The sequence below is a fragment of the Spirillospora sp. NPDC029432 genome (assembly GCF_040703975.1).
Lineage (GTDB): Bacteria > Actinomycetota > Actinomycetes > Streptosporangiales > Streptosporangiaceae > Spirillospora.
The window spans coordinates 57,368-278,320 of the sequence record NZ_JBEZWH010000002.1 but is presented as its reverse complement, the minus strand read 5'-3'; the positions used below and the strand labels follow the sequence as shown (position 1 = coordinate 278,320).

Annotated in this window: 207 protein-coding genes and 1 pseudogene (1 of these 208 running past the window's edge); 79 read left to right on the top strand and 129 right to left on the bottom strand. The window is 73.2% G+C overall.

Features of this window, described 5'->3' with window-relative positions:
* Nucleotides 1-249: 249 nt before the first annotated feature.
* Nucleotides 250-984, bottom strand: a pseudogene (locus AB0881_RS02745) (serine/threonine-protein kinase); the annotation flags it as partial.
* A gap of 556 nt (nucleotides 985-1,540) precedes the next feature.
* Between AB0881_RS02745 and AB0881_RS02740 the strand changes: the two are divergent.
* Nucleotides 1,541-3,031, top strand: a complete 1,491-nt coding sequence (locus tag AB0881_RS02740) for a DEAD/DEAH box helicase (protein WP_366613715.1) — start codon at nucleotides 1,541-1,543, stop codon at nucleotides 3,029-3,031.
* Between the two features lie 59 nt (nucleotides 3,032-3,090).
* On the opposite strand, the gene AB0881_RS02735 is transcribed toward AB0881_RS02740, so the two are convergent.
* Nucleotides 3,091-3,771 carry a glycerophosphodiester phosphodiesterase gene (locus AB0881_RS02735; protein WP_366613714.1) on the bottom strand — a complete coding sequence of 227 codons (681 nt, stop codon included), beginning with the start codon at nucleotides 3,769-3,771 and terminating at the stop codon, nucleotides 3,091-3,093.
* A gap of 70 nt (nucleotides 3,772-3,841) precedes the next feature.
* On the opposite strand from AB0881_RS02735, the gene AB0881_RS02730 reads away from it, so the two are divergent.
* Complete coding sequence (locus tag AB0881_RS02730; RefSeq protein ID WP_366613713.1) at nucleotides 3,842-4,720, top strand: alpha/beta fold hydrolase; 879 nt, start codon at nucleotides 3,842-3,844, stop codon at nucleotides 4,718-4,720.
* Nucleotides 4,721-4,882: 162 nt separating this feature from the next.
* A complete protein-coding gene (locus AB0881_RS02725) occupies nucleotides 4,883-5,794 on the top strand; it encodes an oxygenase MpaB family protein (protein WP_366613712.1) in 912 nt (303 codons plus the stop codon).
* A 6-nt stretch (nucleotides 5,795-5,800) separates the two neighbouring features.
* On the opposite strand, the gene AB0881_RS02720 is transcribed toward AB0881_RS02725, so the two are convergent.
* From AB0881_RS02720 to AB0881_RS02700, 5 genes are all read right to left on the bottom strand, one after another.
* On the bottom strand, nucleotides 5,801-6,691 hold the full coding sequence (locus tag AB0881_RS02720; RefSeq protein WP_366613711.1) for a PD-(D/E)XK nuclease family protein: 891 nt from the start codon (nucleotides 6,689-6,691) through the stop codon (nucleotides 5,801-5,803).
* 3 nt (nucleotides 6,692-6,694) lie between these two features.
* Nucleotides 6,695-7,405: an MBL fold metallo-hydrolase gene (locus AB0881_RS02715; protein WP_366613710.1), complete on the bottom strand. Its 711-nt coding sequence runs from the start codon at nucleotides 7,403-7,405 to the stop codon at nucleotides 6,695-6,697.
* 40 nt (nucleotides 7,406-7,445) lie between these two features.
* Nucleotides 7,446-8,870, bottom strand: a complete 1,425-nt coding sequence (locus AB0881_RS02710; RefSeq protein ID WP_366613709.1) for a serine/threonine-protein kinase — start codon at nucleotides 8,868-8,870, stop codon at nucleotides 7,446-7,448.
* Between the two features lie 63 nt (nucleotides 8,871-8,933).
* Entirely contained in the window at nucleotides 8,934-9,776 is an 843-nt protein-coding gene (locus AB0881_RS02705) for a PHP domain-containing protein (protein WP_366613708.1), read from the bottom strand.
* A 39-nt stretch (nucleotides 9,777-9,815) separates the two neighbouring features.
* Nucleotides 9,816-10,466, bottom strand: coding sequence for a DUF6758 family protein (locus AB0881_RS02700; protein WP_366613707.1), 651 nt, complete (start codon nucleotides 10,464-10,466; stop codon nucleotides 9,816-9,818).
* Between the two features lie 83 nt (nucleotides 10,467-10,549).
* Between AB0881_RS02700 and AB0881_RS02695 the strand changes: the two genes are divergently transcribed.
* Nucleotides 10,550-10,948 carry an NUDIX domain-containing protein gene (locus AB0881_RS02695; RefSeq protein ID WP_366613706.1) on the top strand — a complete coding sequence of 133 codons (399 nt, stop codon included), beginning with the start codon at nucleotides 10,550-10,552 and terminating at the stop codon, nucleotides 10,946-10,948.
* Between the two features lie 36 nt (nucleotides 10,949-10,984).
* Here the strand turns inward: AB0881_RS02695 and AB0881_RS02690 are convergent, their stop codons facing one another.
* Both AB0881_RS02690 and AB0881_RS02685 read right to left on the bottom strand, forming a co-directional pair.
* Nucleotides 10,985-12,391: a lysostaphin resistance A-like protein gene (locus AB0881_RS02690; protein WP_366613705.1), complete on the bottom strand. Its 1,407-nt coding sequence runs from the start codon at nucleotides 12,389-12,391 to the stop codon at nucleotides 10,985-10,987.
* 93 nt (nucleotides 12,392-12,484) lie between these two features.
* A complete protein-coding gene (locus AB0881_RS02685; RefSeq protein ID WP_366613704.1) occupies nucleotides 12,485-13,426 on the bottom strand; it encodes a CoA ester lyase in 942 nt (313 codons plus the stop codon).
* 44 nt (nucleotides 13,427-13,470) lie between these two features.
* On the opposite strand from AB0881_RS02685, the gene AB0881_RS02680 reads away from it, so the two are divergent.
* Complete coding sequence (locus tag AB0881_RS02680) at nucleotides 13,471-13,983, top strand: hypothetical protein (RefSeq protein ID WP_366613703.1); 513 nt, start codon at nucleotides 13,471-13,473, stop codon at nucleotides 13,981-13,983.
* A 25-nt stretch (nucleotides 13,984-14,008) separates the two neighbouring features.
* Here AB0881_RS02680 and AB0881_RS02675 read toward each other — a convergent pair whose 3' ends face one another.
* Together AB0881_RS02675 and AB0881_RS02670 are read right to left on the bottom strand one after the other, a co-directional pair.
* Nucleotides 14,009-14,905, bottom strand: a complete 897-nt coding sequence (locus tag AB0881_RS02675; protein ID WP_366613721.1) for an RNA polymerase sigma-70 factor — start codon at nucleotides 14,903-14,905, stop codon at nucleotides 14,009-14,011.
* Between the two features lie 11 nt (nucleotides 14,906-14,916).
* Nucleotides 14,917-15,492, bottom strand: a complete 576-nt coding sequence (locus tag AB0881_RS02670; RefSeq protein ID WP_366613702.1) for a carboxymuconolactone decarboxylase family protein — start codon at nucleotides 15,490-15,492, stop codon at nucleotides 14,917-14,919.
* Nucleotides 15,493-15,612: 120 nt separating this feature from the next.
* Here AB0881_RS02670 and AB0881_RS02665 point away from each other — a divergent pair, with 120 nt between their 5' ends.
* Nucleotides 15,613-16,995, top strand: coding sequence for a CBS domain-containing protein (locus AB0881_RS02665; protein WP_366613701.1), 1,383 nt, complete (start codon nucleotides 15,613-15,615; stop codon nucleotides 16,993-16,995).
* Entirely contained in the window at nucleotides 16,992-17,489 is a 498-nt protein-coding gene (locus AB0881_RS02660; RefSeq protein WP_366613700.1) for a DUF1003 domain-containing protein, read from the top strand. Before AB0881_RS02665 ends, AB0881_RS02660 begins: the two co-directional genes overlap by 4 nt.
* 12 nt (nucleotides 17,490-17,501) lie before the next feature.
* Here the strand turns inward: AB0881_RS02660 and AB0881_RS02655 are convergent, their stop codons facing one another.
* The gene (locus tag AB0881_RS02655; RefSeq protein WP_366613699.1) at nucleotides 17,502-17,957 is read right to left on the bottom strand and encodes a MarR family transcriptional regulator; all 456 of its coding nucleotides are present in this window, start codon (nucleotides 17,955-17,957) and stop codon (nucleotides 17,502-17,504) included.
* 66 nt (nucleotides 17,958-18,023) lie between these two features.
* Here AB0881_RS02655 and AB0881_RS02650 point away from each other — a divergent pair, with 66 nt between their 5' ends.
* Nucleotides 18,024-19,163, top strand: coding sequence for a P-loop NTPase (locus AB0881_RS02650; protein WP_366613698.1), 1,140 nt, complete (start codon nucleotides 18,024-18,026; stop codon nucleotides 19,161-19,163).
* 136 nt (nucleotides 19,164-19,299) lie between these two features.
* Here AB0881_RS02650 and AB0881_RS02645 read toward each other — a convergent pair whose 3' ends face one another.
* The 5 genes from AB0881_RS02645 to sigE form a co-directional block, all read right to left on the bottom strand.
* Nucleotides 19,300-19,665 carry a sec-independent translocase gene (locus AB0881_RS02645; RefSeq protein WP_366613697.1) on the bottom strand — a complete coding sequence of 122 codons (366 nt, stop codon included), beginning with the start codon at nucleotides 19,663-19,665 and terminating at the stop codon, nucleotides 19,300-19,302.
* A 96-nt stretch (nucleotides 19,666-19,761) separates the two neighbouring features.
* Nucleotides 19,762-21,723: a trypsin-like peptidase domain-containing protein gene (locus AB0881_RS02640; RefSeq protein ID WP_366613696.1), complete on the bottom strand. Its 1,962-nt coding sequence runs from the start codon at nucleotides 21,721-21,723 to the stop codon at nucleotides 19,762-19,764.
* A gap of 174 nt (nucleotides 21,724-21,897) precedes the next feature.
* The gene (locus AB0881_RS02635) at nucleotides 21,898-23,040 is read right to left on the bottom strand and encodes a sigma-E factor regulatory protein RseB domain-containing protein (protein ID WP_366613695.1); all 1,143 of its coding nucleotides are present in this window, start codon (nucleotides 23,038-23,040) and stop codon (nucleotides 21,898-21,900) included.
* On the bottom strand, nucleotides 23,037-23,681 hold the full coding sequence (locus AB0881_RS02630; RefSeq protein WP_366613694.1) for a zf-HC2 domain-containing protein: 645 nt from the start codon (nucleotides 23,679-23,681) through the stop codon (nucleotides 23,037-23,039). Before AB0881_RS02630 ends, AB0881_RS02635 begins: the two co-directional genes overlap by 4 nt.
* A 54-nt stretch (nucleotides 23,682-23,735) precedes the next feature.
* Complete coding sequence (gene sigE / locus AB0881_RS02625) at nucleotides 23,736-24,491, bottom strand: RNA polymerase sigma factor SigE (protein WP_366613720.1); 756 nt, start codon at nucleotides 24,489-24,491, stop codon at nucleotides 23,736-23,738.
* Nucleotides 24,492-24,701: 210 nt separating this feature from the next.
* On the opposite strand from sigE, the gene AB0881_RS02620 reads away from it, so the two are divergent.
* Together AB0881_RS02620 and AB0881_RS02615 are read left to right on the top strand one after the other, a co-directional pair.
* The gene (locus AB0881_RS02620; RefSeq protein ID WP_366613693.1) at nucleotides 24,702-25,304 is read left to right on the top strand and encodes an O-methyltransferase; all 603 of its coding nucleotides are present in this window, start codon (nucleotides 24,702-24,704) and stop codon (nucleotides 25,302-25,304) included.
* Between the two features lie 153 nt (nucleotides 25,305-25,457).
* Nucleotides 25,458-26,027, top strand: coding sequence for a hypothetical protein (locus AB0881_RS02615; protein WP_366613692.1), 570 nt, complete (start codon nucleotides 25,458-25,460; stop codon nucleotides 26,025-26,027).
* A gap of 50 nt (nucleotides 26,028-26,077) precedes the next feature.
* On the opposite strand, the gene AB0881_RS02610 is transcribed toward AB0881_RS02615, so the two are convergent.
* On the bottom strand, nucleotides 26,078-27,583 hold the full coding sequence (locus tag AB0881_RS02610) for a M17 family metallopeptidase (RefSeq protein ID WP_366613691.1): 1,506 nt from the start codon (nucleotides 27,581-27,583) through the stop codon (nucleotides 26,078-26,080).
* A gap of 208 nt (nucleotides 27,584-27,791) precedes the next feature.
* Nucleotides 27,792-27,959, bottom strand: coding sequence for a DUF3117 domain-containing protein (locus AB0881_RS02605; RefSeq protein ID WP_151568744.1), 168 nt, complete (start codon nucleotides 27,957-27,959; stop codon nucleotides 27,792-27,794).
* Between the two features lie 158 nt (nucleotides 27,960-28,117).
* On the opposite strand from AB0881_RS02605, the gene AB0881_RS02600 reads away from it, so the two are divergent.
* Both AB0881_RS02600 and AB0881_RS02595 read left to right on the top strand, forming a co-directional pair.
* Nucleotides 28,118-28,921 (top strand): PaaX family transcriptional regulator C-terminal domain-containing protein, encoded by an 804-nt coding sequence (locus AB0881_RS02600; RefSeq protein WP_366613690.1) that lies wholly within the window; start codon nucleotides 28,118-28,120, stop codon nucleotides 28,919-28,921.
* Nucleotides 28,872-29,699 carry an enoyl-CoA hydratase-related protein gene (locus AB0881_RS02595; RefSeq protein WP_366613689.1) on the top strand — a complete coding sequence of 276 codons (828 nt, stop codon included), beginning with the start codon at nucleotides 28,872-28,874 and terminating at the stop codon, nucleotides 29,697-29,699. The genes AB0881_RS02600 and AB0881_RS02595 overlap by 50 nt, the downstream gene beginning before the upstream one ends.
* Before the next feature lie 36 nt (nucleotides 29,700-29,735).
* On the opposite strand, the gene AB0881_RS02590 is transcribed toward AB0881_RS02595, so the two are convergent.
* The 4 genes from AB0881_RS02590 to AB0881_RS02575 are packed head-to-tail and all read right to left on the bottom strand — an operon-like array spanning nucleotide 29,736 to nucleotide 33,962.
* Entirely contained in the window at nucleotides 29,736-30,380 is a 645-nt protein-coding gene (locus AB0881_RS02590) for a response regulator transcription factor (protein ID WP_366613688.1), read from the bottom strand.
* Nucleotides 30,368-31,618 (bottom strand): sensor domain-containing protein, encoded by a 1,251-nt coding sequence (locus tag AB0881_RS02585; RefSeq protein ID WP_366613687.1) that lies wholly within the window; start codon nucleotides 31,616-31,618, stop codon nucleotides 30,368-30,370. Before AB0881_RS02585 ends, AB0881_RS02590 begins: the two co-directional genes overlap by 13 nt.
* Entirely contained in the window at nucleotides 31,615-32,733 is a 1,119-nt protein-coding gene (locus AB0881_RS02580) for a glycosyltransferase family 4 protein (RefSeq protein WP_366613686.1), read from the bottom strand. Before AB0881_RS02580 ends, AB0881_RS02585 begins: the two co-directional genes overlap by 4 nt.
* Nucleotides 32,718-33,962 (bottom strand): glycosyltransferase 87 family protein, encoded by a 1,245-nt coding sequence (locus AB0881_RS02575; protein ID WP_366613685.1) that lies wholly within the window; start codon nucleotides 33,960-33,962, stop codon nucleotides 32,718-32,720. The genes AB0881_RS02580 and AB0881_RS02575 overlap by 16 nt, the downstream gene beginning before the upstream one ends.
* A gap of 221 nt (nucleotides 33,963-34,183) precedes the next feature.
* Between AB0881_RS02575 and AB0881_RS02570 the strand changes: the two genes are divergently transcribed.
* Nucleotides 34,184-34,951, top strand: a complete 768-nt coding sequence (locus AB0881_RS02570; RefSeq protein ID WP_366613684.1) for an ABC transporter ATP-binding protein — start codon at nucleotides 34,184-34,186, stop codon at nucleotides 34,949-34,951.
* Nucleotides 34,952-34,956: 5 nt separating this feature from the next.
* A complete protein-coding gene (locus tag AB0881_RS02565; protein ID WP_366613683.1) occupies nucleotides 34,957-37,533 on the top strand; it encodes an FtsX-like permease family protein in 2,577 nt (858 codons plus the stop codon).
* Between the two features lie 7 nt (nucleotides 37,534-37,540).
* Here the strand turns inward: AB0881_RS02565 and AB0881_RS02560 are convergent, their stop codons facing one another.
* Genes AB0881_RS02560 through AB0881_RS02550 form a run of 3 tightly spaced genes read right to left on the bottom strand, consistent with a single transcriptional unit; the run spans nucleotide 37,541 to nucleotide 39,093 of the window.
* On the bottom strand, nucleotides 37,541-38,149 hold the full coding sequence (locus AB0881_RS02560; RefSeq protein WP_366613682.1) for a DNA-3-methyladenine glycosylase I: 609 nt from the start codon (nucleotides 38,147-38,149) through the stop codon (nucleotides 37,541-37,543).
* A gap of 9 nt (nucleotides 38,150-38,158) precedes the next feature.
* A complete protein-coding gene (locus AB0881_RS02555) occupies nucleotides 38,159-38,614 on the bottom strand; it encodes an SRPBCC family protein (RefSeq protein WP_366613681.1) in 456 nt (151 codons plus the stop codon).
* Nucleotides 38,611-39,093, bottom strand: coding sequence for a hypothetical protein (locus AB0881_RS02550; RefSeq protein ID WP_366613680.1), 483 nt, complete (start codon nucleotides 39,091-39,093; stop codon nucleotides 38,611-38,613). The genes AB0881_RS02555 and AB0881_RS02550 overlap by 4 nt, the downstream gene beginning before the upstream one ends.
* 56 nt (nucleotides 39,094-39,149) lie before the next feature.
* Here AB0881_RS02550 and AB0881_RS02545 point away from each other — a divergent pair, with 56 nt between their 5' ends.
* Nucleotides 39,150-39,485 (top strand): hypothetical protein, encoded by a 336-nt coding sequence (locus tag AB0881_RS02545; RefSeq protein ID WP_366613679.1) that lies wholly within the window; start codon nucleotides 39,150-39,152, stop codon nucleotides 39,483-39,485.
* Between the two features lie 46 nt (nucleotides 39,486-39,531).
* Here AB0881_RS02545 and AB0881_RS02540 read toward each other — a convergent pair whose 3' ends face one another.
* The 4 genes from AB0881_RS02540 to AB0881_RS02525 all read right to left on the bottom strand — a co-directional run bounded on the left by AB0881_RS02540 (nucleotide 39,532) and on the right by AB0881_RS02525 (nucleotide 45,208).
* Complete coding sequence (locus AB0881_RS02540) at nucleotides 39,532-40,851, bottom strand: alkaline phosphatase PhoX (protein ID WP_366613678.1); 1,320 nt, start codon at nucleotides 40,849-40,851, stop codon at nucleotides 39,532-39,534.
* 209 nt (nucleotides 40,852-41,060) lie between these two features.
* Entirely contained in the window at nucleotides 41,061-41,660 is a 600-nt protein-coding gene (locus AB0881_RS02535) for a TIGR00730 family Rossman fold protein (RefSeq protein WP_366613677.1), read from the bottom strand.
* Nucleotides 41,661-41,738: 78 nt separating this feature from the next.
* Nucleotides 41,739-43,910 carry an arylsulfatase gene (locus AB0881_RS02530; protein ID WP_366613676.1) on the bottom strand — a complete coding sequence of 724 codons (2,172 nt, stop codon included), beginning with the start codon at nucleotides 43,908-43,910 and terminating at the stop codon, nucleotides 41,739-41,741.
* The gene (locus AB0881_RS02525; RefSeq protein WP_366613675.1) at nucleotides 43,907-45,208 is read right to left on the bottom strand and encodes an alkyl sulfatase dimerization domain-containing protein; all 1,302 of its coding nucleotides are present in this window, start codon (nucleotides 45,206-45,208) and stop codon (nucleotides 43,907-43,909) included. Before AB0881_RS02525 ends, AB0881_RS02530 begins: the two co-directional genes overlap by 4 nt.
* A gap of 115 nt (nucleotides 45,209-45,323) precedes the next feature.
* Between AB0881_RS02525 and AB0881_RS02520 the strand changes: the two genes are divergently transcribed.
* Together AB0881_RS02520 and AB0881_RS02515 are read left to right on the top strand one after the other, a co-directional pair.
* Nucleotides 45,324-46,037 (top strand): TetR family transcriptional regulator, encoded by a 714-nt coding sequence (locus AB0881_RS02520; protein ID WP_366613674.1) that lies wholly within the window; start codon nucleotides 45,324-45,326, stop codon nucleotides 46,035-46,037.
* Between the two features lie 213 nt (nucleotides 46,038-46,250).
* Nucleotides 46,251-47,735, top strand: coding sequence for an MFS transporter (locus tag AB0881_RS02515; RefSeq protein WP_366613673.1), 1,485 nt, complete (start codon nucleotides 46,251-46,253; stop codon nucleotides 47,733-47,735).
* 20 nt (nucleotides 47,736-47,755) lie between these two features.
* On the opposite strand, the gene AB0881_RS02510 is transcribed toward AB0881_RS02515, so the two are convergent.
* Together AB0881_RS02510 and dapE are read right to left on the bottom strand one after the other, a co-directional pair.
* Nucleotides 47,756-48,556: a TIGR00730 family Rossman fold protein gene (locus AB0881_RS02510; protein ID WP_366613672.1), complete on the bottom strand. Its 801-nt coding sequence runs from the start codon at nucleotides 48,554-48,556 to the stop codon at nucleotides 47,756-47,758.
* A gap of 85 nt (nucleotides 48,557-48,641) precedes the next feature.
* Nucleotides 48,642-49,694: a succinyl-diaminopimelate desuccinylase gene (gene dapE, locus AB0881_RS02505; RefSeq protein WP_366613671.1), complete on the bottom strand. Its 1,053-nt coding sequence runs from the start codon at nucleotides 49,692-49,694 to the stop codon at nucleotides 48,642-48,644.
* Nucleotides 49,695-49,866: 172 nt separating this feature from the next.
* Here dapE and AB0881_RS02500 point away from each other — a divergent pair, with 172 nt between their 5' ends.
* On the top strand, nucleotides 49,867-50,229 hold the full coding sequence (locus AB0881_RS02500) for a cupin domain-containing protein (RefSeq protein WP_366613670.1): 363 nt from the start codon (nucleotides 49,867-49,869) through the stop codon (nucleotides 50,227-50,229).
* 3 nt (nucleotides 50,230-50,232) lie between these two features.
* Here the strand turns inward: AB0881_RS02500 and AB0881_RS02495 are convergent, their stop codons facing one another.
* Complete coding sequence (locus tag AB0881_RS02495) at nucleotides 50,233-51,561, bottom strand: alpha/beta fold hydrolase (RefSeq protein ID WP_366613669.1); 1,329 nt, start codon at nucleotides 51,559-51,561, stop codon at nucleotides 50,233-50,235.
* Nucleotides 51,562-51,756: 195 nt separating this feature from the next.
* Complete coding sequence (locus tag AB0881_RS02490) at nucleotides 51,757-52,593, bottom strand: 2,3,4,5-tetrahydropyridine-2,6-dicarboxylate N-succinyltransferase (RefSeq protein ID WP_366613668.1); 837 nt, start codon at nucleotides 52,591-52,593, stop codon at nucleotides 51,757-51,759.
* 44 nt (nucleotides 52,594-52,637) lie between these two features.
* Between AB0881_RS02490 and AB0881_RS02485 the strand changes: the two genes are divergently transcribed.
* From AB0881_RS02485 to AB0881_RS02475, 3 genes are all read left to right on the top strand, one after another.
* Nucleotides 52,638-53,567 (top strand): hypothetical protein, encoded by a 930-nt coding sequence (locus AB0881_RS02485; protein ID WP_366613667.1) that lies wholly within the window; start codon nucleotides 52,638-52,640, stop codon nucleotides 53,565-53,567.
* A 111-nt stretch (nucleotides 53,568-53,678) separates the two neighbouring features.
* Nucleotides 53,679-54,581, top strand: coding sequence for an AfsR/SARP family transcriptional regulator (locus AB0881_RS02480; protein WP_366613666.1), 903 nt, complete (start codon nucleotides 53,679-53,681; stop codon nucleotides 54,579-54,581).
* 78 nt (nucleotides 54,582-54,659) lie between these two features.
* On the top strand, nucleotides 54,660-55,040 hold the full coding sequence (locus tag AB0881_RS02475; protein WP_366613665.1) for a hypothetical protein: 381 nt from the start codon (nucleotides 54,660-54,662) through the stop codon (nucleotides 55,038-55,040).
* Between the two features lie 221 nt (nucleotides 55,041-55,261).
* Here AB0881_RS02475 and AB0881_RS02470 read toward each other — a convergent pair whose 3' ends face one another.
* On the bottom strand, nucleotides 55,262-55,927 hold the full coding sequence (locus AB0881_RS02470; RefSeq protein WP_366613664.1) for a hypothetical protein: 666 nt from the start codon (nucleotides 55,925-55,927) through the stop codon (nucleotides 55,262-55,264).
* A 378-nt stretch (nucleotides 55,928-56,305) separates the two neighbouring features.
* Entirely contained in the window at nucleotides 56,306-56,665 is a 360-nt protein-coding gene (locus AB0881_RS02465; protein ID WP_366613663.1) for a hypothetical protein, read from the bottom strand.
* Between the two features lie 170 nt (nucleotides 56,666-56,835).
* On the opposite strand from AB0881_RS02465, the gene AB0881_RS02460 reads away from it, so the two are divergent.
* Nucleotides 56,836-58,050 (top strand): hypothetical protein, encoded by a 1,215-nt coding sequence (locus AB0881_RS02460; protein WP_366613662.1) that lies wholly within the window; start codon nucleotides 56,836-56,838, stop codon nucleotides 58,048-58,050.
* Here the strand turns inward: AB0881_RS02460 and AB0881_RS02455 are convergent.
* A complete protein-coding gene (locus AB0881_RS02455) occupies nucleotides 58,037-58,420 on the bottom strand; it encodes an MmcQ/YjbR family DNA-binding protein (protein ID WP_366613661.1) in 384 nt (127 codons plus the stop codon). The two genes, AB0881_RS02460 and AB0881_RS02455, sit on opposite strands and share 14 nt — an antisense overlap.
* A 56-nt stretch (nucleotides 58,421-58,476) precedes the next feature.
* Here AB0881_RS02455 and AB0881_RS02450 point away from each other — a divergent pair, with 56 nt between their 5' ends.
* On the top strand, nucleotides 58,477-59,109 hold the full coding sequence (locus AB0881_RS02450; RefSeq protein ID WP_366613660.1) for a uridine kinase: 633 nt from the start codon (nucleotides 58,477-58,479) through the stop codon (nucleotides 59,107-59,109).
* Between the two features lie 17 nt (nucleotides 59,110-59,126).
* On the opposite strand, the gene AB0881_RS02445 is transcribed toward AB0881_RS02450, so the two are convergent.
* On the bottom strand, nucleotides 59,127-59,750 hold the full coding sequence (locus tag AB0881_RS02445; RefSeq protein WP_366613659.1) for a TetR/AcrR family transcriptional regulator: 624 nt from the start codon (nucleotides 59,748-59,750) through the stop codon (nucleotides 59,127-59,129).
* Nucleotides 59,751-60,002: 252 nt separating this feature from the next.
* Between AB0881_RS02445 and AB0881_RS02440 the strand changes: the two genes are divergently transcribed.
* A complete protein-coding gene (locus AB0881_RS02440; protein WP_366613658.1) occupies nucleotides 60,003-61,343 on the top strand; it encodes an MFS transporter in 1,341 nt (446 codons plus the stop codon).
* 16 nt (nucleotides 61,344-61,359) lie between these two features.
* Here the strand turns inward: AB0881_RS02440 and AB0881_RS02435 are convergent, their stop codons facing one another.
* Together AB0881_RS02435 and AB0881_RS02430 are read right to left on the bottom strand one after the other, a co-directional pair.
* Nucleotides 61,360-61,842 carry a carboxymuconolactone decarboxylase family protein gene (locus AB0881_RS02435; RefSeq protein ID WP_366613657.1) on the bottom strand — a complete coding sequence of 161 codons (483 nt, stop codon included), beginning with the start codon at nucleotides 61,840-61,842 and terminating at the stop codon, nucleotides 61,360-61,362.
* Nucleotides 61,839-62,924, bottom strand: a complete 1,086-nt coding sequence (locus AB0881_RS02430; protein ID WP_366613656.1) for a dihydrodipicolinate reductase — start codon at nucleotides 62,922-62,924, stop codon at nucleotides 61,839-61,841. Before AB0881_RS02430 ends, AB0881_RS02435 begins: the two co-directional genes overlap by 4 nt.
* A gap of 267 nt (nucleotides 62,925-63,191) precedes the next feature.
* Here AB0881_RS02430 and AB0881_RS02425 point away from each other — a divergent pair, with 267 nt between their 5' ends.
* The gene (locus AB0881_RS02425; protein ID WP_366613655.1) at nucleotides 63,192-64,724 is read left to right on the top strand and encodes a GMC oxidoreductase; all 1,533 of its coding nucleotides are present in this window, start codon (nucleotides 63,192-63,194) and stop codon (nucleotides 64,722-64,724) included.
* Nucleotides 64,725-64,802: 78 nt separating this feature from the next.
* Here the strand turns inward: AB0881_RS02425 and AB0881_RS02420 are convergent, their stop codons facing one another.
* Both AB0881_RS02420 and AB0881_RS02415 read right to left on the bottom strand, forming a co-directional pair.
* Nucleotides 64,803-65,492, bottom strand: coding sequence for a hypothetical protein (locus AB0881_RS02420; RefSeq protein ID WP_366613654.1), 690 nt, complete (start codon nucleotides 65,490-65,492; stop codon nucleotides 64,803-64,805).
* 111 nt (nucleotides 65,493-65,603) lie between these two features.
* On the bottom strand, nucleotides 65,604-66,329 hold the full coding sequence (locus AB0881_RS02415; protein ID WP_366613653.1) for a Crp/Fnr family transcriptional regulator: 726 nt from the start codon (nucleotides 66,327-66,329) through the stop codon (nucleotides 65,604-65,606).
* 156 nt (nucleotides 66,330-66,485) lie between these two features.
* On the opposite strand from AB0881_RS02415, the gene AB0881_RS02410 reads away from it, so the two are divergent.
* The 3 genes from AB0881_RS02410 (at nucleotide 66,486) to AB0881_RS02400 (ending at nucleotide 69,981) form a co-directional block, all read left to right on the top strand.
* Nucleotides 66,486-67,664 carry a hypothetical protein gene (locus AB0881_RS02410; RefSeq protein ID WP_366613652.1) on the top strand — a complete coding sequence of 393 codons (1,179 nt, stop codon included), beginning with the start codon at nucleotides 66,486-66,488 and terminating at the stop codon, nucleotides 67,662-67,664.
* A gap of 296 nt (nucleotides 67,665-67,960) precedes the next feature.
* A complete protein-coding gene (locus AB0881_RS02405; protein ID WP_366613651.1) occupies nucleotides 67,961-69,094 on the top strand; it encodes a DUF5753 domain-containing protein in 1,134 nt (377 codons plus the stop codon).
* A gap of 59 nt (nucleotides 69,095-69,153) precedes the next feature.
* A complete protein-coding gene (locus tag AB0881_RS02400; protein ID WP_366613650.1) occupies nucleotides 69,154-69,981 on the top strand; it encodes an SAM-dependent methyltransferase in 828 nt (275 codons plus the stop codon).
* Between the two features lie 2 nt (nucleotides 69,982-69,983).
* Here AB0881_RS02400 and AB0881_RS02395 read toward each other — a convergent pair whose 3' ends face one another.
* On the bottom strand, nucleotides 69,984-71,126 hold the full coding sequence (locus tag AB0881_RS02395) for an acyl-CoA dehydrogenase family protein (protein ID WP_366613649.1): 1,143 nt from the start codon (nucleotides 71,124-71,126) through the stop codon (nucleotides 69,984-69,986).
* An 80-nt stretch (nucleotides 71,127-71,206) separates the two neighbouring features.
* Here AB0881_RS02395 and AB0881_RS02390 point away from each other — a divergent pair, with 80 nt between their 5' ends.
* Entirely contained in the window at nucleotides 71,207-71,911 is a 705-nt protein-coding gene (locus tag AB0881_RS02390; protein WP_366613648.1) for a MerR family transcriptional regulator, read from the top strand.
* Nucleotides 71,912-71,950: 39 nt separating this feature from the next.
* Here AB0881_RS02390 and AB0881_RS02385 read toward each other — a convergent pair whose 3' ends face one another.
* The 12 genes from AB0881_RS02385 to fdxA all read right to left on the bottom strand — a co-directional run bounded on the left by AB0881_RS02385 (nucleotide 71,951) and on the right by fdxA (nucleotide 83,693).
* Nucleotides 71,951-73,312, bottom strand: a complete 1,362-nt coding sequence (locus AB0881_RS02385) for an FtsX-like permease family protein (RefSeq protein ID WP_366613647.1) — start codon at nucleotides 73,310-73,312, stop codon at nucleotides 71,951-71,953.
* Nucleotides 73,309-73,989, bottom strand: coding sequence for an ABC transporter ATP-binding protein (locus AB0881_RS02380; protein ID WP_366613646.1), 681 nt, complete (start codon nucleotides 73,987-73,989; stop codon nucleotides 73,309-73,311). The genes AB0881_RS02385 and AB0881_RS02380 overlap by 4 nt, the downstream gene beginning before the upstream one ends.
* Nucleotides 73,986-74,516 (bottom strand): PadR family transcriptional regulator, encoded by a 531-nt coding sequence (locus AB0881_RS02375; RefSeq protein WP_366613645.1) that lies wholly within the window; start codon nucleotides 74,514-74,516, stop codon nucleotides 73,986-73,988. Before AB0881_RS02375 ends, AB0881_RS02380 begins: the two co-directional genes overlap by 4 nt.
* Nucleotides 74,517-74,570: 54 nt before the next feature.
* Complete coding sequence (locus tag AB0881_RS02370) at nucleotides 74,571-77,222, bottom strand: DUF4132 domain-containing protein (protein ID WP_366613644.1); 2,652 nt, start codon at nucleotides 77,220-77,222, stop codon at nucleotides 74,571-74,573.
* 30 nt (nucleotides 77,223-77,252) lie between these two features.
* A complete protein-coding gene (locus AB0881_RS02365) occupies nucleotides 77,253-78,908 on the bottom strand; it encodes a polyamine aminopropyltransferase (protein WP_366613643.1) in 1,656 nt (551 codons plus the stop codon).
* A gap of 35 nt (nucleotides 78,909-78,943) precedes the next feature.
* On the bottom strand, nucleotides 78,944-79,372 hold the full coding sequence (locus AB0881_RS02360) for a DUF350 domain-containing protein (protein WP_366613642.1): 429 nt from the start codon (nucleotides 79,370-79,372) through the stop codon (nucleotides 78,944-78,946).
* Nucleotides 79,369-80,508 carry a hypothetical protein gene (locus AB0881_RS02355; protein WP_366613641.1) on the bottom strand — a complete coding sequence of 380 codons (1,140 nt, stop codon included), beginning with the start codon at nucleotides 80,506-80,508 and terminating at the stop codon, nucleotides 79,369-79,371. Before AB0881_RS02355 ends, AB0881_RS02360 begins: the two co-directional genes overlap by 4 nt.
* Nucleotides 80,505-80,897 carry a DUF4247 domain-containing protein gene (locus tag AB0881_RS02350; protein ID WP_366613640.1) on the bottom strand — a complete coding sequence of 131 codons (393 nt, stop codon included), beginning with the start codon at nucleotides 80,895-80,897 and terminating at the stop codon, nucleotides 80,505-80,507. The genes AB0881_RS02355 and AB0881_RS02350 overlap by 4 nt, the downstream gene beginning before the upstream one ends.
* 32 nt (nucleotides 80,898-80,929) lie before the next feature.
* Nucleotides 80,930-81,439 carry a DUF2617 family protein gene (locus tag AB0881_RS02345; RefSeq protein WP_366613639.1) on the bottom strand — a complete coding sequence of 170 codons (510 nt, stop codon included), beginning with the start codon at nucleotides 81,437-81,439 and terminating at the stop codon, nucleotides 80,930-80,932.
* A 4-nt stretch (nucleotides 81,440-81,443) separates the two neighbouring features.
* Entirely contained in the window at nucleotides 81,444-82,058 is a 615-nt protein-coding gene (locus AB0881_RS02340) for a DUF4178 domain-containing protein (protein ID WP_366613638.1), read from the bottom strand.
* A gap of 106 nt (nucleotides 82,059-82,164) precedes the next feature.
* The gene (gene dapC, locus AB0881_RS02335; RefSeq protein ID WP_366613637.1) at nucleotides 82,165-83,250 is read right to left on the bottom strand and encodes a succinyldiaminopimelate transaminase; all 1,086 of its coding nucleotides are present in this window, start codon (nucleotides 83,248-83,250) and stop codon (nucleotides 82,165-82,167) included.
* Between the two features lie 116 nt (nucleotides 83,251-83,366).
* Nucleotides 83,367-83,693: a ferredoxin gene (fdxA, locus tag AB0881_RS02330; protein WP_366613636.1), complete on the bottom strand. Its 327-nt coding sequence runs from the start codon at nucleotides 83,691-83,693 to the stop codon at nucleotides 83,367-83,369.
* Between the two features lie 113 nt (nucleotides 83,694-83,806).
* Between fdxA and AB0881_RS02325 the strand changes: the two genes are divergently transcribed.
* Nucleotides 83,807-84,067, top strand: coding sequence for a hypothetical protein (locus AB0881_RS02325; RefSeq protein WP_366613635.1), 261 nt, complete (start codon nucleotides 83,807-83,809; stop codon nucleotides 84,065-84,067).
* A gap of 7 nt (nucleotides 84,068-84,074) precedes the next feature.
* Here AB0881_RS02325 and AB0881_RS02320 read toward each other — a convergent pair whose 3' ends face one another.
* From AB0881_RS02320 to AB0881_RS02310, 3 genes are all read right to left on the bottom strand, one after another.
* Nucleotides 84,075-84,824, bottom strand: coding sequence for a polysaccharide deacetylase family protein (locus AB0881_RS02320; RefSeq protein ID WP_366613634.1), 750 nt, complete (start codon nucleotides 84,822-84,824; stop codon nucleotides 84,075-84,077).
* 164 nt (nucleotides 84,825-84,988) lie between these two features.
* Nucleotides 84,989-85,861: an enoyl-CoA hydratase-related protein gene (locus AB0881_RS02315; protein ID WP_366613633.1), complete on the bottom strand. Its 873-nt coding sequence runs from the start codon at nucleotides 85,859-85,861 to the stop codon at nucleotides 84,989-84,991.
* Between the two features lie 143 nt (nucleotides 85,862-86,004).
* Complete coding sequence (locus AB0881_RS02310; protein ID WP_366613632.1) at nucleotides 86,005-86,364, bottom strand: hypothetical protein; 360 nt, start codon at nucleotides 86,362-86,364, stop codon at nucleotides 86,005-86,007.
* Between the two features lie 128 nt (nucleotides 86,365-86,492).
* Between AB0881_RS02310 and AB0881_RS02305 the strand changes: the two genes are divergently transcribed.
* Together AB0881_RS02305 and AB0881_RS02300 are read left to right on the top strand one after the other, a co-directional pair.
* Nucleotides 86,493-87,293: a methyltransferase domain-containing protein gene (locus tag AB0881_RS02305; protein ID WP_366613631.1), complete on the top strand. Its 801-nt coding sequence runs from the start codon at nucleotides 86,493-86,495 to the stop codon at nucleotides 87,291-87,293.
* Between the two features lie 61 nt (nucleotides 87,294-87,354).
* Nucleotides 87,355-88,035, top strand: coding sequence for a hypothetical protein (locus AB0881_RS02300; RefSeq protein WP_366613630.1), 681 nt, complete (start codon nucleotides 87,355-87,357; stop codon nucleotides 88,033-88,035).
* 13 nt (nucleotides 88,036-88,048) lie between these two features.
* Here AB0881_RS02300 and AB0881_RS02295 read toward each other — a convergent pair whose 3' ends face one another.
* The gene (locus AB0881_RS02295) at nucleotides 88,049-89,644 is read right to left on the bottom strand and encodes a glycohydrolase toxin TNT-related protein (RefSeq protein WP_366613629.1); all 1,596 of its coding nucleotides are present in this window, start codon (nucleotides 89,642-89,644) and stop codon (nucleotides 88,049-88,051) included.
* A gap of 112 nt (nucleotides 89,645-89,756) precedes the next feature.
* Here AB0881_RS02295 and AB0881_RS02290 point away from each other — a divergent pair, with 112 nt between their 5' ends.
* Nucleotides 89,757-90,281 carry an NADAR family protein gene (locus AB0881_RS02290; protein WP_366613628.1) on the top strand — a complete coding sequence of 175 codons (525 nt, stop codon included), beginning with the start codon at nucleotides 89,757-89,759 and terminating at the stop codon, nucleotides 90,279-90,281.
* Here the strand turns inward: AB0881_RS02290 and AB0881_RS02285 are convergent.
* Together AB0881_RS02285 and AB0881_RS02280 are read right to left on the bottom strand one after the other, a co-directional pair.
* On the bottom strand, nucleotides 90,271-91,155 hold the full coding sequence (locus AB0881_RS02285) for an LLM class flavin-dependent oxidoreductase (protein ID WP_366613627.1): 885 nt from the start codon (nucleotides 91,153-91,155) through the stop codon (nucleotides 90,271-90,273). The two genes, AB0881_RS02290 and AB0881_RS02285, sit on opposite strands and share 11 nt — an antisense overlap.
* Nucleotides 91,152-92,099, bottom strand: coding sequence for a zinc-binding dehydrogenase (locus AB0881_RS02280; RefSeq protein WP_366613626.1), 948 nt, complete (start codon nucleotides 92,097-92,099; stop codon nucleotides 91,152-91,154). Before AB0881_RS02280 ends, AB0881_RS02285 begins: the two co-directional genes overlap by 4 nt.
* 55 nt (nucleotides 92,100-92,154) lie before the next feature.
* On the opposite strand from AB0881_RS02280, the gene AB0881_RS02275 reads away from it, so the two are divergent.
* Nucleotides 92,155-92,487 carry a YnfA family protein gene (locus tag AB0881_RS02275; protein ID WP_366613625.1) on the top strand — a complete coding sequence of 111 codons (333 nt, stop codon included), beginning with the start codon at nucleotides 92,155-92,157 and terminating at the stop codon, nucleotides 92,485-92,487.
* Between the two features lie 3 nt (nucleotides 92,488-92,490).
* On the opposite strand, the gene AB0881_RS02270 is transcribed toward AB0881_RS02275, so the two are convergent.
* Nucleotides 92,491-94,323, bottom strand: a complete 1,833-nt coding sequence (locus AB0881_RS02270; protein ID WP_366613624.1) for a serine/threonine-protein kinase — start codon at nucleotides 94,321-94,323, stop codon at nucleotides 92,491-92,493.
* A 180-nt stretch (nucleotides 94,324-94,503) separates the two neighbouring features.
* Between AB0881_RS02270 and AB0881_RS02265 the strand changes: the two genes are divergently transcribed.
* The 6 genes from AB0881_RS02265 to AB0881_RS02240 all read left to right on the top strand — a co-directional run bounded on the left by AB0881_RS02265 (nucleotide 94,504) and on the right by AB0881_RS02240 (nucleotide 99,703).
* On the top strand, nucleotides 94,504-95,100 hold the full coding sequence (locus AB0881_RS02265; RefSeq protein WP_366613623.1) for a hypothetical protein: 597 nt from the start codon (nucleotides 94,504-94,506) through the stop codon (nucleotides 95,098-95,100).
* A 362-nt stretch (nucleotides 95,101-95,462) separates the two neighbouring features.
* A complete protein-coding gene (locus AB0881_RS02260; RefSeq protein ID WP_366613622.1) occupies nucleotides 95,463-95,879 on the top strand; it encodes a hypothetical protein in 417 nt (138 codons plus the stop codon).
* Complete coding sequence (locus tag AB0881_RS02255) at nucleotides 95,876-96,616, top strand: hypothetical protein (RefSeq protein WP_366613621.1); 741 nt, start codon at nucleotides 95,876-95,878, stop codon at nucleotides 96,614-96,616. The genes AB0881_RS02260 and AB0881_RS02255 overlap by 4 nt, the downstream gene beginning before the upstream one ends.
* Nucleotides 96,613-98,328: a serine/threonine-protein kinase gene (locus AB0881_RS02250; RefSeq protein WP_366613620.1), complete on the top strand. Its 1,716-nt coding sequence runs from the start codon at nucleotides 96,613-96,615 to the stop codon at nucleotides 98,326-98,328. Before AB0881_RS02255 ends, AB0881_RS02250 begins: the two co-directional genes overlap by 4 nt.
* Before the next feature lie 75 nt (nucleotides 98,329-98,403).
* Nucleotides 98,404-98,817 carry a hypothetical protein gene (locus AB0881_RS02245; protein WP_366613619.1) on the top strand — a complete coding sequence of 138 codons (414 nt, stop codon included), beginning with the start codon at nucleotides 98,404-98,406 and terminating at the stop codon, nucleotides 98,815-98,817.
* Nucleotides 98,818-98,917: 100 nt separating this feature from the next.
* Nucleotides 98,918-99,703, top strand: coding sequence for a phytanoyl-CoA dioxygenase (locus AB0881_RS02240; RefSeq protein ID WP_366613618.1), 786 nt, complete (start codon nucleotides 98,918-98,920; stop codon nucleotides 99,701-99,703).
* Nucleotides 99,704-99,728: 25 nt separating this feature from the next.
* Here AB0881_RS02240 and AB0881_RS02235 read toward each other — a convergent pair whose 3' ends face one another.
* The 4 genes from AB0881_RS02235 to AB0881_RS02220 all read right to left on the bottom strand — a co-directional run bounded on the left by AB0881_RS02235 (nucleotide 99,729) and on the right by AB0881_RS02220 (nucleotide 102,689).
* On the bottom strand, nucleotides 99,729-100,973 hold the full coding sequence (locus AB0881_RS02235) for a DUF6596 domain-containing protein (RefSeq protein ID WP_366613617.1): 1,245 nt from the start codon (nucleotides 100,971-100,973) through the stop codon (nucleotides 99,729-99,731).
* Nucleotides 100,970-101,305 (bottom strand): YciI family protein, encoded by a 336-nt coding sequence (locus AB0881_RS02230; RefSeq protein WP_366613616.1) that lies wholly within the window; start codon nucleotides 101,303-101,305, stop codon nucleotides 100,970-100,972. Before AB0881_RS02230 ends, AB0881_RS02235 begins: the two co-directional genes overlap by 4 nt.
* A 20-nt stretch (nucleotides 101,306-101,325) precedes the next feature.
* Nucleotides 101,326-101,952: a dihydrofolate reductase family protein gene (locus AB0881_RS02225; protein WP_366613615.1), complete on the bottom strand. Its 627-nt coding sequence runs from the start codon at nucleotides 101,950-101,952 to the stop codon at nucleotides 101,326-101,328.
* A 101-nt stretch (nucleotides 101,953-102,053) separates the two neighbouring features.
* On the bottom strand, nucleotides 102,054-102,689 hold the full coding sequence (locus AB0881_RS02220; RefSeq protein WP_366613614.1) for a TetR/AcrR family transcriptional regulator: 636 nt from the start codon (nucleotides 102,687-102,689) through the stop codon (nucleotides 102,054-102,056).
* 61 nt (nucleotides 102,690-102,750) lie between these two features.
* Between AB0881_RS02220 and AB0881_RS02215 the strand changes: the two genes are divergently transcribed.
* The gene (locus AB0881_RS02215; RefSeq protein WP_366613613.1) at nucleotides 102,751-103,404 is read left to right on the top strand and encodes a methyltransferase domain-containing protein; all 654 of its coding nucleotides are present in this window, start codon (nucleotides 102,751-102,753) and stop codon (nucleotides 103,402-103,404) included.
* A 24-nt stretch (nucleotides 103,405-103,428) separates the two neighbouring features.
* On the opposite strand, the gene AB0881_RS02210 is transcribed toward AB0881_RS02215, so the two are convergent.
* Nucleotides 103,429-104,313 (bottom strand): Gfo/Idh/MocA family oxidoreductase, encoded by an 885-nt coding sequence (locus tag AB0881_RS02210; RefSeq protein WP_366613612.1) that lies wholly within the window; start codon nucleotides 104,311-104,313, stop codon nucleotides 103,429-103,431.
* 61 nt (nucleotides 104,314-104,374) lie between these two features.
* Between AB0881_RS02210 and AB0881_RS02205 the strand changes: the two genes are divergently transcribed.
* The gene (locus tag AB0881_RS02205; protein WP_366613611.1) at nucleotides 104,375-104,947 is read left to right on the top strand and encodes a TetR/AcrR family transcriptional regulator; all 573 of its coding nucleotides are present in this window, start codon (nucleotides 104,375-104,377) and stop codon (nucleotides 104,945-104,947) included.
* 63 nt (nucleotides 104,948-105,010) lie between these two features.
* On the top strand, nucleotides 105,011-106,231 hold the full coding sequence (locus tag AB0881_RS02200; RefSeq protein ID WP_366613610.1) for a Cmx/CmrA family chloramphenicol efflux MFS transporter: 1,221 nt from the start codon (nucleotides 105,011-105,013) through the stop codon (nucleotides 106,229-106,231).
* Here AB0881_RS02200 and AB0881_RS02195 read toward each other — a convergent pair.
* Complete coding sequence (locus tag AB0881_RS02195; RefSeq protein WP_366613609.1) at nucleotides 106,220-107,473, bottom strand: hypothetical protein; 1,254 nt, start codon at nucleotides 107,471-107,473, stop codon at nucleotides 106,220-106,222. The two genes, AB0881_RS02200 and AB0881_RS02195, sit on opposite strands and share 12 nt — an antisense overlap.
* A gap of 279 nt (nucleotides 107,474-107,752) precedes the next feature.
* Nucleotides 107,753-109,819 carry a M6 family metalloprotease domain-containing protein gene (locus AB0881_RS02190; RefSeq protein ID WP_366613608.1) on the bottom strand — a complete coding sequence of 689 codons (2,067 nt, stop codon included), beginning with the start codon at nucleotides 109,817-109,819 and terminating at the stop codon, nucleotides 107,753-107,755.
* A 232-nt stretch (nucleotides 109,820-110,051) separates the two neighbouring features.
* On the opposite strand from AB0881_RS02190, the gene AB0881_RS02185 reads away from it, so the two are divergent.
* From AB0881_RS02185 to AB0881_RS02175, 3 genes are read left to right on the top strand one after another with little or no spacing between them, the layout of a single operon-like run.
* Complete coding sequence (locus AB0881_RS02185) at nucleotides 110,052-111,062, top strand: tripartite tricarboxylate transporter substrate binding protein (protein WP_366613607.1); 1,011 nt, start codon at nucleotides 110,052-110,054, stop codon at nucleotides 111,060-111,062.
* A complete protein-coding gene (locus AB0881_RS02180) occupies nucleotides 111,059-111,652 on the top strand; it encodes a tripartite tricarboxylate transporter TctB family protein (protein ID WP_366613606.1) in 594 nt (197 codons plus the stop codon). The genes AB0881_RS02185 and AB0881_RS02180 overlap by 4 nt, the downstream gene beginning before the upstream one ends.
* Nucleotides 111,652-113,166 (top strand): tripartite tricarboxylate transporter permease, encoded by a 1,515-nt coding sequence (locus AB0881_RS02175; protein ID WP_366613605.1) that lies wholly within the window; start codon nucleotides 111,652-111,654, stop codon nucleotides 113,164-113,166. The genes AB0881_RS02180 and AB0881_RS02175 overlap by 1 nt, the downstream gene beginning before the upstream one ends.
* On the opposite strand, the gene rraA is transcribed toward AB0881_RS02175, so the two are convergent.
* Nucleotides 113,141-113,620, bottom strand: coding sequence for a ribonuclease E activity regulator RraA (rraA, locus tag AB0881_RS02170; protein ID WP_366613604.1), 480 nt, complete (start codon nucleotides 113,618-113,620; stop codon nucleotides 113,141-113,143). The genes AB0881_RS02175 and rraA overlap by 26 nt on opposite strands.
* Before the next feature lie 112 nt (nucleotides 113,621-113,732).
* Between rraA and AB0881_RS02165 the strand changes: the two genes are divergently transcribed.
* Entirely contained in the window at nucleotides 113,733-114,767 is a 1,035-nt protein-coding gene (locus tag AB0881_RS02165) for a protein kinase (protein ID WP_366613603.1), read from the top strand.
* Between the two features lie 21 nt (nucleotides 114,768-114,788).
* On the opposite strand, the gene AB0881_RS02160 is transcribed toward AB0881_RS02165, so the two are convergent.
* Nucleotides 114,789-115,241, bottom strand: coding sequence for an Lrp/AsnC family transcriptional regulator (locus tag AB0881_RS02160; RefSeq protein ID WP_366613602.1), 453 nt, complete (start codon nucleotides 115,239-115,241; stop codon nucleotides 114,789-114,791).
* Nucleotides 115,242-115,308: 67 nt separating this feature from the next.
* Here AB0881_RS02160 and rocD point away from each other — a divergent pair, with 67 nt between their 5' ends.
* Nucleotides 115,309-116,511: an ornithine--oxo-acid transaminase gene (gene rocD, locus AB0881_RS02155; RefSeq protein WP_366613601.1), complete on the top strand. Its 1,203-nt coding sequence runs from the start codon at nucleotides 115,309-115,311 to the stop codon at nucleotides 116,509-116,511.
* 21 nt (nucleotides 116,512-116,532) lie between these two features.
* On the opposite strand, the gene AB0881_RS02150 is transcribed toward rocD, so the two are convergent.
* The 4 genes from AB0881_RS02150 to AB0881_RS02135 form a co-directional block, all read right to left on the bottom strand.
* Nucleotides 116,533-117,048, bottom strand: a complete 516-nt coding sequence (locus tag AB0881_RS02150) for a flavin reductase family protein (RefSeq protein ID WP_366613600.1) — start codon at nucleotides 117,046-117,048, stop codon at nucleotides 116,533-116,535.
* 35 nt (nucleotides 117,049-117,083) lie between these two features.
* Nucleotides 117,084-117,539, bottom strand: coding sequence for a DUF6113 family protein (locus tag AB0881_RS02145; protein WP_366613599.1), 456 nt, complete (start codon nucleotides 117,537-117,539; stop codon nucleotides 117,084-117,086).
* A 34-nt stretch (nucleotides 117,540-117,573) separates the two neighbouring features.
* Nucleotides 117,574-118,473: an N-acetyl-1-D-myo-inositol-2-amino-2-deoxy-alpha-D-glucopyranoside deacetylase gene (mshB, locus tag AB0881_RS02140; protein ID WP_366613598.1), complete on the bottom strand. Its 900-nt coding sequence runs from the start codon at nucleotides 118,471-118,473 to the stop codon at nucleotides 117,574-117,576.
* A gap of 82 nt (nucleotides 118,474-118,555) precedes the next feature.
* Complete coding sequence (locus AB0881_RS02135) at nucleotides 118,556-119,956, bottom strand: serine/threonine-protein kinase (RefSeq protein WP_366613597.1); 1,401 nt, start codon at nucleotides 119,954-119,956, stop codon at nucleotides 118,556-118,558.
* 189 nt (nucleotides 119,957-120,145) lie between these two features.
* Between AB0881_RS02135 and AB0881_RS02130 the strand changes: the two genes are divergently transcribed.
* A complete protein-coding gene (locus tag AB0881_RS02130; protein ID WP_366613596.1) occupies nucleotides 120,146-122,239 on the top strand; it encodes a prolyl oligopeptidase family serine peptidase in 2,094 nt (697 codons plus the stop codon).
* On the opposite strand, the gene AB0881_RS02125 is transcribed toward AB0881_RS02130, so the two are convergent.
* Both AB0881_RS02125 and AB0881_RS02120 read right to left on the bottom strand, forming a co-directional pair.
* Nucleotides 122,236-123,969, bottom strand: a complete 1,734-nt coding sequence (locus tag AB0881_RS02125; protein ID WP_366613595.1) for an ABC transporter ATP-binding protein — start codon at nucleotides 123,967-123,969, stop codon at nucleotides 122,236-122,238. The genes AB0881_RS02130 and AB0881_RS02125 overlap by 4 nt on opposite strands.
* Nucleotides 123,966-125,756, bottom strand: coding sequence for an ABC transporter ATP-binding protein (locus AB0881_RS02120; protein WP_366613594.1), 1,791 nt, complete (start codon nucleotides 125,754-125,756; stop codon nucleotides 123,966-123,968). The genes AB0881_RS02125 and AB0881_RS02120 overlap by 4 nt, the downstream gene beginning before the upstream one ends.
* Nucleotides 125,757-126,070: 314 nt before the next feature.
* On the opposite strand from AB0881_RS02120, the gene AB0881_RS02115 reads away from it, so the two are divergent.
* The 4 genes from AB0881_RS02115 to AB0881_RS02100 all read left to right on the top strand — a co-directional run bounded on the left by AB0881_RS02115 (nucleotide 126,071) and on the right by AB0881_RS02100 (nucleotide 130,850).
* The gene (locus AB0881_RS02115; RefSeq protein WP_366613593.1) at nucleotides 126,071-127,318 is read left to right on the top strand and encodes a SpoIIE family protein phosphatase; all 1,248 of its coding nucleotides are present in this window, start codon (nucleotides 126,071-126,073) and stop codon (nucleotides 127,316-127,318) included.
* 204 nt (nucleotides 127,319-127,522) lie between these two features.
* Complete coding sequence (locus AB0881_RS02110; protein ID WP_366613592.1) at nucleotides 127,523-128,158, top strand: succinate dehydrogenase cytochrome b subunit; 636 nt, start codon at nucleotides 127,523-127,525, stop codon at nucleotides 128,156-128,158.
* 2 nt (nucleotides 128,159-128,160) lie between these two features.
* Nucleotides 128,161-130,098 (top strand): fumarate reductase/succinate dehydrogenase flavoprotein subunit, encoded by a 1,938-nt coding sequence (locus tag AB0881_RS02105; RefSeq protein WP_366613719.1) that lies wholly within the window; start codon nucleotides 128,161-128,163, stop codon nucleotides 130,096-130,098.
* Nucleotides 130,098-130,850, top strand: coding sequence for a succinate dehydrogenase/fumarate reductase iron-sulfur subunit (locus AB0881_RS02100; RefSeq protein ID WP_366613591.1), 753 nt, complete (start codon nucleotides 130,098-130,100; stop codon nucleotides 130,848-130,850). The genes AB0881_RS02105 and AB0881_RS02100 overlap by 1 nt, the downstream gene beginning before the upstream one ends.
* Nucleotides 130,851-131,018: 168 nt before the next feature.
* Here AB0881_RS02100 and AB0881_RS02095 read toward each other — a convergent pair whose 3' ends face one another.
* The 3 genes from AB0881_RS02095 to AB0881_RS02085 all read right to left on the bottom strand — a co-directional run bounded on the left by AB0881_RS02095 (nucleotide 131,019) and on the right by AB0881_RS02085 (nucleotide 134,239).
* Nucleotides 131,019-132,059: a LysR family transcriptional regulator gene (locus tag AB0881_RS02095; protein WP_366613590.1), complete on the bottom strand. Its 1,041-nt coding sequence runs from the start codon at nucleotides 132,057-132,059 to the stop codon at nucleotides 131,019-131,021.
* 116 nt (nucleotides 132,060-132,175) lie between these two features.
* Nucleotides 132,176-132,958: a Crp/Fnr family transcriptional regulator gene (locus tag AB0881_RS02090; RefSeq protein WP_366613589.1), complete on the bottom strand. Its 783-nt coding sequence runs from the start codon at nucleotides 132,956-132,958 to the stop codon at nucleotides 132,176-132,178.
* A 231-nt stretch (nucleotides 132,959-133,189) separates the two neighbouring features.
* Nucleotides 133,190-134,239, bottom strand: coding sequence for a hypothetical protein (locus tag AB0881_RS02085; protein ID WP_366613588.1), 1,050 nt, complete (start codon nucleotides 134,237-134,239; stop codon nucleotides 133,190-133,192).
* A 471-nt stretch (nucleotides 134,240-134,710) separates the two neighbouring features.
* Between AB0881_RS02085 and AB0881_RS02080 the strand changes: the two genes are divergently transcribed.
* Together AB0881_RS02080 and AB0881_RS02075 are read left to right on the top strand one after the other, a co-directional pair.
* Nucleotides 134,711-141,241 (top strand): RHS repeat-associated core domain-containing protein, encoded by a 6,531-nt coding sequence (locus AB0881_RS02080; protein WP_366613718.1) that lies wholly within the window; start codon nucleotides 134,711-134,713, stop codon nucleotides 141,239-141,241.
* A gap of 125 nt (nucleotides 141,242-141,366) precedes the next feature.
* Nucleotides 141,367-141,858 (top strand): DUF4265 domain-containing protein, encoded by a 492-nt coding sequence (locus tag AB0881_RS02075; protein ID WP_366613587.1) that lies wholly within the window; start codon nucleotides 141,367-141,369, stop codon nucleotides 141,856-141,858.
* A 67-nt stretch (nucleotides 141,859-141,925) separates the two neighbouring features.
* Here the strand turns inward: AB0881_RS02075 and AB0881_RS02070 are convergent, their stop codons facing one another.
* The 4 genes from AB0881_RS02070 to AB0881_RS02055 form a co-directional block, all read right to left on the bottom strand.
* Nucleotides 141,926-142,696 carry a succinate dehydrogenase/fumarate reductase iron-sulfur subunit gene (locus AB0881_RS02070; RefSeq protein ID WP_366613586.1) on the bottom strand — a complete coding sequence of 257 codons (771 nt, stop codon included), beginning with the start codon at nucleotides 142,694-142,696 and terminating at the stop codon, nucleotides 141,926-141,928.
* Nucleotides 142,693-144,678 (bottom strand): fumarate reductase/succinate dehydrogenase flavoprotein subunit, encoded by a 1,986-nt coding sequence (locus AB0881_RS02065; RefSeq protein WP_366613585.1) that lies wholly within the window; start codon nucleotides 144,676-144,678, stop codon nucleotides 142,693-142,695. Before AB0881_RS02065 ends, AB0881_RS02070 begins: the two co-directional genes overlap by 4 nt.
* Nucleotides 144,679-144,694: 16 nt before the next feature.
* Complete coding sequence (locus AB0881_RS02060; protein WP_366613584.1) at nucleotides 144,695-145,525, bottom strand: hypothetical protein; 831 nt, start codon at nucleotides 145,523-145,525, stop codon at nucleotides 144,695-144,697.
* 292 nt (nucleotides 145,526-145,817) lie between these two features.
* Complete coding sequence (locus tag AB0881_RS02055) at nucleotides 145,818-146,345, bottom strand: helix-turn-helix domain-containing protein (protein WP_366613583.1); 528 nt, start codon at nucleotides 146,343-146,345, stop codon at nucleotides 145,818-145,820.
* A gap of 119 nt (nucleotides 146,346-146,464) precedes the next feature.
* Here AB0881_RS02055 and AB0881_RS02050 point away from each other — a divergent pair, with 119 nt between their 5' ends.
* The 3 genes from AB0881_RS02050 to AB0881_RS02040 are packed head-to-tail and all read left to right on the top strand — an operon-like array spanning nucleotide 146,465 to nucleotide 148,741.
* Complete coding sequence (locus tag AB0881_RS02050) at nucleotides 146,465-147,034, top strand: hypothetical protein (RefSeq protein ID WP_366613582.1); 570 nt, start codon at nucleotides 146,465-146,467, stop codon at nucleotides 147,032-147,034.
* Nucleotides 147,031-147,594, top strand: coding sequence for an OmpA family protein (locus AB0881_RS02045; protein WP_366613581.1), 564 nt, complete (start codon nucleotides 147,031-147,033; stop codon nucleotides 147,592-147,594). Before AB0881_RS02050 ends, AB0881_RS02045 begins: the two co-directional genes overlap by 4 nt.
* 4 nt (nucleotides 147,595-147,598) lie before the next feature.
* Nucleotides 147,599-148,741: an OmpA family protein gene (locus tag AB0881_RS02040; protein ID WP_366613580.1), complete on the top strand. Its 1,143-nt coding sequence runs from the start codon at nucleotides 147,599-147,601 to the stop codon at nucleotides 148,739-148,741.
* Between the two features lie 11 nt (nucleotides 148,742-148,752).
* Here AB0881_RS02040 and AB0881_RS02035 read toward each other — a convergent pair whose 3' ends face one another.
* Entirely contained in the window at nucleotides 148,753-149,625 is an 873-nt protein-coding gene (locus tag AB0881_RS02035; RefSeq protein WP_366613579.1) for a serine/threonine-protein kinase, read from the bottom strand.
* A gap of 199 nt (nucleotides 149,626-149,824) precedes the next feature.
* Between AB0881_RS02035 and AB0881_RS02030 the strand changes: the two genes are divergently transcribed.
* Entirely contained in the window at nucleotides 149,825-151,279 is a 1,455-nt protein-coding gene (locus AB0881_RS02030; protein ID WP_366613578.1) for an LCP family protein, read from the top strand.
* 19 nt (nucleotides 151,280-151,298) lie between these two features.
* Here AB0881_RS02030 and AB0881_RS02025 read toward each other — a convergent pair whose 3' ends face one another.
* From AB0881_RS02025 to AB0881_RS01990, 8 genes are all read right to left on the bottom strand, one after another.
* Nucleotides 151,299-151,898, bottom strand: coding sequence for an A24 family peptidase (locus AB0881_RS02025; RefSeq protein WP_366613577.1), 600 nt, complete (start codon nucleotides 151,896-151,898; stop codon nucleotides 151,299-151,301).
* A gap of 99 nt (nucleotides 151,899-151,997) precedes the next feature.
* A complete protein-coding gene (locus tag AB0881_RS02020) occupies nucleotides 151,998-154,259 on the bottom strand; it encodes a substrate-binding domain-containing protein (RefSeq protein WP_366613576.1) in 2,262 nt (753 codons plus the stop codon).
* A gap of 148 nt (nucleotides 154,260-154,407) precedes the next feature.
* Nucleotides 154,408-154,818 carry a hypothetical protein gene (locus AB0881_RS02015; protein WP_366613575.1) on the bottom strand — a complete coding sequence of 137 codons (411 nt, stop codon included), beginning with the start codon at nucleotides 154,816-154,818 and terminating at the stop codon, nucleotides 154,408-154,410.
* A gap of 17 nt (nucleotides 154,819-154,835) precedes the next feature.
* On the bottom strand, nucleotides 154,836-155,414 hold the full coding sequence (locus AB0881_RS02010) for a hypothetical protein (RefSeq protein ID WP_366613574.1): 579 nt from the start codon (nucleotides 155,412-155,414) through the stop codon (nucleotides 154,836-154,838).
* A gap of 15 nt (nucleotides 155,415-155,429) precedes the next feature.
* Nucleotides 155,430-155,828 carry a DUF3592 domain-containing protein gene (locus AB0881_RS02005; RefSeq protein ID WP_366613573.1) on the bottom strand — a complete coding sequence of 133 codons (399 nt, stop codon included), beginning with the start codon at nucleotides 155,826-155,828 and terminating at the stop codon, nucleotides 155,430-155,432.
* Between the two features lie 28 nt (nucleotides 155,829-155,856).
* Complete coding sequence (locus AB0881_RS02000; protein ID WP_366613572.1) at nucleotides 155,857-157,311, bottom strand: hypothetical protein; 1,455 nt, start codon at nucleotides 157,309-157,311, stop codon at nucleotides 155,857-155,859.
* A 116-nt stretch (nucleotides 157,312-157,427) separates the two neighbouring features.
* Entirely contained in the window at nucleotides 157,428-158,279 is an 852-nt protein-coding gene (locus AB0881_RS01995; protein WP_366613571.1) for a hypothetical protein, read from the bottom strand.
* A gap of 9 nt (nucleotides 158,280-158,288) precedes the next feature.
* Complete coding sequence (locus tag AB0881_RS01990; RefSeq protein WP_366613570.1) at nucleotides 158,289-159,839, bottom strand: polymorphic toxin-type HINT domain-containing protein; 1,551 nt, start codon at nucleotides 159,837-159,839, stop codon at nucleotides 158,289-158,291.
* A 140-nt stretch (nucleotides 159,840-159,979) separates the two neighbouring features.
* Here AB0881_RS01990 and AB0881_RS01985 point away from each other — a divergent pair, with 140 nt between their 5' ends.
* Nucleotides 159,980-160,843: a hypothetical protein gene (locus AB0881_RS01985; RefSeq protein WP_366613569.1), complete on the top strand. Its 864-nt coding sequence runs from the start codon at nucleotides 159,980-159,982 to the stop codon at nucleotides 160,841-160,843.
* A 37-nt stretch (nucleotides 160,844-160,880) separates the two neighbouring features.
* Here AB0881_RS01985 and AB0881_RS01980 read toward each other — a convergent pair whose 3' ends face one another.
* The 17 genes from AB0881_RS01980 to AB0881_RS01900 all read right to left on the bottom strand — a co-directional run bounded on the left by AB0881_RS01980 (nucleotide 160,881) and on the right by AB0881_RS01900 (nucleotide 176,427).
* Entirely contained in the window at nucleotides 160,881-161,288 is a 408-nt protein-coding gene (locus tag AB0881_RS01980) for a DUF3592 domain-containing protein (RefSeq protein ID WP_366613568.1), read from the bottom strand.
* Between the two features lie 2 nt (nucleotides 161,289-161,290).
* Nucleotides 161,291-161,719, bottom strand: a complete 429-nt coding sequence (locus AB0881_RS01975; RefSeq protein ID WP_366613567.1) for a hypothetical protein — start codon at nucleotides 161,717-161,719, stop codon at nucleotides 161,291-161,293.
* 1 nt (nucleotide 161,720) lies between these two features.
* Nucleotides 161,721-162,287 carry a hypothetical protein gene (locus AB0881_RS01970; protein ID WP_366613566.1) on the bottom strand — a complete coding sequence of 189 codons (567 nt, stop codon included), beginning with the start codon at nucleotides 162,285-162,287 and terminating at the stop codon, nucleotides 161,721-161,723.
* Entirely contained in the window at nucleotides 162,275-163,996 is a 1,722-nt protein-coding gene (locus AB0881_RS01965; RefSeq protein ID WP_366613565.1) for a hypothetical protein, read from the bottom strand. Before AB0881_RS01965 ends, AB0881_RS01970 begins: the two co-directional genes overlap by 13 nt.
* Nucleotides 163,997-164,149: 153 nt before the next feature.
* A complete protein-coding gene (locus tag AB0881_RS01960; RefSeq protein ID WP_366613564.1) occupies nucleotides 164,150-165,388 on the bottom strand; it encodes a C40 family peptidase in 1,239 nt (412 codons plus the stop codon).
* Nucleotides 165,389-165,485: 97 nt separating this feature from the next.
* Nucleotides 165,486-167,126, bottom strand: coding sequence for an OmpA family protein (locus AB0881_RS01955; protein WP_366613563.1), 1,641 nt, complete (start codon nucleotides 167,124-167,126; stop codon nucleotides 165,486-165,488).
* A gap of 39 nt (nucleotides 167,127-167,165) precedes the next feature.
* Entirely contained in the window at nucleotides 167,166-167,390 is a 225-nt protein-coding gene (locus AB0881_RS01950; protein WP_366613562.1) for a hypothetical protein, read from the bottom strand.
* Nucleotides 167,391-167,555: 165 nt separating this feature from the next.
* Nucleotides 167,556-168,215, bottom strand: coding sequence for a response regulator transcription factor (locus AB0881_RS01945; RefSeq protein ID WP_366613561.1), 660 nt, complete (start codon nucleotides 168,213-168,215; stop codon nucleotides 167,556-167,558).
* Entirely contained in the window at nucleotides 168,212-169,420 is a 1,209-nt protein-coding gene (locus AB0881_RS01940; RefSeq protein ID WP_366613560.1) for a sensor histidine kinase, read from the bottom strand. Before AB0881_RS01940 ends, AB0881_RS01945 begins: the two co-directional genes overlap by 4 nt.
* Nucleotides 169,407-170,282: a type II secretion system F family protein gene (locus AB0881_RS01935; RefSeq protein ID WP_366613559.1), complete on the bottom strand. Its 876-nt coding sequence runs from the start codon at nucleotides 170,280-170,282 to the stop codon at nucleotides 169,407-169,409. The genes AB0881_RS01940 and AB0881_RS01935 overlap by 14 nt, the downstream gene beginning before the upstream one ends.
* Nucleotides 170,282-171,208: a type II secretion system F family protein gene (locus AB0881_RS01930; RefSeq protein WP_366613558.1), complete on the bottom strand. Its 927-nt coding sequence runs from the start codon at nucleotides 171,206-171,208 to the stop codon at nucleotides 170,282-170,284. The genes AB0881_RS01935 and AB0881_RS01930 overlap by 1 nt, the downstream gene beginning before the upstream one ends.
* The gene (locus AB0881_RS01925) at nucleotides 171,205-172,566 is read right to left on the bottom strand and encodes a CpaF family protein (protein WP_366613557.1); all 1,362 of its coding nucleotides are present in this window, start codon (nucleotides 172,564-172,566) and stop codon (nucleotides 171,205-171,207) included. Before AB0881_RS01925 ends, AB0881_RS01930 begins: the two co-directional genes overlap by 4 nt.
* 3 nt (nucleotides 172,567-172,569) lie before the next feature.
* On the bottom strand, nucleotides 172,570-172,914 hold the full coding sequence (locus tag AB0881_RS01920) for a TadE family protein (protein ID WP_366613556.1): 345 nt from the start codon (nucleotides 172,912-172,914) through the stop codon (nucleotides 172,570-172,572).
* Nucleotides 172,911-173,339 carry a hypothetical protein gene (locus AB0881_RS01915; protein WP_366613555.1) on the bottom strand — a complete coding sequence of 143 codons (429 nt, stop codon included), beginning with the start codon at nucleotides 173,337-173,339 and terminating at the stop codon, nucleotides 172,911-172,913. The genes AB0881_RS01920 and AB0881_RS01915 overlap by 4 nt, the downstream gene beginning before the upstream one ends.
* Nucleotides 173,336-174,544 carry an AAA family ATPase gene (locus AB0881_RS01910; protein ID WP_366613554.1) on the bottom strand — a complete coding sequence of 403 codons (1,209 nt, stop codon included), beginning with the start codon at nucleotides 174,542-174,544 and terminating at the stop codon, nucleotides 173,336-173,338. Before AB0881_RS01910 ends, AB0881_RS01915 begins: the two co-directional genes overlap by 4 nt.
* Nucleotides 174,541-175,278 carry a Flp pilus assembly protein CpaB gene (gene cpaB, locus AB0881_RS01905; RefSeq protein ID WP_366613553.1) on the bottom strand — a complete coding sequence of 246 codons (738 nt, stop codon included), beginning with the start codon at nucleotides 175,276-175,278 and terminating at the stop codon, nucleotides 174,541-174,543. Before cpaB ends, AB0881_RS01910 begins: the two co-directional genes overlap by 4 nt.
* Nucleotides 175,279-175,314: 36 nt before the next feature.
* Nucleotides 175,315-176,427 (bottom strand): hypothetical protein, encoded by a 1,113-nt coding sequence (locus tag AB0881_RS01900; RefSeq protein WP_366613552.1) that lies wholly within the window; start codon nucleotides 176,425-176,427, stop codon nucleotides 175,315-175,317.
* Nucleotides 176,428-177,043: 616 nt separating this feature from the next.
* On the opposite strand from AB0881_RS01900, the gene AB0881_RS01895 reads away from it, so the two are divergent.
* From AB0881_RS01895 to AB0881_RS01875, 5 genes are all read left to right on the top strand, one after another.
* Nucleotides 177,044-177,463, top strand: a complete 420-nt coding sequence (locus AB0881_RS01895; RefSeq protein ID WP_366613551.1) for a DUF4282 domain-containing protein — start codon at nucleotides 177,044-177,046, stop codon at nucleotides 177,461-177,463.
* Nucleotides 177,464-177,510: 47 nt separating this feature from the next.
* On the top strand, nucleotides 177,511-179,859 hold the full coding sequence (locus tag AB0881_RS01890; protein ID WP_366613550.1) for a serine/threonine-protein kinase: 2,349 nt from the start codon (nucleotides 177,511-177,513) through the stop codon (nucleotides 179,857-179,859).
* Nucleotides 179,860-179,869: 10 nt separating this feature from the next.
* Nucleotides 179,870-181,006: a response regulator receiver protein gene (locus tag AB0881_RS01885; RefSeq protein WP_366613549.1), complete on the top strand. Its 1,137-nt coding sequence runs from the start codon at nucleotides 179,870-179,872 to the stop codon at nucleotides 181,004-181,006.
* A 296-nt stretch (nucleotides 181,007-181,302) separates the two neighbouring features.
* Entirely contained in the window at nucleotides 181,303-183,153 is a 1,851-nt protein-coding gene (locus AB0881_RS01880) for an AAA family ATPase (protein WP_366613548.1), read from the top strand.
* Nucleotides 183,150-183,869, top strand: a complete 720-nt coding sequence (locus AB0881_RS01875; protein WP_366613547.1) for a 4Fe-4S single cluster domain-containing protein — start codon at nucleotides 183,150-183,152, stop codon at nucleotides 183,867-183,869. The genes AB0881_RS01880 and AB0881_RS01875 overlap by 4 nt, the downstream gene beginning before the upstream one ends.
* On the opposite strand, the gene AB0881_RS01870 is transcribed toward AB0881_RS01875, so the two are convergent.
* Complete coding sequence (locus AB0881_RS01870; RefSeq protein WP_366613546.1) at nucleotides 183,806-184,360, bottom strand: hypothetical protein; 555 nt, start codon at nucleotides 184,358-184,360, stop codon at nucleotides 183,806-183,808. The genes AB0881_RS01875 and AB0881_RS01870 overlap by 64 nt on opposite strands.
* 177 nt (nucleotides 184,361-184,537) lie before the next feature.
* On the bottom strand, nucleotides 184,538-184,834 hold the full coding sequence (locus AB0881_RS01865; protein WP_366613545.1) for a hypothetical protein: 297 nt from the start codon (nucleotides 184,832-184,834) through the stop codon (nucleotides 184,538-184,540).
* Nucleotides 184,835-184,882: 48 nt separating this feature from the next.
* On the opposite strand from AB0881_RS01865, the gene AB0881_RS01860 reads away from it, so the two are divergent.
* The gene (locus tag AB0881_RS01860) at nucleotides 184,883-185,254 is read left to right on the top strand and encodes an FHA domain-containing protein (RefSeq protein ID WP_366613544.1); all 372 of its coding nucleotides are present in this window, start codon (nucleotides 184,883-184,885) and stop codon (nucleotides 185,252-185,254) included.
* A gap of 251 nt (nucleotides 185,255-185,505) precedes the next feature.
* Here the strand turns inward: AB0881_RS01860 and serC are convergent, their stop codons facing one another.
* Both serC and AB0881_RS01850 read right to left on the bottom strand, forming a co-directional pair.
* Complete coding sequence (serC, locus tag AB0881_RS01855; RefSeq protein ID WP_366613543.1) at nucleotides 185,506-186,642, bottom strand: phosphoserine transaminase; 1,137 nt, start codon at nucleotides 186,640-186,642, stop codon at nucleotides 185,506-185,508.
* 68 nt (nucleotides 186,643-186,710) lie between these two features.
* On the bottom strand, nucleotides 186,711-187,058 hold the full coding sequence (locus tag AB0881_RS01850; RefSeq protein ID WP_366613542.1) for a hypothetical protein: 348 nt from the start codon (nucleotides 187,056-187,058) through the stop codon (nucleotides 186,711-186,713).
* A gap of 83 nt (nucleotides 187,059-187,141) precedes the next feature.
* Here AB0881_RS01850 and AB0881_RS01845 point away from each other — a divergent pair, with 83 nt between their 5' ends.
* Complete coding sequence (locus tag AB0881_RS01845; RefSeq protein WP_366613541.1) at nucleotides 187,142-189,994, top strand: ABC transporter substrate-binding protein; 2,853 nt, start codon at nucleotides 187,142-187,144, stop codon at nucleotides 189,992-189,994.
* A gap of 59 nt (nucleotides 189,995-190,053) precedes the next feature.
* On the opposite strand, the gene AB0881_RS01840 is transcribed toward AB0881_RS01845, so the two are convergent.
* Nucleotides 190,054-191,166: a citrate synthase 2 gene (locus AB0881_RS01840; protein ID WP_366613540.1), complete on the bottom strand. Its 1,113-nt coding sequence runs from the start codon at nucleotides 191,164-191,166 to the stop codon at nucleotides 190,054-190,056.
* Between the two features lie 106 nt (nucleotides 191,167-191,272).
* Between AB0881_RS01840 and pdxH the strand changes: the two genes are divergently transcribed.
* Entirely contained in the window at nucleotides 191,273-192,016 is a 744-nt protein-coding gene (gene pdxH / locus AB0881_RS01835) for a pyridoxamine 5'-phosphate oxidase (RefSeq protein WP_366613539.1), read from the top strand.
* On the top strand, nucleotides 192,013-193,305 hold the full coding sequence (locus AB0881_RS01830; protein WP_366613538.1) for an MFS transporter: 1,293 nt from the start codon (nucleotides 192,013-192,015) through the stop codon (nucleotides 193,303-193,305). The genes pdxH and AB0881_RS01830 overlap by 4 nt, the downstream gene beginning before the upstream one ends.
* A 20-nt stretch (nucleotides 193,306-193,325) precedes the next feature.
* Here AB0881_RS01830 and AB0881_RS01825 read toward each other — a convergent pair whose 3' ends face one another.
* Nucleotides 193,326-194,021 carry a UdgX family uracil-DNA binding protein gene (locus AB0881_RS01825; RefSeq protein ID WP_366613537.1) on the bottom strand — a complete coding sequence of 232 codons (696 nt, stop codon included), beginning with the start codon at nucleotides 194,019-194,021 and terminating at the stop codon, nucleotides 193,326-193,328.
* A gap of 112 nt (nucleotides 194,022-194,133) precedes the next feature.
* Here AB0881_RS01825 and AB0881_RS01820 point away from each other — a divergent pair, with 112 nt between their 5' ends.
* Both AB0881_RS01820 and AB0881_RS01815 read left to right on the top strand, forming a co-directional pair.
* Nucleotides 194,134-194,835, top strand: coding sequence for a metal-dependent transcriptional regulator (locus AB0881_RS01820; protein ID WP_366613536.1), 702 nt, complete (start codon nucleotides 194,134-194,136; stop codon nucleotides 194,833-194,835).
* Nucleotides 194,836-195,031: 196 nt separating this feature from the next.
* Entirely contained in the window at nucleotides 195,032-197,311 is a 2,280-nt protein-coding gene (locus AB0881_RS01815) for a SpoIIE family protein phosphatase (protein WP_366613535.1), read from the top strand.
* Between the two features lie 224 nt (nucleotides 197,312-197,535).
* Here the strand turns inward: AB0881_RS01815 and AB0881_RS01810 are convergent, their stop codons facing one another.
* The 3 genes from AB0881_RS01810 to AB0881_RS01800 all read right to left on the bottom strand — a co-directional run bounded on the left by AB0881_RS01810 (nucleotide 197,536) and on the right by AB0881_RS01800 (nucleotide 199,691).
* Nucleotides 197,536-198,531: a zinc-dependent alcohol dehydrogenase family protein gene (locus tag AB0881_RS01810; RefSeq protein ID WP_366613534.1), complete on the bottom strand. Its 996-nt coding sequence runs from the start codon at nucleotides 198,529-198,531 to the stop codon at nucleotides 197,536-197,538.
* Between the two features lie 23 nt (nucleotides 198,532-198,554).
* Entirely contained in the window at nucleotides 198,555-199,373 is an 819-nt protein-coding gene (locus AB0881_RS01805) for a class I SAM-dependent methyltransferase (protein ID WP_366613533.1), read from the bottom strand.
* Nucleotides 199,374-199,532: 159 nt separating this feature from the next.
* Nucleotides 199,533-199,691: a hypothetical protein gene (locus tag AB0881_RS01800; protein WP_366613532.1), complete on the bottom strand. Its 159-nt coding sequence runs from the start codon at nucleotides 199,689-199,691 to the stop codon at nucleotides 199,533-199,535.
* Between the two features lie 126 nt (nucleotides 199,692-199,817).
* On the opposite strand from AB0881_RS01800, the gene AB0881_RS01795 reads away from it, so the two are divergent.
* The 4 genes from AB0881_RS01795 (at nucleotide 199,818) to AB0881_RS01780 (ending at nucleotide 204,474) form a co-directional block, all read left to right on the top strand.
* Entirely contained in the window at nucleotides 199,818-200,216 is a 399-nt protein-coding gene (locus AB0881_RS01795; RefSeq protein WP_366613531.1) for a hypothetical protein, read from the top strand.
* An 83-nt stretch (nucleotides 200,217-200,299) separates the two neighbouring features.
* Nucleotides 200,300-202,330: an MFS transporter gene (locus tag AB0881_RS01790; RefSeq protein WP_366613530.1), complete on the top strand. Its 2,031-nt coding sequence runs from the start codon at nucleotides 200,300-200,302 to the stop codon at nucleotides 202,328-202,330.
* Nucleotides 202,331-202,478: 148 nt separating this feature from the next.
* Nucleotides 202,479-203,624, top strand: coding sequence for an acetyl-CoA C-acetyltransferase (locus tag AB0881_RS01785; RefSeq protein ID WP_366613529.1), 1,146 nt, complete (start codon nucleotides 202,479-202,481; stop codon nucleotides 203,622-203,624).
* Nucleotides 203,625-203,691: 67 nt separating this feature from the next.
* Nucleotides 203,692-204,474 carry an enoyl-CoA hydratase-related protein gene (locus AB0881_RS01780; RefSeq protein ID WP_366613528.1) on the top strand — a complete coding sequence of 261 codons (783 nt, stop codon included), beginning with the start codon at nucleotides 203,692-203,694 and terminating at the stop codon, nucleotides 204,472-204,474.
* Here AB0881_RS01780 and AB0881_RS01775 read toward each other — a convergent pair.
* On the bottom strand, nucleotides 204,471-205,232 hold the full coding sequence (locus AB0881_RS01775) for an IclR family transcriptional regulator (RefSeq protein ID WP_366613527.1): 762 nt from the start codon (nucleotides 205,230-205,232) through the stop codon (nucleotides 204,471-204,473). The two genes, AB0881_RS01780 and AB0881_RS01775, sit on opposite strands and share 4 nt — an antisense overlap.
* A gap of 284 nt (nucleotides 205,233-205,516) precedes the next feature.
* Between AB0881_RS01775 and AB0881_RS01770 the strand changes: the two genes are divergently transcribed.
* The 3 genes from AB0881_RS01770 (at nucleotide 205,517) to AB0881_RS01760 (ending at nucleotide 209,382) form a co-directional block, all read left to right on the top strand.
* Complete coding sequence (locus tag AB0881_RS01770) at nucleotides 205,517-207,538, top strand: acyl-CoA dehydrogenase family protein (RefSeq protein WP_366613526.1); 2,022 nt, start codon at nucleotides 205,517-205,519, stop codon at nucleotides 207,536-207,538.
* A 104-nt stretch (nucleotides 207,539-207,642) separates the two neighbouring features.
* Nucleotides 207,643-208,371 (top strand): hypothetical protein, encoded by a 729-nt coding sequence (locus AB0881_RS01765; protein WP_366613525.1) that lies wholly within the window; start codon nucleotides 207,643-207,645, stop codon nucleotides 208,369-208,371.
* A 192-nt stretch (nucleotides 208,372-208,563) separates the two neighbouring features.
* Nucleotides 208,564-209,382, top strand: coding sequence for a class I SAM-dependent methyltransferase (locus AB0881_RS01760; protein ID WP_366613524.1), 819 nt, complete (start codon nucleotides 208,564-208,566; stop codon nucleotides 209,380-209,382).
* Between the two features lie 84 nt (nucleotides 209,383-209,466).
* On the opposite strand, the gene AB0881_RS01755 is transcribed toward AB0881_RS01760, so the two are convergent.
* The 9 genes from AB0881_RS01755 to AB0881_RS01715 all read right to left on the bottom strand — a co-directional run bounded on the left by AB0881_RS01755 (nucleotide 209,467) and on the right by AB0881_RS01715 (nucleotide 219,507).
* Nucleotides 209,467-212,322, bottom strand: coding sequence for an AAA family ATPase (locus AB0881_RS01755; protein WP_366613523.1), 2,856 nt, complete (start codon nucleotides 212,320-212,322; stop codon nucleotides 209,467-209,469).
* A gap of 43 nt (nucleotides 212,323-212,365) precedes the next feature.
* Nucleotides 212,366-213,421 (bottom strand): CoA transferase, encoded by a 1,056-nt coding sequence (locus tag AB0881_RS01750; protein ID WP_366613522.1) that lies wholly within the window; start codon nucleotides 213,419-213,421, stop codon nucleotides 212,366-212,368.
* A gap of 83 nt (nucleotides 213,422-213,504) precedes the next feature.
* Nucleotides 213,505-214,650, bottom strand: a complete 1,146-nt coding sequence (gene pqqE, locus AB0881_RS01745; protein ID WP_366613521.1) for a pyrroloquinoline quinone biosynthesis protein PqqE — start codon at nucleotides 214,648-214,650, stop codon at nucleotides 213,505-213,507.
* A complete protein-coding gene (gene pqqD / locus AB0881_RS01740; RefSeq protein WP_366613520.1) occupies nucleotides 214,647-214,922 on the bottom strand; it encodes a pyrroloquinoline quinone biosynthesis peptide chaperone PqqD in 276 nt (91 codons plus the stop codon). Before pqqD ends, pqqE begins: the two co-directional genes overlap by 4 nt.
* Entirely contained in the window at nucleotides 214,912-215,658 is a 747-nt protein-coding gene (gene pqqC / locus AB0881_RS01735) for a pyrroloquinoline-quinone synthase PqqC (RefSeq protein WP_366613519.1), read from the bottom strand. Before pqqC ends, pqqD begins: the two co-directional genes overlap by 11 nt.
* Complete coding sequence (gene pqqB / locus AB0881_RS01730; protein ID WP_366613518.1) at nucleotides 215,655-216,560, bottom strand: pyrroloquinoline quinone biosynthesis protein PqqB; 906 nt, start codon at nucleotides 216,558-216,560, stop codon at nucleotides 215,655-215,657. The genes pqqC and pqqB overlap by 4 nt, the downstream gene beginning before the upstream one ends.
* Nucleotides 216,561-216,570: 10 nt before the next feature.
* Nucleotides 216,571-216,693 (bottom strand): pyrroloquinoline quinone precursor peptide PqqA, encoded by a 123-nt coding sequence (pqqA, locus tag AB0881_RS01725; RefSeq protein WP_366613517.1) that lies wholly within the window; start codon nucleotides 216,691-216,693, stop codon nucleotides 216,571-216,573.
* A gap of 115 nt (nucleotides 216,694-216,808) precedes the next feature.
* Nucleotides 216,809-218,122, bottom strand: coding sequence for an alkaline phosphatase PhoX (locus AB0881_RS01720; RefSeq protein ID WP_366613516.1), 1,314 nt, complete (start codon nucleotides 218,120-218,122; stop codon nucleotides 216,809-216,811).
* A gap of 17 nt (nucleotides 218,123-218,139) precedes the next feature.
* A complete protein-coding gene (locus tag AB0881_RS01715; RefSeq protein WP_366613515.1) occupies nucleotides 218,140-219,507 on the bottom strand; it encodes a phytase in 1,368 nt (455 codons plus the stop codon).
* Between the two features lie 449 nt (nucleotides 219,508-219,956).
* Between AB0881_RS01715 and AB0881_RS01710 the strand changes: the two genes are divergently transcribed.
* Nucleotides 219,957-220,953 carry the 5' portion of an LLM class flavin-dependent oxidoreductase gene (locus AB0881_RS01710; protein ID WP_366613514.1) on the top strand. 710 nt of this gene lie beyond the right edge of the window, so only the first 997 of its 1,707 coding nucleotides appear in the window; its start codon is at nucleotides 219,957-219,959; its stop codon lies off the right edge, out of view.

The window sequence follows — 220,953 nt, the reverse complement described above, 5'->3', positions numbered from 1 at the left end:
GCCAGCATCAGCAGCGGGAAGTTCCACGGGATGACCTGCGCGGCCACCCCGACCGGCCTGGGATCCGGGCCGAAGCCCGCGTACCCGACCGCCCGCGCCCAGGGCCGCGGCGAACGGGAACAGGGCCGCGAACGCCACCGCCGCCACGGACAGGGCGCCGACGCCGCGGCGCTCCCAGTCCGGGCCGTACGCCGCCGTCGCCGCCGACTCCAGCTCGGCGACGAACGCGGCGGCGCCCTGCGGCCGGGCGCCCGGATCCTTGGCCATGCCGCGCTCCACCAGCGCGCGCACCGCCTCCGGTACGGCGCCGGCCGGAACGGGGTCGTTCAGGTGCCGGCTCATCAGGCCAGCCGCGCCCTCGGCGGTGTACGGCCGGTGCCCCGTCACGCACTCGAAGAACACGCATGTCGCCGCGTACACGTCCGTCGCCGGGGACGCCGGGTCCCCGTTCCACTGCTCGGGCGCCATGTACGCGGGGGTCCCCGACCGCGAGCCCTCCCCCGCCAGCGCCGCGATCCCGAAGTCGATCAGCTTGCTCAGCCCGTCGGCGCGGACGACCACGTTCGCGGGCTTGTAGTCGCGGTGGACGACACCGACCGCGTGCGCCGCCGCCAGACCCATCAGCGAGCCCTTGAGGACGGCCAGGGCCGCCTCAGGCTCCAGCGGGGCCCGTTCCGCGAGCATCCTCTTGAGCGGGACGCCGTCCACGGCCTCCATCACCAGCGCCGCCCCGCGCTCGCTGGTCACGAACCGGAAGATCCGCACCACGTGCGGGTCGCTGACCCGAGCGAGCATGGCCGCCTCGCCGCGCAGCCGCTCGACGGCCTCCGCGTCGCCGTCCGTACGGGTCAGGTACTTGATCGCGACGGGGCCGCCGCCCTCGTCGTGCCGGGCCAGCACGACGCGCCCCTGCGCGCCCGCCCCCAGCTCGCCGACCTCGGTGAAGCCGCCGATCCGCCACGTGCCCGTCTCCTCGGACCGCATGCCCCCACCCTCCGCGCCCACGGCCGTCCCGGCAACGATTCTGGCGGATCCCACGATGTCATGATCTTCCGCGATCATTGGCCGACTGTGGTCGCGCGGGTTTCCGGCGGGGCCTCCCCCGTACGGGCCGGCCGCCGCCCCGCCGCCGGTCCGCACCCCTCGTCCCAGAAGCCTCAGCAGCCTCATATACACCACTTCGGCGGACATGGGGAATAGCCGGTCCGGGCCATAGCGTTCTCAAAGGAGATCGACCATTGGTGTACTGAAGCCCTGGTCGGTACACTGCGTGGCGGAGTGTGACCGCACGCAGCCACAGCGCGTGACTGCTTTCAACCCCTGACTGCGGTCGCCGAAGGAATCTTGATCGACGGCTGGTCCCTCCCGCGCGAGCGCGCGGCCACTCGACCCGGCGTGCCGCGAACCCGCGGCACCGGGGCCACGAGCGCCGCCGCCCGGGAGCGAGGACCCCGCATATTGGAGGCTGAAAGCCCTGACTACCTTTCGTGAACTCGGGGTCGTACCCGAGATAGCCGATGCCCTCGCCACCGAGGGCATCGTGGAAGCGTTCCCCATCCAAGAGCTCGCCCTGCCGATCGCGCTGGGCGGCCACGACATCATCGGCCAGGCCCGTACCGGCACCGGCAAGACACTCGCCTTCGGCGTGGCGCTGCTGCAGCGGATCCAGCACGGCGGCAAGCGGCCCCAGGCCCTCGTCGTCGCCCCGACCCGGGAGCTGGCCCTCCAGGTCACCGACGACCTGCTGGTCGCCGGCGGCAAGCTCGGCACCCGCGTGCTGTCGGTGTACGGCGGCCGCGCGTACGAGCCGCAGATCGAGGCGCTGCGCGAGGGCGTCGACGTCGTCGTCGGCACGCCCGGCCGGCTGCTCGACCTGGTCAAGCAGAAGCACCTCGACCTGTCCGAGGTCGGCGTCCTGGTGCTGGACGAGGCCGACCGGATGCTCGACCTGGGCTTCCTGCCCGACATCGAGCGGATCATCGAGCGGATCCCGGACCAGCGGCAGACGATGCTCTTCTCGGCCACCATGCCGGGCGAGATCGTGGGCCTGTCGCGGCGCTACCTGACCCGGCCGACCAACGTCCGGGCCGAGGCGCACACCGAGTCCGAGGCGACGCCGCAGGTGGTCCAGCACGTCTGGCAGGCCCACCAGATGGACAAGCCCGAGATGGTGGCCCGGCTGCTGCAGGCCGAGGGCCGCGGGCTGACCATGGTGTTCTGCCAGACCAAGCGGGCCTGCGACCGGGTCGCCGCCGATCTGGCCGGGCGCGGCTTCGCCGCCGCGGCCGTGCACGGCGACCTCGGCCAGGGCCAGCGCGAGCGGGCGCTGCGCGCGTTCCGCAACGGCAAGATCGACGTGCTGGTGGCCACCGACGTGGCGGCCCGCGGGCTGGACGTCGACGACGTCACCCACGTGGTCAACTTCGAGTGCCCCGACAGCGCCGACACCTACGTCCACCGGATCGGCCGCACCGGCCGGGCCGGCAAGGAGGGCGTGGCGGTCACCCTGGTCGACTGGTCCGACCTGAGCCGCTGGAAGCTGATCAACGGCACGCTCGACCTGCCGTTCGCGGCGCCGGAGGAGACCTACTCCACCTCCGAGCACTTCTACGCGGCGCTCGGCATCCCCGCCGGCACCACCGGCAAGCTCCCCAAGGAGCAGCGCGGCGAGCGCGCCGGGCTGGACGCCGAGGAGCTGGAGGACATCGGCGAGACCGGCAAGACCCGGACGCCCCGCGGCCGGGAGCACGACCGCGACCGCGACCACGAGAGCGAGCGCCCCCGCCAGCGGCGCAAGCGCAGCCGGACCCGCACCCGCGGCGGCAAGCCGGTCGAGGCGGCCGCCGCGGCGGCCGCCGGTGCCGAGCCCGCCCCGGCCGCCGAGAAGCCGGCGGCCAAGCCCGCCGCCAAGACGGCCGCCAAGGCGGCGAAGGCCGCCGAGGACGGCGGTGCCGTGGCCACCGAGCGCAAGCCCGCACGGACCCGCCGCCGCACCCGCGCCGGCCGGGTGATGGACCCCGAGAACAGCTGATTCCGACCGCACGCTGCGAGATCACGTCCGCGTGATCTCGCAGTGGACGCGACCGGCGCCTAGCCGCGCAGCCGCAGCGCCGTCCCCGGCCGGTCGGTGATCAGCACCGCGACCCGCGGATCGGCCAGGAAGCGCCGCATCAGCGGCTCGGCGTTGACCGTCCAGACCATGGCGGGGAACCCGGCCCGCGCGCACCGGCCCAGCACGCCGGCGCGCGCCAGCCGGTGGTTGATCGCCACCATGTCCGCCCCGCACGCGCGGATCGCGCGCAGCGGGGCGTAGTCGCGCGCGGCCACGCCGCGCTCCCACAGCCCCCGGCCCACCGACAGCGCGGTGGTCACCTCCGGGAACCGCCGCTTGATCTGCGCGATCGAGGCGGGCTCGCGGGTGGTGACGACGAACCCGTCCGGCCCGAACGCCGCCAGCGCCAGCGCGACGCTCTCGTGCTCGCAGCCGTGCTCCTTGAGGTCCAGATGCCCGCGCGCCCGGCCGCCGATGATCTCCAGCGCCTCGGTGACGAGCGGCACCGGCCGCGGCGCCAGCTCCCGCAGCCGCGGGTAGGTGCAGCGGTTGAGCGGCACGCCCGCGACCGTACGGTCATGGTGGACGACCAGCGCCCCGTCGGCGGTGCGCCGGACATCGATCTCCACGTACTCGGCGCCCGAGGCGACCGCGGCCCGCAGCCCGGACACGCCCGCCGAATCCCGGCGATGCGCCGAGATCGCCACCCCCTGCTCCACGTCCCGTGACGCTATCAGCGCGGCACCGTGACCGGTGCCTTCGTCCGCATTTTCGGTAGGCTGGCCCCCTGTGAGTACGCCCCGCTTCCTGACCCTGCCCCCCGGCGTCCGCCGGACGACGGTCGAGACCTCCCGCGGCCCGTTCGCCGCGCTGGAGGCCCTCCCGGGCTCGGGCGTACCCGAACGCTGTCCCGCCCTCCTCGTCCCCGGCTACACGGGCAGCAAGGAGGACTTCATCGCGGTCCTGCACCCGCTCGCCCAGGCCGGGCGCCGGGTGGTGGCGATCGACATGCGCGGCCAGTACCAGACCCCGGGCCCCGGCGACCCGGCCGGCTACACGCGGGCGGCGCTGGGCGACGACATCGTGGCGCTGGCGGAGGCCCTGGGGCCCGACCCGGCGCACCTGGTCGGGCACTCGTTCGGCGGGCTGGTCACCCGCGAGGCGATCCTGTCGGAACGGCTCCAGCCCGCCTCGTACGCGATCATGAGCTCCGGCCCGGCGGGCGTCACCGGCCAGGCGGCGGCCAAGGCGCAGGCCATGCGGGACGCCATCCCGCAACTGGGCATGGGGCAGATCTGGACGCTCAGCATGGAGCCGGACGCCGTGGGCCGCGGCGTCCCGCCGGACATCATCGACTTCCTCAAGACCCGCACGATGAGCAACTGCGAGACCGGGCTGGTGACGATGGCCCGGGAGCTGCTGTCGGCCCCCGACCGGGTGGACGAGCTGGCGAAGCTGGCCGGCGACACCGGCCTGCGGACCCTCGTCCTGTACGGCGAGGACGACGACGTGTGGGACCCGCGCGTCCAGGCGGCGATGGCCGAGCGGCTGGACGCCGCCAAGGTCGTGATCCCGAGCGCCGCGCACTCCCCCGCCGTCGAGGCGCCCGAGACCACCGCCAGCGCCCTCACCGACTTCTGGAACCAGGCCGAGCGCTCCATCCGCTGACCCGGCGGCTCTCGCCGCGTCAGCCCCTCTACAGCGCTTTGTTCGCCCTTGTTCGCCCTTGTACGCCCCCGCGTGACGCCGTTCACGTGGGGGCGGTGATGCGGGCGCGCCGATGTAATGACACACTTACACAAGTTTGTCTCACGAGTGCGAGGTGCGTGCATGTCGGCGACGGTCCAGCCCCCCGAGAGTGTCACCTGGCGCGTCCACATCGACCGGTCCATGTGGGTCGGCGGCGTCCGCAGCCTGATGCTGCAGGCGCTGCACCCGGTGGCCATGTGGGGCGTCTGGCAGAACAGCAACTTCCAGGAGGACCCGTTCGGGCGGCTCCAGCGCACCTCCGACTTCGTCGGGCTCTGCACGTTCGGGAGCGCCGAGGAGGTCGAGGTGGCCTCCAAGCGGGTCCGCGACATCCACCGCAGCCTGCGCATCCTCAACCACGACACCGGCAAGAGGGAGCGCCTGGACCAGCCCGAGCTGCTGCTCTGGGTGCACTGCGCCGAGGTCTACTCGTACCTGACGGTCGCGCGCCGCGCCGGGCTCCTCCTCACCGACGCCATGGCCGACCGCTACCTGGACGAGCAGCGCGAGTCGGCGACGCACGTGGGGCTGCACGCGGAGGACGTCCCGGGCAGCGTGGCCGAGATGGAGGAGTACATGGCCGCCATGCGCCCCCGGCTGCGCGTGACGGAGGAGGCCGCGTCCACGGTGCGGTTCCTGATGTGGCCGACGATGCCGGAGAACCTGAAGTTCCTGGCCCCCGGGAAGCCGGGCTGGTTCCCGTTCGGGGCGCTCTGCTACTACTCGCTGCCCGACTGGGCCCGGCAGATGTACGGGGCGCTGCCCGAGGTGCCGCAGCCCGCCGTCACCGCCGCGCTGCGCTCGTTCCGGATGGCGATGAACTCCGTCCCCGAGCGGCTCCACGACTACGCGTTCGCCAAGAACACCCGCGAGATGCTGGAGCGGTCCCGGCAGCGGCTGGCCGCCGAGGGGTACGACACCAGCCACGGCCTGTACGGCCTGCGCGACCCGCGCCGCTGGCCCGCGCGGCGCGCGGCCGTACCGGCCGCCTAGCCGCCGCTAGTCGGTGGGCAGGGCCGCCCAGGGGTCCTTCCTCGGGGCGGCCTGGAGGCCCTCCGGGCAGTGGCGGGCGAAGTCGCACCAGGAGCACAGGTTGCTCGTCCGCGGCGGGAACACGTCGTCGTACGGCGCGTGGTCGACCGCCGCCGGGCCCTCGCCGGGGCGCGGCCGCGGCACGCGGGGCCGGCTCCGGTACGCCTCGTCGGCCGCGGCCGCCTCCGCCGCGATCTGCTCGGCGCGCTTCAGGTGCCGCTGGAGCGACTCGTCGGTGTGCTCCCACACCGCCACCTCACCGGACGGCAGGTGGTGCAGCTCGACGCGGCGGCACGGGCGGCGCAGCACCCGCGCCGCCGCCATCGCGTAGATCGCCAGCTGGAGCGAGCCGCGGGCGTCGTCCGAGGTCAGCACGTGCCGCCCGGTCTTGTAGTCGACGACGACGAGCTCCGCGCCGCGCGCGTCCAGCCGGTCGATGCGGCCCGACACCGCGATCCGGTCGGTACGGGTCGCCACCGTGCGCTCCACGCCGATCGGCTCGTCGGCCGGGTCGAGGCGCGCGACGTACCGCTCCACCATCTCCCGGGCGCGCTCGCGCCACTCGGCGGACTGCTCGGCGTCCCGGAAGCCGTCGGTGAGCCAGCCGCGCGCCAGCAGCGCCCCGGCCGACTCCACCGAGCGCTCCTCCTCGGGCAGCCGCCACCAGGCCGCCAGCGCGTTGTGCACGCTGGAGCCCACACTGTTGTGCGCCCAGGGCGCGCCCTTGGGCGGCGACGGCCGGTCGAGGTAGGTCATCCGGTACCGCCGCGGGCAGTCCAGCCACGCGTTCAGCCGCGAGGGCGTGCAGGAGTAAAGCCGCTGGGGCATCCCGTCCAGGCCCAGCTGCTCGGCGACCATGGATCAGCCGTCGTCGCTCTCGCGGGCCAGCTCGCCCCAGCTCTCCCAGCGGGCGTCCTCGTCGCCGACCGTGGTCTCCTCGCCCTGGCCCGGCAGGACCCGCAGGTCCTTGGGCAGCGGGGTGAGCAGGGCCCCGATCGAGTTGAGCTGCTTGCGCAGGTCCTCGAAGGCGCCGCCGATCGAGCCGGGCCGGCCGCGGTGCAGCGTGTCGCCGGAGAACAGCAGGCCGAGCTGCTCGCTGATCACGCAGACCGCGCCCGGGGTGTGCCCGGGGGTGTGCACGATCTCCAGCTGGGCGTCGGCGATCTCGAAGATCCCGCCGTCCTCCAGCCAGATGTCCGGCTCCAGCGACCGCAGCGCCTTGGCGTCGTCCTCGTCCTCCTCGTCCTTGGCGAGGCGGCCGAAGTAGTCGCGCCACAGCAGCCGGTCGGCGCGGTGCAGCGCGATCGGCGCCCAGTTCTCCTCGTCCTCCTCGCCGGCGGCGGCCACCTCGAGCACCACGCCGAGGTGGTGCTCGTTGCCGTCGGTGAGGATGACGGCCATGACCTCCCGGTCCCCGACCTCCTTGAGGATGGCGTCGGCGTCGTAGGCCGGGTCGATCACGATGACCTCGTCGTCGTCGCCGACGATGTAGGTGTTGCTCTCGACGTCGTACTCGGTGTCGTCCAGGGTCAGCGTCCCCGACGTCACAACCTGTTCGATGCGCGCGTCCACGCCCCGCACCCTATCGCGCGCCCGCGACCGGATGGGCGGATCAGACGGCGCTCAGCGCCACCCGCTGGCTGGGAGTGCCCTCGGCCTCGAAATCGACGTAGCCGCTGTACGGCCCCGTCAGGGCGATCTTCACCTGGGCGGTCTGGCCGCTCTTGAGCGTGCCGAACGCGCGGCTGACGGTCACGTCGGTGACGTCCTCGGTCCGCCATTCGACGGTGCCGCCCTCGGCGGTGAGCGTGACGGTCACCGCCGATCCCTTCTCCTCCACCTTCAGCTCCCCGACGGGGCTCACCAGCAGGCGGGGGCCGGCCGGCCTGGAGGCGGACCGGGAGGACGGGGCCGCGGAGCCGGTCCCGGCGGACGCCGCCTGGGACGACCCGGCGGCGCCGGGACGCTCCCGCTCGGCTCCGGACTCCTTGCTGACGGCCCAGAAGACGGCGCCGATCGCGATGAGGACGGCGACGACGGAGATCGCGGTGGGCACCCAGCGGTTGCCGGCGGACGGCGGCCCCGAGACGGGGTCCCCTGTGGCGGGCTGCACGGCGGTGGGCGGATCGGCCGGCGGGGCGGGCGGCGCGGACGGGGCGAGCAGGCGGGTGCCGTCGGGGCGGGTGGCGGCGAGGGTGCGGCCCTCGGCCATGATCTCGGTGGGCTCGCCGGAGTGCCCGATCAGGCGCATCAGCAGGTCGGCGGACGCGGGCCGGGCCTCGGGGTCCTTGCTCAGGGCCAGCCGGACGAGTTCGCGGAGCGGCTCGGGAGTGTCGCCGAGGGCGGGTTCGGCGTTCAGGATGCGGCCCATCACGGCCGGGATCGTGTCGTTGCCGAACGGCGGCCGGCCGGTGGCGGCGTACACCACGGTCGCGGCCCACGCCCACACGTCGGCGCGCGGGCCGACGGACTCGGCGCCCACCTGCTCGGGGGCCATGTACGAGGGCGTCCCCACGACCGCGCTGGAGCCGGTGGAGCCGGGGTCCAGGGCCTTGGCCACACCGAAGTCGATCACGCGCGGGCCGTCCTGGCCGAGCAGCACGTTGGCGGGCTTGAAGTCGCGGTGGACGATCCCTGCCTGGTGGATGGCGGCCAGCGCGGTGGCGGTGCCGATGGCGAGGCGTTCCAGCTGGGCGCCCGGCAGCGGGCCCTTCTCCGCCACGACCTCGGCGAGGGACGGGCCCTCGACGTACTCGCTGACGATGTACGGGCGGTCGCCGTCGATGTCGGCGTCCAGGACCTGGGCGGTGCAGAAGCGGGCCACCCGGCGCGCCACCGACAGCTCGCGGACGAACCGCGCGCGGGCCGGGTCGTCGCCGCGCAGCGACGCCTGCAGCAGCTTGACCGCGACAGGGTCTCCGGACGCGGCGGCGCCGAGGTAGACCACGCCCTGGCCGCCCTGGCCGATGCGGCCGCGCAGCTCGTACGGGCCGATCCGCCGGGGATCCTCGGGCAGCAGTGACGCCACGTCTGACATTCCCGTCCTTCCGCCGTCAACGGCAGGATCGTAGTCGCAGCGCGATGGGCGGCGCCGCCGGGTTCACGAGAACGCGGCCCGCGCGCCGGCGGCGTCCAGGAGGGCCTCGTAGTCCGCGCGGGCCGTGGTCTCGCTGCCGAGCCGGTCGCCGGTCATGGCGCCGTGGTCGTCGCTGGAGCCGGTGGTGAGCAGGCCCAGCGCGGCGGCGACCGCGCGCAGCCGGGCGCGGTCCTCGGGGGCGTGGTCGGGATGGTCGGCCTCGACGCCGGCGAGTCCGGCCGCGGCCAGCTCCTCGATCACCTCGTCGCCGAACAGGTAGCCGCGCCGGCGGGCGCGCGGATGGGCCAGCACGGCGGCGCCGCCGGCCTCCCGGATCAGCCGCACGGCGCGGACCGGATCCAGCGGGTACGGCCCGATGTGGGCGCGGCCGCCGGAGCCGATCCACTCGGGGGTGAACGCCTCGTCCACGGCCGCGACGACCCCGGCCTCGACCATCGCGCGGGCGACGTGCGGACGGCCGACCGACTCGCCGCCCGCCAGCTCCCGTACCCGCTCCCAGGAGACGTCGGCGCCCAGCTCCCGCAGCCGGTCGACCATGCCGCGCGCCCGGCCGAGCCGGTGCTCGCGGATGCGGGCCAGCTCGGCGGCCAGGCCGGGCGCGTCGGGGTCGAACAGGTAGCCGAGCAGGTGGAGGCTGCGGCCGTCGTGCCGGCAGGACAGCTCGATGCCCGGGACCAGCGCCAGCCCGTCCGGGAGGGCGTCCCGGGCGGCGGCCCAGCCCGCGACCGTGTCGTGGTCGGTGAGCGCGAGGACGTCGAGACCGGCGTCCCGGGCGCGCCGGACGACCTCGGCGGGCGGCCGGGTGCCGTCGGAGGCGGTGCTGTGGCTGTGCAGGTCGATCCGCATGCCCCGTTCCTACCAGCAGGGCGGCGGGCGCGGCCGCGCTCAGTCCTGGAGGCGGGGGCTGAACGCGCCGTACGGCAGGTCCGGCTGCATCCCGGGTTCGCGGAGATCGAGCAGGTGGGGGCGGTCCAGCAGGAACACCCCGGCCTCGGCGGGCCAGAGGATCATCCAGAGCCAGTCGCCCATGGCCTCGCCCACGTACACGGCGCGGTCGGGTCCGGACGGCACCGCCCACATGGGGACCGAGTGGCCGCTGGTGGCGGTGGGGCCCTGGACGTCGAGCTTGCCGTGCGGCGGGCTGCCGTCGAACACGTCGCCGGGGTCGGTCGAGTCCAGCCCGGCGTAGAACGCGCCGAGCCCGACGCCCGGCTCCTCGGCGATGACGAGCAGGTCGGCGGGGCCGCCGCTGAGCAGGCCGGGGCCCGACAGCGCGACCGTGCAGGCGCGGCCGCCGCTGCGGTCGTCGCCGACCGCGCAGAATCCGGTGACCAGCCAGCCCTTGGGAAGCGGCCAGGGGACCCAGACCGGGACCCGGGCGTCGCGCAGGACCGCCGCGAGCCCCTCGGCGCTGGGCCGCTTCGGCGGCTGTCTCGGCAGTACGGCGCCGTGCACGCCGCAGTTCCAGTCGCTCGACCAGAGGCTGGGCGCGCGCAGCCGCCCACCGCAGCGTGGGCACGTGGGCTCCGCCCTCATGGCTACCAACAGTGCGTGGTGGGGCGGCGCCGCGTCAAGATCTCCCAGCTCAACGCGGCGGAAAAGGGGCACAAAATAGTGGGGTGAAGGTGACGAGGGTGCGCTGCGTGGGCGGGATCGCCGTGGACGGGTCGGGCCGGCTGCTGATGATCAGGCGGGGGCACGCCCCGGCGGCGGGGCTGTGGTCGATCCCGGGCGGCCGGGTGGAGCCGGGCGAGAGCGACGCGGCCGCGGTGGTCCGCGAGATGCGCGAGGAGACCGGGCTGGACGTCGCGGTGGGCGCGCACGTGGGCACCGTGGAGCGGCCCGGGCCCGGCGGGGTCGTGTACGAGATCCACGACTACGCGGTCACGGCGGAGGGCGGCGTCCTGGCGGCCGGGGACGACGCCGCCGACGCCCGCTGGTTCACGCCCGGCGAGCTCCGCTCCCTTCCCACGGCTCCGGGGGTCATCACGGCCCTCACCGATTGGGGCCTTCTCTAGGTCTGCGCGCAGGAGGTTCTCCCCGCTACGAGGGGTTCAGCGCTCGGCGGCTTCCTGACCGGCGCCGAACGGCGGCGTCCCCGGCGGGGTGTCCACCGCGGCCGCGGGCGCCCCGGCCGGAACGGCGGCGGGGGCGGACGGGTCCGCCACCGTCCGCCGGACCCGCAGCCGCCGGGCCAGCCAGGCCACGGCCGCCGCGTACAGCGCCATCGAGACCACGTCGGCGGCCACGTACTGCCAGGCCACCGCGCCCTGCTCGATGGTCAGCTCGCCCACGGCCGCCGGGAACATGAACGCCATGATGTTGTTGAGGACGTGCAGCGCGATCGCCGCCTCCAGGCCGCCGGTGCGCACGGTCAGCCAGCCCGCGACGGCGCCGAAGAGGAAGACGTCCAGCATCCCGAAGCCGGTGTAGCCGTGCAGCGACATGAAGACCGCCGAACCGGCCGCGATGCCCGGCCACGGCGTCCGGAACACCCTGCTGAACGCCTGCCCGGCGCGGCTCCGCGCGTTCTCCAGCGTGCACGCGCCGATGCCCTGGAGCAGCCAGCCGCGGAACACGTACTCCTCGGCGGACGCCTGGAACGGCACCAGCGCGAGGATCACCGCGGCGGCGAGGAGGAACCGGCCCCAGCCGACGAACTTCTCCTCCTCGACGACCGGCTCGTTCACGCTCATGCTCGCCAGCAGCGACATGCCGAACGACACCACGCAGAACAGCACCGCCACCCCGGCGCAGGCCAGCAGCCAGCGCCACCGGAGCCGTCCCGCCACCGACGACAGCGTGCCGGGCCGCCGCCGCTGGATCCACCACGGGACCAGCAGCACGATCGGCAGGAAGAGGCCCAGCGCGCCCAGGTTGAGCGCCAGATCGGCGACCTGGTCGCCGAGGATCGTGCCGCCCTCGCCCGTCCCGGTGGGGAGCTCCCCCGTGACCAGCGCCGCGACGACCATCGCGACGATGCCGACCACCATCACCACCGCCATGCCGGCGGCCACGATGACCAGCGACCCGACCAGGGGCCGCCACCAGCGGTGGACGTCGGTCCGCGCCATGTGGTGGTACTGGGCACCCGGCCGCGGCGGCACCGTCCAGGGGCGCTTGGCCGGCGGCGCGTAGCCGTAGCCCGGGACGAACTGGGCATACCCGTAAGGCTCCGGCTGCTGCTGCCCGTACGGCTGCTGCTGCCCGTAGGGCTGCTGCGCCCCGTACGGGTGGGGGTACGGCTGCGGCTGCGCCTGGGGCTGCTGCGCCTGCGGGTACTGGCCGGGGCCCGGCCAGCCTTCCGGAGCCGGCGGCTCCGGAGCCGCGGCGCTCCCGTACCCCTCGGGCCGCTCGGGCGGCTCCTGCGGCTCGGGCCGCGCGTGCTGCTCGGGCCGCTCGCGGGACGGGTCCCGCCCCGGATCGGGCGGGGCCCAGCCGTTGTCCGCCGGATCCGACACGCGCGACCTCCTGGAACTGTTACGGAATCTCTGGCCCTGCGTCGAATCGTACGTGCCGCGCGGCGCCGCCCGTCGCGGCCGCGGCCCGGCCGCTCACTTCTCCGGCGGCTCGAACGTCCGCGTCCGGGACAGCCCGGCGGCCCGGCCCTTGGCGGCGATGACCAGCGCCATCTTCCGGGACGCCTCGTCGATCATCTCGTCGCCCAGCATCGCGGCGCCGCGCCCCTCGACCCGGGTGGAGTGGTCGTACGCGTCCAGGATCAGCTCGGCGTGGTCGTAGTCGTCCTGCGCCGGGGAGAAGACCTCGTTGCCCGCGTCCACCTGCGACGGGTGCAGGACCCACTTGCCGTCGAAGCCCAGCGCCGCCGACCGCCGCGCCACCCGGGTGAACGCCTCGACGTCCCGGACGTTGAAGTACGGCCCGTCGATGGCCTGGAGGCCGTGCGCGCGGGCCGCCAGCAGGATGCGCATCAGGATGTAGTGGTAGGCGTCGCCCTCGGTGTAGCCGGGCGGCTGCTCCCCCACCACCAGCGTCTTCATGTTGATCGAGGCCATGAAGTCGCCCGGCCCGAACACCAGCGTCTCCAGCCGCGGCGACGACGCGGCGATCGCGTCGATGTTCACCATGCCGCGGGCGTCCTCGATCTGGGCCTCGATCCCGATCCGGCCCTCCTCGTACCCCATCGCCCGCTCGATCTGGGTCAGCAGCCGGTCCAGCCACTGGACGTGGGAGGCGTCCTGGACCTTGGGCAGCATCACGCAGTCCAGGTTGCGGCCGGCGCCCTCCACGACCTCGATCACATCCCGGTACGCCCAGCGAGTCTCCAGGTCGTTGATCCGGACGACGCGGATCCTGCCCGCCCAGTCGCCCTCGTTCAGCGCGGCGACGACGTTCCCGCGCGCCCGCTCCTTGACGTCCGGCGCGACCGCGTCCTCCAGGTCCAGGAAGATCTCGTCGGCGGGGAGGCCCTGCGCCTTCTCGATGAAGCGGGGATTGCTGCCGGGGACCGCAAGGGTCGTACGTCGCGAACGCATGCCGCGGATGTTATCGACCGGCCCGTTGTGGGATTCTGGCGGCCATGACGGACTCCAGCGCGCTGATCGCGGAGGCGGCCAAGAAGTCGGGGCTGCTCTGGCTCCACCTGCCCGATCTGCCGCAGCCGCGCGCGGCCTGGCACCTGTGGCACGACGGCGCGGCGTACGTGCTGACCGGCGGCGAGGGCGAGCAGCCGATGCCCGGCCTGCCGGAGGCCGAGCGGGTGCGGGTCACGCTGCGGAGCAAGGACAAGGGCGGGCGGCTGATCTCGTTCGTCGCGGCCTGCGAGCGCGTCGAGCCCGGCACCCCGCTGTGGGACGAGGTCACGCCGCTGCTGGCCAAGGACCGGCTGAACGCGGCGTCGCACGAGGGCCAGACCGAGCGGTGGGCGGAGGAGTCGTACGTCGTCCGGCTGGTCCCGACCGATGAGGTGGCCGAGGGGCCGGGCGGGTACGGGGACGGCTACGCGAGCGTGCGGCCCGTGCCGACCCCGGCCACGACCGCGGGCCCGCCGCCGCGCATGATCGGCGGCCGGCGCCGGAAGGCGGACCGCTAGCCCGCGGCCCGCCCGGCACGCGCGCTCACATCGGCAGCTCGCGGTTGCGGCCGATCGCGCGGAGCTTGTCGGGGTTGGCCACCAGGTGGACGGCGTGCACCAGGCCGTCGTCGCCGACGTCCAGCGTGATCGTGGAGAGGGGGCCGTCCGGTCCGTCGACGACCACGCCCGGCACGCCGTTGATCTCGGCCCGCCGCATCCGCATCTCCGCGGGCTCGACGCCGGCGAGCGGCAGCGCCGCCACGGCCGCCAGCCAGCGCGCCACCTTGTCCGCGCCGTGGATCGTCCGCAGCGCCGCCCGGACCTTGCCGCCGCCGTCGCTCCACAGCGTCACGTCGGGGGCCAGCGCCTCCATGAGCGCGTTGAGGTCGCCGCCCAGCGCCGCCTCCAGGAACCGCTCGGTCACGGCCCGGCGCTCGGCCCGGTCCGTCCCGAACCGGGGCCGGCGGGCCTCCACGTGCTTGCGGGCCCGGGTGCCGAGCTGCCGGACGGCCGCCTCGGACCGGTCGACCGCCGCGGCGATCTCCCCGTACGGGAAGCCGAAGACCTCCTTGAGCAGGAACACCGCGCGCTCCAGCGGGCTGAGCGTCTCCAGCACCACGAGCATCGCCATCGACACCGACTCCGACAGCTCGGCGTCCTCGGCCACGTCCGGCGCGGTCAGCATCGGCTCCGGCAGCCACGGGCCGACGTAGGTCTCGCGCTGCGCGCGGGCCGAGCGCAGCCGGTCCAGCGCCAGGTTGGTGGTGATCCGCACCAGGTACGCCTGCGGATCGTCCACGCCCGACCGGTCCGCCGCCGACCAGCGGAGCCAGGCGTCCTGGACGGTGTCCTCGGCGTCGGCGGCGGTCCCCAGCATCCGGTACGCCACCGCGAACAGCAGCCCGCGGTGCTCCTCGAACGCGGTGTGCTCCGGCCGCATCCGGGGCTCCGTCACCGCGCCACGGTCCCTTCCGGCGGGCGGGCCGGGATCTCGCAGCGGTCCTTGAAGCCCTGCCCGGTGAGGCCGGCGGCGGCGTTGAAGCGGGAGCGCAGGTTCTCCAGCGCGATCATCATGGTCAGCTCGACCAGCTGCCGCTCGGACAGGAACCGGCGCAGCGCGGCGGTCAGCTCGTCGGTGACCTCGGGCGGGTCGGCCGTCATCGCCTCGGCGTACTCCATGACCAGCCGCTCCTCCTCGTCGAACAGGTCGCTGTCGCGCCAGTGCGGCACGGCCTCCAGCTTCTCCAGCGGGACGCCGTGGGTCGTCGACTCCCAGCTGCCGAAGTCGACGCACCAGGAGCAGCCGATCCGGACCGCGCTGGCCATGACCGCCAGGTCCTTCAGCCGGTGCGGCACCGCCTTCCAGCCCAGCGCCTGGGCCTCCAGGATGCCGTATCCGGTCGCGACCCCCATGTGGTGCCCCATGGCGCGGGCCGGGTCCAGCTCGGCGCCGAACTTGCGGCGCATCAGCCAGGTCGCGATCCGGTAGCGCAGGTTCCGCGGCGGGTCGAGGGAGATGCGGGACATGTCGGTCCTCCGTTTCGTCGCTGTCACCCCAAGGACGGGCGGCCCCGGACGGATGTGACATGCCCTCCGTTCACCCGGCGGCCTCGGATGAGGTCCAAGATCGTGGGTAATGTCCCTCCCATGACCGGGACTCCGACGCGGGTGTTCGTCGCGCGGCTCGCCGGCATCGCCGTCTTCGACCCGGCCGGCGACCAGGTGGGCCGGGTCCGCGACGTCGTGGTGGCGCTGCGCCTGGGCTCCCGGCCGCCGCGGGTCCTCGGCCTGGTGGTGGAGGTCTCGCCGCGCCGCCCGGTCTTCCTGCCGATCACCCGGGTCACCGTGATCGAGGCGGACGCGATCGTGTTCGACGGCCGCCTGAACGTGCGCCGCTTCCAGCAGCGCGAGTCCGAGACGCTGGTCCTCGCCGAGATGCTGGACCGGACCGTGCGGCTGACCGAGACCGGCGAGGCGGTCGGCGTGGTGGACGTGGCGATCGAGCCGACCAGGACCCGCGACTGGCTGGTCTCCAAGGTGGCCGTCCGCCGTGGCCGCGGCCGCGCCGGGCGGAACGGGCGTCCCGGCCGGATGCGCGGGCCCGGCCTGCGGCGCGGCGGCGAGACGTTCGTCGTCGACTGGGACGCCGTGCACGGCTTCTCGGCCGTCGAGCACGGCCAGGGCGCCGCCGGGCTGCTCGCCGCGTTCGAGAAGATGCGCCCCGCCGACCTGGCGGGGATCGTGCACGAGCTGCCGGCGAAGCGGCGCGGCGAGGTCGCGGCCGCGCTGGACGACGAGCGGCTCGCCGACGTGCTGGAGGAGCTGCCGCAGGACGACCAGATCGAGATCCTGGAACGGCTGGAGGTGGACCGCGCCGCCGACGTCCTGGAGGCGATGGAGGCCGACGACGCCGCCGACCTGCTCGGCGAGCTGCCCACCGAGCAGCGCGAGCGGCTGCTGACGCTGATGGAGCCGCAGGAGGCGGCCCCGGTGCGGCGGCTGCTGACGTACGCGGAGAACACCGCGGGCGGCCTGATGACCACCGACCCGGTGATCGTCCCGCCGGACGCGACCGTCGCCGACGCGCTGGCCCGCATCCGGAACCCGGACCTCAACCCGGCGCTGGCCGCCCAGGTGTACGTGTGCCGGCCGCCGACCGCCACGCCCACCGGCCGCTACCTGGGCACCGTGCACTTCCAGCGGCTGCTGCGCGAGCCCCCGCCGACCCTGGTCGCCGGGATCGTGGACAGCGACCTGGACCCGCTGCGGCCGACGATGCCGCTCCAGGACGTGGCGATCTACCTGGCCACCTACAACCTGGTGGCGGGCGCCGTGGTGGACGACAACGGCCACCTGCTCGGCGCCGTCACCATCGACGACGTGCTCGACCACCTGCTGCCGGACGACTGGCGGGAGGCCGTCATGGACGCCTCCGCCGAGCTGTCCGGCGATCCCGAGGAGGAGGCCCTGCGCGGCGGCCGGGCCGGCCCGGGCGAGCCGAGACCGACCGATCGGGGGACGCCACCATGACGACGCCACGCCTGGACCAGCCGCGGGAGCTGCGCCGCACCCTGCTGCCGCGCCCGCACTACGACCCCGAGTCGTTCGGCCGGCTGTCGGAGCGGATCGCCCGGTTCCTCGGCACCGCCCGGTTCCTGGTCTACATGACGGCGTTCGTGGCGGTCTGGATCGGCTGGAACGTGCTGGCGCCGCCCGCGCTGCGCTTCGACGAGTACCCGTTCATCTTCCTGACGCTGATGCTCTCGCTCCAGGCGTCGTACGCGGCGCCGCTGATCCTGCTGGCGCAGAACCGCCAGGACGACCGCGACCGCGTCCAGTACGAGCAGGACCGGGCCCGCAACGACCGCACGATCGCCGATACCGAGTACCTCACCCGGGAGATCGCCGGGCTGCGGCTGGCGATCAGCGAGGTCGCCACCCGGGACTTCCTGCGCTCGGAGCTCCAGCAGATGATCAGGGAGCTGGACGGGGAGCGCAAGGAGTCGCACTCCACGCTCTCGTAGCGGCGGGCGGCGTCAGGGCTCGTCCGACAGCTTCGCCAGGACGCCCGCCAGCGCCCGCAGGTCGGCGTCGTCCAGGCGGCTCAGGACGTACTCCCGGACGCCCCGCTGGTACGTGGGCGTCGCGGCCTCCAGGCGGTCCCGGCCGCGGTCGGTGAGCACCGCGTACAGGCCCCGCGCGTCGCTCGGGCAGGACTCGCGGATCACCAGGCCCTCGCGCTGCATCCGGTCGATCAGCCGGGTCAGCCCGCTGCGCGACAGCAGCACCCGGTCGGCGAGGTCGTTCATCCGGAGCCGGCCGCCGGGCTGCTCGCCCAGGTGGACGAGCACGTCGTAGGCGCCCAGCGCCAGGTCGTGCCCGGCCAGCAGATCGGCCTGGAGGCGGCGCGAGATCCGGACCTGGCCGCGCAGCATGGCGCGCCACACGGTCAGCTCGGCGGCCGAGACGATGGTGCCGGACGGCGTTGTCACGACCCGAATGGTACGCGCGCGCGGGGCGGTGCGCGGGCACCCCCGCGGAGTTCATACCATGGGTACATGGCCTCCCAGTTGACGATCGAGCAGGTGACCGAGGCGCTCGCCACGGTGAACGATCCTGAGATCCGCAAGCCCATCACCGAGCTCGACATGGTCAAGAGCGTCGACATCGCGCCGGACGGCGCGGTCAGCGTCGGCATCTTCCTGACGGTGGCCGGGTGTCCGATGAAGGACACGCTGACCAGGACCGTCACCGAGGCCGTCGAGCGGCTGGACGGCGTCGCGTCCGTCTCCGTCGAGCTGGACGTGATGAGCGAGGAGCAGCGCAAGGCGCTGCAGACCAAGCTGCGCGGCGGCGAGCCCGCCAAGGAGATCCCGTTCGCCAAGCCCAACTCGCTGACCAAGGTGTACGCCGTGGCGAGCGGCAAGGGCGGCGTCGGCAAGTCGTCGGTGACCGTCAACCTGGCCGCCGCGCTGGCCGCCCAGGGCCGCAAGGTGGGCGTGGTCGACGCCGACATCTACGGCCACTCGGTGCCGCGGATGCTGGGCGTGGACGCCCCGCCGACCAAGGTCGCCGACATGATCATGCCGCCGTCGGCGCACGACGTGAAGGTGATCTCCGTCGGCATGTTCACCGCCGGGAACCAGCCGGTGGTCTGGCGCGGGCCGATGCTGCACCGCGCGCTGCAGCAGTTCCTCGCCGACGTCTACTGGGGCGACCTGGACATCCTGCTGATGGACCTGCCGCCCGGCACCGGCGACATCGCGATCTCGGTGGCCCAGCTGCTGCCGTCCGCGGAGATCCTGGTGGTCACCACGCCGCAGCAGGCCGCCGCCGAGGTGGCCGAGCGGGCCGGCGCCATCGCGGCGCAGACGCACCAGCAGGTCGTCGGCGTGATCGAGAACATGTCGTACCTCACCTGCGCGCACTGCGGCGAGCGCCAGGACATCTTCGGCGCGGGCGGCGGCCAGACGGTCTCCGACGCGCTGACCCAGACGCTCGGCACCCGGGTGCCGCTGCTGGGCCAGGTGGCGATCGACCCGCGGCTGCGCGAGGGCGGCGACGCCGGCACGCCGCTGGTGCTGTCGGACCCCGACGCCGAGGCGGCCAAGGAGCTGCGCAAGATCGCCGACTCGCTGGGCGGCCGTTCCCGCGGCCTGGCCGGCATGTCGCTGGGCATCTCCCCCAAGGGCCGCTAGGCGCCGCTGACAGAGGCCACACGCGAACGGCCCCTCCAGGGACTCCTGGAGGGGCCGTTCCGCGTTCTGGTCGCCCCTGCGTGGCCTGAAGTGGCCTGAAGTGGCCTTAAGCGTCTCTGAGCGGCTTCAGGTGGTCTCAGGTGGCCTCGTTGTCGTAGGGCGGGCGCTCGCCGTACTCCAGGCCGCCGGCCGCGGCCGCCGCGTACGACGGCTCGTCGTCGAACAGGCCGCCGGAGCCGCCGCCGCTGGAGCGCACGTCGTCGTCGTGGTCCTCCAGCAGGTGCTTGCGGACGAACGTCTTGGGGTTGAGGTCGGCGACGTCGAAGTCCTTGAACTCCGGGCCGAGCCCCTCCTGCAGGTCCGCCTTGGCGCTGTTGGCCATCTGCCGCAGCTGCCGCAGCGCGCGGCCCGCCTGCCCGGCCGCCTGGGGGAGCTTGTCCCCGAAGATGACCAGGGCGAGCACGACGAGCACCAGCATCTCGCCCAGTCCGACGTCGAACAACCCGACCTCCACGCGCCAAGGGGGCCGGACCCCGCGGTCCGGTCCCCCCAGCGTATCCCCGGTCCGGACGAACCGGACCCCTGCCTCAGCAGGGCCTCAGTTGGCCTGCCCCAACGTGACCTCTACCGTCGTCTCCTTGCCGTCCCGCTGATACGTGACCTTCACCTTGTCGCCGGGTCCGCGGCTGCTGATCTGGGCCGACAGGTCGGCCGGCCCCTCGATCGGCTGGTCGCCCAGCTTGGTGATCACGTCGCCGGGGCGCAGCCCGGCCTTGTCGGCCGCGCTGCCCTTGACGATCGGCTGCACGCCCTGCTGCGCCTGCGTGGCGATCTTCACGCCGGGGCCCTGGTACTGCTGGTCCATCCCGATGCCGAGCTGGGCGCGGCGGGCGCCGCCGGTGTTGATGATCTCCTGGGCGACCCGCTTGCCCTGGTTGATCGGGATGGCGAAGCCGAGGCCGATGCTGCCGCTCTGGCTCTCCCCGCCCAGCCCGCGGCCGCCGAGGGTGGCGATCGCGGTGTTGATGCCGATCACCCGGCCCTTGCCGTCCACCAGCGGGCCGCCGGAGTTGCCGGGGTTGATCGCCGCGTCGGTCTGGATGGCGTTGAGGACCGAGGCGTCCCCGCCGCCCTCGCCGCCGGTCGGCACCGCGCGGTTCATCGAGCTGACGATGCCGGTGGTGACCGAGCCCTGCAGGCCGAGCGGCGAGCCGATGGCGATCACCGGGTCGCCGACCGCGAGGTCGTCGGAGTTGCCGAGCTGGAGCGCCGGCAGCCGGTGCGCGCCCTCGGGCTTCAGCACGGCGATGTCGGAGCTGGGGTCGCGGCCCTTGATCGTGGCGGGCAGCGTCTTCTTGTCGTTGAAGACCACCTGGATCTCGCCGCCGGAGCCGCCGGACGCCACCACGTGGTTGTTGGTGATGATGTAGCCGCCGTTGACGATGAAGCCGGTGCCGCCGGCGCCCTCGCCGCCGGCCGCGGCCACGCGGATCATCACGACGCTCGGCAGCACCTTCTGCGCGATGCCGGCGACCGAGTCCGGCGGCCGGTTCTTGGCCTGGCCGCCGCCGGAGCCGCCGCCGAGGCTGATGCTGCCCGGCTCGTCGCCGTCGCCGGTCGCCAGCACGCCGATCCCGGCGCCGAGGCCGCCGGCCACCAGCGCCACGACCAGCGCGACCACGGCCAGCACGCCCAGGCCGGGCCCGCCCCGCGAGGCGGACGGCAGCGAGGGCACCGGCGCCCAGTTCGGCCCGCCGGGCGGCTGCCCGGGCATGCCCGGGTGCCCCATCGGGCGGGCGCCGGGCGGGCCCATCGGCCCCGCTCCGGGCGGTGCGCCCGGCGGCGGACCGGCCAGCGGCGTCCCGCCGTGCGGCGGCCGCTGCGACTGGTGGGGCGGCCACCCGTACGGCGTGCCCTGGCCGCCCTGTGCCGCGGCGCGCGGGTCGCCGGGCTGCCCGGGCTGCTGGTGCGCGGCCATCCGGGGGTCCTGGTCGTACCCGTGCGGGACGAACCCGGGACGCTGCCGGGCCGGGTCCCCGCCGGGCGGCGGCATCGCGGACGCCGCGGCCTCCCCCGGCACGGGACTCCCCGGCACGGGACTCCCCGGCACGGGACCGTCCGGAACCGGCCCGTCCGGGACGACACCGTCCGGCACGACGCCCTGCACGGGCGCCTCGCCCGGGCCGGGTACGGCGCCGGGGTCGCCGGGGACGGAGCCCTCCGGCACGGGCTGGTCCACCGCCGTCGGGGACGGCGGGGCCGGGATGTCGTCGTCGCGACCGTACGAGTCGGGCGGGGCGAACCCCGCCACCAGCCGGTCGGAGATCCCCGGGGACTCCTTGCCCAGCGCGACCGGCTTCTCCGTCACGGGCGCGCCCGGGTCGTCGAGATCGTCGCGGTCGTCCGGGACGGCGGCGGCCCCGTGATCGTCCTGGGGATCGTCCACGGCCTCCTGCGCGCCACCGGCGCCGGCCGCGTCCTCCCGGGCCCGCCCGGCGTCCTGGTCCAGGTCGTCATCGTCCAGTGACGACCTGACCGGCCCGCGGCTGTCTTCCGTCATCCCCATCTCTCCTACCGAGCATGGTTCTCGTCATCGCGCTCATCGTGCCCAGCGGGGCATGTGATGAGCATAAAAGGCCCTCAACCCCGTTCGCGGGAGCCCATCCTGCTATGTAGGGCGCGTAAACGGCGTACCAGGTTCCATAACATCATTCCCGGGACCGGCCGCGCGCCGTCAGCCGGTGGGATCCACCCAGGAAAGCAGCCGCCGGAACCCTCGCGCCAGCCGCGCGCGCAACGCCCCCTCCCGGCCGGGCAGCGCCGCCGCGACGGCGTCGGCGGTGCCGCCAGGGGCGTCGGTGAGCACCGTGAACACGTACCCGTCGCGCGACCAGACGGCCCAGTGCTCGAGCGCGTCCCGGCGGTACACCGTGCGGCCGCGGCTCCCCGTGCGCCGCCAGCCGGACATGCGGCTCTCGTCGAGCCCGCCGCGCTGGACGAAGACCGACACGCCGGTGAGCCCGTCGGAGTAGCTGAGGTGGACGGCCTCGCCCGGCTCTCCGGTGGCGGGGCGGCGCGCGTCGTACAGCGCCAGGCGTCCCGGCAGCGCGCCCGGAACCGGCCAGCCCCGCTCGCGCAGCGCCGCCAGGTCGCGCCCGTCGAGCCGGTCCGGCCACGGCACGGCGGCCCGTACCCGGGCGGCGGGAGCGGCCGCGGGGCCGGGTGCGGCCGCGTCGTGGACGCGCATCTCGGTGAAGCCCGTGGCGGAGACCCGCCGGCCGCCGGTGTCGAGCAGCTCGCGGCGCATCATCAGGCCGGTCTCGGCGTCGAGCCAGAACCGGCCGGCGGCGGAGCCGTCCGCGCGCCGCGCCTCCACGACCCGGGCCGTACGGCCGCAGACCGCGCCGTCGGGGCGCCGGACGAGCGTGTAGTTGCGGACCAGGAGCCGCAGGGTCTCCGCGGTGAAGCCGACGCCGCCGCTCCAGACGGGGAGGGTGTCCGGCTCGTACGTCCCGCTCCGGGAGCGGGAGCCCGCCTGGACGGCCGCGCCGCCGGACGCGGCCGGCTCGGGGGTGAAGTAGGTGCCGTCGCCGGGCGCGTGCTCGACCCGGACGCGCCGGGTCGTGGCGGCGGTGCCGGTCCAGGCCGTGACGGACTGGAGGCCCTCGAACCGCACCCGGCGCGCCGCGTCGGCCGAGGCGCGCAGCAGCCGTTCGGCCTCGGGGTCGCCGGCGTCCCGGCGGCGGGCCGGCGACTCGGCCGCCGGCGCGAGGCCCAGCGCGAGCGCCGCGGCGAGGCCGCACGCCAGCATGGTGCGCAGCCGCCCCCGGGGCGGCCGGCGGCGCCCCGGCCGGCGGGCCGGGGAGCGCCCGATCACGGCCCCGGCGCGGGCGGTACGGAGGTGCGGTCGTCGACCGGCTCGGTCATCGGCACGTCCCCGGAGGTCAGCGCGTGCTCCACGGCGAACCGGTCGAACGCCGGGGTCACCGTGGGGATCTCCCGCTGGCCGCCGGCGGCGTACGAGGCGGCGCCGAGCCCGAGCACGAGCGTGGCGGCGCCGACGGCGAGGTAGCGGCGGGAGGGCCGGTAGAGGACGGCGGTGGCGCCGGCGCCGCGGCCGCCGGGGCGGGCGGCGCGGCCCGCGGGCCGGTTGTCGCGGGGCCGGGACGCGGCGGGCCTGGGCGCCGCGCCCGCGGGCCGGACGGGGACGGGCCCGGCCGGGACCCGTGATCGTGCCGGGCGGGCGGGCGGCGGCGGATCGTCCGGACCGGCCGCCGGGCCGCCGGGCGCGCCCATGCCGCGCAGCCTCGCCATGAAGTCGGGCGTGGGAAGATCATCGGCGCCGTCGGACGCGGGCAGGCCGCCCAGCCCCCGGAGCCGGCCCTTCAGGCTGCGCAGCGCGTCGGCCTCCGAGCGGCAGCGCTCGCACAACGCGAGATGGGCCAGCGCGCGGTCGCGCTCCTCATGCCCCAGCTCACCGTCGACCAGAGCGGTCAGACGCTCCCCCAGACAACTCACGCGGCTCCCTTGTCGATCAGATGGTCTCGCGCAGTCTCTCGCGCGCCGGTCTCGCTACGCGCCCCCGGGTCCGCCCGGAACGGTCGCCCCGGCCGCCGCCTCCACGGCGCCCGCGGCGGTGGCACCGGCGAGCTCCCCCGTGCCGGTGCCGGCGGCCGCGGTCCCGCGGCGGCGGAGCGGCGCCCGGTGCTCCAGGGCGGCCCGCAGCTGCGCGCGGCCCCGGTGGATCCGGCTGCGCACCGTACCCAGTTTGACACCCAGCGTCGCCGAGATCTCCTCGTACGACAGGCCCTCGATGTCGCACAGCACGACGGCCGCGCGGTATTCGGGGGCCAGGGCGTCCAGTGCCGCCTGGACGTCGGCGTCGAAGTTGTTGTCGTCGAACGCCTGCGCCGGCGTGGGCTCGCGGCCCTGCAGCCGCTCGGCGGCGTCGTCGGCCAGGCCCTCGAAGCGGATCCGCTGGCGGCGCCGGGCCATGTCGAGGAACAGGTTGGTCGTGATCCGGTGCAGCCAGCCCTCGAACGTGCCGGGCGTGTAGTTGGACAGCGACCGGAACACCCGGACGAAGACCTCCTGGGTGAGGTCCTCGGCGTCGTGCTGGTTGCCGGTCAGCCGGTAGGCGAGGCGGTAGACCCGCCCCGAATGCTCGCGGACCACCTCGTCCCAGGACGGAGGCGCCCATTCCGCCTCGGGTGCGTTGTCCCGCGCCGCCGCGGCCTCCCGGCCGCGCCCGGCGGCGGCGGACAGGCCGCCGCCCTGCCGGGGGCCTACCCCCACAGCGCCCTTAAATGTAAGTGCTGCCACTCCCATGGTGCCGGGTTGTTCCTCTCTGATGGCCAACGCTGTCGCTTTGGAACGACACGGTCGCGCCTGGGCTGGGGCGGTTGTGGACCGACGTCAAGTAGAACGTCATGAAAGGCCAGTTGGTTCCCGACCAGCGATATGGTCTTTCCAGCATGAGCCAGGCGGGGGTCCCGCGAGGAGGCAGCCATCAACGCCAGTCAGGCCACCCTGGCCTACGTGGAGGAGTACCTCCCCGAAGACGAGCCATTGCTGAACGCGCGGCGGCGCGGCCAGGAGGTCGGCGCCGCGCCGATCGGGGCGGCCGGCGGAGCGGCCCTGCGGTTCCTGGCGACCCTGATCGGTGCCCGGACGGTCGTGGAGGTCGGTTCCGGCTGCGGCGTCTCGGGGATCTGGCTGCTGCGCGGCATGGCCAAGGACGCGGTCCTGACCAGCGTGGACGTCGAGCCCGAGCACCAGCGGCTGGCCAAGCAGGCGTACGCCGAGGCCGGGCTGGGCGCGTCCCGCACCCGCATGATCACCGGCCGCGCGCTGGAGGTGCTGCCGCGCCTCACCGACGGCGCGTACGACATGGTCTTCTGCGACGCGCTCAAGCACGAGTACCCGGAGTACCTGACGGCGGCGCTGCGGCTGCTGCGGCCGGGGGGCGTGGTGGCGTTCGACAACGCGCTGTGGGGCGACCGGGTCGCCGACCGCTCCGCGCGCGACCCCGACACCGTGGCGATCCGCGAGGTGCACGCGATGATCCGCGAGGACGAGCGGCTGGTGCCCCTTCTCCTCCCGGTCGGCGACGGCCTATTGTGCGCGGTCAAACGCGACTGACGCCTTCCGGAGCGAGTGAGCCCCCATATGGACGGAACCAAGCCCCCCGCACCCGCGCAGGACGAGGAACGGACCACGGAACGGGAACCGGAAAACGCTCCCCCCGAGGCGGCCGATCCCGTGCCCGCCGATAATGGCGCGGCGCCTTTTCAGGTGCGGGTAAAGGCGACCTGGCGCGGGGGCGGGCAGGTGCTCGCGTTCCTGATCCTGGTGCTGGCCTCGGCGGGTTTCGTCGCGGGCGGGCTGTCGGGATCCGGTACGGCCGCGATGGTCTTCGTGGTGCTCGGCGCCCTCGGCGGGGCGCTTTTCGGCACGGGTCTCCTGTCCGCCGCCGGACGCGTGTTCGGGCGGCGGCCCGTGCTGGAGCTGACGGCCGAGGGGGTGCTGCGCCCGGCCCGCTGGCCGCTCCCCCGCCGCGCGGACCGCACGCTGCCGTGGCCGGAGGTGGCGGCGATGACCGCGCTGCGCCGCGGGGTCCCGGGGACGCGCCGCGGCGAGCAGGACTACCTGGTCTTCCTGCCGTCCGCCGAGCTGGTCGAGCTGGCCCGTACGGCGGAGCGGCCGAAGCTGGTGGCGCTGACCCTCACCGACGTGCCCGCGACGGCGGAGGCGGCCGCCTGGTGCTTCGCGGTGGAGCCGGCCTGGGACGCCTCCCTCAAGGAGATCGTCTCCCAGGCCCGCCGCCGCGCCGAGATCCCGGTGATCGACCGCCGCCGCCGCTGACCGGCGGGTCCGGCGGGGTGCGGCGGGCGCAAGCGGGCGCGGGCGGCCGGTCAGGCGGCGGTGGTCAGCCAGGAGAGCAGCAGGCGGGCGCCGAAGCCGGTGGCGCCCTTGCTCAGGTCGCCGTCGTCGGCGGTCGAGCGGCCGGGACCGGCCACGTCCAGGTGCGCCCACGTGCGGTCGCCCACGAACTCGCGCAGGAACAGCGCGGCCATGATCGAGCCGCCGCCGAAGCCGCGCCGCTCGATGTTGGCGACGTCGGCGACGTCGGACTCGATGCCCTGCCGGTACTCCTCGACCATCGGCAGCCGCCAGACGGGCTCCCCGGCCGCGGTGCCCGCCTCGGTCAGCGCGCCGGCGAGGGCGTCGTCGTTGGCGAACAGCGCGCCGTGCCGCAGCCCGAGGGCGACCTTGGCGGCGCCGGTCAGGGTGGCGACGTCCACGACAACGTCGGGGTCGAGTTCGGCGTCGGCGTAGGCGAGCGCGTCCGCGAGGACGAGGCGCCCCTCGGCGTCGGTGTTGAGGACCTCGGAGGTGGTGCCGCCGAAGTGGGTGATCACGTCGCCGGGCCGCATGGCCGACCCGGACGGCATGTTCTCCGCGGCGGCGACCAGGCCCGTCACCCGGTCCCGGACGCCGAGGTCGCGCAGCGCGCCCAGCACCGCCATGATCACGGCACCGCCGGCCATGTCGGTCTTCATCGTCTTCATGCCCTCGTTGGGCTTGAGCGAGAGCCCGCCGGTGTCGAACGTGATGCCCTTGCCGACCAGCACGACGTGCCGTCCGCTGCCGCCGCCCTCGGGCTCGTACGACATCTCGATCAGGCGGGGCGGGCGGGACGAGCCCGCGCCGACCGCCAGCAGGCCGCCGAAGCCGCCGTCGACGAGGTCCTTCTCGTCGCGGACGCGGACCGCCAGCCCGGCGTCGGCGCCGATCTCGCCGGCCCTGGCGGCGAGCCACGACGGGTCCTTCTCGCGGGCGGGGGTGTTGGCCAGGTCACGGGCCAGCGCGGCGGCGCGCGCGATCCGGCCGCCGCGCCCGGCGGCCGCCTCGATCGCGGCGGTGTCGGGCCCGGCCAGCGCGAGGGTGCGCAGGGCGGGCCGGGGCGGCGCGGCACCGATCCGGAAGCCGTACGAGCCCAGCAGCGCGCCCTCGGCGAGCGCGGCCAGGTCGCCGCCGTCCGGGACCCCGGCGACCAGCGTCTCGCGGCCCTTGCCGCGGCGGGCGAGCGCGGCGCCCGCCCGGCGCAGCGCGGCCGGGGAGGCGTCGCCGACGCCGTACAGCAGCAGCTCGCACGGCCGGTCGCCGATCCGCGCGGTGGTGGAGGTCAGCTCGCCGGGCTCGCCCTTGGCGCGGTGCAGGGCGAGCAGCTCGGCCGGCGTGCAGGGCAGCGCCTCCTCCAGTGCCCCCTCCCACGCCTCCTTGAGCGCTCCGGCCACCGCCGCCTCGGGCGCCTCCGGGCCGGGGCGTACGGGCAGGGCCACCACCTCGGCCGCCAGCCGGCCGGCCGCCTCCATGACGTCCGTCCCGGCGGCCTGGATCCGGGTCTCGATGGGCATGGCGGTGGTTCCCCCCTGGGCTCTGGTCGTGCGGAAAGGTCCTGCGGAAAGGTGCTGCGAGGGTGCTGCGAGGGATCGGGCGGAGCGGCGGGGGTCCCGGCGCGCGTGCCGGGACCCGTGACCGTTCAGGAATCCGGGTCGGGCTCTGGCCGGGGAGCGGCCCCCGGTCCCCCGGCGAGATCGACCGGCGTTCCTGCCTGCAGCGGGCTCAGCCCACGACTTCCTTGAGCGCGTCGCCGAGTTCCTTGGCCTCGTCGGCGGAGAGCTCGACCACGAGGCGGCCGCCGCCTTCGAGAGGGACCCGCATGACGATTCCGCGTCCCTCCTTGGTCACTTCGAGCGGACCGTCTCCCGTCCGCGGCTTCATCGCCGCCATGCGTGCATCCCCTTCCTGCCTAGGGCCGCGTGGGGCCTCCGGGCACCGTTGGCCGCGTGGCCGCCTGTCGCATCCGCGTCATCAGTAATGGTTCATTATCCCGTGTTCGGAGCGCGAAGTGGTAACGATCAGCGAGCGGGGGCCTGGAGACTGGCTCCATGAACGCTCGTTCGGCGCTGTTCGATCTGTACGGCGACCATCTGCGGGAGCGCGGCGGAAGGGCGCCGATCGCGGCGCTGGTGAGGCTGCTGGCCCCGCTGGGGGTGGCCGCTCCCGCCGTACGGACCGCGGTCTCGCGCATGGTCCGGCAGGACTGGCTGGAGCCGGTGCGGCTGCCGGGCGGGCCCGGCTACCGGCTCACCCCGCGGGCCGTCCGGCGCCTGGACGAGGCCGCTCACCGCATCTACCGCGATCTGGGCCCGTGGGACGGCCGGTGGCATCTCCTGGTGGTCGAGCGGGTCCGCGAGCGCGCCCGCCGGGACCGGCTCGCGGCGGGGCTGGCGTACCTCGGCTACGCCCGGCTGGACGAGACCACGTGGATCGGCCCGCGCGCGAGCCCGGAGCTGGACCCGCTGCTGGCCGCCGAGTCCGTCCGGGCCGAGCGCTTCGGCTCCGCCTACGAGGGCGACGCGCACGGCCTGGTCGCGCGGGCCTGGGACCTGGACGGCCTGGCGCGCGCGTACGAGCGCTGGCTGGCCGACGCCGAGCAGATGCTGGCCGAGGGGCCGGTGGAGAGCGACGAGCAGGCGTTCGCGGTACGGAGCCGGCTCGTCCACGAATGGCGCAAGTTCCTGTTCCAGGATCCAGGGCTGCCCCCGGAGCTGCTGCCGGAAGGCTGGCCGGGCATGCTGGCAGCACGCTTCTTCGACGACGCCGCGGCCCGGCTCTTGCCCGCGGCGAGGCGGTTCGTCGATGGTTGCCTGGAGGATCCACGTGGAGATTGCGAGGACGACGGTGTCTGACACGGTGCTGTACGACCTGACCGACGGTGTGGCCACGATCACGCTCAACCGTCCGGACGCGATGAACTCGCTGACGGTCGAGATGAAGGAGGCCCTGGGCGAGGCGGTACGGCGCGCGGCGGAGGACGACGCCGTGCGGGCCGTCCTGCTCACCGGTGCCGGGCGGGCGTTCTGCGCCGGCCAGGACCTGCGCGAGCACGCCGGGAACCTCGCGTCCGGGAAGGGCCTGGACGACACCGTCCGCAAGCACTACAACCCGGTCGTCGAGGGCCTGGCCAAAATGCCCAAGCCGGTGGTCGCGGCCGTGAACGGCGTCGCCGCCGGGGCGGGCGCGGCGCTGGCGTTCGCCTGCGACCTGGTGATCGCCTCGGAGAGGTCGTCGTTCGCGACCGCGTTCACCAAGATCGGCCTGGCGCCGGACAGCGGGATGTCGTGGACGCTGCAGCGGCTGGTGGGCCGCGCGAAGGCCGCCGAGCTGCTGCTGCTCGCCGAGCCCGTCAAGGCGCCCGAGGCGCTGGAGCTGGGGCTGGTGTCCCGGCTCGTCCCGGCCGACGAACTGGCGCCCGCGTCCGTGGAGCTGGCCCGCCGGCTGGCCGCCGGCCCGACCCGCTCGTACGCCGCCGTCAAGGAGGCGCTGGACCACGCGGCGAGCCACGACCTGACCTCCTCGCTGGAGATGGAGGCCGTCCTCCAGGACCGGTGCGAGAAGACCGAGGACCACCGCAACGCCACGGAGGCGTTCCTGAAGAAGGAGCAGCCGGTCTTCCAGGGCCGCTAGGGACGCCGGGAACCACCGGGGTCCCCGGTCAGCCGGTCAGCCGGCCCGCAGGTGGGTCAGGACGGCCAGCACCCGCCGGTGGTCGTCGGGCGTCTGGTGCAGGTCGAGCTTGGTGAAGATCGAGCCGACATGCTTGATCACGGCCGCCTCGGAGACCACCAGCGCGCGGGCGATCGCCCCGTTGGAGCGGCCCTCGGCCATCAGGGCGAGGACCTCGCGCTCGCGCGGGGTCAGCCGTTCGATCGGGGCGTCCCCGGCGCGCCGGGCCAGCAGCCCGCGGACGACGTCCGGGTCGATCACCGTGCCGCCGCCGGCCACCTCGACCAGCGCCTCGACGAACTCGGTGACCTCGCCGACCCGGTCCTTGAGCAGGTAGCCGACCGCGCCGCCGGTCTGGAGCAGGTCGGCGGCGTACGACTGCTCGACGTACTGCGACAGGACCAGCACCGGCAGGCCGGGCCGTTCGCCGCGCAGCGCCAGCGCGGCGCGCAACCCTTCGTCGCGGAAGCCGGGCGGCATCCGGACGTCGGTGACGACGATGTCCGGCTCCTGCTCGGCGACCGCGCCGGCGAGGCCGGGGGCGTCGGCCACGGCGGCCACGACCTCGTGGTCGAAGCGGGCGAGGATCTGGCTCAGGCCCTCCCTGAGCAGCACCGAGTCCTCGGCGATCACGACGCGCACGGAATCTCCACTCGCAGGATCGTAGGGCCGCCGGGCGGGCTGGACACCCGCAGCGTCCCGTCGTGGACGGCGACCCGGTCGGCCAGCCCTTGCAGGCCGCTGCCCTTGGCGGCGTCGGCACCACCCGCGCCGTCGTCGCGGACCTCCGCGACCAGCGCCTTCCCGGCCGTCCGCAGGGTCACCCTGGCCCGGCTCGCGCCGCTGTGCTTGGCCACGTTCGCCAGCGCCTCCGCGATCACGAAGTACGCGGCGGACTCGACGCTCTCCGGCGGCCGCACGGGCAGGTCGGCGTCCACGTCCACCGGTACCGCCGACCGCTCGGCCAGCGACTCCACGGCCGCCGCCAGCCCGCGGTCGGTCAGCACCGAGGGGTGGATGCCGCGGACCAGGTCGCGCAGCTCCGCCAGGGCGGCCCTGGCCTCGCCGCGCGCCTTCTCGATCAGCGCCGGGTCGCCGGCGTCCAGCTTCGCCAGCCCGAGCATCATGATCAGCCCGGTGAGCCGCTGCTGGGCGCCGTCGTGCAGGTCGCGCTCGATCCGGCGGCGCTCGGCCTCGAACGCGTCCGCCATCCGCGCCCGCGACGCCCGGACCTCGACCAGCTCCTCCTCCACCGGCCGGACGAGGAGCGCCCGCGCCAGCGCGGCCCGCGCCCCGGCCAGCGCGGTCATCGCGTACAGGCCGAGGACGAAGACGGCCACCGCCGCCGCGGCGACCGCCCAGGCCTCGCCCTCCGTGTCCACGGAGCCGACGGTGCCGTACATGATCCGGTCGCCGTGCCCGACGAGCATGGGCGCCGACGCGTGGACGGTCGAGCCCACGATCACGGTGAACGGGACGACGATGTCCACGATCGACAGGAGGGACGACACCAGCGCGTACCCCAGTTCCCGCCAGGTCGCGGTCTCCCGCAGGCGGAAGCCGAGCCAGGGCCTGAACCCGGGGCGCGGGGGCGGGCGGTGCGGGGTCGGGGCGGGGCGCGGATCGAGCAGGCGCAGCCGGCGCCGCTCGGCGGCCGCGTACCCGACCGCCGACATCGGCAGCATGGCCAGCAGTACCAGCCCGACGACGAACGGCGCCGTGAGCGTCCCGGCGACGGCCAGTCCCGCCACCACGGTCACCCAGACGGCGGAGAGGGGGTAGCCGACCACCAGGAACAGGAGGGAGCGCCAGGGCCAGGACGAGAGCAGGAAGCGCAGCGGGTTGCCCGCCATCGCCCGCCACACGGTCCGGTCCGTCACGTGCCGACCGTATTCGATGCGCGGGCCAGAAGATCCCGAAGGCGCTCGTAGGAGGCGTCCCAGCTCCACTCCTCCCGGACCCAGGCCCGGCCCTTCTCGCCCATCGCCCGGCGGGTCCCGGCATCCTGCAGCAGCCCGATCAAGCGGTCGGCGATCCGCGGCACGGAGTCGCCGTCGACGACGTGCCCGGTCTCGCCGTCCCGTACCGCGTCCGGGGCGCCGCCCGCGTCCCCCGCGATCACGGGGAGCCCGGCGGCGGCCGCCTCCAGGTAGACGATCCCGAGCCCTTCGGTCTCCAGCCCGAGGCGCCGGGAGCGGCACGGCATCGCGAACACGTCGGCGGCGGCGTAGAACGGCGCGATCTCGGCATGCGGGTGCCCGCCGGCGAACACCACCCCCTCCCCCGCCATCCCGTGCAGCCAGAAGTCCTGCGGCCCCGACCCGACGATCAGCAGCCGGGCGCCCGGCACGGCCTCGCGCACGGCGGGCATCGCGCGGATGAGCTGGTCGTTCCCCTTGCGCGGGACGAGCCGGGCGACGCTCAGCACCACGGGCGCGTCCCCCAGCCGGTAGCGCCGCCGGATCTCCGCGCGGGCGGCGGCGTCCGGCCGGAACGCCTCGGCGTCCACGCCCGGGACGAGCCGGGCGGTCCGGGCGCGGGGCCCCAGCGCCGGCGCGATCCGGGCCCGGGTGTGCTCGGTCAGGTAGGTCACGTACCCCGCCTGGTCCCCGATCCGCCGCAGCACCCGCCGGAACCCGGGGACGCCCGCCCACCAGATCTCGTGGCCGTGCGTCGTGGCGACCGACGGCAGCCCGATGGCGCCGGCCAGCAGCCCGAGCGGGGCGGCGGCCCCGAACCACACGCGGTCGCAGCCGTGCGCGGCCGCGAGCCGCCGCGCGTTCCGCGCCACCCGCCGCGTCGGCAGCAGCGTCCGCGACCGGTCCCGGAACACGGGGAACGGCAGTGCGGCGTCGAACGCGGCCGCGCCCGGCTCGTCCGAGGTGTAGACGGCCACCTCGCCGGGCGGGAACCGGCGCGCCAGCTCGTACACGAAGGTCTCGATGCCGCCCTGCCGGGGCGGGAAGTCGTTGGTGACGATCAGGCAACCAGGCACAGCTCTTCCTCCTGCTTCTGCGCGGGGGCGGGAACGGGCGCGGCCAGGTGCGCCCAGAGGGCCAGGACGGCCGGGTAGACGAGGTAGCCCCAGCGGGTGGCGGGCATGAGGGCCATGGCCAGCAGCAGCCCCAGCGACAGCCTCAGCGCGGCGGAGCGGGCGTCGCGCGGCGGCCGTACGGCCAGCGAGACGGCCATCCCGAGCGCGGCCAGCCCGAGCAGCGCGAGCGCGGCGGCGTGCCCGTACGCCCCCAGGTCGGCGAGCAGCCGTCCCGGCAGCGGGCTCGCGGCCGGCGAGTCGACCCCGGCGAGCCCCAGCGGGAACCGCACCACGTTCAGGAGGAACCCCTGCGGGTCGATGAGCGCCGGCACCAGCACCCCGGCCGCGACGACGCCGCCCGCCACCATCGCGAACGCGCTCCAAGGGGCCCGTGCACACGCGGCGGGAACCGGCGCCATGCGGGCTTCGCGGGTGCGGTGCCGGCGCGCGGCGATCAGCACGAGGCAGACGATCAAGGCGGGCCAGGCGGTGGCCTTGAGGGTCGCGGCGACGCCCATCACGAGGCCGGCCGCGGCGGGGCGGTCCCGGACGGCCAGGGCGAGCCCCAGGCAGGCGAGGCCGATCACCGGGAGGTCGTCGCCGCCGACGGTCAGCGGGAGGGCGACCAGGGGCGAGGCGGCGATGAAGAGCAGGGGGAGCAGGGGCAGGCGGAGGTCCCGGCGGGCGCTGCTCGCCACCAGCAGCGCCACGAAGAGGGCGCCGAAGACGAGGCGGGCGTCCACACCGGCGAGCGCGTGGGGCAGCCCCAGCAGGGCCATCCCGGGCAAGTACGGGTTGAACGCCTCGTACCCGCCGTGCGCCGCCGCCTCCGCAGGGCCCAGGTAGGGGGTGCCGTGCTCCAGCAGGTGCGCCGCCGAGCGGTGCACGACGTCCACCTCCGGCTGCGCCTGGCCGAGCGCGGCGAGGACGGCCAGCGGCAGCGGCACCGCTCCCGCGAGGACGGCGCCCGCGACGGCCGCCGGGCGTTCCCGGCCCCGGGGGTGGAGGGCGGCGAGCGCGCCGAGGCCGTACGCGGCGGCGGCGATCGTGCCCCACGTGCGGTGCGGCGCCAGCGCGGTGACGGCCGCCGTCGCGGCGGCGAACACCGCGCACGCCGCGTAGAGGGCGGGTATCGGGAAGAGGCGCGGCCACGGTCGCGGTACGGCGGCACGGGCAGGGGAAGGCAGCATCGGCATTCGCTCCGGCAGGTTCGTGAGCTGGGATCTCTCGTACCGTCCAGGCAACCGCCGGAGCGCCCGGAGATCATTGGACCTGACCGCCGACCTCGGGGTAGACCCAGCCATACCCGGCCGCTCGACCTGACGGGAGCCGGAGGTAGGGCAGACCCGAGGGGAACCTCTCGGGATCACGCCAATGCGCCGGGGCCCCGGCCCGGGATTGGCTGGACGGCATGGCACCCACACCCACCGCACCGCCGCTCGCGCACGTCCACGAAGACCGGGTCGCGGCGGCGATCGACCTCGTCAGGACCTACGGCACCGGGGACGGCGCGGTCACGGCGCTGCGCGGCGTCTCCGTGGCGTTCGCGCGCGGCCGGTTCACCGCGATCATGGGCCCGTCCGGGTCCGGCAAGTCGACGCTGCTGCACTGCCTGGCGGGGCTCGACCAGGTCACCTCGGGGCGGGTGCTGGTCGGCGACGCGGACCTGACCGCGCTGTCGCGGACCCGCCTGGCGAAGCTGCGCCGGGACCGGCTCGGCTTCGTGTTCCAGTCGTTCAACCTGCTGCCGATGCTGACCGCCGAGGAGAACATCCGGCTCACCGGCCGGCTGGCGGGCCGCCGCGCCGACCGGGAGTGGTTCGGGACGCTGGTGGACGCGCTGGGCCTGCGGGACCGGCTCGGGCACCGGCCGGCGGAGCTGTCCGGCGGGCAGCAGCAGCGGGTCGCGGTCGCGCGGGCGCTGCTCAACCGGCCCGAGGTGCTGTTCGCGGACGAGCCCACCGGCAACCTCGACTCCCGTTCGGGCGCCGAGGTGCTGGGCTTCCTGCGGACCGCGGTGGACGGCTTCGGGCAGACGGTGATCATGGTGACGCACGACCCGTCGGCCGCCGCGCACGCCGACCGGGTGCTGTTCCTGGCCGACGGCCGCATCGTGGACGAGCTGGACGCCCCCACGACCGACGGCGTGCACGCCGCGATGCGCCGGCTGGAGGGCTGACGGCGATGTGGCTCATCGCGCGCCGGTCGTTCGCGGAGGGCTGGGTACGGCTGATCGCGACCATGCTGGCGGCGACGTTCGCCATCGGGCTGATCGCCGGGTCGATCCAGTTCGCGATGCGGGCGCAGGCGGCCGTGTCGGGCAGCGACGCCAGCGAGTACGCGCGCGCCGACGTGCTCGTGCAGGGCGGGCGGGCCGATCCCGACGACCTCTACGCGCCGCCCGCCGGCCGCGTCCGGCCCGATCGGGTGGCGGGGCGGCCGGGGGTCGCCGCCGTCGCCGGGGACGCCATGGTCGAGGTGGCGGTCTCGGGCGCGGGCGGGAAGGCGATCGTCGCGCCCGCCGGCGGCCGCACGATGCTGCGCCCGTGGGTGGGCGAATCCGGACTCAACCCGTACACGCTGGTGTCGGGGCGGGCGCCGGCGGCCGACGGCGAGGTGGCGGTCGTCCGGCACGTGGCGCGGGCCGGTGACCTCCGCACCGGATCGGACCTCACGCTGGCGCTGCCCCGCACGACCGTCCGCACGAAGATCGTCGGCGTGGTGACCGTCCAGGGCCGGGACGCGGTCGCGGCCGGGGACCTGGTGCTGGCGCCGCCCGAGACCGTGCGGAAGGCCGCCGGGCTGCCCGCCGGCACGTGGCAGAGCGCGTGGGTGAAGGCCGCGCCCGGCGTGAGCGCGGCCCGGCTCCGCGCCGATCTGGCCCGCGACCTGGGCGGGGAGGTCACGGTACGGACCGCCGCCTCGCTCCGGAACGCGCAGGCGAGCGAGATGCAGACGGTGGGGGTGTCGGTCGGCGGGGCGATCGGGATGCTGGCGTCCGTCGCGGTCTTCGTCGGGCTGTTCGTCGTGGCCAACACGTTCGGGACGCTCGTCCGGCAGCGCACCCGGCGGCTGGCGCTGCTCGGCGCGATCGGCGCCACGCCCCGCCAGATCAAGCGGCTGATCCGGTTCGAGGCGCTGGTGCTGGGCGCGGTCGGCGCGGCGGCCGGCGTCGCGGTCGGCTTCCCGGTCTCGGCGCTGCTGACGCGGTTCTTCGCGGCGGACGGCTTCGACATCTCGGCGGCGGACGCGCAGTTCGGCTGGATCCCGCTGGCCGTACCGGCCGCCGCCGGGATCGTGGTCACCCAGCTGGCCGCCTGGCGCGCGGCCCGGCAGGCCGCCCGCGTCTCACCCATGGAGGCGATCCGGTCGTCCTCGGCGGAGGCCGCCAAGCGGCGCTGGCCGCGGCTGGTGGGCGCGCTCGCCGTGTTCGGCTGCGCCTGGATGTTCTACGGCCCCGCGTTCGCGATCGGCAACGAGGAGCCGCCGGGGCCCGAACGGACCATCGGGCTGGCGGCCGTCCTGACGATGGGCGCGATGGTCACGGTCGCCGCGCTGGCCGTGCTCGCGCCGTTCTTCGTCGGCCCGCTGGGCGGCCTGGTCGGCCGGGCCGGGATGCTGCTCAGCGGCGAGTCCGGGCGGCTGGCCCGCGCGACGATCACGCGCAGCCCGCGCCGGGTGTCGGCGGCCGCCTCGTCGCTGATGCTGGGCGTGGCGCTGGCCGCCGCCACCGCGCTGATCATGATGTCGGTGCAGGACCGGTTCGACGAGGCGGGACGGCAGGTCATGACGGCCGACCGCGCCGTCACGGCGGCGGAGAACGTCCCGCTGCCCCTGGACGTCGTGGGCCGCGCCGGGGCCGTACCGGGCGTGGAACGGGCCGCGGCGCTCACCCAGACCGCCGTGAGCCTCACCGGCCCGAGGTCGCGCGCCGAGGACCCCGAGGACTCTGAGGATCCTGTCCCGTTCTCCTTCGTGGTCACCGGGATCGATCAGGCGGCGCTGCCGCACGTCCTCGACCTCGGCGGCCGGCTGCGCGCACTGAACCCCGGCGAGATCGGGCTCTCCTCCAACGTGATGGCGACCGCCCGCGCGAAGCCCGGCCAGAAGATCGTCGTACGCGGCGCCCAGGGCCGGGTGGAGCTCACCGTGGCCGGCGCCTACCACGACCCGTCCCACCTGTTCGCCGACCAGGCGCTGGTGGCGCCCGCGACGATGGACCGCCTCGACCCGGCCGCGCCGGCGCGGGCCGTCCTGGTCAAGGGCGGCGACCCGGACGCGCTCACCGCGGCGGTGGCGGGCCTGCCGGGCGTGCGGGTCCTGGACCGTCCCGCCTACGTCGATCTGGCCGCCGGCTCGTACACCAACGGGCTGACCGTCGTGTACGGCTTCATCGGGATGTCGCTGCTGCTGTCGCTGTTCGGCATGGCCACCACCGTCTCGATGAGCGTCGGCGAGCGGACGAAGGAGTTCGGCCTGCTGGGGGCGGTCGGCGCGACCGTCGGGCAGATCCGCTCGATCGTCCGCTGGGAGGCGGCCACGGTCGTGCTGCTCGGCACGCTCCTCGGCCTCGGCACGGCGATCGGCACGGTCGCGCTGCTCCAGGCGGCGACGGGGAGCTCGTTCCTGGATCCGGTCCCGCCCTGGTGGCTGCCCATCGCGGTCACGGCCGGGGCCGCCGCCGTCACGCTCGCCACCACGGCGTTCCCGGCCCGCCGCGCCTCGAACGTCCCCGTCCTGGAGGCCGCCAAGGCGGAGTAGCCCGCTCTCAGGAGGGAGAAGAGGGGGACGGGGAGGAGGGAGTCGTGTAGGCGCCGCGGCGGTGGCAGCCGGTCAGATGGTCGTCGACCAGTCCGCACGCCTGCATCAGGGCGTACGCGGTGGTCGGGCCGACGAAGCGGAAGCCGCGCTTCTTCAGCTCCTTGGCCAGGGCCTTGGACCCCTCGGTGTACGCGGGGACGTCGTCCGCGTCCGCGTGCGCCGGGGCGCCGGGGTCGGCGTACCGCCAGGCGGTCGCGGCGAGGCCGCCGGGCAGGTCGAGGGCGGCGCGGGCGTTGGCGACCGCGGCCTCGATCTTGGCCCGGTTGCGGACGATGGCCGCGTCGCCCATCAGCCGCTCCACGTCGGCGGGCCCGTACGCCGCGACCTTCTCGGGGTCGAACCCGGCGAACGCGGCACGGAACCCCTCCCGCTTGCGCAGGATCGTCAGCCAGGACAGCCCGGACTGGAACGCCTCCAGGCACAGCCGCTCGTAGAGCCCCTGGTCGTCCCGGACCGGACGGCCCCATTCGTCGTCGTGGTAGGCGATGTAGTCGGGCGCCGACACCCCCCAGGGGCAGCGGGCCAGCCCGTCCTCGCCGAGGATCGCGGTGGTCACCGCCCCGTTCTACCTCAGGGGGACGACAGTTCCGTCCGCCTCGGCGAGCCGGGCCAGCCGGCGCAGGCCGAGGGCCATGAACGCGCGGAACGCCGGGCCGGCCGCGATCCAGCCGGCCCGGCCGAGCGGCCCGAGCGGCAGATCGAGGCGCTCGGCCCAGCGGATCCGGCTGCCGCCGCCCGGCAGCGGGGCCACGTCGAAGAACGCCTCGCCGCGCACGAGCCGCCCGGTGTGCCGGACCGTGACGCGGCGGCCGGGCCGCCAGCCGGTGATGACCATCGTGTCGGTGAAGCCGAGCGGGCCGACGCCCGTCCAGCCCTCCAGTTCGGCGCCGACGCCGTGGCCGCCGCGCGCCTCCGTGAACGGCATCCACTCCGCGTGCCGCGGCCAGTCGGTGAGCACGGCGAAGACCTCGTCCGCGGGGGCGGCGGACTCGGCGTCGGCGTGCACCGCGATGCCGCTCACGAGCGGGCCTCGCCGGCCGCGTCGTGCTCGTGCTCGTCGTCGTGCTCGTCGTCGAACCCGTGCTCGTCGTGGAACCCGTGCTCGTCGTGGTCGCTCTTCGTCAGGTCGATGGGCGGCCAGCCGGCGTCGGGGGCCGGCGGCTCAGACCGCTCAGACCGCTCAGACCGTTCGGACCGTTCGTTCAGCGCGCGGTGCAGGTCGGCGACCTGCTCCTCCAGGGCGGCCAGCCGGGCGTCCCGCTCCCAGACGGCCTGCCGGAGGACGCCGATCGCATGGTCGGTGACGTCGGTCTGGTAGCCGAGCATCGCCCGCGGCAGCCGCAGCGGCTCGCCGCCGGGCCGCGGCAGCAGCCCGTCGTCCACCGACGGCAGCGGCGGGTGATCGGGCCGCGGCCAGGCCAGCTCGCCGCCCCGGCCCAGGGCCAGCGCCACGACGGCGCCCAGCACGGCCAGGCCGGCCAGGACGAGGACCACAACCACGATCAGGCTCCGATCTGTCTACGTGTCCGTAGGACGATCGTGCCACGCTTGGACGCATGGAGTCGCATGAGCCTTGGGTCCTGCCGTACGGCGCGCCCGTTCCGGACGGCACGGCCGACGCCGGGACGGCCCCTCCGGCCGCGCTGGTGGAGGAGCTGGTCGCCGCCGGGCGGCCGGTGCTGGTGACGCTGGCGGCGGAGGGCCCGGACGACGGCGGCGGCGGCGAGCCCGATCCCGGGATGCTCGCCGCCGCCTCCGTCTACGCCTGGCTGGGGGTGCGGGCGTTCCGCGCGCCGGAGGGCGCGCTGCCCGCGCTGCGGCAGGTCCTGGACATGGTCGCCGCCATCCAGGGCTCCCGGCCGCCCGCCCTCGCCCGCCGCGGCCTGGCCTGACCCCCGGCAGGACCGGGCCGGGCCGCGCGCGGGCGCGGGCGCCGCGTCAGTAGCGGACGCGGTGCCAGGGGCCGGTGATCGCGAACGTGATGCCCGGCGTCTGCCGGTTGGCGAACAGCGTCCGCCCGTCCGGGGAGAACGTCACGCCCGTCATCTCGCTGTCGTTGAACGCGTTCCGCGCGAACGCGAACGGCTTGCCCTTGCGGGTGGTGCCCACCAGGTACTGCTCGCCGTCGCCGTCCTCGGCCAGGATCACGCCGCCGCCGTACGGGGACACGGTGATGTTGTCGGGGCCGTCGAACCGCCCGCCCGGCTTGAAGACCAGCTCCAGCTCGATGGTCTCCTTGCGCGGGTCGTACACCCAGACCTGGCCGGCGTGGTCGGCGGCGGCGCCGTCGCCGGTGTCGGAGAAGCTGGCCACGAAGTACGCCTTGCCGTGGCCCCACCAGGCGCCCTCGAGCTTCTGGCTGCGGGTGATCTTCTCGTCCTCGAACTGCTTGCGGATCGAGGTCTTCGCCGCCGACGGGTCGGGCACCTTGACCCACTTGACCCGGAACCTCTTGCCCGGCTCCTGGACGACCGACAGGTCCGGCAGGCCCGGCACGTACATGGCCTCCAGGCGGCCGCCGTGCAGGTACGTGCCGTACTGGCCGCGATGCGAGCGCGGCGAGAAGCGGTAGAACAGCCCGAACGGCCCGGACGCGTCCTCGGTGAGGTACGCGACGTGGGTGTGCGGGTCGATGGCGACGGCCTCGTGCGCGAACCGGCCCATCGCGGTGATCGGCTCGGGCCGGGTCCGGCGGCCGGTCGGGTCGACCTCGAACACCCAGCCGTGCGACTTGGTCTGCCCGCCGAAGCCCTCGGTCTCCTCGCAGGTCAGCCAGGTGCCCCACGGGGTGCTGCCGCCGGCGCAGTTGGTGGCGGTGCCGGCGATGCTGACCTCCTGGTCCAGCACGTTGCCGTGCCGGTCCAGCTCCAGCGTGGTGGTGCCGCCGTACGCGGCCGGGTCGTACACCAGGCGCTCGGGCGCGGTCGGCTTGACGCCGCTCGCGGTCTGCTCGTGGTTGCGGACCATCCGGATCGTGTCGCGGCGGCCGCCGGGGAACATGGCGGTGCCGTCGTGCTTGCCGGGGACCTTGCCGCCGCCGGGCATGGCGTCGCCCTCGGCGGAGATGGCCTTGTACGAGAACCCCTTGGGCAGGTCCAGGACCCCCTTGGGGTCGGGGACCAGCGGGCCGTAACCGTAGGCCTCCCCGACCTCGGCGCCGGCCGAGGTCTGGAAGACGGTGTCAAGGCTGCCGGCCAGGGCGATGGACAGGGCGCCCGCGGCGCCGCCCTTCACGACCCCGCGACGGGACACGGACATGGAGACTCCTTCACATCATTGCGATCAGCGAGGAGCCTGGTCCGCCGCCCTGAACCGGCGGTGAACGAGCACGGTCCCGGGGACAAACCCCCAGGACACAGTTCCGCAAGGTGGACATCGGCCGCCCGCTCCGTCACGCGGCGTGATCGGGACGGCGTGATCGGGTGCGGTCGGGACGGCGCGGTCAGGCCGAGGCGGCCAGAGTGCGGTCAGAGTTCGGCCTCGGCGTAGTCCTCGTGGGTCGGCTCGATCCGGGGCGGGGTGCGCTCCAGGAGGTCGAACGCCTCGGTGACCGAGTCCGTCCAGCCGATCGCGTCGAAGATCTTCGGGCGGGCGAAGCCCTGGTCGGCGAGCTTGGACATCAGCTCGCGCAGCGGGTCGTACACGCCGGTCGGGTCGAGGATGACCACCGGCTTGGCGTGCATGCCGAGGACCCGCGCCGTCCAGATCTCGAACAGCTCCTCCAGCGTGCCGATGCCGCCGGGCAGCACCAGGAACGCGTCGCTGCGCCGGTCCATCTCGCCCTTGCGGGTGCGCATGTCGGGGGTGACGATCAGCTCGTCGTTGGCCTCGTCGGAGATCTCCACGCTGACCAGGCCCTCGGGGATCACCCCGACGGTCCGGGCGCCGCCGGCCCGTGCCGCCCGCGCGACCGCGCCCATGCAGGAGACCTGGGCGCCGCCGCTGACCAGGCTGTGGCCGCGGCGGGCCAGCTCGGCGCCGGCCTCCGCCGCCAGCTCCACATGCCGCTTGTCGATCTTGCTGCTGGACGCGCAGAACACGCACACCGCGAGCGAGGGACGTTCCAAGGCCACAGCCACCTTCACCGGGACGAGAGCAGGGGTCCCCACTCTAATGAAGGGCGCCCGCGGCCCGGCGGCGCCCGCTCAGTCGAGGACGATGTCGACGCGCCGGATCTCGCCGCCCGCGAAGGGGAAGGCGGGCGGGTGGTCGCCCACCGGCGAGCCGGTGTTCAGGCCGATGTCGAACGTCTCGTCGATGGAGAAGATCGCGGGCGGGGTCGCGGCGAGGCGGGCGCCCGCGGCCCGCGTCCCGTCCGCGGTGAGGACGAGCGTGCCGCCGCGCCCGATGCCGTCGCTGTCGGCGGTGAAGTCCACCTTCAGTTCGTGCGGCCCGGGGTCGAGCACCAGGTCGGGCGCCAGCTCGGCGACGGCCAGCTCGAACGTCCGGTAGACGAACACCGGGCGGGCGTCGGCGCCGACGTACAGCGACCACCCGGCGGCCCGGCCGCCCATCGTCGCGATCACGCCGCGCGGCCGGCCGGTGATCTCCAGCGCCGCGGTGAGCGTCCACGACCTGCCGAGCATGCGGGGCGCGTTGCTCTCCGGGATCCCGACGGCGCCGGGGTAGTACGTGAAGCTCTTGCGGCCCCGGGCCAGGTTGGGCATGCGCGTGCGGGAGACGCGGGCGTCGCGGAGCGGGAGGATGCCGACCCGGCCGGCCTCGCGCTCGAAGAGCCGCTGGAGTTCGGCGAGCCGGGCGGGTTCGGCGGCGGCGAGGTCGTTCGCCTGGCTGAAGTCCGCCGCCAGGTCGTACAGCTCCCAGACGTCGTCCTCGAACGGGCGGTCCTCGCCGGGGACGCCGACGCCCCAGGGCACGCCGCCGTGGTGCGCGGAGGCCATCCAGCCCTCGTGGTAGAGCGAGCGGTGGCCGTACACCTCGAAGTACTGGGTGGTGTGCCGCTCCGGCGCGTCCGGGTCGTCGAAGCTGTAGACGAGGCTCGTGCCGTGCATCGGCTCCTGGACGGCGCCGTTCACGGTCTCGGGCATCGCCAGCCCGGCCGCCTCCAGGATCGTCGGCGCGATGTCGTTCACGTGCGAGAACTGGGTGCGCAGGCCGCTGCCCGCGATGCCGTTCGGCCAGGTCACCGCCATCGGGTTCCGGGTGCCGCCGAGATGCGAGGCGATCTGCTTGACCCACTGGAACGGCGCCGTCATCGCCCACGCCCAGCCCGCCGGGTACTGCGGGTACGAGTCCGCGGTGCCGATCTCGTCGAGCCGGGCGAGGGTACCGGCGGGCGACTCGTTCATGCCCTGGAGCGCGCCCATGTAGTTGATGCTGCCGGGCAGGCCGCCCTCGGCGCTGCTGCCGTTGTCGCCGACGATGTAGATGAAGAGCGTGTCGTCGTACAGGCCGCCGCGCCTGAGCTCGTCGATCAGCCGGCCGACCTGGACGTCGGTGTGCTCGAGGAAGCCGGCGTACACCTCCATGAGGCGCTCGGCGACGGCGCGCTCGTGGTCGGACAGGCCGTCCCAGCTCGGGATCTCCTCGGGGCGCGGGGTCATCCGGGTGCCCTCCGGTACGACGCCGCGCTCGATCTGGCGGGCGAGGATGGCGTCCCGTTCCGCGTCCCAGCCGTGCGCGAACCGGCCCCGGTAGCGCTCGCTCCACTCGGGCGGGACGTGCAGCGGCGCGTGGGTCGCGCCCGGCGCGAGGTAGAGGAAGAACGGGCGGTCCGGCGCCATCGCGTGCTGCATCCGGATCCAGCGGATCGACTGGTCGACCAGGTCCTCGGTGAGGTGGTAGCCGGGCGTGTCCGGCGGCTCGACGGGGGTCGTGCCCTCGTACAGGGTCGGCTGGTACTGGTGCGTCTCGCCGCCGAGGAAGCCGTAGAACCGCTCGAAGCCCTGCCCGGTCGGCCAGCGGTCGAACGGCCCGGCCTGGGACGACTCCCACGGCGGCGCGAGGTGCCACTTGCCGACGCAGGCGGTGCTGTAGCCGTCCTGGCGCAGCATCTCGGCGACGGTCGCGCACTCGGGGCGCAGCACGCCCTCGTACCCGGGGTGGGCGTTGGCGCTGTTGAGGACGGTGCCGACGCCGGCCGCGTGGGCGTCCCGGCCGGTCAGCAGCGCCGCGCGGGTCGGCGAGCAGATCGCCGTGGTGTGGAAGCGGTTGTACGCCAGGCCCTCGCCGCACATCGCGTCCAGCGTCGGGGTGCGGACGGGGCCGCCGAACGTCCCGGCCGCTCCCCAGCCGACGTCGTCGAGGAGCACGACGACCACGTTCGGCCGCCTGCGCGGTTCCGCGTTCGCGGTCATCGGCGGGCCTCCTCGCGGGCCTGGGCGACCCACATCCGGCCGGCGCGGAAGTTCACCTGCGCCATGAGGGACGGCTCGGCGGCGGCGCGCTCCTCCAGGACGCCGGCGTAGCAGCGCTGCGCCTCGGGGTCGTGCCGGTCGGCCAGGAACGCCCATTCGGCGAGGTGGCAGGCCAGCCGGAGGTCGGTGGCCGCCAGCTCGCGGGCGCGGGCGGCCAGGGCGGCGGTCCCGCCGGCCAGCCGGGCGATCTCGGCGGCCTGCTCGGCCTTGGTGGCCGGGAGCAGGTCGGCGGGGTGGCCGTTCCACCAGCCGCTGTAGCGGCGGATCACGTTGCGGCAGATGAACTCGGGCCGGTCGTAGATCGCCCGCAGCCGGGGGTGGCCGGCCAGCTCGGCGGGGACGCGCAGGCTCTCGACGATCTCGTCGTGGGTGCGGCCGGCGTTCAGGCCGTCCAGCGCGTGCCGGACGATGTGCCGCAGGTACGCCGCCATCGCGCGCAGCTCGTCCCGGATGCCCGCCGCGCCGCGGACCAGGTCGCCGTGCCCGGGGATGATCACTTCGGGCCGCAGCTCCGCCATCGCGCCGGCCGCGTCGGCCCACTCCTCGGCGTACCGCTGCACCTTCTTGGGGTTGCCCGCGTTGGGCAGGTAGCCGGTGACCAGGTCGCCGGCGGCGATCACGCGGCGCTCGGGCGCCCACACCCAGGTCGCGTCGTCGGTCTCGCCCTTGGCGTGCCGCAGCTCGAAGCGCTCGCCGCCGATGGTGAGCGCCAGCGCGTCGCGGTAGGTCTCGTCCGGCCAGACGAAGTCGGACTCCTCGCTCGCCCACGCCTTGCCGTCCGGGCCCGGCAGCTGACCGTTGATGCGGGCGTTCAGGCCGGCGGTCTTCATGTAGCGGCGGAAGTGCGCGGGGACGTTCTCGTGCGCGACGACCCGGGGCCGCTCCCCCGCCTCCAGGAACGCCCACAGCCCGAACGCGTGGTCGCTGTGCCCGTGCGTGTAGACGACCGTGTGCAGCGGCGCGGAGCTGACCGACCGCACCGCCTCCAGCAGCGCCGGCCCGTCGCCCGCGCAGCCGCAGTCGACCAGCAGCAGGCCCTCGCCGGTCTCGAACAGCGCGACGTTCACCATGCCGGGCTGGATGTACCAGGTGCGCGGGGCCGCCTCGACGACGACCGGGTCCAGGCCCGAGCCGTGCTCGCGGGAGAAGATGTGCCGCGCCTGGGCCGCGCTGAATAGCCCGAACGCCGCCTCGGCCGTCTTCTGCTGGTTATCGGGAAATGCGCTCGACTGCGCCACCGAGGACTCCACTCACGCCGGATCGGGTTGGGACCCAAGGAGAATAAGATGCATGTCTTAACGCGTCAAGGGGTTCCCGGGCGGCGGCCGGAACGGGCTGAGTAGGGTGGTCGCCGTGAGCAGGGGAGAGACGGCGCCGGCCGGCGAGCGCGCGACCGCCGCGCAGGACACGCGGGCCAGGCTCATCGACGTCGCCGAGCGGCTGTTCGCCGAGTACGGCATCGAGCCGGTGTCGCTGCGCCAGGTCGGGATCGAGGCGGGCCAGCGCAACAACTCCGCGGCGCAGTACCACTTCGGGTCCAAGGAGGGCCTGATCAGCGCGATCATCGCCAACCGCTCGCGGGCGGTGGACGCCCGCCGCGCGGACCTCGTCGACGCGCTGCGCCGCTCGGACGCGCCTCCCACCCTGGGCGAGCTGGTCAACCTGCTCGTCCTGCCGCTGATGGAGACGATCGGCATGTCCAGCGGGCGCACCTGGTACCTGCGCTTCCTGGCCAACGTGATGGACCACCCGCTGGCCGCACCCTGGGGCCCGGTCCGCGCCGCCCCCTCGGGATCGGGCGCGCCGGCGGGCCTGCCCGACCCGCCGGACCCGCCGGGGCTGCGCTACATGCGCAAGGAGCTGCGGCGGCTGCTGCCGGACCTGCCGGCCGAGGAGTTCGAGCGGCGGATGCGCTGGCAGGTGATGATCACGTTCCGGGTGCTCGCGGACTACGAGCGGCACCGCGCCGGCGCCGCGCCCGGCGGCGGCCCCGCCCCCGTCCAGGTCGTCTCGGACCTGAACGAGATGCTGGTCGCGCTGCTGCGCGCCCCGTACCCGGCCGCCTGAACACGCCCGGGCCAGGGTTAAGTAACGGGCCTTAACTCACCATCGGCTCGTCGCGGCGGTGCCCTATTTCCCACCCCGCGAACCGGAAACACGACCGGTCCCACTCAGCGGGACGCGCTATATACAGCGCGCGCCGAATATCGGTTTCAATATTCGCCGACCGACTCCGAGCAATCAGCGACCGTCGATTTCCCACCCCGATCGAAGGATCCCATGGCGCTCGATCTCAATCCCCCCGGCGGTACGGCCCCCAAGCGCCGGCTGTTCGCCGCGCTCGCGCTCATCATCCTGTTCTCCGAGATAGCCACCTTCGAGATCCTCATGGTGCTGCCGGCGATCCCGCACATCGCCGCGGACTTCCAGACCACCCAGACGGCGTGGGTCGTCGGCATCCTCACCCTCAGCGGGGCCGCCGTCATGCCGCTGATCGGCAAGGCGGCCGACAGGTACGGCAAGAAGAGGATCATCCTGCTGCTCGGCGGCGCCTTCATCGCCGGCAGCGTCCTGTGCGCGCTGACCGACTCGTTCGCGCTGCTGCTGCTCGGCCGCGCCGTCCAGGGCGTGATGGTCGGCATCGTCGGCCTGTCGTACAGCCTGGTCCGCGACATCATGCCGCGCTCGTTCGTCCCGATCGCGCTCGGCACGGTCGTGACCGGCATCGGCATGTCGGCGGTCGCCGGCCCGTTCATCGGCGGGCTGCTCATCGACGGCACCGGCTACCGCGGCGTCTTCTGGTTCATGGCGGTCTACCTCGGGCTGCTCATACCGCTGTACGCGCTGCTGATCCCCGAGAGCCCCGTCCGGGTGGACCGCCCCATCGACTACCTGGGCACCCTGCTGCTCGGCCCGGCGGTCGGCGTCCTCATGATCGGGCTGTCCCGCGGCTCGTCGACCGGCTGGACGTCGGCGCCCGCGATCGGCTTCCTCACCGCGGGCGTCCTGATGCTCGCCGCGTTCCTGCAGCGGCAGCGGACGGCGAGGCACCCGCTGATCGCGCCGAAGGTGCTGTTCGGCCCGCGCTTCGGGCCGACGCTGCTCGCCGTCGGGTGCGTGTCGTACATGATGAACGCGCACTCGGTGATCGTCCCGACCATGCTGCAGACCCCGGCCGGGGCGGCCGGGACCGGCTACGGCGCCGGGCTGACGGCCACCGAGTTCGCGCTGTGGACGGCCCCGCTCGGCCTCGTGTCGATGTGCGCCGGCCCGCTCGGCGGCCTCCTGGCCAAGCGGATCGGCGCCCGCCAGGTCCTCATCGCCGCCGCCGTGGCCTTCCTCGCGACCCTGTACCTGGGCGCCCGGCTCCCCGCGGTGCAGTGGCAGGTCGGCGTGATGAGCGCCGCCGCCGGCCTCGCCGTCGGCTGCCTGCACTCCGGGAACGCCAACCTCGTCCAGGACGCGCTGCCGGCCTCGCTGAGCGGCGTCGGCAACACCGTCGGCGCCATGAACTCCCTGCTGGCCGCGTCCATGGGCAGCACGCTGACCGGCGTCGTCATGGCGGACCACGTGGTGGCCACCGATCCGGGGACCCACCAGGTCGTCCACGCCGCGAGCGCGTTCACCGACGCCTACCTGTACGCCGCGATCGTCGGCACCGCAGGCCTGGCCGTGGCCCTGCTGATGAAGCACGGCCGCCGGCCCGCCCAGGGCGGCCTCGCCGAACCCGAGGGGACGGCGCCGGCGGCGGCCGTACCGTCCTGATCACGCCCCCGCCGGGGAGGTCAGTCCTCGACCTCCTCGGCGGTGGCCGCCCGCGCGCGCCGCTCGATGATCTCCTGCTCGGCCCGGCTGTGCCCCTCGACGATGTACCGGACGGCCTCCTCCGGGTCGTCGGTCAGGTGGAACAGGTCCGGGTCCTCCGGCGAGATCGTCCCCTTGGGCAGCAGCGTCCCGGTGATCCAGTCCAGCAGGGGGCCCCAGAAGTCGGTGCCCATCAGCACGATCGGGAACCGGGTGATCTTCCCGGTCTGGACGAGCGTGATCGCCTCGAACAGCTCGTCCAGCGTCCCGAACCCACCCGGCAGCACGACGAACGCCTGCGAGTACTTCACGAACATCGTCTTGCGGACGAAGAAGTAGCGGAACTCCATCCCGATGTCGAGATGGTCGTTCAGCTTCTGCTCGAACGGCAGCTCGATGCCCAGCCCGACCGACAGCCCGCCGGCGTCGTCGCAGCCCTTGTTGGCCGCCTCCATGATCCCCGGCCCGCCGCCGGTGATCACCGCGTATCCGGCCTCGTGCAGCCGGGCGCCGATCTCCATGCCCAGCTCGTACTCCTCCGACCCGGGCTTGGTCCGGGCGCTGCCGAACACGCTGACCGCCCTCGGCAGCTCCGCCAGCAGCCCGAAGCCCTCCACGAACTCCGCCTGGATCCGCAGCACCCGCCACGGGTCGGCGTGCAGCCAGTCGGACGGCCCCCGGCTGTCGAGCAGCCGCTGGTCGGTGGTCGTCGGGGGAACGGCCTTGCCCCGCAGCATCGCGGGCCCCTGCCGCCGGGCGCGTGGACTCGATTCGGATGTCATGCCGTTCACCGTAGCCAACCCCCCAGGTCACCGCCCCCCGCATTTCCGACCCGGAACCGGCCGTTCACCCGGGGCGCGGGCGCCCTCAGCCGAGCCAGGCGAGCATGCGCCGCTCGCAGTCGGCGATCAGGGACGTCTCGACGTACTCGTCCTTCGTGTGGGCGAGGGTGGGCTCGCCGGGGCCGTAGTTGACGGCCGGTACGCCCAGTTCGGAGAAGCGGGCGACGTCCGTCCAGCCGAGCTTGGCGCGGACCTCGGCACCGGTCGCGGCCACGAACGCGGCGGCGGCCGGGTGGTCGAGGCCGGGCCGGGCGGCGGCCGCCGCGTCGACGATCTTCACGTCGAGGCCGGCGAACGTTCCCCGGATGTACGCCTCGGCCTCGGCGAGCGACTTGTCCGGGGCGAAGCGGTAGTTGACGGTGACCACGCACTCGTCCGGGATCACGTTCCCGGCCACGCCGCCGCGGACGAACACGGCGTTCAGGCCCTCGTGGTACTCCAGGCCGTCCACGACGGGGCGGGTGGGCTCGTACGCGCGCAGGACGTCCAGGATCGCGCCCGCCGAATGGATCGCGTTCGAGCCCATCCAGGCGCGGGCGCTGTGGGCCCGCTCGCCGCGCGCGGTGACCTCGGCGCGGAGCGTGCCCTGGCAGCCGCCCTCGATCAGCGCGCCGGTCGGCTCCATGAGCACCGCGAAGTCGCCGGCGAGCAGCTCGGGCCGGGTCCGGACGAGCCGCCTGAGCCCGTTCCGCTCGGCCTCGACCTCCTCGCACTCGTAGAACACGTACGTGATGTCGCGGCTCGGCGCGGTGAGCGCGGCGGCCAGCTTCAGCGCGACCGCGACGCCGCTCTTCATGTCGGTCGTCCCGCACCCGTAGAGCCGGCCGCCCGCCACGCGGGACGGCAGGTTGCCGTTCAGCGGGACGGTGTCGAGGTGCCCGGCGAGGACGACGCGCTCGTCCCGGCCCAGCTCCGTCCGCGCCACCACGGTGTCGCCGTCGCGCACCACGTCCAGGTGCGGCAGCGGCGCGAGCGCCTCCTCGACCAGGTCGGCGAGCGCCTTCTCGTTCCCGCTCACCGACTCGACGTCGACGATCGCCGCCGTCAGTTCCACCACGTCCGTGTACAAGTCGAGCATGGTCAGCAAGCGTACGCACCCGGCCGCGGCGGCACGACCGCGGCGGGCCCGCGAACCCGGACAGGCATTGCCAAAAGTATGCGATCCGGACGGGCCGATCGGGGTTACGGTCGAGGCCACGGCAGGTGACGCAACGTCACCTCTGGCAACTCTCAGCAAATAGGAGGCAAAGATGGCCACGATCGAGATCAAGACTTTCCGGCAGCCGGACGAGACCCGGAAGTTCGAGGGCAACGGGCAGGCCGACGTGGTGATGATGGCCGGCCGCCCGGTCGCGTGCGGCACCTTCGAGCCGGGCTGGCGCTGGTCGGACAACGTCCGGCCGATCGCCGGGACCGACCTGTGCGAGGTGTCGCATCTGGGCTACTGCCTCTCCGGGCGGATGCGGGTGCGGATGTCCGACGGCACGGAGCAGGAGGTCGCGGCCGGCGACGTCGTCGCGATCCCGCCCGGCCACGACGCCGAGGTCGTCGGCGACGAGGCCTGCGTCCTGCTCGACTTCGGGGAGATCGCCGAGTACGCCAAGCGCTCGTGACGATCAGCGCCGCTCCGGCACATGGTCGTTCAGCTGGACGGAGATCCGGTGGACGCTCGACGGCCAGGCGGGGACGTTGAGCGTGTCGGTGCGGCCCCCGCCGCCCCGGGGACGGGACACCACCCGGATCGTGCGGTCCGGGGCGGCGGGGATGAACAGGTCCATGCCGGTGATGAACGGCTGCGCGAAGAAGACCGGGATCGGGGCGGTCAGATCGGTGGCGCCGTCCTTGCCGGCGTCGTAGGCGAAGATGCCGATCGCGCGCTTGGTCCGCGGGGCGTTGGCGGCGTTCAGCACCTCGCGGCCGTCGACGCTCAGCGAGTCGCCCGCCGCGCCCTGGTCGCCCCACCACTCCTTCTGGCGGCTGATCGTCATCGCGGAGTGGCCGTCGCCGACCTCCATCCGGGCCGCCAGCCCCTCCCCCGGACGGCTCGCCAGCACCCGGACGAGGTTGTCGGTCCGGAGGAACGGCTGGAAGTACGTGTGGTGGACGGACGTCTCGTTCCACACCACCGTGAACTCGTAGTGCGCCCCGCCGTCGCCCCTGAACGGCCCCCACGACCCGTCACCGGTCAGGCTGTACGCCGCGTCGGGCCGCCGGGTCAGGCGGTCGCCCGTGCGCGGGTCCACCCGGTAGATCTCCAGGCGGGCGCCCGCGGCGCCGGTGTTCGCTGGGAACAGCACGGCGCGGCCGGACAGCCACGCGTGCCTCTGCGGGACGATCGCAGTCGTGCGCGGCGCCCGCCCGCCGTTGAAGAACGCATAGAAGCGCGCGAACGTCTCAGCCGACGACACCACCTGCGTGTGGGACTGGTCGGACAGGTAGACGTTGTCGGCGCCGCCGACCGCGCGTTCGGTGGAGCCCTCGCCCCACACCGCCAGCGTGGGCACTCCGCCGGGCTGGTCGGGCGAGGGGGCGCCGTCCAGGTTGACGTAGTGCGCCACACTCGCGGCACGTTCGGGGGAACTGCGCAGGTACGCCTGCATGAGAGCGGTCCCCAGGGAGTGCGCGAGGAGGTCCACCTTGTCCGTACGGGCCTTGGCGCGAAGCCGGGCGATGCGCTGGTCCAGGGACGCGAAGACCTCGTCGCGGGTGTTCTCCGCGAACAGCGAGTCGTACTCGTGGGCCTCGATCAGCCCGGCCGGGAAGCCGTTGCTCGCCAGCCGCCGCGCCTGCGTCTCGAACTGCTGGCCGGACCCGCTGAACCCGTGCACGAAGATCACCGGCCGTACCCGGCCCTGGGCCGGGCCCGGCGGCGCGGCCGAGACGGGTGACACCACCGTGCACACCAGGAGGAACGCGGACACCAGGGTGGCGAACCGTCGGAACATCGCGTGGCCTCTCTCCGCCGCCGGCCCCCGAGAACCCGATCACAGCGTCCGATCGCCCGGCGCCGCGGTCAAGACCGCGGACGCGATCTCCCGCACGTCTGGGAGCGTCCACAACCGCCGGCGCCCGCAGTGCACACCCCGTACACGCGGAAGGGCCCGCGGCGCCGTGCGCCGCGGGCCCCTCGCTCGTACGGGTCAGGTGTTGATGCCGTGGTCGCGGAGGATGTCGTTCAGCTCCGCCTTGTCGTGCCGCTGCCCCTCTTCGAGGCGCTTGAGGATCAGCACGGCGGGGAGGCCGAACGTGCCGCCCTTGAACTCCTTGTAGCGCGTACCGCCGACGGCGACGCACCAGTCCGGGATGCGGCCGCGGCTGATCTCCTCGCCGGTCTCCACGTCGATCACCGGCATCGAGGCGGACAGGTTCGTCCCGGAGCCCACCACGGCGCCCTTACCGACCCGGGCCCCCTCGACGATCATGGAGCGGCTGCCGATCATGGCCTCGTCCTCGATGACCACCGGCACCGCGTTCGGCGGCTCCAGCACGCCGCCGATGCCGACGCCGCCGGACAGGTGGACGTTCTTGCCGATCTGCGCGCACGACCCCACGGTCGCCCACGTGTCGACCATCGTGCCGGAGTCGACGTAGGCGCCGATGTTGGTGAACGAGGGCATCAGCACGACGCCGGGCGCCAGGTGCGCGCCCCAGCGGGCGATCGCGCCCGGGACCACGCGGACGCCGTCCAGCCGGGTCTTGAGCGGGATGCGGTCGTGGTACTGGAAGTCGCCGACCTGCGAGCGCGCCATGCCGAGCACCTTGAAGCTCATCAGGATGGCCCGCTTGGCCCGCTCGTCCACCACGACCTGGTCGGTGGCCGGGTCGATCCGCGCGACCCTGGCCTCGCCGGAGTCGATCTGGTCGACGGCCGCGACGATGGCCGCGCGGGCGTCGGTGTCGTCCGGCGTCAGGTCGGCGCGCCGCTCCCACAGCTCGTCGATGGTGCCGGAGATCGGGCTGGTGAACGTTTCGGTCATGGACCCTGAGCTTAGCGGGGGCCATCTCCCGGTACGGTCTTCGCGTGGCTGCATGGGCGAAGTTGAAGGCACGCGCCGGGTCGGGGCGCCGCCACCCGTGGCGCTGGACCGGCGTGGCGCTGGTGATCGTCATCGCGCTGGGCGCCGGCGGGTACGTCGCGTTCCACCGCGCCCGTCCCTACCTGCACGGATCCAACTGCGAGGTACGGACCGCGGGCGGCAAGATGCCGCTGGACCTGGAGCAGGCCGCCAACGCCGCCACCATCGCGGCCGTGGCGTTCCGCAAACGCCTTCCCGAACGCGCCTCGGTGATCGCGTACGCGACCGCGATCCAGGAGTCGCACATCCGCAACCTGCCCGGCGGCGACCGCGACTCGGTCGGGATGTTCCAGCAGCGCCCCTCCCAGGGCTGGGGCAGCCCCGAGAAGCTGCGCGACCCCGTCCAGGCCACCAGCAAGTTCTTCGACGCCCTGGTCAAGGTGAAGGACTACCTGGACCGCGACCTGCACGACGCCGCGCAGATCGTCCAGCGCAGCGCCGACGGCGACGCCTACGCCCAGCACGAGCCCGAGGGCAAGATCCTGGCCCGCGCCTTCACCGGCCGCGAGCCGGCCTCCGTCCGCTGCTGGTTCTCCCCCGACAAGAAGACCGCCCCGCGCCGCGCCGAGGCCATCCGCGAGATGCGCCGCGCGTTCGGTGGAAGGCTCCAAGTGGACACGCCGGAAGCCTCCCTCACCCGAACCGAAAACCAGGCCGTCACTCCCGGCACCCCGGGTTCCTCCCCCGGCCACGACGCCGTGAAGGTCACCACCGCCCGTTCGGGCTGGGCCGTCGCCCACTGGGCGATGACCCACGCCCAGTCGTACGGCCTCACCGAGGTCCGCCACGACGGCAAGCGCTGGCTGGCCGCCGCCGGCCACGACGGCTGGACCCCCGACAGGAACGCCCCGAAGGACCGCGTCTTCATCCGCTGACCGCTACTCCCCCCGCGTCATCCGCGGCGGCCCGGCTACGTCCGGTGGCGTACCCGCCCTGCCGCCGCCGAACGGATGTGCGATGCCGCACGGCCCGGAGACGGTGCTCGGGTGAATGAGAACAGAGCGATCACCGTGAAGCTCCTCGGGCCGCTGGTCGTACGGCGCGGCGAGACCCCCGTCCGGCTGACCGCCGGCCGCCTGCGGACGCTGCTGGCCGTGCTGGCGGCGGACGCCGGTGCCACCGTTCCCGTGGAGCGCCTGGTCCCGGCCCTCTGGGGAGAACGGGCACCGGTCAACGCGCGGCGCAGCCTGCAGACCCACGTCGCCCGGCTGCGCCGCGCCCTCGGCCCGGACGCGGTCCGCACCACGCCCGGCGGCTACCGGCTGGAGACCGACCCCGACCGGATCGACGTACTGCGGTTCCGCCGGCTGCTCGCCGAGGCGGGCCGCGCGCCGGACCCCCGCGCGGAGCGGACCCTGCTGGAGGAGGCCCTGGCCCTCTGGCGCGGCCCGCCCTTCGAGGGGATCGACTCGGACCGCCTGCGCTCGTCCGACTCGGCCCACCTGCTGGAGCTGTACCTCGGCGCCGTCGAACGGCGGACCGACCTGGACCTGGCCGGGGGCCGCCACGGCGAACTGTTACCCGAGCTGCTGGGACTCGCCGAGCATCATCCGCTCCGCGAACCACTGTGGGGACGCCTGCTCATCGCGCTCGGCCGTTCCGGGCGGCAGGCCGAGGCGCTGGCCCACTACGAACGCCTGAGGCGCCACCTCGCCGACGAACTGGGCACCGAGCCCTCGGCGGAACTCCGCCGCATCCACGCCCGCCTCCTCCGGGATGAGCCGCTCCGGGATCACCGGCCTCCCCCGGCACCCGCACGGACCCCGCGAAGGGTGGTCGCCTTCGCGGGCCACGTCGCCGACGGGCCCGCCGGGCACCGCTTCTCGGGCGTCTGCGTGGTCTGGGCCCACGAAGAGCCCGCGGCTGGCGGATCCACGGCGGTCGGCTGAAGCCGATCCGACAGAGATCTGAAAGCGCGGGGTGCTTGGCTCGTACCACCTGCAAGGCGTCAGAAGGGAGCGTCCGATATGCGCGGGAGAAAGGTGCTGCTCGCCGGTCTGGTCTTCATGGCCACGGCGACCGGCGTGAGCACGGCGACGGCGGCCCAGGCCGGTGCCGCCCCCGGCGCAATGGGCCGGGTGACGCTGTACGGGACTTCGGGCGGGGCGACGGTCGGCTACACCACCTGCGACAACCCGGCGCAGTCCCGGCTGAACGGCGTCTTCACGAGCTTCACCAACGAGCCGCGGCCGGGCTGCCAGGTCGTCCTGCTCAACCGGACCTCGTCCATGGTGCTGTGCGCGGGACGCGGCACCATCCCGGAGGCATTCCGCCAGGACCCGGGCCTGCGTATCCAAGCCGGCGAGACCCGCCCCTGCGGGATCATCCCCACCGTTCCGTCCCGCTGAGGGTTCGCCTGACACCCGTAAGACCTTCCACGGAAATCCGCGCCGCCCGCTCCCCTGACCGGCCCCGGCCCGCCCGAACGCCGCCACCCCGGCCGGGCCGGGGCCTACCAATATCGACCACCGACCGCCCACCATCCATCTCGGACGTCCAGCTTCCACGGCCGGGCGGCCCTCCCGGGAAGCTCCCGGCGGGGCTCGGAGTGGGGAACGGTGGTCCGCTGTCAGAGGCGGCCTCCGTGCCTGGTGGGCAGGCCGAGCGCGACGAGGTCGACGTCGGGGGAGATCACCTCGTGCCAGAGGTCTTCGAAGGCGACGTCGTAGGACTGCAGCGCTCCGACGAGCATGCGGGCCGCGGTCCCGGCCTCCTCCCAGCCGAGCGCCGGGAAGTCGCGGACCAGGAGCCCGTCGAGGTCGTGGTGGTCCGGCGGCCGCCAGCCCAGTTCGGCCATGGTCTCCGACCAGCCGGGGGCGGGGTTCTCGGGGATGCGCGCCTGGAGATGCAGCGTCCAGTCCTCGAAGGTGGTCCACTGCACGAACCGGAAGTCCTCCGGGGTGCACACGACCACGGTGAAGCGGTCGGGGACGTCCAGGAGGGCGAAGTCCTGGACGACCGATAGCAGTGTGGCCGCCAGCTGCCGCTCGAATTCGGGCCAGTCGTCGGCCAGGTGGTCGCCCGGGGCCCAGCCCCACCCGCGGCCGAGCACCTGCCAGTGGCCGAACAGCTCCAGCCGGTATTCCGGCTCGGCCCACTCCGACCACAGGTGCTCGTGCCGGTCGACGGCATCGGTGGGACTGACCCTCAGGGACGTGTGGCCGCCGACGTGTTCGAGCTCCAGCAACTGCACCGGCCGGCGCCAGCGCAGCAGCGGCCCGGGACCGCGCATCATCGACGGCGGGCCGAGGGTCTCCTCGAGGGCCGCGCGCAGCCGGAGGAAGAGATCCTCCCCCTCCCCCCGCCGGTACGGAGATCTCGGAGCCGACTTCGGAGCCGTGCCGGGCCACCTCCCCGAGACCGGTGCCGAGGCCGGTGTCGTACTGCTCGTGGGACTCCCCGTGACATCCCTGGCGGTAGTCCTCGTAGTTCCACCGGCGGGGGTATTCGCGGCTCCGTCGCCGTTCCTCCTCGGAGGCCTGCGAAGGCCGCCAGCCGAGGTCGGCGAGTGCGCGGTCGAACGCGGCGTCGTCCCATCCGGTCATGTCGAGCGCGGCGAAGCGGCGAACGAGTTCGCGAACCTGGTCATCGCTGAGGGGCATGCCCGGTGATCTTAGGGGGCTCCGCGGACGGCCAGGCGGGCCAGCTCGCCGAGTTCGCGGGCCGCTTCGGCGGGGGTGCGCAGGGGCGCCACCGCGTGGCTGACCGTCACTCGCATCAGGGTCTCGACCAGTAGAGCGCTGACGGCGGGCGGGACGGAGGGCCAGGTCGCGGCGGCGTAGGCGCGGAAGCCGGCGATCACTTCGGTGAGCAGCGGGACGCCCTCCCGGACGGCCAGGGGGACGAGCCGGTCGTCCGGGTAGCGGCCGGCGCCGAGGACGGTTCTCAGGAGGGTCCGGCGGGCGGCCTCGGTGAGGACGAAGAGGACGGCGGCCTCGACCGCCGCGGGCAGGTCGCCGAGGTGGCGGTCCATGCGCTCCTGGACGCCGCCGACCAGGGCGTCGACCTCGCGTTCGATGAGGGCCCGGCCCAGGCCGACCTTGGAGCCGAACTCGTTGTAGGCGGTCTGGCGGCTGGTCCCGGCGGTGACGTTGTCATGCGCCGCACAAGAGTTCGCGAACGCTCCGGCGGATAGTGCGTGACGTGAAGATCATCGATGTTCCGCCGCTGCGCCGCGCCGCGCCGGCCGCCCTCGCCGTGCTGTCCGCCGCCGCCCTGGCCGTCGCCGCCGGGCCCGTCCCCGCCGCGCGCGCCGACGCCGCGTGGACCGTCCAGCCGAGCCCGTTCACCCTGGGCACGAGCGGCCTGTACGGGGTGTCGGCGGCCGCCCCGGACGCCGTGACCATCGGCGGCTACCAGTGGTACAGCCGCCGGACCGGGATGTTCTGCGGCGAGATCGGCGGCCCGTGCGTCCCGACCATCCACCAGAACCCCGTCCTGCAGCGCTGGAACGGCGGCGGCTGGTCCTGGATCAGCACCCCGGAGCTGTCCGGGAAGGGGCAGATCAAGTTCGTGGACGCGGTGTCGGCGGCGGACGCGTGGGCCGCCGGGAGCCGCGACGCCGCGGACGGCAAGGGCCTCGGCACCCCCTACGTCGCCCGGTCCGGCGCGCAGGGCTGGGAGGAGGTCGCGGCGCCGTCCGGCCTGCGCGCCGTGGAGTCGCTCGACGGCGACGCGGCCGGAGCCTGGATCGCGGGCACGCCGGCGGCGGGCGGGGCGTCCGTCTACCGGTGGGCGGACGGCGCGTGGACGCCGCACGCGCCCGGCGCCGTGATCCAGGGGATCAGGCAGCGCGCCGCTGACGACGTGTGGGCCGTCGGCCGCGTGCCGGAGGGCGGCGGCGCGCCGGAACGCGGCTTCGCGGCCCGCTTCGACGGCACGACGTGGCACACCGTGACGCCGCCGCAGGTGCGGGGCAAGGGCGGGCGCCTCGTCGCCGTCCTCCCGCTCGCCGCCGACGACGTCTGGATCACCGGCTACGTGATCGAGAACGGCGCGCGCAAGGACGCGTCGTACCACTGGAACGGGTCCACGTGGCGGGAGGACGTCCTTCCGGGCGGCGCCCGGTTCGGCGGCGGCCTCCACCACGTCTACAGCGCGAGCGTCGACGAGTACCACTACCGTCCGGACGGCCTCGCCGACGACGGCGCGGGCGGGCTCTGGGCCGTCCCCGCCCCGGACGCGGCGCTCGGTGAGCCGCACGTCCTGCGCTTCACGGACGGCTCCTGGCGGCTGGAGCGGGCCGGCACGGGCGTGAAGGGCCAGGTGCAGGGGCTCGCGCGCGTACCCGGCACGGCCACCGTGTGGGCCGTCGGGCAGCAGGACGGCAAGGCCCCGCTGGTCCTCAGGAAGGACTGAACGGCGGGCCAGGCCCGTCCGCGGGGCCCGGGGCGGCGAGGTGGGCGGCGGCGAGGCGTTTGGGGGCGGACAGGCGCCAGGCGTCGGTGACCAGCTCGGCCAGCTCGCCGGGGTCCACCGCGTCCAGCCGGACCGTCACCCAGCCGAACCGCCCGGACGTCCACGACACGGCGAAGACCTCCGGGTTCTCGGCCACCAGCGCGGCCTGCTCCTCGCGGGTGGCCTTGAGCATGATCGTCGCCTCGGCCTCGTCGAGGTAGCAGAACCCCTTCCCGCGCACGCGGAAGCCGCTCATCTCCTCCGACCAGCCCTCGCGCTGCTCGACCTCCGGCAGCCCGCGCACGACCTCCAGGAACTCCTCGACGCCCATGGTGGACGGTCTACCACCCGCCTCCGACAGTCCGGCGGGTCGGGCAGGATGGCGGGATGCGCGTACGGCCCATCTCACCCGGTGCGCTCGTCGAGGAGCTGAGCGAGTCGCTGGCCGGGCGCTCGCCCGGCGAGTGGCTGCGGGTGGCCGTGGACGGCGCGGAGGCCGCGGCGCCCGGGGAGCTGGCGGACGCGCTGGTGGGGCCGTTGCGGGCGCGCGGGCGCGCCGTCGTGCGGGTGTCGGCCCGGGACTTCCTGCGGCCGGCCTCGCTCCGCTACGAGTTCGGGCGGGAGAGCCCGGACGCCTTCTACGACGACTGGCTCGACGCGGGCGGCGTCCTCCGGGAGGTCCTCGCGCCGCTGGATCCGGGCGGTTCGGGCAAGGTGCTCCCCAGCCTGTGGGACGCGGACCGGGACAGGGCCACGCGGGCGCGCTACGTGGACGTGCCGCCCGGCGCGGTCCTGCTCATGGACGGGCCGCTGCTGCTCGGCCGGTGGCTCCCGTTCGACATGGCCGTTCACCTGAGCCTGTCGGCGGCGGCCCTCGCCCGCCGGACGCCCGGCCCGCGGGCGTGGACGCTGCCCGCGTACGAGCGGTACGAGCGGGAGGCCGGCCCGCGGGAGGCGGCGGACGTCGTGGTCAAGATGGACGATCCCCGGCATCCGGCCCTGATCGAGGACGCCGGCTGACCGCCCGGGGGCGGGGGTCAGCGCGGGGGCGCGGGCGGCCGGGTCCGGCGGGCGCGGCGGACGGCGAAGCCGTCCAGGAATATCGCAATGCAGTCCTGGACGAGTTCCTCGGTCGTGTAGGGGTCTCCGGAATGGCGCCACTTGATGGACAGCCATATCGCGTCCCGGAGAAAGCGGTGGAAGACCTTCGAGGAGATGTCGGCGCGGAACACGCCCGCCGCCTTGCCGTCCTCGATGGTCTCCAGCCAGATGCGCTGGACCTCGTCGGCCAGGGCCTTCGCCCGCCGGTATTCCGGGAGGTCCCGCACGTTCCGCAGCTGGTCCTGATACACCTGCGTGGCGTGCGGTTTCTCGTCGGCCGTTCGCAGTGACACCTCGACGACGGCGCGCAGCCGGGCGCGGGGCGCGAGCCGTCGCGGGGCCTTCGCCGCGTATTCGGCGTTCAGCGTCTCCAGATATCCCGTGATCAGTTCTCGGACGATCGCGTCCTTGGACGGGAAGTAGTGGTAAATGGCGCCGGCGTAGATCCCGACGCTTTCCCCTATCTCGCGGACCGTCGTGGAGGCGACCCCTTTATGGGCGAACAGCTCGGCCGCCGCGTCCAGGATCTCCGAACGGCGGTCGGTGTCCTTGGGCGTCACGCTGCCTCCCAGCCGTCGCGCGAGCGTCCGGGCAACGCTAGCGCGCACTTCCGCGAAGGGTCAAAACGTTCCGCCGCAGTACAGAGCACGTTTGAACAAGCATTCTCTTGACCAAGCGTTCAAACCTGGCTTAGCCTCCCGGCGTGATCAGGCGACCCGGCCATGTGATCGGAACGTTCCAACACCGCCTGGCGGCCGAGACCGGCGGCGGCGCCGGCACCGGCGCTCCCACCCCGGAGTCGAGGAGGAACCATGCCCGATGAGGCGGACGAGACGAGGCGCGCGACGCCGCCGAAGCAGGGCCAGCCCGTACGGGCCGCGGTGTCGAGCTTCCTGGGTGCGACGATCGAGTACTACGACTTCCTGCTCTACGCGCAGGCGGCCGTGCTCGTGTTCGGGCCGGTGTTCTTCCGCGACCTCCCGGACGGCGTGGCCGCGCTCGCGTCGCTCGGGACGTTCACCGCCGGCTATCTCGCCCGGCCGGTCGGCGGGCTCATATTCGGGCACTTCGGTGACCGCCTCGGGCGGAAGAAGATGCTCGTCCTGTCGCTGGTGCTGATGGGGGCGGCCTCCACCGCGATCGGGCTGATCCCGCCCCCGTCCGTCATCGGCTACTGGGGCGCGGTCATCCTGATCCTGCTGCGGGTGTGCCAGGGCATCGCGGTCGGCGGTGAATGGGGCGGTGCGGCCCTACTCTCCTACGAGCACGCGGACACGAAACGCCGCGGCTTCAGCGCGTCGTTCACGCAGGCGGGCGCGCCGACCGGCGTGGCGCTCGCGGGGCTCATGCTCGGCCTGTTCGCGGCCCTTCCCGAGGACGAGTTCCAGTCCTGGGGCTGGCGGATCCCGTTCCTGCTGTCGATCGTGCTACTGCTGCTGGGGCTGGTCGTCCGGGCCGGCGTGCGGGAGTCGCCCGAGTTCGAGGACGCCGTCGAACGCGGCGTCGCGGGCGCCGGCAGCACGCACCGCCCGCTGCGGGCCGTGCTCCGCAGGCCCCGCCCGGTGCTGATCTGCGTCTTCGGGACGTTCGCGAACTTCTTCCTCACCGGCATGATCGACATCTTCGGGCTCGCCTACACGGTCGACGCGGGGACGCCCAAGCACCAGGCGCTGACCATGTGGTCCGTGGCGTCGGTGTTCCAGATCTTCAGCACGATCGCGATGGGCTACATCTCGGACAAGGTCGGCCGTGTCCGGGTGATGGTCATCGGATACGTCTCCTACGCCGTCCTCCTCTACCCGATGTTCCACCTGTTCTCGCAGGGCGACCAGTGGGCCGTGCTCGGGGCCCTGCTGCTGTCCAAGACGGTGCACAGCGTGGTGTACGGCCCGCTGGCCGCGTTCGTCGCGGACCAGTTCACCCCGGAGAACCGGTACACGGGCGGGTCCGTCGGCTACCAGGTCGCGTCCCAGCTCGGGAACGGCGTCGGCCCGCTGCTGATCACGGCGCTGTACGCCGCGACGGGGCAGAACGTCGCCTCGGTGGTGGCCGTCGGAGCGGCCAGCTGCCTGATGAGCGCGGCCGTCGTGTTCAGCACCACGTACCGGCGCGGCGGCGACCGGGTCGCGCCGCGCTCCCCGCAGCTCCGGTGAGTCCGGCGGGCCCGGCTCAGCGGTGGGTGGGCAGCATGCACATCGTGTCGAGGCCCAGGACGCGGTTGAGGCGGCCGAAGGCGAGCCAAGAGCCGATGCTCATCGAGAGTTCGACGATCTCCCGCTGGCTGTAGCGGGCGGTCATCCGGGCCCAGAAGTCGTCGTCCAGGCCGTGGTGGTCGAGGGCGTACCGCTCGGCGTACTCGGCGGCCAGGCGGGTGCGGTCGTCGAAGCGGTCGGTGGTGCGCCACTCGGCGACGGCGCCGGCGAACTCCTCCTCGACCTTCTCGCCGTCGCGCTCGGTACGCCAGTCGAGGCAGAAGACGCAGCCGTTGATCTGGGCGATCCGGAGCCGGGCGGCCTCGAACTCGCGCAGGCCGAGGGTGGTGTGCTCGTACACCGCGAGGGAGAGGTGGGACGCGGCGGGGCCGATGCCGGGGACCATCTCGCCCCAGACATAGGTGATCGGGTCCTTGCCTTCGGGGACGTCGATGTTCACGGCTTCGGGCTCCTTCCGAGGCGGCCCGTCGCCGGGCGCAGGGGGACGTCCAGGGCGTCGTAGAGGCCGGGGCCGGCGTCCAGGAGCCAGTCGATGGCGCTCACCAGGCGGCCGACCGCGGTGGCGTTGCCGCCGGCGGCGCGGTTGCCGCCCTCGTCGGTCGCCTCGACGGAGACCTCGATGCGGGGACGGCCCTCGATGATGACGCGGTGGGCGCCGTCGCCGCCGTCCGGGGGCACGGGCCAGTCGGGCGCGCAGGAGGGGTGGATGCGGGTGACGTGCTCGATGACGATGAGCGGCTCGCCGGCCACGATGCCCTGGACCTCGAAGCGGATGGCGCCCTGGGTCCCCTCCTCGAAGTCGCCCATGGTCGCGGTGGTGACGGTCTTCTCCAGGGGGCGGCGGTCGAGCGTCTCGCGGATCTCGTCCAGCTCGACGCCGAGGGCGCGGGCCATGAGGCGGACCTGGCCGCCCCAGACCATCGTCGGCACGGTCGGCGCGATCATGGGCGGCTCGTAGTCCATCGGCTGGCCCATGCCGACCAGGTAGCGGACGGAATCCGGCTGGTCGTAGGTGGAGTAGTCGAAGATCTCCTGGCAGCGGACGACGTCCACCACGCTGCCGAGGCCGCTGATCAGCAGCGGCAGGACGTCGTTGCCCCAGCCCGGGTCCACGCCCGAGACGAAGAGGGAGCCGCCGCCCTCCTTGATCGCCGCCAGCACGGGCTCCCGCATCTCGGGCGGTGCGTTGCGCTGGTCGTACAGCGGGTACAGGGCGGGCGTGACCACGACCGCGCCGGCCCGGATCGCGCGGACGATGTCGGCGAGGGCGTCGTCGGGGCGGATGTCGCCGGACGCGGCGTACACGACCGCCCGCGGGCGCGCGGCGAGCACGGCGTCGATGTCGTCGGTGGCCGCGACACCGAGGTCGCGGCCGAGGCCGCCGAGGTCGCCGGCGTCGCGGCCGACCTTCTCGGGGTTGTGAACGATCACGCCGGTGAGGTCCAGCGCCGGGTGGGCGTCGACGGCGCGGACGGCCAGGCGGCCGACGTTGCCGGTGCCCCAGACGATCGTCGGGATCATGGGCTGGACGCTAACAGGGGCACGGTCCGGCGTACATAGCAAGTGCTTGGTTGCTTTTGGTGGCCGCCCCGTGACCAGGAGTTTTCGGACATAAGTTACCAATCGGTAAATAGTGACTGATCACCGAAAGACATGTAGAACTCGTTTCAATCTGCCAACAGTGAGGGACGTCACATGGGCGACTCAGCCGTGCCTGGTAGGGGATCTGCGGGTATCTCGCGCCGCGGGTTCATGGTTGGAACGGGTTCTATCCTGGGGTTGGGGATCATGGGCGGCACCGCCCGTGCCGCCGCCGGCCCGATCGGCGACGGGGCCCGCGTCCCCGTACTGATCATCGGCACCGGGTACGGCGGCTCGGTGGCCGCCCTCCGCCTCGCACAGGCCGGTGTGGCCGTGCACATGGTCGAGATGGGGATGGCCTGGGACACCCCGGGCGAGGACGGGAAGATCTTCGCCAACACCCGCACCCCGGACGTGCGGTCGTACTGGCTCCGCACCAGGACCAAGCAGCCGCTCAGCAACTTCCTCGGCTTCCCGCTCGACAAGAACGTCCCCCGCTACACCGGGATCCTGGACGCCGAGGACTTCAGCGGCATCACCGTCTACCAGGGCCGCGGCGTCGGCGGCGGCTCGCTGGTGAACGGCGGCATGGCGGTCACGCCCCTGCGGGAGCGCTTCGGCGCGATCCTCCCCACGGTGGACGCCAACGAGATGTACAGCACCTACTACCCGCGCGCCAACGCGGGCCTCGGCGTCAACCACATCGACCCGGCCTGGTTCGACAGCACCGCCTGCTACCAGTACGCGCGCGTCGGCCGCAAGCACGCGCAGCGCTCCGGCTTCCCGTTCGTGTTCGTCCCCAACGTGTACGACTTCGACTACATGGAGCGGGAGGCGGCTGGAACGGTCCCCAAGTCCGCCCTGAACGCCGAGGTCCTGTACGGCAACAACGCCGGCAAGAAGTCGCTGCAGAAGACGTACCTCGCGCAGGCCAAGGCGACCGGCCGGGTCACGATCTCGCCGCAGCACAAGGTCACCTCGGTGACCCCGGCGGCCGGCGGCGGCTACACGGTCGCCATCGACGTGATCAACACCAGCGGCGAGCGCACGTCCGGCAAGACGGTCACCGCCGACCGGGTGTTCTTCGCGGCCGGCAGCGTCGGCACGAGCAAGCTGCTGGTCAAGCTGAAGGCGACCGGGGCCCTGCCCAACCTGAACGGCGAGGTCGGCAAGGGCTGGGGCGACAACGGCAACGTCATGTGCGGCCGCGCCAACCACATGTGGGACGCGACCGGAACGCTCCAGTCGTCCATGCCCACCGGCGGCATCGACAACTGGGACGCGGGCGGCGCGTTCGCCGAGGTGGCGCCGCTGCCGACCGGGATCGAGACGTACGCCTCGTTCTACCTGTCAATCACCAAGAACCCGAACCGCGCCCAGTTCACGTACAACAGCGGCACCGGCGGGGTCGACCTGAACTGGCAGACCGCCTGGAAGCAGCCCTCGATCAACGCCGCCAAGACGATCTTCGACAAGATCAACAGCAAGGAGGGGACGATCTACCGGACCGACCTCTTCGGCACCTACAAGATCTGGGGCGACCACCTCACGTACCACCCGCTCGGCGGCGCCGTCCTCGGCAAGGCGACCGACGACCACGGCCGCCTGCACGGCCACCCCGGCCTGTACGTGATCGACGGCGCGCTGATCCCGGGCAACACCAGCGTCAACCCGTTCGTCACGATCACCGCCCTGGCGGAGCGCAACATCGAGCGGATCATCGCCACCGACCTCCGCTGACGGCTGAGGAACCCGCCCGTGCCGCCGTCCGGACACCCCTCGGACAGCGGCGCGGGCCGGCGAGAGAACGCCGTACGGTCAGGTGCCCACCGGCGCCCCGGCCAGCACCAGCCACAGAGCGCCCGCCGCCAGCAGGAGCGCGATGGCCAGTGCCAGGATCTGACGGGACCGTCTCCGGTCGGCCGAGCACGGGCGCGCCGGCATCGACGACGGCACCGCGTCTCTCCGAACGCGCGTCGGGCTGCACCAGACGGGCGGCCTGCCGGGGATCTCCACGAAGTCCGCAGGGTTCAGGTTCTCACCGAACTCCGGCCTGACGTAGTTCTCGAAGAGCACCGCGTCGAGCACGGTGACGACGGTGCCCGCAGGTTCCTTCTGCAACATCGCCCGAACGGCCTTCCGGCCCGCCTGCGCGACGGCGTTGTCACGGCCGGGTCCGATGAGGCGTCCATGAGCGTTCCTGCTCGGACCGCAGGAGAAGGAGAGAACCGCCTTGAGGCGGAACGCCTCGCCGGCCACCCGGTTGTGGCGGTCCAGTTGCTTGGCCAGCGACTCGGGCAGCGTCTCAACGGCCCCGTCCACGGGCGTCTCGACGGGCATCGCGCAGAGCAGGTCGTCCCCTTCGGAGAACCGCCCCACCTCGTCCGGCCGATTCCCGGTCGCCCTCAGGGCGCGGTCCATGAACTCATGCTGCAAGCGCGCCCGCTCGGTGCGGACATGTACGGGAAGGTCGCCCATCCGGTCGAATGCCACCAGGACGTGCAGCATGCTGACTGGGCCGTCTCGCCCAGACTTATAAGACATAGCGGAAGCATGTCGCGACTCCGGACCGTCATGACCATCCGGCCCGGCGCTGTGCCCCGTAGACGACACAGCCGATCAGAGCTCCGCCCGCGCGCGGAGACGGCCCATATCGAGCACCAGGATCGCCGCCCGCTGGGTCTCGATGATCCCCTCGGAGCGGAGCTCAGCGAGAGTGCTGTTGGCCACGTTCCGGCCGGCGCCGACCAGGGAGCCGAGCTCCTGCTGCTTCATGCCGACGTCCAGGATCCGCCCGTCGGCGGTCTCCCGGCCGTAGCGCTCGACCAGCTCGACCAGCGCCCGTAGCAGCCTGCGCTGAGTGCGGCACGGCCCCTCCGACCGGCGCCGGACCTGGTCCCGCATCTTCTCCACCATGGACGCGCCGATGTGCAGGCAGAGCTCGGGGTTCGCCGCGACCAGTTCCTCCAGTCCGTCGAACGGCACCTCCACCACGACACAGTCGCGCTTGGCGGTACGCACCGTCGCGCACCGCTGCCCGCCGGCGAGGAAGGCGAACTCGCCGACGATGTCGCCGCTGGAGCGGAAGGCGTGCAGCACCGGCCTGGTCCCCGGCGCGCCGGGCTCCTCCGTGGAGATCTTGACGACCGCGTCGAGCAGGAGGAACACCGAGCGGCCGGATTCGCCCTGGCTCATCAGCACCTCGTCCTCGCCGCATCGGCGCAGCGTGCCGCGTGTCAGCATGGCCGCCACGTCGAGGAAGCCGATCCCGGAGAGGAAACCGTCGGACCGCCATCGCGTGCGGTACTGGTCGAGAAGACGCCGGGCGTCATCGCTGTCGATCACTGTGCTTCCTGAGGATTACGGCGGGCCGTCCCGGCCACGCCAACACAAGAATCAGAACGCGCGGCCTTACCGCCGCGCAGAGTGAGTGCCCCGGGCGGGGCACATGGCGCTCTGCGCCGACACCCGCCCGGATTCTCCCGGAATAGCGTGCCAAATATGACATCTCTTGTGCACCGCCTAAACAGCTTCTGGCGGTTCTCCGATCCCGCACCGACCGTACGGCGGCGGATCGCGGCCCTCGCGGAGACGGAGGCGATCATGCGCACCGCACTGACGGAAGCGGGCGTGCGACCGCACGAGACGCACCTGCTCGGCGGCGATTCGGGCTGGTCGGCGGCCCTTCCCGCCGGCGCCGAAATCGCCGTGATCCTCTCCGAGGCGCCCCGGCGAGGGCGGCTCCTGCTGGCCGGGTACAACGAGCGCCGGGTCCCGGCGGCCCGGCTCCGGATCACCGTGGCGTTCGCGATCGGACCGGCCGCCGAAGGCCTCCTCGGACCATTCGGCCCCGGCCCGGAGGAGGCCGAGCGGCTGGGCCGCACCGCCCCCTCCAGCACCGCGCCGTTCACCACTGTGCTGTCGGCCGCGTTGTACGAGGGATACGTCGCGCCAGAGTTCCATGCCGACCTCGTACCGGAGGACTTCCAGCCGGTCGACGCGGGCGGCGCGAAGGCATGGCTTCACCGCTCCGATCGACTCGGCGACCCCGCGCCAGGCGCCGTACGCGAAGGCGCGCAAGGCGTCGCGCGGACCGCGCTGTGCGTCGCGGCCGACATCAAGGGGTGGAGTACCCGGGCCGTTCCTGATCAGATCCACGCGCAGCACGCCCTCATGGAGGTGACGCGCGCGGCGCTGCGGCTGGCGCGGCTGCCGGAACGGATCGAGCAGACCGCCGGGGACAGCGTCCTGGTCATCGCGCCGAGCGGTATCGACGAGAGCACGGTGATCCCGGACCTGCTGTATGGGATGCGCGTCGCCCTGCGTACGAACAACCGGGTACTCGTCCCGAGCGCCAGGCTGAGGCTCCGGCTCGCCCTCACCCGCGGGCCGGTCGTGCCCGGTCCGGCCGGGTTCGGCGGGGACGCGGTCATCTCCTGCTTCCGGCTGCTCGACGCCCCGCCCGTCAAGCGCGCCCTCGTCGATGCGCCGGAGGCGGACCTGGCGGTGATCATCTCCACCGACCTCTACCGCGACGTCATCCGGCACGGCTTCCGGGGGCTGCGCCCCGAGGGGTTCCGCAGAGTGCGGTGCGAGCTGCCCGGCAAGGGCTTCGCCGAGGACGCCTGGCTCCACGTCCCCGGCCAGGTAGCTGAAAGCGCACCTGGAGCACCAGTGTGAGAGCAATGGCGCGATGCCCAGTTCCATAAGACTCAAATGTGGCGTGGAGGACCACCACTGGAAAAGAGGGCCGGGAACCCCCGGACAAGCCCGGACGCCGCCCGATTCGCACAGATTAGCAGTAAGGTCACCGGCCTCGCACCAGATACCCTCAGGTATCGAATTGGATTCCAGAATGGAATTCAGCCGAGAACTCGCAACTACCGCCGGAGCTGGGACATTTGCCCGACATTGCCCGCGTCTATAGGTATCGTGAGGCGGCATGTATAGAACAGGACGGCCCATGCAGGCAGGCGATGACCGCCTCGCATGAACGGAAGCGCAAGATCGCGCTTCTGGTCCGCGATCTCGAGGTACTGCGAGCATCGGCGGGCGCGACACTCGGCATGATCGAAAAGCGGTCGGCGAAGCTCGAGGGAACCCCCGCGCACGGGGTCAGGATCGCCCGACTCCCCAAGTCGACGGTCAGCGATCTCCTGCGCCGCGATCGCGTGCATGCGCTCAGGCCGGAACTGGTGGAATCGCTCTGGGCCGTGCTGCTCCTCATCGCCACCGACGGCGCCAGGACACCGCTTCTCCCGGACTCCCTGCGCGGCCTGGACGCCCTGCGGCGCCGACTGGAGTCGATCAATGTGCCCGAGCGGGCGCATGCCGTCCCCGGACCCGCTGACCCTGCGGATCGCACCGGCATCGCCGAGCCGGGAGGCACCGGTCCCGGCGTGCTCGACCCCTTCGGTGCGCCGCCGGGCGGAGACGAGGAGACAGACCGGCAGTGGCTGCTCGATTCGGCCGCAGCGGCACGCCCGCGCACCTGGTGGTATGACGGCAGAGATCTGGTGCCGGATTGGCTGGAACGCTACCTCACGCTGGAGCCCCCGGCCGCAGGCGTCCGCGTCTACGCGCCACACGCCGTCCCGGGACTGCTCCAGACCCCGGAATACGCCGCAGCCGCGCTCCGGCGGGAGCGTCCCCTAGCCACCCCGGCCGAACTGTCCGTCCTGCTGAACCTGCGAATGCGCCGCCAGGAGCCGCTGTGGCGGCAGGATGCGCTGCAACTCTGGGCGATCATCGACGAAAACGTACTGCGCGACGGCATCTGCGGCCCTACGGCGATGAACGACCAACTGGACCATCTCATCAAGGTCGCGGCCACCCGCCACATAACGATCCAGGTGATGTCCCGCGAAGCGCATGGGCACAATGCCACGGGCGGCCCGGTGACCCTCCTGCGCTTCACCGAACGCGGTTTTCCCGATGTGGTGCTCGTCGAGCAGCATCATCACGGTCTCTACCCGGAGGAGAGCGGTGATGTGAGCGCCTACCAGCTGGTGCTCGACCGGTTGGCGATCGAAGCGCTTCCGCCGAAGGAGAGTCTCCAGTTCCTGCAGAGTCTCCGACAATCCGGCGACATGATCGGTGGGCCTGGGTAGTGGGCGAATTGTCTGTTCTCATGGACGTACGCCACCATGCCCCCTTCCGAGAGGCGATCATGAGTAAGGACGACCCGGAGTTCTGGGACTCCGCGAAAAAGGACCTGATGGCCGGAATCGACACCAGTGTGCCGCATTCGGCGCGGATCTGGAACTACTGGCTGGGCGGCAAGGACAATTTCCCCGTGGACCAGGAGGCCGGGGACCGCTATACGGAGGTCTTCCCCGGGATCGTGGAGGTGGCCCGGGTGTCGCGCGAGTTCCTAGGGCGCGCCGTACGCCACCTGGCCGCCGAGGAGGGCGTACGGCAGTTCCTGGACATCGGCACCGGGCTGCCCACCGAGGAGAACACCCACCAGGTCGCGCAACGGGTCGCGCCCGAGTCGCACATCGTGTACGTCGACAACGACCCGCTCGTCCTCGTCCACGCCCGCGCGCTGCTCACCAGCCGTCCCGAGGGTGCCACCCATTACGTGGAGGCGGATCTGCACGAGCCGAGGGAGATCCTCCGGCTCGCCGGCGCGCATCTCGACTTCGGGAAGCCCGTGGCGCTCATGCTGATGGGCATCATGGGGCACGTCTCCGACGACGCGGAGGCCCTGTCGATCGTCCGCCGGCTGGTCGGAGGGCTGTCGCCGGGCGGGTACCTGGTCCTGGAGGACGGCACCGACACCGACGAGGCGTTCCTGGAGGCGCAGAAGGGCTACGACGACACCGGCGCCGTCCCGTACCGGCTGCGCGGTCCCGAGCAGATCGCCCGGTTCTTCGAGGGCCTTGAACTGCTGGAGCCGGGCGTGGTCTCGCTGCCCCTGTGGAAACCCGACCCCAGCCCGCTCGGGCCGCCCCCGAAGGCCCATGCCTACGGGGGCGTCGCGCGCAAACCCTGAGATCAGACGCCGAGGGAGCGGCCGATGATCTCCTTCATGATCTCGGTGGTGCCGCCGAAGATGGTCTGGATGCGGGCGTCCTGGTACGCCTTGGCGATCGGGTACTCGGTCATGTAGCCGTAGCCGCCGTGCAGCTGGACGCAGCGGTCGACGACGCGCTTGAGCAGCTCGGTGTTCCAGTACTTGAGCATCGACGCCTCTTCGGCGGTCAGCTCGCCCTTGCTCTCCTTGACGATGCACTCGTCGGTGAACGAGCGGCTCACGGTCAGCTCGGTCTTCATCTCGGCGAGCGTGAAGCGGTTGTGCTGGAACTTGCCGATCGGGCGGCCGAACGCCTCGCGCGTCTTGCAGTACTCCAGGGTCTGCTCGAACGCCGTCTCCGCGCCCGCCATGGCGGTGGCGCCGATGGACAGCCGCTCGCGGGCGAGGTTCTGCATGAGGTAGATGAAGCCCATGCCCTCCTCGCCGAGGAGGTTCTTCGCGGGCACCCGGACGTTGTCGAAGAACAGCTCGGCGGTGTCCTGGGCGTGCATGCCGACCTTGTCGAGGTTGCGGCCGCGCTCGAAGCCCGCCATGCCGCGCTCGACGGCCAGCAGGCTGACGCCGCGGGCACCGGCCGACGGATCGGTCTTGGCGACGACGATCACCAGGTCGGCCAGGATGCCGTTGGAGATGAACGTCTTGGAGCCGTTCAGGACGTACTCGTCGCCGTCCTTGACCGCGGTGCTCTTGATGCCCTGGAGGTCGGACCCGGCGGCGGGCTCGGTCATCGCGATGCCGGTGATCAGCTCGCCGGAGCAGTAGCCGGGGAACCAGCGGGCCTTCTGCTCGTCGTTGCACAGGTTGCGGAGGTACGCACCGTTGATGTCGTTGTGCACGGAGAAGCCGGGGCCGTGCACGCCGGCCTTCGCGAACTCCTCGTTCATGATCACGTAGTAGCGGTAGTCGTCGTTGCCGCCGCCGCCGTACTCCTCGGGCATGTCGATGCCCAGCAGGCCCTGCCGGCCGGCGGCCAGCCACACCTCGCGCGACACGACGCCGTCCCGCTCCCACTGCTCGTGGTGCGGGGCGATCTCCTTCTCGATGAAGGACCGGACCATGTCCCGGAACGCCTCGTGCTCCGCCGTGAAGATCTCGCGTGCCATCCGCCGGCTCCTTGGAGTAAGTGCATGCTGATACAGGATTAATGTAACACTGAGACTGTCACATAGCGGAAGGGGCGGGCATGGGCGAGGACATGACGGTCGACGAGCTCGCCGCCCGCGCCGGCTTCACCGTCCGTACCGTGCGGTTCTACGCGGGCCGCGGCCTGCTCCCCCCGCCCCGCCTGAAGGGCCGCACCGGCCTGTACGGGCCGGACCACCTGGCCCGCCTCGAACTCGTCCGGGAGCTCCAGTCGCTCGGCCTCACCCTCGCCGCGATCGAGCGGCAGCTGGAGCGGATCCCCGCCGACGCCCCGCCCGACGACCTGGCCCTCCGCCGCGCGCTGCTCTCCCCCTGGGCGCCCGAGGAGACCGAGGAGCTCGACCGGCACGAGCTGGACCGGCGCGCGGGCCGCCATCTCGACGACGCCGCCCTCGCCAAGCTGGAGGCCCTCGGCGTCGCCGAGCGCACCCCGGCCGGCACGGTACGGGTGATCAGCCCGGCGCTCCTGCAGATGGGCGCCGAGCTGTCGGCGATGCCCCTGGACGCCCTGGTGGCGGCGCACGCGGCGGTCGAGCGCCACACCACCGAGCTGGCCGCCGAACTCCAGGCCGTCTTCCAGGAGACGGTCGTCCGCCCCTACCGCGAGCGCGGCCGGCCGGCCGAGGACCGGGAACGCCTCCTCGACCTGGCCGCCAAGCTCAAGCCGCTGATGATCCAGTCGCTGGTCGGCTCGTTCCAGCGCGCCGTCGACCGCGCCATCCGCCGCTCCGTCCCCGGCGACTGAGCGCGCCGGGCCGCCCGACTCAGCCGGTCTCAGGCTGTCTCAGGCGGTACGGAGCCGCGCGGGTGAGGCGGCCCTGGCGAGGAGCCGGCCGGAGACGGCGGTGACGGCGACCGCCGCCGCCACCGCGAGGACGGTCGTGAGGAGGGCCTGGCCGGACGTCCACGCGAGCGCCGTCAGGGGCTGCTCGGTGACGAAGACGCCCGGCCCCATCCCGGCGGTCGCCGCCAGCGCGGAGACCACGCACACCGGGGTCGCCGCGATCAGCGCCTGGCGCCGGGCCGACCGCCGCAGCGACGCGAGCGGGGCACCGCCCGCGGCCAGCACCGCCATGGAGTGCCCGCCCTCCAGCAGCGCCTCGGCGCGGTTGACCACGAGCGCCGTGACCGCCACGAGCAGCGCCACCAGCAGCGCCAGATGGGTGAGGCCGAAACTCACCAGCCAGAAGGTGTCGACGGGCGAGCCCGCCTCCCTGAAGGTATGGATCACATCGCCCTCGATGGTGCCGGTGCCCGTACCGAACGCGACCACCAGGCCGACGACCGCCATCGTGCGGCCCCATGCGCGCGGATCGGCCTCCAGGGCCCGCGCCGCCAGGAGCGTCTCGGGGGAACGGGCCCGGCGGCCGGCGAGGCGGGCGGAGACCAGCACCAGCCGGCCGGCCCCCGCCATCACGCCGGCGACCGTGATGATCCCGCCCGCGTAGAACAGCGGCAGCCCGACCTTGTCGACGGACCCGGCGGACGTGCCCGCGACCATCAGCAGCACGCCGGCGGCGAGCGGCACCAGCGCGTACCGGGACGGCCGGGGGCGCGGCGCGCGCCGGGCGACGCGCAGCGGGGAGGCGACGACATGGCGCGACACCCGGAGGCCGACCACCGCGGCGGCGGCCGCCACCAGCACGACGGCGGCGGGCAGGACCCAGAGCGGTATCGCGTACCGTTCCGTGTCCTTCACGCCGAGCAGGGCCATCGCCGCCCGCTGCGCGGGCACGTACAGGACGCACGCGGCGACCGCGCCGGCCGCGCCGACCCGGACGGCCTCGACCACGCCGAGCAGCCGGACGTCCCGGGGCGTGGCACCGGCGAGCCGCAGCGCCGCCAGCCGCCGTTCCCGGGTGGCCTGCGCGACGCGGCCAGCCTGGTGCAGCAGCGCCAGCGGCGGGACGACGAGCAGCGCCAGCGCCAGCGCGGTGCCCGGCCGCAACCCCGACTCGGTGACCAGGCCGGCCCACCGGGACGAGGTGGTGCCCCGGATCAGCAGCACGTTCACCGCGGCGAGCAGGAAGAGGGCGGCCATGGCCGCGGCGGCGGTCAGCAGCCGGCGGCGCCGCCGGTCGGCCCGGGAGGAACCGCGCGCCAGCATCCCGGCGACGGCGGGCAGGACCCGTCCCCCGCCGCTCACCGGCGCACCGCCGGCGCCTCGCCCGCGACACCGTCGCGGATCACGATCTCGCGGTCGGCGAACGCGGCGATCCGGTTGTCGTGGGTGACCAGGACCACGGTCGTGCCGTGCTCCCGGGCGGTCGACAGCAGCAGCCCGAGCACCTCCTCCCCGGCGACGCTGTCCAGCGCGCCGGTGGGCTCGTCGGCGAAGACGACCTTGGGCCCGGTGGCCAGCGCCCTGGCCAGCGCGACCCGCTGCGCCTGGCCGCCGGACAGGTCGCCCGGCCGCAGCTTCGCGCAGTCGCCCGCGCCCACGCGGCCGAGCCATTCCGACGCGGTGGCGGCGGCCTCGGCGCGGCCGAGGCCGCCGAACATGAGCGCGACGGCGACGTTCTCGGCGGCGGTCAGCTCCGGGACCAGCCCGCCGAACTGGAAGACGATGCCGAACGACTCGCGGCGCAGCCGGGTCCGGGCCTCCTCGTCCAGCTCGTCGAGGCGCGTCCCGCCGTACCGGATCTCGCCGGTGTCGGGGACGAGGATGCCCGCGAGGCAGTGCAGCAGCGTGCTCTTGCCCGAGCCGCTGGGGCCGGACAGGGCCACCACCTCGCCGGCGTCGATCTCCAGGGACGCACCGCGCAGCGCCCGGGTGCGGCCGAACGTCTTGCCGACCGCGCTCGCTTGCAGCAGGGGACTCATCGGTCGTTCTCCTCGGTCGGGCCGGACAGGCGGCGGATGGCCAGTTCCATCCACCGCAGGTCGGCGTCCAGGTGGAGCAGTGCGTACTCGGCGGCCAGGACCTCGGCGGCGGGCGCCCCCGAGGCCGTCTTGGCACGGGTCAGCTCCCGCATCCGTTCCAGGTGGGCCGCGCGCTGGCGCTCCAGGCCGGCGCGCGGGTCGTCGCCGACGGCCAGGGTCATGAGCGCCCGCGCGAACAGCGCGCCCGTGACGAACGGCGCGGGCGGCTCGGTCTCGGCGAGCCAGGCGCGCATCCGCCCGGCGCCCTCCGGGGTCAGCTCGTACGCCGTGCGCTCGGGGCCGCTCTCCCGGTCCACCCCGGCGACGGTCACGTACCCGTCGCGCTCCAGCCGCTGCAGCGTCGAGTAGACCTGCCCGTACGGCAGCGGCTTGGCGCCGGGCAGCCGCTCGTCGTGCTCCCGCTTGAGCTCGTACCCGTGCTTGGGCCGCTCGGCGAGCAGGGCCAGCAGGATCTGCGGTGTGGACATGGCGCGGACTATACACTCAGTGTATGTACTGAGTGAATAGCCGACCGGCCGACCTCAGATCGGGCCCGGCGTCTCCGCGAGGGCGGCCAGGTCCGCGAGGGCCTCGCTGACCTGAACCGGGTCCGGGGCGGGCGGCAGCACCGCGCGGACGCGGGCGATGCGCTGGCCGGGCGACCGGCCGGGAGTGACGGACAGCAGGCCCGGATCGAGATCGACCGTGATGCGGCCGCTGCCAGGGAGGGTGCGCCGGATGTACGGTTCCAGGCCTGTCTCCCCGGCGGCGGCCCGGTCCCAGCCGCGGCGGGCGAGACCCAGGACCGCGCCGGGCGGGACCGTCACGCCCTCGAAGCGCTCCAGGCGCCCGCTCCCGCGCTCGGCGGCGGTCAGCGCGTGAACGGGCCTGCCGAGCTGCGGGAACGGCTGGAGGATCTCGTAGTCGGCGAACGTCCGCGTCCACTCCGCGACCTCGTCCCCGAGCAGGACCGGATGCGCGATCCGGACCCGCGCGTCCGGCGGGAGGGCGAACGCGTCGTCGGCGATGTCGGCGAGGGTGCCGTCCTCGGCGATCCGGAACGAGGTCGCGCCGCTCGTCCACACGAGGCGGCGGGCGATGTGCCGGACCAGCGGATGGCAGGCGAGGTGCTCGCGGAACTCCGGCGCCGTCCAGCGGCGGCCGTCCAGCATCGCCGCCTCCAGCCGCGCGAGCTGGGCGGCGGCGACGGCCCGCACGTCCTTCTTCAGATCGGCGAACCGCCGGTACGCGGCGGCGGCGCGGTCACGGTCGTCGCGCGCGCCCGGCCTGGGCAGGTCCTTGCGGGGCGTGCCGTCCTCGTCGGCCACCCGGGGCCTGAGGAACTCGTCGAAGCCGACGGTGAAGCGGCGCGGCCCGTAGTCGAGCGTCAGGCCGCCCGCCGCGTCCAGGCCGAAGTCCGGTACGAGCCGGTCGGCCAGCTGCTCGGGGGTGAGCTCCAGGCCGGCGGCGACCCGCCCGATCAGTTCCCGCGCCCGTTCACGGATCTTCCGGTACTGGGTGCGCTCCGCGATGCCGTGCAGGTGCGCCAGGGCGAGTTCGGTGCCGATCGACGCCAGAACGTCCAGCGCGGCAGCCGCCCGCGCGTGCGCGGCAGCGCGCGACCAGGCCCCGACGAGCGGGGACAGCCGCCGTACCGCCGCGTCGTCGCCCGTCCAGCCGAGCTGGGTCAGCGACCAGGCGGCCGCGGCCGGCGTCCCGTCCGCCAGCCACCGCTCGAACACCGCCAGGCCGAAGCGGGCCAGCGACTCCGGATCGCAGCTCTCCACGACCGGGTCCACGCCCGCGTACCGCTCCCCCGGGCTGGACATCGCCATCATGGTCAGCAGGTGGCCGACGGCCGCGGCGGGCAGGGCCCGGTCACGGCCGCGCAGCAGCACCTGCGGGAGCAGGTGCGGGGTCAGCGGGTCCACGGGGGCCGGCATCTTGGCGGGGAGCACGTCCACCGGATCCACGGCCAGCGGCTCCCCGACCGGCTCCAGGCCCGGGACGGTGGCGGGCGCCGCCGCCGGTACGGCCCGCGCCCACGGCGGATCGGCCAGGATCCGGGGCAGCTCGTCCGGCGCGGCCTCCGGGACGAGCGCCCGCGCCTCCTCCTCGATCGCCCGCCGCGCCTCCGCCGGGAGGGGCTCGGCCGCCAGGGCGGGACGGGCCCGTACGTGCACGGCCAGCAGGCGCGCGTCCTCCGCGGACCCCGACTCCGCCAGCAGGCGCAGCGCCCGCCGGGGGAAGCGGCCCATCGCCGCCGTGAGGGCGCGGAGGCCGCCCTCCCGCTCCCGGCGTTCGAGCAGGTGGCCGAACGCCTCGTCGCCGGGGAGCAGGGCGAGGACGTCCAGGGCGGCCTCGCCCCCGCTCTCCGCCACGAACGGCGCGATCGCCGCGCCGGCGCCGTCCACGAGCGTGGCGATGACGTCGAGGCGGGCCGGCCAGTCGTCCTGGAACCGGACGAGGCCGAGATGCTCGGCGGACAGCGCGCACGGCAGCATCCACCCGTACTCGAACTCCCGAGACGACGGCGCCTCCGAGCACACCTCCGCCGCCCAGTCGCGCCGCGTCGGGACCAGGTACGACGCCACCAGCCGCTGCCGGTCGGTACGGCGGGCGCCCGCCAGCGCCTCCTCGGCCGCCGCGTACTCCTCCTCGCCCGCGGCGGCCAGCATGATCCGGAGCCGGCGGCCCGCCGCGTGCGCAATCCCCGCCATCGGCCAGGGCCAGGGGTCGTTCCGTCCCGTGATCCACGCGGGCCGCCGCACGCCGTGGCCGGCGGCCCAGCGGACCGCCAGCTCGCTCATCTCCGCGAACACGCGGGCGGCGAACCCGAGCCCGTGCCCGGCGGTCCAGGCGTCGAACAGCGCGCACGCGTCCTTCTCGCCGAGGACGCCGTGGGAGAGCTCGGGAAGGGCGGTGGCGCCCACCACCGCGGCGCCGAGCGGGTCGGCCTCGCCGTCCAGGAAGCGGCGGCCCGCGTCCGCGAGGGCCGGATCGCTCTCGGCGGCGGCGAAGGCGAGCTCGCACAGCGGCCGCCCGTCCTCGATCCGCGCCGCCATCGCCGCGGCCGCCGCGGGCTTGATCTTGGGGCGGGGCAGCGGAGCGCCGCCGCGGCGCGGATGCAGGCGGCGCCGCCAGGAGGCGGGGAGTAGCGGCGCGTTCTCGTCGTCGGGGAGGCGATCTTCCATGGCGCCCCACCGTAGGGCAGCCCTGGGACGCTAGGCGTCCTTCCATTCGTCGCCCTCGTACTCCACCAGGCGCGGGTGGACGAGCGTGTTCACCTCGACGTCGCGGTGGCGCAGATCCTTGCCGAAGACGGCGGCCGAACGCAGCACGTCGGCGTCCAGGAAGCGCAGCCCGCCCGGGAGCGCGCCGGGCAGCTCCAGCTTCGGCGGCTCCGGGGTCGGCGTGGCGAGCACGTACCCCCAGTCGCCGAAGCTCGGCACGTCCACGTGGTACGGGACGGTCGCCAGCCCCGCCGCGCCGATCGTCTTCTCGATGCACCAGAACGACTTGGGAGCGAAGTAGGGCGAGCCGGACTGCACGACCATCCGGCCGCCCGGCTTGAGCGCCTGCTTGACCAGCCCGTAGAACTCGACCGAGTACAGCTTCGCGGTGGCGACGTCGTCCGGGTCCGGCATGTCCACGATGACCGAGTCGAAGCGCCGGTCGAGGGAGCGCAGCCAGGAGAAGGCGTCGGCGGTGACCGTCCGGACGCGGGGGTCCTCGAACGCGCGCCCGTTGAGGTCGGCGATCTCCCGGTACGTCCGCGCCAGCTTGATCATCTCCGGGTCCAGCTCGACCAGCGTCGCGCTCCGCACGTCCCGGTAGCGCAGCACCTCGCGCAGCGCCAGCCCGTCGCCGCCGCCGAGGATCAGCACGTCGCCGCGCGCCCCCGCCATCGCCGGATGGACGAGCGACTCGTGGTAGCGATACTCGTCCACCGACGAGAACTGGAGGTCCCCGTTCAGGAAGAGGCGCAGGTCGGGACGGCCGGACAGCGCGACCTTCCGGGTGACGACGATCTCCTGGTACGGGGTGCGCTCGGTCAGCGCGATCGGGTCCCGGTAGAGGACCTGGCGGGCCGAGAACTCGAAGCGGTCGGCCAGCGCGTACGTGCCCCCGAGCACGGCCAGCACCGCCGCCATGCCGGCCCACAGCCCGATCCGCGCGCCGCGGCCGATCTGCCGCCGGAACAGCCACAGCACCACCGCGATGCCGGCGACGGCGTTCACCGCGCCGACCAGCAGCGCGCCCTTGATGTGCCCGAACAGCGGCAGCAGGAAGAACGGGAACGCCAGCCCGCCGATCAGCCCGCCCACGTAGTCGGCGGCGAACAGGTCGGCGACCGCGCTGCCCGCGTCCTGCCGCCGGATCCGCTGCAGCAGCGTCATCAGCAGCGGGATCTCCGCCCCGATCAGCGCGCCGACGCCGAACGCCACGACGACCAGCGCCGGGACGTACAGGTCGAGCCAGGCGAACGCCGCGTACAGCGCCAGCACCGACAGCCCGCCCAGCAGCGCCAGCGCGCCCTCCACGATCGCGAACGCGGCGACCGGGTGCCGCTGCAGCGGCTTGGCGGCCAGCGAGCCGACGCCCATCGCGAAGACCATGACCGACAGCACGATCGACGCCTGGGTGACGGAGTTGCCCATCAGGTAGCTGCCGAGCGCGACCAGGGCCAGCTCGTACACCAGGCCGCACGCGGCGCAGGTGAACACCGCCGCCAGCACCAGGGCGCGCGCCGCCCGCGCCGGCAGCCGCAGCGCCCCGGAGGCCGCCACGGCCTCAGAGACCCCTGAGGCCTCAGAAACCTCTGGGGCCTCGTCGGTCTCGGCGACCTCGGGCGCGGCCGTTTCGGTTGTCTCTCGCATAGGGACCTCCCCCCGGTACGGTCCCGAGGCGTCGCTCAGGAGATGGCCGCCGCCACGATCGCGGCGGTGGCCAGGTCGGCCGCGGCCACGACCCAGCAGGACGGGTGCAGCTCGCGCGCGTCGACCACGGTCGCGCCGAGCTTGCCCGGCGTGAGCAGGTCGAGCAGGTAGAACGCGACCGTCATCAGGACCATGCCGATCAGCCCGTACACGACGGTGCTGAGGATCCCGGCCGCCAGGTCGTCCTCGCTCGTGGCGATGGCGGTGGTGACGATCGCCCCGACGCCCAGCAGCTTGGCCGCCAGGATCAGGGCCGCGCCGCGGTTGCGCTCGGCCCAGATCTGCTGCCCCAGCTTCCCGGGCGTGGTCACCTCGACCAGCAGGTAGCCCAGGGCCAGCAGCGCGATCCCGACGGCGCCGTACGCCAGCGTGGCACCGCTGCCCTGAAGGATGTCGTCGATCATGAGCTGGTGCTCCTCCGGTTCCGTACGGCGGCGACGGTGACCCAGACCACGCCGAGCGCGATCAGCGCGATCCCGACGCCCGTGAAGACGTTGCGCGCGGTGAACTTCGACTCGGAGATCCGGTCGCCGGGCGGCGGCGCCACCCGTTCGGCCTGCGCCGGGACCGGCGGGGCCAGGCCCTCCTGGGCCACCAGCATCGGCACCGCGCCGATCTGGTCGGCGAGCCGGGCGATGCCCTGCTCGCCGTCGATGTCGTCGGTGTCGTCGCCGCTGCCGTAGTCCTGGCCCAGCATCTCCTCGAACTGGTACATCGACGTCTCGTCCAGGTCGCCGATGTTGCTCTCGATCGAGGTGGTGCCGGACGTCCACTCCTGGTACTGCGACGAGTAGCTGTAGTCGGCCTCGAGCACCACCCACTTCGGGCAGCGGTCGGGGACCTGGCGCGGGTCGACGCCGACGCCGAGGTTGGAGCCGTACTCGACGCCGGCCTCCTCGAGCTGCTCCAGGCTCCTCTCCATCTCGGCGCGCTCGTACTCCGACATCGTCCCGGAGGGGGTGGGAGTGGGCGCCGGGGACGTGCGGGTGCGCCGCGGCGCGGGCGTCGCGCCCTGGCGCGGGGCGGTCGGGCGGGCCGTGGCGGTGGTGCGCTCGGTGGGCCGGACCGACGGCCGCGCGGAGGGCCGCGTCGAAGGCTGCATGGAAGGCTGCGCGGACGGCTGCGTGGAGGGCTGCACGGCCTCGGGGCGGAACGTGCCGCTGTACGAGGGCGTCACCTTCGGGATCTGCCGGTAGCGGCCGGAGTCGACCACCCAGCCGTAGCAGACGCCCTGCGCCTTGGAGGCGTGCGAGAGCCGTTCGACCAGGCGCCCGGCGTCCCGGGGGCCGAAGACCGGCGCGGTCTCCATCGCCCTGTCGTTGCCGTCGAAGACGCCCTCATCGTACAGGCTCCACAGGACCGGCAGGACGAACACGACGAGGATGACCGCGACCACGCAGCCGCACCCCATCGCGTTGTTCGACTTGTTCTGCTGCTGGGTGCGCTGCGCCGGGGTCGTCCCCTGCTGCTTCTTCTGGCCGCCGCTGTTCTTGTTCTTGCCGCTCTTGTCGTTCTTGCCGCCCTGGCCGCCGCCGGTCACTTGCCCTCCCCGGGTCCGCCGCCGCGGAAGGACGTGGCGCGCCCGCCGCTGCCGCCCCAGCTGCCGCCCACGTACGAGTGGTAGCGGGCGTAGCCGCGCGCCGGCGCGTCCAGCGTGATCTTCGAGCCGCGGCCCTCGGGCAGGATCCCGACCACGGCGTTGTGGTAGCGCAGGAACACCCCGGTCGGGGTGTAGACCCGGTCCTTGGTGCCGTTCCTGTCGACGATGTCCTCGGCGACCGCCAGCGGCGCCTTCGGCGACGAGTACGTTCCGGCCGACACCTTCTTGTAGTGCTTGGCGATGTAGCCGCGCGGCGAGGTCTTGCCGCCGAACAGCGCGATCAGCAGGACGATCGCGCCGAACAGCGCGACCAGTCCCGCCCCGATCATGTGTCCCTTCATGGCGCCGCGGCGCGCGGCGCTCATAGCGTCCTCACCAGACGGCTGCGCGTCATGACGATCTCCCGGGTCTGGGGGTAGGCGTGCCAGGTGTGCCAGCCGGTCCGCCCGGGCCGGCTGGGGTCGGTGGTCAGGGCGAGGGCGGTCACGGCGTGCGGCGAGCCCGGGAACGTTCCGGTCAGCGCGTCCGCGCGCCCGTCCAGCCGCGCGAGCAGCTCGTCCACGGCATGCTCGAAGGCCGCGCCGTCGCCGTGGGCGGCGGTGGTGGCGGTGAAGTCGTACGCCCAGCCCGCGTGGTCCGCGTGGAGGCGGCCGGGCAGCGGCTCGGGGTCGCCGGGCAGGCACGCCACCGTCTCGCTGAACCCGGGTTCGACGATCACCTGGTGGGAGGCGCCGAGCAGGCGCAGTTCCAGCGCGAGGCCGCCGTTCCGCACGGGCAGTACGGCGAGCGCGTCCATCGGGGGCAGGCCGAGCGCGAACGACAGCGCGTCGGCGCGCGTGTCCGCGTAGGGGGTGTCGAGGGGGGCGAGCAAGGGGTCAGCTGCCCGGGTAGATCGTCAGGGTGCCGTTCGGCACGCGCTCGCCGGTGCCGGCCTCCCAGGCGCCGCCGCCGAACCGCTCGAACGACAGGTAGCGGCCGCCGGGGGCCTCGTAGTCGACGTACTCGACCCTGCCCTTGTCACCGGCGCCGGTGGTGCCCTCGCTCGCGTAGTCGGCGGTGCCGTGCTCGTCGCGGCGGTACTCGACGCCGTCCAGCGTGAGCGTCTTGCGGTCGGGGGTCAGGTCGCCCACGTCCTGCTCGGTCCACCAGACGACCTCCAGGTCCGGGTCCTCCTCGACGGAGATCCAGACCTTGGTGCCCTCGATGGTGTCGGCGTCCAGCAGGTGCTCGCTCCAGGTGAAGCCGCCCTCGCGGAGGCGCAGCGAGCCGCGCACGAAGTAGCGGACGCCGAGGTACTCGACCATGTCGCCCGCCTTGATCGTCCGCGGGTCCCCGCCCACCTGGTCCTCGGCGGCGAACGGGTCGCGCGGCGCGGGCGCCGCCGCCTCGGGGGCGGGCCCGGCCGAACGCCGCCGCACCATCAGGACGATGATGACGAGCAAAGCGCACAGGATGAGCGCCAGCAGGACGGCAATCACTCGCCCGTCCACGGGCACCTCCAGTGAAAATACGGAATCCGGGCAACGCGCGGGATCCTACCGACAATGCCTCGAAATGACTATCCGCGTCTCCGACGTCACAGCGGGCGCGGATCCGTCAGAGCCGGGCGGCGCCCTCCTCGACCCGCTCGTCGGTGGCCGTCAGGGCGATCCTGACGTGCCGGCCGCCCGCCGGGCCGTAGAAGTCGCCGGGACCGACGATGATGCCGAGGTCGGCGAGGTGGCCGACGGTGTCCCAGCACGGCTCGTCCCGGGTCGCCCACAGGTAGAGGCCGGCCTCGGAGTGGTCGATCCGGAACCCGTGCTTCTCGAACGCGGGACGCAGGATCTCGCGGCGCCGCGCGTACCGGGCGCGCTGCTCCTCGACATGGGCGTCGTCCTCGAACGCCACCGTCATCGCCGCCTGCACCGGCGCCGGAACGATCATCCCGGCGTGCTTGCGGACCTCCAGCAGCCGCTGCACCAGCACCGGGTCGCCCAGCACGACGCCGGCCCGGTACCCGGCCAGGTTGGACCGCTTGGACAGCGAGTTCACCGCGAGCAGGCCCTCGTGCGAGCCGCCGCACACGTCCGGGTGCAGCACCGAGATCGGCGGGCGCTCCTCGTCCCAGCCGAACTCCAGGTAGCACTCGTCGCTGACCACGGTCACGCCGCGCTCCCGCGCCCAGGCGACGACCTTGCGCAGGTGCTCGGCCGGGAGCACCTTGCCGCTGGGGTTGGACGGCGAGTTCAGCCAGAAGATCTTCGGTACGGCCGGCCCAAGGGCCAGCAGCGAGTCGGCGGCGACCGGGTCGGCGCCCGCCAGCCGCGCGCCCACGTCGTACGTCGGGTACGCCAGCTCGGGGAAGACGACCTTGTCGCCCGGGCCCGCGCCGAGCAGCGTCGGCAGCCAGGCCACCAGCTCCTTGCTGCCGATCACCGGCAGCACCGCGGCCGGGTCGGCGCCCGGCACGCCGAGGCGGCGGCGCATCCAGCCGGCGACGGCCTCGCGCAGCCGCGGCGTCCCGTACGTCTGCGGGTAGCCGGGGGCGTCGGAGGCGGCGGCGAGCGCGGCCCGTACCGGTTCGGGGGTCGGGTCGACGGGCGTGCCCACCGACAGGTCGACCACGCCGCCGGGGTGCCGTGCGGCCCGCTCCCTGTACGGCGTGAGCCGGTCCCACGGGAAGTCCGGCAGCGTCTGCAACTCGCTCTCCTCCTGCAAGAAGTCCTGCGAAAAGCCCTGAGGGCCGCGGTCTCCCGTCTGCGGAGACCACGGCCCTGAGGGTACGCAACCCTGTTCTTCCGGGAACGCTCCCGGTCCTACTCGTCGTGCTCCTGGGGAGGCAGCGCGGCGACGATCGGGTGGTCCTTGTCGATCTTCCCCACCTTGGAGGCACCGCCCGGCGAGCCGAGGTCGTCGAAGAACTCCACGTTGACCTTGTAGAAGTCCTTCCACTGCTCGGGGACGTCGTCCTCGTAGTAGATGGCCTCCACCGGGCAGACCGGCTCGCACGCACCACAGTCGACGCACTCGTCCGGGTGGATGTAGAGCTGGCGCTTCCCTTCGTAGATGCAGTCGACCGGGCATTCCTCAATGCATGCCTTGTCGAGCAGGTCCACGCAGGGCTGCGCGATGACGTAGGTCACGTCAGTGACTCCTCTCGGGTTACCGGCCCCGCCGCACGTCACGGCTCACCGCACGCTCGCTGTGAATAGTATTGCCACCACGGCTCAGACGATTCGACACCGGGGGTCCTCACATGTCCGGCCACTTCGCCGCGCGGCTGGTCGTGTCCATCACGCCCGCGGACGTCGGCCAGCGGATCTCGCTGCGTCGCCGTCTGCCTACGGGAGAGTACAGCGACGTGGTGGGCGTCCTCGAATCGTGGTCGGACGGGCTCCTGCGGGTGCGCCGCCGTACCGACGAAATCGTCGATGTGCCCGAGGCCATCGTGGTCGCGGGCAAGGTCGTCCCCCCGATGCCGCCGCCTCGCCGGCGTCGCCCGCGCGACCAGGACTGACCCGGCGCTACTGGGCGACCGTGGGGCCCTTCTCGCCGAGTTCGGTGTACCTGCCCCCCGGGTCGAGCCGCTGTCCCTGGAAGAGTTCCGTCACCGTCACGAGGGTGAAGCCTCGCTTCTTCAGCCCCGCCAGGATCTCCGGCACGGCCGTGACGGTCGGCTTGTGGATGTCGTGGAACAGGACGACGCCGCCCTTCTCCGGCTCGGACACCCCGGCCCGCACGTTCTTGCGCACGTTCCGGTGCAGCCAGTCCAGGCTGTCGACGCTCCACAGGATCTGCGGCATCCCGACGGCCTTGCCCACCCGCGCGTCCGTGGAGCCGTACGGCGGCCGGAACGACGTCGGCGCCACCCCGGACGCCCGCTTGATCGCCTCCTGCGTCCGCCTCACCTCGGACCGCACCGCGCCGCTGGACAGCCCGGTCATGTCCGCGTGCGACCAACTGTGGTTGGCGACCTCGTGCCCTTCCAGGGGCATCCGCCGCACCACGTCCGGATGCGACCCGACGTTCTGGCCGAGCATGTAGAACGTGGCGCGCGCGCCCGCCTTCCGCAGGTCGTCCAGCACCCGGGCGGTGTACTCCCCGGGCCCGTCGTCGAACGTCAGCGCCAGGCACTTGACCGCCGCGCAGTCCATCCGGCGCGGCGGCAGCGGCTTCGGCACGGCCTTCTTCTTCAGCGCGACCTGCTGCCGCGCCGCCCCGGCCCGGCGCTCGTCCACCTGCCCCGTGCATCCGGCGGCCGCCAGCACGGCCACCGCCAGAGGAATGAGATAAGTACGTATTCGCACCACGCACCCCCGAAACGTGTTGCCTGGCGCGCTACATACCCTCCGTCGCACTAGTCATACACATAGTGATTAGTCCTGACCGCCACATGTCGCCCTCCATGGGGGTTTTGGAGGGCGACATGCGGGCGGACCTAGCGGACGGGCCAGTCCGGAACCTCGGCGGGGAGGTCCTTGCTGACCTTCATGGGGAAGACGGCGTCGCGCTTCTCCAGGAACGAGGTCACGCCCTCGTTCGCGTCCGGGGCACCGCCCATGGCCGCCATCAGGCGGGAGTCGGCGATGTGGGCGTCCCACGGGGACGGCGCCGACAGGCCCGACCAGATGAGGCGGCGGATCGCGGCGACCGACACGGCCGAGGTGTTGTCGGCGATCTCGCGGGCGAGCGCGTACGCGGCGGGCAGCAGCTCGTCCGGCGCGTACAGGCGCGACACCAGGCCGCCGTCCAGGGCCTCCTGGGCACCGAAGACGCGGCCGGTCGCGGCCCACTCCATCGCCTGCGCGACGCCGACCAGGCGCGGCAGGAACCAGCTCGACGCGGCCTCGGTGACGATGCCGCGGCGCGCGAACACGAAGCCGAACTTCGCCTTCTCGCTGGCCAGCCGGACGTCCATGGGCAGCGTCATCGTGACGCCGACCCCGACCGCCGCGCCGTTGAACGCGCCGATGACCGGCTTAAGGCAGCGCGCGATGCGCAGCGCGACCGTGCCGCCGCCGTCGCGCGGGGTACCGTCCTCCAGGACGTCGTCCTCCCCGGCGAACATGTCCTGCGACTGGTCCTTGTCGAACGTGCCGCCGCCACCGCCGAGGTCGGCGCCGGCACAGAAGGCGCGGCCGGCCCCGGTCACGACCACCACGCGCACGTCGTCGTCGGCGTCGACGCGGTCGAAGGCGTCGAGCATCTCCGCCCGCATCGTCCACGTGTACGCGTTCATCCGGTCCGGACGGTTCAGGGTGATCGTGGCGATCCCGTCCCGGACCTCGTACTCGATCTCGCTGTACGGCACTGCGGTCCCTTCTCGCGCCTGCCGGGCCGGTCGCCCGCCGGCCACCGACGTGACCAGAACCGCATTCTAGGAAGTCCGCCCGGCCGCAGCGCACCCCAGGGCCGCTCGGAGGGCCGCGGGAGAGCGGCGGCGCGAAGGGGCGTTCAGGAGTGGGCCGAGGGGAACAGGGCGAGGAGGACGTCGCGGTGCCAGTCGGGCGCGGGGGCGCGGGACGCGGGCGGGGCGGGGACCAGGTCGCCGTCCTCGGCGGGCAGGGCGATCGTCACCTCGGGGGCGAGGTCGAGTTCGGCCGGGACGGGTGCCGCCGGGTCCAGGGCCGCCAGGCGCTGGGCCAGGAGGCCCAGGACGCGGGCCCAGCCCTGGCCGAGGTACGGCGGGAGGCCCGACACGCGCAGCTCCGGGCGGCCTCGGGCGGCCAGGCCGCGGGTGCGCAGCTCCAGGCCGTCCGCCAGTTCCGCGCCGATGATCCTTATCTCGGCACCCGTGCCGCCCCGCTCGCCCATGTCCTGACCGTACGGGACAGGACGGCGGCAGGAAGCCGGTCAACGGCGCTCGTGAAACTGATCACCCTACGCCGTCCGGCATCGGCAACGCCGCTACATCCTCATGACCTATCGGATAAATTACGACGGTGAATTGGGCCGTCGCGACGTACGACTCCGCTTTCGGGTACGTCTCCGCACATGGCGCGCCCCTGGTCGATCTGCTCGACCCGCAGCCCGGCGAGCGGATCATCGACCTCGGGTGCGGCACCGGCACGTTCGCCGCGGAGATCGCCGAGCGCGGCGCGGAGGTCCTCGGCATCGACGGCTCGGCGGAGATGGTCGCCCAGGCGGGCCGGCTGCACCCCGGGCTGTCGTTCACGGTCGGGGACGCGCACGACTTCACCACGACCGAGCCGTTCGACGCGGTCGCGTCCAACGCCGCCCTGCACTGGATGGTCCGCGACCCGGACGCCGTGATCGCCCGGGTGCACGCGGCGCTGCGGCCCGGCGGCCGGTTCGTCGGCGAGCTCGGCGGCGCCGGCAACTGCGCCGAGCTGATCGTCGCGATGCAGACCGCGTGGCGGGTGTTCGGGCTCGGCGAGCCCGAACTGCCCTGGTACTTCCCCACCCCCGCCGAGTACGCGCGGCGCCTGGAGGACGGCGGGTTCACGATCCGGCTGCTGGAGCACGCCGACCGCCCGTCCCGGATGACCGAGGGCCCCAACGGCGCCGCCGACTGGGTGCGCGTGTACGCGCCGCGCGCGCTGGCCGACGTGCCGCCGGAGCTGGTCGAGCCGCTGCTGCACCGCATCAACGACCTGGCCGCGCCGGCGCTGCGCCGCGAGTCGGGCTGGGTCGCCGACTACGTCCGGCTCCGCTTCGCCGCCGTCCGCAAGGCCGACAGCAGCGCCCCGATGCCCGAGGGCCCGCCGTTCACCGGTCTCTGATCTCGGCGGCACGGCCGGGTTCCTCCTGGGTTCGGGGCGGTCGCGAACGTAGGGTTGGAACATGCTGCGCCTGCGCGATCATCGGACCGGACAGGAGCTGGAGATCCCGCCGTACGGGCTGCGGGTACACGTGCACGAGGGGAGCGAGCGCGCGCTCGTGACCGCCGACCTGCTCCGGCGGGTCGCCGAGCGGTCCCGCCGCCGCGTCCTCCTCACCCGCTCCGCACGGGTCCGCCCGCACGCCGACTTCGCCGAGCTCAGCCTGCCCGAGGTGGAGATCGCGGACCCGGAGGGGCCGCCGGACGGCACGCTGTGGATCGGTTCGGCGGAGGTGCCCGGCCGCCGCTGCCTGGTCGTCCCGCCGGAGCGGTACGAGTGGGACAAGCTCGTGGAGAGCGCCAGCGTGGACCCGCTGTGCGTCCGGCTGGCGATCCTCCGCGAGCGCTACTCGGAGCCCGACGTGATGGACGGCGACCTCGTCGTCGGCGCGGGCCGCGACCTGGCGCACTGGCGGGACTCGGTGGCCGAGTGGGCGACGCAGCCGGGCCGGCCGATGGACCGCGCGTACGCGGCCGAGGCCGAGGCGGCGCTGTGGGACGACCTGGACAGCCCCACCGCGCTCGCCGTCCTCGACGAGCTCACCGCCGACCCGACCGTCGAGCCGGGCGCCAAGCTGGAGACCGTGATCCACCTGGACCTGATCCTGGGCCTGGACCTGGTCGCCGGCATCGGCCGCGCCTGACCGCCCGCCGGCGTCAGCCGTCCTGGACTGTGACCAGCGCCCCCTCGGCGACAAGGTCGGCGACGGACCGTTCGAAGAGGTAGGCGGTGCCGCCGCCGGGCTGGTCGAACCACGGCACCGCGACCCCGGTCAGCGCGCGCAGCGGCCGCTGGAGGCGGAACGCCTGGTACGGGCGGCCGGCCCAGTCGGGCGGCAGCGACCGTTCGGTGAACGGCGTCCGCACCGCGTAGGTGAGGTTGCCGCCGTCGCCCCCGTACCGGTCGACGGTCGTCCCGGCCGGCACCTCGATGATCTTCCGGTCGCGGAACAGCGTCAGCGGCGGCTCGCCCGCCAGCGGCGTGATCGGCCGTTCCGGCGGCGGGCCGTCGAGCAGCACCGAGCCCAGCAGGTGGGCCGCCGCCCGCCGCTCGGCGGGGAACACCGACTCGTGGTCGCGGCGGCCGCGCTCCCCGGCCTGGAAGACCGTCCAGCGCCCGTCCTCGGGCAGCAGGCACCAGGCGCCCTCGGCGACCTCCCCGATGCGGTACGCCGACGCCGGGACGCCGAGGTCGCGCAGCCGCTTCTCCAGGTCGTCCGTCGCCGCGGCGGCCGGCGGCTCGGCAGCGGGCGCGGGTACGGGGTCGGGGTCGGGGTCGATCCGCTGGACGACCGTCGCGGCGGGCGCGGGCGCGGGTTCGGGGTCGATCCGCTGGACGACCGTGGCGGGGGCCGGGGGCGGCCCGGCGGCGTCCAGCCGGCGCTTGATCCACTCGCGTCCGGCGTGCTCGGGGAAGCGCTCCACCTCCAGCCGGAGGTCGTGGACGGACGGCGCGGAGTTCCAGGCGGGCTCCTCGTCGTTGGTGAACTTCGCCTGGACGCGTACCGTCCCCTCCTCGAACGTCACCCGGTAGTCGATCCGCCCCCAGGTGCTCCGCTGGAACCCGTACGTACCGGCGCGGAGCCGGTCGAACAGCGCGTCCGCCGCCGGGGGCAGCGCCCAGGTCAGCATCGTCCGGTCGGCGAGCTGCACCATGGCGGGCGGGTGCTCCACATGGTCCCCGGCCGCCTGGTAGTAGCCGAACACCTGGTCCCACAGGGCGGGGGCCTGGTCGCCGACCAGGACGCCCAGCTCGTTCGACAGCAGCTCGATCTGCTCCACCGGGTTGAGCACCTCGCCCGGCGCGGCGCGCGGGTAGGACGGCTCGCGGCCCTCCAGCCGGGCCTGGAGCCAGCCCGGCAGGTCGGCGCCGTCGCGCGGCATCACGATCTGGTCGCGCCGCCAGCAGTCCACGGGGATGGGCGGGTCCCAGTTCGGGTCGTGGTCGTAGTTGAAGATCGGGCGGATCGGCGCGCCCGGCTCCAGCATGAAGCGCGCCGAGAACCAGGTCCCCCGCTCGGGCACGTAGTGCGCGCGGCGCAGCTCCAGCAGCAGGTCGGTCAGCTCGGACGGCATCTCCTCCGGCCGCACCGTCCCGCCGTCCTCGGTGAGCACGGTCACCGCCATGTCGTTCACCGCGACGGTCGCGACGCAGTGCACGTCGATCCGGCGGCTCCCGGGCGGCGCCATGCCCGCCAGGAAGTCGATGACCCGCCGCTGGACCTCGGCGATGCGCTCCTTCTGCCCGCTCACGAACCCGTCCCCCACTCCGATCAACGCGATGCCCGGCAGGCTACCGATTGATCCTGTTTAGGGCACGGAAACCTGTTTGCCGCCGCGCCGCCCGCTGCGCCACGCTCGGAGGATGCGCATGGAGGAACTGCTCGACCTGGAGGAACGCGGGCGGCTGCCGGAGTTCGTGCTGTTCTGGGGCGGCAAGAAGGAGAAGGGCCGGCTCAGCCAGTGGTACCCGTCGCCGTTCACGCTCGACGGCGTCGAGTACCCGACGGCCGAGCACTACATGATGGCCGAGAAGGCGCGGCTCTTCGGCGACACGGCCGCCGCCGAGAAGATCCTCGCCGACCCCGACCCGGGGCGCGCCAAGGCCCTCGGCCGCCGCGTGAAGGGCTTCGACGAGGACGCCTGGACGGCCGCGCGGTACGGCATCGTCGTGCGCGGCAGCATCGCCAAGTTCGACTCCGACGACCGGCTGCGGAACTACCTGTACTCCACGACCGGCAAGGTGCTCGTCGAGGCCAGCCCGCTCGACCGGGTCTGGGGCATCGGGCTCGACGAGCACCGGCCGGAGGCGCTGCAGCCGTCGCGGTGGCGCGGCCTCAACCTCCTGGGATTCGCCCTGATGGACGCCCGGGACGCGCTCAGCGCCTGAGCAGGGCGGCCGCCTCGCCGACCAGCTCGATCTGGCGCAGGCCGTCCGCCGGGAACGGCATCGCGATCACGCGGTGGGCGCCCGCCTCCGCCAGCTCCGCGAACCGTTCCGCCGCCCGCTCCGGCGTGCCGGTGACCAGCGCGCCGCGGGCCTCGTCCTCGGTCATGCCGTACTCGGTGAGGCCGCGCACCTGCGCGTCGATCCGTTCCGCCGGGACGTCGCCGAGCCCGACGCTCACGCTGACCGTCAGGCGGGGCGCGGGCCGGCCGTACTCGGCCGCGAGCGCCGCCAGCTTCTCCGCTGCGGGCGCGATCCGCGCCGGGTCGGAGAACGCCGGGTACCACTCGTCCCCGAACCGCGCGGCCCGGCGCATCGCCGCCGGGCCGCCGCCGATCAGCACCGGCGGCATCGGCGCGCCCGGCGACAGCGCGACCTCGCCGTCCCCCAGGTCCACGGCCTCGCCCCTCACCAGGCCGGGGAGGACCGCCAGCGCCGCGTCCGTCCGCGCGCCGCGCTCCGCGTACGGGACGCCCGCCGCGCGCCAGCCCGCGTCGCCGTGCACGGCGCCGCCCGTACCGACGCCCAGCAGGACCCGGCCGCCCGAGAGGTGCTGGAGGCTGGCGATCTGCTTGGCGGCCCACGCGACCGGGCGCAGCGCCAGGACCATCACGCCGAACCCGATCCGCACCCGCTCGGTGACGGCGGCGGCGGCCGCCAGCCGCAGCGTGCTGTCCAGGAACGGCCGGTCCTTGGCGATCAGGTGGTCGCCCACCCACACCGACTCCAGCCCGGCGTCCTCGGCGCGCCTGGCGTGCTCGGCCACCCCCGCCGCCTGCTCCAGGCCCGCCGACGGGAGGTTCACCCCGACGTTCATCGGACGGCCTCCAGCAGGGTCTTGCCGACGGTCGCGCGCGATTCGATGGCCCGGTGCGCGTCGGCGGCCCGCTCCAGCGGGAACCGCTGCCCGATCACCGGGCGCAGCCGTCCCGCGGCGGCCTCCTCCAAGGCGCTCTCCGTGCACGAGCGCATCAGCGCGGGATCGGGCTTCGGCTGCACGAGGATGACGCCGCGTTCGGCGGCCCGCTCCTCCGGGACGCCCGCCCACTCGCCGCTCGCCAGCCCGTAGCTGACCATCCGGCCGCCCTTGCCGAGCAGCCCGAACGCGGCGCGCCCGATGTCACCGCCGACACCGTCGAACACCACGTCGACGCCGCGTACGGCATCGGCCCACCCCGGCCGCCCGTAGTCGACCGCCTCGTCGGCGCCCAGCTCCCGCGCCAGCTCCAGCTTCCGCCCGCTCCCGGCCGCCGCGACGACCGTCGCCCCCGCCGCCTTCGCCAGCTGCACCAGCAGCGTGCCGACCCCGCCGGCCGCCGCCTCCACCAGGACCCGCTCGCCCGGGGCCGGCGCCGCCGCCCGCAGCATCATCGTCGCGGTACGGCCATCGGCCAGCAGCGCGACCGCGGCGTCCAGCTCCAGGCCGTCCGGAACGGCGAACAGGCCGGCCGCGTCGACCACGGCACGTTCGGCATAACCGCCGGAACCGCCCATGCCGCTGACGACCCGCCTCCCGACCAGGCCCGGATCCGCGCCCTCGCCGACCGCCGCGACCACGCCGCCGACCCCGTTCCCCGGGATCACCGGCAGCTCCGGCCTGAACGGCGACGGCGCGCCCGACCGGAACTGCGTCTCCACGAACGTGATGTTCGCGTACGCCACGTCCACCAGGACCTGCCCCGGACCCGGAACCGGATCCGGGGCCTCACCCGCGACGAGCACCTCCGGCCCGCCGAACTCCTTCAACCACACCGCTCTCATGAGGCAAGCCTGCAACCTCGACCTGACTTGAGGTCAACCCGCTACCCTCACGATCATGACGATCGCCCGGTCCCTGCTGCTCTTCGCCCTGGCCGCCCTCGCCGAGATCGGCGGCGCCTGGCTGGTCTGGCAGGGCGTCCGCGAGCACCGCGGCCTCGCCTGGACGGGCACCGGTGTGATCGCCCTCGGCGCCTACGGCTTCGTCGCCACCCTCCAGCCCGACGCGAACTTCGGCCGCATCCTCGCCGCGTACGGCGGCGTCTTCGTCGCCGGCTCCCTCGTCTGGGGCATGGCCCTCGACGGCTTCCGGCCCGACCGGTACGACATCATCGGCGCCCTGATCTGCCTCGCCGGAGTCGCCGTGATCATGTACGCCCCGCGCTCCTGACCGCTACTTCGGCAGCATCGCCACGATCTCCGGCTTCAGCAGGTCGCGCACCTTCGCGTACGGCGCCGTCAGCCGGTCGTACATGCAGGTGCTCCCGCCGGACGACCAGTTGATCTCGAACTGGTCGGGCGCGAAGAACGCCGTCGCCGTCGCCGGCCACGGGCCCGCCTCGTCCTGCCGCGGGAAGAAGTCCTTACGCTCCGGGCCGCCGGACACGCAGCCCCGCTCACCCCACATCACCTGCCCCCACGGCCTGCGCCCCGTATCGGACTCGCTCTTCAACCGCCCCCACAGCGCCGTCAGCCCGCTCGCCGTCAGCGTCCCCGGCTTGAACACGTCGTCCGCCTTCAGCGCCCGCCCGGTCTTCAGGTCCACCGTGACCGCCCACCCCGGCATCTCACCGTCGGCGGGCGCGCAGTACCGCGCGCTCGTCTTGTAGACCGCGGAGACCAGCGACGGCCCGCGCAACCCCATCCGCGTGGTCGTGCTCAGCCGCGCGTCCTGGGTGCAGGCAGCCCCCGCTCGGGTGGACGACCTGCGGAGATAGTTCAGGTTCCAGTCCAGCGGTTCGCGCAGTGCCTTGTTGACGCGCTCCTGCATCGCCGCGTCCCGGAGCCCGGTGATCCGCGCGTATTGCGCATTCTGCACCACCAGCCGCGCATCGGTGAACGTCTGGTTGTAAACGGCCACCGTCGCCGCCACCGGCCGCGCGGGCGGCGCGGCCACCCCGTCGTCCGCGGCCGTGTAGGCGACGACCCCGCCCGTACCCGCCACGACGGCCGTACCGGCCACGACCAGCGCCGCCTTACCGCCGACCGTCGCGAACACGCCCGTACTGCTCGCGGCCACACCCCCGCCGACAGCGCTGCTACCCGCCGCGCCCGTACCGGCAGCGGCCCCCGCCACACCCGTCCCCGCACCGGCCGCACCGGTGGCCGCCGCGGTACCCACGGCGACCGGCGCGGCCGAACCGATCCCGGCCGCCACCAGCGGGAACAACGCAGCCAGCGCGACGGCCGTACCCGCCAGTGCCCGGACACCCCGCTGCTCCCAGTCGACCCCGTACGCCGCGGCCGCCGCCCGTTCCAGCTCCTCCACGAACGCCGCGGCCCCCGCCGGACGCTCGCCCGGCTCCTTCGCCATCCCCCGGCCGACGAACTCCCGCAACGCCTCCGGCAACTCGTCCACCGGGACATCCGCGTTCAGATGCTTCGCCATCAGCTCGGGCCCCGACCCCGTGAACGGCCGCCGCCCGGTGACGCACTCGTAGAAGACGCAGGTGGCCGCGTACACGTCCGCCGCCGGAGTCGCGGGCTCCCCGCGCCACTGCTCCGGCGGCATGTACGCGGGCGTGCCCGAACGCCCGTCCGCCCCCTGCGGAACCGCGATCCCGAAGTCGATGAGCTTGCTCAACCCGTCGGCCTGCACCACCACGTTCGCGGGCTTGTAGTCCCGGTGCACGACCCCCACGGCATGCGCCGCCGCCAGCCCCTGCAGCGACCCCTTCAGCACCGTCAGCGACGCCTCGGCCCCCAGCGCCCCGTGCTCCGACAGCACCCGCTTCAGCGGTACGCCGTTCACCGCCTCCATGACGATCGCGGCCCCGTGCTCGCTCTCCACCAGCCGGTAGAGCCGCGCCACATGCGGATCCCGCACCCGCCCCAGCAGCACCGCCTCATGCCGCAGCCGCTCCAGCTCGGCCCCGGCGCCGCGTACCAGGTACTTGATCGCCACCGGGGTCCCGGCCGTCGCGTGCCGGGCCAGCACCACCCGTCCCTGGGCCCCGGCCCCCAGCTCCCGAACCTCGTGAAACCCGTCGATCCGCCACTCGTTCACCGCACATCCTCCCACCCCAGATCATGAGGCACGCACGGTGTGATCGCCTCCCGTCACGGAAAGTTCGGGCCCGACGACACGAACCTTTCCGCAACGAAGCTCTTTTCCCGCCCCACACTCCTCTGTAAGCTTTCGCGCGTACTCCGCCCCGTTGTCGAGACTGGACGATCAGGGATGGCGATGCACGCCCGGTTGGTACGTTCCTCCCCCCACGGGCGTTCCTGCGTACGACCCGCGCTGACGCTGACCGCCCTCGCGGTCCTCACCGCGGCCTGCGGCCGGCAGCCGTCCTCAGGCGACTTCGAGCCCAACGGCTCCCTGGCCCGCAACACCCCCGCCACCACCTCCCAGCCCCCGGCCACACCCCCCTCGGCCGTCCCCACCCCCCAGCTCAACCAGACCGTCCTCACCCGCTACCGCGAGTACCAGCGCGTCTACAAGCGGGTGTACGAGACCAACGACCCGTCGGAGCTGGGCACGGTCGCCATGGACCCCCTGCTCACCCAGATCACCCGGGACGTCGAGAAGACCAGGGCCGCGGGCGAGATCTGGCGGTTCACCAACATCTCCAACGCGAAGGTCTACGCCCGCGCCAAGGACGGCCTGACCGTCTACGTCGTCGACTGCCTCCGCACCCTCGCCAGCTACCGCTTCTCCGCCAAGACCGGCAAGCGCATCGGCGGCGGCGAGGGCGGCGCCTACCTCCACCGCACCGCCGTCCGCTACGACGCCGGCACATGGAAGGTCTCCGAGACCGTCCGGGACGACAAATGCTGACCCGCCGTACCACACCCAAGGCGGCCCCCAACGAAGGACCCGCGATGCCCCGACGCCCGCGCCTGGCCCCACTGGCCGCCGCCTCGCTGACAGCCGCCCTCACGGCTCCCTTCCTGGGCGCGCTCCCCGCGAACGCCGCCCCCTGCGGAATCGGCCCCAAGGTCCCCGTCTGTTTTCCCGAGAGCGACGGAGGCCAGAGCGGCGGTGGTGGCGGCGGCGGTTCCAACGGTGGCGGTGGTGGAACCACGATCCCCACTGTGAACGGTGACGAGCAAGGTGGGGGCGGAGTCGAGATCGCTCCCCCCGCAGCGCCCCAACCGGCGACCATCGACCTGGCCGAACGAGCGCGATCCTCAGCGCCCATGCCCGTACCGACCGTGCACACGGCCCCAGACGGCAAGACCTACGTCAAGGTGCGGACAGCGCTCTGGGTCGATGGATTCGACACGGTGCAGACACCACCGGTCTCCGCCGGCGATCAACTTGTACAGGCGACGGCCACCCCCAAGTCCGTCCAGTGGAACCTCGGTGAGACCACGCTGACCTGCAACGGTCCGGGGAACGCGAGTGGAACCGAGTGCAGCCATACGTACAACCGCTCATCGACGCACGCCACAGGTGGCGCCTACCAGATCACCGCAACGATCACCTGGAACGTCACCTATACCTGCGTCGGAGCCGAATGCGACCAAGAGGGCGGAACTCTCGGCGACCTGTCGATGACCTCGGTACCCACGCCACTGGTGGTGGGCGAGATCCAGACCAACACTCGCCAATGAACATGACCGGCCGAACCACTCCCTCTAGGGCCGCTGCCCTGCTCCTCGTCGCGACGCTGCTCACCGGTTGCGGCGGCGACGACGGGCAGAAGAAGACGGCACCTAAGACGCCCGCTGCCAACTCGACCTCTCCACCGCCGACCTTCACCTTTGAAAATCTGAGGGCCGCACTGTTGCCCGCCAAGGAGGTCGGCGCCGATCAGCGAGAGATTCCCGTCGCCCTGGAATCGCTCAAGGAGCGCGGGATCCCCATGTGCTCCCTGTCAAGCATTCAGCTGACAGGAGACCCCGAGACGATGAACCGGCAGTTCACCAACCCGGCCAAGGGCAAGGATGAGGTCAAGTACGCCCAGTCCATCGCCCGTTTCAAGAGTCCGGCCGAGGCCTCCAAGGCCTATGCGAAGGTGCAGCAGAAAGCGCGTTCCTGTCCGGCGAAGCAGAGTGTTCCGCAGAAGCGCATTCGCACCAACTACGTCCTGCTCGCTCACGACGACACTTGGAAAGTGTCCGAGGGCTCGCTCGTAGGATGGACTCATCTGCGAGGCACTGAAAAGCATGTAGAGCCTCCATCGCAGACCAAGTACAACGTCTACCATTTCATGTACGACTATGCGCTGCGCGGCAACATCATCGTCTCCTCGCTGTACTGGGAACGGACCGAGCCCAAGAAGTCGGGCGAGCCGGTCGCGAAGCGGGCGACCGAGGTGCTGACCAAGCAGCTGCGGAAGATCGGGTGAGTTCGGGGAGCTGGCGGCTCCCCGGATACGCGGAGATTCAGGAGCTCGGCGCCGGCGCTCAAGGGCGGGTGGTGCTCGCCCGGCACGAGGTCTCCGGGGCTGTTGTGGCGGTCAAGTACCTGTCGGCAGCCTTCTTGGGCGACACGCGCGCTCGCGAGACGTTCCGCAATGAGGCCGAGCTGCTCAAGAGGGTGAGCAGTCCGCATGTGACACGGCTGATCGACTACCTCGACCTTCCGCAGGGTGCGGCGATCGTCATGGAGGCGGTTCCCGGGCATTCGCTGCGCAAGGTGCTGGACGAGCATGAGCAGGCCCTTATGCCTGAGACGGCGTTGAGCATTCTCAAGGGGTCGCTGCAAGGGCTGGCCGCCGCGCACAGCGTCGGTGTCGTTCACCGGGACTACAAGCCGGCCAATGTGCTGGTTCAGGATGACGGGCAGAGCAAGTTGCTCGACTTCGGCGTGGCAGGGCTGACCGGGCAGGGCGGTGTCGTGGGAACGCCCGCCTATATGGCTCCTGAGCAGTGGCATGGGGCACCCGCTACTCCCGCCACCGACGTATATGCCGCCACCTGCGTCTTCTATGAGTGCGTGACCGGGCACAAGCCGTACGGCGCCACCACGCAGCAGGGATTGCGCGCGCAGCACACAACCGCTCCCATACCACTCGGCGATCTGCCTGAGGCGTTGCGTCCGCTGGTCGTTCAGGGGATGGCCAAAGATCCGGGGCGGCGTCAGTGGAATGTCGCGGCCTTCGTTGAGGCGCTCGAGAACGTGGCCGTGGAGCACTACGGCCCGGACTGGGAGCGGCGTGGTCTGGTCGCTCTCGGCTCGGTCGCCGCGATCGTCGGTGGCGCCGTTCCGCTCGCCGTGTTCGGGTCCGGCGCGCTGTCGCCGGGTGCCGTGATCGGTACGGGCGTCCAGGTGGCCGGGGAGGCCGGGCGCTCTCTCGGGGGCAAGGGGCTCATCGCGAAGTTCGGTGGTGCGAAGGGGGCTGCGTCGGCCGGGGCCGCCACTGCGGCGGCGACGGTCGCGGTGTTCCTCTGGCCTGATGGTCCGGGCGTCGGTGGCACGTCCTCGGCGGAATACCGCGCCTACTTCACCCGTCCGTCCATCGTCCTGGCCAACCGCACCATTCCGGACGGTGACAGCAACGCCAGCCCGCTGATCGGCATCACGCAGACGGTCGCGCCGGCACGGGTGAAGGCGGGGACGAAGGTTCGGTTGGCGATCAAGTGGCACGCTCGTACGCCGTGGGGGCTGCAGTACGTCAGCGCGCAGCGTTTCCAGTGCCGGGGACCGAACTCCGAGCGGGCGGACGACCTGCACAGAGGCTATTCCCTCGACCTGGGTGACGGGATTCAGGGGAAGTCGCCGAAGGTGTGGCTATTTCCGGTTGAGGGCGCCCAGAACTCAGAACTTCCTACGAGTGCCCCTATTGCAGTCAAAGCGACGCACTGGTCCGACAAGGCGGCCAAGTCGTACGATTACAGCAAGTGTGCCTGGGTCTTCGACCAGGATAAGGTGAGTGAGTTCACTGTACCTGCGGCGAACGTGGTCAGGCCGGGAAAATACCAGCTTTCCCCCTATCATCCGATAGGGATCGCAGAAGTTAAGGCGACTATCAACGGGCGTATTTCATCGATAGCTCCTGCATCGGCGGGAGCGCGAGTGGAGGGGACACTTCCCACCCTTGAGGTGCTTGCCTCTTAGAACGTTTGGCTACAATCCGGTCTTCCCGCGGCGCGACCAGCGTGACCTTGAGCGTGTGCCTCATCATTAGGGGGCATGGGGTGTGGCGATCGGTGGAGTGCGCGGATTTTCTACGCGTCTTGGAACGGGTACACGCAGATCGTCGGAGTCGGCATCGAGGGTTCGACCACGCGGTTCGTCCATCCGTTCGCGGCGCCGGTCATGGTGTACGCGCCCGGCAGGGCTCCGGGGTGGGATGCGGCCGCAAATGCCGTCAATGCGGAGATCCGTCCGTTGCTGGACGCGGAGTTGCAGCGGACGTTCATCATGTCCGAATGCCTGCTCGACATCTCCAATTCTCGTTCTGAGGCGGAGGCGGCGCGGAAGGGCGTTCGACCATGGATTGATGTGGTCGTTGGTGAAAGGCTTTATGTCGCGGGGATTCATGCGGTGGCGGCGGCCATTGGGCTGGTTCATGACGCGGTTCGGCATCCGCCGTCACGGTGGTGACGTGGGGCATGGCGCCGGGTGACTCGCACGGGAGGTACGTATGACCGCCTGCGGCATAAATGGCTGGCAGCGGGCGCGGGACGTCGAGCATGCTGTGATCATGCTTGACGGTGCGCAGGTGGAGGCCTTCATCGAGGACGGGTTCGTCCGCATCGGCGGCGCGTTCCCGGCGGAGGTCGCGGCGGCGTGCCGCGAGATCATCTGGCGGGACATCGACGGTGACCCGGACGATCCGGACACCTGGCCGCGGCCCGTGATCGGTCTCCCCGGCTACGCGGACGAGCCGTTCCTGGCGGCGGTGAACGCGCCGCGGCTGCACGCCGCGTTCGATGCCCTGGTGGGCCGCGGGCGGTGGACGCCGCGCGACGACCTGGGCGGTTTCGTCGTCCGGTTCCCGGGTGGCGGGCCGGCCGTCGTGGACGGGTGGCACATCGACGCGAGCTTCCCTGGCGATGATCTGGACGACTACATGAGCTGGCGCGTGAACGTGGCGTCCAGGGACTGCGCGCTGCGCATGTTCTTCCTGTTCTCGGACGTCGGCGAGGACGACGCGCCCACGCGCATCCGGGTCAGGTCCCACGCGGACGCGGCGCGGGTCCTGGAACCGGAGGGCGAGGCCGGTCTGGACGCGCGGGAGCTGGCCGCACGCGCCGACGCCGCGACCGGGCACCGCCCCGTCGCGTACGCCACGGGCAGCGCGGGCGACGTCTACCTGTGCCACCCGTTCCTGGTGCACGCGGGCCAGCCGCACCATGGGACGAGCCCGCGCTTCCTGGGCCAGCCGAAGCTCGAACCGGCCCGGCCGCTCCAGCTCGAGGGCGGGGACTCCTACTCGCCCGTCGAGACCGCGATCCGGAGGGCTCTCGGCCGGACCTCGGCCGTTTGAGCCGGTCCTTCCGGCCACCGGCGTCCTAAGCCAGGTCGGCGAGGCGGCGGGTGAGGAAGGCGCGTTCGGCGCCGTTGGCGGTGAGCGCGATCGCCCGTTCGTACGCGGCCGCCGCCTGGGGTGTACGGCCGAGGCGGCGGAGCAGGTCGGCCTTGACCGCCGGGAGGTAGTGGTACGCGGCGAGCCGCTCGTCCCGTTCCAGGTCCTCGATCTCGGGCAGCGCGGCGGCCGGGCCGTGGACCATCGCGACCGCCACGGAACGGTTGAGCGCGACCACCGGGGACGGCCAGATCCTCAGCAGCTCGTCGTAGAGCACCAGGATCTGCTCCCAGTCCGTGTCGGCGTAGGCGGGCGCGGTCGCGTGCAGGAGGGCGATGGCGGCCTGGAGGGCGAAGCGGCCGGGCGTGCCGGCGCCGCGGAGCGCGCTCACCACCAGGCCGTGCGCCTCGGCGATGGCCTTCCGGTCCCAGGCGGAACGGTCCTGTTCCTCCAGCGGCAGCAGCCGTCCGTCCGCGGCGGTGCGGGTGGCGCGGCGGGCGTGGTCGGCCAGGAGGAGCGCGAGCAGGCCCTTGGCCTCGCGTTCGTCCGGCATGAGGTCGAGGAGCAGCCGGGCGAGGTCCAGGGCGCGTACGGCGATGTCGTCCCTGGTCAGCGCGGGTCCCGCCGGTGCGGTGTGGCCGGTGGTGTAGAGCAGGTGGATCACGGTGAGGACCGCGTCCAGCCGGTCGGGGAGGTCGGCGGCGGACGGCAGCCGGAACGGGACCCCGGCCGCGACGATCTTCTTCTTGGCTCGGGTGATCCGCGCCGCCGCCGTCGGCACGGGGACCAGGAGCGCCTTCGCGATGTCGGCCGTCGGCACGCCGCAGACGAGCCGCAGCGTGAGCGCGATCCGCGCCTCGGCGGCCAGCGCGGGATGGCAGCACAGGAACACCAGCCGCAGCCGGTCGTCGCGCACGACCGGATCGCCCGGCGGGTCCGGTTCCGTTGCGGGTTCCACCAGTAGATGCTGCTTCGACCGGAGTTTCGCCGCTCTGCGCAGGACGTCGAGCGCGTTGTGGCGGGCGGCGGTGGTCAGCCAGGCGCCTGGCCGGTCCGGTACGCCGCCGCGCGTCCAGGCGCCGAGCGCTGCCTCGTAGGCGTCCTGGACGCACTCCTCGGCCAGGTCGAGGTCGCGCGTGACGCGCACCGTCGCGGCGAGCACGCGGGCCCACTCGCGGCGGTGCGCGTCGGCGACCGCCCGCCGGACGGCCGGGGACGGGGGCGAGGTCACTCCGCGAGCAGCGGCCGCACCTCGACGGCCCCGTCCATGATCGGGAGCAGCCGGCCGATCTCGATCGCCTGGTCCAGGTCCGCGGCCTCGACCACGAAGAACCCGGCGATGACCTCCTTGGTCTCCAGGAACGGCCCGTCGGTGACCACGCCGCCCTTGCGGATCGTCCGCGCGGTCGCGCTCGGCTGGAGCCCCTGCTCGTGGACGACCCGCGCGCCCATCGCGGCGATCTTCTCGCCGGCGCTCAGGTTGGCCTCCATGACGTCGGGCGGGATGTCGGCCACTCCCCCGGGCGTCTCCTTCTCGTAGATCAGGATCGCGTACCGCGGCATTCGCGCGCCTTCCCCCTCGATCACCAGTTCCCGGTCTCCGGACCCATCGCACCGTATTGGAGCCCGCCCTCGCGCGCGTAGGTGCCGGCCACGACGCCGCCGCCGTACACCGTGCTCGTGACGAGCCTGAGCCCGGCCGGTACGGTCCCCTCCGCGAACAGCCGCTTGCCGCTCCCGATCAGCACCGGGAAGACCAGCAGATGGAACTCGTCCACCAGATCGTGCGCGATGAGCGTCTGGATCAGGTTCCCGCTGCCGTGCACCTGGATCTCTCCGCCCTCGCCCTCCTTGAGCTTCCGTACCGCCTCGGCGGTATCGCCGGCGAGCAGCGTCGAGTTCCGCCACGAGACGCTCTCCAGCGTCCGCGACGCGACGTACTTGGGCATGCCGTTGAGCTTCGCCCCGATCGGGTCGTCGTCATCGGCCAGCGGCCAGGTCGCGGCGAACTCCTCGTACGTCCTGCGGCCAAGCAGGAGCGCGCCCGCCCTGCCGGTCAGGTCCGCCATCGCCGCGACCACCCGCTCGTCGATGTACGGCACGGCCCAGCCGCCGTGCTCGAACCCGCCGTCGCGGTCCTCGTCCGGACCGCCGGGTGCCTGCACGACCCCGTCCAGCGACATGAACGTGGTCACCATCAATTTCCGCATGCCGTCTCCTTCCCCGTTCCGGCCGGGCGCCGCTTCCGGCGCCCTCACCCACCACGGCGAACGGGACCGCGCGAAATCGACACCGCCTCCGTGCCGTTTTCTCATCCGCTCCGGCAGAGTTGGGCGCCGAGGGTGGTACAGGCCCAGTCTTCCCAGGCGTCCGGCGACCAGCCGCGATCATGGACGAAGATCTGGTAGAGCTGCGGGCTGAGCAGGCCGAACAGCAGGTCGGCGGCCATCTCGGCGGAGACGCCGGGGCGGATGTCGGGCTTTCCGGCCAGCGCTTCGGCCGCGGCGCGGTGGACGGTGTACCGGGGGTCGGGGCCGTCGGGCCACTGCGCGGCGATCTGCGGGTCGGTCGCCGCGGCGGCCGCGATCAGCGGCATGATCGGGGCGACCCGGCCGAGGATCTCGCGGGTACCGCGGACGTGCGCGCGCAGCAGGCCGGCGGCGGTGGGCGCGGCGCACGCGGCGCGGAACCACTCCCGGTCCATGGTGGCCACCGGCTCGGTGTCACCGGCGATGGCCGTGTCGACGACGTCCTTGAACAGCGTCCGCTTGTTGCGGAAGACGAAGTAGATCGTCTGGACGGCCACCCCCGCCCGGTCCGCGACCTCCTGAAGGCTCGTCGCCCCGTACCCCTGCGCGACGAACAGCTCCCGCGCCGCCTCGACGACCTTCTCGCGGGTACGGCGCGCACGTTCGGCCCGCTTGTCGGGCCTCTTGACGGACTCCATGCCTGGAGCCTATATCTAGAGCCAGTCACTAGAGTCCAACTCTAAATACTTGGAGGCACGGATGGCCGACCCGCGAACCACGGACGCCGCGGAACGCGCCCAGGAGGAGGCCGTCCGCCGCGAACTGGAGGACTACTACGGCGCCGGCAGGCCCCCGTGGGACAGCGGCGTGACACCGCCCGAACTGGTCGCCCTCGTCGAGGGCCCCGGCGCCCCGCCGCCCGGCCGCGCGCTCGAACTCGGCTGCGGCACCGGGACCAACGCCACGTACCTGGCCCGGCACGGCTGGGAGGTGACGGCCGTCGACCTCGTCGAGAACGCCGTCCGGCAGGCCCGCGCCAAGGCCGCCGCGGCGGGCGTGCCGGTACGGCTGCTGCACGGGGACGCGACCCGGCTCGACGACCTCGACGCGCCCGGCCCGTACGACCTGTTCTTCGACCTGAGCTGCTTCTGCGGCATCCCGCCGCACCGCCGCGACGCGTACGCCGCCGGCCTCACCCGCCGCGCCGCCCCCGGTGCGCGGCTGCTGATGTTCGGGTACGGCCCCGAGGCGTTCGACGACCCGATCTCCGGCGTCACCGCCGGCGAGCTGCGCGCCAGGTTCGCGGGCTGGGAGCTGGCCGACACCACACCCGGCACGAACCCGGTCCCCACGTTCTGGTTCACCCTGCGCCGCGACGCCGCGCATCGGCCTCACTCGCCCTGCTCGCGCTGACCGCCTCACTCTCGGCGGCGGGGGTCAGGCGAGTTCGACGATCCTTTCGCAGAGGCGGTGGGTCTGCAGGGCGTCGTCGGCGGGGAGGGGTGCGCCGGTGCGGACGGCGTCCAGGAAGGCGAGGGTGATCTGCTCGATGCCGCGCTGGCGGGCGACCGGGGTCCAGTCGCCGCGGCGGTGGAGGGTGGTGCCGTCGCGGTGGTCGACGACGTCGGCGAGGTTGAGGACCTGGCGTTTGGTGTCGCGGCCCATGACCTCGAGGACCTCTTCGGTGGAGCCGTTCGAGCGGTTCATGACGCCGAGCGCGGTGAAGCCGTCGCCGGAGAGCTGCAGGACGATGTGGTGCAGGTCGCCGTCGATGACGCGGGTGCGGACGTCGATGTGCTCGATCGGGCCGGGGGCCAGGAAGCGCAGGGTGTCGGCGACGTGGATGAAGTCGTCGAAGACGACCGCGCGGGGCGCGGCGGGGAGGCCGGTGCGGTTCTTCTGGAGGACGATCAGGTCGCGCGGGTGGTCGAGCAGGGCGCGGTAGCCGGGGGCGTGGCGGCGGTTGAAGCCGACCATGAGGCCGGTGCCGCGGGCGGCGGCCAGTTCGGTGAGGTACGTCGCGTCGGCGAGGTTCGCGGCGAGGGGTTTGTCCACGTACGTCGGGACGCCCGCGGTGATGAGGCGTTCGGTGATGGCGCGGTGGGCGGCGGTGGGGGCGTGGACGAACGCGGCGTCGAGATCCTGCGCGAGGAGGCCGTCCAGGGTCGCGTGGCGGTCGGGCAGGCGGTACGCGTCGCCGACGCGGTCCAGGGTGGCGCGGGTGCGGGTGTGCAGGTGGAGGTGCAGGCCGGGCTGGGCCGCCAGTACGGGCAGGTACGCCTTCTGTGCGATGTCCCCGAGGCCGATCACGCCGATCTTCATGGGACGAACGTACTCGCGCCGTATTGAACTGGCCGTTCCAGAACGTGCTACGGTACGTCGCATGGCACGGCCCAGGAACTTCGACGAGGACCGGGCGGTCGAGGCGGCGATGCACGCCTTCTGGACCGCCGGGTACGAGGCGACGTCCACCCAGGACCTGTGCGCGGCGACCGGGCTGGGGCGCAGCAGCATCTACAACACGTTCAGGAGCAAGCACGACCTGTTCGAGCGGGCGCTGCGCCGGTACATGGAGATCAAGGACGCCTCCACGCTGGCGGCGCTGGAGGGCGAGGGGACGTTCCGGGAGCGGATCGCCGGGCTGCTGCGGCAGATGATCGAGGAGGAGTGCCGGGACGGCATCGGCTGCCTGGTGGTCAACAGCGGCATCGAGCTGGCGCCGCGCGATCCGGTGGTCGCCGGGCTGCTGCGGCGCAACTACGAGCGGCGGCTGGAGACGCTGCGGGCCGTGATCGAGGAGGCGCGGCTGGCCGGGGAGATCGACGCGGGACGGGACGCGCGCGAGCTGGCGCACTTCGTGATCGCGACGATCAGCGGGATCCGGGTGGCGGCCCGGTCGGGCGCCGGGCGCGAGGCGCTGGAGGCGGTGGCGGAGTCGGCGCTGCGCGCGCTGTGAGCCGGCCGCCTTATTTTTTTGCGCTTGTTTTGGACTGATCAATACAGAACAGGAGTCATATCCATGCCGCTGGCGATCTACGTGCTGGGGTTCGCGATATTCGCGCAGGGGACGTCGGAGTTCATGCTCGCGGGGCTGCTGCCCGCGATGGCCGCCGATCTGGGCGTGTCCGTGCCCGCGGCGGGGCTGCTGATCTCGGCGTACGCGATCGGGATGGTCGTCGGCGCGCCGGTCCTGGCGATGGCCACGCTGCGGGTGCCGCGCCGGACGGCGCTGCTGGCCTTCCTCGGCGCGTTCGCGCTGGTGCACGCGGTGGGCGCGGTGACGTCGAGCTACGAGGTGCTGTTCGCGACCCGGCTGGTGGGCGCGTTCGTGAGCGCGGGGTTCTTCGGCGTGGCGATCGTCGCGGCGATCGCGCTGGTCCCGGCGGACGCGAAGGGGCGCGCGATCGCGGTCGTGCTCGGCGGGATCACCGTGTCGACGATCCTCGGCGTCCCCGGCGGAACGTTCGTCGGCAACGCCCTGGGCTGGCGCGCCGCGTTCTGGACCGTGACCGCGCTGTCGGTGGTGGCCATGGCCGGCGTGGCGTGGGCCCTCCCCGGCGGCCGGCAGGACGCGGGCGGCGCGCCCGGCGTGCGGGACGAGCTGCGCAGCCTCGCCAACCCCGGGCTGCTGGTCGTGTACGGCACGAGCGCGCTGACCTTCAGCTCCATGATGGCCACCTTCAGCTACCTGGGGGCGATGCTCACCGACACGACGGGCCTGCCCGAGGCGTGGGTCCCGGCCGTGCTGGCGCTGTTCGGCGTCGGGTCGCTGATCGGCATCACGGTCGGCGGGCGCGTCGCGGACGCGCACCCGTTCCGCACCCTGACGATCGGCATGGCGGGCGTCGCGCTGGCGTCCGCCGGGATCGCGCTCGGAGCGGAGGAGCCGGTGGTGGTGATCGCGCTGGTACCGCTGCTCGGCGGGTTCGGGCTGGCGACGAACCCGGCGGTGACCGTGCGGGTGTACGCGAACCTGGGCCGGGCGCAGACGCTGGCCGTGGCGACGACCTCGTCCACCATCAACATCGGCAACACGCTCGCGCCGTGGCTGGGCGGGCTCGTGATCGGCGCCGGATTCGGCTACCGCTCGGCGGCCTGGGTCGGCGCCGCGATGGCGGTCGCGGCGCTCGGCACGGTGGCGCTGGGCGCCGCGATGGAACGGCGCGGGCGGAGCGCGGCCCGGGAGGCGGAGGCAGAGGCGGCGGTCCGCGAGGCCGGGTTCAGCCCGTCAGCACTCTGACCGCGGCATCCCGTACAGGACGCGCCGCCCGCCGTCGCCGGCGACCGTCCACAGGCGGTCGGCGCCGCGCCAGCAGTGCAGGTCCGCCGAGCCGGACGGGACGGCCTGCCTCCTGACCTCCTCGAAGCCGCGGCCCGTCAGCCGGGCCTGGACCAGCTCCCCCTGGGGCCCGGCGCCGCGCGCGAACCACCAGGTGCCGCCGGACACCGCGCCGCCCTGGACGTGCGAGGCGGGGAGCCTGGCCACCATCGAGGGCGTGGCCAGGCCCCCGCCGTCGGTCGCGAGATCGCTCGAACCGTAGGCGAGGGGGAACGCCGCCACCCGCCCCTCGCCGTTCTCGCACCGCTCCCCCGTCACCAGCCGGTCCCCGCCGGTGCGGTCGACGGCCAGCCACGAATGGTTCGGGGTGCCGTCGCCCGTGCAGGACGCGCCTGCCTTCTTGGCAGGGACGTACGAGTACACCTGCGGCATCACGTACCGGTGGCCGTACCCGTAGTACTTGCGGCCGTTCAGGCCCACCAGGCCGGGGTTGGCGGTGGCGCCGCCGGGGCTCTTGCCGAGGTCGAAGATCCGGCGCATGTCGAAGACGCGGATCCCGGCGGCGGCATCCGCGAGGTAGAGGCGGTTGCCGTACCAGGCGATGCCGCCGGCGCGCGCGCCCGTGCCCGTTCCGGCCTTGCCGATGGGCTCGTACGTGGGGCGGCCCCGCGAGTCGCGGTACGGCCACACGAGCAGGGCGTGGTGGTAGGCGCCGTTCCTGGTGTTCACGAACGTCACCCGCACGCTCCTCCGCGGGCTCTTCCCGTCGTCGGCCCAGCCGACCAGGAGGGGCCGGTACGCGCCCCAGCGTTCGTCGGCGCGGGCGTCGGAGACGCCGGTGACGCCCTGGGGCCGCCACCCGGAGGCGGCACCGTCGGCGCCGCCGAAGCAGAAGACCCGCGAGCCCGCGGGGACCTTGGCCGCGGCGGCGCAGTCCCCGTCCCACTCGCCCCGGCCGCCGCCCTCGGCGGTGAGCAGCGCGGGCAGCCCGGTGGTCTCCAGCCGGCCGGCCAGCCCGGCGAGCGCGGCCGCGTCCGGCCCCGTGCCGACCTGGAGGGCGTACGCGTCCTTGCCGGGCGCCTGCGCGGCGGCGGAGGTGTCCACGCTGGCCGTGGGCCCGGCCGAGAAGAAGGTGTACGCGGGCGTGCCCACCGCCACCACCAGCAGCGGCGCGGCGAGGGCCAGCAGGTGGCGGACGTTCACTGATCACCTCCCAGGCGATCAAGGAACCTAACATCATGGGACTTTTCACCCAAGATCACGCTTTGCAGCGACATAATCGCTAGAAGAGATCGGCAAAGGTCAGTGCGGTCGCGCCCGGCACGCCCCCCTCACCGGCGAAAACGACGCTGGACAACGATTCGATAACGCCGGTAAACTGTTGGACCGTTCGAGCGTCATGAAACGACCCCCGCCGCGCGGACCGCGGCGGGGGTCGTGCGAGTCGTGCCGGGTGGGTACCGGGTCGTGCCAGCCGTCAGGTCAGCCGAGCCGGCAGGTCCCCGTGTCGGACCTGCTCGGATCGCTCTCCGAGACCGCCTTCACCCGCAACCGCGCACCGCGCTCCGCGCCCGCGCCCGGCTTGGCCCACACCTCGGCCGCCGTGCGCCGGCCCGCCTCGGCGGTCGCCAGCTCGTTCGGCACCCAGGTCTGCCAGCCCTTGCCGCTCACCGACGCCGACAGCCGGTAGACATCGGACGCGTAGTGCCCGCTGCCGCCCTTGCCGGAGTTGCGCAGCGGAACCGTGCACTTCACCCAGCCGGAACCGGCCGGCGCGGTGCGGCCGTTGTCCACCTTGACGCCGCGCCGGTGCGGGCCCGCGCCGTCCAGCGAGCGGATCGCGACCGTGTACGACAGGATCCCCTTGCCGTCGCGCTTGAGGTCCAGCACGTAGAAGTGCAGCCGGTTCTCCTTGTCCACGTACTCGAACTCGCTGCCCGAGCCGGTGCCCGCGTGGAACAGCGCGTCCGACAGCTGCCGGTAGTCGCCGATCGTCATCTTCTGCGGGGTGCCGTCCGGCAGCACGAAGTCGACCTTGTCGATGTCCTGCGGGTTGGCGTCCTTCACCCAGATGAACGGGGCGTCGTCCTCGTCCTTGGTCTTGGCGAGCAGCACGCCCGAGTCCGGGGTGAACGAGTCGAAGCCCATCCGGTCGACGACCTCGAGCGTGTAGTTGTCGTACTCGCCGCCGTCGCACATCGGGTCCTTGGTCTCGTCGCACGCGGGGCTCCTGTCCCCGCCCGCGCCGAGCTTCAGGTTGATGCCGGTCAGGCCGCCCTTCCCGGGGTCGGCGGCACGCGCGGTGATCTTCGCGACCAGGGTGCCGGACGCGGCGAGCGCGTCCCGGTCGGCCTGGAGCACGTGGTCCGGGTTCACGATGCCGAGCTTGAGCTTGTTGCGCAGCATGTGCTGCGCGCCCATCGAGCCGCCGCCCGTCGCCGGGATCATCCACCGGCTGTGCGGGCCGCCGGGCCCGTTGAAGCTGCCGCGGCTCAGCATCTCCCAGGGGCCGGAGAACGCGCGGCGCGGCGGGTTCGAGTACGGGTTGTTGTAGTTGTCGCCGATCCCGAGGATGTGGCTGAACTCGTGCGCGAACACGCCCATCCCGCTGCTCTCGGCCTGCGTCGAGCTGCCGCCGGTCGCGTTCGGCCAGATGGTCGAGCCCGCGGCCCACGACGACCACGGGACGTACCGCGTCTTCACCCAGTTCGGCAGCGCCGGGTCCTGCGGGCCCCACTCCGGCGGGACGGCCTCCGGCGAGGCGAACTTCATCTGGCCGAACTCCTGCCAGGTGCTGCTCTCGTCCTGTCCCGCGGAGAGGAAGAAGACGAAGTCGAACTCCGCCGCCTTCTCCTCGCCCACGTCCGCGATCCACGCGGCCCGCGCGTCGGTGCGGATGTTGCGGTTGCAGGTGTCGCCGGCCGGACAGCCCATCTCGCCCTGCCAGCGGGTCTCCACGCCGTACTCGTGGTCCTTGGCGGGCATCCGGTACGCGCCGAACGCCGTCAGGTCGACGCCGTACCGGCCGCCGGAGTCCTCCATCCAGTACTCGTGCAGCGTGTGCCCGTTGTTGAGCTTCTGCGGCTTGTTGAGGAAGTCCTGGTAGAACTTCGCGACCTGGTCGCGCGGGACGTTCCCGACCTCGCTGGGGTTGCCGAAGAGCGTCGAGTTCCTCGCCTTGGTGATCACGAATTCCTGGTCGGGGTAGTCGACGAGGACGACCGCGCCCTTGAAGTTCCGGATCGACCCCTTGCGGGCGGGGTCGGCCCACGAGGTGCCCGGGACGGCCTTGTAGTCGTCCCAGGTCATCGTGTCGGGGAGCTCGTAGTTCTGGGGGTCCACCGGCCTGGGGGCGCCCGCGGCGTACGTCCGCGTCTGCTGGGGGCGCTGCCAGGGCTGCGTCTGCGGCCAGTGCCGCATCTGCCAGGAGTTCTCGGCGGGTTCGGGAACGGGGGTGCGCTGCTGCGCGGTGGCCGGAGCGGCCGCCAGGCCCATGGAGAGCGTGAGCGTTGCGGCGAGGGGCACCAGGAGAGTCTTCTTGACGCGCATGTCTCACCTGTTTCGGGGGGTTGCTGCGACGCTAGAGAAGTCCGTTACGCCAGGCAATGGCCGACTTAGACGATCTTGTTGGGACGTCACTGGCATCTCCCGACAGGTCGCGCCGAGACGTGTAACGAGGTGCTACGGAGAGTCGGATGCACCTCGTGGAGGGGGCGCGGGCGCTCCCCTGTGCGCGCCGGTCGCGCCGAGCCTGCTCCGCCTCGCCGAGGAGGTGCGGAGCATGCGGCTCACCAGAGGCCGGGCGCGCGGGAGGTTCGCGGCGGGGGCGGTGGCCCTCGCGCTCGCCGCGGCGCCCCTGACCGCGTGCGGCGACGCCGGCGGAACGGGCGGAACGCGCGGCGTCAAGGGCGGGAACCTGCGGCTCATGGCCCCCGCGGCGCCGGGCGGCGGCTGGGACCAGACCGCGCGGGTGGCCGGGAAGGCGCTGGAGTCGGTCGGCGGGAACCGCCGCGCCGAGGTGTTCAACGTGCCCGGCGCGGGCGGCACGATCGGCCTCGCGCAGCTCGCCCGCGCCAAGGGCGACGAGCGGATGCTGATGGTGATGGGCCTGGTCATGGTCGGCGCCATCGAGCAGAACAGGTCGAAGGTGAACCTCACGCAGGTCACGCCGGTGGCCAGGCTGACCGAGGAGTACGAGATCGTAGTCGTCCCGGCGGACTCCCCGTTCCGGACGCTGGCCGACATGGTGAAGGCGTGGAAGGCCGACCCGGCCAAGGTGCCGATCGCGGGCGGCAGCGCCGGCGGCACCGACCAGATCCTGGCCGGGCTGATGGCGCAGGCCGCGGGCGCCGACCCGAAGAAGGTCAACTACATCGCGCACTCCGGCGGCGGCGAGGCGCTCTCCGCGCTGCTCGGTGGCAAGGTGAGCGCGGGCATCTCCGGCGTCAGCGAGTTCGCCGAGCACGTCAGATCCGGCAAGCTTCGCGCGCTGGCGGTGTCGTCGCCGCGGCGGGTGCCCGGCCTGGACGTGCCGACGATCAAGGAGGCCGGGCTGGACGTCGAGCTGTCCAACTGGCGCGGCGTCGTGGCCCCGCCCGGGCTGTCCGAGAACGCCCGCAAGGCGCACACCGACCTGCTCACCAAGATGCACGGCTCCGCGGCGTGGAAGGAGGCCCTCGCCAAGAACGGCTGGACGGACGCGTTCCAGGCCGGGCCCCAGTTCGGGACGTTCCTGGCGGCCGAGCAGACCCGGGTGCAGGGGATCCTGGCCCGGATGGGGATCGGCTCTTGAGCGAGCCCGTACCGCCGGCGGGCGGGCGCCGCCGGGCCTGGCGCGGCCGGTCCGAGCTGCTGCTGGCCGCGTTCGTCACCGGGCTCGGCGTGTTCGTGCTGGCCGGCACGGCGTCGGTGGAGACGGCCGGGCCCGGCCTCGGGCCGGGCCCCCGGTTCTTCCCGTCGCTGGTCGGCGGCGCGCTCATCGTGACCGGCGCCTGCTACGTGGTGGACGTGCTGCGCGGCGGGCGCGGCGATCCCGAGCACACAGAGGACACAGAGCCCGCAGAGCCCGCAGAGCCCACGGCGGACACGGCGGACACGGCGGACACGGTGAGCGGTGGCGGGGCGGCCGGCGGCCGGTCGGACTGGCGGGCCGTCGCGCTGGTCAGCGGCGCCTTCCTCGGCTTCGCCGCGCTCGTCCGCCCGCTCGGCTGGGTGATCGCCGGGGCGCTGCTGTTCGCGGGCGTCGCGCTCGCGCTGGGCGCCCGGCCGTGGCCGCGGGTGGCGGCCGTCGCGGTGGTGCTGGGCCTCGGCACGTACCTGCTGTTCTCGCGGGGCCTGGGCGTGCCGCTGCCCGCCGGCCCGCTCGAAGGGGTGCTCGGCTGATGGAGTCGCTGCGGCTGCTGATGGACGGCTTCGCCACCGCGCTCACCCTGGAGAACCTCGCGTACGCGCTCGTCGGCGTCGCCCTCGGCACGCTGGTGGGCGTGCTGCCCGGCATCGGCCCGGCGATGACCGTCGCGCTGCTGCTGCCCGTCACGTTCAACCTGGAGCCGGTCAGCGCGTTCATCATGTTCGCGGGCGTCTACTACGGCGGGATGTACGGCGGCAGCACGACCTCGATCCTGCTCAACACGCCCGGCGAGAGCGCCTCGATGATCACGGCGCTGGAGGGGAACCGGATGGCGCGGGCCGGGCGGGCGGCGCAGGCCCTCGCCACCGCCGCGCTCGGCTCGTTCGTCGCGGGCACGATCGCGACCGCGCTGCTGGTGCTGGCCGCGCCGTACGTCGTCGACATCGCGATCGGCTTCGGGCCCGAGGACTACTTCGCCCTGTCGGTGCTGGCGTTCACGATGATCTCCGCGGTGCTGTCGCGGTCGCTGGTGCGGGGGCTGTCCTCGCTCGGGCTCGGCCTGGGGATCGGGCTGGTCGGCATCGACCAGCAGACCGGGCAGGCGCGGCTCACCCTCGGCGTCCCGCAGCTGCTGGACGGGATCGACGTGGTGATCGCGGTGGTGGGGCTGTTCGCGGTCGGCGAGGCGCTGTACGTGGCGTCCCGGCTGCGGCGCGGCTCCCCCGACGTGGTCGCGGTCGGCCGCGCCTGGATGGGCCGGTCCGACTGGTCCAGGTCGTGGCGGCCGTGGCTGCGCGGGACCGCGCTCGGCTTCCCGATCGGCGCGCTGCCCGGCGGCGGCGCGGAGATCCCCACGTTCCTGTCGTACTCGGTCGAGCGCCGCCTCGCCGCCCGCCACCACCGGAAGGACCGGGAGGACCGCTTCGGATCGGGCGCGATCGAGGGGGTGGCGGGGCCGGAGGCGGCGAACAACGCCTCGGCCGCCGGGACGCTCGTCCCGATGCTCACGCTCGGCCTGCCCACCTCGGCGACGGCCGCCGTCATGCTCGCGGCGCTCCAGGGGTACGGGCTGCAACCCGGCCCGCAGCTGTTCGACCACAACCCCGCGCTGGTGTGGGGCATGGTGGCGTCGCTGTTCATCGGCAACGCCATGCTGCTCGTCCTGAACCTGCCGCTCGCGCCCGTCTGGGCGCGCATGCTGCGCATCCCCCGGCCGTACCTGTACGCGGGGATCGTGCTGTTCGCGGCGCTGGGCGTCTACGCGCTCAACAACTCGTGGGTGGACCTGCTCGTCCTGTACGTGCTCGGCGCGCTGGGGTTCGCCATGCGCCGGTACGGGCTGCCGCTCGCCCCCGCGATCATCGGGCTCATCCTGGGGCCGATGGCGGAGGTCCAGCTGCGCCGGGCGCTGGCCATCAGCGCGGGCGACGCGAGCGTCCTGGTGCGGAGCCCGGTCGCGGTGGCGCTGCTCGTGCTGTCGGCGGCGGTGCTGCTGCTGCCGCTCGCCCGCGCCGCGTGGGTCAGACGAGGGGGCGGGCGGCCGTGACGATGCCGTCCTCGTCGCTGTAGAGGAAGTCGCCGGGGCGGAACTCGGCGCCGCCGAACGACACCGGGACGTCGACCTCGCCGGCCGCGTCCTTGGCGCTCTTGCGCGGGTTGGAGCCCAGCGCCTTGACGCCGAGGTCGAGGGTGCCGAGCGTGGCGACGTCCCGGACGGCGCCGTTGATCACCACCCCGGCCCAGCCGTTGCGGACCGCGGCGGCGGCGATGAGGTCGCCCATCAGGGCCGAGCCGAGCGAGCCGCCGCCGTCGACGACCAGCACGCGCCCCCCGCCCGGCGTGTTGAGCAGCTTCTTCACCAGGCCGTTGTCGCGCAGGCAGCGCACGGTCGCGATCGGGCCGGCGAACCGGCCGCGCGTCCCGTACGAGCGGAACTGCGTCTCGCAGCTCTGCAGCTCGTCCCCGAACTCGTCGATCAGGTCGGCGGTCGCGAATTCCATGGCACCCGAGCCTACTGGTAGGTAACCGCGGTGCCGGGGCCAGGGGCGGCCGTATGCGTGGCGACGGCGGTTGATCTTCGGTACAACGTTCTTCTCACCCAGGAGGTCCGCCATGCAGCCCCCCATCCGTCCCGGCGCGGTGTTCGAGCCGCTCCGGGACGACGATCCGCCGCTGGTCGGCGGCTACCGCGTGCTGGCCCGGATCGGCTCGGGCCGCCTCGGTCCCGTGCTGCTGGCCACCACGCAGAGCGGCCGGGCCCTGGCGATCAAGGTCGTCGGGGAGCGGTTCGCGCGGGACCCGGCGTTCCGGCGGCGGTTCAAGCAGGAGATCGCCGGCGCGCAGCGGGTCCGGGGCCGCCACCTGGCGCAGGTCGTGGACGGGCACGCCGACGCGCCCGTCCCCTGGGTGGCCGTGGAGTACGTGCCCGGCCCGTCGCTGGCGGACGCCGTCGCCGAGGCCGGCCCGCTACCCGCCCCGGCGGTCCGGGCGCTGGTCGCCGCGCTCGCCGAGGGGCTCCGGACGCTGCACGAGGCCGATCTCGTGCACGGCGAGCTGCGGGCCTCCAACGTGCTGCTCGCCGCCGACGGGCCGCGCCTGGCCGACCACTCCTCGCTCGAACACTCCGTCACCCCGGCCGGCGACGTGTTCGCGCTCGGCCTCGTCGCCCTCCACGCCGCGACCGGCCGCCACCCGTACCCGCGGCCGTTCCACCACGATCCGCCGGACTTCACCGGCTGCCCGGACGAGCTGCGCGACCTCATCGAACGCTGCCTCGGCGCGTCCGAGGACCGGCCCGAGCCCGCCGCGATCGTCGCGGAGCTGGAGGAGGAGCCACCCGGCCCCGGCTGGCTGCCGCCCGCGTTCGCCGAACTGCTCCCCGCGTACGCGATCGAGCCCGAGCCCGCCCCCGAAGCCGCACCCGCCCCCGCACCCGAGCCGGCGCCCGCCCCGAAGCCGAAGCCGGGCAGGCCCAACTTCGCGGTGCCGCTGCCGCCCGCCCCTCCCCCCGGGCCGCCGCCCGCCACGCTCCCCCAGGGCCAGCCGGTGATGGGCCCCTACCGGAACGACCTCGCCGTCGCGCTCGGCATCGGCGGCGCCGTCTTCGGCGCGCTCGTCCTGGTGCTGCTGTTCGTCCTCATACTCTGAGCCCCGCGCATGCTCTGAGCCCTACGCGGGGGTGTCGATCGGGCGGCCGATCAGCCTGGACAGCACGATCGCGGTCTTGGTGGCGGTGATGTTGTCCTCGCGCCGCAGCCGCTCCAGGGCCTGCTCCAGGTGCTGGATGTCGCGGACCCGCACGTGCACCAGCGCGCTGGCGTCCCCGCTGACGGTGTACGCGGCGACGACCTCCGGGTGCTTGCGGATGCTGGAGTAGATCTCGTCCGGCGAGGTCGCGCCCGTGCAGAAGATCTCGATGAACGCCTCGGTCGTCCAGCCCAGCGCGGCCGGGTCCACGATCGCGGCGAAGCCGGTGATGACGCCGTCCGCGCGCAGCCGGTCCACGCGCCGCTTCACCGCCGGCGCCGACAGCCCGACCTTGTCGCCGACCTGCGCGTACGAGGCGCGGCCGTGCTCCAGGAGCTGCGCAACGATTCGCCGGTCGAGGTCGTCAAGACGCAATGGATCGCTCCCCTTGAGTCCGTTTTGGCCGTTGGTCGGCCGCCGATCCCGAACATACGCTGATCCCGTGAACGTCGCGAGCACTACCGATCGGCTGCGGGCCCTGTCAGGGGAGCACAGCGCGCACAACTACCACCCCCTGCCCATCGTGATCGCCGAGGCGGAGGGGGCCTGGGTCACCGACGTCGAGGGCCGCCGCTACCTCGACATGCTGGCCGCGTACTCCGCGGTCAACTTCGGCCACCGCAACCCGCGGCTCGTCGCCGCCGCGCAACGCCAGCTGGAACGGGTCACGCTGGTCAGCCGCGCCTTCGACCACGACGTGTTCGGGCCGTTCGCCGCCGAGCTGGCGGAGCTGTGCGGCAAGGACATGGTGCTGCCGATGAACAGCGGCGCCGAGGCCGTCGAGACCGCGCTGAAGACCGCCCGCAAGTGGGGGTACGAGGTCAAGGGCGTCCCGCCGGGCCGGGCGAACATCGTCACCTTCGAGGGCAACTTCCACGGCCGCACCACCACGATCGTGAGCTTCTCCACCGATCCCGACGCCAAGGACTCGTACGGGCCGTACACGCCCGGGTTCAGGACCGTCCCGTACGGCGACGTCGAGGCGCTGCGGGCCGCCGTGGACGAGCACACGGTCGGGGTGCTGATCGAGCCGATCCAGGGCGAGGCCGGCGTCAACGTGCCGCCCAGCGGGTTCCTGACGGCCGTGCGAGAGCTGTGCACGGCGGCCGGCGCGCTCATGCTCGCCGACGAGATCCAGTCGGGGCTGGGCCGCACCGGGACCACGTTCGCGGTCGAGCACGAGGGCGTCGTCCCCGACGTCTACATCCTCGGCAAGGCGCTCGGCGGCGGGATCATGCCGGTGTCGGCCGTGGTCGCCGACCGCGACGTGCTCGGGGTGTTCAAGCCGGGCCAGCACGGCTCCACGTTCGGCGGCAACCCGCTCGCGTGCGCGATCGGGCGCGAGGTCGTGGCGATGCTGAGGACGGGCGAGTTCCAGGAACGGTCCAGGACGCTGGGCGCGCACATGCACGGACGGCTCGGGGCGCTGTCGTCCGACCTGGTCCGCGACGTGCGCGGCCGCGGCCTGTGGGCCGGGATCGAGCTGCACGGCCCGGCCCGGCCGGTGAGCGAGCGGCTGATGGGGCTGGGCGTGCTGGCCAAGGAGACGCACGCGACCACGATCCGGCTGGCGCCGCCGCTGGTCATCGACGAGACCGACCTGGACTGGGCGCTGGACCGGCTGGAGATCGCGCTCAAGGACTGAGCCGGCCCGGTCCCCGTGACGTCAGGAGCTGATCGTGCGGTAGCCGCCCTCGTAGAACACCAGGGGGCGGCCGCCGGGGTCGGGGACGTCCAGCCCGAGGACCTCGCCGACCACGATGCTGTGGTCGCCGGCCTCGTGGACGGCGCACGTGCGGCACTCCAGCGTCGCCATGGCGGCCGAGAAGAGCGCCACCCCGGTCGCGGGCCCCCGGTGGTGCTCCCAGCCCGCCAGACCGCCTTCCAGGGCGCGCCCGCGGGTGGCGAACCGGTCCGCGGCGTCCCGCATGCCCTCGGCGAGCACCGACACGCCCCACACGCCCGAGCCGCCCGAGCCGGTCACCACGTCATGGAACCGCCCGGCCTTCTCGGCGCAGAACAGCACGAGCAGCGGGTCCAGGGACACCGACGTGAACGCGTTCACCGTCATCGCGTGGTCGGCGCCGTCCGCGACGGCCGTCACCACCGTGACGCCGGTGGCGAAGCGGCCGGCGACCCGCCGCAGCAGCGCGGCGGCGCCCGTTCCGGGTTCGGGGCTCACGGCCGGTCCACTCGGGTCCACTCCGGGCACCGGCCTCAACCGCGGGCGAACGGGCCGCCGGTCAGCCATTCGCCGGGCGGCCGCCGGGCCGGGACGAGCGACACCCCGATCACCACGGCCACCAGCCCGCCGATGATGAACAGGTACCCGGTCGTGGTCCCCGGGACGATCAGGTCGCCCTCGCCGCGCCGCGCCGACAGCGCGACCGCGACGGCCGTCCACAGCAGCGCGGGCACCGCCGCGCCGATCCGGCCGCCCATCGCCCAGCCCGCCAGCCGGACCATGCCGAAGTTGAGCAGGATCAGCGCGATCCCGGCGACCGGGACGGACCCGGCCGTCCACGGGTGGGCGAACGAGCCCAGCACGCCGACGATCGCCCCCAGCAGCCCCAGCGCCGCGTACGCGGCCCCCGAGACGAAGGCGTCCAGGGGACCCTCGGCGGCCTCTTCCGGCGCGCCGGTGAGGCCCTCAGGCTCGTGGTCGTACGTCACGGCGGTCAGCGTACCGACACCGGGGCGCGCCCGATCACGGCCGGGGCGGGACGGCGGGCTCGGCGAACAGGCCGTTCTCCCGGCCGCCCGCCGGGGCCGGACCGCGCTCGCCCGCGAGCAGGATGAAGTACTCGGTGCCGAACGCCTGCTGGCCCAGGTTGTTGGAGAGGGCGAAGAACGGCCCCACCTCCTCCGGCGCCACGACGATCTGGGTCCGGTGGGCGCGCAGCGCGGCGAGCTTCGCCGGCAGGTGGGCCCGGGAGTCCACCACCGTGGTCACCTGGTCGTCCGGCACGCCCGAGCCCAGCTCGTCCAGGCCCGCGACCCGGCCGAACGGCAGCCGCGCCTCGCGCATCACCGCGATGGCGCGTGCCAGGACGGTGCGCGGCGTCGCGTACGCGTAGAACTTGCCGATCCGCCACGGCTCGCCGTCCCCGTGGGCCGGGTCGGCGGCCAGCTCGTACGCCCGCCACGCCACCCGGTGCGCCTGGATGTGGTCGGGATGGCCGTAGTTGCCGCGATCGTCGTAGGTGACCAGCACCTGCGGGCGCACCTCGCGGATGACCTTCACCAGCTCGCCGGCGGCCTCGTCGAGATCCGCCCGCCAGAAGCAGCGCGGATCGTCGTTCGTCGGGGCGCCCATCATCCCCGAGTCGCGCCAGCGGCCCGGCCCGCCGAGGTAGCGGTGGTCGGTCACGCCGAGCGCGGCGCACGCCTCGGCCAGCTCGCCCACCCGGTACTCGCCGAGGCGGTCCTCCTTGTCGGAGGCGAGATGGCGCAGCTCATCGGGGATGACCTCGCCCTCCTCGCCCAGCGTGCAGGTGACGAGGCAGACATGGGCGCCCTCGGCCGCATATTTGGCCATGGTGGCCCCGGTCCCGATGGACTCGTCGTCCGGATGGGCGTGGACGAACAGGATCCGCGGCTCCTTCATGGTCCGAGCCTACTCAGGGCGGCCGGGAGGACGGGAAACCGCCCTCCCGCCCGCCGCCGGAGCCCGCCGGGCAGGGCCCCTCCTACTCCTCGTCGCGGCCCCCGCCGCCGCCGTCGCCGGCGGGCGGCGTCTCGCCGTCGGGCGGGGTGGTGGGCTCCGTCGGCGTCGTGGGCGTCTCGTCGGGCGTGGACGGCTCCGTGGTCGGCGTCGTCGGGCGCGTGGGCCGCGTCGTCGGCAGCTCCGGCTCGGTCTCCCGCGGCCGGGACCGGGTCGTCTCCGGCGTCGGGTCGTTCTCCTCGGTCTCCTCGTCGGTCGGCGACACCGAGGTGCTGGCCGGCGGCGGCGTGACATCGCCGCCCGGACCGTCGTCGCCGGTGTTGAACATCACCAGGCCGACGACCAGCGCCAGCGCGGCGATCGCCCCGACCGCCGCCACGATCGGCCAGCGCGACTTCTTCTCCGGCTCCCAGTCCTGATAGCCGCCGGACCGGCGCGGGTCCGGCCGGCCGTACTGGGCGGGCGGCATCGGCGGCCCGGGCGGCATCCCGACCGGGCCCATCGCGCGGGTGCGGTCGACCGGCTGGGTGCCGCCGGTCGCCCGGGTCGGCCCGGCGGCCATGTTCGCGCCCTGGCCCAGCATCGCGGTGGCCTGCGTCGGGTCGTCCATCTGGGTCTGCGCGGCGGGTCCGGCGCCGATCAGCGTCATCATCAGCTGCTGCGCGGTCGGCCGCCGCTCGGGCTCCTTGACCAGCGCGGCCGCCAGCAGCCGGTGCAGGTCGGGCGGCAGGTCCTCCAGCGACGGCGGCTCGTTCATCACCCGGTTGATCACCGCGACCACGGTGTCGTCGCCGAACGGCGGGTGCCCGGTCGCGGCGAACGCCATCGTGGTCGCCCACGCCCACACGTCCACGGCCTCGGTCAGCGTGGACCCGGCCACCTGCTCGGGCGCCATGTACGAGGGCGTGCCGATCGCCTTGGTGGCGCCGGTCTGGCTGGTGTCCAGCGCCCGCGCGATACCGAAGTCGATCACGCGCGGCCCGTCCGGGGCCATGATCACGTTGTGCGGCTTGAAGTCGCGGTGCACGATCCCGGCCTGGTGGATGGCCACCAGCGCGGTCAGCGTGCCGATCCCGAGCCGCTCCAGCGCGGCGCCGGTGATCGGGCCGTCCTCCAGCACCTGCTTGTGCAGCGACTTGCCCGGCACGTACTCGCTGGCGATGTACGGCTGGTCGCCGGCGACGTCGGCCTCCAGCACCTGCGCGGTGCAGAACCGCGCGACCTGCTTGGCCGCCTGCGCCTCGCGCACGAAGCGGTTGCGGGCCGAGGCGTCCGCGGCCAGGTCGGCGCGCAGCAGCTTGATCGCGGCCTGTGCCCCGGAGGCGTCCCTCCCCAGGTAGACCACGCCCTGCCCGCCCTCGCCAAGCCGTTCGAGCAGTTCGTACGAACCCAGCCGCCGGGGATCTCCCGGCTGCAGCTCCGGCATGGACCACTCCTTCGTACCCGCGATGACGGTGATGTGATGATTGGGGAGAGTTTTCGAGCTTACGCGAGCCCGGCCGCGATCTCCGGCGATTCCCGATCGGGCACACTACAGCGCCCGCCCGGCGGCGGTCAGGCGTAAAGGCGGGACGTCGCCGCCACCGCCGCACCCATGCTGGCAGACTCGGATGCCATGAGCATCAGCTATCCGCGGCAGAGCGCCCGTACCCGGCGGTTCACCCTCGGCGTCCCGCGCGCCTTCCAGATCGCGCCGGACGGGTCGTTCGTGGCCTTCCTGCGGACCAAGGCCGGCGACGACCCGGTCACCTGCCTGTGGACGCTCGACCTCGCCTCCGGCGAGGAACGCCTGATCGCCGACCCGGCCGCGCTGGACGTCCCGGGCGAGGAGGGCCTGCCCGCCGAGGAGAGGGCCCGCCGCGAGCGGGCGCGGGAGCAGGCCGGGGGCATCGTCGGGTACGCGGTGGACCGCGAGGTCCGGCAGGCGGTGTTCACCCTCGCAGGGCAGCTCTTCCTGGCGGACCTGCGCTCCGGCGAGGTCCGCGCGCTGGCCGCGCAGACGCCGGTGTTCGACCCTCGGCTCGACCCGGCCGGGCGCCGGGTCGCGTACGTCTCCGGCCGCACCATCCGCGTCCTGTCCCTCCAGGACACCGGCGACGACGCGGACCAGGAGCTGATCACCCCGGAGAGCGACCAGGTCTCCTACGGGCTCGCGGAGTTCATCGCCGCCGAGGAGATGGGCCGCATGCGCGGCTACTGGTGGTCGCCCGACGGCAACACGCTGCTCGTCGCCCGGGTGGACGAGACGCCCGTCCAGCGCTGGACGATCGCCGACCCCGCCAACCCCGACCGCGGCGCGCACGAGGTCGCCTACCCGGCCGCCGGGACGCCCAACGCGATCGTGTCGCTGATGCTCGCCAAGGCCGACGGCAGCGGCAAGGTCGCCGTCGCCTGGGACCGCGGCGAGTTCCCGTACGTGGTCACCGCCACCTGGGACCGGCACGGCCTGGTGATCGTCACGCAGTCCCGCGACCAGCGCACCCAGCGGGCCCTGACCGTCGACCCGTCCAACGGCGCGACCGCCCTGCTGCACACCCTGCACGACGCGGTCTGGACCGAGATCGTCCCCGGGGTGCCCGCCCGTACCGGCGACGGCGAGCTGGTCTGGCACGTGGAGGACGCCGGGACCGACACCCGGCGGATCACCGTCGGCGGCGAGCCGGTCACGCCCGGCGGCCTCCAGGTCCGCTCCGTCCTCGGCGTGGAGGGCAAGCGGATCCTCTTCACCGGCACCGAGGAGCCCACCGAGCTGCACGTCTGGTCGTACGACGGCGCCACCGGCCGCACCGAGCGGCTCACCGAGGGCCAGGGCGTCTTCGGCGGCGTCCGCTCCGGCGACGTCACCGTGATCACCGGCTCCCGGCTCGACCGCTCCGGCACGGCGGTGGAGGTCCGGGGCCCCGCCGGCGTGCGGGAGATCGCGTCCCGGGCCGAGACCCCCGACCTGACGCCCCGCGTCGAGCTGCTGCGCGCCGGGAAGCGCGAGATCCGCACCGCCGTCCTGCTGCCCGCCGGCTGGGAGCCCAGCCACGGCCGGCTGCCCGTCCTCATGGACCCGTACGGCGGGCCCCACGCCCAGCGCGTCCTGGCCGTGCGGCGCGCGTACTACGAGGCGCAGTGGCTCGCCGACCAGGGCTTCGCCGTCGTGATCGCCGACGGCCGCGGCTCGCCGTCCCGCGGCCCGGCCTGGGAGCGCTCGATCCACCACGACATGGCGACCCCCGTCCTGGAGGACCAGGTCACCGCCCTGGAGGACGCCGCCCGCCGCCACCCCGGCGCGCTCGACCTCGACCGCGTCGCGATCCGCGGCTGGTCGTACGGCGGCTACCTCGCGGCCCTGGCCGTCCTCCGCCGCCCCGACGTCTTCCACGCCGCCGTGGCGGGCGCGCCGGTGACCGACTGGGCGCTGTACGACACCCACTACACCGAGCGCTACCTGGGCCACCCCGACGAGGAGCCGGAGAACTACACCGCCAACTCCCTCATCCGGGACGCCGGCCGCCTGGAGCGCCCGCTGCTCCTCATCCACGGCCTGGCCGACGACAACGTGGTGGCCGCCCACACCCTCCGCCTGTCCAGCGCCCTGCTGGCCGGCGGCCGCCCCCACACCGTCCTGCCGCTGTCCGGAGTCACCCACATGACCCCGCAGGAGGTCGTCGCCGAGAACCTCCTGCACTTCCAGGTGGATTTCCTCCGGCGCAGCCTCTAGGAGCCGTGCCAGGAGGCCCAGAGGGCCGCGTAGGAGCCGTCGCGGGCGAGCAGCTCGTCGTGGGTGCCGAGTTCGGTGACGCGGCCGTCCTCGACGACCGCGACCCGGTCGGCGTCGTGCGCGGTGTGCAGCCGGTGCGCGATCGCCACGACGGTGCGGCCGTCGAGGACGGCGGCGAGCGAGCGCTCCAGGCGGCGCGCCGCGCGCGGATCCAGCAGCGAGGTGGCCTCGTCCAGGACGAGGGTGTGCGGGTCGGCCAGGATCAGCCGGGCCAGCGCGAGCTGCTGGGACTGCGCGGGCGTGAGCGGCTCCCCGCCCGTGCCGACGGTGGCGTCCGGGCCGGGGCCGTCCCAGCCGACCGCGCGCAGGGCCGCGTCGATGTCGGCGGCGGTGGCGTCCGGGCGGGCCATCACGAGGTTGTCGCGCAGCGTGCCGCGGAAGACGTGGTGCTCCTGGGTGACCAGGGCGACATGGCCGCGCAGCTCGTCCAGCGGGAGGCCGGCGAGCGGCGGGCCGCCGGGCGACACGGTCACCGAGCCGGCGCGCGGCGCGTCGATCCCGGCCAGGAGGCGGCCCAGCGTGGACTTCCCGGCGCCGGACGGGCCGACGACCGCCAGCCGCTCGCCGGGCCGCAGCTCCAGGTCGACGCCGTGCAGGACGTCCCGGCCCGGCCGGTAGGCGTAGCGGACGCCGCGCGCGGTGATCCGCTCCTCCCCGCCGGCCGCCGCGGGCGGGGCCGCGGGCCTGTCCTCGGGCGGGCCGGCGTCCACGCCGAGGAGGCGGGCCAGCGAGGCCGACGCGATCTGGAACTCGTCCAGCCGGACCAGGATCATGTCGACCGGGACGATCAGCTGCTGGACGTACAGCGTGGCCGCCGTCACCTGCGCGAGCGTGGCCAGGTCCTCGGTGTACAGCAGCCCGCCGACCAGCAGGGTGGCGGCGACCGGCAGCACGTAGCCGAGTTCGACCACCGGGTAGAGGATCGTGCGCAGGCGCAGCGTGTAGCGCTCGGCGGCGTACGCGCGGGCGATGTCGGTGTCGGCACGGCGCCGGCGGCGCTCCTGCAGCCCGAACGCCTCGGCGGTGCGGGCGCCCTGCACGGTCTCCGCCAGGCCCTCGGTCATGTCCGCCCAGGTGGCGTTCTCCCGCAGGTAGCCGTCCCGGGCGCGGGCCAGGTACCACCGCATCACGATGACCAGCGGCGGTACGGCGACCAGGCACGGCAGCGCGACCAGCGGCCCGTTCAGGATCAGCGCGCCGATCGTCAGCGTGGTCATGATGATCCCGATCAGCGTCTCGGGGACCGCGTACCGGACGCTGTCGCCGAGGTTGGCCACGTCCCGGGACGTGCGGCTGACCAGGTCGCCCGTCCCGGCCCGCTCCACCGTGGTCAGCGGCAGGGCCAGGACGCGCTCGACGAACTCCTCGCGCAGCCCGGCGAGCACCTTCTCGCCCAGCCGCGCCGAGGCCAGGTAGGCGTACCGCAGCAGGACGCCCTGGACGATCACGAACGCCGCGATCGCCGCGCCCGCGGCGTCGATGCCCGCCTCGCCGCGCTGGACCCCCTCGACCAGGCCGCCCAGCAGCCGCGGCGTGACCAGCCCGGCGGCCGCCGCCAGGGCGTGCAGGCCCACGGCGACCAGCAGCTCGCGGGGGTGGCGGAGCACGAGGCGCCGCGCGTACGCCCGGACCTCCCGCGGCGTGGCGATCGGCAGGATCTCGGCGCTCACGGGCTGGCCACCTCCTCCGGTACGTCATCGGGCGCGTTCTCGTGCGCGTTCTCGGGCGCGTTCTCGGGCGCGCCGTCCGGCGCGCTGTCTGGTGCGCTGGCGGCCGTGGACTCGCCGCGGGTCACGGTGGCGGCGTAGCGGGGCTCGGTCTCCAGCAGGACGCGGTGCGTGCCCTCGGCGGCGACCGTCCCGTTCTCGACGTAGGCGACGTGGTCCGCCCGGTCGAGCATCAGCGGGCTGGTGGTGCACACCACGGTCGTCCGGCCCGGGCGGCCGGCGGCCAGCCGCCCGGCGATCAGCGCCTCGGTGTGGGCGTCGACCGCGCTGGTCGGCTCGACCAGGACCAGCACCTCGTGGCCCGCGGCCAGCGCCCGCGCCAGCCGGAGCCGCTGCCGCTGGCCGCCGGAGAACTCCCGGCCCGCCTCGGCGACGTGCGCGTCCCGGCCGGCCGCGGCGACGATGTCCGCGGCGCCGGCCGTCTCGACGGCGCGTTCCAGCTCGGCGGGGTCCGTCCGGGGGCCGGCCAGGCCGTCCATCAGCGGGCCGGAGAACAGCCGGTCGTCGTTGATCGCCACCAGGACGCGGCCGCGCGGGTCGGCGAGCTCGCGCAGCGGGCGCCCGCCGTAGGTGACGTCTCCTTCGGCGTACCGGCCGAGCCGGTCGGCGATCGCCTGGGCGTCGCGCGGGTCGGCCGCCGCGATCGCGGTCAGCCGTCCCGGCCGGACGACCAGGCCGGACGCCGCGTCCACCAGCTCGCCGCCGGGTTCCGGGCGGGCGGTGCCGTCCAGCGGCACGCCGGGCCGCAGCGCGAGCACCGCGGTCACCCGGCCCGCCGCCACATGCCCCTTGGCCAGCTTCCCGGCGGCCTCGCCGATGGTCTTGAGGGGGTGGATGAGGAACACCGCGTACCCGTAGAAGGCGACCAGCTCGCCGACGCTGATCGTCCCGGCCGCCGCGAACCGCGCGCCGACCCAGGTGACCAGCGCGACCAGCAGGCCGGGCAGCAGGACCTCGGCGCCGCTCAGCCTCGACTCGGCCCGCGCCACCTCGACGCCGGCGGCCCGGACGCGCTGCGACTCGGCCCGGTAGCGGCCGGCGAACATCCGCTCGCCGCCGACCCCGCGCAGCACCCGCAGGCCCGCGACCAGGTCGGTGGCGTGCGCGGTCAGCTCGCCCGCCAGCTCGCGCTGGACCTGCTCGCGCTCGCGGTACGGCCGCAGCAGCGGCGCCGCCAGCGCCAGGATCACCGGGACGCCGACCAGCACGATCAGGCCCAGCGGCGGCGATGAGGCCAGCAGGATCGCCGCGACCGCCACGATGGCCACCACGGCCCCCGCGCCCCGCGCCACGATGTCCATCGCGTTGCCGACATGCGCGACATCGGCCACCCCGACGGTCACCACCTCGCCGGCGCCGAGGCGTTCGGGGAGCGTGCCGCCGAGCCGGGTGGCCTGCCGGGTGACGACCTGGACCGTCCGGTACGTGGCCGCCATCCAGTTGAAGACCGCGACCCGGTGCCGGGTCATGGCGGACACCGCCTGGACGGCGCCCAGCCCGAGCAGCACCCCGGTCCAGGCGAGCAGCGCCCCGGAGTCCTTCGCCGCCACGCCCGCGTCGACGGCGCGGCCGATCGCGGCCGGCATCAGCGCCTGGCTGAGCATCCAGACGACCCCGAGCAGCGCCCCCGCGGACAGGCTGCCGGCCTGGGTGCGGCCGAGCCACAGCAGGTAGCGCGCCGGTGACCGATGGTCGGGCTCGCCAGGATCTTCGACCGGCAGCGGTTTCACGGACCGAAGGTTAGACAGGCCGGAAGCCGGATCTCGACAGGTTTTCCGGCGGCCTCCGGCGAGACGCGGCGGCCACCCTGGATGCGCGATCGTGATCGGAGGCGATAAGGTCGGACGGTACGGAGCGCTGCGTCCTCGCGCAGATCTTCGCTCCATGAGCCGGGAACCCGGCGGCTGGGCACAGGCCGCTGCCCCGGCGCGGACCGGTTCCACGAGCCCGCGAGCGGCGTACCCGCGCACCAGGCGCCCGCCGCCCGGATCCGCCGAACCGGCCGTTGCCAGTGCCGCCGCCCGACCGACACTCCGGAAGCCTTGTGAGCACAACCAGCCACCGTTCGCATGCCGTCGCACTCGGCGGTGAGGACAGGATCGACCTGCTCCTCATCGGCGACGACCCCGCCGACGTCTTCCTGGTCGAGAAGATGCTGGCCGACAGCGGCCTGGAGATCAGGATGACGGTCGCCGAGGGCCTGCCGTCCGCGCGCCGCTCGGTCACCCGCCGTACCCAGTGCATCATCGTCGACCTGTCCGCGCCCGACGACCACGACCCGATCGAGCGGCTCCGCGAGGTCCTGGACATCTCGCGCAACGCCGCCGTGATCGTGCTGACCGGCTTCGAGGACACCCGGCTCGGCGTCCGCGCGGTCGCCGCCGGCGCCGAGGACTACCTGGTCAAGCAGGAGGTGGACGGGCCGCTGCTGGCCCGCGCGATCCGGTACGCGATCGAACGCAAGCGCGCCGAGGAGACCGAGCGCCGGCTGGTCGAGGCGCGGATCCTGGGCCGCGAGAACGCCCGCCTGGAGCGCGGGCTGCTGCCCGTGCCGCTGATCGACGAGCGGGCGGTGCGGCACTACGCCCGCTACCGCCCCGGCCGCCGCCGGGCGCTGCTGGGCGGCGACTTCTACGACACCGTGCAGACCGGCGACGGCACCGTGCACGTGATGATCGGCGACGTCTGCGGGCACGGCCCGGACGAGGCGGCGCTGGGCGTCCAGCTGCGGATGGCGTGGCGGACGCTGGTGCTGGCCGGGCACGCCGGCGAGCAGCTGCTCGGCACGCTGGACACGGTGCTGGGGCACGAGCGGCGCAGCGAGGAGATCTTCACCACGCTGTGCATGATCACCATCGCGCCGTCGCTGCGCACCGCCCGGATGCACCTGGCCGGGCACCCCGCACCGCTGCTGTTCCGCGAGAGCGGCGAGGCCGGCGGCGGGACCGAGGTCGTCGCGCTGCCGGAGTACGCGCACGGCCCGGCGCTCGGCCTGGTGCCGGGCGCGGAGTGGCCGACGACCGAGATCGACCTGGGCGCGTCGTGGAGCCTGATGCTGTACACCGACGGGCTGATCGAGGGCCGGATCGGGGCGGGCCCGGCGCGGCTGGGCACCGACGGGCTGGTCGAGCTGGCCCGCAAGGCGCACGGCCGGGGCGCCGCGGGCCGGGGGCTGATCGACGCGCTGGTCGGCGAGGTCGAGGATCTGAACGGCGACGCCCTCACCGACGACCTGGCCGTCGTCCTGCTCTCCCGTGACGGCACCGCCACGGAGAAGTACTACCGTTCGTAGTTCCTGATCTTGCTGTGAGGTCCCTCACTTCGGCGTACGTACCCGAGTGACCGGTTTGCCCGGCCTGCTTTGATTCATAGCCTGCGGCTATGGAAACCAGTGCGCTGATGACTTGGATCGGGTGACCAGCGCAGACATAACGTGCAGGCCGTGGCTATAGCGATACCTGCGATCTACCGATCGACCGTCGGCAAGAAGGCCGTGATGGCCGTCACCGGCGGCGTCCTGGTGCTCTACCTGATCGCGCACATGGTCGGGAACCTCAAGATCTTCTATGGGGCGGAGAGCTTCAATCACTACGCGCACTGGCTGCGCACGATCGGCGAGCCCGCCGTCCCCCACCGCACGGTCCTGACCCTCGTCGAGGTCGTGCTGGCCGTCTCGGTGATCCTGCACATGTGGTCGGCGATCTCGCTGGCCCGCCGCGCCTCCCAGGCGCGCCCGGAGAAGTACCGCTCCAAGAAGAAGTCGCACGCGCAGGGCTACGCCACCCACACCATGCGGTACGGCGGCGTGATCATCGCGCTGTTCGTGATCTGGCACCTGCTGGACATGACCTTCCTGGTCGTCAACGGCGGCGGCCCCGACGCCACCCCGTACGAGCGGGTCGTCGAGGGCTTCGACCCCGCCCGCTGGCCCGTCACCGCCTTCTACGTCATCGCCCTCCTGCTGGTGGGCCTGCACCTGTGGCACGGGATCTGGAGCGCGTTCCAGACCCTCGGCCTGCGCAACCCGCGCAACGAGAAGGCCCTGCGGGCGCTGGCGGTCACGGTGGCCGCGCTGATCGTCGTCGGCTTCCTCGCCGTGCCCCTCTCTGTCACCGCCGGATGGGTGAGCTGAACATGACCGACACCTTCTACAAGTCGGGCGAGCCGATCGCCGACGAGAAGGCCCCCAAGGGCCCGATCGAGAACCGCTGGACCACGCGCAAGTTCGAGGCCAAGCTGGTCAACCCGGCCAACCGCCGGAAGAAGAAGATCATCATCATCGGCACCGGGCTGGCCGGCGGCTCGGCCGGCGCCACGCTCGGCGAGGCCGGCTACCACGTCGTCCAGTTCTGCTTCCAGGACAGCCCACGGCGCGCCCACTCGATCGCCGCCCAGGGCGGCATCAACGCGGCGAAGAACTACCGCAACGACGGCGACAGCGTCTACCGGCTGTTCTACGACACGGTCAAGGGCGGCGACTTCCGCGCCCGCGAGTCCAACGTGCACCGGCTCGCCGAGATCTCCACCCAGATCATCGACCAGTGCGTCGCGCAGGGCGTCCCGTTCGCCCGCGAGTACGGCGGCCTGCTCGACAACCGCTCGTTCGGCGGCACCCAGGTCTCCCGGACGTTCTACGCCCGCGGCCAGACGGGCCAGCAGCTGCTGCTCGGCGCGTACCAGGCGCTGATGCGCCAGGTCGACGCCGGCAACGTGGAGCTGCACGCCCGGCACGAGATGCTCGACCTGATCATGGAGGACGGCCGCGCCCGCGGCGTCGTCGTCCGCAACCTGATCACCGGCGAGGTCTCGCACCACACCGCCGACGCGGTGGTGCTGGCCAGCGGCGGGTACGGGAACGTCTACTTCCTGTCCACCAACGCCATGGGCTCCAACGTCACCGCCTCCTGGCGGGCGCACAAGCACGGCGCCTACTTCGCCAACCCCTGCTACACGCAGATCCACCCGACCTGCATCCCGGTCAGCGGCGACCACCAGTCCAAGCTGACCCTGATGTCGGAGTCGCTGCGGAACGACGGCCGCGTCTGGGTGCCGAAGAAGGCCGGCGACGAGCGGAAGCCGTACGACATCCCCGAGGACGAGCGCGACTACTACCTGGAGCGCATCTACCCGTCCTTCGGGAACCTGGTCCCCCGCGACATCGCCTCCCGCGCCGCCAAGAACGTCTGCGACGAGGGCCGCGGCGTCGGCCCCGGCGGCCTCGGCGTCTACCTCGACTTCGCCGACGCGATCGAGCGGCTCGGCCGCAAGGCCGTCGAGGCCAAGTACGGCAACCTCTTCGAGATGTACGAGCGCATCACCGGCGAGAACCCGTACGACGTGCCGATGCGCATCTACCCCGCCGTGCACTACACGATGGGCGGCCTGTGGGTCGACTACGACCTGCGGTCCAACATCCCCGGCCTGTTCGTGATCGGCGAGGCCAACTTCTCCGACCACGGCGCCAACCGGCTCGGCGCGTCCGCGCTGATGCAGGGCCTGGCGGACGGCTACTTCGTCCTGCCGAACACCGTCGGCGACTACATCGCCCGCACCGACCTGCCGCCGGTGCGGGAGTCCGCCGTCGCCGAGGCGGAGGCCCGGGTCAAGGACCAGATCGACCGGCTGCTGTCGATCGACGGGGACCGTTCCGTGGACTCCTTCCACCGCGAGCTCGGCCACATCATGTGGGAGTACTGCGGCATGGAGCGCACCGAGGAGGGCCTGAAGAAGGCCCTGGAGCTCATCCCGGCGCTGCGCGAGGAGTTCTGGACCCGAGTCAAGGTCACCGGCAAGGGCGAGGAGCTCAACCAGCAGCTGGAGAAGGCCGGCCGCGTCGCCGACTTCCTGGAGCTGGGCGAGCTGATGGTCATCGACGCGCTGCACCGCGCCGAGTCCTGCGGCGGCCACTTCCGCGCCGAGAGCCAGGACGAGGAGGGCGAGGCCAAGCGCGACGACGAGAACTTCGCCTACGTCGCCGCCTGGGAATGGGCCGGGGCGGACGAGCAGCCCGTCCTCCACAAGGAGGCCCTCGAGTTCGATTACTGCAAGCCGAGCCAGAGGTCGTACAAGTAATGAAGCTGACACTGCGCGTCTGGCGCCAGACCAGCCCCGAGACCAAGGGGAAGATGGTCGAGTACAAGCTCGACGACATCTCGCCCGACGCCTCGTTCCTGGAGATGCTGGACGTCCTGAACGAGAAGCTCATCGCCGAGGGCGAGGAGCCCGTCGCGTTCGACCACGACTGCCGCGAGGGCATCTGCGGCATGTGCTCGCTGGTCATCAACGGCACGCCGCACGGCCCCGAGCGGGCCACCACGACGTGCCAGCTGCACATGCGCAAGTTCAAGGACGGCGAGGTCATCGACGTCGAGCCGTGGCGCGCCAAGGCGTTCCCGGTCGTGAAGGACCTGGTCGTCGACCGCTCGGCGTTCGACCGGATCATCTCCTCCGGCGGGTTCATCTCGGCACCGACCGGCACCGCCCCCGAGGCGCACTCGACGCCGGTCCCCAAGCCGGACGCCGACAAGGCGTTCGAGGCCGCCGAGTGCATCGGCTGCGGCGCCTGCGTCGCGGCCTGCCCGAACGGCTCCGCCGCGCTGTTCCTCGGCGCCAAGGTCACCCACCTCGGCCTGATGCCGCAGGGCCAGCCCGAGCGCTGGGACCGCGTCGTCGGCATGCTCGACACCCACGACGAGGAGGGCTTCGGCGGCTGCACCAACACCGGCGAGTGCACCGTCGCCTGCCCGAAGGGCATCCCCCTCGACGTGATCGGCCGCCTCAACCACGACTACCTGAAGGCGACCGCCGGCGGCAAGAAGAAGTAGGGCTTCCACCTCAGCCCGCACCGGGGGTCCAGGGGGCGAAGCCCCTTGGCGGGGGTGCGGGGGCGGAGCCCCTGCCAAGGGGCGGGTGCTCCTTGGGCGAGCCTCCAGGCGAGCCCAAGGAGTGCGCGCCCCTTGCCGGGGGGTGTGGGGGGTCGCCCCCCCACACGGTTACCGCTTACCCATGATTGTTCCTAGGGCCTCCACACCTGCGGGGAGGCTGCCTCCCAGGGCGGCTTCGACCAGGTAGGTCTCCAGGGTCTCCTGGAAGGCGCGGGCGGCGTGGGTCAGGTCGACGTCCTTGCGGTGCGCGAGGGCGATCGTCCGCTGGAGGCCGGGGCCGGGCGAGCCTCGCCGGACGGGGCGGGCCCGGCCGCCGGGCTCGGTGGGGCGGACGGTGCGGACGCCCGTCGCCGGATCGTGCTCCTCGGCCAGGACCAGCGGCGTCCCGCGCAGGCCGGGGCGTCCGGCCAGCACCATGCTCGGGACGACGGCGATCCCCAGGCCCGCCTCGACGAACCGCAGCACCGCGTCCATCTCGCCGCCCTCGACGGCGAAGCGCGGCTCGAAGCCGGCGGCGCGGCAGGCGCCGATCGTCGCCTCGCGCAGGTCGTACCCGGAGCGGAACATCACCAGCGGCCGGTTGCGCAGGTCCTCGATCCGCAGGTACGGGCGGCGCGTGATCTGGGACGGCTCGGCGGGCGAGGCGACCACCAGGTTCTCGCGCAGGATCGAGGTCGTCTCCAGCGGCGGGTCCCCGGGCAGCGGCAGGATGACCAGCGCCAGGTCGAGCAGGCCCCGGGTCAGGTCGCGGACCAGGTCGCGCGAGCCGCCCTCCTCCACGATCAGCCGGATGCCCGGATAGGTGTCGTGGAAGCGCCGCAGCACGTCGCCGAGCAGGCCCGCGCACAGCGACGGCGTGGCGCCGAGCCGGACGCGGCCGCGGCGCAGCCCGGCCAGCTCCTGCACCTCCAGCCGGGCCGTGTCGACGTCGGCGAGGATGCGCTTGGCCAGCGGCAGCAGCGCCTCGCCCGCCGGCGTGAGGGTGATGTTCCCGCGCGCGCGGCTGAACAGCGAGGCCCCCAGCTCCGCCTCCAGCGCGCGGATCTGCTTGGACAGCGAAGGCTGCGCCACACGCAGGATCTCGGCCGCCTGGGTGAAGTGCCGGACCTCCGCGACCGCGACGAAGTAGGCGAGCTGCTGCAACTGCATCCTGCACAGGGTACGACCATCCTGGTCAGCGGCCCCTGCCAGCCCCGCCGCGGGCGGGGCGCACGGGACGCCGGAGCACCGCCGTGGACCGTGGTCCACGAGAGGTCCGCCGGAGGTCAGCGGGCGTGCCGGCGGAGGGCCTGGAGGTCGTGCACGATGACGCGGCGGCGGCCGGTCTCGATCCAGCCGTGCCGGCGCAGCGTGCCGAGCGCCTTGCTGACGGCCTCCCGGGACGCGCCGACCCAGCCGGCCAGCTCCTCCTGCGACAGGTGCAGGGTGATCTGGACGCTCGTCCGGTCGCCGGCGCCGTTCGGGACGGCCTCGCCGCCGGGCGCGGGGCGGGGCGCGGGCACGTGCGGGGCGCGGCCGCCGGACGCGGCCCGGCCCTTGGAGCGGCCGTCGGGGTCGTACGGCTCGCCGAACCGCTCGGCCAGCTCGACGAGGCGCTGCGCGACCCGGCCGGTGGCGTCGTACATGCCGAACTCGACGCGCTTGCGGTCGGCCTCCCGCCAGCGCCGGCAGAGCATCCGCATGACGATGATCGACACCCGGCCGTGCCTGCTCAGGAACGACGTGAACTGGTCCTCGGTGAGCGTCAGCACCCGGGCGGGCTCCAGCGTGGCGACGGTGGCGGACCGGGGCAGGTGGTCGATGGCGGCCACCTCGCCGACCAGCGCGCCCGGGCCCCGCACGTCCAGGAGGGCCTCGCCGCCGTGCTCGCGGTAGGAGAACGCCTTGACCTTGCCGCCGTAGATGACCGCGACCGAGGTGGTCGTCTCGCCCTCGTGGAAGAGCACCTCGCCGCGCTTCAGGTCGCGGAACCGGCCCCGCGCCTCCAGGTCCGCGCGCTCCGCAGGGGTGAGCTCGGCAAGGAAGGAGCCAGGCTCGAAGGCGGTCATGGATCCACGCTAAACGAGGGGACCACTTCACGGGACTGGCAGTGAAATCACGAAACCGTCACGCGTTGTGTGAACTTCTCCCTATTCGCCCCCGCCTTTCGGGACCAGAGTGGGTCCCGGCGTGTGCGACCGCGAGGTCGCCCCCTGGGGCTGCGGCGTTCATGGGGAACGGCGGTACGGCGGGCGGCGGCGACGGGGGCACGCCGCCCGCCGTCGCCCCGCCCCGTCCCGTCACCATCCGGTCGGATACCGGATCACCCGCAGGTACGGCTGGGCCGAGTTCGCCTTCTGCGCGATCACGAACAGGTCCTCGCAGGTCCCGCTCCACGCCAGCCCGCGCGGCGCCAGCGTGCGGTCGCCGCCCAGGTCGAACGCCTTCACCGGGGACGAGCCGCCCACCTTGTAGATCCTGATGTCGTCGGGCATGCTCGTCCGCCGCCCGGCCGCCACGTGCCTGCCGTCGGGGGAGGCGGCGACCGCGTTCGGGAAGGCGCCGGTGTGGTACGACCCGCGCCCGGCCAGGTCGCCGGTGGCGAACGCCTCCGCGTGGTCGCGCGAGCCCGAGGCGCTGTAGAGGGAGGCGCCGCCGGGGGCCAGGCCGATGTCGGAGAGGTTGGACCCGGCCACCTCGCCGGTGGCGCCGCGCCGCAGGTCCGCCCCGTCGACGGAGTAGACGGTCAGGGCCGACAGCGACAGGGCCGCCTGGCCGGCCACGACCGGGCCGTCGCCGCCGCCGTCGGACGCCAGCATCGGCGGGCGCTGGTACCGGACGCCCTGCTGCTCGTCCAGCGTGACGGCGGGCGGGTCGGCGGCGGTGTCGAGCCGGCCGATCCCGCCGTTCCAGGACTCTCCGCAGCCGTACCCGAACCAGATCGCGGCGCCGGTGCGGGCGAGCTGCTCGGGGCAGGTCCGCGCGCCGGTCGGGTAGCGTGCCCGCTCGGCGAACGTCCTGGTGTCGATCGCCGAGATCGCGTCACCGGCGGCCTGCGCCACGTACAGCGTCGCGCCGTCCGCGGAGAGCGCCATGCCGCTCGCCCCGTACTGCCCGTCGATCCTCTTCTTCACGTGGCCGAAGAAGTCGGTCACCAGGACCGCGTTGGACGACGGCCCGCCCGACACGTACACCCTCTTGCCGCGGTCGTCGACGACCATGGCGGCGTACGCGGGCAGCGGCAGCGCCGTCTCGCCCACCGCCCCCGCCCGCGCCGCCGCGGGCGCTCCCGCGGCCACCAGCCCGGCGCCCGCGACCAGCACCGCCAGCGCTCCGGCGAGCAGTTTCATGTTCCCTCCCATCGCTCGGGGAATCGCTGGTGACGATCGCCGCTGGAACGGCTTCCGACAAGGTGCCGGAACCCGGTGCGGGAAACGGGGCGCCCGCGGCGCGGACGGCGCGCCACGTGCGGCGTCTCCGAAATCCGCGAACGGTTTACCGGAACGCGCGTCCTGCTCCGGCCAGCCGCCGTCCCGGCCGTTCCCGGCCATTCACATGCGATTGAACGGACGATCGCCGCTTTAAGGTCATCGTGAATGACCACCGGGCCATTCCGCGCCGACCTCCCGCGCATCCGTTTTTCACACGTGAAAGGGAGTTCGGGAAGGGCCGCCGGACCTCGCCCGCCGATGTCCGAATAACTGGTTTTCTGCATTCTTGACCGGCGTGCCCTTCCGGGCTGTCGTGATCTCGCACCTTGCATCGGGTGACGCGAGAGAGGCGAGGTCATGGTGCGAGCACGGCGATTCGCGAGCTTGGCGGTGGTCCCACTGCTGTTGGCGGCCCTGCTGCCGGCCGGCCCGGCAGGCGCCGTGCCGGGCCGTTCGCCCGGGAGTTCGCCCGGGAAGCCGCCCGCGCGCTCCGCGGCGCCGAAACCGCCGCCCTCCTTCAAGGCCGAGCGCGCCGCGCACGACCGTGCCGTGGGGGCCGCGCAGGCGAAGGCCCGCGCACGCGACCAGCTGCCCGAGACCCGCGCCCTCCGAAGCGAGGACGCCAACCCGGCCTACGACGCGCCGGCGATGCCGCAGCGCATGCAGCCCGGCACCGAGGAGACCGTCGACGTCACCGTGACCAACACGACCGGCGCGGCGCTGCCCGCCGACCGGTGGGTGCTGTCGTACCGCTGGACGACCCGCGAGGGCCGCGACGTCACCAGCCTCGCCAACCAGCGCGCCACGCCGCTGCCCGCGGACCTCGCCCCGGGCGCCGAGGCGGCGGTCAAGGCCCAGGTGCGCTCGCCCGACCCGCTGTTCGGCAACTCCCGCGAGGAGTTCACCCTGACCTGGGACCTGTACGACAAGGTGGGCCGGCAGTGGCTGTCGCGGTCCGGCGTCGAGGGGCTCGCCCAGGACGTGACCGTCGAGGACGCCACGTCCGGGCAGCTCGGGCTGGAGAAGTTCTACCAGTACTCGGGCGTGAACACCGGTTCCGGCTCCGACATCAAGGTCAACCAGTTCTCCGGCAACGCGGTCTGGGGCTACACGCCGTTCTCGCACCCGTCGCGCGGCCCGACGACGTTCCTGCGCCTGGCGTACAACAGCCTGGACACCTCGGACGTGTACGCCGGCCCCGGCTGGACGATCTCGGCGTCCAGCGTGCAGCGCCTCGGCACGCCGCTCCAGTTCTCCGGCGGGCTCCCCGGCCATCCGGCGAGCGTCACGCTCGTGGACGGCGACGGCACGTCCCACGTCTACAAGCTCAACAAGAACGGCAGCCTCGACCCCTCGAAGTGGACGTACGACTCCCCCGCCGGCGTCCATCTGCGCCTGCAGAAGAAGGCCGCCAAGGGCGACCGCGCCTGGGTCATGACCAAGCCCGACCGCACCGAGTTCTTCTTCGACGCCCAGGGCTACCAGACCGCCGTCGTCGACAAGAACGGCAACCCCCTCAGCCTCACCTACGAGCGCACGCTGATCGGCGGCCGCAACACCGGGATGCTCAAGCACATCACCGACGCCACCGGCCGGCGCACCCTCACCGTCGACTACTACCAGCGCGGCGACTCGTTCTGGCACGTCGCGGACGGCCGCAAGCTGCTCGGCGCCGACCTGTCGCTCGACCCGATCATCAACAAGGTCAAGTCGATCACCGATGTGTCCGGCCGCCGGCTGGACTTCGTCTACTCCGACAAGGGCCTGCTCGCCGAGCTCATCGACGGGGCGCAGGACACCCGTACGGCCAAGTTCTTCGGGTTCTTCTACGACAAGGCGGGCCTGCTCGACAACCCCAAGCTCACCGCCGTCAACGACCCGCTGGGCCACGGCACCGCGATCTCGTACACCGACCAGCCGGGGCGGCGCTGGGTCGACCGGCTCACCGACCGGCGCGGCAAGAGCACCGGCTTCGGCTACTCCGACCCCGACGGCCACGCCGGCGCGAAGATCCAGTCCACCGTCACCGACGCCAACGGCCATACCTCCACGTACGTGATCGACGGCTTCGGCCGGCCCGAGCGCGTCACCAACGCGAAGAACCAGACGTCCACGCTGACCTGGGACGACGACAACAACGTCAGCCGCCTGGCGGAGGCCGGGGGCGCGGTCAGCACCTGGCGGTTCGACAAGAAGACCGGCTATCCGCTGGAGATCCGCGACCCCGAGGCCAACAAGAACGGCACTCCCCCGACCAGGATGACCTACGACACGAGCCTGGACGGGTACGTGGCCGACCCGGCGTCCAAGACCAGTCCCGAGGGCCGCAGGTGGACGTTCGAGCACGACGGCAAGGGCAACGTCCTGTCGGTCACCGACCCCAAGGGCAACGCCACCGCCGAGGCGGGCGACTACACCACCCGCTACGAGTACGACGAGCACGGCCAGCTGACCAGGTCGACCGACCCGAACGGCAACCCGACGCAGTACGGCGACTTCGACCCGTCCGGCTACCCGAGGAGCATCACCAACGCGCTCGGCCACAGGTCCACCGCCGCCTACGACGTCCTCGGCAACGTCGTCTCCAGCACCGACCCGCTGGGCAAGACCAGCAGCTACACGTTCGACTCGTTCGGGCGGCCGCTGTCGTCCAAGATCCCCAAGGACCAGGCGAACGGCGAGTTCGTCTTCGCGCCGGGGCCCGAGTACGACAAGAACGACAACACCGTCACCGACATCTCCCCGAACGGCGCCGTCACCCGGTTCCAGTACGACGCCAACGACAAGCCCGTCAGCGTCCTGTCGCCGCAGGACACCGCCGACTCCGAGGTGCGGCGCGCGACCCTCGCCTACGACGACGCCGGCAACCTGGTCCGGCAGACGTCGCCCCGCGGCAACCTCACCGACGATCCGGACGACTTCACCACCACCTTCGCCTACGACGAGCTGAACCGCCCGGTCAGGGCCGTGAACGCCCAGGGCGGCGTGACGACCTCCGAGTACGACGTCGCCGGCAACCTCGTCAAGACGGCCGACCCGCGCAAGAACGCCACCCCCGACCCGGGCGACTACTCGGCCCGGTTCGTCTTCGACCTCAACGGGCGGCCGGTCAAGACCTTCGACGCCATCGGCAAGGAGGTCGCGCAGCGCTTCGACCTGGACGGCCTGGTGGTCGGCGAGACCGACCAGGACGGCAACGAGCGCACGTACCGGCACGACGAGCGCGGCAAGCTCGTCGAGAGCCGGGTACCGCACCGCCGCGACGGCGGGAACACCGTGTACCGGACGACCCGGTACGTCTACGACCAGGCGGGCAACCGGACGAAGATCATCACCCCGCGCGGGGTGGAGACCGAGGGCGAGCCCGACGACTTCGTCCAGGAGACCGTCTACGACGCGCTCAACCGGGTCAAGGAGGAGCTCTCGGCCTACGATCCGGGCGACGGCCGCTACAACAGGCCCGACCGCACGCTCTACGACTACGACCCGGCCGGGCGTCTGGAGAAGGTCTCCAAGCCGCCGTCGTCCGGCGAGTCGGTCCGCAACGACACGCGCTTCGGCTACTACGACAACGGCTGGATCAAGACCTCCACCGACCCGTGGGAGATCGTCAACTCCTACGACTACGACCCGCTGGGCAACCAGACCAAGAACACGCTGACCAGCGCCGGCGGGTCGGTCTCGCGGACCATGGACTGGGAGTTCTACCCCAGCGGGAGGCTCGCTCGGCGTTCCGACCTGGGCGCACCGGTGGGCCGCGACGAGCTCGTCCTCGACGACTCGCAGAAGTACAGCGTCTCGTCCCAGGGCGACTGGAAGGGGACGCCCGGCGCGAAGGGCGCCTACCGCTCCGACGCGCGCACCCACCGCGGCGGCTCGGGCGCCGACCTGTTCGGATGGCAGCCGATCATCCCGCGGAGCGGCACGTACGAGGTCGCGGTCCGCTACCCGGAGGCGAAGGGCGCGGCCAAGGACGCCACGTACACCATCACCCACGCCGGCGGCGCCACCACGACGCGGACGGTCGACCAGAGCAGGAACGCCGGCGGCTGGGTCTCGCTCGGTTCGTACAACTTCACCGAGGGGCGCGGGCAGCACGTGACGCTGTCGGGCAAGGCGTCCGGGACGGTGACGGCCGACGCCGTCCGGCTCGTCCGCGACAACTCGCGCGACGTGGACGAGGAGCGCAAGGAGTTCCTGTACGAGTACGACGCCGACGGCAACCTCGACCGGATCGAGGACCGCACGCCCGGCGCCCGCATCCCCACCTACCTGCTCGCCTACGACGAGCTCGACCAGATCACCCGGCTCCAGGAGAAGTCGGGCGACGCCGTCCGCAACACCACGACGTTCACCTACGACGAGAACGGCAACGCCAGGACGAGGACGCACGACGAGGTGTGGTCGGAGTTCGAGTACGACCCGCGTGACCTCGTCGCGAAGGTGACCAACGCGCGGTCGCCGTCCGCCTCCGACAAGAACGTCACGACGTACTCGTACACGGCGCGCGGCCAGGTCGACAGGCAGACCAAGCCGAACGGCAACACCGTCGAGTACGCCTACAACCTCGACAGGACCATCGCGTCCCAGACCGAGCGCAAGAGCGGCGGCGCCGTCGTCGCCCAGCACGACCTGACCTACGGCCCCAACGGCGACCCGGTCAAGGACGTGGCGCGGGTCATGAACGCCGACAACCACGGCGCGACGCTCGACACGACGCACTCGTTCGCGTACGACCCGCGCGACCGCATCGCCAGGGTCGACAAGGAAGGCGACCGGCCCGGCACCGAGCGGTTCGTCCACGACGCCAACAGCAACGTGATCGAGCAGACCGCCGACGAGCGCACCACCCGCTACGACTACGACCGCAACCGGCTGGTCTCCGCCACCACGGACGGCGTCACCTCCACCTACCGCTACGACCCGCTCGGACGGCTCGGCTCGGTGTCGTCGGGCGGGCAGACCGTGGAGCAGAACAGGTACGACGGGTACGACCGGCTCTCCGAGCACACCACCGGGACGGGCGACGCGGCCCGGCGCTCGGTCTACACCTACGACCCGTTCGACCGTACGGCCACCACGACCAAGAACGCCGGCGGCGAGGAGGAGAAGCGCACGGCGCTGAACTACCTCGGGCTCACCTCGGAGGTGCTCTCCGAGGAGGAGGCCGGGAAGATCGTCAAGCGCTACCAGGCGTCCCCGACCAGCAAGATCACCCAGATCAAGCACGACGAGGGCGAGGACGACGAGGTCTCGCACTACGTCTACCACCCCAAGGGCGACGTCGAGGCCATCACCGACGACGACGGGAACACGCGGGCCACCTACGGGTACACCGCCTACGGGCAGAACGACGAGTCCCGGTTCACCGGCGTCGACAAGCCCGACCCGGCGCGGCCCGCCAAGGACCCGTACAACGCCTACCGGTTCAACGGCCAGCGCTTCGACGAGACGTCCGGTACCTACGACATGGGGTTCCGGAACTACTCGCCGGGCCTGAACCGGTTCCTGACCCGCGACATGTACGCGGGCGCGCTGAGCGATCTGCGGCTGGCGGCCGACCCGTTCGGCGGGAGCCGCTACGCGTTCGCCGGCGGGAACCCGATCACGCACGTCGAGCTGGACGGGCACGGCTGGTACGACTGGGTCTCGGGCATCGGCCACGGCGCGCTCGACGTCGTCGGGCTGATCCCCGGGGTCGGCGAGGTCGCCGACGGCATCAACGCCGCCTGGTCCGGCATCGAGTGCGTGGCCGGCTACCAGTCCGAGAACTCGTGCGTGGACGCGGCCCTGTCCGCCGCCGCCATGATCCCGTTCGCGGGCTGGGGGTCGACGGGCGCCAAGTGGACCCGGAAGGGCACGCAGGCCGCGGAGGCGCTCTCGGACGCGGGACGGCGCGTCGATCCGCCGCCCACCGTACGGCCGGCGCCGGACGCCCCGCCGGCCCGGGATCCCGCGCCGACGCCGCCGCGCGACGACCCGGCACCCCCGCCGCGGAACGACCCGGCACCGCCGCCGCGGAACGACCCCGCGCCGCCGCCGCGGGACACGCCCGACCCGCCCCCACGCCAGGACGGACCGGCGGCCTGCCCGGTGCGCAGCAGCTTCCTGCCCGGCACGCGGGTCCTCATGGCCGACGGCACGAGCAGGCCGATCGAGGACGTGAAGGCCGGCGACACGGTGGCGGCCACCGACCCGGAGACGGGCGAGACCCGTGCCCGCCGGGTCACCCGGACCCTCAGCAGCAAGGGCACCAAGCGGCTGGTCGAGATCACCGTCCGCCGCCCCGGCTCGGGCACCGGCTCGGGGTCCGGTGGTGACGGTGCGCGGACCGCGACGGTCACGGCGACCGAGAATCACCCGTTCTGGCTCCCGGTCGGCCGCCACTGGGCCACCGCCGGCGAGCTGAAGCGGGGCGCGTGGCTGCGGATGGCCGACGGCGGCTGGGCGCGGGTGACCGAGGTCGCCGAGCGCACGGTCTCCGGCCGGCGGGTGCACAACCTGACCGTCGCGGGGACGAGCACGTACCACGTGGTGTTCGGCGGGCTCGGCGGCGCGCTGGTCCACAACGACCCGCCGCGCATCCCGCCGGGGTCCTGCGGCGGCCAGGGCTCCGGGCAGCCGGTCACCGACGAGCTGCGCGACCACTACTTCGGCGGCACCGGCCCGGTCGAGTGCATGTACTGCGGCATGCCGACCGCAGGCGCGGTCGAGCACCGCTGGCCGCGCTCGCGGGGCGGCGACCTGGAGGAGACCAACACCGGCCCGGTCTGCCGGCACTGCAATTCCTCCAAGCGCGACCGCTACACGCCGAAGAACCCGCCCCCGGGATATGTCGGTAAATGGCCGCCGCCCTGGTGGCCGACGGACATGCAGGTCGCCTACGTACTGAAGTACGGGCCGCCCCGGTGGGTCCGGTGACATAGGCGGCTCCGGCGCCCCGGCCGTACCGCGCGAATACCGCGCGATACGGCCGGGGCGCCAATTCGAGCGAGGGAACGATTCCGAGAATCGGACGCCGGAAAAGCGGCTGTTAGGATCGCGGCGTGGTCGACGAGCGCGACATCTGCGTGCACAGGGACCCGGTGGGACGGGACCGGGCCGACTTCATCATCATGTGCGACCTCACCGGCTCCCGCATGCCCGGCCGCTGGGAGCAGCTGTGGGCGCGCACGCTGGACGGCGGGCTCTACGAGATCTGCTGCGTCCCGTTCTTCGCCTACGGCCTGAGCCTCGGCGACGAGGTCTCCGCCAGATCGGCACCGGAGTTCGAGTGGGTCGTCGACTCGGTGGTGCGGCCCGCCCCGGGCACCACGCTCCGGGCCGCGTTCCGCGACCGCGACCGCGAGACCGTACGGGACGGCCAGCGGGAGATCGTCGCCGCCGCCGAACGGGCCGGGCTGCCGTACGAGATCCACCGGTTCGGCTACCTCGCCGTCCACTACCCGGGCCCGCCGGCCACCGCGGAGCTGGACGAGGTCCTCGACCCCCTCGCGGCGGAAGGGATCCTCGAAAAGGAGACCTCCCGCCCGCTCTGACCGCGGGCGCGCCGCGGCCGGAACGGACGGGAGGAGGGGACGCGGGGGGACGAGGGGCGGGCCCCCGTCACGCCGAGGGGGTGTCCTGCCCCTTCTTGACGATGCCGAGCTTGCTGCCGAGCCAGACCACCGGGTCGTACTTGCGGCCGACGACCCGTTCCTTCATCGGGATCAGCGCGTTGTCGGTGATCTTGATGTGCTCGGGGCACACCTCGGTGCAGCACTTGGTGATGTTGCAGAAGCCCAGCCCGTGGTCCTCCTGCGCGATGTTGCGCCGGTCGGCCGCGTCCGCCGGGTGCATCTCCAGCTCACCGATCCGCATGAGGAAGCGCGGCCCGGCGAAGTCGGGCTTGTTCTCCTCGTGGTCGCGGATGACGTGGCAGACGTTGTTGCACAGGAAGCACTCGATGCACTTGCGGAACTCCTGCGAGCGCTCGACGTCCACCTGCTGCATCCGGAACTCGCCCGGCTTGGTGTCGCCCGGGTCGAACGACGGGATCTCCCGCGCCTTCTCGTAGTTGAACGACACGTCGGTGACCAGGTCGCGGATCACCGGGAACGTGCGGATCGGGGTGACGGTGATGGTCTCGTCCGGCTCGAACGTCGACATCCGGGTCATGCACATCAGCCGCGGCATGCCGTTCACCTCGGCCGAGCAGGACCCGCACTTTCCGGCCTTGCAGTTCCAGCGGACGGCCAGGTCGGGGGCCTGCGTCGCCTGCAGCCGGTGGATGATGTCGAGGACGACCTCGCCCTCGTTCACCTCCACGCTGTAGTCGACCAGCTCGCCCTCGCCCTCGTCGCCGCGCCAGACCCGGAACTTGGCGTCGTAGCTCATCGGTCGGTCTCCTCGGTCTCGTCGGCGTCGGCGGCGGTCGCACCGGCGGGCACGGCGGGCCCGGCGCCGGCGGCCGCGCCCGGCAGCTCCGCGCCGGTGAGGTACTTCTTCAGCTCGTCGGTCTCGAACAGCTCCAGCAGGTCGGCGCGCATCGGCTCCATCGGCTGGCGCTTCAGCTCCACGTGCGGGGCGTCGGGGTCGCCGGCCAGCCGGCAGACGAGGTTGACCTTCCGCCACTCCGCCGACATCCCGGGGTAGTCCTCGCGGGTGTGGCCGCCGCGGCTCTCCTGGCGTTCCAGCGCGGCCCGCGCGATCGCCTCCGAGACCAGCAGCATGTTGCGCAGGTCCAGCGCCAGGTGCCAGCCCGGGTGGTAGCCGCGGCCGTCGTTCACCGCGACCGGCTCGACGCTGACGTTCGCGACGCGCTCGCGCAGCTTCTCCAGCGCGGCGAGGGCCTGCTTGATCTCCTCTTCCCTGCGGATGATGCCGACCAGGTCGTTCATCGTCTGCTGGAGCTCGGCGTGCACGGCGTACGGGTTCTCGCCGCCCTCGCGCTCGAACGGCGCCAGCGCCTCGGCCGCCGCCGCCTCGATCTCGGCCTCGGGCAGCGCCGGCCGCGCCGCCAGCGCGTCCACGTACTCGGACGCGCCCAGCCCGGCCCGGCGGCCGAACACCAGCAGGTCGGTCAGCGAGTTGCCGCCCAGCCGGTTGGAGCCGTGCATGCCGCCCGAGCACTCGCCCGCCGCGAACAGGCCGGGGACCAGCGCCGCGCCCGTGTCGGGGTCGACCTCCACGCCGCCCATCACGTAGTGGCAGGTCGGGCCGACCTCCATCGCCTCCTTGGTGATGTCGACGTCGGCCAGCTCCTTGAACTGGTGGTGCATCGCCGGCAGCCGCCGCTTGATCTCCTCGGCGCCGCCCGGCATCCGGCCCACGACGGTGAGGAAGACGCCGCCGGCCGGTGAGCCGCGGCCCGCCTTCACCTCACTGTTGATCGCCCGCGCCACCTCGTCGCGCGGCAGCAGCTCGGGCGGGCGCCGGTTGTTGTCGGGGTCGTCGTACCAGCGGTCGCCCTCCTCCTCGGTGGTGGCGTACTGCGCCTTGAACACCTCGGGGATGTAGTCGAACATGAACCGCTTGCCCTCGGAGTTCTTCAGCACCCCGCGGTCACCGCGCACCGACTCGGTGACCAGGATGCCCTTCACCGACGGCGGCCAGACCATCCCGGTCGGGTGGAACTGCACGAACTCCATGTTCAGCAGCGTCCCGCCGGCCAGCAGCGCCAGCGCGTGCCCGTCGCCGGTGTACTCCCACGAGTTGGACGTGACCTTGAACGCCTTGCCGATGCCACCGGTCGCGAGCACCACCGCCGGCGCCTCGAACACGACGAACTTGCCGGTCTCGCGGACGTACGCGAACGCGCCCGCGATGGCGCCCGACTCGTCCAGCAGCAGGCGGGTCACGGTGGTCTCGGCCCACACCTTGATCCGCGCGTCGTAGTCGCCGTGCTCGCGGTGGTCCTCCTGCTGGAGCGCGACGATCTTCTGCTGCGCGGTGCGGATCAGCTCCAGGCCGGTGCGGTCACCGACGTGCGCCAGCCGCGGGTACTCGTGCCCGCCGAAGTTGCGCTGGCTGATCTTGCCGTCCTTGGTGCGGTCGAACAGCGCGCCCCAGTGCTCCAGCTCCCAGACGCGGTCCGGGGCCTCCTTGGCGTGCAGCTCCGCCATCCGCCAGTTGTTGAGGAACTTGCCGCCGCGCATGGTGTCGCGGAAGTGCACCTGCCAGTTGTCGTTGGGGTTGACGTTCCCCATCGCCGCGGCGGCGCCGCCCTCGGCCATCACCGTGTGCGCCTTGCCGAACAGCGACTTGGAGATGATCGCGGTCTTCTTGCCCTGGAGCCGCGCCTCGATCGCGGCGCGCAGCCCGGCGCCGCCCGCGCCGATCACCACGACGTCGTACGAGTGCCTCTCGATCTCTGTCATTGATCTACAGGCCCCCTCAGTTGAAGAATCGCAGGTCGGAGATTGTCTCGCTGGCCACGAGCATCACGTAGAAGTCGGCCACCACCAGCGAGCCCAGGGTGATCAGCGCGTACTGGCCGTGCCGCTGGTTCATCTTGGAGACCTGGCCCCACATCCAGTACCGCACCGGGTGCTTGGAGAAGTTCTTGAGCCGCCCGCCCACGATGTGCCGGCAGGAGTGGCAGGACAGCGTGTACAGCCACAGCAGGATCACGTTCGCGGTCAGGATCAGGCTGCCCAGGCCGACGCCGAACCCGCCGTCCTTGCCGTGGTACGCCAGGATCGCGTCGTAGGTGTTGACGAGCGAGATGAGCACCGCGGCCAGCCAGAAGTAGCGGTGCAGGTTCTGCCCGATCAGGGGGAAGCGCCGCTCGCCGGTGTACTTCTTGTGCGGCTCGCGGACGGCGCACGCGCTCGGGGACGCCCAGAACGACCGGTAGTACGCCTTGCGGTAGTAGTAGCAGGTCAGCCGGAACAGCAGCAGGAACGGCAGCGAGATCGCCGCGAACGGGATCCAGCCCCGCGTCCCCTCCGGCAGGAACGTCCCGAACTCCGCGGCGCTGCCGGTGTGGCCGTTCACCGTCACGTCGTTGCAGATGTCGTTCAGGCAGGGCGAGTAGAACGGCGTGAGGTAGTGGAACTCGGGCACGTAGAACGCGGAGCCCCAGAAGGCCCGGACGGTCGCGTACACCACCCACGCCGTGAAGATCACGAAGGTCGTGACCGGATAGAGCCGCCAGTTGTCCTTGCGGAGCGTACGTTCCTTGATCTGGGCGCGCGCCTTGCCCGGCGCCTCCACAGTGCTCATCGATCGCTCTCCTGAGCTCGGGTCATCGGTTCCCCGTACCACGGTCGAACGCACATATGCCGCCGTCGCGCCCCGGCCGCACGCGGGCGGTAACGCCGCGTGTGCGTCTCCAGCGAGGCGACCATACGCCCTTTGACCTGGCCTGTGACATACATAACAGCCAGCGCCCCGTGTGAGCCTGACCACAGGCTATGGCATCCGCGAGCCCCGGACGGCGCGCGCCCGCCCCATAACCAGTCGTTATGACTTCAAGGAATGGACACGAGCGCCGGAAAGCATGATCAACGAACTGCTATGCGCCCAGCGTGCGCGCCAGGTGCTCCTCGGCCTCGGCGGTGCGGCCGTTGCCGTACACCCGGAGCACCTGGGCGAGCTCCGGGTAGGCGGTGTCGATGAGCGCCGCCGCGCCCTCGATCTCCTGCGCGGACGCGACCGCGCGCAGGAGCGCCTGCAACGCACGGGCAGGCGACCCCGCCGGCACCCGCTCCGCCGTCGCCCGCAGGCCGGGGGTCGTGGCCGCCGTCTCGGCCCGGATGCGGTCGAGGCGGGCGGCGACCTCGCCCGCCGGCAGGTCGCCGAAGCCCGGCTCGGCGGCCAGCTCCTCGGCCGCCGCGAGGCGGTTCAGCACCGCCGGGTTGCTGATCTTCGCGCGCTGCCCGGACATGAGCTGGGACAGCATCGGCGGCGACAGCCCGAGCACCCCGGCCAGCCCCGACTGCGAGAGCCCCAGCCGGTCGAGCAGCCTGCGGAACCGGTCGCCGAGCGGCTCGCCGTACCACTCGGCCTGCAGCGCCCGGTTACGGGCGACGATGTCGCTCACGCCGTGAAACCCCTTGACGGTTCGCAAGTGCAAACACTATCTTCGCCGATGCACGCGGCACCTCCCATCGTGCCACGTCATCGATCATTTGCATATGCGACCCCCTGGAGTGGTACGAGATGACGATCAGACGCCGCACGGCGGGACTGGCGGCGCTCGCGGTGCTGCTGGCCGGATGCTCGGGCCTGCCCGGCGGGGACGGCTCCGGCGACTCGGGCAATTCGGATGGCTCGGGCGGCTCGGGGGTCGAGTCGGGCGGCGGCAGGCCCGGCGTCGACGCCACCGGCAAGCCGGTGGCCGCCGGCACCTTCGACACGCCGGTCGCCGAGGGCGCCAAGGTCGAGATCGCCGTGATGGGCCTGCGGGTCCGGGGCAAGCTGGCCACCCTCACGATGCGGCTCACCCCGCGGCTGCCGGCCACCACCGAGCAGACCCCCAACCCGTACGAGCTCAACGGCAGGGACGGCCTCGACACCGCGCTCATCGACCCGGTCAACCTCAAGCGCTACGTCGTCGTCAAGGACTCGGCCGGCAACGAGCTGCAGACCGACTACATCACGGTCGACACGCGCAACAACCAGCCGAGCCTGCACACCTACACGTTCGCCGCGCCGCCGGAGAACGTGAAGTCGCTCGACCTGCAGTACGGCTCGTGGCCGACGTTCCGCAACATCCCGGTCGAGCGGTGACCGCGCGCCGCCCCGCCGTCGTCGCGGCCGCCCTGGTCCTCGTCCTCGGCGTGCCGGGGATCGCGGGCGCCGACCCGGACGTCCCCGACGGCAACCTGAGCGCGGCCGTCCACGGCATCGACCCCGCCTCGTACGTGCACGGCATCGACCTCTCCCGGTTCGTGCAGCCGCTGGAGTCCGAGGAGGTCAGCGGCGGCCGGGTCACCGTGCGCATCTCCGCCGACGTGCTGTTCGACTTCAACGAGGCCACCCTCACCGACGCCGCGCGCCGCCGCATCGCCCGGCTCGCCGCCCGGCTCCGGCAGGCCACCGGCACGATCGAGGTCTCCGGCCACTCCGACAGCGTCGGCGAGGCCGCGTACAACCAGGCCCTCTCGACCCGGCGCGCCGAGGCCGTCAAGGCCGAGCTGGAACGCCTCATGACCGGCTCCGCCGCCCGCGTCGAGGCGACCGGCCACGGCGAGACCCGGCCGGTCGCCCCCAACACCAGCGGCGGCAAGGACGACCCCGCCGGGCGCGCCAAGAACCGCCGCGTCGACATCACCTTCCAGAAGAGCTGACGCCATGAGGATCCCGGCGGCCGTGACGGCCCTCCTCCTGCTCACCTCCGCCTGCGCGGGCGGCTCGCCCGAACGGCCCGCCTCGACCGGGACGGGGGCCGTCCCGTCCAAGGCGGGCACCGCCCCGACCCCGGCGGCCACCGGTCCCGAGCCCACGAGCTGCCCTAATGGGGGCCAGCTGATTCCCGCGGTGGAGTACCCCGCGGTGCACGCCGATCCGGTGCACGTCCCCGCTGCCACCGTCGGCGGCCGGACCGTCCCCGCCGTCACGATCCCGGGCGTCGACATCCCCGGCGGGCGGATCCCCGCCCAGTGCGTCGACATCCGGCCCGCGCCCGGCGGCTGCCTGAGCGCCGTCCACATCCCGGCGACCGGGATCCCCGCCGTGACCATCCCCGCCGTCGAGATCCCCGGCGTCGACGCGGGCGGCGCCCGGACGCCGCCGGTCCGCTCCGAGGCCGTCACCTCCGCCGCCGTCTCCACGCACGCGGTCGGTGTCGACGAGGTGTGCCAGTTCAAGCCGTCCCGGGAGGGCGAGTACGTGGCCTCGGCCTACCGCGCCTCCGCGTACCGCGCGTCCGTCTACCGCGCCTCCGCGTACCGTGGCTCGGCATACCGGCCGCGTGCCTGCAACCCCGCCGGCGAGTGCGTCCCCGCCGTCCGCGTCCCGCCCGTACGGGTCCCGCCGGTGCGCATCGAGCCCGTGCGCGTCCCGCCCGCCCGGCTCGAGGCGTACCGCGCGGGACGCGGCCAGGTCTTCCGGGGCGAGGGCTCGATCGCGTACAGCATCGAGGCCGACGTCCTCTTCGACTTCGGCCGGGCCGCCGTCAAGCCGGCCGCCGCCACCGAACTGGAGAGGATCGCCGCCTCCATCGAGCGCGACGTCCCGCCGGGCGCCGCCGTCCGGATCGACGGCCACACCGACGCCAAGGGCGACCCGGCCGCCAACCGGCGGCTCTCCGAGCAGCGCGCCCGAGCCGTCCTCGACTGGCTCGCCACCAAGGGCGGCATCGCCCGCAGCCGCCTCAAGGCCACCGGATACGGGGAGACCAGGCCCGCCGCGCCCAACGCCACCGCCTCCGGCGCCGACGACCCGGCGGGCCGCGCCAAGAACCGCCGCGTGGTCATCTCCGCCGAGAAGCGGTAGCGCCGGGCGCGCTAGCGGGCGGGGCCCGGCGGCGCGCCCAGGTGGTCGAAGATCTGGAGGGGTTCGCCGTCGCGGGTGCGGGCCGGGAGGTCCAGGGGCGGCGCGCAGGCGGCCAGCTCCGCTCGGGCGGCCTCGGCGGAGACCGGACGGTCCCGCGGCGCGGGCGCGCACAGGCGCCGGACGGCGTTCCACAGCGCCGCCGGGACGCCGGGCGGCGGCGGGCCGATCCGCTGCCTGGGCTCGGGGTCGCCCGCGCCGGTGAGCATCCGCCAGCAGACCATCCCGGCGGCGTACAGGTCCTGCGCGGGGCCGGGGCGGTTCCAGTCGAGCACCTCCGGCGCCAGGTAGCCCGGCGTCCCGACGGTGAAGCCCGTCGTCGTGAACCGCATGCCGTCGCCGCCCAGCGCGATGCCGAAGTCGGCCACGCGCAGGTGCGGCGCCCCCACCGGGCTGGGCTCCAGGAGCAGGTTGGCGGGCTTCACGTCCCGGTGGACGATGCCGGCGGCGTGCACGTGGCCGAGCGCGGCGAGCAGCTGGTCCAGCAGCTCGGCGGCGAACGCGGGCGGCAGGCCGCCGTAGTCGCCGAGCAGCGTCTCCAGCGAGCCGCCCCGCACGAGGTTCATGGCCAGGAGGACGTCCTCGTCCGCCGGATACCAGGCGTACGGCGTCACCACGTGCGGGTGGGCCAGCCTGAGCGCGCGCTCGCGCACCACGCGCAGCCGTACGGTGGTGCCGGTCTGGCGGACCAGCTTGGCGGCGCAGTAGCCGCCTCTCTGCCGGTCGTAGGCGCGCCAGACGCGGCCCGCGCCGCCCGCGCCGATCCGGTCGAGCATGGCGAACCGCCCGCCGATCACCCACTCCGCGCTCGCCGGCCCCGCGTTCACGGCACCGATCGTACGGACCCGTCCGGAGAGCGGCCGGATGCGGTATCGCCCACATCGGGCCTCCGATGGCAACGCCCGGGCCCCTCCGGGCATCCAACATGTGGATGGTCATGAACGGACATCACCTCCACCCCACGCCTAAACTGACGAAACACTCAAAGCACCCGCCCTGGACAGGGCCTGCCCGAGACGGGACCCGATGAGCGAGAACGAGCCCCGCCGCGACGAGGACACCGCGCCCCCCGGCGACGACGACCGGACGCCCGCGGGCGAGCAGACGTCCGAGGGCGGCCGGAAGGTCCGCACCCGGAAGCGGAGGATCCTGCGCCGCACGGCGTTCGGCGTCGCGGCGCTCCTGCTCCTCACCGGCGCCGGGGCGGCGGGCCTCTACTACGACATCATGGGCGGGATCGAGCAGCGCGACGCCGACCGCCAGCTGGGCACCGACCGTCCGAAGAAGCTCAACAAATCGCTCAACATCCTGCTGCTCGGCTCCGACAGCCGCGAGGGCGACAACGCGCGCTACGGCGCCGCCGCCGGGATGACCGGCGCGCGCTCGGACACCGCGATCCTGCTGCACCTGTCCCCCAACCGCGACCAGGCGGTCGGCGTCAGCTTCCCGCGCGACTCGATGGTGAAGATCCCGTCCTGCCGGAAGGACAAGGGCGGAACGGTCCCGGGACGGTTCGGGATGCTGAACACCGCGTTCGCGTTCGCCGGCCCGACCTGCACGTGGAAGACCCTGGAGTCGCTCACCGGCATCCACATCGACCACTTCGTCCAGATCGACTTCGCCGGCTTCAAGCGCGTCGTGGACGCCCTCGACGGCGTGGAGATCTGCGTCGAGCGGCCGGTGAACGACCCCCGCGCCGAGCTGTTCCTCAAGGCCGGGAAGCAGACCGTCAAGGGCGAGGACGCCCTCGGCTACGTCCGCGCCCGCTACTCCCTCGGCAACGGCTCGGACCTGGAGCGCATCGAGCGCCAGCAGAAGTTCATGGCGTCGGTCGTCGACAAGGCCACCAGCAGCGAGATCCTCACCGATCCCGCCAAGACGTACAAGTTCCTCAAGGCCGCCACCAAGTCGATGACGACCGACGACGACCTCGACCTGGCCGCCATGCGGAAGCTGGCCGAGGGCCTCAAGGGGATGAGCGCGGGGCAGGTCCGCTTCGTGACCGTCCCGGTGGAGCGGTACGCACCCGACCCCAACCGCGTCCAGTGGGACCAGGACGCCGCCGGCCGGCTCTTCGAGGCCATCAAGCACGACAACGACCTGCCGGCGGCCGCGCCCGCCAAGCCGCGGCCGGCCCTGCCCGCCCCGTCCAAGGTGAAGGTCACGGTCGTCGACGCCGGGGCGGACGGGAGGCTCGTCAAGCGCGTCACGGACCAGCTGAAGCGGCGCGGCTTCAAGGTCGCGAAGAAGACCGAGAAGGCCCCCGCCGGCACCGAGAGCCGGATCGCCTACGCCCCGGCCGCCGAGTCCCAGGCGTCCGCGCTGGCCAAGGTCGTCCCGAACGCCCTGCTCACCACCGACCCGAACGCCCCGGGCGACGGCGTGCGCCTCATCATCGGCAAGCCCGGCGTCCGCCTCGCCCCGGCCGCGATCGACAACATCCACGGCGGCGTGAAGCCCGGCCAGAACCTCTGCAAGTGATCACAAGAATCACAAGTGATCACGCGTACACGACCACGCCCGCGAACGCCCCCAGCAGCATGAACGGCCCGAACGGGATCGCCTCCTTGCGCCCCGCCCGCCGCAGCACGAGCAGCCCGACCGCGTACAGCCCGCCCAGGACGAACATCGAGAAGACCCCCAGCACCCACGCCCCGGAGCCCAGCCACCCGAGGTAGAGCCCGAGGACCCCGGACAGCTTCACGTCCCCGAGCCCGAGCGCGCTCGGCAGCGCGAACCACTGCACCGCGAAGAACACCCACAGGACGGCCATCCCGGCCAGCGCCGCCATGTAGCGCCGCCCCCCGTCCTCCGTGAACGGCACCGCCGCCCCGAGCAGCGCGAGCCCGGCCGGATAGGCGGTCAGCGTCAGCGGATCCGGCAGCCGCCGCAGCGCCGCGTCGACGAACCCGAGCGCCGTACCGACGACCCCCAGGTAGACGAACGCCGCCAGCTCGGCCCGGAGCCCGACCCGCCACCCGAGAACGCCGCAGACCAGCACGGCCACGGCGGCGACCGGCACCGGCCGCGCCCGGACCGGCTCCGTCCAGTCCGCCCGCCACGACCACACCACCGGATCCTCGGCGGCCTCCGCACTCACCGGCCACTCCCCTCCTCGCACGGCCGCGGGCACCCCCGGCCGCGGACACTCACGGTAACGGCCCCCCGGACCGCCCGCCAGGCAGGGGCGGGACGGTGCTCACCCCGCCGGGCAGCGGCGCGGATCGTCGCAGATCTTCAGCGCCGCCGACCGCCGGAACAGCTCGCGGATCTGCCGCGGATCCTGGATCTGGTACGCGGCTCCCCCGGTCGCCGTGGCGATGCGCTGCAGCGCGGGCAGGTCGACGGCCGGCCCGAACGCCAGCCCGATGACCTGGACGGGCCGCGCCGGGTCGTACTCCTTCTTCAGCTCCGCCAGCAGCTTCTGCTCGGAGATCCCGCCCGCGAAGTCGTTCCGCCCGTCCGTCAGGACCAGGACGAAGTTCAGCATGTCGTCCCGGTAGCCGGCCTTCACCGCCCGGAACGCCGCGAGCACCGAATCGTGCAGGCCCGTGTCACCGTCCGGCTTGGCCCGCATCCCCCCGAGCGTCTGCTGGAGCGCCGCCCGGTGCGTGCCGCCCTCCGCCACGGCGCCGAGCCTGCCCATCGGGGTCAGCTCCTTGTACGGCAGCGCGCCGTTCATCCGGGTGGAGAACGTCCACACGCCGACCTCCGCGGCGTCCGGGAGCAGCGCCATGCCCCCGTTGACCTCGCCCGCCGTGACGGCCATCCGCGTCCGGCCCGTCCCGGGCACGGTCTCGTTCATCGAGCCGGAGACGTCGATCAGCGCGAGCATCCGCGTGCCGAGCCGCATCCGCCGCCACATCTCCAGCACCTCTCCCAGCGCCTGCGGCCGCGGCCGCGCCGCCCCGGCCACCGCCGTGACCCCGGTGACATCCGAGACGGCCTTCGCAGGCGCCGCTCCAGGAGCCCGCAGCCCGACCTTCGCCAGCTCGGCCCTGCCCTTCGCCGACCGCATCGCGGCGGCGAACTCGCGCGCCGCCGCGGCCTTCCCCTTCGACGCGGCCACCATCGGGAAGTCCATGCTCACCGTCCGGTCGGCCGGCATCACGGCGTCCACCGCCCCGCCCATCGCCCAGACCGCCTGCTCGGGAACGGCCGCCACCGGCACCTGCCCGCCGCTCCTCGCACCGAGGTTCTCCAGAGCGGCGATCGCGTGCGGTGCCACGCTTCCCTGCCCGCCCTGGAGGATCCTGGTGAATCCGGCCAGCGCCTTCTCCCCGTTCCCGGCCGCCTGCCGCGCCATCAGCAGCGCGGCCATCCCGCTGGCGTTCTGCTGGGGCTCGGCGATGCGCAGCGCATGGCGTCCCGTACCACTCGCCATGCCACTCCACGACAGCGCGTCCTTCGGGCTCCCCTTGGGCAGCGCGAAGACCACTGGCGATTCGGCGACCGGCCCCACCGTCACCGGCGCCGCCGCTCCCGTACGCCGTGCCGCCTCCCCGACCACGGTCAGCCACAGCGACGAGTCGAGCACGTAGGCGTCGGCCCGCGCCCCGCCGCGGTCCCCGCCGAGCGTCACCACCATGCCGGGCGACGGGACGCTGCTCGCGACGACCTCCACGCATCCCCCGCCGGCCTCGTGCTTCTCCGCGTTGAACGTCCGCGCCACCGCGCCGACCGCGGGCGCCACCGCCGGATCCGCCGCCACGTTCAACGCGACCGTTCCGCCGCAGCCGCCCGCGACCTGGGCGACCGCGACCCCGGCCCCGCCCGCCACCAGCACCCCGGCCGCCGCCACCAGCGCCCACTTCGGCGGCCGCCGCCTCTTCCTGGGCGGCCCGTCGAACGGCCTCAGGGGCATGGCGGGCCGCCCGGGGGCCACGGCCGGCTCCGGCACGGCGACAGCGAACGCCGGCCCTGCGGCGACCACGTCCGGAACCTGCGGCGGCGGCGCCGCGTACGGCACCGGCAGCGACGGCACGACCCCTTCGCGCCGCTCTGGCTCCTCCGCCTGCGGATACGGCACCCCGTCCGGAACGGTCACCTCCAGAGGAACGGCCTGCGGCTCCTCGGCCCGCTCCTCCTGCGGCGGGGCACCGGGCGGCGCGGGCGCCGCCTCCTTCGCCTCCGCCTCGGGCGCCGCCGCGCTCGCCTCGGGCGTCGCCGCCTCCGGCGGCGGGGCCTCGCTCTCCGGCGCGGCGGGAGGAGCGGCGAAGGGGGTGGCGGGCAGCGGCTCGGCGGCCGTGAACGGCGGCGCCCCGCCCTGCGGCGCCCCGGCCGCCTCGGGCGCCTCCCGCTCGACGATGGCGTACGGCAGGACGGGCAGGCCGATCTCCGGTTCCGCCGGCCCCCGTGCCGGTTCTCCCTGCCCGAACGCCGCGGGCGGCGTCAGCCGCTCGTGCGCCCGGCCCTCCCTCTCCTCGGCCGGCTGCCGTTCCTGCCCGCCCTCGGGCCTCACGGAGGGTGACGAATCGTCGCTGTTTTCATCGGGGAGCCGCATAATGGGCCCAATTGAAGCCGTCAAGACCCATTCCCCGCATGGGCCCTGAGACCCAATGCGGACGCGCGCGGACGGCGCGGCGCGCCGTACGGTCCCCGCGATCCGGTCAGGCCGCCCGGCCCCTGCGCCGCCGCCACATGGCCGGCCCGAAGAAGCCCAGGGCCGTACCCAGGAGCGACGCGGCGGCCGACAGGAGAACACCGCCGATCCCGTTCCGCTGGGCGACGCCCGCCGCCACCCCCAGCACGATCACCAGCACGGGCACGGCCAGCGCGGCCAGCGCGTGCCTGCCCGGCCCCCCCCGCGGCTCGCGCCGCGCGCCGCCGGCGTGCACCCGGTCGGCGATCAGGGTGACGAGCAGGAACGTGAGCAGGGTGGGGAGCGCGACCCAGAGCAGCCCGCCGTCCACCGTGGTCAGTTCCCGCCCGGCCCGCGCGTTGATGACGAGCGCGGCGCTGACGAAGGCTCCCACCAGGTACACCAGGAGGGCCGCGCCCCATGACTTCAGGAGGTCCATACGTCCTTCCGCTGCTTCTACGCCCGTATCGCGATCGTGCGGACGACCTGGTCGACCATCGCGGGCGTCAGCCTGCTCCGCAGGCCCGCGATCCGCACCACCACGGCGCTGCCGGTCCCGTACACCACGCTCACGTCCGTCGCCAGGTGATCGCTCGGCCGTCCGGCCGCCGTCGCGTAGGTGTAGTCGACCCGTACGGCGTCCCGCGCCCCGGGTATCTCGACGGGCCGGTTGCCGCCCCGCCGCACCTCCGCGCCGTTGAACTCGGCACCGGTCGAGGCGGCGTCGGCCACCAGCCGGGCCACCGGCACCTGCGGCACCTTGCCGATCACCGCGACCTGCGCCTCGACGGTCTCGCCGGCGCGCAGTTCCGCCCCGAACAGCCACCCCTGCGGCGGCTGCGCCACCCCCGTCCAGCCGTTCGGGTGGGCGAGGACCACCTTCCCGGCGCGTACCGGGGTGTAGCCCGCCGGTACGGGCGGCGGGTCCGCGGCGGCCGGGCGCTCACCGGAGCCACCGCCTCCGCACCCGGCCGCGAGCAGGGCGGCCAGCGCCGCGGCCGCCACGCAGAGCGGTGCCCGCGCAACCGTTCGCATCCCTACCGCCACCCCTCAGAGACCGGCCGCGCCCGCGGCGACGATCACCGCGCCGGCGACCACGGCGACCGGCCCCGCCACCAGCATCGCCAGATGGACCCACGCGCGCTCGGCGGTGCTCTCCGGCCGGTCGGGGTCGTAGACCACGGTCAGCGTCCGGCCCGGCCGCGGGCCGGGAAAGGTCGTCAGCGCGCTCGCCCGCTCCACCACCCGCCCGCCCTCGGCCGTGAAGCGGAAGCGCGCGGTCCGGCTCCGCACGCCCGGCCCGGCCATGTGCCCCGCCTCCTCGCGGGCCACGAACACCGCGCGCGCCCGGCGCGCCCGGCGCTGCAGCCGCAGCCGCTCCGCGGACTCGCGCAGGCCGCCGGCCACGAAGGCCAGCCCGAGGACGATCATGATGATGTGCCCGGCCATCAGTGCGCCTCCGCTCCGCCGGGGCGGCTCATCCGCGGCACTCCGGCTGGTCCAGGTACGGGCGGGTCCCGGCGGGCGTGGGCGCGCCCAGGTACTGGGCGCCGGTCGCCCGCCGCGTCGAGTCCGAGATCGCCGCGTTGACGCCGAGCCGCAGCCCGAGTTTCACGCTCGCGCCGTACAGGGCGTCGGTCTGGTCGTACTCGTAGTCGACCTTAGAGGTCGTCCCCTTCTCGTAGAGGAGCCGCTGCAGCGGGCTCGCGTCCGGGCCGGGGTCGCGGGTGGGCGCCATGTCGTCCCAGGTCAGCGAGAGCAGCTGCCCCGACGGGCCGCCCTCCCGCGGATCCAGCAGGCCGCTCGCGACGGCCAGCCGGTCGGCGTCGGTCTCCAGCGGGAGCGTCGTGGTCACCACGGTGGCCGTGCCGTTGACGATGTGGGTCTGCGCGAACGTCACCTTGGACAGCTTGCCGTTCTTGTCGCGTGTCAGGGTGATCGCCCCGGTGGCCGCGTGCCGTCCCTGGGGGCCGTTCGCCCCCCAGTTCGCGCCGTAGTTGGCCTCGCCCCTGAGCATCATCGTCACCGACGTGTCGCCGGTCCTCTCGTTGATCTCCAGGATCGCCCGCTCGTTGCCGTCGACGGCCGCCCACGCCGCCGCGTTGGGGTTGATCGAGTCCGTACCGCGGCTGTCCTTGGGGTCGGGCTCCTGGGGCCCTCGGGGATCCGTGTGCCGGTCCGGCTTGCGGTGCCGGCCCTTGGGGTCCTTGGGCCCGACCCCGGCCATCGCCCACACGCCGGCGTACAGGTCGAACTCGCCCTCGTACCGCCGAATGTTCGGCTCGGGGAGGTCGGGCCCGGCGACCGCGTCGTAGATGGTGCCGCCGATCTGGCCGAGGAACCCGCCGTTCTCCTTGACCGCGTCGATCCCGAACTGCTCCTGCAGCTGCCCCATGAGGTCGTCGGCCTTCTTCTCGGCGTCGGGGCCGGTGAACTGCCAGCCATCGCCCGTACCGAGCCTGACCTTGGCCTCCGCGAGGGCGTCGGCGCCCAGGTTGATGACGTTGCCGATGTTGATCCCGGCACCGATGCCGGTGCCGACACCGCCGGTCTTCCCCTTGACGCCGATGACCGTGACGGTCTTGGTGCCGTCCGGCGCGATCGAGGTCGTCCGCAGGAACGAGTAGTCCTTGCCGACCCTGATGATGAGCACCTCGATGTTGCCGCCGTAGCTGCCGGTCTCCAGGTTGGTCAGGCAGCTCGGCCGCAGCGCCCGGTCGGCGGGCGTCTCGCAGTCGGCGAGGCCGGCGGCGCTGAAGACGCGGCAGATGGCGTACTTGATCCCGTCGACGAGCGAGCCGCCGAAGTTCGCGCTGACGACCACGGCCGCGATGAGCGCGATCAGGAGGAGGGCCGACATGTAGCCCGTGGCGCCCTCGCCGCGCTCATCGCGGGTTCGCCGCGTGTTCGCGCCCTGTTCACCTCGCCGCATGGTTGCGACGTTAACTACCTTGGGTCGAAAGCACCTGAGTCCCAGGGCCCAACCAGGGCTCTCTTAGATTTGGGCCCTCGATTCCGGTTTGTCCACCGGTTTCAGCGTCACGGCCCTCAGGGCGAGAACGGCTCGCCGGCTCCCGAACGCACCCGCAGGCGCAGATCGTCCAGCGTCATGAGCTGCCCGTCCGGCCCCTCCAGCAGGACGGGATGGAGCGCGGCGAGCGCCTCCACCACCTCCACCGCCAGCGACCGCGACCCGGCGCCGTCGAAGACGTCCATCCGGGCGAACGTGAACGGGGGCTCGCCCAGCGTGCCGCGGTAAAGGGCCGCCTGGCCGCCGCCGACCTGCGCCTCGCCCTCCGCCTGGACGGATATCCACAGGCGGGCGTCCCCGCGCTCGAACTCGGCGTCGGTGCCCGCGTCCAGATCCAGGACGGCCCCCATGGACCGCAGGAACGACCTGAGCCGCTCCGGGCCGGCCTCGCCGGGCAGCACCAGCGTCACCGGATCCGCGCGCTGCTCCCGCAGCACGCGGCGCACGTCCAGCCACCCGGCCGGCAGGAAGAACCCGACCGGGCGCTCGGCGATCCGCTCCTGGAAGTCCTTGATCCCCAGGAGCTCCTCCCCGAAGTCCAGGACCGCCACGCGCCACCGCTCGGCCGCCGCCAGGACGATCTCGGCCGCGAGCCATTCGCTGCCGCGCCGCCGCGACACGTCCAGCACCGCCCGCGACCGCGGCGGCGCGCCCAGCAGCCGCTCGCACTCCCGGAGCACGTCCGGTGGGTACGGCAGGTCGCCGGGCTCGCACGGGACGACCCAGACCGCACCGCCGTCCCGCTGCAGGCCGGAGTCGTCGGGCGCCTCCGGGTCCGGGCCCCGTTCACCGCCCAGCGACTCCACGAGCTCCCTGACCTGCCCGGGACGGACCGGCTCGGCGAAGATGACGACGGCGACGTCCGACATACCCTCTTCCTAGCACGCGCCCGTGCGCCGCAGGTGGTTCACCAGGTGGTCCTGGCTGGCGAACACCCTGATGTCGTACTCCCCGTACTCCTGCTGGAACCGCTTGCGGTCCAGCTCGGACACGTTCGGCGCGAAGAAGATCACCTGCCGCTTGCCGTCCGGGTTGACGTCCGGATGGTTGCGGAACTTCTTGGCCTGGTGCCCCTTCTTGCCCATGTCCGCGGCCGTGCCGTTGTAGACCTCGATGACCGCGCCCGGCACGCCCACGTCGATGTCGCCGTTCGTCTCCGAACCGGCGGCGTCGAAGAGCTGCTGGAACTGGTTGGGCCGGCAGTTGCCGCGGCGCAGGGCGTCGGCGAGGTTGCCCTCGGCCTGCTTGTTCTTGTCCGGGTCCTTCAGCGCGTCGTCGATCTTCTTGTCGATCTGCTCGGGCGTCAGGCACGGGATCGGCTTGCGCGAGTTGTGCACGAGCACGGCCCGCCCGCCGACCACGACGTAGTACGTGTGGAGGTCCGCGACGGTGAAGTTGTACGTCCGCTCGAAGCGGTCGTACGCGCGCGCTCCGCGCACGGCCGGCCGGTCCCCGTCCGCCGCGGTCAGGCGATCGCCGCGGGCGAGGTCCTCGGCGTTCACCCAGCCCCGCTCGGCCACCCAGAACGGATGCTCGTCGGTCGCGGTGATCCGCGCGACGGCGCCGCTCCGCGCCCCGGTGGCGATGTCGACGTCGACCAGCCGCTTGGCCTCCTCGCGGCTGATGAGGTCGGTCACCGGGCGCGACCGGGTGCTCCCGGTCTTCGGGTCGGTGGCCAGGACGCGGTCTCCGATGTCCACGTCCTGGATGGGTTTCAGCCGCCCGTCGCCGAGGACGACCAGCGTCCCGGCGAGGAAGCTGTTCGGCTTCTTGCAGGCCAGCTTCTCGCGCGCCTGCCGGGCCCGCTCGCGCGCCTGCCGGGCCCGCTCGCGGGCGTCGTCGGCGCGCTTGCGGGCCGCGGCCGCCGCCTTCTTGTACTTGTCGTAGGCGTCCTTGAGCTTGTCGAACTTCTTGGCGGCCTTGGCCGCCTTCGCGCCGCGGCCGAACCAGCCCACCACCGGGACGAGCGAGATCGCCGTCCACCCGCAGCCGGCCAGGTCGCCTTCGGTGAAGCAGCGCTTGGCGTCCGCGAGACCGGACGCCTCCATGCCGAAGTCCGCGGCGAGATCGCCCAGGTCGGCCTTGCCCTCGTTCTCCCTGGCCTCCCGGTCGGCGTCCGCGGCCTCCTGGTCCGCCGCCGCCGCCTCACGGTCGGCCTGCTCCGCCTGGCACTTGTAGTCGTCGGCGGCGCACTGCTGCGCCGCCGGCTGCGTCTGCTGCCCGGTGGGCTGCCCGCCCGGCTGCCCCGCCCCGTCGACGCCCTTGCAGTCCTTGCCGCCGGCCACCTTGCACACCGCGGCCTTCATCCCCGCGGAGATCTGCTCGGGCACGGCGGTCGCCGAGATCACGACGGCGGTGATGGTCGCTATCACGAGCAGCACGGCCATGTAGCCGGCCGCGCCCTCGCCCCGATCCCGGAAGAGCCGCACGACACCCCCTATGCCGTAGGACGGAGGCAGCCATCCAAACCCGCGCGCGCGGATCGCACCTGGGCCCCCGGACCCAACTACGGGCCCAAATCGGTGCACAGCCCTTGGAACCGCACGCGCGGTGCCGCGAGGCTGAGGCAATGAGAAGCGCGCGGGTCATCGCCGGTGCGGCGGCGTTCGGGCTGGTCGTCACGGGCTGCCAGGGCGGCGGCGAGGACGCGGGCGGAGAAGGGGCCGCGGCGAAGCGGCCGTCGTCCCCCGCGGCCGAGGTCGCGCTTCCCGACGACCCGAAGGCGCTGGCCGACGTGCTGGGGCGGCGGATCGGCGCGAGCCGTTCCGCGAAGGTGTCGGTCAGCACCGAGACGACCACCAACCAGGGCAAGGCCAGGACCGAGATATCCGGCGTGGTCGCCGGGACCGGGACCTCCCGGCCCTCGGCGCGGATCACCCTCGTGCAGACCGGCGGCCCCGACGCCGGGACGAGCGAGACGATCGTCCTCGGCGACGCCGTCTACGTGCGGCAGGAGGGCGAGGAGTACGAGCCGGGCAAGCGCTGGCTGCGCATCACCCGCGCCGACCTCCAGCGCTCCAACCTCGGCCCGAGCCGCGCCGCGTTCGAGGAGGCCTACAAGGAGGCGCAGGCCGGGATCCGCGAGGCCACCGCCGACAAGGGCCTGGCGGCGCTGCGGCACGGCACCCTCAAGAAGCCCCCGTACAAGGAGCGGCTCGGCGGCGAGGAGGTGCGCCGCTACGACGGCACGAGCGCCACCGCGAAACTGGCCGGCCAGACCGGCGACGCCCAGTTCCGCACGCTCGCGGACGCCGGGGTGGCGAACATTCCCTGGTCGGTCTGGGTCGACCGGCAGGGCCTGCCCCGCCAGCTCAGCATGAGCCTCGCGGCCGGCCCCACCGTGATCGTCACCACCGCGCGCTACTCCGACTGGGGGAAGCCGGCCGCGGTCACGGCACCGGACCCGGCACAGGTCGCCACGCTGAACGTCTGAACCGGCGGCGCCGACCCGGGCCCGGCACCGGCACCGGTCAGGAGCCGATGAACTGGGTGCCCAGCCAGGTGAAGAAGAGGCCGCCCCCGGACAGGGCCAGGGCCCGCCACCAGATCTGGCGGACCGAATAGCCGACGCGCCCCTTCTCGGGCGCCGCCGGATCGTAGAAGACCGTGACCCGGCCGCCCACGTCGGCGTCCGGGCGGCCGCCCTCGCTGAAGGTGAACTCGCGGCCGTCGGGAATCGCGTACCGCACGGTGAGCCGGTAGGTGGAGCCGGCTCCGCCCGAGCCCGCCGGCCGGTCCCAGTCGGAGGCCAGGACCGTTCCCTCCGCTCGGGCCGCGCCCTCCCGGACCCGCAGGCGCCGGAGGAGGAGCACCGGGCCGGCCGCCAGCATGCCGAGCCCGAAGACCGCGAAGAAGAGGCCGCCCACGGTCCCGGCCATCGTCACGCCCCCGCGGCCGCGCCGGCCCGGACCGCGCGCCGCGCTCCGGCGGCCGCCCCCGCCGCGGCGGCGAGCAGCGGCGGCCAGGCGGCCAGCGGCTCCCCCTCGGCGAGGGCGCCCAGCTGCACGAGCACCGCCACGAGCAGCGGTCCGGTCGCGGCGACCGCGGCGAAGGACGGGCCGCGCATCCCGCGCCCCGCCAGATACCGGACGGCCGCGCCGGTGCCCGCGAAGCCGAGGACGAACTGCAGCACGACGGCCGCCCCGGCCGAGACCCAGAAGAACCCCGTGGAGAGCGCCACATCGGGCAGCACGACGGCCGCCAGCAGGACCAGGACCAGCGCGCCGAGCATGCCCGCGAGCGAGACCAGCGCCCCGCGCAGCACGGCCCCGGCGACGGCGCGGCCGGCGGAACGTCCCGGACCTGCCACCTCAGTCTCCCTTCACACGGAACGACCGGAGTATCTCCGGCGCCCGGGACCGCGCGGCAGCTCCTTCAGGCGAACGGACGACGAATTCCAGGAGAACCTTGTCCTCGGTCAGCACGAACGTGTCCGTCATCGCCAGCCGCACCGTCGCCCCGGACGCCGTGGTGCGCGAGTAGACCGCCTCGAACCGGTGGGCGCGGGCCGCGCCGTCGATCGAGACCTTCGTGTCCTTCGCGATCGTGTAGCCCGCCGCCTTCGCGAGGCCGCGGAACTGGACGAGCTGGTCCTCGAACGCCAGCGGGAAGCGGTCCCAGCGGCCGACGCGGACCTGCCCCTCGTAGGCCCCCGCCGCGTTCACCGGCCCGTTCATCTCGACGAAGGGGCGGTTCCGCTCGTCCTTGCCTTCTTGCACCCGCCAGGTGGCGGGGTAGGCCACCGTGTAGGCGTCCGTCCGGTGCTCGCGGAAGCCCTGCGGGACCGGAGCGGGCTCGTCCCCGCCGCCGCAGGCCACGGCACCGGCCGCCACCGCGACCGCGACCGCGGCGGCCGCGCGGCGCCTCACCCTGTGCATCGGCTCCACTTCACCCATCCCTGGCCCGGCTTGTAGTACTCGGCGCTGGCGAGCGTGTTGGTCTCGTCCTCGTCGCCGATCTCCAGCAGACCGTACTTGCGCTTGGACTTCTTGCTCTTGGTGTCGTCCTTCGGCGTCGTCGTCGAGCGCTCGCCGTTCACGGTGCCCTTCAGGCTGTCGGCGTCGGTGTCGAAGGTGTAGCGCGCCATGGTGCCGCCGCCGTTGGCGAAGTAGTCGTCCAGCCCGCCGCGCCCGCTCCATCTGGTGAACGGGTTGACGCTCTTGGCGATGAAGTCGCCCGGGTTCGAGCCGAAGAACCGCTCGGCGGCCTGCCGGTCGTCCGGGTTCTTCAGATCCAGCGTCTTCTCCGTCTCCCAGCGGTTGGCGACCCACGACCACTGCGCGTTCCCGCCGCCGGTCACCCTCTCGTCGCCGACCGTGCCGCCCTTCTTGGCGCCGCCCCGCAGGTAGAAGATCAGCTGCTTGTGGTCGATCTTCTTGAAGCCGACCGGATTGCCGTTCTTGTCGAGGGTCAGCTCGTACCGGACGCCGATCCGGCCCTTGACGTTGATCCCCACGTCCGGATTGGCGCTGATCGACTTCTTGATCTCGTCGCGCTGGTCGGGCGACATCATCACGTCGCGCCCGTACTCGCCCTTGAGCTGCTCCTCGATGGCCCCGATCGCGGCGTCGAGGGCGTCGTCGATGCCCTTGGACGCGCGCTCCCTGAGCCCCTTGGGGAGCCTGTTCCAGATGCTCGTCATGTCGATCTGCACGGCGAGCTCGCCCTCGGCCCGGTCCTGGAAGTAGATCGTGGTGTTGCCGCTCTTGGTGTCCTTCCGCTGCCCGTTCACCAGCCAGCCGCGCCCCTTGAACGGCGCCGAGACGATGTCGCCGAGCGGCAGATCCCCGTTGAAGCCGGCGGTGAGGCCGCCTTCGAGATACTCGGCCGACGGCTTGCGGTCCGGCTCGCTGCCGCCCATGAACCGGTCGATGTCGTCGCCCACCCAGGGCAGCTTGCCCGCGCCCCATACCGCCCACCCAGTGAGCGGGTTCGTGCGCAGGGAGAACTTCACCGGGTTGCCGATCCGGTGGTCCTTCAGCATGTTGAAGAAGTCGCGCGCCTCCTTCTCGTTGGTGAAGCTGTAGATCTTGCCGTTGGTGATGGACACCCCGGCCCAGGCGCCGAAGTCGGGCCCCTTGCTCTCGGCCGGGCCGCCGGGCGCGTCCGCGTCGATCGTCGACTTCCGGATGGTCGGCGTGGCCACCGCGCCCTCACCCCACGTGAAGTCCTCGACCTCCCAGACGCGCGTGCCGTCCGGCTGCACCTTCTCGGTCAGCACGATCGTCCCCCGGCTGTTGGTGCGGACGTCGACGTACCGGACCGGGATGGTGACGGTCTCCTCCAGGTAGCGCCGCTCGTTGCGGATCGTGCAGGCGTGCGTCGGCTCGTCCGGATCCGCGATCGGACGGCCGGGCCGGCTGGGCGGCATCGCCACGGGCGCGCACTGCTTCACCAGGCCCGCCGCGTGGAAGACCTTGCAGACGGCCGCCTGCATGCCGCCCGCGACCGTACCGCCGACCCCGGTCAGGAAGAGCGCCCCGACGATGCCCGCGACGAGCAGCAGGACCGCCATGTAGGCGAACGCGCCCTCGCCCCGGTCACGGGCCGCGGAGGCATTCGGGTTCGCACGCCAGTTTCGCCACACGGCATCCGAGCGTGCCAGCGCGATCGACCATTCTTTTAGGCCTTGAGGCCCAATATCAGACCCAATTAATCGGGTCGGTATTTCTTGAAAGCCGCCATTCTTTTCCGCTTTTCCGGAATGTCATCCAGCGTTCATCTGGATCGTTTTCCGGCCTCAGCGGTCACCGGCGGGCGGCGGGATGTGGACACCCGCGTAGAAGCCGCGCCCGGCGATCGGGGCGACCTTCACGACATCGCCCGTCCTCGGCGCCTCGACCATCATCCCGCCGCCCGCGTACACGGCCACGTGTCCCGAATTGGGGAAGATGAGGTCACCCGGCTGGAGCTGGCCGACCGAGGACAGCCGCACACCGAAGTTGACCTGCGTGTACGTCGTCCGCGGCAGCGTGATGCGCCCGCCCGACGCCTGGTACACCGCGTACTGGGTCAAGCCGGAGCAGTCGAACCCGACCGTGTTGGCGCCGCTGTAGCCTCCGGGCGAGCAGCAGATGCCCGTGCTCGGGCCGTTCGGCCCGCCGCCGCCCCACGAGTAGGGCGTCCCGAGCCAGCACTTCGCCCACAGCACGATCCGCTCACCGAACGGCTTGCTCTTGTCGGGCTTGGGCCCGTCCTTGCGGCACTCGCCCTCCACGTACGGCCCGGAGGGCAGGCCGCTGGCCGGCATGCCGGTGTACTCCTCCTGGGCCTCCTTGGCCACGAGGCGCACCTTGAAGAGCCGCAGCGCCCGCTCGCGGTCCACACCGCCGCCGCCGGAGGTCCAGACGACCACCCCGTCGCACCTCAGCCGCGAGGGCGTGGCGCCTCCGTCCTCCTCCGGCCCCTCGATGAAGTCGCCTTCGTAGCTGCACTCGGGAAGCCGCAGCTCGGCGATCGCGGTGGCGGTGCCGCGCCCCTTGGAGATCCCCTTCCGGCCGCTGCGGTCGGTGCAGACGTTGCGGTTGTTCGCCAGGTCCTCGCGGTCCTTGGCGGTCAGCTCCTTCTCTTCCTTCAGGAAGCAGTCCTCGGTCTGCACCGACACCTTCATGGTGTCGCCGCGGGTCCCGGTGGGATGGGGCTCGCCCGTGAGCTTGGCACCGTTGCGGTCGGCGTAGTCGCGCGCCTTCTGTTCGTAGACCGGGTCCGCGGCGTTCTCGTTCGGCTCCACGGTCCACAGGCCGACGCTGTCGGGCAGCAGCCCGCTGAGCGCGGTGTTGAGCGCCGCGTCGCGCAGCGGCGTCACCGCGGCGATCGCCGCCGCGTCGGCGGCGATCTGCGCGCGGGAGCGCATGTCGTTGGCCTGGGCCACCTGGATGGTCAGCAGGCTCAGGCCCACGATGCAGACCATCGCCACCAGCATGATCATCTGGGTGGAGCCCTCATCACCGCGGCGGCCCCGATAGCGCGCAAGCCTCACGAATTACTCCGATTGGTCAGAGCCGGATGGTCCCCCCCGAGAAACTAGAGAACCATCGGTATCGGCGAAAGGGCCCCTGGACCCAAATCCCGTACGTTCACCCAACTGGCACGTTGGTGACGTGTTGGAACCCGGGAATCTGCACGGTCACGGTCTTGACGTCCGCGGGAATCCGGAAGATCCCCCATGACACGAGCGTCTCGCCGTTCTCCTTCGGCTGGTCGTTCTCCCCGTAGTCGGGACTGAGCGTGCCCGTGCTCGTGTAGAGGGCCCGGGAGACCCGCTCGTCGAACGCCACCCGCACCCCGTCGACCCCGCCCGGCCGCTTGGCGTCGGGCTCCAGCGTCAGGCCGTTCCGCGGGTTGTACGTGGACCCCGGCGTGTCGTTGCGGACGCTCCACACCATCGTGGCGTTGCCGGCCGAGTCACGGGTCAGGCTGTGCACGACCGCCTCGCCCTTCGTCAGCCAGTCGCCCTCCACCACCCGGGGCGGACGGGTCGGCGACACGGCCGCCCGGCCGATGACCGTGCGCGGGTTCTTCTCCATCTCTCCCGCGGCGGCCGGCGCGCCCGCGGCGGCGGGCTCGGGCGGCCGCTGGAAGGTGATGGTGACGCGCCGGTTCTTCCGCCTGCCCTCGTCGGTCTCGTTGCTCTCCACCGGGTCGGCCGACCCGTGCCCCTTGACCTGGTACGTCACCCCGGACTTGGTGACCAGCTTGGAGAGCTGCGCCCGTACGGCCTCGGCCCGGCGTTCCGAGAGCGGGCCGTTGATGGAGTCGTCGCCGCTGTTGTCGGTATGGCCGTCGACCTTCACCGTCGTCCCCGGCGAACGGTCGATCCGCCCGGCCACCTGGCGCAGGATGTCCTGCGCCGCCGCGTTGAGGTCGGCCTTGTTCAGGGCGAAGAGCACGTCGGCCGACAGGCGGACGCTGAGGTTCTCGCCGTCGTCCCCCTCGACCTGGGTACGGCTCTCCACGGTGCTGGTGACCGGTACGACCACCGGCTTCGCGGGAGTCACGCCGGCCAGGTCGACCGTCTCGCCGCCGATCTGCACGCTTCCCGATGCCGTGTCTTTGATCGCGACATCGAGAAAGGGCACCGCGTTGGGGAAGAGGACGTCCATCCGATCGACGCCCTTCGGCGGATTCGGGAAGACCGCGAAGAGATCGATGCCGCTCTTGGCGTCCAGGTCGAGACCACCACTGAACGGCGAACACAGACATTTCTGGTCAGATCGGTGCAGCGGGTAGTAGCGTCGCAGATTGCGGCCGTCGAGCAGACTGATTCCCGACATGGAGTCCCCGCTCAGCCCGGGGACCGGGTTGCCGAATTCCGTGTTCCCGGCGTATTCCGTGTTGATCGTGTTGAAGCCCTCAGGGCGATCATTGAGCATCCGGAAACGCGCCACGACCGCCTTGCCCGCCACCCTTTCCAGGGAACGCAACTCGACCCGCGCGTCCTTTGTCGAAAGGAGTGAGCGGACCCCCAGCGCGGCGCCGCCGGAGGTCGGCGAGGCCGTGGCCCCGCGCTTCCCCCCGGTTCCGCCCTTCCCGTCCCCGCCCGAGCACGCCGCCGCGCCGATCACCAGCGTGATCGTCATGGCGAACGCGCCGAGCACGGGGCGGACATGCACGGGACCACGCATTCGGAGACCTCCATCGAGAGCGATCCGGGAGCCAACGCCAGAATGGCGCAACCGGCCGAGAGGTGAATTTCTCCACCCGGCCGGATGCGCCATCCTACGCAGCACTGGCGGCGCCCTCAAGGGCGCTCCCCCTTAGGCGTTCTTGCACTCGTCGGATGCCTTGGCGACCTTCGCGTCGGCCAGCACCTTGTTGACGGCGCAGGTCATGCCCTTTTTGATGTCGTTGCCGATGTTCGCGGTGAAGAGGACCGCGACGATTGCGGCGATCAGCAGGAGGACGGCCATGTAGGAGAACGCGCCCTCCCCCCGGTCGTTTCCAGCGCCGATCAGGGCGATCCTGTTCCGGATGGCGTTCATTTTTTCCTCCCGCATATTCGGGCTCTCCCGCTGCCGAATACGTTACGGAAGGAGGAATCGCCTCCCCAGGGTCCGCAGGCCCAATCTGGGCCCATCCCGTGGGCCTACGTCCGGGCCCATGGCCGGACCCGTGTCCGGACCCATGTCCCGGCCCGCCGGCGGGGCTCACCGGCTCTCGCTCTCGGTCCCGAGCCACCGCGCGATCGCCGCGGCGCGGTTCTCGGTGGCGAGCTTCGCGAAGATCCGGTTGACGTGGTTCTTCACGGTCTTCTCGGTGAGGAAGAGGCGGCCGGCGATCTCGCGGTTGGCCAGCCCCTGCGCGATCAGGTCCATGACCTCGGTCTCCCGGGCCGACAGGCCGTAGTCCCTGCGCTCCTGCCGGGGGCCGGCGACCAGCTGGGCCCCGCCCCGTACCGCCGACATGAGCGCGGTCACCGCGACGGGCGACAGCGGGTTCTGGGAGCCCGTGGCGACCGACCGCACGGCGGCGGCGAGCTCCTCGGCGGTGAACGAGCCGTGCACCAGATAGCCGCTGGCGCCGTTGCGCACCGCGGACCGGATCACCTCCGGGTCGTCGGTGTAGGTCAGCATCAGCACCTTGGTCAGCTTGCTCAGCGACTCGGCCGCGGTCACCCCGTCCAGGAGCGGCATCCGCACGTCCAGCAGGACGGCGTCGGGCCGGTGCCGCTCGGTGAGCTCGATGGCGCGCCTGCCGTCGCCCGCCTCGGCGACCACGGTCACCTCTCCGGTGGACTCGAGCAGGGCGACGAGCCCGGACCGGACGACCGGATTGTCGTCGGCGACGACCACCCTGATCTCGTTCATGCGGCCTCCTCCGGCTCCCGGACCCGTACGAGGTCCGACGTCATCGGGACGGTCAGGGTGACCGTGGTCCCGCCCGCGGCGCCGGCGGTGACGGCCAGGGTGCCGCCGGCGCGCTCGGCCCGCTCCCGCATCCCGATGACCCCGTAGTGGCCCGCGGCGGACAGCCGCCGGACCTCGTCCTCGGTCATCGAGAAACCCCGGCCGTCGTCCCGCACGGTCAGCACGACCTGGCCGTCCCGCGCCGCCAGGCGCACCTCGACCGCCCGCGCCCGGGCGTGCCGGTCGACGTTCTCCAGGGCCTCGCGGAGGATCGCCAGCAGCTCGTGCCGCGCCACCAGGGGGAGGTCCGCGCCGGGGTCGGCCGTCACGGTCGCGGTCACGCCCGCCGACTCCTCCCAGGAGGCCACGACCTCCGGCACCGCCTGGGCCAGCATCCCCTGGACCGCGTCGTCCCGCAGGTCGGTCAGCAGCTGGCGGGCCTCCCGGAACGCGATCTCCGCCGCGGACGCGACCCGCAGGGCCTCCTCCTCGGCCCGTTCCGGCGACCGCCGGACCCAGGCGGGCAGCGCGCCGGCCGCCATGGAGATGCCCCGCAGCGTCTTGGCCAGCGAGTCGTGCATCTCCCGGGCGAGCCTGCCGCGCTCCTCCGCCGCCGCGGCCACGACCTCCGCCCGGCGCCGCGCGGTGTCGAGCTCCTCGTTGGCGTCCAGCAGCTGCCGCAGCGCGCGGCCGATGAAACCGCCGATGGGGTACAGCGCGGGCATCCCCACGAAGGTCTGGAACGTGGGATCGACCTCGACCTGGGCCACGGCGACCAGGTAGAGCAGCACCTGCAGGACGCAGACGAGCATCATGCCGAGCCGCCGGTAGAGGAGGCCGGCCAGCATCGACGTCACCACGGTGAAGAAGAAGAACGGCCCGACCACCCCGCCGACCTCGAGGATCCCGTACGAGATCACCACGTCCAGCACCACCAGCAGCGGGTACCGCATCAGCGAGGGAACGATCTGCTCCCAGCCCAGCAGCAGGACCAGCGACAGCAGCATCATGCAGACGACGACGCTGATCGCGCCCGTGTCCAGCAGCTCGCGCGGGACCAGGAGCAGGCTCACGGCCGCCACCAGGATCCGCACCTTCATGAGCAGCCGGAAGGTCTGGCCGAGGCGGGCGGCCAGGAGGGGCGCGGTCGGGTCAGCCGAGGACATTCGACAACGCACCACCGGTGCTGAAGTAGAAGGCCGCGAAGATGAGCAGCATCATGGCCGGGACCATCAGGAACGTGGTGATCATGGTGATCTTGGGGTCGGCCCGCTGCGCGCGGCGCCGCGCCTTCTGGTGCGCGTCGCGGCGCATGTCCACGCTGATCTGGTTCAGTGCCCCGGTGAGCGGCGCGCCCAGCTCCTCCGCCTGCAGGATCGCGGTGACGAAGCTGGAGAGCGCGTCGCTGTCGTTGCGCTGCCGGAGCTCCTCGAAGGCGTCACGCAGCGGCGTGCCGAGCTCCATCTGCCGCATCGCCGTCATCATCTCGTCCGACAGCGAGCCCTCCATGCTCTGCGCCACCCGCTCCAGCGCGTGCCGGAACGACAGCCCCGCCGTGACGGTCACGGTGAGCACGTCCAGGAAGTCCGGCAGGGACTTCTCGATGTCGCCCTGCCGGTCCCGGGCCTCGTTCCACAGCAGGAAGTCCGTCTGGAACAGCCCGACCAGGATCAGCACCAGGCCCAGCAGCGGCTGCCCCGCCAGCAGCACGAGGACGCCGAAGCCGCTGTAGAGGACGATGTTGCCCGCCTTGTTGCGGGCGTAGTCGTCCAGCGTCATGCGCAGCCCGGCGCGGCCGATCCGGCGGCGGAGCCGGGTCCGGCCCGCCATGGTCATCGCGCCGAGGAGGGCCGGGGCGAAGGGGCGTCCGAGCGACTCGACCAGGGCGCCGAGCGGGCCGAACCCCTTCTTCTTCTCGGTCCTGACGACGATGACGTCCTTCGGCACCGGCGGCCGCGCCGCCAGGTGGACGCCCCAGACCAGGAGGATCGGGCACAGCGCGGCGGTGAAGGCCAGCAGGAGCGGCATCAGACATCAATCCTCGTGATCCGGCGGAACAGCATCAGTGCCGCACCGAAGAGGCTCACCACGACCACCAGGACGATCTGCCCGAACAGGGAGCCGGTCATCTTGTTCATGATCTCCGGGGCGACGACGGCGATGCCGATCAGCAGCGCGACCCCCATACCGGTGATCGAGTACCCCACGGCCAGCGACTGGCCGAGGATCGTCTTCACCTCGCGGCGGGTCTCCTTGCGCTCCTCCAGCGTGGTCGAGATGTTGCGCAGCGACGTGATCAGCGAACCGCCCGCGCGGGACGCGACGACCAGCGTGCTGACCAGCACCGCCAGCTCCCGCGATGGCAGCCGGTCGCGCAGGTCGTTCATCGCCTCGTCGAACGACTGGCCGAGCCGCAGCGCCTCGGCGGTACGGGTGAGCTCGGTGCGGGCCGGTTCGTCGAGCTCGTCGGCCGCCATGTCGACGGCGGTGCGGATCGACAGGCCGGCCGCGGTCGCGTTCCCGAGCACCCGGGCCAGCTCCGGGAGCTGGGCGATGAACTCGTCCCGGCGCCGTTCCTCCTGCTGCCGCAGGAAGATGAGGCCCACCGCGGCGAGGATGATCACCACGAGCACGCCGAGGAAGGCGGAGAACAGGTAGCCGAGGAGCGCGATGCCGACCAGCCCGCCGCCGCCCACGACGACCACGAAGGTGGACAGCCGCATGCGCAGCCCCGCGCCGCCCAGCCGCTTCGCCAGCTGGCGGCCCAGCGTGGTCCGGCGCAGCCGCTGGTCCAGCCGGTCCATCCTGGTGAGCACGCGGCGCTCGTCGTAGCCGCGAGCGCCCCGGGCGGCCAGCTCGGCCCGGTGGTCCAGGCCGCGGCCGAACTCCCAGACCCCCCAGACGCCGACCGCCAGCACGGCCAGCATCAGCAGCATGATGGTGGGGAAATTCATCGGTCCTCCCGCGTCGCCGCCGGCGCCGTCCCGAAAGCGGAGGGCGCCGCGGTCCCGTTCTCGGCCGCGGCGAACGCCGCCGGCACGGCCTCGCCGGCGTGCGTCAGCCTGGTCACCAGCTCCCGCGGCAGCGGCGCCCGGACGAACCGGCCGCGCACCACGCGGTCCAGGCCGACCGGCTCCTGGTCGAACCGCATGATGCTGTGCAGCCGGATCTGCTCGCGCCGTCCCGAGGTGAGCACGGCGATCTCGGTGATCCGGCGCGAGCCGTCCGGCGCCCGGTCGAGGTGCACGATCGCGTCGATGGCGTTGTTGATCTGGTCCCGGACCGCCTCGTACGGGATCTTCACCTCGCTCATCGCGGCGAGCGTCTCGAGCCGGTAGATCGCGTCCTCGGTGGAGTTGGCGTGCACGGTGACCAGCGATCCGTCGTGACCGGTGTTCATCGCCTGGAGCATGTCGAGGGTCTCGGCCCCGCGGACCTCACCGACGATCACCCGGTCGGGCCGCATCCGCAGCGCGTTGCGGACCAGGTCGCGGATCGCGATCGCGCCCTCGCCCTCGATGTTGGCCGGGCGCGACTCCAGCCGGACGATGTGCTCCTGCTGGAGCTGCAGCTCGGCCGAGTCCTCGATCGTGATGATGCGCTCGAAGTTCGGGATGAAGCCGGAGAGCGCGTTGAGGAACGTGGTCTTGCCCGTGCCGGTACCGCCCGTGATCACCACGTTGAGCCGGGCCCGGACGAACGCGCCCAGCAGCAGGGCGGTGGCCTCGTCCAGCGACCCCAGCGCGACCAGCTCGTCCATCCGGTAGGCGCGGGGGAAGCGCCGGATCGTGAGGACGGGCCCGACCAGCGACAGCGGCGGGACGATGACGTTGACCCGCTCGCCCGTCGGCAGGCGCGCGTCCACCATCGGGCTCGACTCGTCCACCCGGCGGTTCACCTGCGCGACGATCCGGTCGATCGTCTGGTAGAGCTGCCCCTCGCTCGCGAACCCCAGGTCGATCCTGGAGACCCGGCCGGCGCGCTCGACGTACACGCTGTTGGGGCCGTTCACCATGATCTCGGTGACGGTCGGGTCGGCGAGCAGCGGTTCGAGGACACCGAGGCCCAGCGCCTCGTCGACGATGCGGCGGATGAGCATGGTCCGCTCGCGCGTGGACAGCACCGGCCCCTCGCGCGTGAGGAGATGCCCCACGACCTTCTCCAGGCGGGCCCGCCGCTGCGGCAGGTCGAGCTTGGCCAGATCGTCGAGGTTGACCTCCTCCAGGAGCCGCTGCCGCCACTGCGCGACGCTCGCGCCGCCGGCCGTGCCGGTGCTCTCGTCAGCGGAGTCGAGCCGCTTCTTCAGTCCCATCGCTCACCCTCCGACCGGCATCTCGACCCGCCGCCTGACATCGGCGTCGAACGGCACTCCCTTGAAGAGCAGGGGCACCTTCGCCCACACCTCGCACTCGACCCGGTCCCCGTCGCGCGAGACCTTGACGGTGTGGTGGTTGAGCCATTCGGGCATGACCTCCTGCGCGGCCCGCTGCCCCTCGTCGACGCTGCGCATGCTGCCCACCCGGGCACCGGTGCGCGCCGCGTCCTCGATCTTCTCGACCGTGCTGAACGACACGTACACCTCGAAGCAGACGCCCACCACGAAGAGGAAGAGGGCGAGCATGCCCATGTACTCGGTGGCCGCGGCTCCTCGATCTCTCATCCCTCCCCCTCGTACACGACCTTGGTCCGGGCGCTGACCTCCATCGGGAGCAGGAAGCCCGGGAAGACGAGGGGCGGCTTGATGTCGACCCGGACGTGCCCGCAGTCGGCATCGGGCTGGGGCGTGACGTCCCGGTCGCAGCGCTGCCCGGTCGGGTAGATCACCTCGATGTTGTCCTCGTCGGCCCACGCGCCGTGGATCCGCTTCACCGACGCTTCCTTGACCTCCGCGTAGTCGCCGCCCACCGCGGCGATCCGGGCGCCCTCGTTGGCGGCATGGCTCGCGTAGGTGGCCGACATGCCGATCAGGAACGCCTCCCAGACCAGGACCACCACGGTCACCAGGACGATCGGGAGCATGGCGGTGAACTCGACCACGCCGGCGTCGGAGGCCGCCCTTGCCCGCAACGCCCTGAGCCGGTTCATGACACCGCTGTCTTTCCGCGGCGAAGCACGTTGCGCGCTTCGACGCCGACGTCGACCGAGACGATCCCGACCTCGACGGCCAGCTGGGTGATCGCCCTGCGGAACCCGTCGTCCTCCACGCGGGTGAACGCGCCGTTGTTCACGGCCTTCTCCAGCGCGCGGTCGGCCGGCGGGATGGTGGTCTTGGCCGGGGCCATGCCCAGCACCCGCGCCGCGAAGTCCGGCTGGATCTCGTCCTTGCGGCTCTGCCGGGTGATCACGACCGAGAGCTCGTCGGGCTTGCGCACGTCCAGCCGCCGCCACAGCTGCGCCATCCGCTTGGCCGCCCGCAGGCAGGGCAGGTCCGGCGTGACGGTGAGGAGCACCTGGTCCGCCAGCTCCACCGCCGTCACCGAGCCCTCCGTCATGAACGCGCCGCAGTCGATGACGACCACCTCGTACCGGGACCGCAGCGCGCCCAGGATCTGCCGGGCCGCCAGCGAGGTGACGTCCTCGGCGCGCTCCCCCTCCGCCGGCGCCAGCAGCACGTGCGGCCCGGCCTCGTGGATGAACAGCGCGTCGGCCAGCATCTGCCCGGTGATGTCGTCGGCCACCCCGACCAGGTCGGCGATGCTGCGCCGGTGCACCAGGTCGAGGTAGCTGGGCACGTCGCCGCACTGCAGGTCCATGTCCACCAGGCAGACCGACCGGCGCGCGGACGCCGCCAGCGCGAGCTGGACGGCGAGGGTGGTGGCACCCGTGCCCCCCTTGGCCCCGGCCACGGCGACCACCCGGCCGCGCCGGCCGCCGACGTCCACCGCCGGTGCCGCGCCCAGCCAGCGCCGCATGCCGCGCGACCACTCCGCCGCCGTGGCCAGCTTGGTGTCCAGCTCCTCGAGGCTCGGCTGCCGCGCCAGCACGCCGCGCGCGCCGGCCTCCAGCGCCTTGGACAGCACCAGCTCGTCCACCCGGCTGCTGAGCAGCACCGACGCGACGTGCGGGCGGCGGACCCCGATCTCGCGGATGAGCTCCTGCCCCGGCTGCGTCCCGATCTGCTCGTCCACCAGCACGACGTCCAGGTCGGTGTGGGTCGCCACGATGCCGAGGATGTCGGCGGCGCTCGTCTCGACCCCCGCGACATCGATCTCGGCCAGTTCCGCGATCTGGGTGCGCAGCTGCACCGCCAGATCGCGATCGGCGCTGCCGATCAGTACCTGGATGGTCACCGGTCCGCCTGAGGGGTCTCGCAGAGCCGGTTGAACGGCGGCTTCGGGTCCTCCGTGCCGCCGACCAGCGCCAGCCGCACCTTCTGGGCGAAGCTCTCGGCATAGGTGAGCTTCAGGGTGTCGCTGGAATTGAGCGCGAAGGTGATGGGCACCACCTGCCCGGACGCCGCGCCCTCGGACTGCTGCTGGCCGCCGTTGCGGGACTGGTTGCGCAGCTGCCCCACATTGATCACCTGGACCCGGTTGAGGATCCGGACAGCACAGGCGGCGGTGGTCTGCCGGCCGTTCTGCGTCGAGCTGAACGAGGCGTAGACGTCGACGATGGCGCCGTTGGTGACCTTGCCCGCGACACCGGTCTCCGCGTCGATCATGATGGCGATCTCACGCTGCCCCGCCTTCAGCGACGGAGCGTCGATCATCATGCCCTGCTGGAGGTAGGCGCCCGCCGGCAGGGTGCCGGCGGCGACCTTGCCCTGCAGGTCGGTGAGGTTGGTGACGAACGCGGAGGTCGCCCACTTCTTGGGGATCTGCGCCTGTTTGACGGACGCTGCGGTGACGGGCTGGAAGGCCTCGACCGGGGACTGGATCTGCAGCACGGGGGTCATCTCGCCGACCTCGGCCTCGGCCTGGGTGCGCACGTTGCCCACGTATCCGAGGACGGTGATGAAGACGAACACTGCACCCAGCGCAGCGATGATCATCAACAGCAGTCCGCGTCGCTGGCGGGGGTTCATGGGACTCCGTTTCTGGCACGGGGGGAAGGGAGCGGCTTATCGGTTCCCGTGGGAGGGGAAGACGAAGGTGCCTTCGCGCTCTTCGTCCGGTTGAGGGGGCGGCGAGGGGCTGGGGTATCGGTCCGCCTGCCGCGGAGCCGGGCGGCCGGGCGCTTCGCGACCGTTCGCCGGAGGGCCCTGCGGTCTCGGCGGCGGAGGCTGCTGGGGCGGCGGGGGCACGGGCACGGCGGTCGGCTCCGGCCGTCCGGCCGGGCGGGGGACGCCGGGACCGGCCGTCTCGGGGCGTCCCGCTCCCGGTACGGGCTGGACCATGGCGCAGAACGGGCAGGCCGGAAGCGCGGTGGGCTCTCCGCACCAGCCGCACGGCCGGCAGGCGGTCGACGCGACGAGATGGTTGAGCGCGTGGGGATGACCGCTGAACGCCACGAACTCGGTGTACTTCTTGGTCCCCCAGTACTCCTGGCCAAGCGGCTGCCCGGCCGCCGTGGTGAGCGACACCGCCCCGAGCGCGGGCTGCAGCGACTTCGCCAGCCACTGCGGGTTGCCGTTCACGTCGGCCGCCAGCAGCAGGACCGGGTCCTGCGGCCGCTGCGCGATCTCCTGCACGGGGCGCGCCGAAGTGATCCGGTGGACTCCCGCCGACGGGGCCGCGGCCACCGAGAAGCCGCTGCCGGGAAGGTACGAGGTGACATGCGCGCCGAGCCGGGTCTGGATGTGCTCCAGGTGCGCGACGCTGTTGACCCAGGCACCGGCGTAGATCTGGCGCGCGAGCGCGCTCGCCAGGCTGGCCAGGACACCGGGACGGACGAACGGCGCGATGAACGCCATCTGGTCGGCGACCACGGAGAGCGACAGGGGCGGGAGGTCCAGCGCGATGCCGGCGATCCGGTCGGTGTTCAGCATCCCCCGCGCGAACCGGACCAGCCGGACCGGTCCAGCGGCCCGCCAGGCGGGGTAGACCACCAGCACGGCGGACCGTTCCGCCAGCACGCGCGCCATGTGGTCGACGAAGGCCAGCGACGCCTCCGGGGTCGCGGAGTCGTCCACGCGCATCGCCACCGGGTCGTGGATGATCCCCGTGGCGGGAATGTTCCCCATGATGACAACTGCGGCCATGCGCGCCCCCGGGGTCGCCGTCATGGGCTTCATGCGCGGTCCCTTCCACGTCTCCTAGGTAGACGACGAACAAAAGACACAGCTACCCATTGGGCGCATTGACGATAGCTCTCACAACAACACCATCTCAAGTCACTAATCCGGAGGATGAAGTCCACCGTCTCAGCGCCTACTCATCATTTTCGGACACACCCTCACTCAAGATTCGGACAATCGCCCCATAGAGGTAGATATCTGGCAACGCGCGGGGTGATCATCGCAGCACGGCACAGCGGACGTTTCTGAAGGGGCATCTGCCGGAACCACGGACTTCATAGAAATTTCATGCAATCCGCCCCATGTCCGGCTTCACCGGATCACGTTGAGGACATGGCCGCCCTCCCATCTCCGCGACGGCACGGCACCCTTGCGGATGATCAATGGTGTGACGTAAGTCTTAGACGCGGCAAGCCCCAGTCGGGTTCTGAAACCGGTGATTCTCGTCCGTTCAGGGAGCGCCGGGGGCAGGCGCCGCCCGGGACATCCGCGAGGCGCCGGGAAGGTAGACAGAGCCGCCCGGCCGTACGATTCCGCCCGGACGTCCGACGTTCTAGGGTCGGACTTGCCTGGACGCAGGCGTGCCCCTTGACGAGCCCGGGAGACGACCGCGATGACGAACCCTTCGGACCAGCCCCACCGGCAGGCCCCCGGCCCGCCGTACGGGCCGCCGCCTCAGCCCTACGGCGGGGCTCCCGCGCCTCGGCAGGAGTGGGTGCCGCCGGAGCGGACGGACAAGGGGCTGCTGGGGGCGTTGCTGGACGCCAACTTCGACCATCTGGTGACGCCGAAGCTGATCAAGCTGTGGTACGTCGTGGCGCTGCTGCTGGTCACGTTGCAGTGCGTGGCCTTCCTCGCGTTCGGCGGATGGATCGCGACCTGGGACGACTGGTGGGGCTTCGGCGTGATCATGGTCATCTCCGCGCCGCTGCTGTGGCTGTTCGAGATGCTGCTGGTCCGGATCCTCATGGAGGCCGTGGTGGTGCGGTTCAAGACGGCGGAGCACCTCCGGGTGATCAAAGACAAGATCTGAGGGGCGCGTTAGGCTCGCGGGCAGGCGCGCGGGGACACGGACGGGGCATGCAGGTGGGCGACTTCGAGGAGCCGGGAGGCGAGGGTCCGCCGCGTTCGACCCGGCGGGATCCGGGGGTCACCCACCGGGATCCGTACGTTCCGGGACCGCGGGCGACGCGGCGGGACGGCGGCGGGATCGTGGGGGCCCGGGAGCCGCTGCTGCGGTTGCCCGGGGAGCTGGCGCGGCGGTTCGAGGTCGTCGCGGAGCTGCCCGTCCAGGGGGCGGAGTCGGATCTGCTGCTCGTACGGGACCGGAGCGGCGAGTACGTCGTCAAGCTGTTCCGGCGGGGCTACCACGCCGACCGTGAGGTCTGGGAGAAGCTGCCCGCGCTGGGGTCGCCGCACGTGGTGCGGATCCTGGAGACCGGGCAGGCCGAGGGCCGCGACTACGAGGTCTCGGAGTACGCGCCGGACGGCAACCTGCGGGCACTGATGGGCGGGCCGCTGCCGCGCGCGGCGGTCGACCGGATCGTGGAGCAGCTGGCGCGGGGGCTGGAGGCGCTGCACCGGGTGGGGATCGTTCATCGCGATCTGAAGCCGGAGAACGTGCTGGTGCTGGCCGCCGATCCGCTGCGGGTGGCGATCACGGACTTCGGGCTGAGCAAGGTGCTCGAGGAGAGCGTGGTGTTCGCGTCGTCGTCGCGGACGCTGGCGTACGCGGCGCCGGAGTCGCTGTCGGGGCAGGTGTCGCCGGCGCGCGACTGGTGGTCGCTCGGGATGATCGTGCGGGAGCTGGTGACCGGGCGGGCGCCGTTCTCGGGGCTGAGCGAGACCGCCGTGGTCGATCATCTGGCGACGCGGGCGGTGCCGGCCGACGATGTGGACGATCCGCGGCTGCGGCTGCTGTGCCAGGGGCTGCTCACCAGGGATCCGCGGCGCAGGTGGGGCGCCGAGCAGGTCGGGCGGTGGCTGGCCGGCGGGTCGCCGGAGGTGGTCGAGGAGCCGCGCACGCCCCCGGGTACGGGGGTGCCGTTCGACGGGCGGCGCTACGACGACCGGGCGGAGCTCGCGCGGGCGCTGGTCGCGAAGTGGGACTTCGCCGCCTCCTATTTCTTCGGCCGGGGCGAGGCCGGGGAGGCGTGGCGCTCGCTGCGGGAGTGGCTGAACGGGCTGCCCGACGACAGCCGGATCGGGCTGATCGACGGGTATCTGACGACGGACCTGGCGCCCGATGTGAAGCTGCTGCATCTGGTGCGGTGGCTGGAGCCGGGGCTGCCGCCGCACTATCTGGGACGGCGCCTCACGGCGGACGACCTGCCGGGCCTGGCGGGCCTCGCGGGTGATCACGAGCATCCCGACCACCGGGTGGCGTGCCTGCTCGGCACGGAACTGTGGGAACGGCACCTGCTCCGCGTCCTGGCGGGCTTCGAGGGCGGCCGGGAGCTGGCGGCGATCGACGACCGCTGGCGGTCCCATGTCGCGGCGTGGAACGAGCTGACGGCCTGGCTGCGGCAGCAGACGCCCCCGGGAGTGGCGGCGAGGCTGCCCGCTGCGGAGTCGGAGGATCCGCCGGTGCTGCGGCTGACGCTGCTGGCGCTGGCCGCGCGGCCGGGCGAGACGCGGGAGCGGATCGTGCAGGCGGCGGAACGGGCGCGGGCGTCGGTGCGCGAGCCGGTCGGCTGGTTCGGCTGGATGGCGGACGGCGCGGGCGACGATCCGCTGCGGCTGCTGGCGGTGGCGCGGGCCGCGCCCGAGGCCGTACTGGAGAACGAGGCCGCGGAGCGGGACCGGCGCGCGGCCGAGCGGCGGACCGGTGAGCTGCGCGAGCGGTGGGCGGACCGGGAACGGCGCCGCCTGGCGGGCCGCCCGGCGGCGGTGCGCAGGGCGGTGGGCTGGTCACTGCCGCTGCTCCTGGTGTGGCTGCTGGGGAGCCTGTTCGTCGGGACGGTGCTCAGCGGCGAGGAGGGCGGTACGCGGAGCCAGGGAGGGTTCCAGCTGCCGCCCGGCCTGCCACTCTGGGTGCTGGCCGCGTTCTCCCTGCTCGCCTGGGGGGTGCAGTGCGGCAGCGAGGTGATGCTGGCGCGCACGCAGGGCGGCGACTACCTGCCGTACGGCCCGTGGTCGGCGCTGTCGCGCTTCCTGGGCGCGGGCGGCCGCGGGCTGGCCAAGGCGTCGCAGACGATGTCGGGCGCGGCGCGGCGGACGTCCGGGCGGGGGTGCGGCCTGATGCTGCTCGCCGGGACGGTGCCGCTGCTGCTGTTCCTGATGCTGATCGGGATGGTCCTCTCCATCCCGAGCCCGCTCTGGGTGCTGGTGATGATGGCCGGGGCGGCCGCGCACGGGGTGGCCGCCGGGATCAGGCTGCACCGGTGGCGGCAGGCGCACGCGGCGGCGGAGCGGAAGGCTCTCACATGACAGGGGTGGCATGAGCAGCGGAGTCGAGGCCGACATCGCGCTGGACTCGGCCGTCGTCCTCAGCCTGGGGATGAACCGCGTCCTCGGGCGCACGGCGGGGCTGGCGGGGCGCGGCGCGGAGGCGCTGGCCGCGCTGGCGGCGGGGAAGGCCGAGGCGCGGGCGGCGGCGCTGGCCGAGGCCGAGTCGTACGACCAGGCGCTGCGCCAGGTCCTGGAGCGCAACGCCCGGATCGCGGCGCTGGCCGAGACCCGCGAGAAGCTCGCCGCCGATGTGGCCCTGCCCGAGCCGCTGCCTCCATCGGAGCAACCCGCCGAGGAGCTGACGGCCTGGTGCGCCGCCACCGACACGGAGCTGGACGCGGCCGAGCGCGCGCTGTCGGAGCATCTCGCCGGCCAGGTCGCGGCCGAGATCTTCGCCGTACCGGCCGGTGAGGGGCTGCACGCCGACCTCGGCGCGCCGACGCCACCGCGTCCAATGGAGGGCGCGGAAGTCCACCGGACGCTGGAACGCGTCCTCGCGCGCCTCCTGCCGGACGCGACGGAGGCCGACCGGCGGGCCGTGGCGGAGGCGGCGCGGCTGCTGGCCGGCGCGGTGTCGCCGGAGGAGGCCGAGGGCGTCCTGACCGAGGTGCGGCTGCGGGTCGGCGCTGCGAACCGCCGTACGGAAGAGGTGCGCGCGGAGGAGCGCCGCCGGGCGGAGGAGCGCGACGCCGCCGAGCAGGCCGAGGCCGAGCGGCGGTACGTGCTCGGCTCGATCACCTCGGCGTTCGAGGAGATGGGGTACGACGTCGAGGGCGGCTTCGAGACGCTGGCCCCGGCCGGTGACGGCACGGTCGTGCTGTCGCGGGGGTCGTGGCCGGACCACAGCGTCCGGATGCGGGTCGACGACGCGGCGCACGTGCGGGCCAAGATGGTGCGGACGCGGCCGGCCCGCAGCGAGGACGACCGGCGGCTGGACGTGGAGCGCGAGCGGGAGTGGTGCGAGGCGTTCGAGGCCGCCAGGGAGCGGCTGGCGGCCGCCGGGGTGCGCTCGGAGGTCACCTGGCGGCTCGCCCCGGGCGTCCAGGAGCTGCCGGTGTCGGGCGCGGCACGGCAGACTGGGTCCCGACCCGCCCAACGCGAGCGCCGCCGGGAGCGTGAGAAGTGACTGCGTGCAAGGCCCCGTCCATACGCGAGTGGCCCCCTTCCGGGAGCCGCCGAGCGGAGGCGAGGTGATGAGCGCGAGTGGCCGCGCGCTCGCTCGCCGCCGAGCGGAGGCGAGGCCATGAGCGCGAGTGGCCGCGCGCTCGCTGGACTGAGGAGCGCAGGGAGCTTGCGACCGGAGCGACGAGGGAAGCGAGCGCGTAAAGCGGCCGCTCGCCGCCGAGCGGAGGCGAGGCCATGAGCATCGAGTCGCCTACGTTGGGGGGGCGGTTGCCGGGGTGGCCTCCGTTCATTAGGGAGTTGGACGCGACGCTCTCCGTGCACTCGCAGTACGTGCTGTCGGGGAATCTCTATGACAGCTTCCTGGCGCCTCCCGTGGACGGTGCCGGGCCAGGGCGGCTGCTGCCGCTGCGGGAGCTGCTGTGGGAGTCGCTGCGGTCCAGCGGGTTCTCCTGCATGGTGGTGTACGACCCGGTGGACGGGCTTCAGGTGCATCCCGACACCGGGGACGAGATCTCCGAGGAGGCGCACCGGGCGGCCGACCAACTGCTCGGCAAGCGCAAGGACGGGAAGCCGTCGCTGGAGGCGCTGACGGGGCATCTGGCGTCGATCGCGCGGCCGTCGGAGAACCTGCGCGCCGCGTTCGTGATCGACTCGGCGTCCCGGATCGCGCGGACGCCGACGGATCTGGAGCCGGCCGAGCGGGACTTCTTCCGGTTCTGCGCGAAGCTGTCGCGGTCGGCGCGGCCGGTGCGGGTGGTGGGCGCGCGGCCCAAGCCGCTGTACAACCCGATCGTCTGGCTGGTGGAGCGGCCCGGCGATCTGCCGCCGTGGCTGACCGCCGACAACGAGACGATCCGCGAGATCACGATCCCGCGGCCGCATCTGGGCGACCGGCAGGAGACGGCGCGGCTGCTGGCGCGGGCGTTCGGGGTGAGCGACGTGGGCGGTGACGAGGCCGCGGCGGCGGCGTGCGACGCGTTCGCCGAGCAGGCCGACGGGCTGACGCTCCAGTCGATGATCGAGGTGACGCGGCTGGCCAAGGAGCGCAACGTCGACCTGGCCGACCTGCCGGACGCGGTCCGCACGTACAAGCTGGGGGTGCTCGACAACCCGTGGAGCCGCGGCCATCTGCGGCGGCGGGTGCTGGACGGCGAGCGCAAGGTCCCGGAGCGGGTGATCGGCCAGACGCAGGCGGTGACCAAGACGCTCGACATCCTCAAGCGGGCGGTGCTGGGGCTGTCGGGCGCTCAGGCGACCCGGTCCGGGAGCCGGCCGCGCGGGGTGCTGTTCTTCGCCGGGCCGACCGGAACGGGCAAGACGGAGCTGGCCAAGGCGATCACCGAGCTGGTGTTCGGGGACGAGTCGGCGTACCTGCGGTTCGACATGAGCGAGTTCTCCGGGGAGGGCTCCGGGGACCGGCTGATCGGGTCGCCGCCCGGGTACGTGGGGCACGAGGCGGGCGGCGAGCTGACCAACGCGGTGCGGGAGGACCCGTTCCGGGTGATCCTGTTCGACGAGATCGAGAAGGCGCATCCGCGGATCCTGGACAAGTTCCTGCAGATCCTGGAGGACGGCCGGCTGACCGACGGCCGGGGCAACACCGTGCACTTCTCCGAGTCGATCCTGATCTTCACCTCGAACCTGGGGATGTACGTGCAGGGCCGCGACATCACGGCGCGTTCGGACGTGGCGTCCCCGCCGGCGCCGCGGATCCAGAACATCACGCCGGGGATGTCGTACGACGAGGTCGAGCACCGCATCAAGAGCGCGGTCGCCGACCACTTCACCGAGGTGCTGAACCGGCCGGAGCTGCTCAACCGGTTCGGCGACAACATCGTGGTGTTCGACTTCATCGGCGCGGAGGCCGCCAACAAGATCTTCGATCTGCAGTTCGCCAACATCTGCCGCCGGGTGACCGACGAGCACCGGCTCGTCCTGGCGGTGAAGGGCGACGCGCTGAACACGCTGCGCGAGTGGTGCACGACCGAGCTGGACAAGGGCGGCCGGGGCATCGGGATGGCGCTGGAGTCGTACTTCGTGAACCCCCTCGCCAGGGCGCTGTTCGACCGGGAGCTGGTGCCCGAGGAGCGGATCACCGTGTCCGCCATCCGGCGGGAGGGCAGCATCGTCCATCTGGATCTGCTGTGACCGGGCTGCTGCTGGCCAAGGCGCACTACCCGGTGACCACTCTCGGCCCCGGGGTCCGCGCGGGTATCTGGACGCAGGGCTGCACGCTCCATTGCAGGGGCTGCCTCTCGCGGGACACGTGGGACGCGGATCCGGCCAGGAACGTGCCGGTGGAGACGGTGCTCGGGTGGCTGAAGAGCCTGCCCGGGCCGGTGGAGGGGGTGACGATCTCGGGCGGTGAACCGTTCCAGCAGCCAGCGGCGCTGGCGGCGCTCGTGCGCGGTATCCGCAGGTGGCGGGACGAGTCCCACCATGAGACGATTCCATTGGACATTCTCGTTTACAGCGGATATGTCTACTCTCGGCTCTCGCGCTCCCCGGAGGCGCGCGAGATCCTGGAGTCGTGTGACGCCGTCATCACGGGGCCGTACATCGACCGGCTCAACCCGAGGGGGCGACACGCCCAGAGCGGCTCTCTACTCTGGAGGGGGTCGGCCAACCAGCGCGTCGTGCCACTGTCCCCCCTGGGACGGTCCAGGTACGGGGCCCTGAACGGCGCCGACCAGGTTGAGGAAGATCAGGACGCAGGGCCCCGAGTTCAGGTGTCCGTGGACGAAGGGCCGGAGGGAAGGCGGGTGTACTACATCGGGATCCCGCGGAGAGGTGACATGGATCACCTCACATCGACGCTGGAGCGCGCCGGGGTACGAGCGGGGGAAGTGTCATGGCGACCTTGAATTGCCCTGTCTGTGACGAGCCCTTCCAGCAGGGCGATCTGCTCTGCCTGAGCTGCGGGGCCAATCTGGCGCGCGCCGGGGGCGGCCGCCGGCAGGGACCGGCGTACGACGACCAGCAGCCACCGCGGATTCCGCCCCCGCCCGGCCCCCAGCAGGGGTACGGGCAGCAGCCCGCCTACGGCCAGGACCAGCCCGCGTACGGGCAGGACCAGTACGGGCAGGACCAGTACGGGCAGGACCCGTACGGCGGCCACCAGCAGGCTCCCCAGCACCACCAGCAGGGCGGCCAGCACCAGCAGGGCGGCGGCCAGTACGGCCAGCCGCAGCCGCCCGGCCCCGGCGACAACCCGTACGGCGGTGGCGGTGGCGACGCCCAGTTCGGCGCCCCGTACGGCCAGCAGGGCCAGCAGCCCCCGGGCCAGAACCCGCACCAGCCGCCCGGCCCGCCCGTGCCCGGCCCGCCCCAGCACCAGCAGGGCGGCGGCCAGCATGAGCAGTACGGTCCGCCGCAGCCGCAGTACGGCGACCAGCAGCCCCAGTACGGCGAACCGCAGCAGCCGCAGCAGTCCCCGCCGCTCCCGAACGACCCGTGGGGCGCGCCCCAGCAGGGCCAGCAGGGCCAGGGGCAGCAGCAGGACCAGAACCAGTGGGGCGCTCCCCCGCCCCCCTCACCGGACCAGTGGGGCCAGCCCCAGCAGCCGCAGCAGCAGCACGGGGGCGGCCATCACCAGCCTCCGCCGCCGCAGCACCAGCAGCAGGGCCAGCCCCAGCAGGACCAGTGGGGCGCTCCCCCGCCGGCGGACCATTGGGGGCAGCCGCAGCAGCAGGGCGGCGGCCAGTACGGCCAGCCGCAGCCGCCCGGCCCGGGCGACAACCCGTACGGGCAGGCCCCCCAGCAGGGCCTGCAGCCCCCGCCGCACGGCCGCGAGGCCACCCTGCTCCCGCAGGACCAGCAGGGGCAGCACCGTCCGGGTCCTGACAGCACGGGCCTGATGTGCCCCTACTGCGAGGCCGTGCTGAGCAACCCGAGCGCGGCGCAGTGCGACTCCTGCCTGCGCCCGCTGCCGCAGCAGGGCACGCCGGTGCTGCGGGTCCTGTTCCCCACGGGCGAGCTCAAGGTCTCGGTCGGCCAGCACCTGGTGCTGGGCCGGGACGCGGGCCAGTCGCCGGTGGCGGCCACGTTCACGCAGTACGACAACGTGTCGCGGCGCCACTCGACGGTCTGGCTCGACCCGTCCGGCACGGCCTGGGTCCGCGACGAGGGCTCCACCAACGGGACCTTCGTCAACGGCGAGCGCCTGCCGCGCGGCGTCGAGGCTCCTCTCCGCGACGGCGACCAACTCCGCCTGGCCGCCGACGTGACGGGCACCGTCCAGCTCAAGTAGCGGCAGGACCGCAGAACGCCCAAGGGCCGCTCCGTACCAACGGAGCGGCCCTAAGCGTTGCGGCGCCTAATGGGGGCAAGGGGCGAAGCCCCAAAGGGGTCGAGGGGACGAAGTCCCCCGCAGGGGGTGCGGGGGACGGAGTCCCCTGCCCCGGGGAGGGTGCCCGGAGCGAGGAACGAGCGCAGGGCACCCACCCCGGGCCCGGGTGGTGTGGAGGGTCGCCCCTCCACAATGAAACAGCCCCTCCACAATTACAGGCGCTCGACCACGTAGTCGACGCAGGCGGTCAGGGCCTCGACGTCGGCCGGGTCGATCGCCGGGAACATGCCGATGCGCAGCTGGTTGCGGCCCAGCTTGCGGTACGGCTCGGTGTCGACGATGCCGTTGGCGCGCAGCACCTTGGCGACGGCGGCGGCGTCCACCTGGTCGGTGAAGTCGATCGTGCCGACGACCTGCGAGCGCTGCGCCGGGTCGGTCACGAACGGCGTGGTGTAGGAGGTCTTCTCCGCCCACGTGTAGAGCCGCTGCGCCGAGTCGGCCGTGCGGGACGTGGTCCAGGACAGGCCGCCCTGCCCGTTCATCCACTCGATCTGCTCGGCGAGGAGCAGCAGGGTGGCCACGGCCGGGGTGTTGTACGTCTGGTCCTTGGCCGAGTTGTCGACCACGGTCTTCAGGTTGAAGAACTCGGGGACGTACCGGTCGGACGCGGCGATCTCCTCGATCCGGGCCAGCGCGGCCGGGGAGGCGAGCGCGACCCACAGGCCGCCGTCGGCCGCGAAGCACTTCTGCGGCGCGAAGTAGTAGACGTCGGTCTCGCTGACGTCCACCGGCAGGCCGCCGGCGCCGGACGTGGCGTCCACGAGCACCAGCGCCTCGTCGGCCGTGGTGCCCTCGGGACGCTTGATCGGCATGGCCACGCCGGTCGAGGTCTCGTTGTGGGTGAGGGCGTAGACGTCCACGCCCTCCTCGGCCCGCGGCAGCGGGTGGGTGCCCGGGTCCGCGGCGATCACCGACGGGTCGGCGAGCCAGGGCGCGCCCTTGGTGACCTTGGCGAACTTGCTGGAGAACTCGCCGAACGTCAGGTGCTGCGACTTCTCCCGGACCAGGCCGAACGCGGCGGTGTCCCAGAACGCGGTGGTGCCGCCGTTGCTGAGCAGGACCTCGTACCCGTCGGGCGGCGAGAACAGCTGCGACAGGCCCTCGCGGACGCGCCCGACGAGGGACTTCACCGGCTTCTGCCGGTGCGAGGTGCCCATGTAGGCCGCGCCCGACTCGGCCAGCGCGGCGAGCTGCTCGGGGCGGACCTTGGACGGGCCGCAGCCGAAGCGGCCGTCGGCGGGCTTGAGGTCGGCGGGAATGGCAATGGCTGGATTGGCGCTGTCGGTCACCCGCAGAAGGCTACTTGACCTGGGGCTCGGATCATGGAAAGGGCCCACATGCCGAGACGCCCCGGGGCTCACCTGCGGCCGCGCCGCCCGGCCCGGACCGTCCACAGGGCCAGGACCGCCAGCGCGGCCAGGCAGACGCCCGCGATCACGGCGGGCGGGTAGACCCACGGGTCGCCGCGGCGGCGCGCCTCCACGGCCGTCGCGATCGAGTCGTACGCCAGGAAGCCGAGCAGCAGCGCGACGGCGACGGCCGCGATCCGGCCGGCGACCGCGTTGGTGCGGCGCCGCCGCTCCTCCCGCTCGCGCTCGTACCGCCGCAGCTCCTCGGCCGCGTCCGGGACGGCGCGCGCGGGGCGTGCGGCGGCGGGCGCGGGCCCGATGTCGCCCTCCAGCGGCTCGTCGTAGTCATCGGTCACGCATCAATCATTCCAAAAGCCTTCCCAAGATCTGCCAGTGCTCGGTTACATGGCGCGGAGCGATCTAGGTCAGGAGGTGCCGCGTGAGCACGGGGCATGCCGAGCCGCAGGGGGCGGACCGCTTCGAGGGGCTGGTGAGCCTCTTCGAACGGATCCGGGAACGGCCCGGGGCGCGGACCGGCGACCGGCTGCGGCCGCTGCTGATCTCGTTCGGGAGCGAGGCCGAGGCGCAGCAGGTGGCGCACCGCCTGGTGGAGCGCTGCCGGGACGACCCGGGCCCGGTCAGCCACATCACGACCGGCGTGGACGGCGAGGGCCGGGCGGGCCCGCACGCGTTCACCGACCTGGCGCTGCTCCTGCGGCACGTCACGCACGAGCTGTCGCAGCCGCGGCAGCGGTTCGAGCCGGGGCTGCGGTTCCCGATGCTGAGCATGCTGCTGTGGCTGCTGGAGCTGCGGCGGATGCGGCTGGACCAGGCGCAGGCCGGGGACGGCGGGCCGCCGGACCGGCAGTTCGCGTCCGACGCGCAGCGGCAGCTGTGGGGGCTGGCGGCCGACCTGCGGGCGGCGGCCGGGGACGACGCGGGCCGGCGGACGCTGCTCGGCCGCGGCATCCGCAGCCGCCGGCGGATCATGGTGCCGGCGGAGCGTCCCGGGCAGCAGGGCCGGCTGGCCTCGGCGCTGTCGTACCTGGAGCAGATGGCCCCGATCGGGGTCGCGCTGATCGCGCTGGTCAGCGCCACCGCGGCGAGCACGCTGGACCTGCTGGCGGCGGTGGTGGCCGGGGCGGTCGGGATGGCGTTCGTGCTGCTCCAGGTCACCGCGCGGACCCGGGACTGGGCCGGGGGACGCCGCTACCGCTGGTTCACCTCCCGCGAGCAGCGCTACGTCCACGCGCGGTCGTCGGGGTTCCTCGGCTTCGCGCTGGAGATCGTCGACCGGCCCGAGGCGGCCCCGGGCACGCCGCTGGACGCCGAGCTGGAACGGCTGCTGGTCGCGGCGTTCCTGCACGATCTGCGGTCGGCGTACCGGCGCGGGATCTGGCGGGCCGCCTGGGCGCGGGTCCGCTACCCGGCGGTGGTGGTCGACCGGCTGCCCGAGGGCGACCCGAACCGGGAGCAGAGCCGCCGCTTCGTCGAGCGGGTGGAGGAGGTGCGGCGCGCCGAGGAGCGGTTCGACCCGCTGGTGGTCGCGGTCCTGCTCGGCTCGCGGGACGAGGCGCGCACGCTCGCGCTGGCCGTGCGGGCGCCGCTGGGCGAGCAGAGCGTCGCCGACCTCGACGAGGTCCGCGAGAGCGCCCAGGGCAACCCGCTGTGGACGGGCCAGGAGGACGAGCGGCGCCGGGTGGCGGTGCTCGGCACCCGCCGCGAGCTGCGCGTGGACGCGGGCCGCGGCGACGGCGCGTCCACCGAGCCGGTGTACCGGGGCCGCCGCCGGCCGCTGGCCAGCCGCCCGGCGGTGCCGTGGATCGTGGCGGGCACGCTCCTCGCCGCCTCGGTGTCGGTGATCTCGTTCCAGGCGGTGCGGTACTGCTCGCCGGTCACCGTCCGGCACGCCCCCAACGGCGAGTGCATCGGGATCAGCGACGGGTCGTACGTCTTCCACGACCGCCTCCAGGGCGTGGAACGGCGGATCGAGGCGCTCAACGACCAGGTGATCGAGTCCGGCAAGCCGTACGTGACGATCGTCTACCTGGGGCCGATGACGACCGACCCGGCCAACCACAACTCCGAGACCGACCTGCTGGCCGGCAACCACGGGGAGCTGGTCGGGCTGTCGATCGCGCAGCAGCGGCACAACGCGGCCGGCGGCCGGCCGCGGCTGCGGATCCTGCTGGCCAACACCGGCTCGCGGTTCCGGTACGCCCGCGCGGTCGCCGGCGAGATCAGGAGGCGCGCCGCCGCCGATCCCACGATCGTCGGCGTCGTCGGGTTCGGGCAGAGCCGCCGGCAGACGCAGGAGGCGATCGACGAGCTGGCCAAGTCGGCGCTGCCGATGGTCGGGACGACCAACACGTTCGACGGCACGGGCCTGGCGAAGGGCCGCTTCTCGCCGTACTACTTCCGGCTCGCGCCGCCTAACCGGCGGCTGGCCGAGCACGCCGCGCACTGGGCCCGCAACGGCCAGACCGGGGTACGGGCCACGACCGCGGACGTCTTCCTCGACACCAGCCGCGACGACCAGTACAGCCGGAACCTCGCGCAGGACTTCGCGGCCGCGTTCGCGCCCGGCAAGGTGCGGACGCTGGCGTACTCCGACCCGAGCCAGGTGTCGGCCAAGGTGCAGGAGGCGTGCACGAAGCCGTCCGAGGTCTTCTACTACGCGGGCCGTTCGGACGAGTTCCAGCTGTTCGTCAACAAGCTCGCCAACACCGAGTGCGGCGGCCGGCGGATCGTGATGGCGGGCGACGAGGTCACCAAGTACGTCAGCGACAACGCCGCGAACATCGGCCGCACCGACTCGGTCCGGCTGTTCTTCAGCCCGCTGGCGGCGCGCGAGGCGTGGGACCCGGCGTGGGTCGGCGGGCAGCCGCTGCACGTCTTCTACAGCACGTTCGGCCCGGTGGTGGACGAGCTGGTCGGCGCGAAGGCCCCGGCGAACGCGCGGCCGTCCCTGACGCACGCCGCGCTCGGGTACGACGCCGCCCGCGCCGTGATCGGGGCCGCCGAGCGGATCTACGGCGACCAGGACCGGACGCTGCCGACCGCCGCCGCGATCCTGTCGGAGCTGACCGAGCCCGGCGAGGGCGCGCTCCCGCAGGGCGCCACCGGCCTGCTGCGCTTCGGGCCGCGCTCCGGCGGCCACCAGATCGAGGAGAAGCCGGTGCTGCTGTCGGCGGTCCGCCCGCCCGACGGCCGGCTGGAGATGGTCGCGGTCTGCGGCCGGCTCGTCAGCCGCCCGCCGGGCGCGCCGGACGGGTGCCCGCCCGCGCGCTAGAACGGCCGAGGCCCCCGGCCGGAGCCGGGGGCCTCGCGAGGCGTTCGAGGGAACGGGGGTCAGGCGGCGCGGCGCTTGAGGGTCTCCGCGGCGCCGGGGACGTCGTTGATGTCGCGGGTGCCGGGGCCGGTGTAGCGGGCGGACGGCCGGACCAGGCGGCCGGTGCGCTTCTGCTCCAGGATGTGCGCGGCCCAGCCGGCGGTGCGGCCGCAGGTGAACATGGCGGGCATCATCGCGGTCGGGACCTCGGCGAAGTCCAGGATGACCGCGGCCCAGAACTCGACGTTCGTCTCGATCGGGCGGTCCGGGCGGCGCTCGCGCAGCTCGGCCAGCGCCGCGTCCTCCAGGGCCTTAGCGGCCTCGAACCGGGGCGCGTTCAGCTCCTTGGCGGTACGGCGGAGCACGCGGGCGCGCGGGTCCTCGGCGCGGTACACGCGGTGGCCGAAGCCCATCAGCCGCTCGCCGGAGTCGAGGATGTCGGTGACCACCTTGCGGGCGTCGCCGAGCTGCTCCACCTTCTCGATCATCGGCAGCACGCGGGCCGGGGCGCCGCCGTGCAGCGGGCCGGACATCGCGCCGATCGCGCCGGAGATGCTCGCCGCGACGTCGGCGCCGGTGGAGGCGATCACCCGGGCGGTGAACGTGGAGGCGTTCAGGCCGTGCTCGGCGGCGGAGACCCAGTACGCGTCGATGGCCTGGACGTGCTTCGGGTCAGGCTCACCGCGCCAGCGGATCATGAACCGCTCGGTGATGGTCGCGCCCTCGTCGATCCGGCTCTGCGGCACCATCGGCAGCGCCACCCCGCGGGCCGACTGCGCCACGAACGACAGCGCGGTGACCGAGGTGCGGGCCAGGTCGGCGCGGGCCTCCTCGTCGCTGATGTCCAGCAGCGGGCGCATGCCGTACGCCGGGGCCAGGATCGGCAGCGCGCTCTGGACGTCGACCCGCACGTCGCCGGACGTCACCGGCAGCACGTGCGGCTCCGCCGGGGCCAGCCCCGGGTCGAAGCTGTTGTCGACCAGCAGTCCCCAGGCGTCGCCGAAGGAGACGCGGCCGACGAGATCCTCGATGTCGACGCCCCGATAGCGGAGGGCGCCGCCTTCCTTGTCCGGTTCGGCGATCTCGGTCTCGAAGGCGACGACCCCCTCGAGACCGGGTTTGAAGTCGGACATGTCGTCCTGCCTTTCGTCCCCATAGTGATAAGGCGGTGCCGTGCCATTGAACCTTGTCGCTACTACCGATGAGTACCCAGGTCCCTTTGAGATGCACAAACCGCAGGTGAGAGGCTCGTTCGCCGTGGACAACCCGATTCCGGACCCCGCCGGGCTCCGGCGCACCTACGAGGGCGGTGAGCTGGCCGAGACCACGCTGCCGGCCGATCCGCTCGACCTGTTCGCCGCGTGGTTCGCCGACGCGGCCGCGCTCGCCGCGCTGGCCGAGCCGAACGCGATGGTCCTCGCGACCGCCTCGGCCGAGGCCGTCCCGAGCGTCCGTACCGTCCTGCTCAAGGGGTACGGCCGCGACGGCTTCCGCTTCTTCACCAACCTCACGTCCCGCAAGGGCCGCGACCTCGCCGAGAACCCGCGGGCGTCGCTGCTGTTCCCGTGGCACTCGATGCACCGGCAGGTGATCGTCGCCGGCACGGTGGAGGAGCTGACCCGGTCCGAGTCGGCGGCCTACTTCCGCACCCGCCCGTACGGCTCCCGGCTCGGCGCCTGGGCCAGCGAGCACCAGTCCGCCGTGATCTCCGGGCGGGCGGAGCTGGAGGCCCGGTGGGCCGAGCTGGCCCGCCGCTGGCCCGACCCGGCCGCGCTTCCGGACGCCGGTCCCGGCACGGGCCGCGGCGATGACGACGCCGTGCCGCTGCCGGACTTCTGGGGCGGTTTCCGGGTCGTCCCCGAGACGGTCGAGTTCTGGCAGGGCCGCCCCAACCGGCTGCACGACCGGCTCCGCTACCGGCGCGTGCCCGCGACGCCCCCCGGCGGCGGCGAGACCTGGAAGGTCGAGAGACTCTCTCCGTGAAGTGGGTCAAACAGGTCGCGATCGATGTGCGGCCGCTGCGGCATGGAGCGTTCCGGCGGCTGTGGCTCGGCCACGGCGTCTCCTACATCGGCTTCCAGGTCACCGCCGTGGCCGTGCCGGTCCAGGTGTACGACATGACCCGGTCGTCGTTCTGGGTCGGCGCGCTGGGCGTCGTCAACCTCGTCCCGCTGATCGTCTTCGGGCTGTGGGGCGGCGCGGTCGCCGACCACATGGACCGGCGCAGGCTGCTGTTCGTCTCCTCCTGCGTCATGTGGGGCTCGACGCTGCTCCTGCTCCTCCAGGCGGTGCTCGGGATCGAGAACCTCTGGCTGATCATGGCGGTGGTGGCCGTCCAGGCGACCGGCTTCGCGGTGGCCTCGCCGACCCGGTCCGCGATCATCCCGAGGCTGCTCGACACGTCCCTCGTCCCGGCGGCCAACACGCTGTCGTTCACCGCCAGCACGGTCGGCATGCTGGCCGGCCCGATGTTCGCCGGCGTGATCCTCGCCCAGTGGGGCTACTCCGCCGCGTACGCGCTGGACGCCGTCCTCTTCACCATGGTCCTGTGGGCCGCGCTGCGGCTGCCGCCCATCCCGCCCCTCGGCGACATCACCGGCACGCCCGGGCTGCGCTCGGTGATCGAGGGCCTGCGCTACCTGTGGACCCAGCCCGTCCTGCTGATGTCGTTCGTCGTCGACATCATCGCGATGGGCATCGCGATGCCGCGCGCGCTGTTCCCCGAGGTCGCCGAGACCCGCTTCGGCGGCGAGGGCGCGGTCGGCTGGCTCTTCGCCTCGATCGCGTTCGGCGCGTTCGCCGGCGGCCTGGTGTCGGGCTGGATCGGCCGCGTCCACAGGCAGGGCGTCGCCCTGGTCGCCTCGATCGTCGCCTGGGGCCTGGCCGTCGCCGCCGCGGGCCTCGCCCACCAGCTGTGGCTCGTCCTCCTGCTGCTCGCCGCCGGCGGCGCCGCCGACCTGGTCTCCTCGGTCTTCCGGCAGACGATGCTCCAGACGTACGCGCCGGACGAGATGCGCGGCCGCCTCCAGGGCGTCTTCGTCGTGGTCGTCGCGGGCGGGCCGCGCCTGGGCGACGTCCGCGCCGGCGCCACCGCAGCCATGGCCGGCGCCACCGCGTCCTGGGTGGGAGGCGGCATCGCCTGCGCGATCCTGGTGGTGGTCGCCGCCCTGTGCGTACCGGCCCTGTTGCGCTATGACACCCGCACGGCCCTGCCCGCCGCGCCCGGCGAGGCCGGGCGCCCGAGCCCCGAACGCTCCAAGGACGCCGACTAGCCGACCAGCCGACCAGCGCCTCAGCCGACGGCGGAGGCGGCGACCTTGAGATCGGTGACCAGGCCCTCGTACATGGCGTCGCGGTCGTCGGAGCGCAGCACGGCCGAGGGGTGGATCGTGGCGAGCAGGCACAGCCGGGCGGAGTCGCGCTCGGCGGGCGGGCCGGCGGCCGCCGGGGTGCCGATGAGGTCGAGGTCGGGGAGCGGGAACAGCTCGCCGCGCTGCTTCGTGACCCGGAACGACGAGCCCAGCAGGGCCTTGCCGGCCGTGGCGCCGAGGGCGACCACCACGTCCGGTTCGAGGGCGCGCAGCTCGGCGAGCAGCCAGGGGCGGCAGGCGCGGGTCTCGCGGACGTTCGGCGACTCGTGGATGCGGCGCTTGCCCGCCTGCTGCTTGAACTTGAAGTGCTTGACCGCGTTGGTGATGTAGACGTCCCCGCGCTCGATCCCGGCCTCCTCCAGGGCCCGGTCGAGGAGCCGCCCGGCCGGGCCGACGAACGGCTCGCCCCTGCGGTCCTCCTGATCGCCCGGCTGCTCCCCGACGAAGACGACCCGCGCGTTCGGTGCGCCGGCGCCGAACACGGTCTGCGTGGCGTCCGCGTACAGCGGGCAGCCCCGGCAGCCCGCCGCCGCCTCGGCCAGCGCGCCGAGGTCCGTCCGTGACGCCGGGTCATCGGGCAGGTACGGAGTGGCGTCGTGGGAAGAATCGGAGGTCATGGTGCGTTGCTCCGTACCCGTGCCCGGGGCCACCACACCAGGGATATCCGCGCGAACCCTCCCTGAAGAGGTGGAGCGAAGTAGACTCGAAGCCACAAGACTGGAGGGAGCTGTGACCTCACACGGCTTGATCGATACCACGGAGATGTACCTCCGGACGGTCTTCGAGCTTGAAGAAGAGGGGATCATCCCTCTCCGCGCGCGCATCGCCGAGCGCCTCTCGCAGAGCGGCCCCACCGTGAGCCAGACGGTGGCCCGCATGGAGCGCGACGGCCTGCTGCGGGTGGAGGGCGACCGGCACCTCGAGCTGACCGACAGCGGCCGCGGCCTGGCCACCCGCGTCATGCGCAAGCACCGCCTGGCCGAATGCCTGCTGGTCAACGTCATCGGGCTGCCCTGGGAGGACGTCCACATCGAGGCGTGCCGCTGGGAGCACGTGATGTCGGAGGAGGTCGAGCGGCGGCTGGTCGCCCTGCTCGACAACCCCACGACCTGCCCGCACGGCAACCCCATCCCCGGCCTGGACGAGCTGGGCGGCCACGGCGAGGACCCGCAGACCGCCGCGCTCTCGGTGATGACCGCCGTGGCGACCGCCGGCGGCGCCCCCGCCGTCGTCCGCCGCATCAGCGAGCAGGTTCAGGGCGACAGCGACCTGATGCTTAGACTCAAGCAGATCGGGATACAACCGGGGCGGGAGGTGACCCTCCGGGAGAGCGACGACGGGGTACGGGTGACGTGTGACGACGAGGACGGCGGAACGGGGACCGAGCTTCCTCGCGACATCGCCGAGCACGTGTTCGTCAGCAGGCGGTGAGCAGGTCCTTGCCGTTCCCGCCGCGGACTTTCCCGAAGATCTTCGTACCGTGACCCGGAACTCGCGTATCCCGGCGGTGAGTTCGTCGTTCAATACGAAGAAGGAACGTACGGCGTTCCGGCCGCGTGTCCGGTGAGGCCGCGACCGGTGCGGCGCCGTCTGGTGAACTGGTGGCTTCGGTGAGCAGGGTGGGCACATGAAGCGATGGGGGGAGTCGCCGCTCGACGCACGCCTGCCGCCCGAGACCGTCCTCAACCAGATGGAGATGGCGGTCATCGTCTGCGACCGCTTCAGCAACGTCATCTACGGCAACTCGTTCGCGCGGCAGCTGTTCGGCCACGGCGGCGATGAGATCATCGGGCACTCGGTGCTGTCGCTGGGCATCGCCGAGGAGGACCACGAGCAGGCGACCGAGCTCGCCCGGCACGTGCTCAAGGGCAACGTGTGGGAGGGCACCTTCTGCAACCTGCGCGCGGACGGCAGCACCGTCTACACGCGGGCGCACGCCGTGCCGCTGCGCCATCCCTCCGGCGCCGTCGACGGGGTCGTGATCTTCGCCCGGGAGGCGCTCCGCAGCAACCAGCGCGAGCAGGACCGGTACGGCCTGCTGGAGCGGATCGGCGACCGGCTGGGCGGCTCGCTGGAGCTGGAGACGACGCTGCGCCGGGTGGCCGACACGCTCGTGCCGCAGTTCGCCGACCACTGCTTCATCGACCTCTACAGCGGCGACCGGCTCTACCGCCGGGTGTCGCGGCACGCCGGCGGCTGGGAGCCGCCGCCCGGCACCTGGGCCGCGGTCGGCGAGCCGGTGTCGTACCCCGAGGGGCACTTCAGCGCCAAGGCGATGGCCCGCCGGGACGCGGTCCTGGTCGAGGACATGGTCCAGCACCGCTTCAGCGCGCCGTCCGACTCCAGCAAGCGGCTCGGCGACGAGATGGGCATCACCTCGGTGATCTCCGCGCCGCTGCTGGTGCGCGGCGAGCTGCTCGGCGTGATGAGCATGGCGCTGTCCAACCTGACCCGCCGCGCCGACCCGCACTACGACGGCTTCGACCGCGACCTGCTCGGCGCCATCGCCAGCCGGGTCGCGCTGGCGGTCGACAACGCGCTGCTGTTCGAGGAGGAGCGCGAGACCGCGCTGGCGTTCCAGAAGCACCTGCTCCCCGGCGAGCGGCCGCCCCGCCCGGACGGCCTGCAGATCGCCTGGCGGTACGAGCCCGCCCGCCCCCTGGAGTCGCACGGGCACGGCATCCAGACCCAGGTCGGCGGCGACTGGTACGACGTCATCCCGCTGTCGGCCGGCCGGGTCGGGCTGGTGATCGGCGACGTGGAGGGCCGCGGCGCCCGCGCCGCCGCCGTGATGGGCCAGCTGCGCGCCGCGCTGCGGGCGTTCGCGCAGGACGACAAGCCGCCCGCCGAGATCCTGCGCAAGCTCGACGAGTGGGTCCGCACCATGACCCGCCCGGAGCGGATGAGCTCCGGCTGGAACAGCGACGACCTGGTCCGCCCGCCGCTGGTGTCGTGCACGTACTTCGTGTACGACGCCTGGTCGCGGGTGCTGGAGTTCGCCAACGCCGGCCACGACCCGCCGCTGCTGATCACCGACGGCGAGGTCGGCGAGCTGCCGTTCGAGAGCGAGGGCGCGATGCTCGGGCTGCGCGCCCCGGGCATGGGCGGCGAGATCTTCTTCACCGAGGAGACCGCCGAGCTGAAGCCCGGCACGACGCTCGTCCTGTACACCGACGGGCTGATCGACCGGCGGCCCAAGGAGAACGGCGAGTACCACACCCGCGAGGAGTCCCGGGAGCTGGTCCGCACGGCGATCGAGGCGGTCGCCGGCCGGGACGTGGAGACGATCGCGAACGCCGCGTACGAGGCCGTCCCCGGCGACATCAACGACGACGTGGCGATCGTGGTGATCCGTACCGCCGGCGAGGAGCTGGCGGTCGAGGAGCGCACCTTCCCCGCCGAGCCGATCATGGTGTCGGAGGCCCGCCGGATGGCCGCGGACGCGTTCGCCTCCTGGGGGATGCACGACGAGCAGGCCGAGCTGGCCTGCCTGCTGGTGTCCGAGGTGGTCACCAACGTCGTCCTGCACGCCACCGCGACGCCGACGCCGCGCCGCGAGCTGGTGCTGGAGGGGCCGCCGCTGGTGCAGTTCAACACCGGCGACTTCTCCATGGCCGATCTCGACGACGCGGTGGACGCGTTCGACGAGGACGACTGGAACCTGGGCGCCGACCTCGGCCGCCGGGAGCCGCCGACCAAGGAGTTCCGGCTGCGGCTGCGGCGCGGCGCCGACGCGGTCTGGGTCGAGGTGTTCGACTCCGACATGCGGCTGCCGCGCATCCGCAGCGCCGGCGAGACCGACGAGGGCGGCCGCGGCCTCTACCTGGTCGACCAGCTCGCCAGCCGGTGGGGCGCCCGCCCCACCGCCGCCGGCAAGGCCGTCTGGTTCGAGCTGCCCCGCGGCTAGGCTGTGTTTCAAAGTCCCGGCCCACGGTGCTCGCCAGGCGGCTCGCACCGTGACCGTGCCTGTGCGAGCGCGACATCGCTTCGCGATCTGCCCGGTGAGGCTGGCCTCCGGCCTCGCCTCACCGAGCAGGTAGCGCGCTCGCGCGACGGCTGAGGCCACTTTGAGACAGGCCCTAGGGCCCGCGGTCGGGGCCCGCGGTCGGGGCCCGTGGTCAGGGCCCGTGGTCAGGGAACGAGCACGGCCGCGCCGGTGAAGCGGTCCTCGGCCAGGTCGGCGAGCGCGCGGTCCGCGTCGTCCAGCGGGTACGGCCGCGTCGTGACCGTCACGGGGAGCCGGGCGGCCAGCCGCAGGAACTCCTCGCCGTCCGCCCGCGTGTTCGCGGTCACGGACCGGACCTGCCGTTCCTGGAACAGGTGCCGCTCGTAGTCGAGGACCGGGATGTCGCTCAGGTGGATCCCGGCGATCGCGAGCGTCCCGCCGCGGTCCAGCCGCCGCAGCGCCGCCGGGACCAGCTCGCCCACCGGCGCGAACGTGATCGCCGAATCCAGCGGCCGCGGCGGCGCGGTGTACGAGTCGCCCGCCCACACCGCGCCCAGCTCCAGGGCCAGCTCGCGGGCCGCGGCCGACCGCGTGAACACGTACACCTCGGCGCCCTCCGCGATCGCGATCTGCGCCGCCAGATGCGCGGACCCGCCGAACCCCCACACGCCCAGCCGCCCGCCCGGCGGCGGTCCGGCCCGGCGCAGCGCCCGGTAGCCGATGATCCCCGCGCACAGCAGCGGCGCGGCCGTCACGTCGTCGAGCCCGTCCGGCAGGGCGTACGCGAACGCGTCGACCGCCAGCGCGTACTCGGCGTACCCGCCGTGCGCGTCCCAGCCGGTGTAGACGGACGCGGGGCACAGGTTCTCGGCGCCGCGGCGGCAGAAGCGGCAGGCCCCGCACGTGCCGCGGAGCCAGGCCACGCCCACCCGGTCGCCCGGCCCGCGGAGGCAGCCGTCCCCGGCGGCGACGACCTCGCCGACGACCTCGTGGCCCGGCGTGACGCCCGGCAGGTGGACGGGCAGGTCCCCCTCCGCGACATGCAGGTCCGTCCGGCAGACGCCGCACGCGAGCACCCGGATCAGCAGCTCGCCGGCCGCCGGCTCGGGCACGTCGCGCTCGACGGGACGCAGCGGCCGACGCTCGATCGGCCCCGGCTTCTCCACCGCCCAGGCGCGCATGCGCTCACTTTACGCCGGGTCCCCTAGATGGGCTCGGCGGCGACATGCGCCCAGGACTGGGTGAACCAGAGTTCGCCGCCGATGACGCGGGGTTTCGCGCCGGTACGCGGGCCGCCGTCCACCTCGTCCAGCAGCGCGGTCCGGATGCGGTCGGCGGCGTCCGGGTCGCGGGCGCCCGACAGCCACGGCTCCAGCGGGCGTTCGACGGTGAACACGTCCAGCCGGCGGATGCTGGCGCCCGCCGACGTGACCAGCTCGGTCATCGCCGCGATCGACGGGGTGCCGGGATGGTCGGGGTCGCGGAGCCGCTCGATGCGGTCCCGGTCGGGCTGCGCCAGGTTCCCGCGGACGAGGTCGGCGATGATCAGCCGTCCCCGGCAGACCCGCAGCAGCTCCCGGAGCACGCGCTCGGGGCGTCCCAGCGTGTAGAGCGAGAACCGGGCCGTGACCAGGGAGAAGCTGCCGTCGCGGTACGGCAGCGCGGTCGCGTCGGCGCGGACCCGTACCGGATCGGGGGTGCCGCGCCGGCGGACGCGGATGTCGTCCCGCGTCGCCATGGCCGTCCTGGCCTCGGGCGGGGTGTCGGGACCGCTCGGGATGCGGACCGGGCCGGTGCCGAACGTGACCGTGTCCATCCGGCGGCCATCGCTCCCGCGGTGCCGCCGCGGCATCGCGTCCACGGCGGTCATGTGCCGTACCTGGGGGCCGAGCGCGTCCGGCAGTGGGCCGGGGCCGCGCGCCACGTCCAGGCAGACGTCGTCGGGCGAGGGCTCGGTGAAATCGAGGAGGCGCCGGAGGTGCGGGGCGACGGGGGCGGCGGCGATCGTGGCCGGATGCGGCACGTCTTTCTCCCTACGGCTCCGGTCGGCCTCGCGGTGCGGGGAACGATCGTGCCGCCGGGGGCGCCGGGGCGTGCGAAGCCGGTCTCAAGTGCTATGACTCGCCGCCGGCGGGGTTTGTTCGCGGCGAAAGGGAGAAATTGCCATACCTCGCCCCCGCGCCTACTCCAGGGACTGCCCCCAGAGCGCCAGCACCACCAGCACGAACACCACCAGCACGGAGGCCCGGGCCGGTACCGGGAGCCGCATCCGCGCCGCCGCCCACCGGATGCAGAACGACCCCAGCAGCGCGACGACGATCAGGGCCAGAATGCCTTCCATGGCCACCTTCCGCTTCGAGGACGTGCCGCCCCTGGCAGCCTAGACGCCGCGCCGCCCCGGCCGCGGGTAAGGGCAGTGTTACCCCCGAGGTCGAATTACGTTCGGTGCGGGGATAACCTCACGGGCGTGGCAGATGCGATGGAAGACCAGAAGCGGGACCGCGTCGACGACCTGATGGTGCAGGTGGCCAGGGGCCGGATCGCCCTCGGCGCCGCCGCGCTCGTCGCGCCCGGCCTCAGCGCCCGCGTGCTCGGCGCGGCCAAGCCGGCCGACGGCGGCCGCGACCTGGCGGTCCGGATGTTCGCCGCCCGCGAGATCGCGCTGGGCGCCGGCTACCTGCTGAGCAAGGACTCCGACCGCGCCCTGTGGGCCCGCATGGGCCTGGTCGTGGACTCCCTGGACGCGGTGAGCGGCCTCCGCTCCCGCAAGACCCTCCCGCTGTGGCGCGCCGCGGCCGCCGTCGCGCTGGCCGGGGGTGTGGCCGCCGCCGGCGCCGCCAAGGTCACCAAGGACATCGTGCGCTGAGCCCGTCCGCCCGGAGCCGCCGGTGATCTCCCGATCGCGGTGGGTAAGGGGTCCCCTGTAGCCGTACGGCATGGGGGCTTGGCATGGGCGTTGGGGCGACGGAGGCACCGGTCGGCGCGGGCAGCATGCCCAAGGGGCGGCAGCTGTACGTCGTGCTCGGCGCGCTCATGCTCGCCATGCTGCTCGCCGCGCTCGACCAGACGATCGTGTCGACGGCGCTGCCGACGATCGTCGGGGAGCTCGGCGGGCTCGACCACCTGTCGTGGGTGGTCACGGCGTACCTGCTCGCCGCGACGGCGTCCACGCCGCTGTGGGGGAAGCTGGGCGACCAGTACGGCCGCAAGCGGCTGTTCCAGGCGTCGATCGTCATCTTCCTGATCGGGTCGGCGCTGTGCGGGATCGCGCAGAACATGGCCGAGCTGGTCGCGTTCCGGGCCCTCCAGGGGCTCGGCGGCGGCGGGCTCATGGTGCTGGTCCTCGCGATCGTCGGGGACGTCGTGCCGCCGCGCGACCGGGGCCGGTACCAGGGGCTGTTCGGCGGCGTCTTCGGGATCTCCAGCGTGGTGGGCCCGCTGCTCGGCGGGTGGTTCGTCGACAACCTGTCGTGGCGGTGGGTGTTCTACATCAACCTGCCGATCGGGGTGCTCGCGCTGCTGGCGATCGCCGCGGTGCTGCACGCGCCGTCCCGGCGGGAGCGGCACCGGATCGACTACCTCGGCATCCTGCTGATCGTGGGGTGGTCGGTCGGGCTGGTGCTGCTGGCCACGTGGGGCGGCACGACCTACGCGTGGGTGTCGCCGCAGATCATCGCGCTCGGCGCCGGCGCGGCCGTGCTGATCGCGGCGTGGGTGCTGGTGGAGCGGCGCGCGGCCGAGCCGGTGATGCCGCCGCGGCTGTTCGCGCATCCGACGTTCACGCTCGGGTCGGCGATCGGCTTCGTGGTCGGGTTCGCGATGTTCGGCGCGCTGACGTTCCTGCCGATCTTCCTCCAGGTGGTGCACGGGGTCACGCCGACGATGTCCGGGGTGCACCTGCTGCCGATGATGGCCGGGATGCTGGTCTCCTCGATCGGGTCCGGGCAGCTGATCAGCCGGACCGGCCGCTACAAGATCTTTCCGGTGCTGGGGACGCCGATCGTCGCGGTGGCGCTGTGGTGGTGCTCGCGGATGGACGAGGCCACCTCCACGCTCTCCACCGGGCTGCGGTTCGCGCTGCTGGGCTTCGGGCTCGGCATGGTCCTCCAGGTGCTGGTGATCGCCGTCCAGAACGTGGTGCCGTACGAGGACCTCGGCGCGGCGACCTCGGGCGTGACGTTCTTCCGGCAGATCGGCGGCTCGTTCGGCGTCGCCGTGTTCGGGTCCATCTTCAGCAACCGGCTGGCGCACAACATGGAGGGCGTGCTGCGCGGGATGCCGCCGGGCTTCGATCCCGCGGCGGTGCAGGGCGACCCGAAGGCGATGGACCGGCTCCCGCCGCGGATCCGCGGCGAGTTCGTCCACGCGTACGCCGAGTCGATCCAGACCGTGTTCCTGTGGGCGGTGCCGATCGTGCTGGTGGGATTCGTGCTGACGTGGTTCCTGCGGGAGGTGCCGCTGCGGGCGACCTCGCACACGCGGGACTACGGGGAGGGCTTCGGGGGCGCGCCGACGTACCGGTCGTCCCAGAACGAGATCGAGCGCGCGCTGAGCGAGCTGATGCGCCAGGACGCCAAGGCCACCGAGCTGTACGCCCGGCTGGGCCGGATCGCGGAGGTGGACCTGCCCGCGGGCAGCATGTGGGCGCTGTGCCGCATCGCCCGCGAGGGGACGATCCGGGGCGACGCCCTGGCCGAGCGCGCCGGCGTCCCGGCGGAGCAGGGCCGCCCGTACGTGAACCGCCTCGTCGAGAACGGCCTCGTCCGGCGGCACGATGGGGAGCTGACGGTGACCCCCGCCGGACGGGAGGTCGCGGGCCGGCTCGTCGCCGCCCGCCGCGCCGGCCTGGCCCGCCACCTGGAGGGCTGGGAGCCCGAGGAGCACCCCGAGCTGGCCCGGCTGCTGTCGAAGCTGGCCGACGAGTCCCTCGGCGACGACGCCGACGTGAAGGTCTTCGCGGGGACCACCCCGGCGCGCTGAACGCGGCGGCGCCTACCTTGGTGGTGGGAGTCCCTGCGAGATGCAGGTCATATGGGCGTTGCATCGCGGCCGATGTAATCTCATACTGACTGACCGAATCACACTCGGTTTCGGGACGGAACCATCCAACCCCACACTTGGAGGCGTAGTGGCCGAGGCGTACATCGTCGGCGCGGTCCGTACCCCCGTCGGCACCAAGAAGGGTGCCCTCAAGGACGTTCACCCCGCGGACCTCGGGGCGCACACGCTCAAGGAGCTCGTCGACCGGACCGGGGTGGACCCGTCCGCGGTCGATGACGTGATCATGGGCTGTGTCATGCAGGTCGGGCCGCAGTCGCTCGACATCGCGCGTACCGCGTGGCTGTCGGCGGGGCTGCCCGAGAACGTGTCCGGCGTGACCATCGACCGGCAGTGCGGGTCCTCGCAGCAGGCGATCCACTTCGCCGCCCAGGGCGTGCTGTCGGGCACCCAGGACCTGGTCGTCGCGGCCGGCGTCGAGCAGATGGCGGTCGTGCCGATGGGCTCGTCGGTCGCCATGGCGCTGGAGAAGGGCATGCCCTTCCCGTACGGCGAGGGCTGGGGCGAGCGGTACGGCCAGCAGGAGATCTCGCAGTTCCGCGGGGCGCAGCTGATGGCCGAGAAGTGGGGCTTCTCCCGCGAGGACATGGAGAAGTTCGCGCTGGAGAGCCACCGGCGGGCCGCCAAGGCGATCGAGGCCGGCTACTTCGACCGGGAGATCGCCCCGCTGGCCGGGCTGGCCAAGGACGAGGGCGCCCGCCCGGACACGACGCTGGAGAAGATGGCCGGGCTCAAGCCGCTGCGCGACGGCTGGGACATCACCGCCGCGGTCGCCTCGCAGATCTCGGTCGGGTCCTCGGCGCTGCTGATCGCCTCCGAGGAGGCCGTCAAGCAGCACAACCTCACCCCGCGGGCGCGGATCCACACCCTCGCGCTCACCGGCTCGGACCCGGTCTACATGCTGACCGGCCCGATCCCCGCGACCGAGAAGGCGCTCGCCAAGAGCAAGCTGACGATCGACGAGATCGACGTCTTCGAGGTGAACGAGGCGTTCGCCCCGGTGCCGATGGCGTGGGCCAAGGACACCGGCGCGTCGCTGGAGAAGACCAACCCCAACGGCGGCGCGATCGCGCTGGGCCACCCGCTGGGCGCCACCGGCGGCGTGCTGATGACCAAGCTGCTGCACGAGCTGGAGCGCACCGGCGGCCGCTACGGCCTGCAGACGATGTGCGAGGGCGGCGGCCAGGCCAACGCCACCATCATCGAGCGCGTCTGACCGTAGGATTCGCCGGACGGCGGGCGGGGACTCCCCGCCCGCCGTTCCGCTTTCTCCGAGGAGGGGCATGGACGGGACCGTTCTGTACGAGGCGGCCGGCGGCATCGCGCGGATCACGCTCAACCGGCCCGAGGCGCGCAACGCGCTCAGCGACCAGATGATCGGCGAGCTGCTGGCGGCGTTCGGCCGGGCGTCCGCCGACGGCGCGGTACGGGTGATCGTGCTCACCGGCGCCGGCGACCGGGCCTTCTGCGCCGGGGCGGACCTGGCCGGGCTCGGCGCGGACGGGACGGTGGCCGATCCGGAGGCGATCCGCGCGAGCGCCCCGTACCGGCTGTTCACCGCGTTCCCGAGGCTGGGCAAGCCGGTCATCGCGCGGCTGGCCGGGCACGCGGTGGCGGGCGGGCTCGGGCTGGCGGCGGCCTGCGACCTGGTGATCGCCGCCGATGACGTCACGCTCGGCACTCCGGAGGTGAACGTCGGGCTGTGGCCGATGATGATCATGGCGATCATCAACCGGAACGTGCCGCCGAAGCAGGCGTTCAAGCTCTACTACACCGGCCAGCGGATCAGCGCCGCCGAGGGCCGGGAGATCGGCCTGGTCACCGAGGCGGTGCCGCGCGCCGAGCTGGACGCCCGGGTGGACGAGCTGGCCCGCACGATCGCCGCCAAGAGCCCGATCGGGCTGCGCAGGGGGCGCGAGGCGTTCTTCGCGATCGAGGGGCGGCCGCTGGAGGACCAGGTGGAGCACCTGCTCGGGGAGCTGGTGGAGCTGGCCGCGACCGAGGACGCCAAGGAGGGCATCGCCGCGTTCCTGGAACGGCGCGAGCCCGACTTCAAGGGCCGCTAGGCCATCGTCAGGCTGAGCGTGCGCTGGATGCGGGCGGCGGTCGCCCGCATCCGGTGCACGGACGCCTCCACCTTCGGCAGCCGGCGCGGCGGTACCGACACCGCCAGCGCGCCCACGACCGTGCCGGTGGCGTCGCCGACCGGGACGGCGGCGCAGCCGGTGCCGATCGCGTACTCCTCGCGGTCGATCGAGACGTCGCCGGGCTCGCGCAGCAGGCCGAGCAGCCGGGCGGGGTCGGTGATGGTGTGCGGGGTCAGGTCGACCAGCGGGTGCCGGGCCAGGTAGTCGCGGCGCCGCTCCTCGCTGAGCTGGCCCAGGACGCACTTGCCGACCGCGGTGGCGTGCGCGGCGTCGCTGAAGCCGACCCACAGGTCGACGCGCGGGGCCCGCGGGCCGTCCGCGACGTCGACGATCTGGATCTCGCCGTCGATCTGCATGCCGAAGTAGGCGGCGGCGCCCAGCTCGTCGCGCAGCGCGATCAGGGTGGGCCGGACGCGGGCCAGGACCTGCTGGGTGCGGGTCGGCCCGTGCAGGGACTCGACGCGGTCGCCCAGCACCCACAGCCCGTCCGACAGCCGCATGGCGTAGCCCTCGTGCGCCAGCGTGCGCAGCAGGTGGTAGGTGGTCGCGAGGGGGAGGGCGGCCTCGCGGGCGAGCTGCTTGGCCGGGGCGCCGCCGGGATGCGCGGCCACCGCCTCCATCAGGCGCAGCGCACGCTGCACCGAGGCGATCAGGGTCGGCCTCCGTGTCTCATCCATCACGCACAGCGAACCCTTCCGGCCTCGCGCGGTCAAGGCCTTTGCCGACACTCCCCTTTATTGGAGCACTTTCCGCGTACGCGGGGCGCCGGATTCGACGGTAAGGACACGCTATGGAACGGTCCTTTCACCGTCCGATTCCGGTTTCGCGGCGCGACCGTTTCCGGCGGACGCAAAGGGCGCCTGAAACTTCGCCCAAGATCGCGAATTCCCGTTCCGTTCTGGGTCTGCTCAAGCTCCCGACCGGGGAGTAACTTCGCGGTTGAGGCGAACGGAGAAGCAGCATGAGCGAGCCGAGCCGCAAGACCGCCGAGAGCCCCGCCGCGCCGGACAAGGACGTGGACGCGCGTGCCGCGCGGAAGGTCGCCGAGGAGGCGCGGGACGCCGAATGGCGGCTGCCGAGCTTCGGGAAGCAGCTCTTCCTCGGAGACTTCCGGCTCGATCTCGTGCATCCCCATCCGCGCCCGGACGAGGCGGCGCGGCGGAAGGGGGAGGAGTTCCTGGAGCGGCTCCGGGAATTGTGCGCCACCAAGATCGATCCGGCCGAGATCGAGCGGACCGCGCGCATTCCCGACGGCGTGATCCAGGAACTGCGCGCGATCGGCGCGCTCGGCATGAAGATCCCCGAACGGTACGGCGGGCTCGGCCTCGGCCAGCTCCACTACGGCCGCGCTCTGATGATCGTCGGATCGGTGAACCCGGCGCTGGCCGCGCTGCTGTCGGCGCACCAGTCGATCGGCGTACCGCAGCCGGTGAAGCTGTTCGGCACCGCCGAGCAGAAGGAGACGTGGCTGCCGCGCTGCGCCCGGGAGGTCAGCGCGTTCCTGCTGACCGAGCCGGACGTCGGCTCCGACCCCGCCCGGCTCCGGTCCACCGCCGTCCCGGACGGCGACTCGTACCTGCTGGACGGCGTCAAGCTGTGGACGACCAACGGTGTCGTCGCCGACCTCGTCGTGGTGATGGCGCGCGTGCCGAAGTCCGAGGGGCACCGGGGCGGCATCTCGGCGTTCGTGGTGGACATGTCCACGCCGGGCATCACGGTCGAGCACCGCAACGCGTTCCTGGGGCTCCGCGGCATCGAGAACGGCGTCACCCGGTTCCACCAGGTCAGGGTGCCCGCCGCCAACCTGATCGGGCCGGAGGGCGCCGGCCTCAAGATCGCGCTCACCACGCTCAACACCGGGCGGCTGTCGCTGCCGGCGATCTGCGCCGCGGCCGGCAAGTGGGCCACCAAGATCGCGCGGGAGTGGAGCCGGGAGCGGGTCCAGTGGGGCCGCCCGGTCGGCGAGCACGAGGCCGTCGCGCGCAAGATCGCGTTCATCGCGGCCACGTCGTACGCGATGGAGGCGATGCTCGACCTGTCCGGCCAGCTGGCCGACGACGAGCGCAACGACATCCGGATCGAGGCCGCGCTGGCCAAGCTGTGGTCCTCGGAGATGGCCTGCCGGGTCGCCGACGAGCTGATCCAGGTGCGCGGCGGGCGCGGCTACGAGACCGCCGAGTCGCTGGCGGCCCGCGGCGAGCGCGGCGTCCCGGCCGAGCAGCTGCTGCGCGACCTGCGGATCAACCGGATCTTCGAGGGCTCCACCGAGATCATGCATCTGCTGATCGCCCGCGAGGCGGTGGACGCGCACCTGTCGGTGGCCGGCGACATCATCGACCCCGAGGCGTCCCGCGAGGACAAGGTTCGCGCGGCCGCCCGCGCCGGCGGCTTCTACGCGCGCTGGCTGCCGACGCTGGTGACCGGCGCGGGGCAGCGGCCCGGCTCGTACGCCGAGTTCGGCGCGCTCGCCCGGCACCTGCGGTACGTCGAGCGGGCCTCGCGCAAGCTGGCGCGCTCCACGTTCTACGCGGCCGGGCGCTGGCAGGGCAGGCTGGAGTACAAGCAGGGCTTCCTCGGCCGCATGGTCGACATCGGCGCCGAGCTGTACGCGATGAGCGCGGTCTGCGTACGGGCTCAGGCGGACGCCGCGGCGTCCACGGCGTCCGCGGCGTCCACGGCGTCCTCGGATTCCGCGGAGAGCGCGGAACCGCTGGCCGGAGGCGGTGCGACGGCGCCCGGCCGCTCGGCCCTGCGGCTCGCCGACGCGTTCTGCCGGCAGTCCCGCGTGCGGGTCGAGGAGCTGTTCGACGGGCTCTGGCGCAACACCGACGACCTCGACGTGAAACTCGCCAGACAGGTGCTCGGCGGAGAGTTCACCTGGCTGGAGGAGGGCGTGCTGGACCCGTCCATCCCCGGCCCGTGGATCGCCGCGGCCGAGCCGGGGCCGAGCGAGCGGGACGGGGTGCACCGCACGATCCCCTGACCTGGGCCTCATATGCACTGTGTCGCCATATGAAACTCTCCGCCTGTGATCCGCCCGCGTCATCGGTATGTTGCGGGGAACCAGGAGGGGCGGGAGGCCCGGCGTTGCTCAGCATGGTGGTCGACCAGGTACGCGATCCGGCGCACGATCCGGCGTGGCATCTCGCGCTGGACGAGGCGCTGGCGCGCACCGGCCGCGCCGCCCCCGTGCTGCGCGTCTGGCGGAACGCCCCGAGCGTGATCGTTGGCCGCTTCCAGGACGTCGACCGCGCCGTCGACCTGGCCGGCTGCGCCGAGGACGGGATCCGCGTCGTCCGCCGGGCCACCGGCGGCGCGGCGGTCTACACCGGCCCCGGCACGCTCAACGTCACGCTCGTCCTCCCGCGCGGTTCCTCCCGCCGCCGGGACCCCCGTTCCGGGGCGCCGCCGGGTCTCGGCGAGCTCATGGCCACGGCTGTCGAAGATCTCGGCCCACCGGCCGCGGCGCTCCGGAACGGGTCCGTACGCACCGCGCGGCTGCGCACCAGGCACGCCGACCTCGCGCACGCCGCGGTCCATGTCGTCCCCGACGGCGTCGCCGCCCGCTACATCGCGGGCGAGGAGACGCGCCCGGCGCTCGGCGACCTGACGCCCGGGGCGACGCCCGAACGGCTCGGCGCCGCCCTCATCGCCGCCGCCGAGCACGAATTCGGGACGGTCCGAACACGCCCGCCGAACGCGCTGGAACGCGCCTGCCGCGACTACCTGTTCGCGACCCGGTACGGCGACGTGACCTGGCATCTCATGGGCGGCGCGGGCCCGTCCAGCCAGGCCCGCGAGTTCACCGGACGGTGAGCGGCCGGCTGCGCGGCGCGCCCGGCCCCGACGTGAAATGGCGCGCCTGGGGCATGCCACCGGGGCCGCTGTGGGTAGACTGACGCGACCTTGCGCCAGAGACCGGCCTGCCCCGTACAGGTGCCGGCCCGCGGTCCGGCGAACGCCAAGCCGAAGAGCGAGCGGCTAAACGCACCCAGCGAGCGGGAAGTAATGCAGTCACCAGGTCAGAAGAAGTCCATCACCGGTACCCTCGTCAACCTCCTCGGGAGCGGCCCTCGGCCGCAGCCCGCGGCCCCCACGGCGGGCGACGGCGAGCTCGTCCAGCCGGCCGCCGGCGAGGGCGCCCTGGAGAACCACCTCGGCGGTGACGAGGCGCGCAACTACCGCAAGTACGAGTACGACATGGTCGCGCCGCACGTCGGCCGGTCGCTGCTGGAGATCGGTTCCGGTCTCGGGCACTTCTCCGAGCAGTTCGCCGGCCGCCTCGACTACCTCGCGGTCAGCGACAACGACCCGTACTGCGTGGGCGAGCTGCGCAAGCGGTACGACGGCAACCCCGACGTCGAGGTCCTCGACCTGGAACTGCCCGCCGAGATCGACATCCGGCAGAAGGTCGACACCGTCGTCATGATGAACGTCCTGGAGCACATCAAGGACGACGTCAAGGCGCTGGAGGACCTCGCCTCGGTGACCGAGCCCGGCGGCCGGATCGTCATCTGGGTGCCCGGCTACATGCAGCTGTACGGGGACTTCGACCGCAAGGTCGGGCACGTCACCCGCTACACCCCCGACACCCTGAAGGCGTCGGTCCGCAAGGCCGGGCTGCTGCCGGAGGTGCTCAAGCCGATCAACTTCCTGGGCGGGATCGCCTGGTGGGCGGCCGTCCGCCGCGGCGGCGCCGGCTACCCGGACCCGCGGCTGGTCAAGATCTACGACCGTACCGTCATCCCGCTGACCCGCGGCATCGAGCGCGTCGTGCGCCCGCCGTTCGGGCAGACCGTCTTCTGCGTCGCGCGCGTCCCGCGCTGACGCGGCCCCGGCGGGGGTCACCGCATCCGTCGGCCCGGCGACGGGGGCTGGAGGGGTGCCCCCGTCCCCGGGCCGGCGTCCTCTCTAGAAGAGGGCGAGGCGGTGGGCGGTGGCGGCGGCCTCGCCGCGGCTGGTCACGCCCAGCTTCGCCAGGATGTTGGAGACGTGGACGCTGGCGGTCTTCGCGGAGATGAACAGCGCCGCGGCGATGTCGCGGTTGCTCTGCCCGGCGGCGACCAGCCGCAGCACCTCGAACTCGCGCGGCGTCAGGCCGAGCGGGGCGGCGTCGGCGGGGCGGCGCAGCCGCGCCGACAGCTCGCCGATCTCGTCGCACAGCAGCTTCGCCCTGAGCCCGTGGGCGGCCTCGCCGGCGCGCTCCAGGCGCTCGGCGGCGGCGTCGCGGTCGCCGCGGGCCAGCGCGGCCTCGGCGCCGCGCAGGAGCGACTCGGCCAGCTCGTACGGGCGTCGCAGGTCCCGCCAGGCGGCCGCCGCGGCGTCCCAGCCCGCCAGGGTCTCCGCGCCGCGCACCCGGGCGGCGTACGCGTCGTACGTGAGCCGGTGCGCCGCCTGCGACGGGCTGACCGTGACGAGCCCGGCGGCGCGCTCCTCGATCAGCGGGAACGCCGGGACCCCGCCGATGGCGGCGTCCGGACCGAGCCGCGCGCAGGCCTCCGCGCCGATCACCAGGACGGGCCACGCGAACCGCGCGTCGTCCGGCAGCCCCGGGTTCGCGATCACGCCGCCGATGACCTCCAGCGCCTCCGCCGGCCGGCCCTCGGCCATATGGACCCGGGCCTCCAGCCGGATGGTGGCGAAGTAGTCCTGGGTCTTCAGCCAGCGGGTCTTGAACTCCATGATCTCGTGCGCCTCGTTGAAGCGCCTGCAGGCGGCCTCCACATCGCCGCGGGCCAGCTCGATCTCGCCGGACAGGATGAGCAGCGAGGTGCGGGTGGTGACGGCCGGGTCCTGTTCGAGCGACTGCCGCAGCACGGTCTGCGCCTCGTCCCAGCGGCCCAGCGAGAACAGCGGCTCGGCGAGGTTGATGCCGAGGAACGCGCCCTGCGTGCGGGCCACGCCGAACTCGCGGGCCAGCTCCATGCCGCGCCGGGCCACCGCGACCGCGTCCTCGTGCCGCGCGGCGCCCTCCAGGAAGTGCGACTTGATCACGGCGAACCGCAGCAGCACCCGGTGGTTGCCGGCCGCGTTCGCGGCGGCCTCCGCCTCGTCCAGCAGCGAGTCGCCGCCGTCGTAGTCGACGTCCACGCAGAACAGGGTGCTGAGCGCGTCCGCCTCCGCGGTCGGGTCGCCGACCCGCCGGGCGATCCGCAGCGACTCGGCCGCGGCCTCGCGCGCCCTCGGGATGTCGGTCGTCAGGCGCACGTACTGCGCCAGCGCCGACAGCGCCCGGGCGCGCAGCACCGTCGGCGGGTCGGCGGGCAGGCAGCGGGCCGCCTCCTGGAGGTCCTCGACGAAGCCAGGACGGGCCATCTGGTAGTACATCCGGCCGCGCCGCATCAGCAGCTCGGCGCGCCGCTCGTTCGTCCCCTCGCCGGTGCCCACGGCGCGGAGCGCCGCGGTGGCGAGCTTGACACCGCGCTCGTACTCGCCGGCGTCGTCGGCGGCCGCGGCGGCCAGCTCCATGACCTCGGCGTGCTCGGCGCCGATCCGCTCGGCGGCGTCCGGTACGCGCTCCCACAGCTCCAGCACGCGCGACAGCATCCCCAGGCACTCCGCGTACGCCAGCGCCTTGCGCGCCTCGCCCGCCGCGCGCCACGAGCTGACCAGCGCCCAGGTGGCGTCGTGGGCGGCGTTCCAGTGGTGGCTGAGCTCGACCCACAGCCGCCCGGACGGCACCAGCCCGGGATCGTTCTCCAGCGCCTGGGCGTAGCGGGTGTGCAGGCGGGTGTGCTCGCCCGGCAGCAGGTCGTCGTGGATGGCCTCGCGGATCAGCGCGTGCCGGAACGCGTAGCCGTCGCCGTCCACGACCAGCACGTTGGCGGCGACGGCGGGGCGCAGCACGCGGGTCAGCCGGGAGTCGTCCAGCCGCGACACCGCCGACAGCAGCGCGTGCTCGATGCGGGTGCCGCCGCCGCTGGCGTCGCGGAGCACGTCCTGGGTCTCCTCGGGGAGCCGCTGGACGCCCGCGAGCAGCAGGTCGCGCAGCGATTCGGGCAGCTCGTCGCAGTCGCTCTCCAGCAGGAACTCCACGAACAGCGGGTTGCCCTCGCTCCGCGCGTGGATCCGCTCCACCGCCCTGGCCGTCGGCTCGCCGCCCTGGAGCCCCGCCACCAGGCTCGCGACGTCCGTACGGGTCAGCCGGGCCAGCTCCAGCCGGCGGACCCGGTCGACCCGGGACAGCTCGGCGAGCAGGGGCCGCAGCGGGTGGGTGCGGTGCAGCTCGTCCGTCCGGTACGTGACGACGATCAGCAGCGGTGCGGTGTCGGCGTTGCGGATCAGGAACGCCAGCAGGTCGCGGGTGGAGCGGTCGGCCCAGTGCGCGTCCTCGATGACCAGCACGACGGGGCCCTCGTCGGCGAGCCGCTCCAGCAGGATCAGGACCAGCTCGAACAGCCGGGCCCGCTCCTGCCCGGACGCGGCCTCGCCCTCGGGCTCGCCGAACTCGGGCAGCAGCCGCGCCAGCCCGCCGGCGTCGCCCCGGGGCAGCAGCCCCGCGACCCCGTCGATGCCGATGTCGCGGACTAGGCCGCGCAGCACGGTCGTGAACGGCGCGAACGGCAGCCCGTCCGAGCCCAGCTCCAGGCAGCCGCCGACCAGCACCCTGGCCCGCCCCTCGACGGCGGCCCCGAACTCGCGGACCAGCCGGGTCTTGCCCAGCCCCGCCTCGCCGCCCACCAGGACGGCTCCGGGTGCCTCGGCGAGCGCCCCTTCCAGAACTTCCAGTTCGGCCGACCGGCCGACCAGCATCGCACGCGCGCTCACGCTTCAAGGATGCCAGGGGAGTGCGACAAAACGTACGGGATTTTCAGCCCGACCAGCCCTGGCCGCCGTGTTCGTCCAGCTCGGCGACCGGCCCCGGCCCCAGCGGCGGGTGGACGGCCGTGCGCACCGGCGAGCCCAGGTCCCCGTCCTCGATCACCCGCCGGTGCCGGAAGTGCCGGTGCGCCATCATCTCCGCCCGGTCCAGCACCGGCGCGACCGGCGCCCCCGCCGCCTCCAGCAGGCCGATCGCCGTGTCACGGTCCAGTGCCGCCACGGCCTTCGCGATCACCGCGTCGATCTCCGCGACCCGGCCCATCCGGTCGGTGAACGGAATCCCGGCGAGGTCGGGCAGCTCCAGCGCGCGGCAGGTCGCGGCCCAGAGCCGCTCCTCCGACACCACGCCCAGCGTGATCGCGTGCCCGTCCCGGGTGGGGTAGATCCCGTACCCCGGCACGGGCCCCGGCCGGTAGCCGGTCACCCGCTCCGGCCCGTTCGCCGCCTCCGGAACGGTCGCGACCCAGTGCGCCAGCACGTCCGTCATGCCGAGGTCGACGCGGTCTCCGATCCCGGTCGCGCGCGCCTTCAGGCAGGCCGCGGTGATCGCGAAGGCGGCCATCGTGGCCGCGCCCATGTCCGCCACCGGAAGCTCGTCCGTCTCCGGCGACATGGCGTCCGAGGGCAGCGAACCCGAGTACGCCCGGTAGTTGATGTCGTGGCCGGGCACCGCCGACAGCGGCCCGTGCGCGCCGTACCCGGACAGCGAGCAGTAGACCAGCCCCGGGTTGAGGGCCAGCAGGGCCTCGTGCCCGACGCCGAGCCGGTCGGCCACCCCCGGGCGGAAGCCCTCCACGAACACCTCGGCGTCCCGCGCCAGCTCCAGGCACCGCGCCAGGCCCGCCGGGTCCTTGAGGTCGAGCGCGACGCTGCGCTTGTGCTGGTTGAGCAGGTCGAAGTGGCTCCGGAACATCCGCATCGGCTCGCCGCCGGGCGGCTCCACCTTGATCACGTCCGCGCCCAGCTGCGCGAGCAGCTGGGTGGTGTACGGCCCCGGCCGCCACATCGTCAGATCCAGCACCCGCAGCCCGTCCAGCAGCGCCATCGCACCCTCCCTTGATCACTCCTCACGCTGCCGGTACCGCGCCGCCCGAGTCAAGCGAGCGCTTGGTGGAATTGCCCGCCGGGTCAGCGGGCCGCGCCGGGGCGGCGGTAGACGAGGTCCGGAACGGGCCCGCCGGCGGCGGCGGCGGGCGCGCGGACGAGGTGGTGGTCGGGGGATAGGGAGCAGGCGGGGTCGGTGCGGGTGGGGTCGCCGGTGAGGGCGTGGGCTTGGCAGCGGCAGCCGCCGTGGTCGATGTCGCGGCGGGGGCAGTCGTTGCAGGGTCCGGTCATCCATGCGGTGCCGCGGTAGGCGTTGAAGGCCGGGGAGTCCTCCCAGATCCAGGACAGGGGGCGGTCGCGGACGTTGGGTGGCGCCAGGTCGGTGATGGCGTAGGCGGCCGGGCAGGGCAGTGCGGTGCCGTCGGGGGCGACGGTGATCGAGCGGGCGCCCCAGCCGCCCATGCAGGGCTTGGGGACGCCTTCGTAGTAGTCGGGCATCACCCATACCAGTTCGGGTGTGCTGTGCTGCTGGCGCCAGGCCGCGACGGTGGTCTTGGCGTGGTCGAGTTGGTCGCGGGTGGGTAGCAGGGCGGCGCGGTTGTGCAGGGCCCAGCCGTAGAACTGGGTGTTGGCCAGTTCGATGCGGTCGGCGCCCCAGTGGGCGCCGACTTCGATGATCTGTTGGAGGTTGTCGAGGTTGCGGCGGTGCAGGACGACGTTGAGTCCGAACGGCAGCCCGGCCGCGCGGATCACGCGTGCGGCCTGCTGTTTGGCGGTGTAGGACTCGCGTCCCGCGATGAGGTCGGAGCCGGGGCGGCGGGCGTCTTGGAGGGAGATCTGGACGCTGTTGAGCCCGGCTGCGGCCAGTTCGTCCAGGCGTTCGGGGGTGAGTCCGAGGCCGGAGGTGACGAGTTGGGTGTAGATGCCGGCGCGGTGTGCTGCGGCGATGATGTCGGTCAGGTCGCGGCGCAGCAGTGGCTCGCCGCCGGAGATGTGTGCTTGGACGACGCCGAGGTCGGCGGCCTCGCCGAACACTCGCGCCCATTCGGCGGTGTTCAGTTCGGCGCTGGTGCGGACGAGTTGGAGGGGGTTGGAGCAGTACGGGCAGTGCAGCGGGCAGGCGTGGGTGACCTCCGCGAGCAACGCCCAGGGCGCGGGTGGGGCGGAGGGGGCGGGTGCGCTTGAGGTGGCGGCCGTGGCGTCGTCGGGGGTGCCGGGCGGTGGGGTCATCGCAGCCAGCCTTGGGTGCGGACGCGGTCCAGGAAGGCGGGGACCTCGGCGTCGAGTGGGGCGTCGGGGAACGTTTCGGCCAGTTCGGCGACGATGGCGGGGACGGTGCGGGTGCCGTCGCACAGCCGCAGGATCCGGCCGCCCGCGCCGCTGAGCCGTACCGCACGTTCGGGCATCAGCAGCAGATCGGTGCCGCGCACCCGGTCGTACCGGAGCACGATGGAACGATCCAGCACGGGACGCCACGAGGCGTCCGCGGGCTCAGCGGGCATCGCGCACCTCCGCGTTCTCGACCGCGTCCAGCAGCGACCACAGCACGTCGCACTTGAACGTGAACCCGGCCAGCACCCGCTCTTGGTCGGCCCGCGTCCGCGCCCATGCGTGCACCAACGCCAGCGCCTCCTCGGAGTCACGGCGGCCCTGCCCCACCCGCACCTGGAAGTAGCGCAGCCCCTCCGGCTCCACCCACGGGTAGTGCCGCTCCCACGCCGCGATCCGCGTCGTCATCAGGTCCGGCGCGAACATCTCGGTCAGCGACGACGCGACCGCCTCCAGCGTGGAGGCGTTCCGGCAGAAGTTGACGTAGCCGTCCACCGCCAGCCGGACGCCCGGCAGGACGCCCTCGCCGGACAGCAGCGCGGCCCGGTCCAGCCCGGCGGCCTCGCCCAGCCGCAGCCACCGCTCGATGCCTCCGCCGTCCCCGCCGTCCGGGCTCCCGTCGTGGTCGTGGATGCGGCGGATCCAGGAGCGCCGCAGCTCCCGCGAGCCGAGCTTGGCCAGGATCAGCGCGTCCTTGATCGGGATGTGCCGCTGGTAGTGGAACCGGTTGAGGATCCAGCGCCGCAGCTCGTCCCGGCTCAGCAGGCCCTCGTGCATGCGCAGGTTGAACGGGTGGCGATGGTGGTACCGCTCCGCGGCCAGCGCCCGGAGCCGCTCCTCCACCTCGGCGTCGGGCATCCTGCCGCCGGTCGCGTCCTGGACGCGCTCGTCCTGTACGGGCGTGCTCACAGTTCGATCAACGCTCCCTCCCGGGCGACCTCGATCCCCGCCGCGGCCAGCCGCCGGTGCCCGGCGTCGTCCGGATCGACGAGGGGGTTGGTGTTGTTGAGGTGGGTGTAGAGGCGCCGCGCGGCGGGCAGCTCGGCCAGCCGTCCGGCCGTGCCGCCGGGGCCGGTGATCGGCAGGTGGCCCATCCGGGTGGCCGTCCGATCGGTGAAGCCGGCGCGGCGGGGCTCGTCGTCGTCCCAGAACGTGCCGTCGAAGAAGACGCAGTCGGCGCCGCTCAGCGCCTCGTCCAGCTCCTTCGGCCAGGCGGCCAGGCACGGCGCGTACACCAGGACCCTGCCGCTGCGCCGGTCGCGCACCCGCAGCGCCACCACCCAGCCGTCCTCACCACCGGCGTCCAGATCGGCGGCGTACCGGGGCCGCTTGCCCGACACCCGCACGCCCTGGACCTCCAGCGGACCGCCGTCCAGCACCTCCAGGCCCTTCTCCGGCAGCGCCGCCCAGCTCACGCCTGCGTACGGGCCCAGCACCGCGTCCAGTCGCAGCCCGCCCGACAGTGCCGCGCGCACCGCCCCGGTGGCCACGATCCGCAGGCCCGACGCCTCCCGCAGCCGTGGAATCCCCAGCGTGTGGTCGAGTTCGGCGTCGGTGAGGATCACCCCGGCCAGCGGAGTGTCGCGGCGCCCCGGCCCGGGGTGCAGTTGCGGGCACGCCTCGATCTGCTCGCCGATGTCGGGCGTCGCGTTGACCACGTACCACCGCCCCGGCCCGGCCTCCACCGCGATCGAGGCATGCCGACGCCGCCGGCGGGCCGGATCGGCACGGGCGGCGGCGCACCCCGCGCACGCGCAGTTCCACTGGGGCACACCACCACCCGCCGCGGTGCCGAGAACCAGCAGCCGCATCGCGAGCCGATCAGCTCTCGGCGGTGAAGTACGCCGTGACCTCCAGCGAGGTCTCCACGATCTCGAAGTCGGGCGTGACCCAGCGGGCCCCGCGGTCGTCGTTCCGGCCGGTGTCGGTGGTGTGCTCCGTCATCACGCTGCACCTTCCTGTCGGGGAACGCCCGGCACGCACTGAAAGCGCTTTCCGAGCGCGTACGGTGGTGATCGTACGTCGTTTCTGAAAGCGCTTCCAGTCCCTACCTGGATCGTCAGCGGCGCAGCCGGTGCCAGGGTCCGGTGATGGCGAAGGTCACGCCGGGCGTGTACCGGTTGGCGAACAGCGTCCGGCCGTCCGGTGAGAACGCCACCCCCGCCATCTCCGAGTCGTTGAGCGCGTTGCGGGCCAGCGCGAACGGCCGGCCCTCCCTCGTGACGCCGACGAGGAAGATCTCCCCGTCGCCGTCCTCGGCCAGCACCACGCCGCCCCCGTACGGGGACACGGTGATGTTGTCAGGGGAGTCGTAGCGCCCGCCCGGCTTGAACACCAGCTCCAGTTCGAGCGTCCGGAGCCGCGGGTCGTAGCGCCACACCTGCCCGGCGTGCTCGGCGGGCGAGCCGTTCGCGGCGCGGGCGAAGCTCGTCACGAAGTACGCCGAGTTCCGTCCCCACCAGGCGCCCTCCAGCTTCTCGCCCCGGGTGACGGGATCGACCTGCATGCGCGTGGACTCGCTCGCGGCCTCGGGGTCGGGTACGTCCACCCACCGCACGTTCCGGAACCGCGTCCCCGCCTCCTGGACGAGCGACAGGTCCGGCAGTCCGGGCACGTGCATCGCCTGGAGCAGCCCGCCGGCCCGGTACGCCCCGTACCGCTTGGCGGTGACGTCCGGCAGGAAGCGGTAGAGCAGCCCGAACGGCGCCTTCGCGTCCTCGGTGAGGTAGCAGATCCGGCTCGCCGGGTCGATCGCGACGGCCTCGTGCCAGAACCGGCCGAGGCCCTTCAGCGGCACCGGATCGGCGTTGCGGCGCGGATCCTCCGGGTCGATCTCGAAGACCCAGCCGTGGCTCCGCGTCTCGCCGTCGAAGCCCTCGGTCTCCTCGCAGGTCAGCCAGGTGCCCCACGGGGTCGTGCCGCCGGCGCAGTTGGCGAAGGTGCCGCCCAGGCTGATGTGGTGGCCGAGCAGCTCCCCGTCCCGCGAGACCTCCATCGTCGTGGTGCCGCCGTGCGCGGCGGGATCGTAGGTCAGCTCCGGCGGGGCGGCGACCCGTCCGTCCGGCCCGCGCTGCTCGTGGTTGCGGACCAGCCGCCAGGTGCCGTGCCGGCGTCCCCGGAAGACGGCCATGCCGTCGTGCGCGCCGGGGACGACGGTGTCCCCGATCGGGGACCCCTGCGGCGAGATCGTCCGGTAGGAGAAGCCCTCCGGCAGGTCGAGCAGGCCGTCCGGGTCGGGCACCAGGGGGCCGTAGCCGTGCGCCTCCCCGGGACCGGCGCCGGCCGCGGCCGGCCGGAACAGCGCGTCCAGGCTGCCGGTGAAGGCGATCGCCAGCCCGGAGCCGGCCAGGAAGCGTCGTCGTGGTACGGACATCGGATCCTCCTCAGGAGTCAGTCGCGGGGGTCCCAGCCGTCGGGATCGACGGTGAGCTCGTCGGGGAACGCCCCGGCCACGGCGTCCCAGGGCACGAACTTGAAGTCGGTGTTGGCGCGCGGCTCGCCGTCCGGGCCGGTGACGTCCGGGGTGTTCCGGCCGTCGTGGACGACCAGCAGCCCCTCGTCGAACCGGTCGCCGAGATCGACGTTCAGCACGTCGGCCCCGTCCGACTCCTGCACGCCGTCGGTGCGCCCGGCGGAGACGGTGAACGCGCCGACGAACGCGTTGCCGGGCTCGCGGTCGTACACGGTGAACGTGTCGTCGCCCTGGCCGGAGGCGAGCAGGTAGCCCTCGCGGTCCCCGGCGTAGTAGATCGTGAGCCCTTCGGCGTCGGCGCTCAGATGGCGCCCGCCGTATCCGGGGTCGTCCTCGTAGTGGACGACGCACTCGTCGGCGGCCGCGTCGTAGGTCCACGGGACGCCGTACTCGCGCACCCGGTCGACGATCTGGGCGCTCCCGAGCCCGCCGCGTACCGGGATGCGCCAGATGCCCACGTCCTCCTGGGCCGCGTACAGGATGCCGCGCTCGCGGTCGACGACCATGCCCTCGACCTGCGGCAGCTCGCCGGGCTCGCCGCACGGCCGCCACGCCGTGCCGTCCGGCAGCGTGAACGTGTGCGGCAGATCGATGGTGTCCACCACCCGGTAGCCGACGCGGCCACCGGTGGTGACCAGCTCGGCCATGGCGACGGTCGTGTGGTTGTTGCGGCTGACCGTGGCGTACCGGCGGCCTGTGGAACGGTCCAACCATGTCGCCAGGCCGTACGCCGTTGCCTCCTCGTTGACCTCCGACTGGTCGGCGGAGAACAGGAACGGCACCCCGGCCGCGGTGACGTCCCGCAGCGGCGGCGCGCCCCGCCGGGCCGCGTGCGGGTCGATCGTGTAGATCCGCAGCCGGTCGTGGCCGCGGTCGCTGACCACCGCGATGTCCGCGCCGCCGGGCCCGGCGCCGTACAGGAGATCGACGTTGTTGAACCGGCCCGGCGCGTCGCCGGGGTCGGGCGCGGGCGGCGCGGCGACGGCCTGGCGCTCGCGGCCGGACAGGTCGTACACCGACAGGCCGGCGTCCTTCTTGGTGGCGATCACGAGACCGGAGCCTTCGGCCCATGGATGGGCCCAGATCGCGGGATCGTCGCCGTCGGCGTTCCCGCCCGCGTCGTCGTCGAACAGCGCGGGCGTCTCCAGCGCCGCCGGCACGGCGACCACGCCGGTCCCGGCGGCGGCGGCCGGAGCCGCGGCGAGCACGGCGAGGCAGGCGAGCGTTCCGGCCAGGGAACGCGCTTGGAGCGTTCCAAGTAAGCCCGGGAAGAGCTTCCTCTGCATGGCGTCCTCCGAATGGAGCCAGTGAGACGGGTCGCCCCCGAAACCACCCTGCGGCGGTGGACGGAACGGTCCACCGAACGCCCCGCCGCGTCAACACCCGTCCACCCCCGCCCCACGTCAGCCCCGCTGTCCGGTTCCGGACAGCCCCCGGGTACGCCGGGCGGCACCCCCTCCGAGCCCCTGCACCGCCTGTTGACGGCCCGCCCGGCCCGGGTGAGGCGCCTGCCGCCGGCCGTGAGCCTGGCGGGGTGGTCGAGGGTGGCAGCCCATGGCACGCGGTTCGACGCCAGGTCGGCGGGCGCGGCAGGTCGGGGCGCGACCAGCCCAAGTTGGCGGAGTGAGGGCATCCGGAGCGCGCTCGCGACTATTGACGCCTCGTCCAGCTCGGGGGACGCTGACCGCGTGTGGCCAGGTGACCTGGGTGTTTCCGCGGGTTAGAGGGCGTGGAGGTGGTGGAGATCCGTTTCTCGATCTTCTACGAGCATCAGCTGCCCAGGCCATGGGACGAGGGCGGCGAGCGGCGGCTCTACCGGGACGCGCTGGAGCAGATCGAGATCGCCGACCGGGCGGGGTTCGACACCGTCTGGGCGGTCGAGCACCACTTCCTTGAGGAGTACAGCCACTCGGCGGCGCCCGAGGTGTTCCTGGCCGCGGCCTCGCAGCGGACGGAGCGGATCCGGCTCGGGCACGGGATCGTCCAGCTGCCGCCCCGGGTGAACCATCCGGCGCGGGTCGCCGAGCGGATCGCGACGCTGGACCTGGTGTCCGGCGGGCGCGTCGAGTTCGGGACGGGGGAGTCCAGCTCGTCCGCCGAACTGGGCGGATTCGGTGTCCGCCGCACCGAGAAGCGGGAGCAGTGGCAGGACGCGATCGACGCGATCACCCGGATGTTCGTGGAGGAGCCGTTCGCCGGATGGAGCTCCCCGCATCTGCGGATGCCGCCGCGCAATGTCATTCCCAAGACCGTGCAGAAACCGCATCCGCCGCTGTGGGTGGCCTGCTCGCGGCGGGAGACCATCGAGTTCGCGGCCCGGAACGGCATCGGCGCGCTGGCGTTCTCGTTCATCGAGCCGGAGGACGCGGGCCGGTGGGTGCGGAGCTACTACGAACTGCTCGCTTCCGAGGAATGCGTTCCGGCGGGCTTCTCGGTGAATCCGAACGTCGCCGTCGTCCTGCCGATGATGCTGCACGAGGACGAGGAGACGGCGATCGACCGCGGTATCGACGGCGCCCATTTCTTCGGCTTCGCGCTCGCCCACTACTACGGGACGACGCCGCACGATCCGGGCCGTGCCGACGTGTGGCGGCAATTCCAGGAAAGGCGGGCCGCCCGCGGCTTCTCCCGCGACCAGGTCACCGCCCGGGCCGAGGCGCTGAACGTCAACATCGGCTCCCTCCGCGGCGCCGTCGGGACGCCCGCGCAGGTCACCGAGCTGATCGAACGCT

What these genes read in the sequence shown, in the direction of transcription:
- AB0881_RS02360 (WP_366613642.1), bottom strand. Translation starts at nt 79,372, where the DNA reads ATGATCGACGACATCCTTCAGGGCAGCGGTGCCACGCTGGCGTACGGC.
- AB0881_RS02215 (WP_366613613.1), top strand. Translation starts at nt 102,751, where the DNA reads ATGGCCGACCCGCGAACCACGGACGCCGCGGAACGCGCCCAGGAGGAG.
- AB0881_RS02135 (WP_366613597.1), bottom strand. Translation starts at nt 119,956, where the DNA reads ATGCCGGAGCTGCAGCCGGGAGATCCCCGGCGGCTGGGTTCGTACGAA.
- AB0881_RS02190 (WP_366613608.1), bottom strand. Translation starts at nt 109,819, where the DNA reads ATGCGCGTCAAGAAGACTCTCCTGGTGCCCCTCGCCGCAACGCTCACG.
- AB0881_RS02225 (WP_366613615.1), bottom strand. Translation starts at nt 101,952, where the DNA reads ATGCGGAAATTGATGGTGACCACGTTCATGTCGCTGGACGGGGTCGTG.
- AB0881_RS01825 (WP_366613537.1), bottom strand. Translation starts at nt 194,021, where the DNA reads ATGACCTCCGATTCTTCCCACGACGCCACTCCGTACCTGCCCGATGAC.
- AB0881_RS01890 (WP_366613550.1), top strand. Translation starts at nt 177,511, where the DNA reads ATGCAGGTGGGCGACTTCGAGGAGCCGGGAGGCGAGGGTCCGCCGCGT.
- AB0881_RS02210 (WP_366613612.1), bottom strand. Translation starts at nt 104,313, where the DNA reads ATGAAGATCGGCGTGATCGGCCTCGGGGACATCGCACAGAAGGCGTAC.
- AB0881_RS02015 (WP_366613575.1), bottom strand. Translation starts at nt 154,818, where the DNA reads ATGGACCTCCTGAAGTCATGGGGCGCGGCCCTCCTGGTGTACCTGGTG.
- AB0881_RS02365 (WP_366613643.1), bottom strand. Translation starts at nt 78,908, where the DNA reads ATGCGAGAGACAACCGAAACGGCCGCGCCCGAGGTCGCCGAGACCGAC.
- AB0881_RS02100 (WP_366613591.1), top strand. Translation starts at nt 130,098, where the DNA reads ATGAAGCTGACACTGCGCGTCTGGCGCCAGACCAGCCCCGAGACCAAG.
- AB0881_RS02450 (WP_366613660.1), top strand. Translation starts at nt 58,477, where the DNA reads ATGCGCGTACGGCCCATCTCACCCGGTGCGCTCGTCGAGGAGCTGAGC.
- AB0881_RS02680 (WP_366613703.1), top strand. Translation starts at nt 13,471, where the DNA reads ATGACGGACTCCAGCGCGCTGATCGCGGAGGCGGCCAAGAAGTCGGGG.
- AB0881_RS01950 (WP_366613562.1), bottom strand. Translation starts at nt 167,390, where the DNA reads ATGAACGCCATCCGGAACAGGATCGCCCTGATCGGCGCTGGAAACGAC.
- AB0881_RS02660 (WP_366613700.1), top strand. Translation starts at nt 16,992, where the DNA reads ATGACGACGCCACGCCTGGACCAGCCGCGGGAGCTGCGCCGCACCCTG.
- AB0881_RS02605 (WP_151568744.1), bottom strand. Translation starts at nt 27,959, where the DNA reads ATGGCGGCGATGAAGCCGCGGACGGGAGACGGTCCGCTCGAAGTGACC.
- AB0881_RS02390 (WP_366613648.1), top strand. Translation starts at nt 71,207, where the DNA reads ATGGGCGAGGACATGACGGTCGACGAGCTCGCCGCCCGCGCCGGCTTC.
- AB0881_RS01720 (WP_366613516.1), bottom strand. Translation starts at nt 218,122, where the DNA reads ATGTCCGTACCACGACGACGCTTCCTGGCCGGCTCCGGGCTGGCGATC.
- AB0881_RS02090 (WP_366613589.1), bottom strand. Translation starts at nt 132,958, where the DNA reads ATGACCGCCTTCGAGCCTGGCTCCTTCCTTGCCGAGCTCACCCCTGCG.
- AB0881_RS02030 (WP_366613578.1), top strand. Translation starts at nt 149,825, where the DNA reads ATGAGCGAGAACGAGCCCCGCCGCGACGAGGACACCGCGCCCCCCGGC.
- AB0881_RS01760 (WP_366613524.1), top strand. Translation starts at nt 208,564, where the DNA reads ATGCAGTCACCAGGTCAGAAGAAGTCCATCACCGGTACCCTCGTCAAC.
- AB0881_RS02510 (WP_366613672.1), bottom strand. Translation starts at nt 48,556, where the DNA reads ATGACATCCGAATCGAGTCCACGCGCCCGGCGGCAGGGGCCCGCGATG.
- AB0881_RS02575 (WP_366613685.1), bottom strand. Translation starts at nt 33,962, where the DNA reads ATGCTGCCTTCCCCTGCCCGTGCCGCCGTACCGCGACCGTGGCCGCGC.
- AB0881_RS02255 (WP_366613621.1), top strand. Translation starts at nt 95,876, where the DNA reads ATGAACATGACCGGCCGAACCACTCCCTCTAGGGCCGCTGCCCTGCTC.
- AB0881_RS02205 (WP_366613611.1), top strand. Translation starts at nt 104,375, where the DNA reads ATGGCACGGCCCAGGAACTTCGACGAGGACCGGGCGGTCGAGGCGGCG.
- AB0881_RS02130 (WP_366613596.1), top strand. Translation starts at nt 120,146, where the DNA reads ATGAGCATCAGCTATCCGCGGCAGAGCGCCCGTACCCGGCGGTTCACC.
- AB0881_RS02230 (WP_366613616.1), bottom strand. Translation starts at nt 101,305, where the DNA reads ATGCCGCGGTACGCGATCCTGATCTACGAGAAGGAGACGCCCGGGGGA.
- AB0881_RS02370 (WP_366613644.1), bottom strand. Translation starts at nt 77,222, where the DNA reads ATGGAAGATCGCCTCCCCGACGACGAGAACGCGCCGCTACTCCCCGCC.
- AB0881_RS02540 (WP_366613678.1), bottom strand. Translation starts at nt 40,851, where the DNA reads ATGTCCGTGTCCCGTCGCGGGGTCGTGAAGGGCGGCGCCGCGGGCGCC.
- AB0881_RS02280 (WP_366613626.1), bottom strand. Translation starts at nt 92,099, where the DNA reads ATGAGAGCGGTGTGGTTGAAGGAGTTCGGCGGGCCGGAGGTGCTCGTC.
- AB0881_RS02455 (WP_366613661.1), bottom strand. Translation starts at nt 58,420, where the DNA reads ATGGGCGTCGAGGAGTTCCTGGAGGTCGTGCGCGGGCTGCCGGAGGTC.
- AB0881_RS02650 (WP_366613698.1), top strand. Translation starts at nt 18,024, where the DNA reads ATGGCCTCCCAGTTGACGATCGAGCAGGTGACCGAGGCGCTCGCCACG.
- AB0881_RS01815 (WP_366613535.1), top strand. Translation starts at nt 195,032, where the DNA reads ATGAAGCGATGGGGGGAGTCGCCGCTCGACGCACGCCTGCCGCCCGAG.
- AB0881_RS01925 (WP_366613557.1), bottom strand. Translation starts at nt 172,566, where the DNA reads ATGGGACTGAAGAAGCGGCTCGACTCCGCTGACGAGAGCACCGGCACG.
- AB0881_RS01955 (WP_366613563.1), bottom strand. Translation starts at nt 167,126, where the DNA reads ATGGCGCATCCGGCCGGGTGGAGAAATTCACCTCTCGGCCGGTTGCGC.
- AB0881_RS02675 (WP_366613721.1), bottom strand. Translation starts at nt 14,905, where the DNA reads ATGCGGCCGGAGCACACCGCGTTCGAGGAGCACCGCGGGCTGCTGTTC.
- AB0881_RS02685 (WP_366613704.1), bottom strand. Translation starts at nt 13,426, where the DNA reads ATGCGTTCGCGACGTACGACCCTTGCGGTCCCCGGCAGCAATCCCCGC.
- mshB (WP_366613598.1), bottom strand. Translation starts at nt 118,473, where the DNA reads ATGAAGGAGCCGCGGATCCTGTTCGTCCACGCCCATCCGGACGACGAG.
- AB0881_RS02165 (WP_366613603.1), top strand. Translation starts at nt 113,733, where the DNA reads ATGCAGCCCCCCATCCGTCCCGGCGCGGTGTTCGAGCCGCTCCGGGAC.
- sigE (WP_366613720.1), bottom strand. Translation starts at nt 24,491, where the DNA reads ATGGGAGTGGCAGCACTTACATTTAAGGGCGCTGTGGGGGTAGGCCCC.
- AB0881_RS02475 (WP_366613665.1), top strand. Translation starts at nt 54,660, where the DNA reads ATGCGCGGGAGAAAGGTGCTGCTCGCCGGTCTGGTCTTCATGGCCACG.
- pqqE (WP_366613521.1), bottom strand. Translation starts at nt 214,650, where the DNA reads ATGACCCCACCGCCCGGCACCCCCGACGACGCCACGGCCGCCACCTCA.
- pqqA (WP_366613517.1), bottom strand. Translation starts at nt 216,693, where the DNA reads ATGACGGAGCACACCACCGACACCGGCCGGAACGACGACCGCGGGGCC.
- AB0881_RS02060 (WP_366613584.1), bottom strand. Translation starts at nt 145,525, where the DNA reads ATGAGCACTGTGGAGGCGCCGGGCAAGGCGCGCGCCCAGATCAAGGAA.
- AB0881_RS02600 (WP_366613690.1), top strand. Translation starts at nt 28,118, where the DNA reads ATGAACGCTCGTTCGGCGCTGTTCGATCTGTACGGCGACCATCTGCGG.
- AB0881_RS02530 (WP_366613676.1), bottom strand. Translation starts at nt 43,910, where the DNA reads ATGACCGCGAACGCGGAACCGCGCAGGCGGCCGAACGTGGTCGTCGTG.
- AB0881_RS02005 (WP_366613573.1), bottom strand. Translation starts at nt 155,828, where the DNA reads ATGGCCGGGCACATCATCATGATCGTCCTCGGGCTGGCCTTCGTGGCC.
- AB0881_RS02640 (WP_366613696.1), bottom strand. Translation starts at nt 21,723, where the DNA reads ATGACGGAAGACAGCCGCGGGCCGGTCAGGTCGTCACTGGACGATGAC.
- AB0881_RS02265 (WP_366613623.1), top strand. Translation starts at nt 94,504, where the DNA reads ATGCACGCCCGGTTGGTACGTTCCTCCCCCCACGGGCGTTCCTGCGTA.
- AB0881_RS01995 (WP_366613571.1), bottom strand. Translation starts at nt 158,279, where the DNA reads ATGTCGGACGTCGCCGTCGTCATCTTCGCCGAGCCGGTCCGTCCCGGG.
- AB0881_RS02720 (WP_366613711.1), bottom strand. Translation starts at nt 6,691, where the DNA reads ATGGTCGCCGAGCAGCTGGGCCTGGACGGGATGCCCCAGCGGCTTTAC.
- AB0881_RS02470 (WP_366613664.1), bottom strand. Translation starts at nt 55,927, where the DNA reads ATGATGCGCGGTCCCGGGCCGCTGCTGCGCTGGCGCCGGCCGGTGCAG.
- AB0881_RS01930 (WP_366613558.1), bottom strand. Translation starts at nt 171,208, where the DNA reads ATGAATTTCCCCACCATCATGCTGCTGATGCTGGCCGTGCTGGCGGTC.
- AB0881_RS01985 (WP_366613569.1), top strand. Translation starts at nt 159,980, where the DNA reads ATGAGAAGCGCGCGGGTCATCGCCGGTGCGGCGGCGTTCGGGCTGGTC.
- AB0881_RS02065 (WP_366613585.1), bottom strand. Translation starts at nt 144,678, where the DNA reads ATGACAGAGATCGAGAGGCACTCGTACGACGTCGTGGTGATCGGCGCG.
- AB0881_RS02440 (WP_366613658.1), top strand. Translation starts at nt 60,003, where the DNA reads ATGCCCGATGAGGCGGACGAGACGAGGCGCGCGACGCCGCCGAAGCAG.
- AB0881_RS01885 (WP_366613549.1), top strand. Translation starts at nt 179,870, where the DNA reads ATGAGCAGCGGAGTCGAGGCCGACATCGCGCTGGACTCGGCCGTCGTC.
- AB0881_RS01810 (WP_366613534.1), bottom strand. Translation starts at nt 198,531, where the DNA reads ATGCGCGCCTGGGCGGTGGAGAAGCCGGGGCCGATCGAGCGTCGGCCG.
- AB0881_RS02595 (WP_366613689.1), top strand. Translation starts at nt 28,872, where the DNA reads ATGGTTGCCTGGAGGATCCACGTGGAGATTGCGAGGACGACGGTGTCT.
- AB0881_RS01940 (WP_366613560.1), bottom strand. Translation starts at nt 169,420, where the DNA reads ATGTCCTCGGCTGACCCGACCGCGCCCCTCCTGGCCGCCCGCCTCGGC.
- AB0881_RS02085 (WP_366613588.1), bottom strand. Translation starts at nt 134,239, where the DNA reads ATGAAACTGCTCGCCGGAGCGCTGGCGGTGCTGGTCGCGGGCGCCGGG.
- AB0881_RS02110 (WP_366613592.1), top strand. Translation starts at nt 127,523, where the DNA reads ATGGCCGTCACCGGCGGCGTCCTGGTGCTCTACCTGATCGCGCACATG.
- AB0881_RS02410 (WP_366613652.1), top strand. Translation starts at nt 66,486, where the DNA reads ATGACATCTCTTGTGCACCGCCTAAACAGCTTCTGGCGGTTCTCCGAT.
- AB0881_RS02290 (WP_366613628.1), top strand. Translation starts at nt 89,757, where the DNA reads ATGCGCATGGAGGAACTGCTCGACCTGGAGGAACGCGGGCGGCTGCCG.
- AB0881_RS01895 (WP_366613551.1), top strand. Translation starts at nt 177,044, where the DNA reads ATGACGAACCCTTCGGACCAGCCCCACCGGCAGGCCCCCGGCCCGCCG.
- dapE (WP_366613671.1), bottom strand. Translation starts at nt 49,694, where the DNA reads ATGCTCGACTTGTACACGGACGTGGTGGAACTGACGGCGGCGATCGTC.
- AB0881_RS01900 (WP_366613552.1), bottom strand. Translation starts at nt 176,427, where the DNA reads ATGAAGCCCATGACGGCGACCCCGGGGGCGCGCATGGCCGCAGTTGTC.
- AB0881_RS02710 (WP_366613709.1), bottom strand. Translation starts at nt 8,870, where the DNA reads ATGTCAGACGTGGCGTCACTGCTGCCCGAGGATCCCCGGCGGATCGGC.
- AB0881_RS02515 (WP_366613673.1), top strand. Translation starts at nt 46,251, where the DNA reads ATGGCGCTCGATCTCAATCCCCCCGGCGGTACGGCCCCCAAGCGCCGG.
- AB0881_RS02325 (WP_366613635.1), top strand. Translation starts at nt 83,807, where the DNA reads ATGTCCGGCCACTTCGCCGCGCGGCTGGTCGTGTCCATCACGCCCGCG.
- AB0881_RS01800 (WP_366613532.1), bottom strand. Translation starts at nt 199,691, where the DNA reads ATGGAAGGCATTCTGGCCCTGATCGTCGTCGCGCTGCTGGGGTCGTTC.
- AB0881_RS02610 (WP_366613691.1), bottom strand. Translation starts at nt 27,583, where the DNA reads ATGCCCATCGAGACCCGGATCCAGGCCGCCGGGACGGACGTCATGGAG.
- AB0881_RS01770 (WP_366613526.1), top strand. Translation starts at nt 205,517, where the DNA reads ATGAGCGAGCCGAGCCGCAAGACCGCCGAGAGCCCCGCCGCGCCGGAC.
- AB0881_RS02000 (WP_366613572.1), bottom strand. Translation starts at nt 157,311, where the DNA reads ATGCGGCGAGGTGAACAGGGCGCGAACACGCGGCGAACCCGCGATGAG.
- AB0881_RS02495 (WP_366613669.1), bottom strand. Translation starts at nt 51,561, where the DNA reads ATGTTCCGACGGTTCGCCACCCTGGTGTCCGCGTTCCTCCTGGTGTGC.
- AB0881_RS01945 (WP_366613561.1), bottom strand. Translation starts at nt 168,215, where the DNA reads ATGAACGAGATCAGGGTGGTCGTCGCCGACGACAATCCGGTCGTCCGG.
- AB0881_RS02500 (WP_366613670.1), top strand. Translation starts at nt 49,867, where the DNA reads ATGGCCACGATCGAGATCAAGACTTTCCGGCAGCCGGACGAGACCCGG.
- AB0881_RS02545 (WP_366613679.1), top strand. Translation starts at nt 39,150, where the DNA reads ATGGAGTCGCATGAGCCTTGGGTCCTGCCGTACGGCGCGCCCGTTCCG.
- AB0881_RS01775 (WP_366613527.1), bottom strand. Translation starts at nt 205,232, where the DNA reads ATGGATGAGACACGGAGGCCGACCCTGATCGCCTCGGTGCAGCGTGCG.
- rraA (WP_366613604.1), bottom strand. Translation starts at nt 113,620, where the DNA reads ATGGAATTCGCGACCGCCGACCTGATCGACGAGTTCGGGGACGAGCTG.
- pqqB (WP_366613518.1), bottom strand. Translation starts at nt 216,560, where the DNA reads ATGCGGCTGCTGGTTCTCGGCACCGCGGCGGGTGGTGGTGTGCCCCAG.
- AB0881_RS01970 (WP_366613566.1), bottom strand. Translation starts at nt 162,287, where the DNA reads ATGCACAGGGTGAGGCGCCGCGCGGCCGCCGCGGTCGCGGTCGCGGTG.
- AB0881_RS02240 (WP_366613618.1), top strand. Translation starts at nt 98,918, where the DNA reads ATGCTTGACGGTGCGCAGGTGGAGGCCTTCATCGAGGACGGGTTCGTC.
- AB0881_RS02300 (WP_366613630.1), top strand. Translation starts at nt 87,355, where the DNA reads ATGCTGCGCCTGCGCGATCATCGGACCGGACAGGAGCTGGAGATCCCG.
- pqqD (WP_366613520.1), bottom strand. Translation starts at nt 214,922, where the DNA reads ATGCCCGCTGAGCCCGCGGACGCCTCGTGGCGTCCCGTGCTGGATCGT.
- AB0881_RS02105 (WP_366613719.1), top strand. Translation starts at nt 128,161, where the DNA reads ATGACCGACACCTTCTACAAGTCGGGCGAGCCGATCGCCGACGAGAAG.
- AB0881_RS02570 (WP_366613684.1), top strand. Translation starts at nt 34,184, where the DNA reads ATGGCACCCACACCCACCGCACCGCCGCTCGCGCACGTCCACGAAGAC.
- AB0881_RS01920 (WP_366613556.1), bottom strand. Translation starts at nt 172,914, where the DNA reads ATGAGAGATCGAGGAGCCGCGGCCACCGAGTACATGGGCATGCTCGCC.
- AB0881_RS02310 (WP_366613632.1), bottom strand. Translation starts at nt 86,364, where the DNA reads ATGGGCGAGCGGGGCGGCACGGGTGCCGAGATAAGGATCATCGGCGCG.
- cpaB (WP_366613553.1), bottom strand. Translation starts at nt 175,278, where the DNA reads ATGAACCCCCGCCAGCGACGCGGACTGCTGTTGATGATCATCGCTGCG.
- AB0881_RS01715 (WP_366613515.1), bottom strand. Translation starts at nt 219,507, where the DNA reads ATGCAGAGGAAGCTCTTCCCGGGCTTACTTGGAACGCTCCAAGCGCGT.
- AB0881_RS02430 (WP_366613656.1), bottom strand. Translation starts at nt 62,924, where the DNA reads ATGATCCCGACGATCGTCTGGGGCACCGGCAACGTCGGCCGCCTGGCC.
- AB0881_RS02490 (WP_366613668.1), bottom strand. Translation starts at nt 52,593, where the DNA reads ATGACCGAAACGTTCACCAGCCCGATCTCCGGCACCATCGACGAGCTG.
- AB0881_RS02185 (WP_366613607.1), top strand. Translation starts at nt 110,052, where the DNA reads ATGCGGCTCACCAGAGGCCGGGCGCGCGGGAGGTTCGCGGCGGGGGCG.
- AB0881_RS02420 (WP_366613654.1), bottom strand. Translation starts at nt 65,492, where the DNA reads ATGCTGCACGTCCTGGTGGCATTCGACCGGATGGGCGACCTTCCCGTA.
- AB0881_RS02400 (WP_366613650.1), top strand. Translation starts at nt 69,154, where the DNA reads ATGAGTAAGGACGACCCGGAGTTCTGGGACTCCGCGAAAAAGGACCTG.
- AB0881_RS02405 (WP_366613651.1), top strand. Translation starts at nt 67,961, where the DNA reads ATGACCGCCTCGCATGAACGGAAGCGCAAGATCGCGCTTCTGGTCCGC.
- AB0881_RS02380 (WP_366613646.1), bottom strand. Translation starts at nt 73,989, where the DNA reads ATGAGTCCCCTGCTGCAAGCGAGCGCGGTCGGCAAGACGTTCGGCCGC.
- AB0881_RS02565 (WP_366613683.1), top strand. Translation starts at nt 34,957, where the DNA reads ATGTGGCTCATCGCGCGCCGGTCGTTCGCGGAGGGCTGGGTACGGCTG.
- AB0881_RS01915 (WP_366613555.1), bottom strand. Translation starts at nt 173,339, where the DNA reads ATGAACCGGCTCAGGGCGTTGCGGGCAAGGGCGGCCTCCGACGCCGGC.
- AB0881_RS02220 (WP_366613614.1), bottom strand. Translation starts at nt 102,689, where the DNA reads ATGGAGTCCGTCAAGAGGCCCGACAAGCGGGCCGAACGTGCGCGCCGT.
- AB0881_RS02260 (WP_366613622.1), top strand. Translation starts at nt 95,463, where the DNA reads ATGCCCGTACCGACCGTGCACACGGCCCCAGACGGCAAGACCTACGTC.
- AB0881_RS02275 (WP_366613625.1), top strand. Translation starts at nt 92,155, where the DNA reads ATGACGATCGCCCGGTCCCTGCTGCTCTTCGCCCTGGCCGCCCTCGCC.
- AB0881_RS02070 (WP_366613586.1), bottom strand. Translation starts at nt 142,696, where the DNA reads ATGAGCTACGACGCCAAGTTCCGGGTCTGGCGCGGCGACGAGGGCGAG.
- AB0881_RS01780 (WP_366613528.1), top strand. Translation starts at nt 203,692, where the DNA reads ATGGACGGGACCGTTCTGTACGAGGCGGCCGGCGGCATCGCGCGGATC.
- AB0881_RS02350 (WP_366613640.1), bottom strand. Translation starts at nt 80,897, where the DNA reads ATGATCGGGGCGGGACTGGTCGCGCTGTTCGGCGCGATCGTCCTGCTG.
- AB0881_RS02010 (WP_366613574.1), bottom strand. Translation starts at nt 155,414, where the DNA reads ATGCGAACGGTTGCGCGGGCACCGCTCTGCGTGGCGGCCGCGGCGCTG.
- AB0881_RS01790 (WP_366613530.1), top strand. Translation starts at nt 200,300, where the DNA reads ATGGGCGTTGGGGCGACGGAGGCACCGGTCGGCGCGGGCAGCATGCCC.
- AB0881_RS02095 (WP_366613590.1), bottom strand. Translation starts at nt 132,059, where the DNA reads ATGCAGTTGCAGCAGCTCGCCTACTTCGTCGCGGTCGCGGAGGTCCGG.
- AB0881_RS02285 (WP_366613627.1), bottom strand. Translation starts at nt 91,155, where the DNA reads ATGAACGTCGGGGTGAACCTCCCGTCGGCGGGCCTGGAGCAGGCGGCG.
- AB0881_RS01750 (WP_366613522.1), bottom strand. Translation starts at nt 213,421, where the DNA reads ATGGCGCTGCTGGACGGGCTGCGGGTGCTGGATCTGACGATGTGGCGG.
- AB0881_RS02700 (WP_366613707.1), bottom strand. Translation starts at nt 10,466, where the DNA reads ATGAGGGCGGAGCCCACGTGCCCACGCTGCGGTGGGCGGCTGCGCGCG.
- AB0881_RS02425 (WP_366613655.1), top strand. Translation starts at nt 63,192, where the DNA reads ATGGGCGGCACCGCCCGTGCCGCCGCCGGCCCGATCGGCGACGGGGCC.
- AB0881_RS01980 (WP_366613568.1), bottom strand. Translation starts at nt 161,288, where the DNA reads ATGGCCGGGACCGTGGGCGGCCTCTTCTTCGCGGTCTTCGGGCTCGGC.
- AB0881_RS01935 (WP_366613559.1), bottom strand. Translation starts at nt 170,282, where the DNA reads ATGCCGCTCCTGCTGGCCTTCACCGCCGCGCTGTGCCCGATCCTCCTG.
- AB0881_RS02040 (WP_366613580.1), top strand. Translation starts at nt 147,599, where the DNA reads ATGAGGATCCCGGCGGCCGTGACGGCCCTCCTCCTGCTCACCTCCGCC.
- AB0881_RS02050 (WP_366613582.1), top strand. Translation starts at nt 146,465, where the DNA reads ATGACGATCAGACGCCGCACGGCGGGACTGGCGGCGCTCGCGGTGCTG.
- AB0881_RS02245 (WP_366613619.1), top strand. Translation starts at nt 98,404, where the DNA reads ATGGGGTGTGGCGATCGGTGGAGTGCGCGGATTTTCTACGCGTCTTGG.
- AB0881_RS02670 (WP_366613702.1), bottom strand. Translation starts at nt 15,492, where the DNA reads ATGTCCCGCATCTCCCTCGACCCGCCGCGGAACCTGCGCTACCGGATC.
- AB0881_RS02375 (WP_366613645.1), bottom strand. Translation starts at nt 74,516, where the DNA reads ATGTCCACACCGCAGATCCTGCTGGCCCTGCTCGCCGAGCGGCCCAAG.
- AB0881_RS02705 (WP_366613708.1), bottom strand. Translation starts at nt 9,776, where the DNA reads ATGCGGATCGACCTGCACAGCCACAGCACCGCCTCCGACGGCACCCGG.
- AB0881_RS02725 (WP_366613712.1), top strand. Translation starts at nt 4,883, where the DNA reads ATGTCGGCGACGGTCCAGCCCCCCGAGAGTGTCACCTGGCGCGTCCAC.
- AB0881_RS02465 (WP_366613663.1), bottom strand. Translation starts at nt 56,665, where the DNA reads ATGGACCGCCACCTCGGCGACCTGCCCGCGGCGGTCGAGGCCGCCGTC.
- AB0881_RS01870 (WP_366613546.1), bottom strand. Translation starts at nt 184,360, where the DNA reads ATGCTGGCCGCCGCCCTGCTGGTGCTGGGGCGGGCCGGGCACGGGCGG.
- AB0881_RS02665 (WP_366613701.1), top strand. Translation starts at nt 15,613, where the DNA reads ATGACCGGGACTCCGACGCGGGTGTTCGTCGCGCGGCTCGCCGGCATC.
- AB0881_RS01840 (WP_366613540.1), bottom strand. Translation starts at nt 191,166, where the DNA reads ATGTCCGACTTCAAACCCGGTCTCGAGGGGGTCGTCGCCTTCGAGACC.
- AB0881_RS02200 (WP_366613610.1), top strand. Translation starts at nt 105,011, where the DNA reads ATGCCGCTGGCGATCTACGTGCTGGGGTTCGCGATATTCGCGCAGGGG.
- AB0881_RS02175 (WP_366613605.1), top strand. Translation starts at nt 111,652, where the DNA reads ATGGAGTCGCTGCGGCTGCTGATGGACGGCTTCGCCACCGCGCTCACC.
- AB0881_RS02395 (WP_366613649.1), bottom strand. Translation starts at nt 71,126, where the DNA reads ATGGCACGCGAGATCTTCACGGCGGAGCACGAGGCGTTCCGGGACATG.